Origin of the sequence: Paraburkholderia sp. JPY419 (assembly GCF_050435705.1) — a bacterium.
Classification (GTDB): Bacteria; Pseudomonadota; Gammaproteobacteria; order Burkholderiales; family Burkholderiaceae; genus Paraburkholderia; species Paraburkholderia youngii.
This window is the reverse complement of the sequence record NZ_JBNDKV010000001.1, coordinates 627,042-857,727: the sequence shown is the minus strand read 5'-3', so window position 1 is coordinate 857,727 and position 230,686 is coordinate 627,042. Positions and strand designations below refer to the sequence as shown.

Genomic DNA, 230,686 nt, shown 5'->3' with positions numbered 1-230,686 from the left:
TATCGCGATCATGAGCAACACGGAGATCGCTACCGGGTTGGCCAGGGGATTCTTCCGCGCCAGAGTGTGAAGGCGGCAGGCAACGATGTAGACGCCGACGGTTGCCGTGAGCGCCGGCAGAGGCGACGCGCCCACGATCGCATTGACAGACACGGACAGTTCACCGATTGACATGGCCCCTCCTGCTTGCGGCGGCAGAATCTGCCTAAGCGCGTGGCGCCGTCGCAGCCTTGTGTTGTGATTGCTTTCTGTCGAGCCTCGTCAGCAACATGCCTGTCACTAGCGCAGCAATCGCCATCGAAAGAATCGTGCTGGTAACGATGGCAAGGGCGAGTGCGGACAGTTGGCCTTTCAGCTGCGGCGCGAAGACCATGACGCCCACACCGGCGGGTACAAAAAACAGTGAAAGGTGATTCAACAGTCCGCGAGAGACCTGCTCGACGGCAGGCACGACAGAGGGTTTGGCCGAGAGCAGGCAAAGCAATAGCACCATGCCAAGCACGGGTCCGGGAACAGGAGCTCGCGTGACATAGGCGATTAACTCGCCGAGACACTGAAACCCAAGGAGGATTGCAAACGATCGCGCGACCCCACTATCTGGCGTCGACGCCTTTGGTGCAGCAGATACGCCGCTCTGCGTCGGTGCCGCCGGGCTGGTTTCTCTGGTGCTCATGTCCATGGACTGTCCTCATTTTGCGGACCGTTCAAGGCCAAATCGAGCTGGTAGCTGTCGTACTCTGTACAGCCATGACGCCCCGACGATCCAGAGGCACGTTACCCGGATCGTCGGCGCGGTGTCGGACGGCCCCATCAGCGGTCAATTACCGAAGAAAAGGTTGCAGTAACTTGCGGGACCAACGCACGAAGACGGCGAGGGCTTCGACACATGCTGGGCACTGCTGGAAGCGGAGGTGCCAACGGTCGTGCCGCCAACGTCATTGCTGCCCGCCTGCTGGCTTGCCTGTGCAGTGGCGTTGGCCGTCGCGCCGCCAACGTCACTTTCGGCCGCCTGCTGGCTGTCCTGTGCAGCGATCTTCGCTTCGGCGGCCTGAATGTCCGCGGGATACTGGGCATCGAGCGCGTTGGCCGGGTTATAGCCATTCTGCTCAAGCTGCAGAATCTCCGCCTTGACCTGCGCGCGCGTGACCGGCTGCTCCGATTGTGCGAAAGACGCGATCGGCGCGACGATCGCGGCCGCAAGCCCTACTGCCTGCAAAAGCAACTTCATGATGCACCTCCACACAGTTGTTTATCCGGTACTGCGGCGATGCGGGTGCGCATCGACGATGACCAGAAAATCAAGAACGTCCTTTATCAGGACAGGCCCCGGCTCGGCGTTACGGACGAAAAGCGGGTCTGGCGGCCAGTCGTGTGCCAGACTGACGTAATTCGCCAGACCGACTCCCAGCAACACTGCGACGAGAGTGAGCGCAACTACGGGTTTGAACTTGCGCATGCGACCTCCTCACGTAAGCACGATCACCATTCCCGGCCGCAGCGTGCTTCGGAAACATCTGGTCAGCGTGCCAGTTTTCTCGAAGTGTGCTGTCTTGGGCGCATCAACCTCCTCGATACATGGGATCGATGGAGTCGCCCCCGGGAACGCGTTTGCCGGACTGCGACGGGGTCGGCATGCCGCCGTTGACGCCGCCATTACTCTTGTGAACCACGCTGGCGTGGTGCAACGGCATCGTTTTACCGCTTTGCGTTGCTGTCGCTGCGCTGCCGGAGCGACAAGGTACGTACGCGCCTGCGAAAGCAGGTGCAGCCAGCGATGCTGAGCATGCGACCAAAAGGTACGCGACAGTTTTCGCAACTGCGTGGTAAGGCGACTTCATGATGGCCCCCTCATAGTGGTCTATCCGGCACTGCGGCAATACGGGTGCCGACAGACGATAGACGGAAGACGACGGCAAAAAATGAACAACGTGCGTCACGAGGACAAGTCCCAGAGCGGCGCTAAGGACGAAAACGACCCGCAGCGGCGGTATCGTCACGGCAGGCCGTTCACCACGCGTCATTGACCGTCCGGATTAACCACCATCGGATGTTGGCCAGAACCGGATTGCGACGAGCCGCCCAGCGGCGCCCCATATCCCGACGTATCCTGGCCATTTGCGCGCTGCGCGGCCACGCGCGCTTCGGCAGCCTGAATATCCGCGGGATATTGGGCATCGTTTTTGGCAGCAGGGTTATAGCCATTCTGTTCGAGCTGTAGCAACTCTGCCTTGACCTGGTCACGCGTGACCGGCTGATCCGATTGCGCGAAAGACGCCATCGGCGCGGCGATTGCGCCCGCCAGTGCAACTGCCTGGATAAGCCACTTCATGATGCACCCCCTCATGGTTGTCCATCCGGCACTGCGGCAACACGGGCGCCCGTACGCACTGCGTTTTCCGCGCCGGCCGGTTATGGAGACGTACTCACAATAGGCACTCGACAGGAGAAGAAGGCGGCCCAGTTGTGCGGTCATCAACGCCCTCCTTGTGTCAAATTATGTTGCGTTATTTCGCCGTGAAACCGTGTCAGTTGTAATTACGTCGATAGTTTGATGTTCGGTATTAAATGTTCCTTTTGCTGGAGAATAAATGTTCGGTGTCGTTTTACGATTGTTCGGCATGATGCCGTTGTCAGAGTAAGGAGCGTGCCCGGTTACGGAAGTAGTTCGACGCGGCATACATGGAGCGACCAATATCGCAACTGGCGAGCCGGGCTTGCTGGTACTGCGGGCGGTTGGAACCACCTGCGTGGATCACGAACATTTGTTCGGCCTAAAACAGCACACTTGTCATCGACTTGCTGGCGGACTGCTAGCACAATAGTCTGTAGCTGCTCCTGACTCCCGCCCGGAGGCCTGTTATGGCGTCCTGTTCTCGAACATCAAGTGATTCTGCCGCGAGCGAAGATGTCAGGGCCAGAACACCAGTGGGCGTGAGTGAAACGATTCAGGAAATCGCGCGCCGCAGGTTCGCTGAATTCAGAAGATTTTTTGTCGGACCGGTTGCCGTTGCAGCACTCAGTGCTGAACAGAATCTCCTCGTCAAACACAAGTTATTGCAATCGCTGTCCCGCCGGTCGGTATATTGGATCGCGCTTTTGTTGGTCGTAAGCCCGTTCTGGTTCATAGTTGGAGCCTGGACCAAAACGTCGGATATCTATCCATGGTTCCGTGTCGTCTGGATCATGGGACTCTGGGGGCTGGCGGCTCCTTTCGCAGCATATTTACTGAAAAAAACAATGATGCTCCCGAAGCACGCCGGCGTCAGCGCGGTCGGGCAGCTACATTGGGCATGGGCTGCATTGGTCATGCTGACATCGTTCTGGTGGGCTGCGGCCAGCTTTGGGCTAATACCACCCACCTACGTGATCGGCGTGATCGTCCATAGCCACCACTTCAGATTTGCCAGGTATGGCTTCATGGAACTGACTATGATCGGCCAGGCAATTACGTTGCTGCTGCTCGCACCCAGTTTTCGTGCGGCTTTAGGTGCACTGCTGGTCGGCACGATCCCATTCGCATTTGACATGGCACCGGGGTTTTTTATTCACCGGCCGGGAATGTTTGACTGGTATACGGCTCAACTAATTGGCTATTGCGTTGTCGCCTGGTACATCTGCAACGATCAGCAACTCATATGTGTAAAAGAGGTTGTTCTCGAGGAAGCGCGAGCTCAGGCGGTAGCCGCAATGCTGGAAAAGAACCAGTTTATGGCTGCCATAAGCCATGACTTGCGCCAGCCGCTCACCACGCTCGGCCTGAAGTTAGGTTTTATCGAGCGATGCGTTAAATCGACCAGCCTGGCCGTAGACGTCTCAATTGCGCAAAGGCAGGTGGCTGCGATGGAAGGGATGATTAACGGGGCACTGGATATTTGCCGCCTCGAGTCCCGCACCTGGAATGTGGAAATTCAGGAGGTAGCGCTGACTTCCCTTTTACGCGGCATAGTTGCGGACATGCAGCCGGTGGCTGAGGCGAAGGGGCTGAAGTTAAGATTCCATAGTCGCCCCTATCTGGTCCGCACCGATCGGCATGCGTTGGACCGGATCGTCCGAAATATGGTGATCAATGCGGTCCGTTACACGCCTTCCGGGCAGGGAGGAAAGAACGGACATGTTCTGGTGAGTTGCCAGAGACGTGGCACCTGCGTAAGGATAAGTGTCTGGGACAACGGGATCGGTATCCCTGAAGATAGACAGGCGGATATCTTCAAAAGCTATGTCCAGGTTGCCAATCCCGAGAGGAATCGCGATAAAGGGTTCGGACTGGGTCTGGCCATTGTCCAGGGGCTCGCGAACCTTCTTGGTCACAAACTGGATGTGAACTCGGCACCCGGGCGGGGATCGCGTTTTTCCGTGACGGTCCCCTTCGTGGAACGCATACCGCCGGAGTTGCTCGGCGAGGTTCAAACGGTTGAAGACGGCGAAGCGGACCTGACCGATATGGTCGTGGCGGTCATCGAAGACAACAGCGACCTGAGAATCGAAATATCGATGCGCCTGATCGAGCATGGCTGCTACGTCGTGGCGGGGGAATCATCATCCGACGTCATCGAACAGTTGCGCATTGAAGCGCTGGCAAGTGGTCCTCACTTCATCCTCTCGGACTACCGGCTGGAAAACGAGGACGGTATTGCTGCGATTCTGGCGGTCCGCGCTGCTATCGACGCTTCGATCCCGGCGATCCTGTGGTCGGGGGACACCTCGTCAGCTGTGCTCAAAAAAGTCGCCGCCAGCGGCATGAAGCTTTTGTCGAAACCGGTTTCCGAACAGACCTTATTGACCTTACTTGCAGAATATAAGCCAAAAAAATTGACCGATGACGGGAGAAAGAGAGGGCAGGCAAACACGAAGCCAGCACAACGGAGCGACGCTGCACCTGATTGCCGGCCTGTTATGGCTTCCTGTACTCGAACACCACGTGATTCTGACGCGAGCGAAACGCCGCCCCGGCCCAGAACATCACGGTTAGCGGATGAAAAGGTCCACTCAACCGGGCGCCGCAGATTCGCCGATTTTGTGAATCTTTTTGTGGGACCTGTTGCAGCACTCAGTGCTGAGCAGAATCTCTGCGTCAAACGCGAGTTATTGCAATCGCTGTCTCGGCGAGCGCTATGTTGGACCGCGCTGGTTTCGGTCGGAGCCTCGCTGCTGTGCGTGTATGGCTCGTGGATCAAAACGTCGGATAGCTATCTTTGGTTCCGCGTCGTCTGGCCCCTGGGACTGTGGGGGGTGGCGACTCCCATGGCAGCATACTTACTGAAAAAGACCATGGCGCTCCCGAAGCACGCTGGCGTCAGCGCGGTCGAGCAGCTACATTGGGCATGGGCTGCATTGGTCACGCTGACATCGTTCTGGTGGGCAGCGGGTAGCTTTGGGCTAACCCCACCCGATTTCATCTCGCCCCAAGCTCGCTACGTCAAATTGGCCAGTTCTGGCTTCCTTGAGTACACGCTAATCAGCCATACATTTACCTTGCTGCTGCTCGCCCCCAGTCTTCGCGCGAATTTGGGTTCATTCGTGCTCGGCGCTATCCCGTTCGGATTTAGCCTTGGCCCCCCCCTGTTTATTCACCGGCCATTTATGCTGGTCTTTTATACGGCTCAACTAGTTGGCTATTGTTTACTCGCGTTTTTTGTTTTTTACAATGAGAAACACGCATATGTTAAAGAGATTATTCTCGATGAGGCGCGAGAGCGGGCTGAAGCGGCGAAGGAGGAGAAGAGCCTGCTTGTCGCTGCGATAAGTCATGACTTGCGCCAGCCGCTCACCACGCTCGGCCTGAAGTTAAGTTTCATTGAGCGGAGCATTGAAGCAACCAGGATGGTCGATGACGTCTCAATTGCGCAAAGGCAGGTGGATACGATGGAAGGGATGATTAACGGGGCACTGGATATCTGCCGCCTCGAGTCCCGCACCTGGAATGTGGAAATTCAGGAGGTAGCGCTGACTTCCCTTTTACGCGGCATAGTTGCGGATATGCAGCCGCTGGCTGAGGCGAAGGGGCTGAGGTTACGACTCCATAGTCGCCCCTATCTGGTCCGTACGGATCGGCATGCGTTGGACCGGATCGTCCGAAATATGGTGATCAATGCGGTCCGTTACACGCCTTCCGGGCAGGGAGGAAAGAACGGACATGTTCTGGTGAGTTGCCAGAGGCGTGGCACCTGCGTAAGGATAAGTGTCTGGGACAACGGGATCGGTATCCCTGAAGATAGACAGGCGGATATCTTCAAAAGCTATGTCCAGGTTGCCAATCCCGAGAGGAATCGCGATAAAGGGTTCGGACTGGGTCTGGCCATTGTCCAGGGGCTCGCGAACCTTCTTGGTCACAAACTGGATGTGAACTCGGCACCCGGGCGGGGATCGCGTTTTTCCGTGACGGTCCCCTTCGTGGAACGCATACCGCCGGAGTTGCTCGGCGAGGTTCAAACGGTTGAAGACGGCGAAGCGGACCTGACCGATATGGTCGTGGCGGTCATCGAAGACAACAGCGACCTGAGAATCGAAATATCGATGCGCCTGATCGAGCATGGCTGCTACGTCGTGGCGGGGGAATCATCATCCGACGTCATCGGGCAGTTGCGCATTGAAGCGCTGGCAAGTGGTCCGCACTTCATCCTCTCAGACTACCGGCTGGAAAACGAGGACGGTATTGCTGCAATTGCGGCGGTCCGCGCTGCTACCGACGCTTCGATCCCGGCGATCCTGTGGTCGGGGGACACCTCGTCAGCTGTGCTCAAAAAAGTCGCCGCCAGCGGCATGAAGCTTTTGTCGAAACCGGTTTCCGAACAGACCTTATTGACCTTACTTGCAAAACATAAGCCCCAGGAAAATCGGCCAAAGGCGGGTGCTAGTGTTCGCAGCGCAACATAAATCGCGGTATAGCAGAGATCTTCATGACGGTCCCTTGTCTGGCCCGCTTCCACCACCCAACTCGGCATTGACTCTAAGTGCCGCTTCTACGCGGTTTCTGACTCGAAGTTTGTCGTAGATAACACAGGATACCTGTCTGACATGTCCTTCGGTGACGTTAAGCTCTCTAGCGATCTGTTTCCCCGAGAGGCCACGTGCAATGCAACGCCCTACGTCCCACTCTCGAGGAGAAAGCCCAAGATGGTGCTCATTCCGGCTAGCTGAGGGCGCTTGTGTCGAGCGGGCAAAGCGGAGCAGGACTTCTTCCGGAATCCAGAGTTCACCTCCCAGGATCCTGCTCAGTCCAATGAACATTTTTTTGTGCGCGCCTCCTTTCAACAGGATTCCCCGAGCGGCGTAGTCACGCATGCACATGCGCAAAATTTCAACTTCCTGATCGTTCCCGGGAGTGAGTCCTGTGCAGACGACCACGGGAACTTTAGATGGATTTCCGGCCTGGAAATGCTCAAGTGTCGCGGCGCCACGGTTCTCATCGTCCAGATTAAGATCCAGGAATACCAGATCGGGGGGAGGTGCCTTGTTGACTTCTTCAAGCGCGCGGGCAAGCGTAAAGACGGGCGTGACGTCGATTGGGGTTGCGCTCAGCTCCGAAGCGTGTGTTTGTAAATATTCGGAAAGGGCGACGCACAGAAGTTCGTGGTCATCGACCCACAGGATTTTCATGGTCGCTTCTCCTCTTCAGACGTCCGAGAAAAGCAATCGATCGCCGCTACGTTTGTCCGCAGCACTACTCTGACGCCGCGGCGGAATTTCATGCGCTTCTCCGTTTGGGGAAAATCGGCGTAGGTAAGTCGTATTGCGCTGCTCGACCTGGGACGTGCATCCCTGCAAGGACAATGCGCTGGTTTTACAGCGTCCGCGATCGCGAATGACATCATCGCAAAACGCCCAAGGGTGAAGCGGTCTTGCGAAGTATAGGCTCGCGAAACTATGCCAGCGATGATGCTTTGCACCATTCTTGCCTTTGGCGTGTCAGTACTGACTTGGGGCGCGTCATGCTGCCTGAGCAACCGAGGCTGGCCGGTGTGGTTCGGGACTGCCGCGACGTACCGCTAACTAGCTCGAAGAACAAGACGCGTAGGCGCGGGCATTGCCATACCATCCGCTACGCCGCGGCACCCCCGTGTGCACCGGTAACGCATTTTCTACATCATGTGGTGAACGGCAGACAGCGACTGGTCGGCTAGCGTCGATCCGGCCCACATCCGATATGGGTCAATTCGCTGACGAAGCGCGGGGCTTAGAATGGTCGTTGAATGACTGGACTGGCATCAGCAGCCATGCTGATGCTGCTCGATTCGCACGGCGCGAATCCTGCGGCCCACAGGTCGGGACTGCGGTCGTCAACCGACACATCGCGACTGCGGCGCCGTTCACGATGGGCGCGCGCTCCATGGATCGGCCGGCAAGCTCCGCCTGCGCAATGCCTTGCCGGAGGCCGCCACGAACGCTCCGCGATGCCTCATTGATACAGAATCGGTGCTAAGGCCACAACGACACGACCTGAATACGATGGACGACCCAGAATCGCTTTCCATGGCACTGCCCGACGGCACTAAGGTCTCTGCGCTCCTCCGGGTGCCGGAGGACGCGCGAGCCCTGTATGTCTTCGCGCACGGTGCCGGGGCGGGCATGCAGCACGCCGGCATGTCGTCATTGGCCGACGCGCTTGCGGCGGCCAATGTCGCCACATTGCGCTACCAGTTTCCGTACATGGAGCGGGGCTCCAAGCGGGTGGACTCGCCGGCCGTGGCACATGCTGCTGTGCGGGCAGCCGTCGCAGAGGCCAGCCGGCGGCTGCCAGCCCTGCCGCTCTTCGCGGGCGGCAGGTCGTTCGGCGGCCGCATGACGTCCCAGGCCCAGGCCATCTCCCCGCTCGACGGCGTGCGTGGCCTCGCTTTCGTCGCGTTCCCGCTGCACCCGGCGGGCGCGCCCGGCATGGAGCGGGCACGGCACCTGGCGGACGTCACGGTGCCGATGCTCTTCCTGCAGGGCACGCGCGACAAGCTGGCCGAGCTTCACCTGCTGAGGTCGGTAGTCGAGATGCTGGGGCCACGCGCCACGCTGCATGTGGTGGACGACGCAGATCATTCGTTCCACGTGCGCGCGTCCTCCGGTCGGACCGACGCGGAGGTCGTGCTCGAACTGGCACGGACGATGTCGGCGTGGTTCTTCGCCGAAGGAGAGTAGGTGCCCGTTACCTGAGCAAGCGCAGGAATGCTTGTAGCAGGGTCGGGACGGCGAGCCGGCGAATTCGCCGTGCTGCACTCCTCAATCCCTTCGCTGTCCGCAGATGGTCTGTCGCATAGCCACGATAAGCGACGCCTGTCGCGTCAGCGACGTTTAGCCAGTGCCGAGTGAGTGAATTTGTCAGATCCGCCTGCGGTGATCCGTCTCCGGAGGGCAAGTCGATCTGCGCCTCATCGGCACGGAACTGACCGCGCTGAAGGCCCGCGATCCGGATGTCGCGCTGAATCTGCAGGCCGACGAAGGAGTGCCCTACGGCACCGTCGCAAAGCTGATGGCGGCAATCGAACATGCCGGCATCACGCGGCTTTCCGTGCTGACGACGAACAACGGTTGAGCATCGCCGCGCTCCCGCCAAACCTGAATGGAACAACTCATGAGCACCCCGGTTTCAGACAACATCCAGTCGATCTGGTACACCCGTTGCCCGGTGCCCACGCCGCTCGGCATCGCTGCGCATCTCGGCTGGCTCGACGACGAATTCGCACGCGACGGCATCACCGTCCGGTCGTTGCAGGAGGCGCAGCATGCCGCGCTGCGCGCTTCGCATGTCGAACACACCCTCGACAATTCGTTTCGCCAGGGCGGCAGCATTCCTGCGTTGTGGGCGCGTTCGGCGGGTGCCGACACGCGTGTCATTGCCTTGACCTGGGTCGACGAAGCACAAGCGATCGTGGCGCTACCCGACTCCGGCATTCGCACGGCCAGAGACCTGCGCGGCCGGCGCATCGGCTTGCCAAAGCGCGCAGGCGAGCGCATCGACATCTTTCGCGCAGCGGCGTTGCGCGGCTTTCTCAGCGTGCTCGAACTCGAAGGTCTGACGGTGCAGGACGTCGAACTCGTCGATGTCGCGGCGACCGGTCTGCGTGAGCCTGCGGGGGCCGGCGCGCTGCCAGCCGCTTCGTTCAGCAATCCCGGCAGCGTTAGCAGCCGCCGTCTGTATTCCGCTGAGATCGCGGCGCTGGTGCGCGGCGAAGTCGACGCAATCTATGTGAAGGGATCGCTCGGTCTGGAAAGCGCGTACCTGATCGGCGCCCGGATAGTGGTCGATATCGGCTTTCATCCTGAACCGAAGGTGCGCATCAACAACGGCTCGCCGCGTCCGCTGACCGTCAATGCGACTACCCTCGAGAGGCATCCGGAGATCGTCGGCCGCTTTCTCGCACGCGTGATCGACGTGGATGGCTGGGCACGCGAACACAAGCAGGAGGTGCTCGGCTATCTCGGCCGTGAGACCGGTTCCGGTGATGACTGGTTGCGTCTCGGTTATGGCGACGACGTGCATCGACGTTTGCGCACGGATCTGGATGAAGCGTCGGTTGCCGCGCTCGACGACTTCAAACGCTTTCTTGTCGACTACGACTTTCTGCCCAACGACTTCGACATTCACGCATGGGTCGATCCGCGAGCGCTGGCGCAATCACATCGATTTACCACCGTGCCCGAGCGCGTTTCCCGCCCAACTTGAGAGGATCGGTTTCGCGCGCTGATCGGGTTCGCCGAGATCCAAGAGAGCTTCCAGGTCGAAGTGCTCAGTAGTGCAACCAAGTCGCAGCCTATCGTGCCGCGCTGCGATCAGGTGAATTTCTCCAATGTCTTTATTCCGCCTCGCTGCCTGATTCGATCCAGCTGTTGAGGTGTTGCCGACGCAACACCTAAACACCATCCGGCCGGTGCGCCAGCAGCAACTCAGCGTCTTCCTCTTCTTAGTGCCCTTGCGCGGCGGACCGCTTCGCCTGGCATCCGACTTGCAATAAAGACCAGATGCGTGTCGCATCGATCGTGTACGGGTCAGGGTCTGGTGCGAGCGCAAACCAACAACAATTGAATAAGGATAGGGTAGTCGATGCTCAAGAGAAAAACACTCGTGGTTGCGCTCGGGGGAGTGCTGGCTGGTGGACTGTTCGTTTCACCGGCCTGGGCTGCCGATAATTCAGCGGCGGATAACTCAAATGATCAGAGCGGCGCGACCGTGGAGGCAAAGCCAAAAGCAGCGAACAGGAACGCGGCCGCACCGGTCGCCAACCTCAGTACAGTGACGGTGACCGCACGCCGACGCCGGGAGAATATTCAGGAAGTGCCGGTGGCGGTGACCGCGCTAAGCGGCGACTTCATCAGGAGCAACGAACTGCGCGTGATCAACGACATAACCAGGTTCGTGCCAAACTTCACCGCGCAGTCCACAGAAGGCCGCGAACGCCCACGTTGGTTTCTGCGCGGCGTAGGCAGCAACGATCCGTCGGATCTTTCGCTTAGCCCGATCGGCGTGTATTTTGACGATGTTTACATCAACAGCGTATTCGGCCAGGGCTTTCCGCTATTCGACCTGGACAACATCCAGGTATTGCGTGGTCCGCAGGGCACGCTGTGGGGGAAAAATACGATTGGCGGCGCGGTCAGTGTCAACTCGAAGAAACCGGCCTTCGACGTGGACGGCTACGGCAAGGTGGGGATCAGTCAATACAACGGCCGTCTGGCGGAGGCGGCGATTGGTGGTCCGATCGGCAGTAACGATGTACTCGCGGCCCGGCTTTCCGTCTATCGCGAGAACGGCGACAGCTTCTTCACCAATACCGCTGCGGGTGGCCGGTTTGGCGGATTCCATGACAATGCCGTGCGCTTCCAGTTACTGGCCGTGCCTACTTCGAATTCCGATTTCCTGTTGAATATTCATGGCCGCAATTACACGGGCGGCGGCGATCCGTGGCACGCGCAGGGCACTGGGGCAAACGGCGCGAATCAATTCGGGTTCGTAGGTTCGTCCGATCCGTACACGGTCAATCTGAACGCGCCTTCGAGCGATCACATCGACACCTATGGCGGCTCGATCACTGCCCATTGGCATATCAACAGCCAGCTTACGCTGACCTCGATTACCGCGTTGGAAGGGCTGAACCGATGGTATCAGGACGACGAAGACTACTCGCCCTACGACGCGGCCCGCTCGCATGATACGTTGGCGGCACATCAGTTCTCTCAGGAATTCCGTATCGAGTCGCCGCAGAACGAGCGCCTGAGCTGGATCGGCGGTGCGCATTTCTTCACCGAAGAACTGACTGAGCAGGGCGCCGGCGCGGGTTTGCCCGATGCGCCGGGCGGCCCGGCTGCGACCTTTTATCATGCGACGGATCTGACGCAACATACGCAAAGCGCGGCCGTGTTCGGTAGCGTCAAATACCGGTTCACCGATCGTTTCAATCTGACCGGTGGCTTGCGCTACACCGTCGAGCGCAAGTCGATCAATCTGACCGGGCTGCAGAACAGCGGGCCTGTCTCGTTCAGCGATGTGAACAACTGGTGGAATCCCTCGTCGATCACGTCACCGCTCACGGTCAGTGCCCGTCAAAATCAGACCAATACGTGGAGGGCGCCGACCTGGGACCTGACGCCGGAGTACGCGATCACCGAGAACGTGCGGGCCTATTTCCGCTATGCACGCGGATTCCGCTCAGGCAGCTATAACGGCAGTGCGTATACACAGAGCACCGTGTCCACCGTCACGCCGGAATACCTGACCGCCTATGAGGCAGGTATCAAGAGCGAATGGTTCGACAAGCGCTTGACGGCGAACGCGACCGTTTTCCACTATGACTACCGCGATATTCAGGTGTTCGCGCTCGCGCCGAATCCGCTGGGCGGCGCACCGGTTTCCACACTTTCGAACGCGGGACAGGGACGGGCCGATGGTTTCGAACTCGAGCTGAGAGCGCAGCCGCTCGATAGTCTCTATCTGTTCGCCAACCTCGGTTTGTTGAACACGCGTTACACCGGGTTTGATCATGTGCCAACGGCTGTCGGCAATTCGTTTGCTCGCTCACCACACACGACCATCAATGTGGGAGGGGAATTCCGGGTGCCATTCCCCGTGGGTACGATCTCGCTTGGCGGAGATATCAACTATCGAAGCAAGGAGTACTTCAGTGCGACGCGTCAGACCGTGCCGCAACTGTGGCAATCGGGTTATACCGTCATGAACGCGCACGTGTCGTATACGTCGTCGAATCAGAAATACATTTTGACCGGTTACGTGACGAATCTGACCGATAAGGTCTACAAGAAGCTGGAGTTGATTCCGTCGTACGGCGCTTATCCCGTGCTGTATGCCGATCCGCGTGTGTTTGGCCTGACCTTTACCGCGAAGATCTAGACATCGAAAACGGGACGGTTTGTGCACTAACTGCGGGAGAGGTTGACGGGAACGCCGGCTGTCGTCCCCGTCTACAAACGTCCCTCGTCACATCAGCTCCAGGCTGACGCGGTCGCACACTGTTGCGCCGGTGAAAGTCAGCTGCGGCCAGCTGTCGCGTGAGGCCAATAGCAGACGAAGAGGCCGCATAGCCGTCAAGCGTGATGGTCTTCGGTGGCTGGCCTTGATGTTTGATCGCCTTCCTGAAAAAGGCTCGTGCACCAACGGGCGGGCGCATCGAAGACTTGCGCACGGTGGCCGCGATCGTACGCGGCAAGCGCGTCGCGCCAGGCGTGCGCGCGATGGTCGTGCCGGGTTCGGGCAGCGTGCGCCGGGCGGCCGAAGAGGAAGGGATCGCGCAGACGCTGATCGACGCGGGCTTCGAATGGCGCGAGCCCGGCTGCTCGATGTGCCTCGCGATGAACGACGACGTGCTCGCGCCCGGAGAACGCTGCGCGTCCACCACCAACCGCAATTTCGAAGGCCGCCAGGGACGCGGCGGCCGCACGCATCTGATGAGTCCGGCGATGGCGGCGGCTGCCGCGATGACCGGCTGCATCACCGATGTCCGCACGCTGGAGCCAACCGCATCATGACCAGGCTTACCACCATTCAAGGCAGCGCCGCCCCGTTGCCGACCGACAACCTCGACACCGACCAGATCATGCCGAAGCAGTTCCTGCGCATCATCGACAAGGCGGGTCTTGCCGACGGTCTGCTGTACGACCTGCGCTTCGACGGGCGCGGCGCGCCGCGCGCGGACTGCGTGCTCAACCAGCGCGCCTACGGGAACGCGCGCATCCTGCTCGGTGGCGCGAACTTCGGCTGCGGATCGAGCCGCGAGCACGCGGTGTGGGGCTTGCAGCAATACGGTTTTCAGGCGGTGATCGCGCCGAGCTTCGCGGAAATCTTCTATTCCAACGCGATGAATAACCGCTTGCTGCTCGTGCAACTGGATCGCGATTCCGTCGATGCGTTGACGCGCGAGGCGATCGCAACGCCCGGCACACCGATCTCGATTGATCTTGAACGACAGACGGTGAGATCCGCGTCGGGCGAACAGTATGCGTATCCGATCGGCGCGCGCCACAAGCGCATGGTGATCGACGGCATGGATACCGTCGATCTGACGCTCGACTCCCTCGCCGCGATCGAGGCGTTCGAACAGCGACATTTTGCACGGCATCCGTGGGCGCAAGCGATGTAACCGCACATCCGTCGCGTGCCGCGGCGGTTTTCCTGCTTTGGCCGAACCGATTCCCTTTCAATCGAAGAAGGGGTATTTCTTTGCCTCGAAAGGGGAGAAGACACATGACGCAAACCGTTTTACACGGTGCTCTATGTTTAGGTGCTGGCCGCCATCACCGCCGGCGTGCTGCTCGGCTATTTCGCGCCGCATGCGGCGGTCGGATTAAAGCCACTCGCGATCTTTTCATCAAGCTCGTGCGAATGATCAGCTTCTCAAGGGCGTCGGTAACCAGTCAGCCCCTCAACGCCACTTTAACCGCCTCGGTCAGCGTCGTAGTGCTCCGTCGGAGAAGCCTGGAAAGATCACGAGAGTCGCTATTCAGTTCGCCTGCCGATGCTTTCAGGTCGGCATCGACGACGACATCGACAATCATCTTCGGCAGACCGAAACCCAGCAGCGCGGCCTCAAGATCGGAAGCGGGCAAGTGGTTGTACACGATCGTTCGGTCCGTTTGCTTCGACACTTCCGCGGCCAGTTCCGCCAGCGAATAGGCATGGTCTCCCGCAAGTTCATAAGTCTGGTTGGCGTGACCGGGTTGCGTGAGGACGGTCACCGCGGCATCTGCAAAATCGGCGCGAGACGCAGCGGCAAATCGACCTTCTCCTGCACTGCCGATGATTGCCGAATTGGCGAGCGCTGCCGCAAGTCCGCTGGTATGGTTCTCGACGTACCAACCGTTGCGTAACACCACGAAATCGACGCCCGTATTCTTCAAATACGCTTCCGTCCTGTTGTGCTCGTCGGCAAGAATCAGATTGGACGTGTCGGCGCGTAGCAGGCTGGTGTAGGCAATCAGCTTCACGCCCGTTTGCCTTGCGGCGTCGATCACCGCGCGATGTTGCCGGAATCGTTCGCCCAGTTGTACCGCCGAGATAAGCAGCAGCTTCTCCACACCCTTGAACGCCTCGACAAGCGTTTGCGGACGATCGTAATCTGCCTCGCGTATCTGAAAGCCAAGAGCGCGCAGGTCATCAGCCTTTTCAGGGCTCCGGACTGCCGCGACGATCTGGCCGGCAGGGACCGCTTGCAGAAGGCCTTTGACAATCAGTCGGCCAAGATTTCCGTTGGCCCCAGTAATGGCGATCATCTTTTATTTCCTTTTTTAGAAGATGGCGTTGAATAAATTAAATACTGCTACGTATTCGGTATGGAAGGGGTGGCTTGATTTGCGTCGATTCAGGGGGAAATTATCCGCGCCGCACGATTAGCGCGATCGGCAGACCGAGACCAAACATATGGATGAGCAGGGCGGGCAGGAAGGGCATCGGCGATACCGATGGAGGTGTAATGAACGCGCTGTGCGGCAACACGACGAAGCCCATGAAAAAAAATACGATGATGCCGAGTAGCAGGCCGCCGAGCCACGCGAGGCGCTTCACGACCGGCAGGCGCGACGCGACCAGAGCGTAGGCGATTGCCGGAACGATCGATACAAAGAAGTGAAGCAGGGTACCCAGAATAAGGCCGGTGGTGCCTTCGTAGGCGGCCATGCCGATCAGGCTGCTGGCCGCCAACTGCATTTCCGGAATGACGCCGATGCCTCGCGCCAGCTGCAGGATTAAAACCGGGACCAGCACGATAAAGCCGGCTGCCACGCCGGCGGTCGTCCCGCGGGTCAGCGCGCGGGCAAAACTGCCTTGCGAATTCGCCGGCCGCGTCGACGGTAGATCCGGCATTGTGTCTGTCGTTTTCATGATCTGCTTCCGCATAAGACTGGGTGGGATGTGGACACCGGAGCGTTGCCCCGTCGTCGAAAGCAGTGTAAAAAGCTGGACCCGTTTGAGAAACTCCTGCTTTATCAAAAGATTGTTGTCGAATACCCCCCTGAATCGAACCAGAATTACCACGATTTCTGCGATGGATGCCGGGCAAATAGCTCGATGATCCAGTCCGCGAAAACACGCACTTTGTTGCTGATATGCCGACTCGGCGGATAGACGATCGATACCGGCATTGGCGGAAGCTGCCAAAGCTCGAGGCAGCTCTCCAGTTCGCCCGAGGCAATCAGAGGTGCGGTCATGAATGTTCCGCCACTGATGATGCCCATTCCGGTTCTGGCAAGGTCCGTGCAGGTCGATACATCGTTGCAGAGGAGGGTTTTTTTGCCCTGGATATTGACGGTTTCGCTGCCGCGACTGGCCATGATAGGGAATGGTCTGGCCGTTCTCGCCGAGATCATGTGGATCACCGTATGGTGAAGATCGATCTCGCTCGGATGCTGCGGCTTGGCGTGCTTTTTCCAGTAATCCGGCGATGCGCAGAGTTCGAAATGGCTGAGAGCAATCCGTCTCGCCACCAGCGATTGATCGGCTACGGTTCCGATGCGGATTGCGCAATCCACGTTGTCCGCGAACAGGTCGACGGGCGTGTCACTGGCACCGATCTCCAGGTCGATATCCGGGTATCTCGCGAAAAAATCAGGCAGTGCAGGCACCACCACCGAGTGGGCCAGCGGACGCGGAAGATTGATGCGCAGTCGGCCTTTTGGATTGAACCTGGCGCCGGTCATGGAGTTTTCCAGCTCCTCGAGGTCGGCCAGGAGGCGCACGGCCTGGTCGTAATAGGCCGCGCCGTCAGGCGTCACGGTGACGCGCCGGGTCGTGCGATTGAGCAGTTTCGTAGCCAGATCATCTTCCAGCATCTTGACCAGTCGCGTGACGGTCGCCTTCTGGAGGTTGAGGGTCTCGGAGGCTTTCGTAAAGGTTCCCGATTCCACCACGCGCACAAACACGCGCATTGCGTCGAATTTATCCATTTTTCTTCCGAACGACTGGCAGGTACAAAAGCGATACGGTTGTCGACATGAAGCAGTGTTCAAACTGCGCTGGATTATCGCGCGAGTCGTCGTACTGCGCGGAGCAATCACTTGCCTGACGGCGCCTGGCTACAGCTCACGCAATCGCGCCTTCAGGAATTCGATGAATAGCCGCGCCCTTGCCGGCAGCAAACGCGTTTCAACTACTGCATTTGCGGCAATGGGCGAGAGGCTCCGAGGGCCTGCCTAGCCTGAGCTTTGTGAGCAAGTACAGCTGGAACAACCAGCCGACCACGCTTCAGCTGGGCGTACCGCAGTTTCCCGCCAACGGGCGCGAATGGTATCTGGGGTTTCAGTTGACTATCGCTATTTTTGAGGGATTTGCGCGAACGTATCAGATCCACGAAGCCGAAGCGAGAACCGACTTGCAGCGCTATGCGCTTGATGAGGTCGAGCAGCAGGTGGGGCTCGACGTATGGACGAGCTATCAGGCGCTAAAGGCAGCAACGGACGATCTGAGCAACACGGCGATGTTGCTGGACGTGGCGCACCGATCTTACGAGGCCTCGCAGCATCGATATCAGGTTGGCGTGGGGAACATACTCGAATTGTTGAACGCGCAGTCTTCGCTAGCGACTGCGAAGCGACAACGCATCCAGTCGTTGACTGACTGGCGGTCCGCCAGGCTTCAGCTTGCGGCGAAACTTGGCCGGTTTCGAATGTCCGATGTCGGAGATGGAGTTGCGGAACAGGTGCAATGAAATTGCGTTCTTATCTAACGCAAGGCTCACGCCAAGTCTGGCTTTCGAGCCAGAGCTGCGGGCGCCTGCTTGGCGTCGCTTCTCAAAGGGGGGCTCTTCAATTTTGATGCGTTTTTCCGGTTAGAGCGATCCTACAGCGAGGAGGGACGCAGACCCATCCCCTAATGACCACAGCTTTTAATCAATGACTTGCTGACTGAGTTATCGACCCAGCGAGAGTTTGCACAAAATCGTGGCAATTTGCTGTGCCAGATATCGACGAACCGTGTTTGCGTTACAACAGTGATGCTGGGTTCGCGTTATTGCTCGACCCAGAAACATCGAGGCTCGATTTCGTGAAGGCGTGAGTAGCTGGCGCGACCGTTAAATGGCGTGGCTGGTCCTGGACAGAAGCTAAGGAGCGAACGCCGAGCTGGGGGAGTCGTCGATCCGCAGCAGACGGCCCGCGTTGGCGATCACGATGAACGTGCCGACGTTGTGCAGGATCGCGGCCCACACTGCGCCGAGCGTGCCGGTCGCGGCGAGCGCGATCACCGCGAGCGTCCACGCGAGGCCGATCGCCGCATTGGTCGTCGCCGTGCGCCGGCATTGCCGGCCGAGGCGGATGCAGGTCGGAATCCGCCGCAGATCGTCGCCCAGCAGCACGATATCGGCCGACGCGATCGCAATGTCGACGCCGCGCTCGCCCATCGCGATGCTCGTCGAGCCGGCCTTGATCGCCAGCACGTCGTTCAGCCCGTCGCCGACGACGAGCGGATGCAGGCCCGCGCCGATCTCGCGCATCACGTAATCGAGCTTGTCGTGCGGCAGCGCCTGTGCGACCACCGTCTCGATACCCGTCTCGGCCGCGACTTTGCCGGCGACGCGCTCGAGGTCGCCCGTCAGCAGCGTCTGCCGCGCGAGGCCCAGCGTCCGCAGCTCGGCGAGCGCTTCGCGCGCGTCGGGCCGCAGCGTGTCGGCAAAACCGAACCACGCGAGCAGCCGCCCGCCGAGCACGAGTCCGACGAGCGGCCCGTCGAAACCGTCAGGGACCGGCGGCAAGTCACTGGCATGGTCGGCCAGCAGCGCGGGCCGGCCGAGTACCGCCGTGCCGGCCGGCGTGTCGGCGACGACGCCGAGCCCGCGCAATTCCCGGGTGCATTCGAACGGCGCAACGCCGGCGCCCGTGAGGCCGGACGCGGCGGCATCACGGACGAGCGCGCGGCTCGCCGGATGCGCGCTGCTTTCGCCGAGCCGCGCGGCCAGCGCACGCGCCTGCGCGGCGTCGACACCGGGCTGCAGCCACACCTGCCGGACCTGCAATTCCCCGCGGGTGAGCGTGCCCGTCTTGTCGATCACGAGCGAATCGACTTCGGCGATCTTGTCGAGGAACGCGGCATTGCGAAACAGGATGCCGTGCCGCGCGCCGACCGCGATCCCGGCAATGGCCGTGGACGGCGCGGCGAGCACCAGCGCGCACGGGCACGCGGCCACGATGACCGCGAGCATCGCCGACGCATTCGCGGACGCGAACCAGACGATCGCCGCGATCAGCAGGACGAGCGCGAGATACGCGCCCATGTGCCGCTCGAGGACCTGCGTGACGGGGGGTTTCGCCTGCTCCGCATGCTGCATCAGCGCGATGATCTTGCCGAGCGTCGAATCCTTGCCGGTGTGAGTGACTTCGATGCGCAGCACGCCGTCGAGATTCAGTGCGCCGCCATACACGGCGCTGCCCGCATCGATGTCGTGCGGCACGGATTCGCCGGTGATCGGCCCGTTGTCGACGCTCGACGTGCCCGCCACCACGATGCCGTCGACCGGAATGCGGGCGCCGGCCACCACTTCGATGCTGTCGCCCGCGCGCAACGCGTCGTACGCGACTTCGACCACACTGCCGTCGGCGCCAATGCGGCGCACACGGCCGGCCGTCAGCCGGCCGAGCGCGCGGATAGCTTCCTGCGAGCCCAGCACGCTGCGCTCTTCGAGCGCATGGCCGAACGTCATCACGATCGGCAGCAGCGCGGCCGTCGTCATGTCGCCGATTGCCCACGCGGCCAGCATCGCGAGCGCGATCAGGCGATCAGTCACGCCGTGCAGGCTCGGCACACGCAGGCTGTGCCACGCACTCGCGAACACCGGCCCCGCGACGATCAGCGATGCGAGCGCGGCGAGGAGTTGCGCGAGCGTTTCTCCGCCGCCCGACAGCATGCGCCACGCGAACGACAGCACGAGCAGGCCGCCCGCGAGCAGCGCCAGCGCGATCTGCCCCGTGATCGTGCGGCGCTCGTCGGAGGACAGCGCGTAGGCCGTCGTACCTGCGGGAGCGGCGTCCGGCTGCGTGGCCGGTTCGGCGAGCGAATTCATCGGGCGTTTCCGGGCAGGATCAGGTTCGAGGTGTCGTGCGGATCGATCGTCGTCACGCGCCCGGCTTTCGACAGCACGCGCTGCACGCGATCGCGATACAGCCGTGCCAGCAGCCCCGGATCGCCCTTCTCGCGGAGCGTTGCAGCGAGTTGCCGGATTTCAAGCGTGTCGGTCTGCGCGGTCGCGACGCGTTCGGCCGCGTGGGCCTGCGCGTCCTGCACGATCCGGTCGGCATCCTGCTGCGCGTCCTGGCGCCGCTGTTCGGCGGCGGTGCGTGCTTCGGCGATGGTGCGCTCGGCGACCTGCAGCGACGTCAGCACCGCGTTGAACGCGTCGGCCGCCGCGCCGGGAAACGCGGGCTGCACGTCGACGCGCGCAACTTCGACGCCGAACCCCGCGTGCGCCGCGTCGAGTGCGCGCAGGTGCCGCGCGATCGCGTCGGCGAGATCGCCGCGCAACCGTTCGCGACGCGCGGCCATCTGCCGGTCGGCGGCCAGTTGCTCGGGCCGCGCGACCAGGATCGCGTCGAGATCGCGGGTCGCCGCGACCTCGACGGCCGACGCGGACACGATCCGCTCGAGCGCCGCATCGAGACGGTCCTGCTGCAGCACATACGCGTACGGATCGCTGACCCGGTAATAGAGCACCGCGCTCAACGCGACCGCGCCGCCGTCGCCGGTCAGTACGTAGCCTGAACCGGCCAACGCGTCGGGCAGTCGCGCGACACCCTGCGCGGATGGCGCGAGCGCTCGCGGATCGCGGTCGAGCGAGCGGATCCGCTGCTCGAGCACGCGCGCGGCGCCCGGCACGAGCATGACCGATTCGAACGGCTGCGGCCACGCGATCACGAGCCCGGCGTCCTGGGTGCGCACGAGCGCGCCGAAACGCATTACGACCGCGCGGCTGTCCGCCGGAATCCGCCGGATGTTCGAGCCGCCCCATGTGCCTGCGGCGAGCACCGCGAGCGCGGCGATGAACCAGAACGACAGGCGCACGGCCTGCGCGCCCGGCCCGAGCGGCGGTGCGGACGGCTCGCTCATCGCGCGGCCTTGTGCGCTTTGGGTGCCGGCGGCGCCTGCCCCGACCCGTCGGTCGGGCCCTGCACGAGCACGCGGAACGGCGCGGCGTCGGTGCGCAGGATCAGGTTCGTATTGGTGCCGACCACCGCGTTCAGCGTGTCGAGCGAACGCAGCATCGTGTACAGGTGCGGGTTGCCCGCATAGCTCTTGCCGTAGATGTCGGCCGCGTCCTTGCGCGACTGCGCTTCGATGCCGGCCGCTTTCACGTTCGCATCGGCCAGCGCGATGCGCGCGTCGCGCTCGGCGTCCGAGCGGATCTGCGCGGCCTCGCGATTGCCGTCCGCGGTACGCTGCGCGGCGACGGTCTCGCGTTCGGCGCTCATCCGGTCGACTGTCGCGGCAAGCGTGGCGGCCGGCAGCGTGAGCCGTTCGAGCCCGACTTGGGCAACGCGCACCCCGTAAGCCGCATAAAGCTGCGCGTCGATCTGCCGGCGCAGTGCATCTTCGAATTCACCGAGCTTCACCTGGGCCGGATCGGTGTTCACGAGCGACGCCAGATCGTATCCGGCGGACGTCGTTTGCAGCGCGGAGCCGACGAGCGAGCGGATCTGCCGCGCCGCTTTGTCCGGCTCGTTGCCGACTGCGCGCATGAAGCGCCCGATGTCGCGCGCATCGGCTGGCACGCGCCACGCGACGTACGCCTCGACGATGATGCGTAGCCCGTCGCGGGTGCCGACGTCCTGCAGGCCGCTCGACGTGGTGTGCAGGCGCAGGTCGACGGGCGTCACCGCATCGATCGGCGCAGGCAGGCGCCACGCGAGCCCGGGTTCGAGCAGCACGCGCACGGGCCGCCCGAAGCGCGTGACGACCGATGCCTCGCCGGCGCGCACCTGTACGAAGCTCGCAACCGCGAGCGCGACCAGCACGCACAGCAGCGCGACGGCGACGCGCAGGCGGAACGCGCCGGGCGGCTGCGGTGCGCCGTGATGCACGTGGTGGTGGTCGCGGCCATGGCCGTGATGCGCATGATCATGCGCGTGCGAATGAAACAGACTCACGATGTCGCCCCGGGTGCGGCGTCGTCCGCGTGCGGGGCGGCGGCACGGCCTGCCGCCGTGTTGCGCCGCCCGTGCGGATATCGCCGCGACATGTCAATGGATGCCGGCCAGATCGCCGGCAGGAGTATTGCGAAGATCGACGGTCGCCCGCGTGCCGTCGGCAAGCCGGTCGTCGATGATCGTCATGCGCGGGTTGCGCAGGCCGCGTTGCAGCCGGTCGAGGTAATACTCGAACGGAAACGCGGGGCCGCCGAGCCGGTACGCGACGAGGTCGGCGTCGAAATCGATCTGCTGCACGCGCGCCGACGACACCATATCGCCAGCCTGCGCTTCGGCCTGCGCGACCCGTTCGAAGCCCTGCTGCTGCGCGTTGCCGAGCAGGCCGGCCGCGAAGCCGCGTGCCTGCGCCACGCTGCCCTGCGCGCGAATCTGCGCGGCCTGAACTTCGTGGAAAGCGGCGGCCGCACCGGTCGGCGGATGCACGCTCTCGATCACGACCGCGATCACGTCGACGCCGCTTTGCAGCCGGTCGAGCTGCTGCTGAATCGCGCGCTTCAACTGATCGGCCATCGCGGCCTGATTGGTTTCCAGCAGCGATTCGAGCGTATGCGACGCGAGGTAGTGCACGAGTTCGCGATTGGCGCTCGTGCGCACCGTGCTTTCCGGGTCGATCGTGCGATATAGCGCCGCGCGCGCGTCGGCATCGGTCAGCCCGAGCCGGTAGTCGACCCGGACGTCGGCGTTGACGACCTGGAAGTTCTGGCGGTCGCCGTTCGCGCCGGCGATCACCTGGGTGGTTTCCCACGGATGCGGCACATCCCACAGACGGTCGAGGCGTTCGGGCGTCGGGCCATCGGCTGGCACAGACGTCGTATCGGCGCTACCGTCATTCCCGCTGCCCGCGATCGCGACCTGGTGCACCGCGCCGTTGTCGACGATGCGCGCGCGCCCGAACGGCCAAGGCAAACCGACGTGCAGGCCCGGCTGCCAGACCGCGACCGGCGCGCCGAACCGTTCATATACCGCGCGCTGCTCTGCGTTCAGCACGACGAGGGCGGTGAGCAGCCACGCGCACGCAACGGTGGCGGCCAGCGCGCCGGGCAGCAGCCGCACGAAGCTGCGCCAGCCCCAGCTCTGCCGCAGATCGACGCCGTACCGATGGCGCAGTTCGGCGCCGAGCGACGCGAACGGCGACGAGCGCCGGCTCAGCAGCCCGGCGATCGCGCTGGCTGGCACGACGGCGCCGCGCGGCACCGCAAACCACGACAGCACGCCGCGCAGGGCCAGTTCGGCGGCGACGGCTGCGTTGAGCAGCGCGACCGCCTGCACGAGCCAGTCGGCCGTGAGGTGCCGGAATGCGAACCATGCGGCGGCCAGCGCACCCGCGAGCGCGGTGACGAGCGCGACGCGCAACACCCGGGTGAGCGACGCGGATACCGTTGAACCGCTGGCGGCCGCCGCATGATGGCGTTCGGCGACCAGTGTAAGAAAGGCGAGGACGATGCAGGCCGCACCGGCCGCGAGCATGGGTTCGGGCGCAGCCATTGCGCGAACCAGCATCGCGGGTGACGGCGGCTGCCACGTGAGCGCGGCAAGCGCGACGGAGAACGCACCGCCGGCGGTGACGGCCCACGGCCGCCAGTCGATCGCGGCGGCGATCGCCGGCCACGGATTGTCGACTTGCTCCGGCTCCTGCTTGCGGCTGAATGCGCTGCGCAGCCAGTTCATGAGCAGGCCGGCCGCCGAGCCGTGCGGCGGATGGCGGCGTGCACGATCGGCGAGCAGCACACCGATCGCGACGACGAGCACGTTGCACCATGCGCTGGCGAGCGGCGCGCACCAGCGCAAGTCTACGGGCAGGAAGTCGACGGCGCTCAGCGTGCCGAGCGCGGCCACCAGCAACGCGGCGGCGCCCGCGACCGGCGCGAACGCGTCGCGGCCGGCCGGGCTGCAGGGAGTGTCGTCGTTGCCTTCCGCCTGTTGCCCCATCGGAGCTTCCTTACGTACGAGTTACAGAGTGCGCAGGAGTCCGTGCGGAATGCTGCGAGCGGCAATGTAGCGCGACGGATGATGAAACTCAAGGTGAGCGACGCGAGTGGAGGTATCCGCGCTTACCGGGAAAAAATTCGTGATCGAGGATGTTGAGCCAATCGCGGCAAAGTTTTGGGGGCAGGCAGGTATAGATTGACGAGGAATTTTAATTTCACGATTAATCTAGATTTTAAAGATGACTTTAAACGGCTAGATGAAAATGAGAAGTGCGCTTACCCGGCCGGATCTGAAAGCCCGATGCGCGCGTGGCACGCGACTGGACACGGGCCTCACCAGATCGGAAACACGAAGTCCGGCTGCGGCTCAAACTGAATGCCGGATTCTGGACAGATCACGCGGCCCCTGACGGCGACTCGCTGGTTGAGATACGGCAGCAGGAGTGTGGGAGGCATCGCACCGCCTTCGCCAAGGAGGATGTCGGTCACCACCTTGTCAGTGCAGGGGGAGGTCGAGGGGCGATCCAGCGTGATCGTCGTATAGTCGCCCGGCGCATACGTCCCGCTGCCACGTCCGATTGTCCCGGTGATCCAGATATCGCGCTGCAGAGGCAACGTCGGCAGCGGCGGGCTGGCTGGCATCGTGGTCTCTGGCCACAACCCGGCAATCGCCGCTGCCGCGAGTAATCCACACAATCGTCTCTTCATGGCGAAGGCCTCTTACCGTCCAGTGCTGCCCGCCTGCGCGTCACCGTTTGGTGTTCACTTCCCTGAACTCCGCATCGATCACGTCATCGTCCGAGTCTTGCCCCGGGCGGCCTGCCTCTTGCGTGCTGGTCGCGGGCCCGGGACTGCTCCCCTGTGACTGCACGTCTGCGTAGACTTTTTCTCCGAGTTGCTGCGAGGCGGTAGCGAGTGCGCGGGTCCTGACGTCGATTTCGTCCCGGTCGGAACCCTTGAGCGCGGCCTCCAGTTCCCTGATCGCGGCTTCAATCTTCGCCTTCTCGTCCGGACTCAGCTTCTCGTGGTATTCGCCGAGGGCCTTGCGCGTGCGGTGTATCAGGGCGTCCCCCTGATTGCGCGCCTCGGCCAGTTCACGCAGCCGATGGTCCTCCGCGGCGTGCGCTTCGGCGTCTCTCACCATCTTTTCAACTTCGCCTTCGGACAGGCCCGAACTGGCCTTGATGGTGATCCGGTTTTCCTTGCCCGTCGCCTTGTCTCTGGCCGACACGTGCAAGATTCCATTCGCATCGATGTCGAACATCACCTCGATCTGCGGCATGCCACGCGGCGCAGGCGGGATGCCTTCCAGTTTGAACTCACCGAGCAGCTTGTTCCCGCTCGCCATCTCGCGTTCGCCTTGATAGACCTTGATGCCGACTGCCGACTGGTTGTGGTCCGCGGTCGAAAAAACCTCCGAGAACCGGGTCGGTATGGTGGTGTTCCTTTCGATCATCCTGGTCATGACCCCGCCGAGCGTCTCGATGCCAAGCGAGAGCGGCGTGACGTCAAGCAGCAGCACGTCTTTTCGTTCACCGGACAGCACTGCCCCCTGGATCGCCGCGCCCACGGCGACCGCCTCGTCGGGATTGACATCCTTGCGGGGTTCGCGCCCGAAAAACGCCTTGACCGCCTCCTGTACCCTTGGCATCCGCGTCATGCCGCCAACGAGGATGACGTCGTCGATCTTGTCCGTGGACAAGCCGGCGTCCTTGATCGCAATTCGACACGGCTCCATCGTGCGCTCGATCAGATCCTCGACGAGTGCCTCGAGTCTGGCGCGCGTGAGCTTCACGCTCAGATGCTTCGGCCCGGAGGCATCGGCCGTGATGTAGGGCAGGTTGATCTCGGTCTGCTGGCTCGAAGACAGTTCGATCTTCGCCTTTTCGGCTGCTTCTTTCAGGCGTTGCAGTGCGAGCACGTCCTTCGACAGATCAATGCCTTGCTCCTTCCTGAACTCGCCGACGAGATGGTCGATGATGCGCTGGTCGAAATCTTCACCGCCGAGGAACGTGTCCCCGTTCGTCGACAGTACCTCGAACTGTTTTTCACCGCGCACGTCGGCAATCTCGATCAGGGATATGTCAAAGGTGCCACCACCGAGGTCGAATACGGCGATCTTGCGGTCACGGTTTTCCTGCCTGTCCAGACCGAACGCGAGGGCAGCAGCGGTCGGCTCATTGATGATCCGCCTGACTTCGAGCCCCGCAATACGGCCCGCGTCCTTGGTCGCCTGGCGCTGGCTGTCGTTGAAGTACGCTGGCACGGTAATCACGGCTTCCGTGACTGGCTCGCCGAGATAGTCTTCGGCCGTCTTCTTCATCTTCCGCAACACCTCTGCAGATACCTGCGGTGGCGCGAGCTTATCGTCGTGCGCTTCGACCCACGCGTCGCCGTTATCGGCCCTGATGATCCTGTAGGGCATCAGGCCGATGTCCTTCTGGACTTCCTTTTCCTCGAAGCGGCGGCCGATCAGGCGCTTCACTGCGAACAGCGTATTTCCGGGATTGGTGATGGCCTGACGTCTGGCGGGCGCCCCGACGAGTATCTGGTTGTCATCGAGATACGCGACCACTGACGGCGTCGTACGGGCGCCTTCCGAGTTTTCAATCACTTTGACCTGCTTGCCTTCCATCAGCGCCACGCATGAGTTGGTGGTGCCAAGGTCGATACCGATGATCTTGCCCATGATGTCCTCGCCGATGCTCAGTCTTTGCACTGCGTCGGCGGCGCAGGCGGACGCCTCTGCCGCCGTGCGGAACGCCGTATCAATAATCGCCTACCGGAGGCACAACCGCCTTTGCCTCGTCTTTCGGCAGTTCAGCAACCACGGCATCGGTGGTGAGGATAAGACCGGCCACCGACGCGGCATTTTGCAGCGCCGTGCGCACCACCTTGGTCGGGTCGACCACCCCCATCTCCACCAGATCGCCGTAGGTGTCTGAAGCCGCGTTCCAGCCGAAATTGCCCGTCTCCCCGACCACACTGTTCAGCACAACCGAGGACTCCTCGCCCGCGTTGGTGGCGATCTGGCGCAGCGGCTCTTCAAGTGCGCGCAGCACGATGCGGATGCCCGCGTCCTGGTCGGCATTGGCGCCCCGTACGTCGCCGAGGCTGGCCCGGGCACGCAGCAATGCGACGCCGCCGCCCGGCACGATGCCTTCTTCGACCGCCGCGCGCGTTGCGTGCAGCGCATCCTCGACTCGTGCCTTGCGCTCCTTCATCTCCATTTCGGTAGCGGCGCCTACCTTGATGACGGCAACGCCACCGGACAGCTTCGCAATGCGCTCCTGCAGCTTCTCCCTGTCATAGTCGCTCGTCGTCTCGTCGATCTGGCGACGGAGCGCCTGGACGCGCCCATCGATCGTCTTCCGGTCACCGGCGCCATCGATGATCGTTGTCGCCTCCTTTTCGATCTCCACCCGCTTCGCCCGTCCGAGGTCCTCCAGCTTGACGTTTTCGAGCTTGCCGCCCGTTTCTTCCGCGATGACGATCCCGCCCGTCAGCGTCGCGATGTCCTCCAGCATCGCCTTGCGCCGGTCGCCGAAACCAGGCGCCTTCACGGCCACGGTTTTCAGGATGCCGCGCACGGAATTCACCACCAGCGTGGTCAGGGCTTCGCCCTCGACGTCCTCGGCAATGATGAGAAGCGGCTTGCCTGCCTTGGCCACCGCTTCCAGCAGGGGCAGCAGGTCGCGGATCGACGAGATCTTCCTGTCGTGCACGAGGATGTACGGTTCTTCAAGCACAGCGGACTGCTTGTCGGGATCGGTGATGAAATAGGCAGACAGCCACCCGCGGTCGAACTGCATGCCCTCTACGACCTCGAGTTCGCTTTGAAGCGATTTACCTTCTTCGATGGTGATGGCGCCGTCCTTGCCGACCTTGTCCATCGCTTGCGCGATGAGCCTACCGATCTCCTCATCCGCATTGGCCGAGATGGTGCCCACCTGGGTGATTTCGCGGCCGGTCGTGACAGCCCGGGAAAGCTTCCTGAGCTCCTCGACAATCGCCGCGGTGGCCTGGTCGATGCCACGCTTGAGGTCGATCGGGTTCAGGCCCGAGGCAACGTACTTCATACCTTCCCGTACGATGGCCTGGGCGAGCACGGTGGCGGTGGTTGTACCATCACCGGCGACATCCGAGGTTTTGGCGGCGACCTGCCTGACCATCTGCGCCCCCATGTTCTCGAACCTGTCGCTCAGCTCGATCTCCTTCGCGACCGACACGCCGTCCTTGGTGACGGTCGGTGCGCCGTACGCGCGCTCGAGGACGACATTTCGCCCCCTGGGGCCGAGCGTGACCTTGACCGCATCGGCAAGGATGTTGACGCCCGTGAGAATATGCTGGCGGGCGAGTTCATGAAACCTGACATCTTTGGCAGACATTTCGCGCTACCTCCTGACCTGTCAAACGAAGCACAGTTGCACCGGGCAAGGGCCTATGGGGCCGGGCCGAACAGTACGCGGTCGCCGACGTTGACGTCGGGCGCACAAAGGCGACCGTCCTCAAGCCGCCTGCCGGGGCCTATCGCGATGACTTCTCCCTCGTCCGGCTTTTCGCCCGCAGTATCGGGGATGACGATACCGGCTGCGGTCGTACGCTCCTGCGGCACGCGCCTGAGCACGACCCGGTCATGCAAGGGCATGAGTTTCATGATCCTGCTCGCATGATCGGTCCACATAGGTCTCGCGTTGGTCTCGTGGCTGTTTTCATCGTTGCCCTCCGTCATTGGTTCGGACGTTGCAGCGTCCGCACTCAATCATGAACGGGCCGTGCCCCCTGTGGGGTATCGCGCCGCGTCGCCTCGTCAAAATCCCTGGAAAGGCCGGATGCAGGCGGCAGCGTGCCCCGCGCGATGTAACCGGCAGGCTCGACCGACGGCTGCGGTGTCAGCCGCAGATCACCGAGCCTCGCCGTGAGAAAAGCGTCGGCATGGGCAAGCCGGTGCCGGAGTTCCTCCTCCGTGATCCCCAGAACCTGTGCCGCGGCGGCTTCCGGCTGCGCTTCAAGACGGCAGAGCGTCACGGCGCGACGCCATGGCTCTGGCAGCTCGGCGAGAAGCGCGGCGACCAGCTCGCGCAGCTCCCTCGAGATGACGGCGTCCTCAGGCGTGCCGTCCGTCGCTGGCACCACGTCCTCAAGGCGCAGCACTTCATCGGGCTGCCAGTACTCGAACAGCAGCTCGTCATCGTCTTCACGCGGTTCGTGCAGCTGGACGGGCAGCCGGCCCTCAAGCGAGATGCATCGGCCTTCCTCCATCTGGCGATGTGCGACTTCTGCTTCAAGCAGTTCCAGTGCGATCTGGTAGAGCCACTGCAGCGGTTCGAGCCGACGCGGGCGCTCGGCAAACCGCTCGCAGGCGCGCGCGAGCGCCTCGTCGACAATATCGTCGACCGATGGGTCGTCCGAAGCGAGATCACCCCGCGTCTGAAGATAGGCGAGTTCCCGCTGCACGAAGCGCTGCAGCGACGCGAGCAGCGGACGAACGGTCTCGCCGAACAGCGTGGACGCGGCGTCCGTCTGTTCGGCCACCGCCGTCCTGAGTTGCCGCAACCCGGCGCGCCGCTCCTTGCGACGCCAGGCGTCCTCGTGACGCAGGTGTGCGACGTGGCGTTCCAGTTGCCGCTCCAGTTCAGTGATGGCATGCTCGATCGCCGTCTCTGGCTTCGGCGCATCGTGGCCGCACGCAAGCGTTGCGCCCGGTAGCACCAGCCTGAGCCGGACGTAGTAGAGACTGCGATGCAGGCTCCTTTCCAGCATCGCCTGCAGCCGTACCAGCCCGGCCGGGAAGTGCGACAGATGGGGCGTCAGACGCCGATCCGTGAGCCGGCTGATCAGGTCTTGCAGCCCGGGACGGGAAAGTTTCGCGACATTACGGTAACTGATCGCCGTTTTCATCTCAAACCTGTCCATGGCCCACCGCCTAATGGTATCGCCCGGCCGTCCGCGACCCTACGCAGCACGCAGAGCCGGCATCCCCGGCGAGCAGGGATTTTCAGCGCATCCCGGCACCCTTGATGCCTCGTCATCCGTGGCAGCCTTGCCTAAATCTCATTAGTGATCCTGCTAATGTTTAGACACGCACTCGAGAACCCCCGCCTCACTCGATGCGTCCGGATCATCACCGGGCGCCCACCTGAATGTTGGTCCTGTTCAACCGGCGCTCGTCCTTCCATTGACGTCCGACTCCCGGCCTTCCAGAGTCAGATACGTGTCAGTCGCCACCAGCCCGAACAGGATGTGATTGAGAAAACTCACCCAGCCTCGCGCATCGGCAAACCACGGGAACAGGTATGTCATGTCGTGGAAATTGATCACGTACAGGAGCACGCCAAAAACCACGCCCACCAGCGACGCTAGTCCGACATTTGAATCCAGGCTGAAAGGCACCATGATTACAGCGAGAATGACGGCGAAGAAAATCGACAGCACAAAGTGGGTGACCAGCGCCACCGCCACGACGCCTGATGCGAATGGCGCGGCTTGCAGCGCGTCACGCCCCATCACGATCGCAGCAATCATCCGTAGCGGCACCCACAGGGATTGTCCAGCGACCCGCATGGCGAAGAGTTCGATCACCAGGAAAACCGCGCCTGCTACGCAACCGCCGATGACCGCTGCTGGCCACTCAGGCATGCGGCGATCGAAATGGTGCGAATGCATGTGAAGTTCCATCATGACCACCTTCGGAACTGTGTACTCTTCTCACGTTCTGCCAGGCCGCGTCAGGCTGCCGCGGGAAAATCCGGCGACGGTCCGTGAAACGGGCGACGCTCGAGCAGTCTGACTGCGTAGCCCAGGGCCTGTGCTTCGGCCTGCTCGCGACTGGCCCAGCGTTGGTGACACTGCGGCAGGGGTGCCAGTCCACGTAGAGCTCACCTTCGTGGGCGATCTGCACTAGCGCGGCATACCTTTCGCTGGGCCCTCCGCGCAGGCCATGTTTCGCACGCCATGCACGAGGACCGTCCGGATACGAATCTCGTAGCCGTTGCGCGGCTCGGTTCTGACCGTCTTCGTCGGATCACCATTGTCATGATCTGGCGCAACGCAACTGTCGCCGGCGTGGTGAAAGGCGTTGGCGTTGTATGGCCTGTCTGATCACCGCCGGCTAGCGTCTGCGCATGCGTGATCTCAACTGTCGGATCGTGGGTCGCATCGCATTGACCTGTGCATGGAGCATGCGACGGGCGCGCTCAGGGAGCGGTCGCAGAACGTCGGCAAGAGAGGCCGTCGTGCGGTGGAGGCGCTCGATCAGAGGGGAGTCCGAGCGTGGATGGAGGTTGCTCATCGTTTTCTCCTCAGAGGCAGCAAGGAAGAGAACGGGCTTGCGCGCTCCAGTTCGCCTGCCATGCTGCGGGGCAAACAAATCGAAACACGCAGTGTGCGACCCGTGGATCATGGGGCACACTGCCTGAGCTGGATATAACTTAGCTTCACTGACTAAAAATTTCAAGATACATGTGACACTCAGATGCGTGACGCCACGACGCCTCATGTCAGCCCCCACGTCGGCGCTACCAACCCTCTCTGCCAGCGCCTTCGGCGGAAAATCCTCAGAACTTTTCGCATCTAACGAGGGCGACCAGCGCAGTGGTGTGACCTGATGAGACCCCCGTCCGTGTCCGGCCGGACGGCGCCGCCCTTAACGGTGCCGTGTCACTGGATCGGCGGCGCCGTGACCAGTTTTTCAGCGAGCATCCTTTCATGCACGCCAAAGCCCTCGCGACCGGTTTCCTCACCGAGAAGCTGCGGACCGCGTGCCACGTCCTCTCCATAGTTGCCGAACGCCTGACGGCAGGCGAGCGCCTCGGTGGCGCCGGCGCCGACCACATTGCAGCCGCGCCGCTCGACGCGCTCGACATCCCACGCACCGGATTGCCATGCCGCATCCAGCAGCACGGTGTCCACGGTCTCGAAACTGTGCCACGGCGCATCAAGCTGGATCGCCGAGGCCGGCACGGGCCGTGGAGTGATATCAACGCCGGGCAGGACAAGCGGTGTCGCTCGCCGGAAACCGTGCCAGTGGAGTATCGCGATGAGCGGCGTATTCACCTGCGCAGCCGCCGTGACCGTGACGGCAAAGAGTGGCAGGCGCACGCTGTCCATCTGTTCCCGAAGCATATCGAAAAGGTCCATGCAGCCTCCTGAGTGACATGTTGCAGGGCCACTTGAAATTTCCGTTCCTTGCGCTATTTTGATCATCGCTCAGGCAGTCGCGATAAGCGCTGCGTGTTTCGATTTGTTTGTCGGCGGTGTTTTTCCACGGACGGGCGAACTGGAGCGCGTGGTCCGGTTCGTTCTTCGTGAGAGGCCCGGTTTCAGGGAGCCAGCCATGAGCGATCTTTTCTTCGGCATCGACCGGCCAGGCGAATTCGACCGCCTGCACCGGCGGATGGCCGGCGTCTTTGCGGCTTTCCCGCGAGCCTGCGCGCGATGCGCATCCTTTCTTTCCGTCAACCGTCGCAGCAGCGAGGACTGCGCCGAGATCGTCGCGTCCGTGCCGGGGCGTCGCCTGGCAGCGATCGAGATCCCAATTGACAAGGGGGCTGTCGATCAGCGGCGGACGCAAGCCCCCGAACCGGAGGCCGAACATGAAACGACGCATTACACGAGACCCGCCACCCAACGCGGGCTGTCCAGACGACGCCGGTTCGCCAGCGCGCTTCCTCGCGTAACAGCGCCACGCTGCTTGGCAGCGCGGCCCTTGTACGGCCTGAAGTAAGCGCGTGTCGTTTTTGTGCATCGTGCGCCTGCTAAAGGGGCTGTGTTTTATGGGAGACGGAAATGCTCAGTCCACACGAATTTGCGACCCTGATAGTGGTTCGCCAGGCGCCGGACCAGCTCGACATGAATCGCGCCGAGCTCGACGCCCTGCTCGAGCGCCAGCTGGTCATGCTGGAACATTGCGCCTCGGGCGCACGCCGCGCGTACCTGTCAGGGAAGGGCAGAACGTTTCTCGACGCGCTTCACCCGGGCGGCTCACCGCGTGTAAGCCGGCAAGCCGCCGGCAATGGCGGTTGGGAAAGATCGGAGACGCCCCTCGTGCCAGGTAGCCGCACGCCCGACATCGTAGTGCCGGGACACGCAGGCTGAATGGCTGCGCGATCGCAACGACAGGCGTGTCGTCCTCGCCGTGACGCGCGGGTGCCGGGCTGGCAGCGCAGGCCGGGCGGACGCGCGGGCGACGCCCGCGGTCATTGAAACGTTGCTCGCGCATGCCGGTGTCGCGGGCTTAGGTCTACGCGGCAAGCCGCGGGCTGCAGGACTGATTGAAAAACCGCGTCGCCTCGCGCCTCGGTGCGCCGCGACGCTTTGCGGAGGTGTCATATGCAAACGGACAAAGTGATGGAGTATCACGGCTACGAGATTCGGCCGATGGTAACCCCCACGGAGACGGGTCGCTACGCGGCGGCGGCCATTGTCACCGGCCGGGCCGGCGATACACGCACGCTCGGCGTCGATGTGGACTTTGCCAACGCCCAGGAGGCTCGCGACGAAGCACTCGAGCTTGCTATCGCATGGATCCAGCAACGCTCGGTTGTTTCGGACCGGTATGTTCGACGGACCTAGCGCGCCGGTCAGCAACCTCTGGCCGGACGCGAGTTGGACACCTGTCGATCCGCTTCTGGTTCGATATCCCGAGCCGTTTGGGCTCAACTCAGCGCGAGGAAAAGAGAATGACGGACACCGCTGTCATCGATCCCGCCGAAGACGCGCTCTATGAACGCATCCGGATCCTGCTCTTTAGCGCGGATCTGCCGGCGCAGCGTTTGGAATCAGATATCGACGATATCGGACGCTTCACCGCGCCGGACGTCCGTTCATCGCAACTGCGCCTGATTGAGGTCATGCCGCCGCTTACACCGGCAGCCGAAGCAATTGTGCGGGCCATGATCCGTGCATATGGCACTGAACTGTTTGGGCGCGGCAGTGCGAATTCCGCGCTGCGTGCCATGATCAAGGCCGGACCTGTCAGGTTTGGACAGACCGCCTTGACGTTGGGGCCTGACGCGCCGTTGCCAGAGCGTGTCCGTCCGCTTGTCGCGGAGATCAACCGGATTTTCGAGCGCTACCCCGAAAGCGGCTTCTCGCACGCCCGATACTCTCTTTCGGCGATTGGCTTGCCGGTCGGCCGCGACAGGCTCCCGCAAGTACACCGCTCGGCGCAACGCGGCCGGAACCTTGAGGGCTCGCCCGATTCGCGAGTTATCCTCAACAACGCTGAACTGCGCGTCTTTCGTTCCAGTATCTAACGTGTCAGCCGACGGCAGGTGCCAGCCTCGGTACAGCGCGCGCGAAAGCCGGCCAGGTTGGCCCCACACCACCCTCCCAAGCGCATCTGTACGTAGCGTGCCGGGCAGAATCCTGGAGAGATCGGCGCCCATCAGTTGCGCGATCGTCGCACGCATAGGAACGCTCAGCTGGGAACAGCGACTCGATACCGTGGGTTAGTCATACGACGCTCACCTCATGAAAGACGGTGCGCGGTACTATCTTCGTCGGCCCGTCACGTATACGCCATGTCCCGTGGAACTGAAGCAGATCCAGTACTTCATCGCGCTTTTCGAAGAAGGCACCGTCACGCGCGCCGCCAGGCGGCTCAACATCGCGCAACCGGCGCTCAGCATGCAGATCGCCAAGCTCGAAACGGAGATTCGGCAGAAGCTCTTCGAGCGGGGGCCGCACGGCATGGCGCCGACCGAAGCCGCACGGTTGATGTACCGCCTTTACACCCCGATCATGCGCGACATCGATCACGCACGCGAACACCTGAGCCGTCGCGATGTCATCGTGACGGGCCGCGTGTCGCTGGGAATGGTGTCGTCGGAGGCGCAGAGCGTATTGCCCGAATCGCTCGCCCGATTCGATGCGCTTTTCCCGCAAGTCGAAGTCTCCGTCGCCGATGGCTTCAGCGCGCAGCTGATCGACGCTGTCGAATCGGGCCGGCTCGATGCCGCCATCATCAACAAGCCGCGCGGACGGCTGACGCTGCACGTAGAGCCGTTGCTGGTCGAGGAAATGGTGCTGGTGACGAGCGTGGAGCACGGCCCAAAGCTGCCCGACGAGATCGATCTCACGCAGCAGTCGGACATCGAATTCGTGTTGCCCACGCGCCGCAACGGCCTGCGCGGCGCGCTCGATGCCGCGCTGATGGCGGCTGACGTCGTCATCAAGCCGAAGTTCGAGATCGATCTGCTCAGCACCATCGTGCAGTTCGTCGAGCAGAGCGGTGTCGCGACCATCCTGCCGCGCGTCGTCGTGCAGGCGAAAGTGGAGGAAGGGCGCTTGCGCGCACGCACGATAGCGTCGCCGCCGATCGTGCGCCACATCATTCAGGTCACGCATCCGAAGCGGCCGATCGGACCGGCCGCCCAGGCGCTCATCACGATTATCACTGATGAGATAAAGCGCGTGACGACGGGTGTTTTGGGGAACCAGGCGCCTTAGCGGCCGCGTTCCAACGGTTCGCGCGCGCGGCTCGGAACGTCGCTGCGCGTGCCGAACAGCGTGTCGCAGATCGGGAACGTGAGGTTGAAGTTCTGTGTCGCCATCACTTCGGGATCGTGGTGTGTGGCGTGCAGGCGCCGCACTGTGTTGACGAGCGGAAAGCGGTCGAGCAACGGGCTGTCGGTGACGTGTGAAAGCGTATGCAGGCCCTCGTACATCAGAAAGTACGCCGCCATCGTGAGCAGCGCGATGTAACCTGCGTTGCGGGAGAATACGAGCCCAATCACGAGCGCGAACGGCACGGCCGCCAGCACGAACGCAACCGGCGCAAAAGGCGGAAACAGCAGCGCGCGCCAGTGACGGTGGCCCTTGTATTCAAGCGTCACATGCGTGAAGAACCGGTGATGGACCGCGCAATGGCGCTTGTAGATCATGCTGAAATACTTCGTCGGACGATGCAGCACGTAGCGGTGCGCCGCCCATTCCGCCCAGTTGCCGAACAGAAAGAGCGGAATGACCGCCAGCCATTCGGCAGGCGTCGGTGCATGAAGCTGCATCAGGCAATACACGATCACGCCGCCGGTGAAGAGCAATGTGAAGCCGAGGTGCATTTCGCCGCGATACCACCATGGCGTGGCATTGACATACTCGTCACGGAACTTGTAGGAACGCGCACGAACGTCTTCTTCGTATTTCATCGATGTCTCCGGCTATAGGGAAAGGCGTGCGCCCGTTGGCGTGCGCCGTTACGTCCAATGACTCAGGATCGACTGCGCGCGGAACCGCCTTCGAGCTTGCCGAGCGTCTCGGGCACCACGAACGCGCCCACGAGAAAGATCACGCTGATCGCACCGACGAAGATCGCGAGCGTCGACGGCAACTGGCCCGCGTCCTTCGCGACGAGGGAAACGAAGGTCGGCATCATTCCGCCGATCGCGAAGCCGATGTTCCACGACAGACCCGTGCCGGTCGCGCGGATCGCGGTCGGGAAGCGTTCGTTCAGGAAAATCAGCACGGGCGCATAGCCGGCGCTGCCGAGCGCGGAAAGCAGCACCGCGTAGACGCCGACCATCGTGATGCTTTGCGCTGTCGGCAGCAGCAGGAACAGCGCTGGCATCGCGATGAGCCGGATGATGCCGATCCAGATAAACGCGCCCTTGCGTCCGATGAACGTACTGACGTGCCCTGCCGCGACCGATGCGATCACCACGGCCACGCTGCAGATCATCAGGATCGCGGCGGCGGCGCCGTTCGGCGCATGACTCACGACTTTCAGGAAGGTCGGCAGATAGCCTGATGTGAGGTAGTAGCCGCTGCCGCCGCCGATAGTCAGCAGCAGATTGACGAACAGCACGCCGCGATATTCCCGCGAGAACAGCGTGCGGATCGGCGAGCGCGCGTTGTCGGCGTTGACGATCTTCTTCTGTTCAGCGGCTTTCGCAGCTTTTTCCGCGGCGAGCTTCTTCCAGAGCGGCGATTCTTCCAGACCGTTGAACACGAACAGACCGAGCACCGAACTCAGGATGCCTGTGAAGAACATGCAACGCCAGCCCCAGGCGTCGAACGCATCGCCGGGAAAGACCGCGGACATCGCCAGATACGTGAGCGATGCGAGCAACGCGCCGAGCCCGGCCCCGCCCCCACCGATGAGACCGGACACCGCGCCGCGATACTTCGGCGCGACGGATTCGGTGCCGATCGTATGCGTCGACGCCACCACGCCGCCGACGAACACGCCCTGCACGAGACGCAGCAGCAGAAACAGGACCGGAGCCACGAGCCCGACCTGGGCGACCGTCGGCAGCGCGCCGAAGGCCGCCGTCGAAAGCCCGACGCCGACGACCGCGACGATCATCGCACCCTTGCGGCCATGACGGTCGGCATAGGAGCCGAACAGCGCGGAACCGAGCGGGCGCATCAGCAGCGTCACCGCGAAGGACGCGTACACCGCCGCGAGCGAGAGCATCGCATGTTCGGACGGAAAGAACAGACGCCCGACAACCGGCGCGACATACAACAATACGAACAGGTCGAACAGGTCGAGGGCCCAGCCGAAGCATGAAGCCATCACAGCGCCCATCACCTGGCGCTGATTGACCGAAAGCACGGTGGCCCCGTCTTGCGCTGCTACAGACATTTGCATCTCCTTTGTGTCACAGGCGCGCTTTGTTGGATGCGCGCTCTTGTCGAGGTTGAAAAATCGTCAGTGCGCGGAGGCGAACGGCGATGCCACGCTCGCCCGTCGCTGGGCGACCATCGCATCGGCGATCTTCTCGGCGATCATGATGGTCGGTATGTTCGTATTCGCCGATGGCAGTCGCGGCATCAGCGATGCATCCACGACGCGCAGCCCGCGCGTGCCTCGCACGCGGCCTTCGGTATCGGTGACCGCGTCGCGGTCCTGCGCGCCGCCCATGCGGCACGTGCCGCTCGCATGCCACACGCCGAACACGTTCGCGCGGATGAAATCGGCGAGCGCGCGCTCGTCGCGGAGCAGCGAAGTCATCTGCAGACCGCGCGTGAAGAAGCGTTCGATCAGCAGACGCCGCAGCGGCGCGGGCGTATCGAGCAGCACGCCGAGGATCGAAGTCAGAAGCGCATTGCCTTCACCGACCTTGCTCAGCGCCTTCACGCGCGGTGAGAACGCGGCCGGGAAGAAGTCACGTGAATCGCGGCCAAGACCGGATGCGTCGACGACGCGCGCCAGCGTCCGCACGCCGGCGGCGAGCCGCTGCAAATCACGTTCGTCGTCGAGCAGATTCAGATCGACGCGCGGCGCAACGGCCGCATCGGGCGATGCCAGTTGCACGCGGCCTCGCGAATACGGCCGGTTGCACCAGAGGAAAAAGAGGCTGAGCCGGTTGCCGAGCGCATGCCACGCGGCGCGCGTCGCGCTCGACAAATACAGGTCCGACTCGTCGCAGCCCGCGACGCCCGAACTCATGCGCGCGGCCATCATGCTCGCGCGGCGGCGCGCGAGCGGCATGCGAAAGCGCGGCTCGAGAAAATGACAGAAGGTGAGCGACGGATGATCCTGCAGATTGCGTCCGACGCCCGGCACGTCGGCCACACACGGAATACCCATCGCCACGAGTTGGCGCGCATCGCCGATACCGGCGCGCATCAGCATCGCGGGCGACTGCAACGCGCCCGCGCTCAGCACCACCTCGCCCGCATCGAAACCCACGCGCTCGCCGTTCGCCGCGATCGCGACGACACCGCGGGCCGTCGCACCTGTCATCACGATGCGTTCGACACGCAGATTCGAATAGATGCTGAGGTTCGGACGCTTGCGCGTGGCTTCGTCGAGATACGCGATGGCTGTCGACACGCGCTTGTCGTCGATGTTCGAGAACGCGCCCGGAAAGAAGCCGTCGCCGAATTCGCCGTTCTGATCCTGAAGTTCCGCGAAGCCGTTCGCGCGCAAACCCTGCGCGAATGCATGGCAGAACGCCGGCCAGTCCTTCGGCATGATCCGGCGGATCGGCACCGGTCCGTCGCTGCCGTGCAATTCGCCGCCGGGAAAGTTCACGTCGCGTTCGAGCTTGCGAAAGTACGGCAGCACATCGCGCCACGACCAGCCTTCGGCGCCGTTCGCAGCCCATTCGTCGTAGTCGCGCGGCAGGCCGCGATTGGCCGATTGCACGTTGATGCTCGAGCCGCCGCCCATCACGCGGCCCTGTTCGTAGACGCGCGGCGCGGCGTGCTGTGTGGCCTTCGCTTTCAGATCGGGCCAGATGTACGCGTCGCCGCAGAAGACGGGCATCGGATAGCTGTCGAGAATCGCCGCGGGCACCGCGCCCGGCGGCGTATCGGCGCCCGCCTCGATCAGCGCGACGCGCACCCGCGGCTCGGCCGACAGCCGATGCGCGAGCACGCATCCGGCCGAGCCGCCGCCTACGATCACGTAGTCGAAGCGATTCATCGCGTTGTCTCCTCTTGTCTCGTCCGCCGCGCGGCGTGTCAGGTATCAGCTGCCGCGAAACACCGGCTTGCGCTTGCCATGAAACGCTTCGACGCCTTCGCGGAAATCGTCCGACGAGCGCAGACGGCTATAGCAATGGCCTTCGAGTTCGATCGCGATCGACAAGGGCGCATCTTCCGAATCGTTCAAGAGCTTCTTCGCGGTGCGTTGCGCGAGCGGCGAGAATGCGCGCAGTTCGTCGACGAGCGCGTCCGTCGCCGCTTCGAGTTCGGCGTCCGCGACGAATTCGACCGCGATGCCCCACTCGTACGCCTGCTCGCCGGGAATGCGGCGCGAGCGCATCACGATGTCCTTCGTGCGGCCGATGCCGACCATCGACTGCAAACGCGCCGAACCGCCCGAGCCGGGAATCTGGCCGAGCTTCTGCTCCGGCAGCGCATAGAAGGTCGTATCGGTGACGATCCGGAAATCGCACGCCAGCGACAACTCGAAGCCCACGCCGAAGCAGAAGCCGCGATTGGCCGCAATCACCGGCTTCGAGCAGCGCGCGGGCGCCGCGATATTCCACGCGAGCTTCGACACGTGTTCCGGCGATGCTTCCAGAAAGCCCTTGATGTCGCCGCCGCTCGAAAAATGCTCGCCCTTCGCGCGCACGACGATCACGCGCACGCGGTCGTCCTTGTCCAGGGCTTCGAACACGGCGCGCAATTGATCGCGTGCGTGCATCGAAATGACGTTGAACGGCGGCCGATGCAGGATGATGTCGGCGCGCTCGCGCTGCGCGTCGATTTCGACCGAGAAGCCGTCGAGGTCTTGCAGCAGCGTCTGGCCGCGATGGTTGAGATCACTCATTGTGGGTTACTCCTTGGTGGTTGCTGTAGATTGCGCGGGCAGGGCGTGTGAATCGGGCGTGTACTCGCCCGCTTGCAGCTTGCGGCGCAGGATCTTGCCGACGGGCGACTTCGGGATGTCGTCGACGAACACGTAATCGCGCGGACGCTTGAAGTTGACGAGGTCCGACTGACGGCACCATGCATCGAGCGAGTCGGCATCGACGTACTCGCGGCGCTTGATGAATGCGACCACACGTTGCCCCCAGCGCTCGTCCTTGATGCCCGCGACCGCGACTTCATCGACGGCGGGATGCAGCGAAAGCACCGATTCGATGTCCACCGGTGAGATGTTTTCTCCGCCGCTGATGATCATGTCGTCGACGCGGCCCGTCACATACAGATCGCCGTCGCGGTCGAGATAGCCCGTGTCCCCGGTGAAGTACCAGCCCTCGCGCAGGCACTTCGCATTCGCGTCCGGACGATTCCAGTAGCCTTCGAAGGCTTCGTCGCCGAGCAGGTCCACGATGATCTGTCCTTCTTCGCCGGCTTCGGCGATCTCGTTGGGCGAGAGCGCATCGAGCTTCACGACGCGCAGCCGCGTATTGATGCCCGCGCGGCCCGCGCTGCCCGGTTTCTTCGTCGCGTCCTGGTCGATGCTGAACGTGTAGACCTCGGACGAGCCGTAGTGATTGACGAAGAGCTCCGGCTCGAACGCGGCCGAAAGGCGCTTGAGCAGGCCGTCGTTCATCGGTGCGCCGGCGAAGCCGAGCTTTCTGACCGACGACGTGTCCGTGCTCGCGAACGCGCTGTCGGCGAGCAGATCGTGATAGAGCGTCGGCACGAGATAGAGGCAGGTGAGCGCGTGCTTCGAGATGCATTCGAGCGCGAGCTTCGCGTTCCAGCGCCGCACGCAGACGAACAGGCCATCGACGAGCGCCATCGCGAGCAGCGAGCGCACGCCCATCGTGTGATAGAGCGGCATCACGCCGAGCGTGCGTTCGCCGCGCCTGTAGAGGTTCTGCGCGACGTGCGCGAGCGCGCCCGCGCGTTCATGCCGATGTCGGCGCGGCACGCCCTTGCCTTTGCCCGTCGTGCCGGACGTGTAGAGGATCAGCGAGATGTCGTCCGCGGTGGCGTGCGTCGTGTCGGTCACGTCGCCGCTGCGCGTTCGTTCGACGATGAGCGCATCGAAGGTGGTGGTGCGGCCGAGCGCATCGTCGAGTGCGACGCGCGGCACTTTTTGCGCGGCGGCGCTCTGCGCGACGGAATCGGCGCTGACGGGTTCGTAGACGATCGCCTTCGCCCCCGCGTCGGTCACGCAGTAGTCGACTTCTTCCGGCTTCGCGCGCCAGTTGAGCGGCACGATCACGATGCCCGCGAACTGTCCGGCCCAATGCAGCGTCGCCATTTCCCAGCGGTTTTGCAGCACGACGAGCAGCCGGTCGCCGCGTTCCAGGCCGAGCTCGCGCAGGCCATCGGCGACATTCAGGATCATGCGATGCCACTGCGCGTACGTCAGTTGCACATCGCCATCGACGAGCGCGAGCGCGTTCGGACTGCGCTCGACGCTTTGCAGGAACGTGCGTCCGAGGTCAAGCATGTTCGGCCTCCTTCGCGCTTGCCTCGGCCCGGCGGCGCGCCGCCACGTCGAGCACCGCGGCCACGATGGGCGTGTAGCCCGTACAGCGGCAGATATGACCCGAGAGCATCTCGCGCACTTGCTCTTCGGAAGGATCGGGCACGCGCCGCAGATAATCCGCGCACGACATCAGAATGCCAGCCGTGCAAAAGCCGCATTGCAGCGCGTGATGCCGCTGGAACGCCTGCTGCAGGTCGCCAAGCGTCTGATCGGGCGCAAGGCCTTCGACGGTATCGATACGCCGCCCATCGGCCTGCACCGCGAGCATCAGGCACGAGCGCGCCGCGACGCCATCGACCTGCACCGTACATGCACCGCACACGCCATGTTCGCAGCCGACGTGCGTGCCCGTCGCGCCGAGTTCGTGCCGGATGAAGTCCGACAGCAGTTCGCGCGGCTCGCAATAGCCGCTTCGTTCGCGGCCGTTCAGCGTCAGCGCGATGCGCCGCACTTCGCCGTGCCGCATGATGGTGTCCGACATCTTGCTCACTTTGCCTCCTCGATCACGCGCCATCCGAGTTGCCGGACCAGATTCCGGCGATATTTCGCGCTGATGTGCGCTTCGTCCTGCGCGTTCAGTTTCCAGCTCAAATCGTTCAGTGCGCCGCGCAGGTCGTCGCCTCCCAGACGCGGCCATCGCTCCGTCACTGGCCGGTCCGCGACGCCGCCGACAGCAATGCGGATCGACTCGTCGGTGACCACGGCCGCGCACGCGACGATCGCGAAATCGCCGTGCCGCGCGGAAAATTCCGCGAATGCATAGCGCTCGCCTTCCTTGCGCAGCGGGAAGCGCACGGCTTCGACGAGTTCGTCGGGCTCGCGCGCGGTCATCAGCATTCCCTGAAAGAAGTCCTGCGCCGCGAGCGTGCGGCGCCTCTTTCGTGAGCGCAGGATCACGTCACCGCCGAGCGCCGCAAGCACGAGCGGCAACTCAGCGCTCGGGTCCGCATGCGCGATCGATCCGCATACGGTTCCGCGATTGCGAATCTGAAAGTGCGAGATATGCGGGAAGGCCATCGCGAGCAGCGGCGCTTCGTCGCTGAGCGTGCTGCGCCATTCGACGCTGCCTTGCGTCGCCGCGGCGTTCACCACGAGATGCCGCGCCTGCTTGTCCACGCGCACGGCATCGAGTTCGGCGGTGCGCGAGATATCGACGAGCACCTTCGGCTGTGCGAGCCGCATATTGAGCACGGCCATCAGCGACTGGCCGCCCGCCAGCACGCGGGCGTCCTCGCCGTATTGCGCGAGCGCGTCGAGCGCGTCTTGCGCGGTCATCGCGCGCAGGTAATCGAAGGGTGCGGGCTTCATGCGTGTCTCCTGAAACGTGCAAGGAGTCTTGCGATCCACGATCCGTGCGCTTGCACGGGCTCGCCCGCCGCCTGCCGTCCGAGCGATTCGAACAACTGCTTGAGCACGACCTTCGCTGCGCCTTCGAGCATCCGGCCGCCGACCGCCGCAACCTTGCCTGATACCTGTGCTTCGTAGTCGTAGGTGAGCCGCGTGCCAGCGCCTTGCGGCGTCAGTTCGACGAGACCGCTGCCGCGCGCGCTGCCGAGCGGCGAGATGCCCGCGCCAGCGAGTCGCAGGCGGCGCGGCGCATCGATCTCCGACAAGCCGATGCGCGCCTCGAAACGCGCCTTGATCATGCCGACGCCGACGGTCACGTCCGCGCGATACTGGTTCGGCGCCGTCTCTTCGAGCGCGTGACAGCCGGGAATGACCTTAGCGAGTGCCTTCGGATCGAGCAGCACGGCGAACACGGCTTCGGGTGTCGCGGGCAGGTCGACCGCGCCCTGCGCCGTCAGTGCGCGACCGCCGCCTGGCGTCGCCGGCTTCGCGGCGGGCGCCTCGCGATATTCCGGCCGCGACGGTTCGGGATCGTCCATGCCGATCATCGCCATCACTCGGGGCGGCGTGAGCGGCAGGCGAATCTCTTCGACGCCGAGCGCGTCCGCCACCGCATTCGCAATGCACGGCGGCGTGCTCATGTTGTTGCCTTCGCCGAGACCCTTCGCGCCAAGCGGCGTGAACGGCGAAGGCGTCTCCAGATGCACGATCAGCGGATCGGGCACTTCGCAGGTGGTCGGCATCAGATAGTCGGCGAGCGTGCCGGACTGGAAGCTGCCGTCCGCGCCGTAGCGGAACTCTTCCATGAGCGCCGCGCCGAGGCCTTGCGCGAACGCGCCGCGAATCTGGCCATCGGCGAGTGCGGGATTGAGGAGGGTGCCGGCGTCGTGCACGGTCACATACCGGTCGATGCACACGCGTCCCGTCGCGCGATCCACTTCGACCCCGCACATGTCGAACGCGAAGCCGTATGCCGCCGAGGTATTGATGCGGTCCTGTTCGTCGGGCGCATCCATGTGCGGCGGCGACCAGAACACGGTTTCGCGCAGGCCCGGCTCTTCGCCTTCGGGCAGGAGCGCGGGCGCCCAGTGCGCCGCATTGCTCGCGGCACGCGCGAACGGCAGCGCGCGGTCTTCGGCGTCGTGCGGAAAGACGCGCGCGCCTTCGAAGCGCACGTCGCCGGGCGCGCAGTTGAACTGCTTCGCGAGCACGCGGGCGAGCTTGTCGCGCACGCGCGTCGCGGCGAGATGCACCGTGCCCGCCACCGCGCCCGCGAAGCGGCTCGAATAATTGCCTGCCGCGACGGACCAGGCGTCCTTGTGCGTATCGAATTCGACGTTGACGACGATGTCCTTCGGATCGAGCCCGAGCACATCGGCGACAACTTGCGCGCACACGGTCATGTGGCCCTGGCCCGCAGGCGTCGATGCGATCGTGACGACCACGCCGCCGAGCAGATCGACGCTGACGGTCGCGCTCGCGATCGCGCCGTTCTTCGGCCCGGTTTTTTTGCGTGCGTCGGCTGGCATCACGGTCGTGATGTAGCCCATGTTCGATACCGAAGGCTCGACGATCGCCGCGAAGCCGATGCCATACAGCCGCCCTTCGTTGCGCGCGGCGTCGCGGCGCGCAACGAGTTCCCGGTATCCGCCTTCGTCGAGTGAACGGCGCAGCGCTTTCTGATAGTTGCCCGAATCGAGCAGGGCGCCCGCCGCTGCGCGATACGGGAACGCATCGGCGGGAACGAAGTTGCGGCGATACACGTCGAGCACATCGAGCTTCAGTTCGATCGCGATACGCTGGATCAGCCGCTCCAGCGCGAAGTACACCTGCGGGCCGCCGAAGCCGCGCACCAGCCCCGTCGGCGTCTTGTTCGTCAGCACGACGCGATTGCGCACGAGCAGATTCGGGATCGCGTATGCGCCCGTCAGGCAGCCGTGCATCCGGTAGAACGTCGCCGGCTCGGGCGCGCGCACGTAGCCGCCGACGTCTTCCAACTGATCGTAAGACAGCGCGACGATCCGGCCATCGGCTTCGACTGCCGCTTCTATGGTTGAAACACGCGCCGTCGCCGATGTCGCCGCGCTCAAGTGTTCGAGCCGATCCTCGACCCACTTCACCGGCGCGCCGGCCTTGCGCGACGCGAGGCACATCAGCACGACATACGGAAACACCGCCTGCTTCACGCCGAAGCTGCCGCCGGAATCGCGCGGGGCCTTATGACGCAGCCGATTGGCAGGCACGTTCAACGCCATCGCCATGACGGCGTGCAGCGAGAACGGCCCCATGAAATTGGACGTGACGTCGTAGCCTTCTTCGCCCGAAAGATACTCGGCGATGACCACGCCGCACTCGATCGGCGCGCAGGTGTTGCGCGGATAATGCGCGACCAGCTTCACGCGATGCGGCGCGCGCTCGAAGGCCGCTTCGGGCTCGCCGTAGCGGAAATGCCGGTCGCTGATGACGTTGCTGCCGACGCGTTCGTGCAGCACCGGCGCGTCATCCTTCGCGGCCTGTTCGATCGAGGTCACGGGATCGAGCATCGCGTAGTCGACCTTGATGAGATCGAGCGCGTCTTCCGCGAGCGCACGCGATTCGGCCATCACGACCGCGACCGGCTCGCCGACGTAGCGCACACGGTCCATCGCGAGCGCCCACTGTTCCATCGGCGATTTCACGCCGACGACGAACGGTCGCGACCACGGACGCAAATCGTCGCGCGTGAGCACGGCACGCACGCCCGCGAGTTTCGACGCGGCTTGCGTATCGATCGACAGGAGGTCCGCGTGCGCGTGCGGCGAACGCAGAATCGCGGCGTGCAGCGTGCCCGGCTTGACAGCGATGTCGTCGCCATAGCGGCCACGGCCCGTCAGGATCGCCGGGTCTTCGAGGCGCTGCATCGAGCGCCCGATGTGACGCCGCGGTGCGCTCGCTTCGCGCACCTCGTTGCCGGCGACGCGCGCGTCCATGTCGGCGAATGCGGTTTCGCGCTGATTCATGACCTTACTCCTCACGTGCGGCGCGGCCGCCGAATTCATCGGCTAGACCGCTCCAGCGGCGCGCAATCTCGTCGTGCTCGATCTCGAACAGATCGAGAATGCGCCCGACGGTGTGGTCGACCACGTCGTCGATAGTCTGCGGATGCGCGTAGAACGCGGGCACCGGCGGCATCACGATCGCGCCCATTTGCGTGGCGAGCGTCATGTTGCGCAGATGCGCGAGATTGAGCGGGGTTTCGCGCGCGACCAGCACGAGGCGGCGGCGCTCCTTGAGCATCACATCGGCGGCGCGCGTCAGCAGGTTGTCCGCGAAGCCGTTCGCGACGCCCGCGAGCGTTTTCATCGAGCATGGCGCGATCACCATGCCTTCGGTCAGAAACGATCCGCTTGCCACGGCCGCGCCGATATCGCGCACGTTGTGCACGACATCGGCAGCGGCTTCGAGGTCACTGCGCGCGAGGCCGAGTTCCTGGGCGGCCGTCACCGCGCCCGACGACGACACGATCAGATGCGTCTCGTGCGTGCCGAGCCGGCGCAACGCGGCGAGCAAACGCACGCCGATCACCGCGCCGCTTGCGCCCGAAATGCCGACGACGATGCGTTTCTTTCGTTCAGCCATGATCGCGTGACAGATAGGCGTCGAACGCGCTGTTGTCGGCGGTGACGAGTGCTTGCAGGTCGACCGTGTCTTGGCCCGGTATGCGCACGCGCGTGAACACATGCGCGGGGTAGACGACGGGGCGCGTCGCATCGAGACCCATCTTCGCGCTGACGCCTTGCAGATGCGCCGGCGCATCGTCGGGCTGACCGACCGTCGTCGACGGATCGAGCGGCGATCCTTGCGCGCCCGCTATCACGACGAGATCGCGGTCTGCCTGGAAGCGCGTCGCGATGGCCCATTCGATTTCGGCGGGATCGTGCACGTTCACATCGGTATCGACGACGACGACCTGCTTGATGTCGTAATGCGCGCCGAACGCGCACAGAATGACGTTCTTCGCTTCGCCTTCGCGCTTCTTGTCGAATTGCACCCACAGGTGATAGCGGCACACGCCACCCACCGACAGATGCACATCCTTGACGGCGGGATGACTGCGCTGAAGATGCGCGAGCAACGTGGCTTCACGCGGAATCGCGCCGAGCAGCAGATGCTCCATTTCGGCGGGCACGATCGTATGAAAGATCGGATCGCGCCGGTGCGTGAGGGCCGTCACTTCGATCACTTCGCGTGCTTCCTTCGCGCTGTAGTACTTCGGAAATTCGCCGAACGGACCTTCCGGCTCGCGCACGTTCGGCAGAATGCGCCCTTCGATGACGATCTCCGCGAACGCCGGCACGTGCACGCCGTTCGTCACGCATCGCGCGACCGGCAGCGGCGCACCGTGCAGCGCGCCTGCGATTTCGAGTTCGTCGTGATCGATCGGCGTGATCGCTTGCGACGCGAGCATCGTCAGAGGATCGACGCCGATCGCGATGGCGACGTCGAGCGCATCGCCCGCGGCTTCCGCGTCGCGATGGAACGCGTAGAGATGACGCGGCAGCAGCAGGATCGCCATGCGATCGGGGCCGTGCACCTGAATGCGGTTGATCGAGACGTTCTGCACGCCGGTGCGCGGATTGCGCGCGATCACGAGACCGGCGGTGATGTACGGGCCGTTGTCGTGTTCGCTGTGCGTGGGAATGGGCAGCAGCGCGTGGAGATCGATGCCGCTCGTATGCACCACCTGCTGACAGGGCGCGTCTTCACGTTGAATCAGTTTCGATGCGAGCGGCGCCGCGGCCGCAGCGGAAAAACGCGCGAGCAACGCCGATTCATCGACGCCCATCGCTTCGGCGATCCACGCGCGCTTCGACATGAAGCCGCTCACGACGGGAATCCCATGTCCGTGCGGCTGCGTGAAAAACGCAGCTTGTTCGCCGTCGAGGCGCTTTGCAATGGCGGCGAGTTCGTGCTCGAGCGCGACGGGCTTGTCGATCGTCGCGACCCGGCCGGTTTTCGCGAGATGCGCGAGCCAGTCGCGCAGCGACAGCGAGCCGGTGTCGGCGTGATCTCGTGCCCAGGTGAATGAGGGATTGCCGTGCGTTGCGGCATCGCGTGTGTTCATCAGCGTCTCCATCTGTGCGCGCTACCGTAGCAAGCGCATTGGGATGAAGCGTAGCGAGATCGCGTCATAACATCTAATACTGTTTACTGATGCGACGAATCATTCGTCGTTATATCGGTGTTAGCCCGGATGACAGCGGTCTTACAGTTACGTATCAATAGACCGCTCACGCACGCCCGTACTGAAGGGCGCACTACCAAAAGGGGCCCTGCACCGTCGAGGAACGCAGGGTGATAATGTCACCGCGCCCCATTAGCATCGCTGATGCCCTGAGGGGAACATGGATCTCAAGCAAATCCAGTACTTCATCGCACTATTCGAGGACGGCTCGGTCACCCGTGCCGCGAAGCGGCTGAACATCGTGCAACCGGCCCTGAGCATGCAGATCGCCAAGCTCGAGGACGAACTGCATCAACAGCTGTTCGAGCGCGGCGCGCACGGCATGGCGCCGACCGCCGCGGGACGGCTGATGTACCGCCTGTTTTTACCGATCGTGCGTGACCTTGCCCACGCACGGCAGCAACTCGTGCAGCGCGATGAAGTGGTGACGGGGCATGTCGGCATCGGGCTGATCGCATCGGTGACGGAAAGCGTGCTCGCGGATTCGCTGTCGCGCTTTCACGCGCGTTACCCCGATGTCGAAGTCACCGTCGCCGATGGCTACAGCGCGACCTTCATCGACTGGGTGGCGGGCGGGCAACTCGATGCCGCGCTCATCAACAAGCCGCGCGCGCGCTTGTCGCTCGACTCGCGCCCGCTGCTCGACGAAGAGATGGTGCTAGCCACCAGCGCCGCGCATGGCCCCGACTTGCCGCATGCAATCGAACTCGCGCAATTGCCCGAACTGGAACTCGTGCTGCCCACCAAACGTCATGGCCTGCGCGGCGTGCTCGACAGCGCCGCGCAACACGAGGACGTGCTGCTCGCGCCCCGCTTCGAGATCGACGTGCTTTCGACGATTCTCAAGCTCGTCGAGCACACGCGCTTTGCGACGATTTTGCCGCGCATCGTCGTCGAGCGCGCCGCGCGGCACGGCACGTTGCGCGCGTACCCGATTCTGGCGCCTCGCATCGTGCGGCACATCGTCTGCGTGAATCATCCGCGCCGCCCGTTGAGCGCGGCGGCGGAAGCACTGATCGGGATCATCGGCGAGGAGTTGCACCGCGCGTCGAGCCTGTCGGGCGACGAGCCCTCACACACTATCAAGGAACGATCTTCATGAACGCACGACACTGGATTGCCGGCGAATGGACCGGCACGCCCGACATCGACAGCATCGATCCCGCGACGGGCGAGGCCATCGGCCGGTTCGCCGACGGCGGATCGAGCGAAGCCGATGCCGCCATCGCCGCCGCTCGCCACGCGTTCGATCGCACGACATGGGCGCAGGACGCGCGCTTGCGCCAGGACGTGCTGCTCGGCTGGGCTTCGGCGCTCGAAGCCGAACGCGACATGCTCGCGACGCTGCTCACGCGCGAAAACGGCAAGGCGATCGCGCAATCGCGCGGCGAGATTGCCGGCGCGATATCGGAGGTGCGCTATTACGCGGGGCTCGCGCGCCATATTGTCGGGCACGTGCTCGAACCGGAACCGGGCACGATATCGACGATGCTGCGCGAAGCGGCCGGCGTCGCCGCGATCATCGTGCCTTGGAATGCGCCCGCCGTGCTGCTCGTGCGCTCGCTCGCGCCCGCTCTCGCGGCCGGCTGCACGGTGATCGTCAAACCGGCGGCGCAAACGTCGCTGCTCACGGCCGCGATGTTGCGCTGCTTCGAACACACGGCGTTGCCTGAAGGCGCGGTGAACCTCGTCAACGAACGCGGATACGCGGCCAGCCAGCGGCTCGTCGATTCGCACGGCGTCGACGTGGTGAGCTTCACGGGATCGACGGCGACGGGCAAGAAGATCATGGCGGCCGCTGCCGACAGCATGAAGAAGCTGTCGCTCGAACTTGGCGGCAAGTCATGCTGCGTCGTCTTCGACGATGCCGATGTCGCGGCGATCGCGCCGCGTCTCGCGCGCGCTGCGACGATCATCTCCGGGCAGCAATGCACGGCGGCTCGCCGGGTGCTGGTTCATGCGTCGCGCGCTGCGCAAATGCGCGAGCACCTCGCGTCGGCGCTTGCGTCGCTGTGGGTCGGACCGGGCATCGATCCGGCGACGGATATCGGCGCGCTCATCGACGGCACGACGCGCGATGCGGTGGCACGGACGATCGAGCGCGCGTGCGGAACGGCCGAGCGTGTGCTGCTGCGAGGCACTTGCTCGGGGCACGCGTTTCTGTCGCCGACGCTCGTCGAGCATGACGATCCGAAGGCGTTCTTTTGCCAGGACGAGATATTTGGCCCGTTCGTCACGCTGGAAGTCTTTGAGAACGAAATGGAAGCGATCGAGAAAGCCAACGACACGGTCTTCGGTCTCTCGGCGAGCGTATGGACGCACGACGGAGCGCGCGCATTGCGCGTCGCGCGTGCGCTGCGCAACGGCACGGTGTGGATCAACGACCACAACAAGCTTTTCGCCGAAGCCGAAACGGGCGGGTATCGCCAAAGCGGACTGGGTCGGCTGCACGGCTACGATGCGCTGGCGGACTTCACCGAGTTGAAGCACATCTGCCTGCCGGCCGGCGTGGCGGAAGGTATCGCGCCGTTGCGGTGAAGGGCAGGGAGGCGAGTCAATGGATAGCGTGGATCTCGAAGTCCTGAAAAGCAGCGCGCGATGGCTGGCAGACGGGCATCGCGTGCTGCTGGTGACGGTCGTGAAGACATGGGGATCATCGCCGCGTCCCGTGGGCGCGATGCTCGCGGTGCGCGCCGATGGGCAGGTGGTCGGGTCGGTGTCGGGCGGATGCATCGAAGACGATCTGATCGATCGCGTGCGGCAGCGAGGCATCGAACAGGCAAGTCCGCAGGTGCTGAAGTACGGCGTCAGCGCGCAGGAGGCGCATCGCTTCGGCCTGCCTTGCGGCGGCACCATTCAGCTCGTGCTGGAGCCGTTGACGCTCGCGAGCGGTATCGCCGGGCTGTGTGCAGCGGTGCAGGCAGGCAGGCTCGTCGCGCGCACGCTCGACATGGCGACGGGGGCTGCGCGCCTCGAACCCGCGCAGGCGACGGACGGCCTTCTGTTCGACGGGACGACGCTGCTGAGCATCCATGGGCCCCGTTACCGGATGCTGGTGATCGGCGCGGGACAGTTGTCGCGCTATCTGTGCAGCATCGCGGTGGGGCTCGATTATCAGGTCACGGTATGCGATCCGCGCGACGAATATACGGACGAGTGGAACGTGCCCGGCACAACCGTCGTTCGCGCCATGCCCGACGACACCGTGATGGACATGAAGCTCGACGAACGCTCTGCGGTGATCGCGCTGACGCACGATCCGAAGCTCGACGATCTCGCGCTGATGGAAGCGCTGAAAACGCCCGCGTTCTACGTGGGTGCGCTCGGTTCGCGTCGCAATAACGGGGCGCGGCGCAAGCGCTTGAAGGAGTTCGATCTCAGCGATGAAGAACTCGCGCGCCTGCACGGACCGGTGGGCATCTACATCGGCAGCCGGACGCCGCCGGAGATCGCCCTGTCGATACTGGCCGAATTGACGGCCGCGAAAAACGGCGTGTCGTTGCCGGAACTGCTGCGGGTCGAAGGCGCCAAGGCGGTCCGGGAGATGGCGGGCAACGCGGTGGGCTGTGACGCCTTGTAAGCGGAACCGATTTCACCACAGGCGCCGCAAGGCGAGCGGTCCATCGCTCAACTGCTGGCGCAGGAAATCCACCGCCAAGCGCACCTTCGCCGTGGACGGCCTGCGCTGAGTCCCGTCGAGGTAAGTCAGTCGTTGTCGGCGTCGGGGGCTCCGGTATCGAATCCGGCGGCCTCGCGCAGCGCTTGCAGCATCGCCCGCGCACCCGGTGAGAGCCTGTCCCCGCGCCGTGTGACGATGCCCGCCGGCCCGAGCTTCAGATCGAGCTCGAACGGCAGCGGTTCGAGCGCGCCGGCAATGCAATACGGGCGCACCGGCTCGCGCGCAAGCGGCGCGATCATATCGCTGATCTGCAGCAGACTCGTGATGACAGGCAGCGATGAGCTCTCGACCACATCCGTTGGCAACGCGAGCTGCCGTTCGAGAAAAAGTTGTGTGAACTGATTACGCATCACGTTGCCCTTCGGCGGCAGGATCCACGTTTGCGGCGCCAGTTCGTTCCAACTGAGAGCCTTACGCCTGGCGAGCGGATGGCCAACGCGCGCGAACAGCGCGTGCTGAGCTTCTGCGAGCGGGGCGTAGTGCAGTTCCGCCAGATCGTCCGGATTGCGGATTCGCGCGACGACCATATCCAGCTTGCCTTCCTGCAAACGCTGCACCAGCACCTCGCTGAACTCCATCTCGATGTTGACGCGAATCTGCGGAAAGCGCTTCTTGAGTAGCGCCACGGCCTGCGGCACGAGGTTGGTGGCCGCCGTGACCTCGGTGCCGATCATCGCCTGCCCGGTCAGCCCGGCTTTGAGCGCGGACACTTCGTCGTACGCGTGCTGCAGCTCCGCCAGCACGCTGCGCGCATGGCGGATCAGCACCTCGCCGTACCAGGTCGGCTCGACACCGCGCGGATGGCGTTCGAACAATGGCACACCCATCGTCTCTTCCAGTTCCCGCAGCAACTTGGTTGCGCCGGGTTGGGTCATGTGCGCGGCGTCCGCCGCGCGCAATACCGAGCGATGGGTGTCGAGCTGAACGATCAGGGCCAATTGGCGCGTCTTCAGGCGCGTGGGGTCGAAGCGGCCCGGCGCGATGGCCCCCGCGCCGTCGTCCGCATGAGGTGCCGAGCTCACGATGTCGCCTCCACGTATTCCGTATCGATATAGATCTTGCGTTATTTTTCATTATAAAAGCATATCGAACAATCCTACTATGCAGCAGTCGCCCTGCATTTCAAGACGGGCGGTTTCCCATCATGGGCATCGAGACCGGCTGCATCCAGCATCCGCGCAGGCAGCCGCACAGGAGGCGAAGAGGTAATGAACATTCGTACTGCAGACATCCCGCCGGAAGGCATCACCACCGACGAATTCCTCGGCCGCGTCGCCAAGGTCCGCAGCGCGCTCGACAAGACGGGCCTGGTCGGCCTGCTTGCATTCGGCGATTGCTGGCGTGGCGCGAACATCGGCTACTTCACCGAGTTCCGTCCGCTCGACGGCGTATCGGACATTGCCAATGCGATCCTGCTGCTGCCGGTGGACGGCGACCCCGTGCTGTTCGTGTCGGATCAATGCTTCGACTACGCGACGAGCGTGACCGCCTTCGAGGTGCGCAGTCTGCGTGAAGTCACGCAACAGGTGCAGGCCTTTTCTGCGCGGCACCGCAGCGGCACGGTCGGCCTCGCTGGCGCCGCCTATATCCCCGCTGACCTGTTGCAGCGCCTGAACGCCGGTCTCGGCGAACTGAAGCTCGAACCGACGATGGTGCTGGCCGAAATCAAGGCGATCAAGAGCGAGGCGGAGGTCGCGCTGATGCGCAAAGCCGCGGCCCTGACCGATTCGGCGATGGCCGCGATTCGCGACGCGCTCGCCGACGGCCGTCCCTACACCGAGCGCGAACTCGCTTTAATCGCCGACCGCGCGATGCTCGCGGGAGGCGCGGACCGGACCGCGTTCGATTCGATGGTGCAATCCGGTCCGCGCTCGGCGTATAACCTGGCGCGCCCCACCGACCGCATCCTGCAACCGGGCGACCTCATCATGACCGACATCGGTGCGCGTTATCGTGGGTACGTGGCCGACGGCGGACGCGGTTTTACCTACGGATCGGCGAATCCCGAGAAGATGGCGATCGTCGCGGCAGCGGCGCGCGCGGTCGAAGCGGGGCTGGCCGCCGCGCGTCCCGGCATGGCGGCCATGGAGTTGAACGCGGTGATCCAGCAGGCGCTGGTGAAGTCGAACTACGAGCAATACTCGAGCGAAGCGCGCGGCCATGGCACCGGTCACGGCACCGGCATGGACCCGGAAGAAGAAGCGCCGTGGATCGGGCCGGGCAACAGGACCGTGCTGCAGGAAAACATGGTCTTTACGCTGAAGGCGACGATCACGGTGCCGAACGTCGGCGGCCTGCGCACGGAACGTATCGTGCGGTTGACCTCGGGCGGCGTCGAAACGCTCGACCATTTCCCGATGGAACTGCACTGGTGAGCACAGTGAACTGATCGTAACGTGCGGGCGGCCCCGCGCCGCCGACACGCAGCAGTTCAAAACATAGATTCCCAGAGAAGGGAGGAGACGTGAAAACATCGCCCATTTCATCCGGCAACGCGCCGGTTATCAGCCGGTCGGCCGTCAACCGTGTGCTGGTCGCCTCGGTGGTCGGGACCGCCATCGAGTGGTACGACTTTTTTCTCTATGCCACCGCTTCGGCGCTGGTCTTCGCCAAGCTGTTCTTTCCCTCGTTCGATCCGATGGTCGGCACCATCGCGGCATTCGGAAGTTTTGCGGTCGGCTATCTCGCCCGGCCCTTCGGCGCCGTGTTTTTCGGGCACTTCGGCGATCGCATCGGACGTAAGGCGACGCTCGTCGCGACGCTGACGATCATGGGCGTCGGCACCTTCGTGATCGGCCTGCTGCCGACCTACGCCTCGATCGGCGTCTGGGCGCCGATGCTGCTGGTGGCGATGCGCTTCCTGCAAGGGCTCGGCGTCGGCGGCGAATGGGGCGGCGCGGTGCTGATGGTGGTCGAAACGGCACCGGCCAGAAAACGCGGTTTCTTCGGCGCGTTCCCGCAATTGGGCGTGCCGCTCGGATTGATGCTCTCGACCGCCGTGTTCAAAGCCGTCTCGAGTCTGCCGTCGGAGGCGTTCTATTCTTGGGGATGGCGCCTGCCGTTCCTGCTGAGCGTCGCGCTGATCGCGATCGGCCTGTTCATCCGCCTGCGCGTCATGGAGTCGCCGGTATTCGAACAGATCAAGGCGAGCCGGCAGGTCGTGAAAGCGCCGCTGATCGAATTGCTGCGCCGGCATCCGAAAGACCTCGTGCTGACGATCGGCACGCGCTTCGCGGTCGACATCACCTTCAACGTGATCAACGTGTTCGTGCTGGTGTACGGAACGACGCGGCTCGGCTTGTCGCGCGGACTGCTGCTGAACGCCATCATTGTGGGCTGCATGGTTGCGCTGTTCACGCTGCCGCTGTTCGGCAAGCTGTCGGACGCTATTGGACGCCGGACCGTCTTCATGCTCGGCGCGGTATTCGTGGCAATCTATGGATTCGCGTTCTTCCCGTTGCTCGAGACACGCAATACGACTTTGATTTTCGTGGCGTACGTCTGCGGCATCGCGTTGAGCCAGGCGTCGGTGTACGGCGTGCAATCGACGTGGTTCGCGGAACTGTTCGGGACCCGGGTGCGTTATACAGGTGCTTCGCTGCCGTATCAGATCGCCGGCATCATCACGTCGGGACCGACGCCATTGATCGCCACCTATCTGTTCGCGACGTTTGGCCAGACGTTGCCCATTTCGATCTATATCGCGGCGACAGGATTGCTGAGCCTGGTGTGCGCGTTTTTCCTCGCAGAGACTTTCAAGCGCGATCTGTCCGCGGAGCCGGGAGATGAGGCGGCCGCGGCGCCGGGCGCGCGAGCGTCCGCGCACTCGCCGCATCCTCTGGCGCGGTGAGTGCAAATCGATCCGGTTGCTGTGCCGTCCAGGACCTGGTCATTTTCGGTGCTGGAGCGGCAGCCCGGCGAGGGGGCGGGCGAACTCGCTAACGTGGGTGGAATGGAAGCCTCGTCGGCCCGTTCGCTGATTTACGCATCGCTTACCGGCCCCATGGCGCGGGCAAGCGCAAGACGTTTTGCAAGGGCTTCGTATAGAGCGCGCACGCCGAATCGCCAAGGCGCGATTTCGGTTGACGACTCCAGCGACAGAAAGCTCGCGCGAACTTCGGGCGAGCGCTTGTGGATGCTGCGAGGCGGCGAAGTTTCCGCCCTCTGGGGAGGCGGTTACAGTGTGACGGTGGGAAATCAGGCGCTTCCCGCGCCGAAGGTCGGGCTCACCCGAACGTGAACGCGTAAGCCACCACGCCACGGTCGAGAAACGTGATTTCGAAGGTGCGTTCGCTGCTGCCGTTGGCCTGCCTCACGAGCTGGTAAAGACGCTGCCCGGTGACCGTGCCGTTGCCATTCACATCGATGTCCGTGCCGCGGTCGGCGCCCGGTGCCTTGCCGTCGATCAGCACGCGAAAGCGCACGGGCTGGCCGTCGCCGCCGGGCCCCAGCACCATATGCAAGTCACGGCCACGGAAGCGATAAACAATGCGTCCGTCAGGGCTGTCAAGCCGCGCAGTTTCGTCGCCCACCAACCAGCGCCCGTCGAGCGACCACTGGTTGACCTTCAGGGTCTGGGCCGCGTGATACGTGGCAGTCGCGTCCTGCGCCACCGGCCCACCGGCGAAGTTCTGTGCGCGTGCGTAGCCCACGTAGGTTTCCGGCGAGCGATTGGCATCGCCCGAGCCAGCAGCGGCCTGCACGCCGCGCGCGATCGGTAGCACGTAGCCGTCAGGCAGATCCTTCTGGCCGGCTTCGGCGAGTAGCCGGCGGATCACGTCCTCGCTTTGCTTGTAGTCGCCCTCGCCGAAACGGTGGTGACGAATATGCCCCTGCGGGTCGATGAAGTAATGCGCAGGCCAGTACTCATTGCTGAAGGCCTTCCAGATGGCGTAATCGTTGTCGAGTGCGACAGGGTAGTTCACGCCCAGGTCCTTCACGGCGTGGGCGACGTTGCCCGGATCCTTCTCGAACGCGAACTCGGGAGCGTGCACGCCGAGCACCACCAGGCCGTAATCCTTGTACTTGTCAGCCCAGGCACGCACGTACGGCAGAGAACGGATGCAGTTGATGCAGGAGTAGGTCCAGAAGTCGACCAGCACCACCTTGCCGCGCAGTGACTGCGGCGTCAGCGGTGGGCTGTTGAGCCACTGGGTGGCGCCATCGAGCGCCGGCAAATCGCCTTCCACCGGCAGCGTATCGCCGGCCTTCACGGCGATCTGCACGAGAGGCGCAGGACGCGCCGCGTCGATCAGCTTCTGTTCGATGCCGCCCATGCTGGCCAGCGACACGCGTGTCAGCAGCCCGGTATCCAGCCCCAGCGCGATGGTGGCCACACCCGCCAGTACCAGCACGCCAAGGGCGCGGCGCACCCATTCGCCCGCGCCCAGCGAGCGCTTCATCAAGCCGAAGACGCGTCCGCCAATCAGCAGCGCCAGCGCGAGCGAAGTCGCCGCGCCCGCCGCGTAAGTGAGGAGCAACAACGTTGTCTGCACGCTGGCGCCTTTGAGGGCCGCACCGGTGAGCAACAGGCCCAGGATCGGGCCCGCGCAGGGCGCCCATAACAGCCCCGTCGCCACGCCCAACGCAGCCGCCGAGAGTACCGAATCGTCCTCGCTGCCGGTGCGCTCGGTGAGCTGGTTGCCAAGCACCACGAACGGACGGGTGATCCATGCGGCGACGCGCTCCGAGAGCAAGGTCAGGCCAAGCACGGCGAGCACTGCGAGGGCGACAAAGCGGCCATACTGGTTGGCGCGGACGGCCCAGCCGCCGCCGACCGCGGCCAGCGTGGCGACCACGGCAAAGGTCAGCGCCATGCCCACTAGCATCGGCAGTCCATTGCGCGCGAACGGGCGATCTGCTCGCGAAAATACGAAAGGTAGCACCGGCAGGATGCACGGACTCAGGATTGTCAATGCACCGCCGAGGTAGGCAAGGATCAGTAATAGCATGGTGAGGACATCCGTGACGGGTTGTGGTCATGTGCCGAACTGAGTGGCACGCACCTGCGATTGACGCGTTTTGAGAACCATCGTGGCTATCTGTGATGGGGCGCACCGACTGGCGACGTTGTCGGCCGTCGGCGCAAACCTGACAGGTACCCCATCGAGACGATCACCGGTCAGTTCGTCGACTTCGCCGCAGCCTCAATCACTCGCGCGACCGTGGCTGGCTGAGAGACAAAGACAGCGTGGCTTGCGCTCACCTCGGTCACCTTGGCACCCGAGCGCTCATACATCCAGCGCTGAAGCTGAGGGCTCACCATGTGATCCTGTGTAGTCAGGATGGCGTAGCTGGGCTTGCTTCGCCATGCCGCCACGGAGACCGGCGCGCCTAATGCTTTCTCGGCGAGTTGGTCCTGCGAGTCCGCCAGGAATTGCGCGTCCGAGGGCGAAACGTCGGCTGCGAAGTTCTCACGAAACTTCGCAGGCGGGAGGAAGAAATACTTATCCGGCGTCGCTCGCATCGCATCGTTGGGCGCGGCGAACTTTTGCAAAAGCTGACCGCTGGCTTCGCCGGCATCGGGTTGCAGTGCGGCCACATAGACGAGCGAGCTGACCTTCGGGTCCGCACCTGCCTCCGTGATTACGGAGCCGCCGTAGCTGTGACCGACCAGCACCACCGGGCCCTGCTGCTGATCAATGACGCGCCTGGCCGCATCGACGTCCTCGGCGAGGCCCGTGAGCGGTTCTTGCACGATCGCCACATGGTAACCATCCTTGACCAGGAGGTCGTGGACGGCCCGCCAGCCGGAACCATCCACCAGTGCGCCGTGGACAATGACGACATCTTTCGAGGCCGCCTTCGCCTCGGCGTGCGCCATCGTGGTGCCAAGGGCAATCAGGGCGGCAATGGCCAGTTTGTTTTGCAGTGCAGACATTTAAAGCTCCAAGGTTGTACCTAAGTGCCGTCGTTTCGCGCAATCGCGCTTGACGGACGAGGATTGATCGGTGATGGCTAACCGCGAATCACTGCAGCCTGTTCTTCATAGCCAGAACGTCGATCGGTTCGACCGACGGAGGGCTCGCAAGCATCTCGTCGACCCGAGCCATCAGGGCGCCGGCCATGCTCCCGTGCAGGTGTGCGTGGCGATCCTCTTCGCTCGCAAAGGCGTCGAAGACGCCGAACGTCGTAGGTGACAGTCTGAGGGCGAACCAGATCGGTGTGGTCGCCTCCCGATTCGTGAGTTCCAGGCCAGCGTCGAGGAAGTCTGCGACCGCCTGCTCCTTGCCCGGCTTGGCTTCAAGTCGTACGAATAGCGCTTTCTTGATCATCTTTGCTCTCCAGTTCCGCGTGATCCATTCACCCGGTGAGCCAAACTTTACAAATGGAGCGCCTCGGAGAATACTGTCTCAATCGACAATTTTGGTATCAATCCCGCCATGCGAATATATGTCCTCGCGCTCGAGGGGGTGTTCGACACCGGCCTCACCACGGTGCTCGACGCCTTGACGACGGCCAACGAACTCGCGCGCGACGGGGATGGCAACACCGGGCTTCGATATCACCGTTGTAGGGATGCGGCCAGAGGTGCGCACCGCGCTTGGGCTGCAGGTTCCCGTCCGCGATATGAGAGATGCGCCCGCCCCGGACTGGGTCGTCGTACCCGCGCTCAACAGGACGACGACGGACCTGCTCGTGCCTTCGCTCGGCCGGGCCGACGTGATCGAAGCGCTAGCTGCATTGCGCTCGTGGCACCATGCCGGCGCCCGTATCGGAGCTGCCTGCACGGGTACCTTCGTGCTGGCCGAAAGCGGCTTGCTCGACGGGGGCGAAGCCACCACCACCTGGTGGCTCTCGCCGGTGTTCCGGCAACGTTACCCGCACGTTCACCTGGATGTGCATCGCATCGTCGTTCCCAGCGGCGACACAGTGACGGCAGGGGCCGCCCTGAGCCATCTCGACCTGGCGCTCTGGCTGATCCGCAACAACAGCCCGGAGCTTGCGGCGTTGGTGGGCAAGTACCTCGTATTCGATTCGCGACCCTCGCAGTCGGCCTTTGCGATCTCCGATCACCTGGCCCATTCGGACCCGCTCGTCGAGCGTTTCGACCGCTGGGTGCGCGAACACCTCGACACGGCCATCGCCCTTGACGACGTCGCGGACGCATTGGCGACGTCCACGCGAACGTTGACGCGGCGTCTGAATGAAGTGCTCGGTAAAACGCCCGTCGAGTACATACAGGATCTGCGGGTCGAGCGCGCCGTTCATTTGCTGAAAACGAGCAAGGACAGCGTGGATCGCATCGCCGAGCAGGTCGGCTACGCAGACGGCGTCACATTGCGGACGCTACTTCGGCGGCGGATAGGTAAGGGGGTCCGTGAGTTGCGGGCGTCGTGAGTCTTATCGACTATTGGAGTATGCGGTGGCCGTGGGCGCGCCAGTACCACCAGCCTTTAGGAAATGGCTGATCGGCCGCCAGCCCGCTCACAGCAGCCCCATGGTCGAGCCCTTCAGTGTCGCCGCAGCGCGCGTGGAGCAGCCGAGCTTGCGAAACATGCTTTCGACATGGGTGCGCACCGTGCTCGGACTCAGCGCCAGTTCGCGCGCGATCTCCTTGTTGCTCGCACCGAGGCTGATCGCACGTAGCACGTCCGTTTCACGCGCCGACAGACTCGCCGCCTGCTGCCGCGAGCGGGTGGCGCCACGTGACGTAGGCCTGGAAACGATCAACGCGTCGACGACATCGCTATCGAATCGTCCTTGGTCCGCTTCCGCGCGTAACACCTTCTCTCCTTCGTCCGCCGGCATGGCGTCGCGCCAGGGCCGCAGGGAGCGCAGGGCGACCCACGCCACTGACGCGGCGAGAATACGCGCCTCGAGGGTCAACGCTTCGCCGCTCACGCCTCGAAAATACCCTGAGCCGTCGAGCCGTTCGTATGCGTACGATGCAAGCTCGGCGACCTGCGCGAGCGCCCCGGTCTGCTTGCCCGCGCGCGCGGTCCAATACGGGACGAGCCGTACCTTTTCCCACGCGGATGCGGATAGACGTCCCGCCGATTGCCACAGCGCATTGGGCACTGCCGCGCGCCCTATGCCGTGAATCAGGCCTGCGCAGTAGAGGCGGTCCTGTGCCGCTGCGTCGAGCGCGAGCCGTTCGCAGCACGTGGCGGCCGTCGCCGCGACTGCGCGCGAGAACCCCGTCATCCACGGCAGCTTGAGATCGATGACGTCGGCGATGAGTTCGGCCGACGTCGTCTGGCGCATCTGCGGCGTCATCAGCTCGTTGTCGGCCCGAGCCGCTTCGGTATGCTCCAGAGCATCCAGCCATTGCGACGCCTGCCCGATGACGATCATCGCCAAACGCTGCGGATAGCGCGCGTTGGCCTGGTGGGCGATCGATTTGAGCGCACGCTCGAGTCCGTAGACACGGCTGAATATTTCCAGGTCGCCTGCCAGCCACACCACGAATACGGCATCCGGCACCGCAGCGCCGGCCAACCGGTCTGGCATGCCGCTGCCGTCCCACTTCTCGAAGATGTGCCGCAGGGTGGCCTCGGTCTCACGCTCGAGTCCCATGATCCGCGCGACTTCGCTGGACACCTCGCAATGGATCTGAGTCAGGGGCGTCAGAGCGACACTCACCCCGCCGAGCGCTTCAAGCGGTCCTGCCCAGTCGGGTCGCAGCGCCAGCATGGCCTCTCGCCCCGCGACATCGTCGCCGAGCACATCGGTGAATCCCGACGCATTCGCGGTGCAACCGGACCAGCGCAACAGCGAAGCCTCCACCGCCGCGGTGCGGCTGGATTCGTCGAGACCGGACGCGTGGGCCAGCCGGGCCGCGAGCCACGCCGTGCGCGACGAGTGGTCGGTCGGCTGGCCCATGCTGAGGTCACCGATAAAGGCAAGCGCCTTGACCGCGTCGAAAACACGAATTGCGAAACCGTCGTCGTTCATCCCTGGCGATGCCCCCTCGGACTCGGGCCTAAATGGCGTCCATCCCTGATGGGCACGATGCCCACCGCCGGCTTGCGGCGGGGTCGGTCATTTGACCGATACCGTCCGGACAGGCTGCTCGCGATACTGGTGGCTCACTCTACACCCTTGAGGAACAGCCCATCATGAACCGTCATTTGAAGAGATATCTCGCTTCGGCGCTATTGCTCGGGAGCGCATTCTCGTTGAACGCCGCCCATGCCGCTCCGCCGCAGGATATGAAAGGAACGAGTGTCGTCCTGGTTCACGGAGCTTTCGCTGACGGATCGAGTTGGGACAAGGTGATTCCGTTGCTCGAAGCGCGCGGTCTTCATGTGGTCGCGGTTCAGAACCCGCTCAGCTCGCTTGCGGATGACACGGCAGTCACCCAGCGCGCAATCGACCAGCAGACCGGTCCGGTCGTGCTCGTCGGCCATTCGTGGGGCGGCGCCGTAATCACCCAGGCCGGCAACGACGACAAGGTCAAAGCACTCGTGTACGTCGCCGCTCTCGTCCCGGATAGCGGCGAATCGGTCAACGACTTGTTCAAAGGCAAGCCGGCGACGCCCGGGGCGGGCGAGTTCAAGAAAGACTCCGCGAATTTCCTGACGTTGTCCACCAAAGGCGTGGTGAACGATTTCGCCCAGGATCTGCCGCCGGCGCAAGCGCGCATCCTCGCCGCGACCCAGGGCCCCTGGTTCGCGGGCGCCCTGGACGACAAGGTGGGCACTGCAGCGTGGCACACGAAGCCGTCATGGTACCTGGTCGCCAACCAGGATCGGATGATCGATCCGCACGCCGAGGAAGCGATGGCCAAACAGATCGGCGCAACGACGACGCATGTCAACTCGAGTCACGTCCCGATGTTGAGCCAGCCGAAGGCGGTTGCCGACGCGATCATCGCAGCGGCAAGCAAAGTCCGCTAACAGCGGCGGCGAACATGCAGCCGTGGGGGTTGCGCAACCATGCACAGCAGATCCTCCTGGCCATCGCAAAGGATTTGCGAACTCCGCGGAGCCGGGAAGCGCAGTTTCGCGCGCACCGCCGCGGCCACGAGCGAAATCATTGCGACCCGCGATAGAACGCTGGAAGGTTTCGGCGCTGACGCGCTCATCAAGGTTGACGGCCGCGACGCCGCGAGGCTTCGCCGGTCTCAGCATGTCCACCTCTGCGTCGAACCGGGCGAGCACGTCGTAGCCGTGGCCCCGACGTTCCGTCGCCCCGACGTTCCGTCGCCAGAGCCACCCGCACATCAAATGGGTACCAGTGACAGTGACTGAGCCTTTACCGGCAGTGCCGGCAAGCCCATCGCCGGGCACTGCGACGGGCGGCCATCATGGTGGCATTTTCGAGAGATTAAGACACGCCCCCTTGCGGCGCTTCATTCATGTGAACGGCCGATGCTGGGCTTGAGATATCCTCTTTTGAGTGAGCCATGAAACATCTAAGTAAGACGTTTTTCGCTTCGGTTCTCGTGGTGGCGGATGTCACGGGTAGTGGCGTCGGTGCGGCGGGCAGTAGCCCTTCGACGCGATCTTCCAAGCGCAAGGCCAATGGTCTGAATATGGGTACCCGTGACGGCGCGAACAGCGACGTCAACAGACCACGGAACGGCCCAAGGCAAGACGGCCAGTAGCCAGCCGGTTGCACGCGGCGTCATTCGCCGCGGCCGTGATTGTCGTTACGCACTGCAGCATCGAGTGCGGCATCGCTCTGTGCTTCACCATCACGGATAGCTGCCGATCTATACCTGCTAGCGCACGCCCAAAGCCTGCCGAACGCAGACAGGCGAGCCCACCGTCTTACAGTCGTCGTACGAGGCTCTCAGTTCGCCGTTGACGCGCGAGCCGGTAGTCGCGATCAGCAGCTGCGCATGATGAAGATCGGTGTTGAATGCCGAAGTGGCAGCACCCGAGGATGGCGAGAGGCAACTTTAGCGACGCCGTTCAATGCCCTGTGCAAGAGCGGTGCGGCGCGCACGGAAGCTGACGAAAAGCCGGACTCCGTTCGCATTATCGTTTCCGTGGTCGGTACTCGATAGTTCAGTCTCGGCGCCTGGCGGCCGTAGGGCGCAGATCACTCTGAGATTTGGAACGTCGTATGCTCAGATGTCTCCGTCGGCGGTGGCACACTGCGCTTGCGCTTCGAAAGCCTCAAGTGCATGGATCAATTTTCTGTCGTGGACCCGATCCTTGATGAGCACCGTTGCACCGCAGACTGTTACGCGCGAAGCGCGTGATCGACGGCACCGGTAGAGCAGAGACGGTAGACATGCAAAAGAACATGGTGTGGGCCGACAACGCGAAGTCCGTTGTCGCAGCCAAACGCCCCCACGTAACAGCGCTGATCGCGCTGGCGCTGGCGGTGTCGTCCGCATTGAGCGGCTGTAGCTCGTTGTACTCGGAAGGCGCGGTCGCGGGCGCCGGTATCGCGGGTGCCGCGGTCGCGGGCAAGGTCACCAGCAATGCGGCGGTCGCGACCGGTATCGGTCTTGGCGCGGTCGCCGCCGCGCGCGCCGGCGTGCAGTACTCGGAGCGCGTGGTCCACACGAATACGCAGAACAGCATCGCGCAGGCGGCTGGTCCGCTCGAGGTCGGCGCGGTCGCTCCCTGGAGCATTACCCACTCTTTCCCGATCGAAGACGACGAGCACGGCCGCGTGACCGTCAGCCGCCTGATCAGCACCGGCGCGCTCGATTGCAAGGAAATCGTCTTTTCCGTCGATCAGAACGCAACGCACGACAAGCCCGCTAGCAGCGCGTTTTACATCGCGTCGGTTTGCCGCGACGGTAAGGACTGGCGTTGGGCATCGGCCGAACCCGCCACCGAGCGCTGGGGTGCGCTGCAATGATATTGCGTTCGCTTGGCGTTCCGATGGGTGATCGGCTGCGGCTCATCGCGGCCGGCGCCCTATGCGTCGGCGCGAGCCTGCTGGCGAGCGGCTGCGCGTCGATCGGCGCCGCGAGCGGCGCGGCGGCGGGTGTCGCTTCGGGCATCGTGACCAGCAATCCGGCCGTCGCGCTCGGCGTCGGCGTGGCGGTGCAGGCCGCCACCGACGAAGCGGTCGCGCGCTACATGCGCAGCATGCACAAGGATCAGCAGGATCTGATGGCGGCGCTGGTCGGGACGATGGCGGTCGGCGAAACGAAACCGTGGTCGGTCAAGCACACGTTGCCGATCGAAAACGGTCACGGCCAGGTGCGCGTGACGCGCGCGGTCAACTCGGCGCTCGCGCTGTGCAAAGACTTCGTGTTCTCGGTGCAGGACGGCGACGGCCCGAACGCGTCCGAGAGGTGGTTCACGGCGAGCGCGTGCCAGCAGGACAAGGGCTGGAAGTGGGCGACGGCCGAGCCGGCGGTCGCACGCTGGGGCAACCTGCAATAAAAAAAGCGGCGAGTGTTTCTCGTTGCTTCTTGCCTCCGTCATTAACGACGGAAGGCCCCATCGTAAGCAGTTCCTGGAGGACGCAGTCCACCTTGCGCGCGCAGGGCAGCCCCCGATGACCACGATGCAGTCCTGATGGGGCTGCATCGTTGAGCACAGCCCCGCGTGATAGATCGCACGCTAGCAGGAGTGATTTAACGTCGCTCTGTACATCGCAGAAGCGGCGGCGCCTTCTAATCAATGGTCACGCTAGAGCACACGGGTCGACAGCTCCCGCAAAGCCGAAGCGGGTGTGGATCGACGCTACCTTGCGGCGAACACCGAGACCCCGCCATTGACGAATCCATTTGCGGCGCAACTCGGGCATCCTGCTGGCGATGTCGCCGAAGAGTAGGGAACGAAAATCAGCCCTGTCGCCGGGTCGACTGCAACAGAATGCGCATTGTTACCAGTGTTCAGGCGAGTGACAACGCTGCGGGAACCGGCGTCGACAATGGTTAGTACCGGCGTACACGGCGATGCGGCCGAGCAGGCGCCATTCGTCGAGGCATTGCCGGAAGAAGTCCAACGGCTTGCCGCGTTGTAGTAGCGATTGGTGGACACATCGTATTCAAGCTGATCACCTCCACCCGCGTTGAGGGACGCCAGGAGCGCGCCGTTTGAACGATCGATAATCTGCATGAGCAACGGCGCGCCAGTCGTCCCTTCTCGGCAACCGACCGCAATATCGTTCCCAGGCCCGAGCGCCAACCCAGTAGGATCGCAGTTACCTTCCCCATACATCGCGACGCCCGCAAGGGTTGTATAGTTCTGCGTGCCGCCGTTTGGTATTGCGCGAACAGATACTCCCGGCAGTTTTACGAGTTCACCATGAGGATTCGTCGTGCTGCCGTCCACGTTCACGTAGAAGTTGTCGCTCGTGGCGTCGTACCGGCAGGCTTCGAGTCCGGCAGTGGGTTTACCCGCGTTGTCAGTGAATGTGACCTTTGCCACGACGGTCTGAGTTGCCGTGTTGATGAATGTCGCGAAGGGCGGGTTCTCTTCCGGACTCGAGATCATGAAGATGCCATGGGTCGAATCGAGACAACCTTCATCTGCGCGCACGCCGGTTGTGCTGACCACTATCTTGCTTATCACTGCCCCTGCTGCAGGGTCGACGATCTTCACAGAATTCACGTCCCCCGCATAGATCAGGCTGCCGACAGGCGTCGCGCCGTCCGGACCGGCCTGCGAATTTGGACCGGGTCCAAGTCCCGTAAACGCGAGCGGACCGCTCCCCTGGATTGCCTTGACGAACGACTTCGACGGAATGTCGATCTGATCCAGCGAAGCGTTATTTCTGTCGGTAAAAAAGTAATGGCTACCGGAAACGACGCCGATATCAAAGGAAAAGTTGACGCCGGCCTTGATGTTCGGCACGGCAATGTCCGATACATAATGCGGCCCGCTTGTAAGGTTGTCCCCGCCGCCACAGCCCGCAATAACGACCGCCACCGACGCAACCGCCATTGCATTTGCCCAAATGTACCTTCGCATCGCCCACCTCCTCTGATCGTTGAAATATGTCGAGCTTCGTCAATGCGTCCGCAACAGTGGAATCCGCCGCTACAGCATACGCTTTCCATTAAGTAGTCGTCCGTATCGTATTCACCAGGTATCAAACGTGATTTGCTTCAGTTTTTCATAAGGTTTCCGTGGAGCGTTGCCGCTGCCGCTGCCCTGAACGAGGCGACTCCGCAAATGCAGAGCGGAACTTTTAGCCATTCAATGTCGCGAAGTTCGCCATACCACCATGCTCGGGCTTCGCGCCAAAACCAGCTGACAAAAGGGCCCGTCGCGACGAGATGCAATCGGTTAGCACCGGTTTGCACGCCTCCATGAAAGCGCGTTCACTTGCGAGCCGTGAACACGTCGCTCAGCCAACTGTAGACTGATCAGACGCGCGCCGTGCGGCGGGCCGCGATAGTCGAGTGTGAGGCATCAGGGCTGATGCTCCTTCTTCACGCGTGGTTGCATGCAGCAAACCGCGGCGCTGGAAGCGCGAGGCAGGACTACGCTTCTTTTGTGTCAAAGATCAGAAGATCTACACCTGCCTGCGCGAAGTTGCCGAGATCTGCCGCAGTCGCCTGGCCTTTCAGACCCGGTAGTGTCTTCGCCAGTGGCACATGGTCGACGCGTAGTAGTCATCGAACGCCTTGGCATCCGTTTGCTTCTTGTAAAGTGCGGCAAGCTGGGCCATGATTTCGCCTCCTGAAGCCGACCTTGAAAGGGTGGTTTCTTCTCCAGCCGGCGCGGATCCGTAACACCGTCTGCGGTTGAGCCGATGGGCAGCTCGTTGAGTCTATGACACCTCCGCGAGAGTTCAAGCCCGTTCGGAGTGCTGCGCTCACGCAGTGCGCGAGCGCGTCCCACGCGAGCGGCGGCAACGCAACACCACATTCCCCCTCATACTCGACGACAACTTAATTGCTGGCAACGATGATTGCCCCCGCCGTGCACATGAAGGCGGTCACAGACGGCGAGTTCGAGCGCGTCGTTGTCGACGCCACCGCGCGTATCGAGCGGGAAGGTGCCTCACGGCAGACCTGGTACGGTCCCATGTCGAGATGGAAGTGTGTCCGATGCAGCGCGCGCCATAGCGACGGGGAACCGACCAGGGAAACCCATCAGGGACAGCGGCGAAGCCGCAACCAAAGTCCGAATGTACGGTTGCAATCTACCTTCGAGTCATCACGAATTGAATGCTTGGCAAATCGGGGGCGTCCATGTACGGTCATTGGGCCGTTGGTCGGTCAAGGGCCGCTATGGATTGCTCTGCGGTCGTAGCCTCCAGTTACTTCGAACGTCAGCTTTTCGCTTGCGCGATGACAGCACTCGACCTATTCGAACCGGGTCTAGCGCGCACAGTTAGTGACTCTATGTCACTTAACTAATTCCACCAGTGTCATTTTGTTTTTTCTCGCACGTATCCAGAATGCCGTTCATCGAGACGGACAAGAGCAATTCAGATAGCGCGTCGCGTGGAAATCGAGCTGCAACGCTTCCGCTGATGCATATACCGAGGAACAACAATGACCATACAACTGAATCGACGCAAGCTGCTAAAAGGCGCCTCGGGGCTGGTTGCCTCAGCAACACTCGGCTCGTTTGCGGTCCCGAATGTGGGCGCGGCTTCGTCCCCCGAACCACGAAATCCGGGGGTAAGCCGCCTCCCGGATTCCGCCTCGATCGACCAGCGCCTCCGGCACGCGGTTGCGGATGGCACCGTCGCATCCGTCGTCGCGATGGGGGCGACGCGCCACGGACTCGTTTATGAGGGCGCCTTCGGCCCGGCCAATGCCACGACCGGAGAAGCCATCAGCCCCGATACTATCTTCTGGCTGCTATCGATGACGAAGGCGATCACCGCAACAGCCTGCTTGCAACTGCTCGAACAGGGCAAGCTGAAGCTGGATCAGCCTGCGGGCGAGATCCTGCCGCAACTCAAGTCGCCGCAAGTCCTCGACGGATTCGATGCCTCGGGTCAGCCGAAACTGCGCCCGGCGCGCAATGCGATCACGGTGCGTCATCTGTTGGCGCACACGTCGGGATACACGTACAGCATCTGGAGCGACCAGATTAGCCAGTACGAGAAGGTCACCGGCATGCCGGATATCGGCTATTCGCTCAACGGCGCCTTTTCCGCACCGCTCGAATTCGAGCCTGGCGAACGCTGGCAATACGGCATCAGCATGGACTGGGTTGGCAAGCTGGTGGAGGCCGTGACAGACCAATCGCTCGAAGTGTATTTCCGCGAACACATTTTCGAGCCGCTAGGCATGCGCAATACGGGCTTTCTGAACAGCAGTGCCCGGAAAAAACGTGTCGCGACCATGCACAGGCGGCAGGCTGATGGCTCCCTCACACCCGAGGCGTTCGAGACCAACCAGCGCCCCGAATTCTTCATGGGTGGCGGCGGATTGTTCAGCACACCGCGCGACTACATGACGTTCCTGACGATGCTGCTCAACGAAGGAACATACCGCGGAGAGCGAATCCTGAACTCCGATACGGTAAAGACGATGTTCCGCAATCACATCGGCGATCTGCGGGTTCACGAAATGAAGACGGCACAGCCGTCATGGTCGAACAGCTTCGATCAATTCCCAGGCGCCGTGCACAAATGGGGGCTGTCATTCGACATCAATACCGAACCGGGCCCGCACGGACGCAGTGCATGCAGCGCTAGTTGGGCCGGTCTCCTCAACACGTATTTCTGGATTGATCCGGTCCGGCGCGTGGCCGGCTCCCTATTTACCCAGATGCTGCCGTTCTACGACGCACGCGTCGTGGATCTCTATGGCCAGTTCGAGCAGTCGTTCTACGACCGTCTGCCGCGCGCCTAAGCACATCACTGTACCCACACCTCATAAGGAGCAGGAACATGTATGCAATCACTGGGATCACCGGGAAGGTCGGTGGCGCCTTGGCCCGGGAACTCTATGCGGCAGGCCAACCGGTTCGCGGTGTCGTGCGCGATACGGCACGCGCCAGTTCATGGGCTTCGCTCGGATGCCAGTTGGTGACGGCACGTATGGAAGACGCTGCTGCGCTAGCGGCAGCGTTTGAGGGTACAGACGGTGTGTTCATTCTGCCGCCGTCCGAGTTCGATCCCACGCCCGATTTTTCCGAAGCCCGTGCAGTAATCGATGCGGTATCCAAAGCAATCCGCATGGCCCGACCCAAAAAGGTGGTCTGTCTGTCGACCATTGGCGCACAGGCCAGAGAAAGCAATCTGCTGACGCAACGTACGTTGATGGAGCGCGCGCTCAGCGACCTGCCGATGCCTGTGGCCTTTCTGCGTCCGGGCTGGTTCATGGAAAACGCCGCCTGGGATGTTGCATCGGCACGCGACGGTGGCGTGATCCAGAGCTATCTGCATCCGCTCGACAAACCGGTGGCGATGGTCGCGACGGCCGACGTGGGCCGGGTTGCGGCTGGGCTGCTTCAGGAAACGTGGAGCGGCGTGCGCGTCGTCGAGCTCGAAGGCCCGACGCGGATTAGCCCCAACGACCTTGCACACACCTTCGCACGCGTGCTGGGTCACCCGGTGCACGCTGAAGCCGTTAATCGCGAGAGCTGGGAAACGCTCTTTCGTTCGCAAGGGATGCAACACCCGTTGCCGCGCATGCGCATGCTCGACGGTTTCAACGAAGGCTGGATCGAGTTCGAGGGAAAGCCGGAAGAAGTCCTCCGCGGCCGGATCGATCTGGAAAGCGTGCTCGACGCGCTCGTCACCGGCGCTGCGTAATAACAACTCGAAGACCGGATGGTGGCGAGTCTCCCCGTCACCATCGTCTATTGATAAGGGATATCGAAAATGGAATACAGCACACTCGGCCGGTCTGGCCTGCGCATTTCGCGGCTGAGCCTCGGTGCGATGACATTCGGCGCTGGCTCGGGCATCTGGGGTGCCATTGCCGGCCTGGAGTGCGATCAGGCAACCCGGCTCGTCGAACTGGCCGTCGAGCTCGGCGTCAACCTGATCGATACTGCGGATGCCTATTCACAAGGACACTCCGAAGAAGTCGTCGGCCAGGTACTCGATACGCTGGGTCTGGACGAAAGCCGGATGCTTGTCGCGACCAAAGTGCGCTTGCGCACGGGGCCGGGCCACAACGACGTCGGACTCGGCCGCTCGCACATCATGCGCGCGGTCGAAACGAGCCTCAAGCGGATTGGCCGCGATCATATCGATCTGTTCCAACTGCACGACCGCGATGCGCTCGTCCCGATCGACGAAACGCTACGCGCCATGGACGATCTCGTGACACAAGGCAAGGTTCGGCACATCGGCGCGTGCAATTTCAGTGCCGCTGACCAGGAACGCGCCCATGCATTCAGCGATCGCACCGGCCGGGCATATGTCGTCAGCAATCAGGTCCACTCGCTGACGAGTCGGGATATCGAGTACGAAATCATGCCCGTGGCGGCAAGCCATGCGACTGGCCTGCTTGTGTGGAGTCCGCTTGCCGGTGGCTACCTGAGCGGCAAATACGCCGGACATGACCTCAACGGCGGACGCAGATCGAACCTGGACTTTCCCCCTGTCGACGAAACAGCGGGCGCATCGATCCTGGATGTCTTACGTGAAGTCGCGCGTGAACTCGACAGCACGCCAGCGCAAGTGACCCTCGCGTGGATACTGGCACGAAAGCAGATTACGTCCGTCATCGTCGGAGCTAGAACACCCGAGCAACTGGGCGCCAATCTCGATGCACGGAACTTGCAGCTCGATGCCGGGCAGATCGAGCGATTGGACGGTGTTTCCGAGCCTCGCCTGCCATTTCCGTACTGGATGCAGCGGTTCCATGACCGGGACCGCAGCATCTAACTCGAATGCTCACGCTAAAGCCATGAGTACTCAAGAACAAGCACAGGCCGGGCCAACGCGGGTAAATGGACTGGTTTTCCAGCTGGCAGGAGCTTGCGGCATTGTGGCGATGGGAAGCTACCTCTCCCAGCCACTGACCGTCCGGATCGCCGCCGATTTGCGGATGGCGCCCGCTCTGGCAGGGTTCATCGTGACGCTCACGCAAATCGGATACTGCACGGGGTTGCTGCTTGTCTCGCCTCTTGCCGACCGACTGGAGAATCGGCGGCTGTTGAGCACGATACTGGCCGGTTCGGGGGCGAGCATGTTGCTGGCTGCGTTTGCAGCCTCGGGCATCGGATTTTTCGTGGCTGCCGCAGGGATTGGCATCTGTTCTGTCGCGGTACAGCTCGTCGTTGCACACGCTGCCCGTCTCTGCAATGCGGCATCGCGCGGACGTGTAGTCGGAGGGGTGACCGGTGGTCTCCTGTGGGGGATTCTCGCAGCGTGGCCGGTCGCCAACGTGCTAGGCGATGCGCTGGGCTGGAGAGCGCTGTTTCTTCTCGAAGCAGCCGCCATCCTCGCGCTGATTCCGTGGTTGCGCAGTATCCTCCCCGCATATCAGCCCCAGACTCGCAGCAGTTATCCGCAGACAGTTGCATCGCTCCCAGGCTACTGGCGCGTATATCGGGAACTGCGCCAACGGACGTACATCCAGTCGCTGCTCTTTGGCGTCTTCAGTATGACGTGGACGGCGCTCCCATTCTGGCTTCGGCAACGCTACGGTTTTCATGCGACAGGTATTGCCGGCTTCGGGCTCGCGGGCGCGGCCGGCGCGCTGGTGGCGCCGTTGGCGGGGCGTGCGGCCGACAGCGGTCGAACGATCGTCACGTCCGTCGCCGCGATCATTGCTGTTGCGGCGGCAGGCCTCGCACTATGTTTTGATCCGCCATGGGGGGTACTGCTGATGGCGGTTCTCTGTATCAGCGCAGGCGTTCAGGCGAGCCACGTCGTTTCGCAGCGGCGCGTGCTGGCGCTGGAACCGATCGCAGCAAATCGGCTGAACAGCCTGTATGTTGGCGGATTCTTCCTCGGCGGCGCAGCCGGATCGGCATTCGCCGTGCCGCTATTTCGTGGCCATCCGGCGTGGATCGGGGTCGCTGGCGTGTTCGCCGCCGGCCTTGCTCTCGCCTTCGTCAGGTCGCTGAGGTCTTCATAATCACCCTACCGGATATCATCATGTCGCGGATCTTCATTACCGGTTCGACCGATGGCCTGGGCCTGATGGCCGCCGAATTGCTTCTCTCGCAACGGCACGAGGTCGTGCTGCACGCGCGCACGACGCGGCGCGCCGAGGACGTGCGCCAGCGCGTTCCCGCTGCTTCGGGGACGGTCATCGGCGATCTCTCGCGAATATCTGAAATGGAAGCTGTCGCCGACCAGGCCAACCGCCATGGGCCATTCGACGCCGTCATTCACAACGTGGGCATCGGTTATCGCGAGCCGAACAGGATCGAGACGGAAGACGGACTTCCGCATGTGTTTGCAGTCAACGTGATGGCGCCCTACGTGCTGACCGCCCTGATCGAACGGCCACGCCGTCTCGTGTATCTCAGCTCCGGCATGCACCGCGGCACTACTGCCGCCCTCGATGACATCCTCTGGAAAAAACGCCGCTGGAATGGATCGCAGGCTTACGCGGAGAGCAAGCTGCACGACGTTTTGCTCGCGTTTGCCATTGCCCGACGTTGGCCAGATGTCCTGTCGAATGCCCTGGAACCCGGCTGGGTGCCGACGCGCATGGGTGGTCTTTCAGCCCCCGACGATCTCGATCAGGCCCATCGCACGCAAGCCTGGCTGGCGACCAGCGACACCCCTGGCGCAACGGTTTCGGGTGAGTATTTTTATCATCTGCGGCCGCTCGCACCGAATCACGAAACGCGAGATCACAACCCGCAGAACCGGCTAGTTGAAGTGTGCGCCGCGCTCTCCGGTATCCAGTTGCCCGGCTAAGCTCAGGTGCGATGCATGCGCGCCACCCCTCTCCAAATCGGAATCAACATGAAAATCAAGGGTTGCACAGCACTTGTCACTGGGGCCAATCGAGGCCTCGGCAAGGCTATCGTCGAACAGTTGGCGCGGGGCGGCGCGGCAAGAGTCTACGCAGGCATGCGCAATCCCGCGGCCGTGGCGCACGCTGCGATTTCGCCGGTCCGCCTTGACGTTACAGATACTGACTCAGTGGCGCGCGCAGTCGAAAAGTGCGGCGACGTCGATCTGGTCATCAACAACGCTGGCATTCTTCTGCCCACGCCGATGCTTGCCGATGACTCGGAGGAGGCGCTGCGCCGGGAGCTGGAGGTGAATGCGTTCGGCCCGCTGCGCGTCGTCAGGGCATTTGCTCCCATCCTGGCGCGCAACGGCGGCGGTGCAATCATCAACATGCTCTCGGTGGTGAGTTGGTATGTCTATCCGTTCAACGCCACCTATTGCGCCTCGAAGTTCGCCGCACTGGCGATGACTGATGCCATGCGCATCGAGTTGAAGGCGCAGGGAACGCACGTGATGGGTGTCTACGCTGGTTTTATCGACACCGATATGGCCGCTCACGTAACGGGCGAAAAAACCGCTCCGGTCCAGGTTGCCGAACGGATGCTAGCGGGTCTCGAGGCCGGACAGGAGTCCGTTCTTGCCGACACCGCCGCTGAGGAACTTGAGCGTGCGGTCAGGTTCGAGCCCAAGCGTCTTGCCGCCTGGGCCCAGTCGCTTTGGGACGCTCGTCGCGGGTCGTAACGACACAAACGCCAACCGGCTGATCTGATGGCTTTTTCATCATGTCAAAGCCGGCCGAAGCAATAGCCCCTTCGAGCACATATTTGTGGCGGCCGGCTGAACGACCGGAAGACGACCGGCGAGTATGGGCGGTCCTGCGGGGCCTGGGCAGGTATCTTTTGCGTTGCCATGCGTCGAAAGCTGACATTGCATGATCGTTCGCGATTTTGAGCGGTGATGCCGGTGAGCGCAGTCAGTGGCGGTCTGAAGCATCGCCCTGTCCGGCCATGCGAATGGAAATGGGCGTTTCGGGGCCCGAAACGTCGCGGGGCGAGCAATGGCTAGTACGCCTGAGAGCCCGGTTTGAGGCGTTCGCGCGTGCGCGCCGTGAGACGATGAGTCCCGAGCCAGCGATACGTGATCGCATCGATAGTCCCAGGTCCGTCAGCCTTTGATTTGACACAGGTGAAGTGTTCAGCGATTTTATGACGCCTTGGCCCAATTTCAAAGGTCCCGTCCGGCGCTGTCTGCGAAGACACGCAGTGCAGTTTGCTATCCTGACCATTCAGAGCGGAGTCCACCATGACACCGCTACGTCGACGCATGATCGAGGATATGCGCGTGCGCAATCCTTCCTTGCGGAAGATCGCTGTCGTCGTCATTCGGCCTGCGATCGCGCTCCGCTCGCTCGCAGGATCATGCTCACCACTTCTTCCGTAGTCGCCTCGAAGCGCTTCGGCGCTAGCGCGCGCTTGCCCGAGAGCGCGCATATCTGTGCCTCGAAATCGGCATAGTGCTGAGTGGTTGCCCAGATCATGAACAGTAGCGTCGGCGGATCGACGGGCGCGAGCAAGCCTTTGGCAATCCATCGCTCGATCAGCTTCACACGTGTGTCCATCCACGGCTTCACGCGTTCGAGCAGGATCTCCTGCATATGCGCCGCACCGCTGATGATTTCGTTGGCCCACACCTTCGAGCCGAGCGGGCGGCGCCGTGACAGGTCCATCTTGGCGCGTACGTAGCCGCCTATCGCCTCGACCGGATCATCGCTTGCATCGAACAGGTTGGCGGCCGCGTTCCATTCCTCGAAAACATCGTCGAGTACGCGCCAGTAGAGCGCGAGTTTGGTCGGGAAGTAGTAGTGCAGATTGGCCTTCGGCAAGCCCGCGCGCTCGGCGATCAGCGCCGTGCTCGCGCCTTCGAAACCGCGTTCGGCGAACACGGCTTCGGCACAGGCGAGCAGGTGGGATTCATTCGACGCGCGAATCGAGGCTTTGCGCCGACCGCGCTTGTGCGTTGCGTCAGCGGCTGGCAGCGCCGGCGCGGTGCCGCGCGTCCCGAGGGGCGCGGCTCGCGCGGTGGGTTCGTCGTTGCGCATAGTGTTCGGTCCATTCGAAAGAAACAAAAAGCGCGTCGGCCGCGCGCATGCCGGCTTCATTGTAGCCACGATGCAAGTGCGTCGCGTATTCACCCGCATCGAAAAACACGCGCAACGCGGACGTCAGCTAGTTTTCGCGCACTGCAGCATCAATGGCACGGTTCTCGCTCGTAACTCCGCATTGAATTAGCGAAGTTTATCGTCTAAAACCTGTCCAATCGGACAGGATTAGAAGGGCGGGATTTCAGGAGCCGCACAGTGCTACCCAGGCGTGCACCGCGATGGCTCTTCGCGCCCCACGCGGTGGCATGCACGCACGTTTGACGAACACGGACAGGAGGACACGTATGAACGCAGTAAGCGAAGCCGCGCTGACGACCGCGATCCACGTGAACGGCCAGCGCTTGTGGGACAGCCTGATGGAGATGGCGAAGATTGGCGCCACCCCCAAGGGCGGCGTGTGCCGTCTCGCGCTGACCGACCTCGACAAGCAGGGCCGCGATCTCATCGTGCAATGGGCGAAAGAGGCGAACTGCACGGTGAGTGTCGACCAGATGGGCAACGTGTTCATGCGCCGCGCGGGGCGTGACAACGACCTGCCGCCCGTGATGACCGGCTCGCACGCCGACTCGCAGCCGACGGGCGGCCGCTTCGACGGTATCTATGGTGTGCTCGGCGGGCTGGAGGTGATTCGCTCGCTGAACGATTACGGCATCGAAACCGAGCGGCCTGTTGAAACGGTGATCTGGACCAACGAAGAGGGCTCGCGCTTCGCGCCGGCGATGGTCGCCTCCGGCGTATTTGCCGGCGTGTTCACGCTCGGTTACGGGCTTTCGCGCAAGGACGTCGACGGCAAGACCATCGGCGAGGAATTGCAGCGGATCGGCTATGCGGGCGCAGTGCCGTGCGGCGGTCGCAAGATTCACGCTGCGTTCGAACTGCACATCGAACAAGGGCCGATACTCGAGGCCGAAAACAAAACGATAGGCGTGGTCACCGATGCGCAAGGCCAGCGCTGGTACGAAGTCGTGCTCACGGGGCAGGAAGCGCACGCGGGGCCTACGCCCATGCCGCGCCGGCGCGACGCGCTGCTGGGCGCCTCGCGGGTCGTGCAGCTCGTCAACGAAATCGGCCTGCATCACGCGCCGCTCGCGTGCGCGACGGTCGGCATGATGCAGGTGCATCCGAATTCGCGCAACGTAATTCCCGGCCGCGTGTTCTTCACCATCGACTTTCGCCATCCGCAGGACGAGGTGCTGGCGCAGATGGACGCAGAGCTGCGCGAAGGCATCGCGAAGATCGCGCAACTGGGCAAGCTCGGAGCCGACGTCGAGCAGATTTTCTACTACGCGCCCGTGCCGTTCGACGCGGCTTGTGTGAAGTCCGTGCGCGCGGCGGCCGAGCGCTTCGGCTATTCGAACCGCGACATCGTGTCGGGTGCAGGTCACGACGCGTGCTATCTCGCGACGGTCGCGCCGACCTCGATGGTGTTCGTGCCGTGCATCGACGGAATCAGCCACAACGAAGTCGAGGACGCGACGATCGAATGGATCGAAGCCGGCGCGAACGTGTTGCTGCACGCGATGCTCGAACGCGCGAGCGAACCCGGCTGACGCCCAACGATTGAATACGAGCGGTCTCAGCGCCGCGCTGTCTTTCCAACGATTCCCCTGTACCGGCCGCGCGCCTCACGCACACGGCCGGCGGACCCGTGTTTTGCCTCGCAAGGAGCACCCGGATGTCCCAGACCACCTCGAATGCCGCCGACGGCATCGCCCCAGGCCGTCTCAGCGCCGAGCAGCTCGGCTGCAATTTTGCCGACGTCGCGCCGCCGCTTTCCGCGAACGCGGCCGTGATCGCGGCCGACCGCTGTCATTACTGTTACGACGCACCTTGCGTGAACGCGTGCCCCACGGGCATCGACATTCCCGGCTTCATCCGCAAGATCGGCAACGGCAATCTGAAGGGGGCGGCGCGCGACATTCTGAGCGCGAACCCGCTGGGCGGCATGTGCGCGCGAGTGTGCCCCACCGAAATTCTCTGCGAAGGCGCCTGCGTGAGAAATCATCAGGATGGCGAGCCGGTTCGGATCGGCTCGCTGCAACGTCATGCCACCGACTTCCAGATGGCGCGCGAAGCCGCCGGCGCGCCGGCGCTTTTCAAGCGCGCGAGCGACACAGGCCGTCATGTTGCGGTGGTCGGCGCGGGGCCCGCGGGTCTTGCCTGCGCGCACACGCTCGCGCTGGCCGGGCATCGCGTGAGCGTCTTCGATGCGGGCAAACATCCGGGCGGTCTGAACGAGTACGGCATCGCGGCGTACAAGACCGTGGATGATTACGCACAGCGCGAGGTGCGGTGGCTGCTTTCAATCGGCGGGATAGAACTGCGCCAGGGCCAGCGGCTGGGGCATGACGTAACGCTGGCAGAACTACGCGCGGCGTACGACGCGGTGTTCATCGGCGTGGGACTTGGCGGCACGCAGACGCTGTCCATCGAAGGCGAAATGCTCGACGGCGTGCTCGATGCGGTGGATTTCATCGCAGGCGTTCGCGCGGCCGACGATCTGGCCAGCGTGCCCGTCGGCCGCAAGGTAGTGGTGCTCGGGGGCGGCAATACGGCAATCGACGCCGCCGTGCAAAGCCGCAAGCTGGGTGCTGATCAGGTGACGCTCGCCTATCGTCGCGGCGCGGCGCAGATGAGCGCCACCTGGGCCGAACTGGAATTCGCGCGTACCCAAGGTGTGACCGTGTCCGAGTGGATGAAGCCGTTGCGAATCGTCGGCTACGACACCGCGGTGCAGGCCGTGGAATTCGAGCGCACGAAGCTCGATATGACCGGTGCGTTGCTCGGCACCGGGGAGATCGTGCGCGTCGAGGCCGATATGGTGCTGAAAGCGATTGGCCAGAAGCTCTTACCCGCAGGCCTCGACGGGCTGCAATTCACTGAGGGTGGCGGGCGCATCGCAGTGGACGCGAACGGCGCCACCTCGCTCACGGGCGTTTTCGCAGGCGGCGACTGTGCCGGCCACGCCGGAACCGATCTGACCGTTCAGGCCGTGCAGGACGGCAAGCTCGCCGCGCACGCGATCGACCGCTTCCTTGCGAACCTGTCTGCGAGAGCCGCCTGAGCCGCGCCAAAGCTACATCGAATCCAGCTAAAACGAAGGAGTCGCATCATGGCCGACTTGCGCTGCACGATTGCCGGCATTCAATCGCCGAACCCGTTCTGGCTCGCTTCCGCGCCGCCCACCGACAAGGCCTACAACGTCAACCGGGCGTTCGAGGCAGGGTGGGGCGGCGTGGTCTGGAAGACGCTCGGGCTCGACCCGCACGTGGTGAACGTGAGTTCGCGCTACGGTGCGACTACCTGGCGCGGCCAGCGGATCGCAGGCCTGAACAACATCGAGCTGATCACCGATCGGCCGCTCGACGTGAACCTCAAGGAAATCGCGCAGGTGAAGCGGGACTGGCCCGACCGCGCGCTGATCGTCTCGCTGATGGTGCCCTGCAACGAGCATGACTGGAAGTGGATCCTGCCGCAGGTGGAAGCGACCGGCGCGGACGCGGTGGAACTCAACTTCGGCTGTCCGCACGGCATGAGCGAGCGCGGCATGGGCGCAGCGGTCGGACAGGTGCCCGAGTACATCGAAATGGTCACCCGCTGGGTGAAAGAAGGCACACGCCAGCCTTGCCTCGTGAAGCTCACTCCGAACGTCACCGACATTCGCCACGGCGCGCGCGCGGCGATGAAGGGCGGTGCGGACGGCGTCTCGCTCATCAACACGATCAATTCGATCGTAGGCGTCGATCTCGACGTGATGGCGCCGCTGCCCACCGTGGACGGCAAGGGCACGCATGGCGGCTATTGCGGTCCTGCCGCGAAGCCGATTGCGCTGCACATGGTCGCGGAGATTGCGCGCGATCCGCAAACGCACGGCTTGCCGATCTCCGGGATCGGCGGCATTTCCGACTGGCGCGACGCGGCGGAATTCATCGTGCTGGGAGCGGGCAGCGTGCAGGTTTGCACCGCCGCGATGCACTACGGCTTTCGCATCGTCGGCGACATGATCGACGGCCTGTCCAACTGGATGGACGACAAGGGCTACGCCAGCCTCGACACGATTCGCGGCCGCGCCGTGCCGAACGTCACCGACTGGCAATACCTGAACCTCAACTACGACATCAAGGCACGCATCGATCAGGATCGCTGCATCCAGTGTGGGCTCTGCCACATCGCCTGCGAAGACACCTCGCATCAGGCGATCACCGCCATCCGCGATGGCCAGCGCCACTTCGAGGTGGTCGATGCGAACTGCGTCGGGTGCAATCTATGCATGCATGTTTGCCCGGTCGATCAATGCATCACGATGGAGCGCGTCGATTCGGGCGAGCGCTACGAGAACTGGACCACGCACCCGAACAACCCGGCGCGTGTCGCCGACCCGAAAGCCGCCTGACACGTTGAAGCCGCACCGAGCCGAACCCCACGACAAGCGACGGAGAACCCACTTCATGAGCCAGCCCTTAGCCGTCGACGCCACTGCGCGCCGCGCCGAAAGCGATCTATACAACGATGACCTCGCGCCCACCGGCGTCGCGCAGCGCACATGGCGCTGGTATCACTTCGCGGCACTATGGGTGGGCATGGTGATGAACATCGCCTCCTACATGCTCGCCGCCGGCCTCACCGAGCAGGGCATGTCGCCCTGGCAGGCGGTGCTCACCGTGCTGCTCGGCAATCTGATCGTGCTCGTGCCGATGCTGCTGATCGGTCATGCGGGTACCAAGTACGGCATTCCTTATGCGGTGCTGGTGCGAGCGTCGTTCGGCACCCAGGGCGCGAAGCTGCCCGCGATGCTGCGCGCCATCGTGGCGTGCGGCTGGTACGGCATTCAATCATGGCTGGGCGGCAGCGCCATCTATACGCTCGCCAACATTCTCACGCACAACGCGCTGGTGGGCGACGCAGTGCCGTTTCTCGGCATTTCGATCGGGCAGGCCAGTTGCTTTCTCATCTTCTGGGTGTTGCAGTTGTACTTCATCCTGCACGGCACCGATTCGATCCGCTGGCTCGAAAGCTGGTCCGCGCCGATCAAGGTGGTGATGTGCGCAGTGCTCGTGTGGTGGGCCTGTTCGAGGGCGGGCGGCATGGGCTCGATGCTGTCGCAATCGTCGCAGTTCGTTGCCGGCGGCAAGAAGGCAGGCCTGTTCTGGGCGACGTTCTGGCCGAGCCTCACGGCCATGGTGGGTTTCTGGGCGACGCTCGCGCTCAACATTCCCGACTTCACGCGCTTCGCAAAAACGCAAAAAGACCAGTTCGTGGGCCAGGCGATCGGCCTGCCCATTCCGATGGCTTTGCTCTCGGTGGTGTCCGTGGTCGTGACGTCCGCAACGGTCGTGATTTACGGCAGGGCGATCTGGGACCCGATCGACCTCACGAGTCGCATGGAGGGCGTCGGCGTGGGCATCGCGCTCGTGATCCTCACGCTCGACACGATGTGCTGCAATCTCGCCGCGAATCTCGTCGGCCCCGCCTACGATTTTTCGAGCCTGTGGCCCAAGGGCATTTCGTACAAGACGGGCGGCCTTATCACCGCGGCCATCGCCATCGCGATGATGCCGTGGAAGATCCTCGCGACCACGCAGGGCTACATCTTCACTTGGCTGGTCGGTTATTCGGCGCTGCTCGGACCGGTGGCCGGCATCCTGATGGTCGACTACTTTCTGGTTCGCAACACACGCCTCGATACGACCCAGCTCTTCGAGGAAAACGGCGAATACGCGTACTCGAACGGCTGGAACCCGGCGGCCGTGATCGCGCTGATCGCGGGGGTGCTGCCGAACCTGCCGGGCTTTCTGAATGTCGCGTTCCCGAATGTGTTTGCCTCGGTGCCCGACGCGTTCAAAAGCATTTATACCTATGCGTGGTTCGTGGGGCTCGCGATTGCGGCGCTCGTCTATGGCGTGATGATGAAAGTCGGCCGGAGCCGGCGCCCGAGCGTGGCGAGCGCGTGAGCGTTTCAAGCGTCAATGTTCAACCGAAGGAGACTTGGCATCATGGCGATCCTGATTCGAGGCGGCACCGTCGTCAATGGAGACAAGAGTTGGCGTGCGGACGTGCTCTGCGAAAACGGCGTGATCCAGAGCGTCGGTGAAGACCTCGACGCGCCGGCGGGCGCGACCGTGGTCGACGCCGGCGGTCAATATGTGATTCCTGGCGGCATCGATCCGCACACGCATATGGAACTGCCCTTCATGGGCACGACCGCCAGCGACGACTTCTACACGGGCACCGCGGCGGGGCTTGCGGGCGGCACGACATCCATCATCGACTTCGTGATTCCCAACCCGAAGCAGGCGCTGATGGATGCCTTTCGCGAGTGGCGCGGCTGGGCCGAAAAAGCCGCTGCTGACTATGGCTTTCACGTGGCGGTGACGTGGTGGGATGAAAGCGTGCATCGCGACATGGGGCTGCTCGTGAACGAGCATGGCGTGTCGAGCTTCAAGCACTTCATGGCCTACAAGAACGCGATCATGGCGGACGACGAGATCCTCGTGAACAGTTTTGCCCGCTCGCTCGAACTGGGCGCGCTGCCCACCGTGCATGCGGAAAACGGCGAGCTCGTATTTCAATTGCAACGCCAGTTGCTGGCGCGCGGCTTCACGGGTCCGGAGGCGCACCCGCTGTCGCGGCCGCCCGAAGTCGAAGGCGAGGCAGCGAATCGCGCGATCCGCATCGCCCAGGTATTGGGTGTGCCGGTGTACATCGTGCATGTGTCGGCGAGAGACGCGCTCGAGGCGATCACGCGCGCGCGCAGCGAAGGTCAGCGCGTATTCGGCGAAGTGCTCGCGGGGCATCTCGTGATCGATCAAGCCGTTTATCGCGACCCGGACTGGACGCGCGCCGCCGCCCACGTGATGAGCCCCCCGTTCCGTACGCAGGAGCATCGCGACGCGCTCTGGCGCGGACTTCAGGGCGGGCTGCTGCATACCACCGCGACTGACCATTGCGTGTTCTGCGCTTCGCAGAAAGCCATGGGCCGCCATGATTTCACGAGGATCCCGAACGGTTGCGGCGGCGTCGAGGATCGCATGGCGGTGTTGTGGGATCAAGGCGTGAACACCGGCCGGCTCACGCCGAACGAATTCGTGCGCGTTACCTCCACCAATGCCGCGCAAATCTTCAACCTCTACCCGCGCAAGGGCACGGTGGCCGTCGGTGCCGACGCCGATCTCGTCGTATGGGATCCCGAGGCCACGCGCACCATCTCGGTCAAAACGCATCATCAGAACGTGGACTTCAACGTGTTCGAGGGCATGACGGTGCGCGGCGTGCCGACCCACACCGTCTCGCAAGGCGAACTCGTTTGGGTAGACGGCGACCTGCGGGCGCGGCGAGGCGCCGGACGTTACCTGAAGCGTCCCGCGAATCCCGGCTATGTGCAGGCGTCGCGCCTCGCGAAGAGCCTGAAAGAGACGCAGCCCGTGCATCGCGAGGGTGACGCACCACAATAAGAGCGGCGACGCCTGGAGGCACAGCAGGGAAGGTCCGGCGCTCGACGCGCAGGATTGGTGTAATGCGCCGGTTTGTACGGCGGATTTACGGCGGCGGTGCCGGGGTGCTGATTGCACGGCAGTAAGCGATTCTGAAAGGATTTCTTCACAGGTTATGCATTTCAGGTGCGGGCGAAGTTGGCGAGTTGGACGTCATAGCGCGCCGCCTCGGACTGGATGGAAGCCAGTGGTTTCCAACGCCGGTTGCGTCCTGACTACCGGCGTCTGTCACTAGCAAAAGCATCCCCGATCTGCCTGGCCCGCTTCACCGCGACGCAATTTTTCCGCCAGCGGCGGATGATTGGCTTCGATAGCCTGCGCGGCAAGCAGGAAGAAGCGCTTGAGCACACCCCAGAGCCATGCGCTGCTGATCGCTGCCTCACTGTCTGTCTCGAGGCTGCCGATGACCGGTGTTTCCGGCCGCCAGCGCACCGGCAGGATGGGCAAATCACGATCGGCCAGGTGTCGCGCGAGGGCGTCCCACGCGAGTGGCGGCAGCGCGACGCGTGCCAGCTTCTTGCCTTTGCCGGTGACACGCAGCCAGTGATCGCCGCGTGCATCCGTCTCAACGTGCCCGAGCGTGGCGCCGACGAGTTCGCTCGCACGCAGCCCCGTCGCGTAACCGAAGTCGAGCAGGAAGCGCAGCCGCTGGGCGGCCGGGGCTGACCAGCCATGCGACCATTCGAGTCCATCGGCGATCGTGCGCACGAGTGCCCATTCGCCTTCGCTGAACGCGTGCGACGTGTCCAGCACGTTCACGCCGCTGGCTTCCCTCACCTTCACGCCGGCGAACGGATTGGCGAGCACGTAGCGCTGCTCGATCAGCCAGCGGAACAGGGCGCCCACAATAGACAGCGCATGCGCGACCGAGCGGGCCGACAGGCTGCCGTTGAACGGCCGCCAGTCCGGCGAGGTGCGCGGACGCACCGGGCCAACCCAGCGGGCGCGCGGCGACGGGTGGCGCAGGAACGTTCGATACGCGATCGCATCGTCGGTCGTGAGCGAGGACAGCGCACGGCCGCGCTCGACGATTGCCCACAGGATCAGGCGCTCGGCTTCCTTGCGGTAGGTGCGCTGCGTGGCGGGGGACTCCTGCAGGGCGAGCCAGGTCTGCACCGCTTCGTAGTCGTTGGTGGCGTCGAGCGAGCAGGTGGCCTGCGGCGCACGGAATGTCCCCCGCGAGCCATCGACTTCATGCGGCACCTGCAGTGACTCCCATGGCACGAGTTCGGCGCGGCGGCTCGCGCTGATGAGCGCACGCGCTTTTTCAGTCAGGGCAGGCCACGCCGCGAAGAATGCCTCGATGGCGCGGGCGCTGGCGACACCGAGGCCTGGCACGGCCTTCCACCACTGGCGGCGACGCGGGATGCGCAAGGTCAGATCGGCGAGCGTACGGATGCCGTGGGCGTGCAGCACACGCACGGCCCGCGGAGCGAACCACTGCGCGACGTCGTCGGTGATCTGTGGTTCGGGTGGACGTGCCGTGCGCAGCGCCTCGATGGCGTGCGCGACTGCCTTGGCGTGCCGTGCGCGATCTTCCGCGGGATGATCGAGGAGGGCGGCAAGCTCGTCACGATGGGCGGCGCGCGCGATGGCCTGCAGCCGGCGCCGGATGCACCCGAGCACGCCACGCGCAGACTTGCCACCGCCCAGCGACGCGGGCTGATAGCGCTCGACCGCCTCGCGCACGGGCAGTCCCGCGTACCACGCGCGCAGCACGGCGAGTTCGTCGGCGGCGGGGAAGCGGGGTGGGTCGGCGGCATGAGGGGCCAAAGGGCAGACGTCGCGCGTATTCGCGTTCGTGAGAAAGAGGTTGCGGCATATCGTGGACAGGCTCACCACCCTCGTGAAGGCCACAACCGGAAGCGATCAACGAAACCGTCGGTCATAACCGATGGTGCCGAATGTCTCCACTCAATCGCCTGTCGATTGCCGTTTTCTCCTACACCTGTTCTGGACTGGTTCCATATATCAATGAGAGTGAGGTATCTCAAAGCAGATCATGAAGGGCATACACGCACAATCCGAAACGGAAAAGGCCACCCGACGTGTGCTGATATCCCGCGTTGACAAGCTGCGCCGGTGCTTCACTTCGCGGGACGGTTGCACGCCATCACGATACATTGACGCGTTGATGCGTTCGTGCAGCCAACGCCAGCGCATCAAGCACTCTGGCGTTGGCGACCGCGTCATCCGTCGTGAATGGCATTGTCCGCTTAGTCAATACTGCAGATGCAAACGCCTCAATCATCAGGCAGTACTGATTGACTGGAGGAAATACCTCTTCCCGTCGATTTCCGTCCGCGTCGACCAGAACGACCAGGGCCTGAGGGACGCGGGTACCCATTCCGGGAAGAATTGCACGCGGCACTTCAATCGAACCCTCGGTGCCGATCACGGTGTAAGTTCCCTGACCACCTGCCATGAACGAGCAACTGACCGAAGCAGAGCAACCATTCGGGAATTCGAGAATGCCCGTCGTTGCAATGTCCACATCGAAATGCGAGTCGACGATCCAGATCGCGCTCGCATGCGTGGGCTCGCATGCAAATATCATCCGCGCGATGTTGACCGCATAGCACCCCATATCCAGCAGGGCGCCGCCTCCAAGCGCAGGCTGCAACCGAACGTTGGCGGGGTCGGGCGGATTCATCAGATTTACGGACAGATGTGCGCGAACCTCGCGGACCTGGCCTATCGCACCTTGCGCAATCAGCTCGTGCACGCGCCGGTGTTGCGGATGAAACCGATACATGAAGCCTTCCATCAGTGCCACGCCGTGACGCGAGAAGGCGTCGGAAACCATTTCTGCCATCTTCGCGGTCGTCGCGAGCGGTTTCTCACACAGAACCGCTTTCCCTGCCTCGGCCGCACGCATTGCCCATTCGGCATGCATGCTGTTGGGAAGCGGGATATAGATCGCATCAACGCCGACATCGGCCAGCAATGCCTCGTAGCTCTCCACTACTCGCGGTATGCACAAGGCCCGTGCGTAGTCGCGGGCTTTTGCGGGGTCGCGGCTCGCGAGTGCCACAACGGACCCGTTGACGGACGTTTGAATTGCAGGGATTACCTGAGTGCGCGCAATATCGGCAGCGCCCATCACGCCCCAACGCAAATGACTGACTTTCACTGGTTCTCCTTCATTGTTGACATAGGCGAAATGCGACTAGTTGCGCCCGGCTCTCTCAGTGGGCGCAAGTCATCAATTGAACCGCAGCCATAGCGCGTTCCGCTGCAGACAATTGCAACCATATTGCGATTTCCTTGCGAAAGGCGGGGGCGCCAGATGGCGCAGCCGGCCACGAAAACAACCACCGGCAACTTTGGCTAGCATTGCCGCGGCCCGGAACGAAACGTTTAGCGAAACGTTACGATGCCAACTTATAGCACCTGGCTGCCATATCACAATGAGGGGTTACACCAGCAAGAATTTTAGTCTCTATCGACGCGACCATCAGTGCACCCGTGACCGAACGTCCACGTTTACCCGCCATTGACATCGGCAAATGTCCTGTCTAGATTGTGACGAAACGTTTCGCTAAACGTTTCGGTGCGATGGGCGGGGAAGCCGGAGCGGCTCGCTGCCCGTGACCGATGACGCGAACTGCGAACACGTATGGCAGGCCATCCTACGAACGGCGCCTGCGTGTCCACGAGGGTTGCAGTGACGCGGAAGCAGCGTCTCTGCTTTCAAGGTGGGCTTGCGGTTCACCAACGCACGATTTAAGACGATGCGGGTTCGAAACGACCAGAGAATGGGTCCGATCGAGCACCCGCACCTTTTACTCCACCAACGCACTCACTAGAAAGGATCCAGCCGTGTCGCACGCTATTACTCGTCTGCCCAGTCGGCGCCACTTTAAGAGCCGTTCCGGCCGGTCGTTGCAATTCACTTCTCTAGGCTTCGGTAGCGCGCCCCTGGGGAATCTTTACCGCGCCTTGAATAACGAGCAGGCGCGGCTGACGCTCGAAGCAGCTTGGCAGCATGGAGTGCGTTACTACGATACGGCGCCGCTGTATGGATATGGATTGGCTGAGACACGCGTGGGATCGTTTCTTCGTGAACAACAGCGTGACGACTATCTCTTATCTACCAAGGTAGGGCGGCTGTTGAAACGCTGCGCACCCGAGCAGCGCGACGGCATCGGGAAGTTCTTTGAGGTACCGTCCCGCGAAGTCATCTACGACTATTCATACGACGGCGTGATGCGCAGTCTCGAGGCTTCGTTCGAGCGTCTGGGAGCCGACCGGATCGACATTGTGTTGTGTCATGACATCGATATCTTCACGCATGGAAGTGCGGAAGCAAGCGCACAACGCACGCGTGAATTTCTTGACGGCGGTGTGCGAGCACTCAGCGATTTGCGCAGCCAGGGCGTGGTTGCAGCGATCGGCATCGGTGTAAATGAATGGCAGGTCAGCGAAACAGTTGCGCGCAATACCGACGTCGACTTATTCCTGCTGGCGGGACGCTACACACTGCTCGAGCAAGAATCGCTCGATTCCTTCCTGCCGCTGTGTATGAAGAAGGATATGGGTGTAATCATCGGCGGCCCGTTCAACTCGGGCATTCTCGCGACGGGGCCGAAGCCTGGGGCCTACTTTAACTATGGACCGGCCTCGCCCGACATACTCGAGCGGGTGGCGGCAATTGAAGCAGTATGCCGCGCCCATCAAGTAGCGCTGAGGGATGCCGCCTTGCAATTTCCGCTGATGCACCCCGCTGTCGTCAGCGTGATTCCCGGGGCGATAACGCCCGCCGAGTTACAAGGCAACGTCGAATCCATGCAAACGCCGATTCCCGCGCAACTGTGGAGCGATCTGCGCACCGAAGGTTTGCTACGCACCGATGCGCCCGTCGTCGAGAACATGCAGGTCTCGACAAGCGCGTAACGGGAAGATAACCGGCCGCGAAGCGGGTAATCAGAACACCATTGTTAGCAACACGATAGGCATCGCGATAAATCATTAACTTTCTCCGGGAGACGCAGATGAACACCGCTGAAGCACTAGCGCAATTGGGCATTTCGGAATCGATCCTCACGCAAGAACAGATCGACGCCTTCGATAGGGATGGCTATTGCATTTTCCCGAATGTTTTTTCCCCGGCAGAGATCGACGAGATGAGGGCCGAAGTTGACCGGCTTCAGAAAATAGAAGGCGCTTACGGCGGTCATGAAGTCCACATCGAGCCGGGCGCAATGCGCCTGTCCAACCTGTTCAACAAGTCAGAAGCGTTTGACCGCTGCCTTCGTTGCGGTCCCACCCTTGCGATTGCGCACCGTCTAATGGGCGAAATTCGTGTGTATTCGCTCAACGCCCGCAACCCTGCAAAAGGTGAAGGTCAACAGCCTCTGCATAGCGACGTTTGGCGCGCCCACGACTCCGACTGGCGCATGATCAACACTATGGTCATGCTCGACGACATGACCGAGGATAACGGCCCGACGCGTGTTGTACCGGGTTCGCACAAGCTCGTGCCGATCAACGTGCCAGACATTAATCTGGTCAACGCAGAGCGCATGGAAGTCACGCCCGAAGAAAAGGCCATCATGCCTGCCGATCCTCTGGCAACCCACCCGCGCGAAGTTCACATCACGGGGAAAGCTGGCTCGATCGCTGTGATCAACGGGCGAATCTGGCACGGCGGCACGGCAAACAGGACTGGAATAACGCGCCGCGTACTGCATATGGCAATCGGCCGCCGCGATATCCCGCAACAGCTCAACGAGCGCGAACATCTGACGCTCGCGCTCTACAAGCGTGTTGCCCCGGCCGAACGCTTCCTGCTTGATATCGAGGGTGCAGAGCCGAAGGTAGACGATCCGCTTGCTTTACCGAAAGACGCGCGGCTCTGGAAGGCCGCTCAAGCAGAAACGACTGGCCGTTACTGACAAAAACGCTCGTGCAACAAGCGCTGTGAGGACAAACAAGATGGAAAGGATGGCTTTCGTACTCGGTATCAAGCCCGAAGCGCTGCCGGAGTACAAACGGCTTCATCGCGAGACCTGGCCGGAGGTCATTGAGATTATTTCGGCTGCAAATATCCGCAACTATTCGATTTTTCTGAAGGAGCCCGAGAACTTGTTGTTCGCCTACTGGGAATACCACGGCACGGATTTCGCCGCGGACCAGGCAAAGCTTGCCCAGGAGCCACGCATGCAGGATTGGTGGCAGATCTGCGAGCCGATGCAGGTCCCGCTCGAAACCCGCCAGCCGGGCGAATGGTGGGCTCGCCTCGAAAATGTGTTTTTCAAGCCATGAGCGAGCCCATGGCCTGAGTTGGTTGCAGTCCTACGAAGTTTTCGATTCTGCGCCAATTTGCATGCGCACGGCAGAGACCAAGGAATCATTGAAACAACTTGGCCAGGCTGTACGCGTGTGGTTCGAGTAGATAAAACCGATGCTGTAAGGAGACAATCGTGCGTCACACCACCCCTCTGCTGAAGTTCCTCTCCGCGGCCATGCTGATGGCAGCGGCGCTATCGAGCAGCCTGGCCCATGCCGATGCAAAGAATCCCGTGATTGCTGTCGCGATGAAAACACAGGTACAGCGCCGCTGGGCCTTTGACATCGCCGCTATGAAGCGAGAGGCCGCGGCGCTTGGCGCCAAGCTAATCGTGCAGTGGGCCAACGACAATCCGGTCCTGCAGGCATCGCAGGTGGAGAACCTGTTGAGCCAGCAGCCCGACGCCTTGATTCTCGTACCCGTCGACAGCCAGGCGGCTGGACGAATCGTGAATTCTGCACACCAGGCAGGCGTGCCGGTAGTCGGATATGACATCGGCGTCACGACCGCGAAGCTTGACTACTTCGTCATGCGAGACAATGCGCTTGTTGGAGAACTACAGGCAAAGGGTGCGTTGGAACGCGCGCCCCACGGGACTTTCGCGTTGATGAAGGGCGATCCCGGCAATGATGTTGCGCAGACCATCAGCAAGCAGTATGACAAGGTGCTGGTGCAGGACAAGGATGTGAAAGTCGTATTCGACCAGTTTGTTCGCGGATGGGATCCAAAGCTCGCACTGTCGAATGCGGAAAATGTGTTGAGCGCACAGAACGACAAGATTGATGGCTTCGTCACCTCCAACGACGGCATGGCGCTGGGCGTGGCGCAAGCGCTGAAGGCGCGCAACCTGGCCGGCAAGGTCTACCTGTCCGGGCTAGACGCCGACCCGTCCTCGCTGCAACTGATTGCTCAGGGCGTACAGACGATGTCGGTATGGACCGACCTCGACGACCACGGCACTTCGGCTGTCAAGGCTGCGGTCGCGCTGGCGAAGAAGGAAAAACCGGCAATTAGCACTACGGATGTGAACCTTGGCGCTGGCGCCGTACCGACTCATCTCGTGAAGGTCTACGCGGTGACGCAAGCCAACCTGTGTAAGTTCATCACAACGGGCGCGCCTAAGGGATGGGTCACGGCGGACGAGGTGTATGGCGCTGGTAAATCACAATGCAAGTGAGCAAACTCATGTGGCGCGATCCAGCAACGCTTGATGTCTCGCAGCCTCACGCACAGGGCAATGCCGTCGATGTGTCACGTCCCGGCGGCTATGTGCTCGAGCTGCGCGAGGTCAGCAAATCGTTCAGCGGCATTCCTGCGCTCAGCGATGTGAATTTCAACGTGCGGCCAGGTGAAGTCGTCGCCGTCATCGGTGAAAACGGCGCGGGCAAGTCGACGCTGATGAAGATCATTTCGGGCGTCTATCCGACCGACAGCTACCAGGGCGAACTGTTGCTCGACGGCCGGCCTGCTCGTTTTCGCACAGTGCGCGACGCGGAGGCGGCCGGCATCGTGCTGGTGCCGCAAGAACTGTATATCGCGCCGAATCTGAGCATCGCCGAAAACATGTTCATGGGGATGCTGCCATCGCGGCGCGGTTTTGTCGACGAGGCGAAGCTATTCACCCTCGCGATGGAGCGCTTGGCGTTCTTCGGCGTGCAGGCCAATCCGAACGCTTCCGTTGGAGAACTCAGCCCATCGGCTCAGCGGCTCGTCACTATCGCATCGGCGCTGTCGAAAGCGGCCACCCGAGTGCTGATTCTGGACGAACCGACAGCTTCGCTCACACAGGGCGAAGCCGTGCACCTGTTCGAGCGGATTGCACAGATCAAAGCGCAGAATGTCGGCTGTATCTACATTACCCACCGGCTCGACGAGATCGCTCAGGTCGCCGACCGAGTGGTCGTGATGCGCAATGGCCGGGTGGTCGAGCATTTTGCGTCTGCTCAGGACAAGATCTCCGATATGGTCCGCGCCATGATCGGCCACGATCCCGAGCCAAGCACGCCGCGCGTGCTTAATGAACGCGCCGCAGCCGTACTGACTGTATCGAACCTTTCGGTGCATGAAGGCTTTGGCTCGAAGCGCTGCCGGGTGGACAACGTAAGCCTTGAACTGCGCCGCGGTGAAGTGTTAGGTCTGTTCGGGCTAGTCGGCGCCGGTCGCACTGAGCTCGCCAAAGCAATCTTCGGCGCATGGCAAGGAACCTGCGAAGGCGAAATTCGTATCGACGGTGAACGGGTACATCCGCGTTCGCCCGCTGAAGCGATTTCTCTAGGTATCGGCATGTTGACGGAAGACCGAAAGCAGACCGGCCTGATTGAAGGGCATAGCGTGCTGCACAACATCAGCGCGGCGAGTATTCGATCTGTGTCCAGTGGCCCGTTCATTCGCGAACGCGACGAGGTTGATCGCAATCGCGAACTGATTCGCAAGCTCGACCTGCGGCCGCCGCGGCTGGACGCCAAGGTCGAATGGTTCAGCGGCGGCAATCAGCAGAAGGTGCTGCTCGCGCGGTGGATTGCGATCCGACCGCGCATCCTGATCGTTGACGAACCGACCTACGGGGTCGACATCGGGGCGCGTCAGGAGATCTACCGTTTGCTACACGAGCTCGCTGCCGAAGGGACCGCGGTACTTATGATTTCGAGCGACATGACCGAGATTCTCGATGAAAGCGACCGTGTACTGGTCATGTACAAAGGCCGCGTTACGCAATCGTTTGACAGAAAGGCTAGCCGTCACGAGTTGATGGCAGCCGCGACAGGGGAGATCCATTAAATGAAGAACCAGACTTTGCCGGGCACTGTGCGGCCGCCGGCAGCCGCTGTGTCAGCGGGCAGCGCTGGCCGCCGCGCGCGTCAGCTTATCAACCCTCGAACGCTGACGATGGTCGTGGTGTTCGTTCTCCTCGCGATTGTTTTCAACGTCGCCTCGGGCGATATCTTTCTCACGCCACGCAATCTGTCGCTGCTTCTGCGACAGGCCTCAATCGTGGCGCTGGTGGCGGCTGGCGTATCGATCCTGATGATCATGGGTGAGATCGACCTGTCGATTGGCAGTTCGGTCTACCTGTGCGGGGTGGTCGCGGCAAGCTTGCAGATCACGCACGGCCTCGGCGTCGTGCCGACCATTATGTTAACCATCGGCGTGGGCATATTGATGGGCCTATGGCAGGGGCTTTGGGTGGTTACGGTGGGGGTGCCATCGTTTATCGTCACCTTGGCGGGGCTGCTCGCGTTCCGCGGCATCGGCTACTATGCGACCGATGCGGCCACCCTTGCTCCGGTGTCGATGGCGTTCTCGGCAATCAGCGAGGGCTTCGTCCCCGTGATCGCCTCGATAGTGGCGCTTGTGATCGCCTATTTCGCGGCGGCGGCCTACATCCTGCGGAGGCACCGTGTCAGCCTGTCACACGAGGGCGAGACTAACACGCTGCGGCTCGCGAGCAAACTTGGGGCTCTGACCGTGACCGTTGGCCTCCTGATCTGGGTGTGCGCCGGCTTCCGTGGGATTCCGACCGCACTTATCTGGGTCGCCGTAATCGGTATCGTCCTCTGGGTGGTGATGACGCGTACCGTATTCGGTCGCAATGCATACTTGACTGGTTCAAATCGTGAAGCTGCGGTTCTGGCGGGGATTCCACTGGCACGCCAGCTCTATGTCGGCTTCATGCTAATGGGTGGCTTGTATGGAATCGCCGGCGTTCTGATGACCGCCCGTATCGGCGCCTCGACACCGACCACTGGCATGTATATGGAACTCGACGCGATCGCGGGCGCCGTAATCGGCGGCACCGCGCTCAAGGGTGGTATTGGCACCATCCCCGGCGCGATTGTCGGCGCCATCCTCCTGGCGACCATCGACAATGGCATGAGCATCCTCAACATTTCGTCGTTCATTCAGTTAGTCATCAAGGGTTTGGTGCTGCTTTTTGCTTTGGCTTTTGACTCCTTTATGAGCAAGCGCAACGGACGCGGCTAATATGAACACGACGACATTCGATACGCTCAAACGCGCGGGTTCGCATACGTCACCGCGCGTCATCCGGCTCAACGCGCTCGACGATGTAGTGATTGCCATCGACCAACTGGTATCCGGTACGGCAATTACTAGTGAAGGTGTGACCGCATTGGGTCTGATCCCGCCCGGGCACAAGATGGCGACACGCCCGATCGAGACCGGCCAGGCTGTGCGACGCTACGGACAGATCATCGGATTCGCAAGCCAGCCGATCAAGCCCGGCCAGCATGTTCACAGTCACAACCTGACGATGGGCGACTTCACGCGCGACTATGCTTATGCTCACGATGCACGGCCCACGGTCCGCGCGACCGAGCCCGCGTACTTTCAGGGCATTGTGCGCGACGATGGCCGGGTCGCCACCCGCAACTACATCGGTGTATTAACCTCGGTAAACTGTTCGGCCACGGTCGCCCGCGCGATCGCAGATCACTTCCGGCGGGACGTTCATCCTGAAGCGCTCGCTGATTTCCCGAATGTTGATGGCGTTGTCGCACTCACCCACAGCTCGGGCTGTGCCGTCGATTCAGAAGGGGAGGGCCTCAAGATCCTGCAACGTACGCTGGGCGGTTACGCGTGTCATCCGAACTTTGCCGGTGTACTTGTGATCGGGCTTGGCTGCGAGACCAACCAGATTTCGACGCTACTTAAGAGTCAGGGTCTAAAGGACAATGGCCGGCTGCGCAGTTTCACGATTCAGGACACAGGTGGCACGACGAAAACCATCGCGCGCGGCATCGAGCTAATTCGCGAAATGTTGCCAGGGGCGAATGCTGTGCACCGCGAAAGTGTGCCGGCGAGTCATCTGCTGGTCGGTCTGCAATGCGGCGGCTCGGATGGGTATTCCGGCATCTCGGCCAATCCGGTGCTGGGTGCTGCTGTCGACATGTTGGTGGCGCACGGGGGCACCGCAATTCTGTCGGAGACGCCTGAAATTTACGGCGCCGAGCACCTGTTGACTCGACGTGCGGAAACCGTTGAGATCGGGAAAAAGCTCGTCGAGCGCATTCGCTGGTGGGAGGCGCATTGCGCTCGCAGCGGCGCTGCGATGAACAACAACCCGTCGGCCGGGAACAAGGCGGGTGGCCTCACGACGGTGCTCGAGAAGTCGCTGGGCGGCATCGCGAAAGCTGGGTCGACGAACCTCGTCGACGTGTACGAATACGCGCAGCCCGTAGACGCTCACGGACTGGTGTTCATGGACACGCCGGGCTACGACCCAGTCTCCGCGACGGGCCAGGTGGCCGGCGGCGCCAACCTGATCTGCTTCACGACCGGACGGGGTTCGGCCTATGGTTGCGCACCGTCGCCTTCGATCAAGCTTGCGACCAATACGGCGCTTTGGGAACGTCAGTCCGACGATATGGACTTTAATTGTGGCGAGGTGCTGAGCGGAGCATCGATTACCGAACTCGGTGCGCAGGTGTTCCAAATGATGCTGGAAACCGCGTCCGGCAAGGCGTCGCGCAGCGAAATACACGGCTATGGGCAGCAGGAGTTCGTGCCTTGGCAGATCAGCGTGATCACATAACGTGCTCATGCTGACTAGCCGCTCCGAAACCTTCTCTGGGCGGCTCCTTCGTCGAATTTAATTTCAAGGCAACTTTTCAAACCGGGAAATTTCGTGCCATCGTTTCCGGTTGTCGATTCCATCTACATATTGGGGATCCCGCTGTCCTGCCATACTCTTGGCACAAAACCGTGCCATCGCTTAATCGCGCCTATCTTCCGAACGACCTGGATGCTGCAAGCGGTGCGGGAAGCGTGGGAGCGGAGGAACTGTCAGAATTTGGATGTGTGCGCGGCGTGCGTCGTCGGTTTCAGTCGGAAAGCGACCGCGACTTCTGTGCGCGCCGGCAGTTTATCGCCGGGGTAGGTGCGGTTCGCCACGCAGCGCGACGAACATCTCGTCGAGGTGCCATGTGCTACCCGGCTTGCGTCGCGCAGCCTTGACCCGGTGAGCGAAGACTTGCCAAACTTATCGCACCAGCAACGGATTGTCTCGCATGTCACGGTCACACCGCGCTCGAAGAGCAGCTCCTCAATGTCGCGCAAGCTCAACTGAAAGCCAGCGCACAGCGCAACTGTGTCGCGCATGAGTGACTCCGCAGGCCCTGAGCGACCTAGTCAATGTGAAACACGTTATCCATCATTGCCCAATGCTCGCCCTGTTTTCGCGACTCAAGAGGCACTTGACATGGGTCGGTCAATTTCCACCACCTTTGTGTTTCTGGATCGGCCGCAATCGCGGCCATATCCGCCTCGAAGTCTGTCCCGACGTATTCCCAGTATCCGAAAAGAAGATTTTCTGGTTCCTTGAGAAATATCGAGTAATTCGTGACATTGGAACGCTGGAGCCGCTCGACAATCGCAGGCCACGGAGCCGCGTGCAGCGCCTTGTATTCGTCGATCTTCTCGGGCTTGATGTGGATGACCATTCCCATTCGTTGCATTGAGTGTTCTCCGTGTTTCGCTTGCATACGCGAGAGGTATCTGTCCGGTGGGAATTTTGGTCGTGCTTAGGCTGCGGCCTTCGTAGCGGCGTATTCGTCGCCAACCATCATCTTGACTACCGATTCGCCGTCGGTTTCACTTACCCGCTTTTCTCCCACGGCCTCGCCACGTCGAAGAACGAAGATGCGATCCGACACACTGAAAATGTCGAGCAGATTGTGCGAGATCAGAATGACCGAGACGCCTTTTTTCTTCAGCCCGAGAATCAGTTCCATCACCTTTCGCTGCTCTGGCACACCCAAAGCAGCCGTGGGCTCGTCCATGATCAGCACCCGCGCATTCCAGTAAATTGCGCGTCCGATTGCGATAGCCTGACGCTGGCCGCCAGAGAGCATCTTGACCGGACCGTGGATCTTCTTCTCCGGAATGACGATGTCGAGCTGATCCAGCACCTCGCGCGCGACGGCAGCCATGCGCGGGCGGTCGATGGTGCTGACGCCGAAGCGACGGGTCACCGGCTCACGTCCTAGAAAGATGTTGCTGCCCACATCGAGGTTGTCAGCAAGCGCAAGATCCTGGTAAATCGTTTCAATGCCTTTCGCGCGTGCGTCATGTGGGTCGCGCATGTCGAGAGGTTGACCGTCGAAAAGCACCTCGCCTTCAGTCGGTTGATAAACGCCCGATATGATCTTGATTAACGTCGACTTACCTGCACCGTTGTCACCGCACAATGCGACGACCTCGCCGGGGTAGACCTTCATCGACACTTTCTTGAGCGCCTCGACGCCTCCGAAGCGGATTGATACGTTGCGCACTTCAAGTAGCGGTTGGTTCATGATTAGACTCCGAGACGTTCCTTGTACTGGTCGATCAGCACCGACACGATGATGACAACGCCAACCGCGATGAACTGCCAGAATGCATCGACGTTAATGAATACCAGACCAAACTCGATCACAGCGATAATCAGGGCGCCGATCAACGTGCCGATCAGGTTGCCGGTACCGCCAAAGAGGCTTGCGCCTCCGATGACGACCGCGGCGATGGAGTTGAGCAGCATCGGTTCGCCGGCCGTGGCCGAACCGGCAGAGAATCGAGCCGTATAGATGATGCCGCCGACTGCAGCGAACGCTGCCGCGAGCATATAGATCACGATCTTGTGCCGACGTACGTTAATCCCTGCTCGGGCGGCAGACTGCTCATTGCCACCTACCGCATAGGTATATTGGCCGAAGCGGGTGCGCGACAGGATGAAGTGCATGACGGCCAGCAGGATCACCGTGACGATGACCGGATTCCACCCGGAGCCCAGCCATTGCAGTCCCGCGTTGTCCACCGATACAGTCATGCCACTGCCTGCAGCGAGAAAACCGGCACCGCGGGCAATACCGTACATCCCGAGCGTCCCGATGAATGCTGGAACACGATATCGCGCAACGAGCGTGCCGTTAATAGCGCCTGGAATGACTGATACAGCAATGGTCAGCGGCACAGAGAGGCCGAGCGCCCACGGTGATGAGCCTCCGAGCAAAGTGAACTGGGCAGCGCACACCGCTGCAAGGCCCATGACGAATCCGACAGACAGATCGATGCCCGCAGTGATGATCACGAACGTCTGACCTATCGCGAGAAGCATCGGTGCGCTTGCCGCAAGTGCTATCGACTGCAGGTTGTACGCGTTGAAAACGAAGGACCTTTGCTGGATTACCTGCGACCAGACTTCAAAGAAGAGGCAGAGCACCGCCAGAAATAGCCAGGGCCAGAAACGGCCAACCAGCGCCTTGTAGTCGATCGTCCTTGGAGCCGGCGCTGTGCCAGTCGCTCGTGGCTGACCGGAAAGTGAGGTGGCTTTTTGCATTGCAGTGTCTCCAGATAGCGCTTACCAATCACCGACGGCGGTTTCGAGCCGCCGCCGGCACAAATCAGTTGGAGTAGATGTATTGCTTGACGTCAGCGTTGTCGATATTCGACTTGTCCATGACGACGAAACCGGTGCTTTTCTCCTTCGGGACCGGCTTGCCACGGATTGCGTCGACTGCATACTTGACGCCGTAGTAGCCCATGTCGGCTGGGCGCTGGGCGATTGCGTAGTCGACCAGGCCGCTCTTAATATCCTTATCGATGCCCGGTACGGCGTCGAAAACGATTAGCTTAACCTTGCCGCTCTTTCCGGACATGTGGATCGCCTGCGCCACACCTTTGCCGGAAAACGTATTCGTGCCGAATACGCCGGATAGACCAGGCTCGCGCGCCATCACACCCGATACATCCGAAACCGCCTTGTTCGCGTCGTCTTCGCTATACAACGTCGGCAGCACCTTGATGTTCGGATACTTTTTCATTTCTTCCTGGAAGCCCTGCACCCGCGCATCGGTGCTCGAGACACCCGGTTTGAGGCTTTCGCAGAAGACGATGCCCTTTTCACCGAGCGCCTTCGCCAGCGTTCGCGCTGCAATACGGCCGCCTTCCTTATTGTCAGACGCTACGAACGAAAGAGGGAAGTCCGCGTTTCCGCTGCCCGTCTGATACCGGCCGGTGCCGATGTAAGTGTCCACAGTGATGACCTTGATTCCCGCATTCTTTGCTTCCGTCAGCGGCTCGATCAGTTGCTGTGCGTCCACGGGAGAAACCAGGATCGCATCGGGACGTTTGGCAATGAATGCCTTGAGGATCGGCACCTGCTCCGTGGTGTTCCAACTTTTCGGAAGCTGGAAAAGCAACTGGGTGTTGTCCTCCGCTGCCGCCTTCTGGGCACCGCGGTACATCGTGAAATAGAAGGGATCGACCACCCCGGGCAACAGGGCCACAACGGGGTGATCCTTGTCCGCATGCGCCGGAGGTGCGGCTAGCGCCGAGAGCATCAGCGCGCCCATCACTGCACTGATCACACGACGGCATGTACGCACGGGGCGTGTTGCGCACAACGGCTTCGTCAAGCTGTTCATGTCTGTCTCCTGTCTCTTTCCGGGTTTCAAAAATCAGTCGCGCCGGCTTCGTGCCGAAACGTTTAGCGAAACGTTTCGTTGAATCTAAAACCTGTTTTTGCGCAAAGTCAATCAACCTCGGGTAAACATGCACAGGCTCTCTAGCTGTCACTTTTTCGCTCGAGTTCGGACTTGCATAGTGGAAACCCGGATGTATCTATCGATCCCCGCTTGCTATAAATCCGCTCAACGAAACGTTTCGCTAAACGTTTCGCCAGCTAACGAAATTGACGGAGACCCGACTCATGTACACGAGACAGGCGATGCATGAACTAGACATCAACGACAAGTTGACCAGCGAGCAGCTGAAGGAACTCGACGAAAAAGGATTTTTCGTCGTCGAAGACGTGCTGAGCCCGGACGAGTGCCGCTCGATGGCCCGCGAGTTTGAGCGGCTCCATGAAGCCGAGCGCCTCACGGGTGGACATGAAGTTCACGTCGAGCCCGGTGCGCGGCGCGTGTCGAACATCTTCAACAAGACGTCAGTGTTCGATAAGTGCCTGGAACTGCAGCCGGTGTTGGCCACAGCCCACAAGCTGCTGGGGGAGATCAAGGTGCATGGCGCCAATCTCCGCGATCCGGTGAAGGGATTCGGTCACCAGCAATTGCACGCCGACGTGCCGAAGCACTTCGAAAATGACTGGTGGGTGGTCAATGCCGTCATCCTGTTTGACGACATGACGCTGGAAAACGGCCCCACCCGGGTTGTACCCGGGTCGCACAAATGGGCACCGATTAACGTGCCTGTTGTTAACCAGGGCGACTGGGAGCCCGGCCCCATTTCCGAAGAAGATCGCAAACGGATTCCCGCCGATCTGGACGCACCGTATCCGGGTGAGGTCTATCTGACTGGTCGGGCTGGCACCGTCTTCATCATGAACGCGTCGGGCTGGCACAGCGGCACGCTCAAAAAGAACGACGCAAACCGCCGGGTACTGCATCTCACGTATACTCGGCGTGACCTCCCGCAGCAGCTCGTCCAGCTCGACCATCTCACCCCGGACCTGTACGAGCGGATGTCACCTGCACACCGGTTCCTCCTCGAAATCGAGCCGCCCCGTACGCCGGACGGCATCTTGCGGCAGCCGAAGCGCGAGCATGCGGGATGGTGGAACTGAACGAACAGGAAGCTCGGGGCACAACTGTGGCGAGAAAATCATGGCAACAATGAAGGATGTCGCACGTCTAGCGGAAGTAAGTCTGGCGACCGTCTCGGCGGTCCTGTCGGGATCCACCTACGTGAGTCCGGACCTCACGGAGCGTGTGCGCGTCGCTGTCAAGGCGTTGGGTTACGCGCCGAACACAGTCGCGAGCAGTCTGAAAAAGGGCACCACCAAGCTATTGGGCCTGGTCGTCCCGGACATCACGAACCCATTCTTCACCGAGTTCGTGCATTCCATTCAGAAACGCGCTCACGTCCAGGGCTACTGTGTTCTGTTATTCGACAGCGATCGGAATCTTGAACAGGAGCATGCCTATCTCCGCATGCTCCGCGCCCATCTGGCCGTCGGCACGATCCTCTGTGCATCGGCACCGGAAGAAGCCTACGACAAGGTTCGTTCGGAGATCGGCATCATGCCTGTTGTAACGGTCGACCACGTGGTCTGCCCCAACGAGTGGGATTCGGTTGCTCTCGATAACGTTGCCGCAGCACGCCTTGCAGTACAGCACATCCTGGAATTCGGCCATCGGCGCGTCGCAATCATCTCCGGTCCGCAGAACCTGCTGCCTGGTCGTGATCGCTTGCGCGGCTTCGCCCAGGCGATCGCAGCCGCGAATCTGCCGGTCAATCCCGACTACGTGAGACAGGGCGCATTCGGCGAGCACGACGCCTACACCGCGGCGCTTGAGCTAATGGATCTCCCGGAGCCGCCGTCAGCCATCTTCGTGGCCAATAACCAGATGCTGATTGGCACGATGCGGGCATTGGCGGAAAAGCATCTCGCGTGTCCCGCGGACGTATCAGTCACCGCGATCGACGATTTTCCATGGGCGAACGCTTTCTCTCCCGCACTGACCACGGTCCGGCAGCCCGTTGACGCGATGGCCGAAGCGGCGCTCAACATGCTGCTCGAGCGCATCAGGGGGGACGAGCGAAGCCCTCGGCATATGGTCTTTCCGCCGGAACTGGTCGTGCGTCAATCGTGCAGCAGTCCAGCGGCGTTCGGCAAAACGGAACGTCAAGGAGCCGCCCGGACTGCAAGCGCGACGGCACGCGACAGTTCCGACAAAAAGTCGCGCGTGAAGAAGACGGATTTAGCGGGAACGGAAGGAAACATCGATCTTCCGACGGCTGCCCGCTGACTGGCATACATATGGTTGTGTCGCATTAGCGCGGGGACGCTAGAATGCGCGTCTGACGGATGTGCGTGCGCTGGTACGTGGCCTATGGGCTGAGCCTGCGCAATCTGGAAGAGATGATGGCTGAACGCGGCATCGATGTCGACCATTCAACCGTGCATCGATGGGCCATCAAGCTGCTGCCCGCGCTGGAAAAGGTGTTCCGGGTCCGCAGGCGTCCAGTCGGCAAGAGCTGGCGCGTAGATGAGACGTATATCAAGGTCAAGGGACAGTGGAAGTGCTTGTACCGGGCCGTGGACAAGGCGGGAGACACGATCGATTTTCTGCTGCGCGCGCATCGTGACAAGGCAGCGGCGAAGTCATCGGGGCTCGACATGACCAAGCAGCTCCATCAGCGATTGCGGGCGGCCATCAAACAACGCCGCGTAGTAGACCGTGTTCGACAACACATTCTTGACGTAGTCGCGGGTTTCGTTGAACGGAATAGTCTCCGCGAAAATCGCGCCTTCCACCGGACGCGGGAGGTTGGCCTGCCACTTGCGCGAGCGTCCAGGGCCGGCATTGTAGCCTGCGGTCGCGAGCACGGCCGAACGGTCAAGCTGGTTGTATATCATCGACAGATAATACGTGCCGAGCAGGATGTTCGTGTCGATCTCATTCATCCTCGCCCGCGAGATCGGACCGAGCCCGATCTTCCTCGCGACCATCTCCGCGGTTTCCGGCATCACCTGCATCAGGCCGCCTGCGCCAACCTCCGAGCGCGCACTGATGATGAAGCGCGACTCCTGGCGAATGAGGCCATACGCCCATTCGATATCGGACCCGGTGGACTGCGCATCCCGCTCGACAATCGTGCGGAACGGCGCCAGATAGCGCAGCGAAAAATCATGCTCGGTCTGCGTCCTGTCGGCGGTGCTCACCGTCCGGTCGTAGAGCTCGATGCGGCGTGCGTACTCGGCGACTGCGAGCAGTTGCCGGTCGGTCATGCCGCGCAACTGCCAGTTCCACTCCCGGTTGCCTTCCGTGCGCAGGTTCAGCGCATAAAAGCGTTTTGCCAGTTCAAAGCCCGGTGTCTGGCCGGCCTTCTTAACTTCTTCGTCGGTCACTTTGATTTGTGGCGGAATCACGATCCGCTGGCCGAGCGCCTCGGAGGCCAGTTGGCCATAGAAGGTGTAAGTTCCCGCGATCTTCCCGAATTCCTGGTTCGCCGCTGTCACCTCGCCGGCCTGTTTCAACGCGCGTGCGTACCAGTAGACCCACGGTGGTTGTGCGCGCAGCGCGGCCGGCATCTGCTCGATCGACCAGCGCACCATCATCCAGTCTCCTGCCAGCAGCGCGCTGCGCGTGCGCCACTCATAGGCCTGGCTCGACAGGGGCGCGTTCGCCGACAGCCGGTACCAGTCCACGGCGCCTGGCAGCTGCCGGGTCGCTGCCTGATACGCAATCGTGCCCCAGCCGATAGCGCGTTCCGCCAGGGTGAGCGCCGGTGCGATCGCGGTGAAGATGGCTGCGGCCGCTGCCGGATCGCTGGCCGCCACCTGCGTGATGGCGAGCAGCGCGAGTTGATGTGACGCCGAGTCCATCTGGATGCCTTTCGCCAGCAGCGCGCGCGGCTGGTTCCTCGCCTGATCGAGCCGCAGCGGATCCGGGCGCGCCGCGCCCAGCGCATCGACCAGTTTGCTGCCGGTCGTCGTCGCGCCCTGTTCGTAGGCCTCGCGAATCCGCTGCCAGACATCCTCCGAAGTGAACTGGTGATTACCGTCGAGCGCGGTGATCAGATCGACGCAGCCGTCGCCGTACCACTTCGGCTCGACGAGCAGCGCGTGCGCCGCGTCGACAACGTTTTCACCCCGCGCGACGCGCGACTCGAGCGCATAGCATTTCACCTGCGTGTCGTCGTTCAGGACGAACAGGGAATATTGGGAATCGAAATCCTTCCAGTCGTGGCGCGCGCCCAGCACGCGCAGGTAGTCGTTGCGCAGACGGTCGGCAATCGCCTGTCCGTCGTACCGTTGCAGAAACGATAGCACCGGTACGTCCGGCGCATCGAGATTCGCATGCCCCGCGCCGTTGAACAGACGCGGCTTGATCTGAAAATAGCTGAGATAAGCCGGCGCTGGATAATTTCGGATTAGGCTCGCCAGCTGCGCGGCACGCTCGGGATCGTTGTCGCGGGCGGCGTCACGCAACTTGATGAAAATCTGATCGTCAGCGGCAAGCGAGGAGAGTCGGGTGGGATGTCTGGCCACCGCCGTGCCAGACACGACGAACGTCGCGGCGGCAAGGGCAAAGCCGATCGCGCGAGACGCCCGGTGACGTCGTGTGGACATCGCTGTTCTTACCTTGTTTTAGTGCAGAAAATTGAGCCAAAGCTTAGGCCGCAATTCGGCGAAGCGATGCTTCGAAAAAGACTGGACGGAGCCCGTAATTCGGCGCTTTGCGAGCCGGATGGTTGCCTGCACCACGCACACGGAGGTGGTTCGCAACCTGCGTACAAAGGAAGCCGTGCGCTGGATCACCACGCCGCTTGATTGCGTTCTCGCGAGATCGTGGCGGGGGCGTCGTCTCACGCATCTAATTCCAGCCTAATTCTCAAGGGGGAGAATTCGTTCCGCAGCACCTCCCGAGCGCTGTACCTTCAGCTTGGTGTGGAATAGCCGCAGCCCGGGTCTAAATCTCGACTACTTAATTGTCGATGGTTGGTGACCTTATCTGAGTGGAACGCAGTATGCCATTCGCTTAACCTGACAAAGCCGGCAAAAGCCCACAACCAGCTGTTGGTGCGGCCAATCGCTCTTGACGTTATCTTCCGCGCCTGCATAGACTTTGGACGTATTCAGGCCAGTTCTTCAGAACATTCGACTATCTGAGGAAACGTATAGAAATCCTGCCCGAATGAAACCGGCCCCCGTCAACGAGCGACGTCGCGTTGCCTGTTCGCTGCTCGCACTGTCTGCGTTCGCCCCGACCGCACTCCGAGTCGCGACGCATGCATCCGTTGCAGGCACGGTTAGCAGATGGCCCGTGTTGCTGTTCATTCCCTACGCCGGAAGCGATCTCGGATTCAGCGAAGCCGCATATCGCGGCTACCTCCAGGTCCGCCACAACGGCTACCGGATGACCGTCGTGCGCGATGCCGACAGTCTGGGTGCCGCGCGAATTCTCACGGTTATCGGCCGCCACTACACGGCAGGTGTACGCGGTTTCATTCTGGCAGGCGCTGAACTGAGCGCAGTCACCGCAACGGCCGCAGCACAATACCCGCAAGCCTATTTCGCGACCTTGTCGGGTAAGGCGAGTGGCCCCAACGTCGTCAACTATTGTCTCGATTGCAAGAGCCTCGGGGGCGCGCTTGCTGGTGCTGTTGCCGCGAGCGTGTCGAAGACGAAGACCGTCGGCTTCGTCGGCGGCGTAGAGTCTGTCGACGGTACGGAGGCGCAAAGCTTCAGGCAGGCCGTACTTGCCAAGGCGCCCGGCGCAACGGTTCTGGTAGATTGGGTCGGCAACTGGGATGACCGCCGACGCACGCAGCAGTTGACCGTGCAGCAGATCGACGCCGGCGCCGACGTACTCGTTGCAGATGCAAACGACGCGGTGATCGTCGCGGCCGCCCGCCATCCGCGCGTCCGCGTGATCGGCTGGATGGCCGATGCATCGCGTCGGTACGGAAACGTCGCAGCGAGCGTGATCATCGACACGAGCATCATTTTCCGGCGTTTCGTCGATGGAGTGGTCGCGGGCCGATTTGAGGGCGGCGACTACCCCGTCGTCGATACGGACAAAGTCTGGAAGATCGTGTGGCCGCACGGGTAACCGCTGATATACGCTGAACTCGATCGCATGAGCTCGTTGAAAAACCAGATTACTGTAACGTTGATCGTACTGGTCACGGCAGTCGGCCTCATCGATGCGTATACGTCGTATTGGCTGTCGCGCAAGCACATCGGCGAACTGCTCGACGTGCACTTACAGGGCGCCGCTATCTGGCTGTCCGCCGGCAACGTCGGCGCGATAGGCTCACACGGTCCGCCGCAGCACTCCGTCGACGGCTTTGTCGGGCAAATCTGGAGGAGCGGCGACGCGGCGCCAACGGATAATACCGATCCGGAGCTGCTATTCGATCGCAATGCGCCGGACGGATATTCGATCGAGAGTATCGGCGGGCATGCCTATCGCATTTACACGTTAAGAAAGGCCGACGGCCAGTACACGTACCAGGTCGGACAGCCGGTGGCGTTCCGCGAAGAAACAGCAAGGCATGCCGCGCTCGAAAGCCTGATACCCACGCTCATCCTGATTCCACTCGTCTGGCTCGCTATTCCCTTTGTCGTCAACGCGGCGTTCGCGTCGCTGTCGCGTGCAGCGGCGCAGTCGGAGTTAGTCGGCATTCGGCATCTCGAGCCTCTCGACATATCGGGCGTGCCGGACGAGGTACGACCGTTCGCGGCGTCGGTCAATCGGATGATTGCCCGGCTTCAGGTTGGTATCGACGCTGAGAAACGATTCGTCGCCGATGCCGCGCACGAGTTGCGCACGCCTATCGCTGCGATGCAGTTGCGCGTCGACAACCTCGTCAACGCTCCCGACGAGGCGGCACGCTCGGAGCGTCTGCGCGAATTGCGCGAGGCCATCGCTCGAGCGTCGACGATGATCCGACAGCTTCTCTCGCTAGCGCGAGCTGATGCACAGCTCGATTTGACAGCAATCGAGACAGTGGATCTGTCCCAGTTGGTTCAGAAGCTCGTCGCGGATTTTCTGCCGGTTGCAGATGCACGCTCGATCGATCTTGGTGTAGGGAAGTTCGAGAGCGCGCAGGTTGAAGCGCGTGAAGGAGAATTGCGTATGGCCGTGCGCAATCTGCTTGAGAACGCACTGCGCTATACGCCTGCCGGCGGAACCGTCGACATCGATCTGTTCCGAAGCGCCGACGACTTGGTGGTGCGCGTGACCGACAACGGACCGGGCATTCCGGAAGCGTCCCTGGACCGGGTGTTTGATCGCTTCTTCCGTCTGCGTGCGGAGGATTCGGAAGGTAGTGGTCTCGGGCTTTCGATCGTCAAATCGGTCGTGGCGAAGTACCGGGGTTCTATTTCGCTTGCAAACCGCAGCGATGGACACAGTGGTCTGATCGCTACCATCGTTCTGCCGGCGCGCGGCACTATGTAGGAGAGTGGGCCCTGAATGGCACCTGGTCACGGGTTTCGGTCGGGTAGCGGCGTAACGCTAATTCTCATCAAATAGACACCATACATATTGGCATTGTGACTACGTTCCTGTCAGGTAGCCTTCTCTGAGCAGCGAGTTGCTCGCAGCTCTTTTGGTGATGCCTGCGATCAGTGCGATCGCAGTAGCGACTTGCGGCGAGCGCTTTAGAGATGTTCTAAGGATTATCGCAACCCTTTACAGTACATCTGTCGATCCAATGGAAACGGATCGAATCTTGAAGACATAAGAAGATTGGAATGTATTTCTGACGTTGCTTTGATGTCACGTGTCGGGGAGTAGCGTGATCGAAAGTCGGTAGACGCCAATCATCGCGGCGAGCGAAGGGCACTGGCGGCGCAGCGGGCGCATGCACAGGTCGGCTGACTTCATCCGCAGCCGTGCATCGCGACCGACCCCATTTAATAGTCCCGAGGAAGGGCCGTTCCGTCGATTCTCATTCCAATCTCATTCTTAGGATCTAAAATATTTCCTGAGACGAAGATTGCAGATTGGCGGGCTGAAAAGCGCCAGTGCGGAGTGGATTTCGGGAGTTATTGCGCGGGAATCCCTAGTGCAAGATCGTCGCCTACGCGAGAGGGACAACATGCTTAATGTGTATTTACTGCCCGTCGGTTCCGAGGATAGTGAGTGTTCAGCCACTTGTGGAAATCCGGAGCGATACAGCCTCATCAGTTCCGGCATTCTCGAGTGGTTCAGAAAGTTTTTCCCGCGGAGAGCCTATTCGCCTGATGCGAAGCTTCCGAACCGTTGAGAAAAAACCGGCGCATTACGCATGAATCGCAAATCGCTCAGGCGTGAAACGCGCCCGCGGAAGTAAGTTCCTTGCCTTGCGCCCAACGACAACGCTCCATTGCCGTGGACATTGCACTATGCGAGTGCTCATAGTCGAAGACGACCTGCAGATCGGTCAAAGTTTGCTGCGCGCGCTTCAGGATGCGGAGTACAGCGTCGACTGGGTCCGCGACGGCAATGCCGGCAGCGCGGCCATCGCTGCCGTTGAATATACGCTGGTCTTGCTCGATCTTGGTTTGCCCGGCATGGGCGGCATCGAATTGCTGAAGGCGGCGCGTGAGAAGGGGAGCAAGGTACCCATACTGATCCTGACCGCACGTGACGATCTTGACGTCCGGGTCCAAGGGCTCGATTTCGGCGCTGACGACTATGTTCTCAAGCCCTTCCACCTGCCCGAACTGCTCGCGCGAATTCGTGCCGTGTTGCGTCGCAGGGCAGGCTTTGCGTCGTCGCGTCTAGGCAATGACACGTTGAACCTCGATCTCGACAAACGAACTCTATGCTGCAACGGGGTGTCATCCGTTCTGTCGGCGCGCGAATTCGCATTGATGTTCGCGTTCCTTGAGCGCCCCGGCACTATCCTTTCGCGAGATCAGCTCGAGGGGAAGCTTTATGGTTGGGGTAAGGAAGTCGAGAGCAATGCGGTCGACGTGCTGATCCACGGTGTACGCAAGAAGTTCGGACAGTCTGTGATTCGCAACGTGCGTGGCCTCGGCTGGACTGTGACGCTCGGCGAATCGCCCGCCGTGTGACCGCGCGTTTCGGCTACGTTCCCGTACGACGGCGATGTCAATTTTCCGGGCTCTTGTTGGCGGAAAAAAGCGAATCTCCAATTATTCTTCTTCGGAGCACTTGTGATGATCGGAGACCCCCGAAGAAAAGCATAGTTCTGCGTCGCTCAGGAAGCAGCCATTCACATATCGAATCGTGCTAATCCATACTTTCGTAAACATTACGCCGTTGCCGGTCTTGCCGGCCGATGTTCAGCAGAACACGTTCGCCCGGTCACCGTAGAACACCAACCGGCTTGCCATAGCGCGACGCCCGCCGTGGAAGCGGAGTCCCAGGCTCGAAATTCGCGCCGCGCTCTTCAGCTCCTCGATATTCGCATTTTTGTTCCATTGAACAAAGCCCGGCTCGCGGCACCTGATGTTCCCTCCTACTAATGGTTATCTAAGTTATCACGCGCACTATGCAACCTAAGCGCAACGGATTGATGTCTTTTCAAACGCGCATTGGGTGCCTCGGCACGCTGGATCGTGATATTTATTATGAAAACATTCAACCATATTAAGTCGCTTTTAAGTTTCATGATTATGTGACCATGCAAGGCTTATGGCGGAGCGGCTTCCGCTAATGACGATGAATCCGAGTCCGAGTTGGCTTCGAAAAAGGCGCTTGAGGATGAACGGATCAGCCCATTTTGCCGGCCTTAATCAAGATGGAAAACCTCCGCCGAAATATTCCGGCGAAAGTTAGAAATTAATCAATCTCCTGGGCAGCGCTCAATTTCGTAGGCATCACTTGCCAGTGCCGGCTTGCGGTCATTCGTCGTGTCCAGAAATCGGATTTTGTCCGATCGAGCCGGGTCGCCAGAAAAACCAGTCTCTGTGCGACTCGCAAACAGATTCGATGTCTTTTTCAAAAGACTGCAACCCGTTGTACCTGTTATTGCGACAGAACCGAATGAGGAAGACCGTGTACATATTCAAGCATTCATCGCATTGTGAGTCTGCGCGGACATTGACGTCGGCGCTTTGTTTTGAGGATTGCTGCGGCCGCAAGCGTCGGACCGTGGTTGCATTGGCCTCTGCCGTAACGTCGCTTGCCGCGCTGTTTGTTCCGGTCGCTGTGCGAGCCCAGTGCAACAGCAGCGCCGGCCCGGCGCTGCCTGTGGCGCCGGCACAGACCAACTTTTCCAATCAGTCGTTTGGCGCAGCGCCGCTTCCCCAGTACTACCTGAACGCCGCGGGGCAGGCGGGATGCAAAGGCGCCGACGACGGCTCTTGGAACGGAGCGGGTCAGGATGGCTTCGCTGGTCAGTCGGGTGGTTCCTTTAACAGTGTCAACAGCGGAATTTCGGTGAAGGGGGGATTTGCGCCGACCTTCATCAGCCCCACGATGGGAGCGGGATGGTCCGTCGACGGTGGTGATGGTGGTGCCGGCGGACAGGGCGGTTATGACGCCAATGGCTCCGCCCACACGGGAAACGGCGGGGCGGCAGGCAATGGCGGCGCGGTCTCCGTGCAGTTTAGCGGCACGGTTGGTCCCGACCCGAAAGGTGTCCTTCCGGAAGTTGCGCTCGACGTGGAAGCCAATGGCGGCACCGGCGGAGTGGGTGCCGTGTCCAATGCCCAAGGTACTGAGCCGCTATACGGCGGCAACGGCGGAGCAGGGGGGCGGGGTGGTCAGGCAGCGCTTAACGCCTCCGGCAGCATTCAGTTCTATGGTGTCGGCCTGCGAGCGTCCGCCCTGGGCGGGACCGGCGGGGTAGGTGGCAACTCGCCCACTCCGGGCGATTTGGTTGTAGAAGGCCATGGAGGCAAGGGCGGCAACGGCGGCAACGGCGGTACCGCGACGCTTGCCTTTCAGAAGGGCAGTCTGACCGCCAGCACCACGGCAGGCCAGATCTTTCCGATGCAGGCCGACGCCGATGGCGGTACGGGCGGCAGCGCTGGTGGCGCGTACGGTGGAAGTGGCAGTTTTGGCGGGACCGGCGGCAACGGAGGTGACGGCGGCACGGCGAGCGCGGAACTCGGCAGCGGTGGTCAGATCGTGTTCTCCGACCAGATGCAACTGGCGAACAGTCGGTATCAGCCGGGCAGCGGCGTAACCGCCAAGGCGGACGGCGGAGCGGGCGGGGGCGGTGGCACTGCCATCGACGGCTCATTCCGCAATGAGGGTGGTGTGGGCGGCAACGGCGGAATTGCCGGCAGCGCCAGCGCCACCGTCCTTGGTTCCATCGATTACACCGCGAATGTTCCGGCCGGGCAGTCTGCTGCCGGGCTGATCGGGGGTGAGGGGGTGCAGGTGCAGGCCAATGGAGGCGCCGGCGGTATCGGTGACGGCGCCCAGAGCACTGTCGTGGGTGAAGGCGGTGATGGTGGTAAGGCTGGCGCTGGCGGGAAGGCTTCGCTGACCCTTGGAGACGCGACGAACACGGCGACAATTAAAACGAACGGCCCATATACACACGGCGCGTTGTTGCAAAGTGTCGGAGGCGGCGGGGGCAATGGCGGTAGTGTCAGCTTCGCGCTGGCCGGCACGGGCGGTGCGGGTGCCGCGGGCGGCGATGGCGGCGCGGTCACAGTGAACTCGGACCACGCCTTTGTCACGGTCGGCAGTCAATCAGGCGTAGGCAGCATCCCGCTGATCGCGCAAAGCATCGGCGGTGGCGGCGGAAGCGGCGGCGACGCCAGCGGCGTCACCGCTGGCGCGGGCTTCGAGATCGGCGGCAACGGCGGCCAGGGCGGCAATGGCGGCGCGGTGAAACTCGCGCTGGGCCAGAACAGCGTGTTTGGCAGCCTCGACCAGAGCGGCGGAGCCGGCATCCTTGCGCAAAGCATTGGCGGCTCCGGCGGCAATGCCGGCAGCGCGACGTCGAGCGGCGGGGGGCTGATCACCATGGTGATCGGCGGTGATGCCCACGGTGGCGGCGCGGGCGGCCAGGTCACCGTTGACAACGCCGCACTCGTCACGACCTACGGCGACCACGCAGCCGGTATCAAGGCTCAGTCGATCGGCGGCGGTGGCGGCAATGGCGGCAACGCTACAGCGTTCACCGTCGGCGGCCCGCTGTCGAGTTCGGTTGCCATCGGCGGACAAGGCGGCGGAGGCGGCGCGGCCGGCGCGGTGTCGCTGACCAACACGGGGCAGGTCGTTACGTATGGTTCGGACGCCGAAGGTGTCGTGCTGCAAAGTATCGGCGGCGGCGGCGGCTCCGGCGGCAGCGCCACGGCGCGTGCCGTTGCCGCATCGGCCAGCCCAAATATTCCTTCGATCAGTGTCAGCGCCGCTATCGGCGGCGCCGGCGGGACCGGCAACACCGGCGGCAACGTCACGCTCGATAATTCCGCCCTGATCACCACTGCGGGCGACAGCGCGACCGGCGTTTTCGCGCAGTCCGTCGGTGGCGGCGGTGGTACGGGCGGCGACGCAACCGCCGCGTCCTACTCCGCGTCGCCTGCCAAGGGGTCGTCCCTGTCGGTCTCCGTGGCTCTCGGAGGCAGCGGCGGCAGCGGCGGCACGGGCGGCGCCGTCAACCTGGAAAACTCCGGGCTGATCGCCACCTTTGGCCAGGACGCCCACGGCGTGTTCGCACAGTCAATTGGCGGTGGCGGCGGCAATGGCGGAACGGGGGATGCCTCGGCAACGGCGGCTAACGCCAAAGCCAGCTTCAGCGCGTCAATCGCGGTGGGCGGAACGGGTGGAACCGGGGGGACGGGCGGCACGGTCGGCCTGACCAACGACGGTTCGATCACGACGCGCGGCGACGGCGCCGATGCCGTGTTCGCCCAGAGCGTGGGCGGCGGCGGCGGCGCAGGCGGCGGTGGTACCGCTGCGGCCAGCGGCGGCAAGGATGCTATCGCCGTGGGTGTTGGCGGCAAGGGTGGCGTCGGCGGCGACGGCAACACGGTGACGACGATCAACAACGGCAACATCGTCACCCGCGGCGCGGCCTCGACCGGCATCTTCGCGCAAAGCGTCGGCGGCGGCGGGGGCAAAGGCGGCAAGGGCGCGGCGGCCGCGGGCGGCAGCGGCGGCCTCGACACGATCTCCAACGCCCAGACCCTGTTTGGCATTCTGGGTCAGGGCCTCGGCCTCAACCAGAATGTGCAGAACCTGGGCAACAACATCCTGCAGGTCGGAGTGCTCGGTGAAAAAATCAAAGCGACTTATGGTGATCTGGAAAAGCTCCTCACTCAGCCGGATGGGGTATCGAAAGTTCTGGGCACCGTGAACCAGATCAGCGTCGGCGTGGCGGTCGGCGGCAGTGGCGGCGCGGGTGGCTTGGGCGGCGCGGTGAATGCCAGCAACACCAGCGCGATCGGCACCTATGGCGCGCAATCCCACGGCATCTTCGCGCAGAGCGTTGGCGGCGGCGGCGGCAGCGGCGGCGCGGCGAGTTCGACCGGCAAGTCGAACAATGATTCGAAGGTGCAGGCCGCGGTCGCCGTGGGCGGCAGCGGTGGCGCGGCGGGCTCGGGCGGGGCGGTGAGTGTCGTGCAGAAGGCAAATGGTGCAGTCGAGACGCAGGGGGTGGAAGCGTTCGGCGTGTACGCGCAGAGCGTAGGCGGCGGGGGCGGCAACGGCGCGATGTCGGGGGCGGTCAGCGGTTCGCTGAAAAGCCTGTCGATCGCCGTGGGCGGCAATGGCGGAGGCGCCGGGAATGGCGGCGACGTGAGCGTCAGCAACGGCGGCACGGTCACGACACTTGGCAAGCACAGCGTCGGCATCCTCGCGCAAAGTATCGGAGGCGGCGGCGGTGTCGTGACGACCGCAAGCAGCGATGAGACATTCGATCCTTCCAAAGCCGTCCAGAATCCGCAGGGACGGATCGCCGACATCTACGGGGTGACACTGAGCTTCGGCGGTCAGAACGGCAGTTCGGGAAATGGCGGCGGCGTCACTGTCAACACGCAAGGCAACGTGACGACGAGCGGGCTTGACGCGCACGGTATCGTCGCGCAGTCGATCGGCGGCGGGGGCGGGTTCGTGGTGGGCGGACAGATCAACACGAGCACGCTCGTTGGCGCCGGGGGCGCGAGCGGCAATGGTGGCAACGTTCTTGTCGTGGACACCAACAACACTGTCTCTACCACCGGCGACGGTGCGTATGGGATCGTCGCACAATCGATCGGCGGTGGCGGGGGCTTTGCCGGCGACCCGTCCGCCCCGAACTACTACGATGACAATACGAGCGGCACGGTATTCGCCAACAGCGGCAATGGCGGCACCGTCAACGTCATCGTGGCAAACGGCGGGAAGGTCGTGACGACCGGCCGGTACGCGCCGGCAATCTTCGCGCAATCGATCGGCGGTGGCGGTGGTCTGGTGGCCTCCAACAACAACTCAAGCACGCTCGGCCCGCTGCATGATGTGGCACGTGGCAGCGCGGGTGGCGCCGGCGTGGGCGGCCTGGTCGCCGTCAACGTCAGGGATAACGACACGGTCATGGCCACAGGCGTCGGGTCCGCCGGCATCCTGGCGCAAAGCGACGGCCAGAAAGGCGGGCAAATCTCGATCCACCTGGCGCCCGGGTCGAAAGTCATAGGCGGCACGACCGATCCCAATTTCCGGACCTCCCCAATGGGGGGATTGGACCCGGAGTTTCGCGACGCTGCCGCCGTCCGTCTGATTGGCGGCAATAACAACATCATCACCAACCAGGGCACCATCCAGACCTTAGGCAAATACGCGATCCTGGTGGACCCCACGCTGTATGGCGAGGCGTCCGCCACCACCACGGTCAACAACTCCGGCACTATCACCGGTGACATCCACGTCCTTGGTGGCCCCGGCAACAGCGTTGTCAACAATCTGCCCGGTGGCGTTATCGACACACCGGCCACGTTGAACGTCGGAGGCGGCACGGTGAACAACGCCGGTACGCTGAAAGTCGGCGGCGCGAAGTCGGTCGGCAATACGGTTCTCACCGGCAATCTCGTGCAGAGTTCGACGGGCACGCTGAACGTACAGATCGATCCGGCCAACAAGCGGTCCGGTCTGCTCAACATCACGGGTACCGCCGCGCTTGCCGGCAAGGTGCAGGCCGATCCGGCGAGCTATCTCAAGAGCACGACCACCGTGCTGTCGGCGGCCGGCGGAATTCGGCCGGATGCGGCGCTCGCGGGTTCTTCTACGCCGGTCTACCGCTTCACGCCACTGGTGCAGGGCAACACCGTCGCGATCAAGACCGATGCGGACTTCGTCGGTGCGAGCAAGGGGGCTTCGGCCACGCAGCAGAGTGTCGCAGCCAACCTGGACCGGTTGTGGAACAGTGCCGATCCTACCTTTGCACCCATCTTCGGAGCCTTCGGTAGCGCCGGTAGCACGGCGGGCTATGCCCAGACGCTAACCGCCGTTTCCGGCCAGGAGTTGCTCGGCGTTGCCGCTGCGCGCTACCAGTCTAGCCAGGCATTCTCGCGCTCTGTCTTCAGTTGTCCAGAGTTCGGCGACGACGACACCACCGTGAGAAAGCAGGGCTCCTGCGTGTGGTTCCGCGCCACGGGCATGTGGGAAAACCGCAGCGCCGACGCTTCGTTCCCAGGTTTCGGCTGGCAAGGTACGACGCTGAAGGTTGGCGGGCAGGTCCAGCTGCAGCCCGGCTGGTTCCTTGGTGGCGCCATCGGCTACGAGACAGACCGCTTCACCGGCAACGACAACCTGACGAGCGCCAACGGCAACGCGCTTCTTGGCGTCGTCGCGCTCAAACACGAGGTCGGGCCGTGGACTTTCAGCGGTGCGGTGGACGCCAGCTACGGCTGGCTGAACAGCTCGCGCGTGATCCCGAGCGCCAATGCGGTGGCGACCGCGTCTCCCAATTCGTTCAATCTCGGAATGCACATGCGCGCGGCCTATCAGATTCCGTTCGGCCGTTTCTACCTGGAGCCGGCGCTCGACGGCGACCTGAACTACATCAATCTACCGGGTTACACGGAGAGCGGTGCGGGCGCGCTCAACCTGAAGGTGAATAGTGCGAATAGCGTCATTGCGACCGGCACGCCGAATCTGCGGATCGGGACGCGCGCGCAGATCGGGTCAGCGACAGTCGACGCTTATGTCGGCGCCGGGGTGAGCTTCATTGCAGGCAATAGCTACATGACCAACGCCTCGTTCGCCGCTGCCCCGGGTTTCGGCAGCTTCACCAATACGCTCAGCAATGCGCACGTTGCAGGCAGGTTTTCCGCTGGGGTAGAGGTCTATACGACCAAACGTCTCGATGTGCGTCTGCAGTATGACGGCGTCGTTGCCGCGCACGAGGTCGAGAATGGCGGCCAGATCCGGTTCAAGTACCGGTTCTGAAAAAAGTTCGGGACCCGGACAATGCAGCAAAAGCCATAAAGCGTAGTTGGATTGGCGACGAGGATGCGCTGTCGCAAATCCGGTTCGGGTACCCAGTGCGCGAGTTGATTCAACACGCGCGCGTCGTCGACGTGACGGAATGGGCTTATGACGGTCGATTTTTCGCCCGGCTCGTGTTTTAAGCAGTGGCCGTGAGTTCGGGGAATAAACGGCTGGAACAACGGTTTTTTAAGCGGTCATGTATCAAAGCGACAGGAATTGCTTGTCCTTCTTGCCATTACGCGCTGTGGACCTCGGATTTCGCGCCTCAAAGCGGCAAGTATCGCGGCAGCGGAGGCCGCCGGGCGGAGCGCATCTTCAGCGGAGAAAGCTAGTCGCCCTGGACAGCAGTTGCTCGAATCGCCGAAACCACGGCATGTGTTTATCGCCGTCCGCCGTACTCATAGTGACCGATAAACGCCCACCCACCGTTGCGATCCCCACAACAGGTATCGGTTCCGCGTTCAGCAACAGGTAGGCTGCTCTGACACGGACACCCGACTTCGAATTGCTGAAGGGGAGCACTCCGAGGTTCGAAAGTACGGTCTGGTACCCGAGCTCGCAACGTATCGCCCCCCACAATGCCTGCATGTCCTCCTCGCTTCGGATGTTCGCTAGCATCGACCGCATTGCCTTGATGCTGTCGAGTAAGGGCGGCAATGTGCGCGCCTTATCCAGCTGAGTCCGCACGGTTCGCGCCGCCTCCCAGAAACAGTCGGTCTTACCTTCGGTGATCGAGGTGATACCGGATGTAATATACAACCCGACATCGTCTTCGATGGAAGGCAAATGGTGACGTGCATTGATGGGTGACAGACTGCGCCGCGATGGCCCTTCACTGGCAAGGAGCGCGGCGGCCGTCAGGGCGCTGTGAAGCGTCGTACGTTCGTAACGGCAGCGCAAACCCAGTTCGTCGACGACATCGGGCGAGAGTGAAAACGTCGCGATGACAGGCTGTCGCGAGGGTATGTGACCGACTGTCATCGAGACAGCGTCATACCGTGAAGCGGTCGAGCCGGGGGTAATCAGTTGTTCGCGGCTCATGCGCGCTGGCAGTGGGGCGCGAATTTCACCCTGCACCGCTGCGAGAATATCCCTTGTGAGATAAACGGCGGAGATACCGTCGCCAATGGCGTGATGAACGGCCAGTAGCAAATGCGAAGTCGATTCGCCCTGAACAAGGCGTACGCGTATCAAGGGGCCTTTCTCCGCGTCAAAACGCGTATGGAGTTCGCGGGTCGCGGCACCCATCCATGCAGCCTCGCCTGTTCCATGATCCAGTCGAAACTGGATGGGCTCGCCGGTCGCGACGAATCTCGGCCGTGCCCCAGGGTCGCAGACAATGCGGACGCGCAATGGAGGATGTCTTTGCTGAACCGCGGCCAACGCGGTCGGCCAAAAATCTCGGCCTGACGGAAGATTGTCGATCTCTGTCACCAGAAGAAAATGACGCGGCTCGATTCGATCGGTCGCCCAAAGGATCTGTTCGAAGGCGTCCAGTTCACGCGTCAGGACATGAGTCGACCCGTCCTGCATCGTGGTTTTTTGCTCGGTGTTTGACATATCGATTGAATGACACTGGTGAATTCTTCAATTACTTCGACCTCGGCTGCTGAGGCAGTTGTGCTGGAAAAAGGGCACAGCTATCCCACGATGCCAAGAACGAACGCATTCACGGCCAAAAGCAATAGAATCAGGATCGCAGGCAGATAGCGTATGGCGACTGATCCGGCATCCCGCTTGTGCGAACCGGGTGTCGCATTGAACCTTGCTCGTTTTCTCATTTCGAAGGATTCTCGAAGCGGCGCGCGCAACGATGATGCACACCCCGCAGCGAGGCGCGCGTGGTCTCACGGCACAGCGTTGAAGGTTCCCGGCAACGAACAGCGTTGCCGTGTTCAGTAGGCAGCAGCCATCGACAGCAGCAGATAGCGCATGAGTTCGATTTCTTCATCGAGCGGCGCGTTCGGCGCGGCGTTGTCGTCCGTCGACGGCGGCGGCGTATCTCCGTCTGGACATGCAGCAGTCGGCGCTTCCGGGGTGGCGCAAGACGCATTGCCACCGCCCGGACCGCCGCGCCGAAGCAATCGGCTCAGCGCGCCGATCACGAGGGATCCTCGACGAGATGCGTTTCGTCGATCGGTATCCGCATATAGCGGCGGCCATTGTGGTCGGAACCGGGCAGACGTCCGCCGCGCAGATTCACCTGCATCGCGGGGAACAGCAGTGCGGGCACCTTCAGCGTGAGATCGCGCGCAGTTCGCAGCGCAACGAATTCGCTCTCGCTGATGCCGTCGCGCACATGAATATTGTGTTGCCGCTGCTCGCGGATCGTCGTCGAGAAGCGTACGTTACGCCCCGCCGGCGGGTAGTCGTGACAGACGAATACGCGAGTCGATTCGGGTAGTGCCAAAAGCCGCCGGATCGACGCGTAGAGCGTTTGCGCATCGCCACCCGGGAAATCGCAGCGTGCCGTGCCGAGGTCGGGCATGAACAGCGTATCGCCGACGAACAGCGCATCGCCAACCAGATAGGCCGTGTCGGCGGGCGTGTGTCCAGGAGTTGGAATCGCACGCGCCGTCATTGTGCCGATCGTGAATGCTTCCTCGGGGCCGAATAGATGATCAAAGCCGTGCTCATCGGCGAGATCGAATGTCATCGAGAACAGCGAGCGCACGTTGACGATGCGCTCGCTCGTTGCGATGGTGCCGCCCATGCGGCGCTTCAGTTCGACTGCACCCGACAGATGATCCGCATGCGCATGCGTTTCGAGAATCCATCCGACGACGAGTTGCTGCTCGCCAATAAACGCGAGGATGCGATCGAGCGACGCAGTCGATGCGCGCCCCGACGCCGCGTCATAGTCCAGTACGGGGTCGATCACCGCGCAAGTCGAACCGGCGCCTGCATGAACGATGTGACTGACGGTGCCCGTTGCTGCATCATGAAAAGATTGAACGTGAGGGAACATAGCACTCCTGAAACGTGATTCACTGCATGCACGAAGCGCGCACGAGAAAGAACGTGCGTAGCGCGGCGGGCGCGGGCGCCGCTGCCCCGTGATCGACATAGCGTTCGATCTGCACGTGATCGAAACCCGCTTCGAAGCAGGCTTCGCGAAAAGTAGTCGGTCCGTAGACGCGAAAACCGTGGCGGCTGAACGGCATCGACAGCGCCGCTTCGGGTGTCATGGCCGCGATCACCAGTTGCCCTTCGTCGCGCAGCACCCGGCGGATTTCCCGTAGGGCTGCCAGCAGGTCCGGCCAGAAGTAGACGCTGTTGATCGCGATGGCCTTGTCGAATGAGGCGTTCTCGTAAGGAATGCTGGCGGCATCCGCCGTCGTCAGCGCGACGCGTCCGCGCGCGAGCAACATGGCGTTGCGTTCGCGAGCCGCGGTTGTCATCGTCGGCGATATGTCAAGGCCGACGAGTGTGAGCCGTGGCGCACGCGTCAGCACGGATTCGATATGGCCGCCGTTGCCCGGCCCGATCTCGACGATGCGTTCGTCCGCTTGCGGATCGAGTCTGGTGAAGGCCGCGTCGATCAACGCCGCGTTGACGCGCTCCATCATGTCGCCAACCGCGAGGCCGGTCTCGCCCGCAGGACACGCGAGGTGCGACATCAGGGTATCGATGTCGATGCCCGCGAGCGCGTCGCTGCTGCTATCGGTTCTGGAGGTCACCTTCGACTCCTTCTTCGTGCGGTTTCACGAAAAGCAACGACGACGCGAGGACGACGACAAAGTTGACAAGCAACGCGATCACAGCGGCATAGACAGGCATCGCGAGCGCGCCGACGTGAATCGTGTAAGTAGCGGTCTTGAAGCCGTTCCCGGCAATCATCCACGTGCCGGTGCCCAGCCCGGCTATCCAGCCTGCCATCAGACTGCGTGCGCGCATGGCCGGCACGAAGAGACCGAGCACGACAGCAGGCAAAGTCTGCGTAATCCACACCCCCCCGAGTAACTGCAACTGAATCGCGAACTGCACGGGCACGAACAGGACAAAACCCAGCGCCCCGAATTTGACGAACAGCGAGACCCGCTTCGCCACCCGGGTCTCGCGCGCCGCGCTGCAATGCGGCGCGAAATACGGCCGCCACACGTTGCGCGTGAACAGGTTGGCCGCGGCAATCGACATGATCGCGGCGGGCACCAGCGCGCCGATGCCGATCGCCGCGAACGCGACGCCGACGAACCACGAAGGGAAGTAGTGCAGGAAAAGTGCGAACACCGCGAAGTTCGGACCGTACTGCCGGAACTGATCAGCGTACTCGGGCATAGCGCCGACACCCGCTGCGAGCGCCATCACACCAAGCAGTGCTACGAAGGCGAGCAGCAGCGAATACGCGGGAAGCAAGGCCATGTTGCGCCGGATCACGCGATCCGATGAGGCGGAGAGTGTTGCCGTCATCGAATGCGGATAAAGCAGCAACGCAAGCGCCGAGCCGAGCGCGAGTGTTGCATATGACGAGTAGCCGTTGAGGCTCGTGGCGTCCGGCGCTTTCAGCAGCAGCTTCGCTGCCGGCAACGCCGCGAACATGTGGCCGAAGCCGCCAAGCTGCGTCGGGATCACGATCAGTGCCGCGATGATCGTCGCGTAAATCAGCAAGTCCTTGACGACAGCGATCATTGCGGGCGCGCGCAATCCGCTCGACCACGTATAGACCGCGAGCACGCCGAACGCGACGAAAAGCGGCAGTTCGCCGAGCCACCCATGCGTCGGAAAACCGAGCGCGCCGAGCGTGACCTGAATGCCCACCAATTGCAGCGCGATGTACGGCATGGTCGCGAGCAAGCCCGTCAACGCAATCGCGAGCGCGAGGGGACGACTGCCAAAGCGGTGTTCGATGTAGTCGGCGACGGTCACGTGGCCATGCTGGCGCGCAACGCGCCACAGGCGCGGCAAGACGAGAAAGCCGAGGGCAAACGTGATGATGGTGTAAGGCACCGCAAAGAAACCCGTCGCTCCCGCCGCAAATACAAGCGCCGGCACGGCGACGAAGGTATAGGCGGTGTAAAGGTCGCCGCCGATCAGGAACCAGCTCATGACAGTGCCGAAGCGCCGACCGGCGAGTCCCCATTCGTCAATGGCGCTGAGATCGCCGCGCCGCCATCGCGATGCCACCATGCCGAGCGCGCTCACCAGCGCAAAGAGTGCGACGAAGATACCTATGGACATCACGTTCATGCGGCACCTTCTTGCGATCGCACGGCGGCCTTGCGTACGGCGCGCGCATCGAGCAGGTAGGCCGCGCCCGTCAGCAGCGCGCCCGCGAGGACGCAGCCCGTTTGCCACCAGTAGAAGAATGGCCAGCCATCGAGCGTTGGTGTCACGCGGTTGTAGAAGGGCACGCAGAGTACGGCAACGATAGGTGTGGCAAGCAACAGTAGAGTCAGCCGGGTTGTCATCGGTCGAGATCCAGGTCGAAAACGGGGGTGAACGCACGCGAGTGCGCGTTGATGAGCGCAGCCAGCCGTTCGATGCCGCGGTCAATCTGCTGCGGCGATACGGTCGCGAAGGACAGGCGCAGAAAGTGGTGGAGCGGATCGCGTGCAAAGAACGGCGCGCCGGGGACGAATGCGACATTGACGGCAAGCGCGTCCTCGAGCAGTGCCGCGCTGTCGATGTCGGGCGGCAGCGCGAGCCAGACGAACATGCCGCCTTCGGGCACGTTCCAGCGCACGCCTTCGGGCATATGCTTGTCGAGTGCAGATAGCATTGATTCGCATTGCTGATGATAGAAACTGGCAAGCCGCGGAATGTGAGATTCGAGAAAGCCGTCGCGCACGGTCTCGTAGACGATGTGTTGCGAAAGCGTCGAGGTATGCAGATCGGCCGCCTGCTTGACCTGGACAAATTTTTGCTGCAGCACGCCCGGCACGATCATGTAGCCGACCCGCAATCCAGGCGCGAGGGCCTTTGAAAACGAACCCAGGTAAATGACGTTGTCGGGCGCCATCGAATGGATGGACGGCAACTGACCGCCGTCGAACGCGAGCGCGGCATAGGGATCGTCCTCTACGACAATGAGCCCGGTGCGGCGGGCGATTTCCGCGATCTTCCTGCGACGCTGGAACGGCAGACGCGTCCCCGTGGGGTTCTGGAAGTTCGGCTGCAGATACAACAGCGCGGCGCGCTCGGGTTCGATGTATTCGAGCGCTTTCGACACGATGCCGTAGTCGTCCGTCTGCACGCTCACGAATTCGGGTTCGTACAGCGAGAGCGACTGCAACGCGCCGAGATACGTCGGCCGCTCCACGAGCACCGCGCTTTGTGGATCGACGAGCACCTTGCCGATGAGGTCGAACGCCTGCTGGGAGCCGCTTGTGATCAGCACGTTGGACGGCGTGACGGGATGCTGGCTGGTCGAGTGCGCGCGCGCGATCCATTCGCGCAATGGCGCATAGCCTTCCGTCGCGCTGTACTGAAAGCTGTCGGCACTGGAAGCATGCGTCGCCCGAGCGGATGCATCGCGTAGTGCGGCGAGCGGAAACGAGGCGGGCGACGGAACGCCGCCCGCAAACGAGATCATCTCGGGTCGTTCGGTAAGCTTGAGAATTTCACGAATCGCCGAACTGTTCAGCGACCGCGCACGTTGAGCGATACGCCTCTCGGCATGGGACAACTTATTTGCCATCTGATTGCTCCTTGAAGAGCGTCATCGTAGACAGCAGGGAAACGATAAAAAAGATGGATCGAGGAGTAAAACTGTTTCCGTAGGGAAACGACAGGGATAGCGACGCAATCGGGCCCGCGCGACTTTTATGCGCTCGAATGAAGGATTGCTTGCGAAGGGACTCAGTCGTTCATCAAGGCGGGCAATGCTTCCGCGAGATAGTCGACGGTCACGCGCATTGCTTGCGTCATGCCGCGTTGCGACGAAAAGACGACACTGAGCGTGCCGCGTGGAATGTGCCAGTCTGGCAAGACACGCACGAGCCGGCCGTCCGCGAGTTCTGCCTTGCACATCGGCGCGGGTAGGGCGACGACGCCTAGCCCCGCCTGGGCGGCGAACTTCGCGAGCGGCGCGTCGTTGCAGCGAATCCTCGGGTGATATGAAACGGTCGCGGTGCGGCCGTTCGACCCATGCAGCAACCACGTGCTGTCGCTATCGCGACGCGCCAGCTGCATGCCGGACACGCCATTCAGCTCATGCGGTTCGGTGGGCGGTCCGTTCGCGAAGAGCGTGGCGCTCGCGACGAGCACAACGCGCGTTTGAGCGACGGGGCGTGCAATCAGCGAGGAACTTTGCAACGGCTCCGTATGGCTGCGTAGCGCGATGTCATACCCTTCTTCAACGATGTCGACATAGCGGCTGGAGGTCAGCAGATCGATGTCGATTTTCGGATGCATGACGAGAAACGGCGGCAACACTTGATCGAGCGCCATGCGGACGATGCCAGCCGCGCACGTGATGCGCACGCGTCCGACCGGCTCCGTTAGGCGCGCTTGCGCGGCCTGCTCGGCATTGCGTACTTCGTTCATCACGCGCAGGCAGTGCGCGTGGAAGTCCACGCCTGCCTCGGTGAGCGAGAACTTGCGCGTCGTGCGGTTCGCGAGGCGCAGTCCCAGCGCCCGCTCCAACGCCTGCAAGCGTTTGCTAAGGGTGCCCTTGGGAATCCCGATCGCGTCGGCCGCGGCGGAAAAACCGCGTTTCTCGACCACGACCGAAAAATAATACAGATCATTGAGGTCGATCATGGCGATCGTTTCCTTGGTGAAACAATGAATCCATTCTAGACCGCTTTGAGGGCAGTTTTCGTGTTGCGGAACGCTGAACAAAATGGCGCAGCACGCCGTAGCGCGCCGCCCGCGCGGATCACAGGATGCCGTTGCCGAGGCCACCGTCGACCTGGATCGTTGCGCCGTTGATATAACTTGCGCGGGGAGACGCCAGAAACGCGACCAGCGCGCCGAGTTCCTCAGGGCGGCCGAGGCGCCGCAAGGGTACGTCTTCGGCCAATTCCGCCAGCCCCTGCTGTTCGCTTTTGCCATCAGCGAGTTTCCGCTTGAGCGACGACTCGCGGATACGGTCGGTTAGTATCAGTCCCGGCGCCACGTTGTTGACGGTGATGCCATTTCCGTTCGCCTCGCGTGACAGCAGCTTGGCGAGACCGACTACACCCATGCGCATGCTCGTAGACAGTATCGATCCTTGCACCGCGTGCCGCACCGAAAAGCTGACGATATTGATCACGCGGCCCTCGCCGGAACGGCGCAGATGCGGCAGCGCCAGGCGTGTAAAGCGCGCAATGCTCATGAAGCTGAGATCGAACGCCTGCTGCCACGCGGCATCGTCGAACGTGTCGAACGAGCCGAAGGGCGGACCTCCGGCGTTGTTGACGAGAACATCGAGCGAGCCAAAGCGGGCGATGGTATCGGCGATCGCATGCGACGCGTCGTCGGGACGCCGTACATCCACGGTGATCGCGTCCGCGTTCGGCACGCCCGCATCGCGTAGTTGCGCAAGCGCGTGCGCATGACGGCCACCGTTCGACGACGCGATCATCACGTTCGCCCCTTCGCGTCCCAGTTCGATTGCGCTCGCCAGCCCGATTCCGCGCGATGCGCCTAGCACGAGCGCCGTTTTTCCAGACAGTTTCAGATCCATCATCTACCTCTTGTTTACAAGAACACCGGCAGTCTAGTTTCCGGCGATACTTGCATAAATGGTCGGTTTGGTAATGCTGGATTCCATTATTGAAACGACTGGTCGACGCGCTCGTCTGGGGATTGAACTTATGGACTGGAACAGATTGCGGTTTTTTGTTGCCGTCTATCGGCATCGCACCCTTGCGGGGGCTTCCCGCGAACTGAACAGCAATCCGCCCACGGTCAGCCGTCAACTCGCGGCGCTGGAGCATGAACTGAAATCGAGGCTATTTCTGCGCACGCCCCGCGGCTATTTGCCGACAGACGCAGCCGATGCACTGATCGACGTCGCGATGCAGATGGAGAGCAGTGCGCTGGAACTCGAGCGGCGCGCGGGCGGTGCAGATACGTCGTTGAGCGGTGTGGTCCGTGTTGGCACGTCGGATGTGCTGGGCACCGGGTATGTGATACCGGCCATTGCATCAGTGCGTCGCGCGTACCCGGAGATTCACATCGAAGTGGATATCGCCTCGGCGTTTTCCCGGCTCGCGCAACGCGAGAACGACATCGTCGTGCGTAACGTACGGCCTGAGCAGGCGTCCGCAATCGTGCGTCGTTTGCCCGGACTGACGACTGCCCTGTATGCGAGTCCAGCGTACCTGGCGAACTTCGAGACGCCGCGTGACATCGGCGATCTCATTGCGCACGAGTTCGTAGCGCTCGTCGCGGGCGACGGGATACGCTGGTTTCCGCCGCTGCACGCGCTGCGCCCCAGACTGCGGGTGCCGGGCGTGCAGGTGAACTCGATTCTCGCGCTCGTCGCCTCCTTACAAGGCGCGGTGGGTATCGGGGAATTGCCGGCCTATATAGGTGATGTCATCGCTGATCTCGTACGCGTGCTCCCCGATGTAGAGAGTGCCTACGATGTCTGGCTCGGCATGCATGCTGATTTTCATCGAACGGCACGCGTACGTGCCGTCGTCGATATGATCGTTCAACAGTTTCAGGGCGGCAAGCTGGTTCGTTAGCGGGGTGGATGACCGCCAATCCGAAGGCAGCGCTGCAGAATACGGCTTGCGTCCCACGTGAGGATCGATACTTCACTTGCCACATCAACAGGAGGAAGCCTTGCAATGACAAGGGAGCGAGCGGTATGCACATCCGCGTCAGGAATGCAGATGCGCGACGTTCAGCGTGACGGGGAATCGGCCTTTGGCATTCGCCGTATGCTCGCGGGCGAGTTCGAAGAAAGCCTGACTGCACGGCGAGAGCGAGCGCCCCTTGAGCCAGACGAGATTCAGCGCACGCTCTATTCGCATGTCGGCCACTTCCAGTGTGCGCAGTTCGCCACGAGCGATTTCCTCACGGATACTGAGTGAGGATACGTAGGCCATGGTCTGTTGCGCGACAAGCATGCGCTTGATGGCCTCGGTGTCGCTCACCGACATCGAAGATATCATCTCGAGCCCGGCGCGCTGATACGCGCATTCGACTACCGCTCGCGTACCCGACCCCGGTTCGCGCAGGATTACCGTCTGCGCTGCAAGATTGCGTGCAAGCAGTGGCCCGTTGTTTTGCCGATATGCCGGCGCGGCTGCGAGTACGATTTCGTCGGAGCCAATATATTGCGCATGCAGGCGTGCTTCGTCATATGGACCCTCGATGAAACCAAGCGTGAACTCGCCGTTACCGAGGCCGCTTATGACCTCCTGTGTATTGGTCACAGTCAGTTCGATGCCGACCTTCGGATAAAGCGTCGTGAATTCGGCGATCATCTGCGGCACGAGATACACACCGAGCGTTGCGCTCGCAGCTATTTTCAGGTGTTCTGGGCTCAGGCCAGCGACTTCCTTCAATTCGGATCGCGCCGCTTCGGCGAGGGTGAAGATCCGGTCCGCGTAACCGAACAACAGTTTTCCTGCATAGGTAAGGGACACGCCCCGGGGCAGCCTGTCGAACAGCAGAACACCGAGACGCCCCTCCAGTTCCTTGACCTCGCGGCTAACGGCGGGCTGGCTCACCCGTAGGCGCCGAGCGCCGCCACTCAAGCTGCCGGCACGGGCAACTTCGTAGAACGCAAACAGATGAGTGAAATTCATTGCAACAGCCCGCGAATATCGCCGTGGCCGATTCTCGGTCCGAGATCCGATGATCAATGGCTTCCGACGCGATGGCCACAATGGTAGCGGCGATTCGTTTGCCATTGAAGGATCTTGTGCGAGCAATACTGTTTCCTCTGGGAAACGATCGACTTAAAAGGAGGCTGCCAGACTCTGAAAAACGAGTCAGGTATAACTCCAGGTCAGAGTGGGGGGTGCCTATTTTGTATTTTTCAGAACGCCTAACGATGAATAGCCTAGTCACTCCGTCTAACACACCGGTGGCGACATGCCGTCCATTTTCCCGAACCGCCCGGCATTGCGCAGCAAGAATCCGACTGGGCCTCGTTACCTTATTGGAGTGTTTCCCGGCATCGCGCTATGTATCGGCGTGTGCTTGATCGCATGGCTGCTGCAAGCGCTGCAAGCGCACCTATTCGGTCACGTGTGGCTTGAATCGCTCGTGCTCGCGATTCTCGTTGGCGCGCAGGTCCGCGTCATATGGACGCCAGGCGAGCGTTGGACGCGCGGAATTACGTTCAGCGCTAAAACCTTGCTGGAAATCTCTGTCGTGCTGCTCGGTGCATCGTTTAGTGCTGCCGCGTTGCAAGCGACCGGCATCAAGTTGCTTTCGGGCATTGTCGTGATCGTCGTCGCGGCCATCCTTGTCAGCTACGGAATCGGACGCGCACTCAAGTTGCCGCGGCGCATGGCGCTGCTGATCGCGTGCGGGAATTCAATCTGCGGAAATTCGGCCATTGCGGCTGTTGCCCCCGTGATCGGCGCAAGCCGTGATGATGTTGCTGCGTCGATCGCCTTCACGGCGGTGCTTGGCGTTGCGGTAGTGCTTGGATTGCCGCTGCTGTCCCCGGTTCTTCGTCTTAACGCGGTGCAGTATGGGACATTGGCAGGTATGACCGTTTATGCGGTGCCACAGGTGTTTGCCGCGACCGTGCCGGTCTCAACCGTCAGTGTCCATATTGGCACGCTGGTCAAACTGGTGCGTGTGCTTATGCTCGGACCGGTGATGCTGCTCCTCTCGGCGCTCGCCCGTAGGCGTGATGCGAACACAGGAACGCCAGAGCAGGGCAACGACGGGACGACCCGGCCCGGTATGGTTCGTCTGACGAAGTTGGTGCCATGGTTTATCGTCGGCTTCGTTGTCATGGGCGCGACACGCGCGACGGGGCTGATTCCGATGACGCTGTTGCAGCCGGCAAGCCAGTCAGGCAGCGCGCTCACTGTCGTTTCAATGGCTGCGTTGGGTTTAGGTACCGATCTGCGAACCATCTCAAAGGCGGGGCCGCGCGTCACATTTGCGGTGATTCTTTCGATACTCGCGTTGGCGGCGATGAGTCTGGTGTTGATCAACATATTGCGGATTGCATGACGTTGCCGTTCGGCCGATATATCGACGAGCCGACTCCTGCAAGGGCGCAAGACTGGCTGGCTTCGCGCACGGACGCGCGACAGGCGTTCGCACGCCTCGTCCTCCATTGTTTCCATTCGGAAACGGTTTTTTCCCGCAGCCTGCTTTTTCATGCGCTCGATCTTGCCTACGCTGTCGCTTGCCTGGAAGCGCGTCGACGGATGCCGGATGCCGTGCGAGTATGGACAGGTCACGCTGGCGATCGCGAGGGGCGCCGCGAAGTCTTCCTTGTTCGAACGTCGCGCATGTCAGAGGAGTGTCGTTGATGTTTCCGTATGTCGAGACGTTTTACGATCCTTCGGCGGGCACGGTCAGCCACATTGTCTACGCCGGTTACGGCTCGCCGTGCGCCGTCATCGACCCGGTTCTCGATTTTGACGCCGCCACGTCGACACATTCGATCGAGCGCCTCGTCGCTTTCGTCGAGAAAAAACGTCTGGAGGTTGAGTGGATACTTCAGACGCACGCGCATGCCGGTCATCTTTCGGGGGCGTCGGTGCTCAATGGCCGCGTCGGCGGAAAGACCGGCATTGGCCGCAGCATCGTCGACGTACGATGGATGCTTTCTGCGACGCTCGATCTGTCGAGCGAGCACGGTTTCGATCATCTGTTCGCCCCAGATGAGGTCTTCTTTATCGGCACGCTGCAGGCCCAAGTGCTTGCCATGCCCGAACCTGCCCCGTTCGATGCCGCGTGCATGATCGAGGACGCGCTGTTCGTCGTCGATACGCTGTTCATGCCGGAAGTGGGAGCGTGGCGCCGGGTTTGCGTTCGTGGACCTGCAAGTCTAGCCTGGCATGCATGCCGATTTCCATCGCACGGCACGCGTACGTGTCTTGGTCGCCAGGATCGTTAGCATGAGAATGCATGCCGGAGGCGGCGCTCCAGAGAATGGCGCTTTAAACAGGCGTTACGTGGGAAGCCTGAAGCGAAGCCCACATTGCTCCTGCTACGCGCGCCTGCTCGTCCGCGGACTTTGCTCTTCGACGCTCAACACGACCTTTCCAATGTTCTTGCGATCTTCTATCCAGGCATGCGCGTCGCCAGCGCGTTCGAATGGGAACGTGCGGTCGACATGAGGCCGAATCCAACCGGCTTCGACTCCGCCAAGCAGAGACCTCATCCACGCTTGCAGTTTTGGGACCTCGTGCCACAGGTGCCCCAGGTTGACGCCAAAGACGCCGCGATTGCGACTCATCAAACTGAGCGGATGAAACCACGGAGTGGCGGCGGCGAGTGCGAGCAAGCGTAGAGCGCCGGGCAACTGCGTGGTGGTGGCGCTGGAAATGCCAAAGATGCCGAGACGGCCTGTCGAGCGCAGGGCCGAATAACTCTTCTTCCAATGGGAGCCGCCGAGAGGGTCAATGATCAATTCAGCCCCAGCGCCCGAGGTAAGCCTCATGAATTCTTCCCTCCAGTCGCCACGAGTGTAGTCAATAGCGTGGTTCAGGCCGCGTTCGCGCAAGAATGCATGTTTGGCGGGACTTGCTGTCCCGTAGATCGTCGCGCCCAGGTGGCGTGCGATGTCGATCGCAGCCAATCCGACGCCACCACCTGCGTTATGGACCAGTACTGAGTCGCCGGCTGTCACCGCGCCCATCACCACCAGCAACTGCCATGCGGTGAGGTACTGGACGGGCAGCACGACGGAATGCTCATAATCCAACGCGGCCGGCATGGCGAACACTTGCGATGCTGGAACCGTTACGGTGTCGGCATAGCCGCCGAAGTGGACGAGCGCGAACACATCCCGGCCAAGCCATTGCTTGTCGACCTCGCTGCCGAGTTGGTCGACGATTCCTGAAACTTCATAACCCACGACCATCGGTGGGCGCGGTGCATCTGGATACAGGCCGCGCCGGGCAAGGATATCGGCGAAGTTGATGCCGCAAGCCTTGACGCGCACGCGAACTTCGTCTGGTCGCGGATTCGGGTCTGGCGCTTCACGAATCTGGAGCTTCTCCGGTCCGCCATGACCCGTGATCACGATTTGTTTCATGGGCTGTTAATTCAAACGTACCTCGTTTAACTGATCCCCACGCTCAAATTCGGTCATTCCTGCGTCGGGATAAAAGATCGCCGGACGCAGGTCGGATTATGATCGGATTTGCTCCACCACGTCTTGGAATCGTTCCAGATCGATCAGGATTTGAAACCGGGTTGCTTCGAGCACTGTCCACTTTATCGCAAGAGGAGGGTCAAATGGTTGACTTCAAAAAGCCTCGCGCCATCGGCTTCAACCACGTGGCGCTGGAAGTCGACGATATCGAGGAAGCGCTGGCGTTCTATGGCCGCATCTTCGATTTTCAGCTGCGTGGCAAGAGCAAGACAATGGCCTTTATCGATCTTGGCGACCAATTCATCGCGTTGCAGGCAGGACGCAAACAGCCCGCCGATGACGGCCGGCATGTCGGCCTCGTTGTGGATGACAAGCAGGCGGCGCGCGCGGCTCTCAAGGCGGCGGGGGTCGAGCCGATCGACGGGCCGTTTCTGGATTTCCGCGACCCATGGGGCAATCGCATCGAGATCGTGGGCTATAGCAATATCCAGTTCACCAAGGCTCCGAACGTTCTGCGGGGCATGGGCCTGACGCATCTGACGAAGAACGAAAGCGCGAAAAAGGAGCTGGCGGAAAAAGGCATGGCGGAGAGCTAGAGCGAGCGTGACGACCGACGTTCAGATACGTCCGAATTCGAGTTGCGCGTTAATGCCGCCGTAGCCTCCTTGCGGCTTGTTCACGGACTGCGCCATACCCGTCGCGCGCCTTCCAGCGGCGCAGTGTTCGAGAAGAAATATGAGGCGCGTTTTCACCAGCCCATGCTGATGTACGCACCGTTTTCGTCCGACGCCACACTCGCTTCTAAGAAGCACGTATCGCATTTAACATAATATAATTTATCAACGCTTTAGTGTGTAGCGGCTAAGTTGTAATGTCGTATCCAGGCAAAGTTCAAATGTCGCAGTCCGGTCTTCGGGACGCCTCATGCTCGGTGGTGATTCTGATCACCGGAGAGCGCCGTGGACCATGCTGGGATGATCACCATGAGCATGCGCGAGCTGGATCGGTTGAAGGTTGTGGAAGCGGTCGTCGAGCAGCGGCTGATGCCGTGGCGTGCGGCCGAGCGACTCGGGCTGACGAGGCGACAATCCGGCGGCTGGTTGGCCGGCTGCGCGAACATGGGCCGGGTGGCCTCGTGTCGGGGCGACGCTCGAAGCCGAGCAACAACCGGCTGGACGCAGCGACAGCGGATCGGGCGCTTTCCATCATCCGTGAGCGCTACGCGGATTTTGGGCCGACGCTCGCCTGCGAGAAGCTGTACGAGTGCCACGGTATCCGGCTCGCGAAGGAAACGGTGCGCCGGCTGATGACGGATGCCGGGCTGTGGGTGCCGCGCCGGCAGCGGCCGCCGAAGGTCTACCAGCCGCGGGCGCGGCGGGCCTGTTTCGGTGAGCGGTGCACTTCGGCTATTTCGAGGCAACCCGCGACTACCTTGAGCGTTATGGCAAGCCCGGCGCGTTCTACAGTGACAAGGCCAGCGTATTCCGCGCTCCATCGCCTGGCAGGACGGGCAATCGCGTGACGCACTTTGGCCGCGCGATGTATGAACTGAACATCGACACGTTCTGTGCGAACTCGAGTTCCGCCAAAGGGCGAGTGGAACGGGCGCACCTGACACTGCAGGATCGCCTCGTGAAGGAACTGCGCCTGCGCGGCATCAGCACGGTGGCGGGCGCCAACGCTTACGCGCCCTCTTTCATGGCCGCCTACAACGCGCGATTCGCGAAGCCGCCGCGCAGCGCGTTCGATGCACACCGGCCGTTACGGGCTGACGAGAGTCTGGATCTGGTACTCACGTGGCGCGAGCCGCGCAAGGTCACGAAGGCGCTCACGGTGCAGTACGACCGCGTGCTGTACCTGCTGGATGACACGCCTGAGCACCGCAGGCTGATCGACCGGTACATTGAGGTCTGGGAGTATCCGGATGGCCGTATCGAGCTGAGGGCCGATGGACGCGTACTGACCTGCCGGCAATATGACCGGCTTGCTGAAATCGATCAGGCCGCGATCGTTGAACACAAGCGTCTGGCTCACGTCCTTCAGGTGTCGCAGGCGATCCAGGCGCAGCGCGATAACCGGCGCATTGGCAACGCACCCTCACGGACTCACCGGGGTGCCGAAACCCGGGCTCAAGGCAATTCGCCAGGCAAAAAGAAGCAACGTGAATTTACTCAGGCCGATCTCACAACAGACGTCAGCGCCCTGCCCGCTCAGGCCCGAAAGCTATATCTGAATCTGGCCATGACATTAGGGTCATAGGCACCGGCTCCGTTACTGGAATGGAGTGGCCATTCGACCTATATTCTCGGCCAGGAAGTTCCTCGCTTTGTCGGCCACTTGATGACCTGCAGCCATGAGGCGCTCCGGACTATCTAGCCAGATTCGCAGCTGCCAGCTTTAGCCGCGAGGCGAATTCCACCGCCGCGGGCTTGAGGCGATTGCCTCTGCGCGAGAGAAGATAAAGGTCCACGCGCACAACCGGATTTGCTCGGCGCCCTTCCCGCGTTAATTGCGGCCTGCGCGTCGATGGTTATCCATGTCCGGAGCAGGGATGGCTTCGCTGATCGACATCCAAACCCCGCCAGGTCATCATTAGGGGACAAAACTTTGGAGCCACAGAATGAGGGCATCGAATAACGGCATCCACCCAGGCACGCGGAGGAACCGTGAGCGGAAGTCTCGGCCAGAAGCTATTGAACAGCGCATCCAATTGATTTTTTAAGCTGGCGCTGACTTTATTGGCTTTGTTAGATGTATGTCATTGACGAAATATATGACAGGTAATTAACCATCAATCCATCCGCGCTGACATGCCGACCGCTTTCGCACAGACCGTCGAGGCCCACTTTGCCGAACTCAGTCCAACGCCCCAGCGCATTGCCAGTTATATGCTGGCGCATCTCGAGCGACTAGGCCTGGCAACGGCTGACCGGATCGCGCAGCAAACGGCCACCAGCGGAATCTCCGTGGGGTGTTTCCTGCGCAGCGTCGGCTATCGCAGCCTCGACGACCTCAAGCGCGAACTGCGCGGCGCGCAGGGGCGCCAGTGGATGATTACCGACCGGCTCGACGAATACCGGTGTATGCGCGAGCAGTTGGCCAACGCCCCGCGCCACGGCAAAAACGGCGAAAACCTCCGAACTAGCGCCCTGACCCACTCGCTGCAACTCGTCGACACGATCCAGCATGTGTACCAGTTGGCGCAATCGCCCATGTTCGCCCGCATCGCGGAGCGCATCTCCCAAGCGGACGCCGTATATATCCTCGGCATCCAGTCGGCCCGCGGCACCGGCAACGCGTTCAACGGCTACCTCGAATACATCCGTCCGCGCGTCTTGTACTCCGACGGCATGTCCGGCTCATACGTCGATTCGCTGAACTCGGAATTCGCCGTACCGTACCTCGTCATTACCGACACGCGCGCCTACCCGGTGATCGCGCGCCGCTACTGTGAAGCCGCGGCGCATCGTGGCGGGCAGTTTCACTGGCCATCGACATCTATTGCCCGTGGGCTCGTGAATTCGATTGCGATTTGTTGCAGATCAAAACCGATGTCGGCCAGTTCAGGGACTCGCTGGCGCCGCTCAGCTGTCTGTTCAACCTGCTGATGATTACCGCGATCGTTGCTCAACTGGGGGCCGCGACCGACGAACGCGTCGCAGCGAGCTGCAAGGCGAATTCAACCAGTTCGATCTCTAACCCTCTCACATCCGGAATCTGAACGCGCCCGCCATGACACAACCGCGACTCATCGAAATCACCGCCGCCACGCATGGCGTGGACATCGACCTCGTCTATGCCACCGAGCGCAATTTGACAGGCAAGCCCATCTACAAGGAAGCTCACTGCCTGCTGCTCGAACCCGCAGAAGCCGCTTTGCGCGAGGCAGTGGAGATTGCCCGCAACGCCGGCCTGACCGTGCGGATTTTCGATGCATACCGTCCGCCCCAGGCGCAACAGGTGCTGTGGGATTTTCTGCCCGACCCGACCTACATCGCTGAGCTTGGCCGTGGTTCGAACCATAGCCGCGGCACGGCGATCGATCTGACGCTGCTCGACGCTGACGGCAACGAACTCGACATGGGCACGGGCTTCGACGCGATGACGATCCAGTCCGAACATTTCCATACTGGCCTGCCCGCGCACGTGCAGCGCAACCGCCTGTTACTGCTCGGCATCATGCACGCCGCCGGCTTCATCCACATCAAGAGCGAATGGTGGCATTACGAGTTGCCTGGCTCCCGGGCGCTGCCGTTGATCGATAACAGCGAAAGCGGTCCGTTGCGTCTCATGTAATGGCGTTCGATTTCTCCATCCGTTGTTCCCTGACAGACTCTACCCATTCCTTATGGAGCGGCAATGAAACTGGTATTGCGCAATGCACTGACGGCGGCGGTGATCTCCTCCACCTTGACCTTGTCGTTCACAGCCGCCGTCCCCGCTGCGGCGGCGACGCCGAAAGACATGTTCGTCATGGCCACGCTCCTCGACGAATTCACCACGCTCGATCCGGGCGAAATCTACGAACTGGTGCCGGAAGAATATGTAGCGAATACGTATGACCGGCTGGTGCGGGTCGACCTGAAAGACCCATCGAAATTCAACGGCGATGTCGCACAATCCTGGACCGTGAGCCCCGACGGCCTGACCTTCACGTTCAAGATCCGTCCAGGTCTCAAGTTCCACTCCGGCAACGCGTTGAGCGCCGACGACGTCGCGTGGTCGATCCAGCGCACCGTCCTCCTCGATAAAGGCGCGGCGGCCGTGCTGCAAGGCATCGGTTTGACCAAAGACAACGTGCTGGCCAATGTGAAGAAGGTCGACGACACAACCGTCAGTGTGACGACCGACCAGAAATACGCGCCGACGTTTGTGCTGAACGTACTCGGTTCGTGGCCTGCCTCGGTGGTGGACAAGCAGTTGCTGCTCACGCACCAGAAAGGCAATGACTTCGGCAACGAATGGCTGCGCACGAACGAGGCCGGCTCCGGCGCCTACAAGCTCGTCAAATGGACTGCCAACGACAGCATCGTCCTGCAGCGCTTCGACGGTTATCGCGTACCGCTCGCGATGAAGCGGATCGTGTTGCGTCACGTGCCGGAAGCATCGAGCCAGCGCCTGCTGCTCGAGAACGGTGACGTCGATGTGGCGCGCAACCTGAGTCCGGATGATCTCGTCGCGCTGACGAAGTCCGGCAAGGCGCATGTGAGCGCGGTGCCGCAAGCGACGCTTCTATACCTCGGCCTGAACGTCAAGAATCCGAATCTGGTCAAACCGGAAGTCCAGCAAGCGATGAAGTGGCTGATCGACTACAACGGGATTCAGAGCAACGTCGCCAAAACCACCTACAAGGTGCACGAAACCTTCCTCCCCGAAGGTTTCCTCGGCGCGCTGAATACCGACCCCTACCAGCAGAACGTCGCCAAGGCCAAGGAACTGCTGGCAAAGGCCGGGCTTCCGAACGGCTTTTCCGTGACGATGGACGTGCGTAACGGCTACCCGTACAGCGAAATCGCCGAGGCAGTGCAGGCGAACCTTGCCCAAGGCGGCATCAAGGTACAGATCATCCCCGGCGACAACAAGCAGACGCTCGCCAAGTACCGCTCGCGCTCGCATGACATTTATATCGGCGAATGGTCCGCCGATTACATCGACCCGCACAGCAACGCCCAGGGATTCACCTGGAATCCCGACAATTCCGACAAGTCGGCCTATAAGATGCTCGCGTGGCGCAATTCATGGGACATCCCTGGCCTGACGAAGGAAACCAACGCGGCGCTCGCCGAATCGTCGACGGCGAAGCGCGCCGAGCTGTACCAGACCATGCAGAAGCAGGTGCTCGCGAGCTCCCCCTTCGTGATCATGTTCCAGCAGGTCTCGCAGGTGGCCGCGCGACCGGGCGTAACGGGTCTCGAGGTGGGTCCGATCAACGACCTCGTGTCGTATCGTGATCTGAAGAAGCAGTAACGTTTGCGGTGGAGGCGAGACTGTCCGGGCTTCGCCTTCGACCGAGGAACTTACCATGTCCACTCGCCTCACGACTTTCGAGCGCATGCGCGCGCTTTCGGTTGAAAGCGCCAGCGTGCGCTGGACCTTGCGCCTCGTGCGCTGGATCGTCACGCTCGTCATCACCTTCGCCGGGTTGCTGGCGGTCACGTTCGTGATCGGCCGCAAAATACCGATCGATCCGGTGCTAGCGATTCTCGGCGATCGCGCGTCAGCCGCAGCCTACGCGGCGGCGCGTCTTCAACTCGGGCTCGACGCGCCGCTCGCAGTGCAGTTCCTGATCTACGTGCGCGATGTGCTGCATGGCAATCTCGGTATGTCGCTGCTGACCGCGCATCCTGTGATCGAGGACATCCAGCGGGTGTTTCCCGCAACGCTCGAACTCGCGACCCTGTCGACCATCATCGGCGTGCTGATCGGCGTGCCGCTGGGCGTGATCGCCGCCGTGCGCCACAACCGCTGGATCGATCACGTCGCGCGCTTCGTCGGCCTCGTCGGCAGTTCGGTCCCGGTGTTCTGGCTCGGGCTGATGGGCCTGCTGCTGTTCTACGCGAAACTGCATTGGGTGGCGGGGCCGGGACGCGTCGATCCGGTATTCGACGGCATGGTCGATACGCGCACAGGCAGCCTGCTGATCGACTCGCTCATCGCCGGCGAATGGGACGTGTTCTTCAATGCGTTCTCGCATATCGCGCTGCCCGCAGCCATTCTCGGCTACTACTCGGTCGCCTATCTGAGCCGCATGACGCGTTCGTTTATGCTCGATCAACTCAGCCAGGAGTACATCACCACGGCGCGCGCGAAAGGCTTGCCCGAGCGCCGGGTGGTCTGGCGCCACGCGTTCGGTAATATCGCCGTGCCGCTTCTGACCGTGATCGCGCTCACGTACAGCTATCTGCTCGAAGGCTCCGTGCTGACCGAAATCGTCTTCGCCTGGCCCGGTATCGGTTCGTACCTGACGGGCGCCCTCCTGAACGCCGATATGAACGCCGTGCTCGGCAGCACGCTAGTGATTGGCGTCACGTTTATCGCGCTCAACCTGTTGACCGACGCGCTCTATCGCGTGTTCGATCCACGCGCCCGCTGACATTGCGGAGGTCTCTTTCGTGCGTCCCCCTACCGATGAATCGATGCAAACGCAGGACTGGCCGATGAATGCCGCGCCCCGACGATGGAAAGATTGGCTGCTGAGCGACACGCCCGCGTCACGCAAGCAGGCCGCGCTTGGCCTCGCTTACCGGCGCTGGCGACGCTTCGCGGGTAATCCGCTGTCGGTCTTCGGCCTCGTGATTCTGGCCTTGCTGATCATCATCGCAGCAATCGGGCCACTAATGTCACCGCACGATCCGCTGCAGCAAGTCCTCTCCGACCGCCTGCTGCCGCCGGGTTCGCCATCGCACTGGTTCGGCACTGACCAGCTTGGCCGGGATATCCTCTCGCGTCTGATCTACGGCTCACGCCTTACGCTCTCGATTGCGATCCTCGTCGTGGTGATCGTGGTTCCGGTGGGGCTTTTGATCGGCACCACTGCCGGCTTCTTCGGCGGCTGGGTGGACAACGTGCTGATGCGGATCACCGACGTAGCACTCGCCTTCCCGAAGATCGTGCTCGCCCTCGCTTTCGCGGCCGCACTGGGGCCCGGTGTGATCAACGCAGTGATCGCCATTTCGATTACGGCGTGGCCGGCCTATGCCCGCCTCGCGCGGGCGGAAACGCTTCGGCTCGTGCAAGCCGATTTCATTCACGTCGCGCGCTTGCAGGGCGCCTCGCGCAAGCGCATCCTCCTGCTTTATATCGTCCCGCTCTGCTCGTCGTCGGTGATCGTGCGCGCGACCCTCGATATGGCCGGCATCATTCTCACTGTCGCGGGCCTCGGGTTCCTCGGCCTCGGCGCGCAACCGCCGAGCCCGGAGTGGGGATTCATGGTCGCATCCGGCCGCAATGTGCTGCTCGATTCATGGTGGGTGGCCACTATTCCCGGCTTCGCCATTCTGCTGGTGAGTCTTGCCTTCAACCTGCTCGGCGACGGTCTGCGAGACGTCTTCGATCCGCGCCATGGACGCTGACATGCCAGTCGATATGGCCCAGCCTTTGTGTGAAATCGACGACCTGCGAATCGGCTTTCGCAGTCATGGCGGCGAATTGAGCGAAGCGGTGCGTGGCCTTTCGCTGACGCTGCGGCGCGGCGAGCGGCTTGGCATCGTCGGCGAATCCGGTTCCGGCAAGTCGCTGACCGGGCGCGCTCTGCTCGGCCTGCTTCCGCCTGAGGCGCAATGTCATGCGAAGGCGATGAAGTTCGACGGTCAGGATCTGCTTGCCATGCCCGCGCGCAAGCGCCGGCAACTGTGCGGCCAGCAGATGGGCATGATCCTGCAAGATCCGAAATACTCACTGAACCCGGTGATGACCGTCGCGCAGCAAATGCGCGAAGCGTTCGAACTGCACGGGTCGAAGTTCGGCCGCCGCGAGATACGCGAGAAAATCATCGAGGCACTGGCAGCGGTGCATATCCGCAATCCAGAGCGTGTCGCCGACTCCTACCCGCACGAGTTGTCGGGTGGCATGGGGCAGCGCGTGATGATCGCCATGATGGTGTCGTCCGGGCCGCGTCTGCTGATCGCCGATGAACCCACCAGCGCACTCGACGTGCTCGTCTCGATGCAGGTCCTCGGGATTCTCGACGAGATGATCGCAAAGCATGACACTGGCCTCATTTTTATCAGCCACGACCTGCCCCTCGTCATGTCATTCTGCGACCGCGTCGTCGTGATGTTCGCGGGACGGGTCGTGGAAACATGCGCGGCACGCGATCTCGTCCACGCCGAGCATCCCTATACGCGTGCCCTGCTCGCGGCGAATCCTCCGCTTGTCGATCCGCCCGAGCAACTGCCCGTGCTGAAGCGGGACGCGGCATGGCTCACGCAACCGGCAGGAGATTCAGCATGATCGATGTCGACGCTTTGACGGTGCGCTTCAAAACCAGGACCGGTCACTTCGACGCGGTGCGCGCGGCGAGCTTTGATGTCGGAGAAGGTGAGGTGTTCGGACTGGTCGGCGAATCGGGTTCCGGCAAGTCGACGATCCTGCGCGCGTTGACCGGTCTCGCGCCCGTCGCCGGCGGTCATATGAAAATCGGCTCGCACGTGCTCGGAGAAAAACTCGACCGCTCCTTCCGACGCGACGTGCAGATGGTGTTTCAGGACCCGTACGGCTCGCTGCATCCGCGCTTCACAATCGATCAGAGCTTGCGCGAGCCGCTGACCATCAACGGCATTTGCGGGCAGGAAGAACGCATTGTCGATGCGCTGCGCGAAGTCGGCTTGGGTCCGTCTTATCGTTTCCGCTATCCGCATCAGCTGTCCGGAGGGCAGCGGCAGCGCGTCGCAATTGCTCGGGCGCTGATCGTCGAACCGCGCGTGCTGCTGCTCGATGAGCCGACGTCCGCGCTCGATGTGTCCGTGCAAGCCGAAATCCTCAACCTGCTGAGACGGCTTCATCGCGAACGCAATTTGACGATGATGCTGGTAAGCCACAATCTGGCGGTGGTGGGCTTTCTCTGCTCGCGCGTCGCGGTCATGCGCCACGGTGAGATTGTCGAGCAACGCGATATCGCATCCATTCGCGCGCAGCAGATCGAGCACGAATACACGCGCAGCCTGCTGCTCGCGACCACGGGCTACCGGCGCAAGTCGGTCGCGGTAGACGGAGCGGACGCACTGTCATAAATGTCAGTTGCGGCGAGGTTTCGTCGCCGTGCGTATTCGCGAACTGAGCACGCTCAACAGTCGCCACGAACGCCGCAGGCGCGGCCGAAAGGTGATGGTCGTGTGCTTCCCCTTGCCCTACCAGACGGGAAACACGACATCCGGCTGTGGCGTAAATTGAATCCCCGAGTCAGGGCAGCTTACGCGTCCCTTGACTGCAACCCGCTGGTTCAGGTACGGCAGCAGCAGTGAGGGCGCTGCCTCGCCTCCGTCGGCAAGAGGGATGTCCGAGAGCACCTTGTCGTTGCAGGGGGAAGTGGAAGGTCGATCCAGCACTATCGTCGGATAGTCACCCAGCGCGTACTTCCCGTCCCCCCGCTCCACTGTCCCGGTGATCCAGATGTCATGCTGCAGGGGCAACGTCGGCAGGGGGCTGGCCGACCTGACGTTCTCTGACCATAACCCAGCGATCATGGCTGCTGGGACAAGGACACACAATCGTCTTTTCATGCCGCAAACCTCTTGATGTCCAGTGACGCTCGCCTGCACGTCACTGCTCCTCTTCCACTTCCCTGATGCGGCAATCGAAACGATGTGAATGCCAATGAAGTTCCACCATGACCTCTTTCGAATTGCGCGTCTCTGCTCACGTTTGACGACGCCATCAGGCAGCCTCCGGGAAATCCGGAGGCGGTCCGTCGAATGGGCGCCGCTCGACCAGTCGGATCGCGTAGTCCATCGCCTGCGCTTCCGCATCCTCACGCGTGGCGCAGCGTCTTTGACGCTGCGGCATGTGCCAGTCCACGCAGACCTCGCCTTCACGCGCGATCTGCACGAACGCAGCATAGCCGCCCGCCGAAGTTGCGTCCGCCTCTGGGCAGCCGTGGCCGTCATGCACAAGGACCGTTCTGATACCAATCTCGTATCCGTTGCACTGCTCGATTTTTATCGTCTTCATCGGATCACCGTGTCATCGCCTGGCTAAATGTTGCGCACGCCGGTGGCGCCAACGGCTAAGCGAGCGTGGCGCCCCTGTCCCATTCGCCGCTGTGGTGAAAGGCATCGACGCCGCATGCTTTGTCAATCACTTTGCGCTAGCGCCTGCGTATGTGCGATATCCACCGTCGGATCGTCGTTCGCATCGCGGTGACCTGTGCATCGAGCAAGCGACCAGCGCGTTCCCGAAGCGATCGTAGAACGTCGAGAACGGAGGCAGTCGTGCGGTTCAGAAGCTCGAACAGATTGGAGTACAGGCGTGGGTGAATGTCGCTCATTGTCTTCTCCTTATAGGCAGCAAGGAAGAGAACGGGCTTGCGCGCTCCAGTTCGCCTGCCATGCTGCGGGGCAAACAAATCGAAACACGCAGTGTGCAATTAGTGGATGATTCGGCACACTGCCTGAGCTGGATATAAATTAGTTTAACTCACTAAAAAATTCAAGTTCTTCAATGCTGCCGAGGCCTTGGTACTGCCGAGGTAAGGCGTCAGCCGCACAAAGATAGATCGCAACGCGCGCCACACGGGAAATCGTCAGACTTTTAATTGTCTGAATCCGCGTGACCAGACACTGGCACACCCCGTAGTTTGGGGGGAGCCTATCGTGGCTGCGCCAGCAGACCGCTGTTCCGCTTGCGAGCGTGCCGTGTCACTGGATTGGCGGCGCCGTACCGAGCTTTTCGGCGAGCATCCTCTCATACACGCCAAAGTGCAAATCCACTTCGGACTGTTCCACCGTCGTGACGATCAGGTTGATGTGGTCCGATGGGAGCCCAAGCACGCCAGCGATATACGTTTCGAGTTGTGGCGCACATGCCTTGTCCTTTGCCACTGTTGTGCCGATCGTGACTTCGTAAATCTTCTCCTGGCGGCAGACAACTTCTACGAGGCGCGCGCGGGCGCTCATGTTGCTGTCGACCGCAATGCGTACGACCTCCACCGCCTTGCGCATGGCTTCCGTCGGGAAGCCCTTCGTCGAGCGCAGCCGCACGCGGTGCGGGCCCAGCGTCAACCAGTCTGTATCGAATTCCATGACCTCCTCCTGTGGTCAAACGGCCTCGTCCGCGATAATAGGACCGGCCTCAAAAAATTCAAGCGTGCCCCTGCACTCTTCCCTTGAAAAATCTGCCGCAGAGCCTATCTTAGGTTTCGCTCAGGCAGACGTGCGGTGCTCACGGGATCGTACGCTGCGTGTTTCGATTTATTGCCAGACGCTGGCAGGCGAACCGGAGCGCGTAGGCTGGTTCACCTCGATGCGTCACCTGAGGAGAACTACATCATGAGCGATCTTTACTCTGGCACTGACCTCTTCAGCGAGTTCGACCGGCTGCAGCGGCAGATGGCAAACTTCTTCGGTACTTTCCCCTCCAGTCTTCGGGCAAGCCGCCTCGGCTCGCTCCCGCCCGTCAATATTGGCGCCACCGACGACTCGATTCACATCGTCGCGTTCGCACCCGGCGTCAATGCGGCCGAACTCGACATATCGATAGATAAAGGGCTGCTGACCATCAGCGGTGAGCGCAAGCCAGCGCGACCGGATACCGGCGAGGATGCCCGGGTCTATGCGCAGGAGCGCTTCACTGGCCCGTTCCGGCGGGTCATCGAGCTGCCGGAGAACGCGGACCCCGACAAGGTTGAGGCGCGCTACGAGAATGGCTGCCTGTCGATCGCCATCGGCAAGCGCGAATCGTCGAAGCCTCGCGCGATCACCGTCCAGTAATTCCAGGAGACGAAAATGAGCGATACCACTGAACTGAGCAAGCGCGAACCGTCCGCGGTGACGCGCAGCGAAAGCGGGTCGTCCGCGCGGCGGATGACGATCACCCCCGCTGTCGATATCTACGAGGACACCCAGGGCGTCACGTTGTGGGCGGACCTGCCGGGGGTCACGAAAGAGAAGCTCGATGTGCGGGTTCATGACGGCAATCTCGCCATCGAGGCCGAGGCGGTCGTGCCGACACCGGCAAATCTGCGGCTGCAGCATGCCGAGATCCGTGAGCCACGCTTTGCGCGAACCTTCACGCTCTCCCCGGACTTCGATACGTCCAAGATCGAGGCGAGCCTGAAGGACGGCGTACTGAAGCTCACGATCCCGCGCCGCGACGAAGCGCGTCCGCGGCGGATCGAAGTGCGTACGGGCTGAAGTCAGCGCGTCGGCGGCAACGCCAGGAAGCACGCGAAGTGGCGGCGGCCTGGCTGCCACCCTCCGACAGCGCAGGCGCGGGTGAGCCGGCCGTTCCCCACAGAAATGTCCGTGGCCGACACAGCAGTGGCTCACCGCGGGAGCTCGCCGGAGCCATCCTGAGATCATCAGCTGATTGCGCCGTGACGCAAGAACGCAATCCTGTTCGCTGTGACAGATCACCGAGGAGGAAACGATGAACAGCGATCCGAAGAAGTGGAACCCCTTCAAGTTCCTTCGCGGGACTGTGCGCAAGGCCGATGCGGACAACCTGGAGAGCACGCCCGCCGGCGAACCGTGGCGTAGCGCATGGCCCGACATTCCGCGACTATTCTCCCGCGAGCCGTGGCGCGCAGTGGAAGAGTTCTTTCACGACCCGTTTGCTGGCCGCGGCGCGCTCGAACGATGGTTCGGCGACTTCAGTTCATCGCGCTTCCAGCCGCGCATCGACGTTGTCGACGAGGGACCGGTGCTGCGCGTCACCGCAGAACTGCCCGGGATGGAGCGCGAAGACGTGAGGGCAAGCGTCGAGGACGGCGCGATCGTGCTGCGCGGTGAGAAAAAACAGGATGTGCACAGTGAGGAAAACGGCTGCTATCGGCTGGAGCGTGCTCATGGACACTTCGTACGCACGATCCCAATGCCGGAATACGCTGATCCCGGTCGCGCGCTTGCGAAATTCGACAACGGGGTACTCACGTTGACGGTGCCGAAAATCGAGCCGGCACCGTCCGCGAGTCGCACGATCGATATCGGTTAGGGCGAGCGTCCAAAGCGCTATAACGGCGAAAAAAGAGAGGATTGGGTCGTTAGCTCAGCTGGTAGAGCAGCGGACTTTTAGTCCGTTGGTCACTGGTTCGAATCCAGTACGGCCCGCATGCCATGAAGAAAATGCACCGGTCAGCCTCGCTGACCGGTGCGGAGCGGAACCGAAGCGGTTAATACTCCAGTTCCGGCGCGCTCGCCTGCGCCGGCTTTTCGTCCTTCGGCGCTTCAGCCACCGTTGCATCCGTCGTCAGGATCAGTCCGGCAATCGACGCGGCGTTCTGCAGCGCCGTGCGCGCAACCTTCGTGGGGTCGAGCACTCCCGCCTCGACAAGATCGCCGAACTCGCCAGTAGCCGCGTTGTAGCCGAAGTTGCCCTTGCCTTCCAGCACTTTGGCGATGACCACGGAAGGCTCATCGCCAGCGTTCGAGGCGATCACGCGCATTGGCGCTTCGAGTGCGCGCAGCACGATTTGAATGCCCGCGTCCTGATCACTGTTGACGCCTTTGAGGCTCGTCACGGCCGAACGCGCGCGCAGGAGCGCCACGCCCCCTCCTGGCACGATGCCTTCTTCGACTGCCGCGCGGGTCGCGTGCAGCGCGTCGTCGACGCGGTCTTTCTTTTCCTTCATCTCAACCTCGGTCGCCGCCCCGACCTTGATCACGGCCACGCCGCCTGCCAGCTTTGCAACGCGCTCCTGCAGTTTCTCCCGATCGTAGTCACTAGTCGCTTCCTCGATCTGCGCACGTATCGACTTCACGCGTGCCTCGATGCGCTTTTCGTCGCCTGCGCCGTCGATGATGATCGTGTCGCCCTTGCGAACTTCCACGCGCTTGGCGCGCCCCAGGTCTTCGAGTGTTGCGTTCTGAAGTTGCTTGCCCGTCTCTTCGGAGATCACGGTCGCGCCGGTGAGGACGGCGATGTCCTCGAGCATGGCCTTGCGGCGATCGCCGAAGCCGGGGGCCTTGACGGCCGCAACTTTCAGGATGCCCCGCATTGCGTTGACCACCAGCGTGGCTAGTGCTTCACCGTCGATATCTTCCGCGACAATCAGCAGCGGTTTGCCGGCCTTCGAGGTCGCTTCGAGAGCCGGCAGCAGGTCCCGGATACTCGAGATCTTCTTGTCGTGCAGCAGGATCAATGCGTCGTCGAGATACGCGGCCTGTTTTTCCGGATCGTTGACGAAATAGGGGCTCACGTAGCCGCGGTCGAACTGCATGCCTTCGACCACATCCAGCTCATTGTCGAGCGACTTGCCGTCTTCGACGGTGATCACGCCTTCCTTGCCGACTTTTTCCATCGCGTCCGCGATGATCTTGCCGATCGCCTCATCGGAATTCGCCGAGATCGAACCTACCTGCGCGATCTCCCTGTTGGTGGAAATCGGCTTCGACAGATTGCGCAGTTCGTCGAGCACTGCGGCCACAGCCTTGTCGATGCCGCGCTTGAGATCCATCGGGTTCATGCCAGCGGCGACGTGCTTCATACCTTCCTGCACGATGGCCTGCGCCAGCACGGTGGCGGTGGTAGTGCCGTCGCCAGCCACATCAGCGGTCTTCGAGGCGACCTGTTTGACCACCTGCGCTCCCATGTTCTCGAAGCGGTCCTTCAGTTCAATTTCCTTTGCGACCGACACACCATCTTTCGTGATGGTCGGCGCGCCGAAGCTACGCTCGATCAGCACGTTGCGTCCTTTGGGTCCGAGCGTGACCTTGACGGCATCGGCGAGGACATTCACGCCCTTGACGATACGGGCGCGAGCGCTGTCATGAAATTTGACGTCTTTTGCACTCATGTTCTTGCTCCTGGTAAAGTCGTTGACTGAACGCGTCGCGAACAGCGGGTCGGGTGTCCGCGACCGTAACGCGGTTTCAGGCGGCCTTTCGGGCGGCGCCCGCGTCGGCCTCGAGGACTCCCATGACGTCTTCCTCGCGCATGACGAGCAACTCCTCGCCGTCGACCTTGACGGTCTGGCCTGCGTATTTGCCGAACAGCACGTGATCACCGACTTTCAGTTGCAGCGCGCGCAACGTTCCATCCTGCAGCAGCCGGCCACTGCCGACTGCGACGACTTCGCCTTGTTCTGGTTTTTCTGCCGCTGAATCGGGAATCACGATGCCCGAAGCCGTCGTCCGTTGCGTTTCGATTCGCTTGACGATAACCCGGTCGTAGAGGGGACGAATCTGCATTTCCATCTCCTGAGCGATTAAAGGATCACCAATAAGGGAATCCGGCTGCGGGAACCGGGGCGCGCATACGCCGCGGTGCAGCCGAGCCAATGTCTGGCGGAATGCGAAATAGAGGCGCCAATGCCGCGCTTCAAGGGGCGCGAAAATGTCTATTTGTAACAGAATATTTCAACGCGGCAGCAGCACGCGCCGCACTTTGCCGAGGCGATAAACCGTGCGACCGCGTCGATCCGGGTGGGGGGGTTCAGGCAGCACCGGACAGGGCGGCTGGCGTCCACCATCCGCATCGAGGGTGTCGTCGGGTTCGTTGAGCGTGCCCCACAAGCCGCCCTTGACCGGGCGGAACAGCCAGCGCAGGTAGCCGCTGTGCGCGGCAAGACGCATCAGCGCGTCGCGGTCCATATCGTCACTGACAAGCTGCGGGTCGCGGGCCCCTTGCCCGGGATAGTTTCCGAACGCCTGACGGCAAGCGAGCGCCTCGGCCTCGCTGGCACCGATCACGTTGCATCCTCGCCGCTCGACGCGCTCGACGTCCCACGCGCCGGATTGCCAGGCGGCATCCAGCAGCATGGCGTCCACGGTCTCAAAGCTGTGCCACGGTGCGTCGAAGCGAAAGGCCGACCCCGGAACCGGTCGTCGCGGGATCTCGATGCCGGGCAGGACAAGCGGCGTCGCTCGCCGGAATCCGTGCCAGTGGAGTATCGCAAAAAGCGGCGTATTCACCTGCGCCACCGCCGTGACGGTGACGGCAAAGAGCGGCAGACGCACGGTGTCGATCTGCTCCTGAAGCCTGTCGAAAAGTTCCATGAAACCTCCCGGATGACATCTTGCAGGGCCTCTTGAAATTCGCGTTCCTTGCGCTATTTTATCCATCGCCAAGGCAGTCGCGACCAAGCGTTGCGTGTTTCGATCTGTTTGTCGGTGGGGCTTCCCACGGGCAGGCGAACTGGAGTGCGTGGTCAGGTTCGCGCTTCGTGAGAGGCTGCACATCCCGAATCGTCTGTGTCGCCTGAGGGTCACTACCTCGGGCTCGCCGTTATGCTCGATCGACTTCTGAAAATAGCGCTTCGCCGCAGCCTTGTCACGATGCGCGCGCAGCAGAAAATCGATCGTGTCTCCCGCCTTGTCCACGGCCCGGTACAAGTACTTCCACTGTCCCTTGACCTTGAAAGGGCGCATGACGGCGGCCGTGCCTACAGCTTGTTTTGGTGCGCACTCAGTTCGCAGTGCCAGGACCCGCACCGGCCTGGCAACCCGGCACCGTGTTGATCACTTCACGCCCGAGCAAGTCGACGGCCTTGCTCGCGTCCAGCGCATCATAGACCCGACCAGCGCCCCTTCTCGCGCCTCGCCCCAGCATGGTCCGTCCCGGCAGACCGCACAGTCGACACGGCGTCGGTCGTCGTTGAGCGGCGAGTCGCTTACATGCCCCGTTCAAAGAATTCTGCGCTATGGTCGATGAATGCCCTGACCTTTGCGGGTAATAGCGTGCGGCCGATATAGGCCAGTCGGACTTCAGCCGCCGTATCGACGATCTCGAAGCCGTCAAGCAGACGTACGAGCCGGCCAGCCTTGATGTCCTGTTCCACAAGCGCGAAGGGAAGCAAACCCACACCGTATCCCTCGAGAATGATGTCGCGATTGAATATCGGGTTATTCGACGCGATCTCGTATTTGATCTGGACTGCGACGGTTTCGTGGTCGATTTGGAACGTAAGGGTTGGTTTATGCATCGAGGGCGGCACCGTGACGAACACATGATCGGCCAGCTCGGCAGGATGCCGCGGCGGTGGACGCCTGCCGAGGTACGCCTGCGTCGTGACGATGACCAGCGGCAGCCGTTGAAGAAGCCGCGTCACGGCAAGATCCGTCGCGAGCATGAACGGTAGCACGATGCCCAGATCGTACCCGTCGGCCGTCAGGTCGACAGATCGCTCTGTCAAAGTGATGTCCAGACTAATATTTGGATGCTTGCGCTTGAACGACGCCATCAACGGCGCAAGCCATGTCAACGCAGCCGTAGTGTGCGCGACCACACGTAATACGCCTGCCGGTAGTCGCCCATGACCTGCGGCGCTCGCTTCCAGGCGATCCAGATCGTCGAGAATGCGACAGCACCCCTCGTAAAAGCGCTCCGCGGCTTCCGTGAGAGAAAACTGCCGCGTCGAACGATGAAACAGTCGTGCTCCCAGGCGCTCCTCCAGCGAGGCTATCGCGCGTGAAACGACCGAAGGTGACAGGTCCATCATTTCGCCCGCGCGCCGGAAGTTTTTCACTTCGACGATCGTGCGGAAGAGACGCAAGCTTTCTATATATTCCATGATCTACGTTTCGGGCATCTGGACGAATTGCAATCGCGACCCTTTGCGACCTCGTTCAACGATTCTCGAGAGTGCAGCACTCGTGCCATCCCATCGGCGGTGTTTGTTGAATTGACTGCCGATACGGTACGGACGAAGCAAATTGCGCTAGCACTGTCTGACCCAACTGGTCGATCACACTCTGCGGATAGCACAGATTAAAAAGCTGCATGCCTTCGCAAAGGCTCACGAGGCAGAGCGCCAACGCATCCGACGGCAGCGGCAATGTGCTGTCGCTTTCCCTCAGGAGCGTTTGAATATGGGCGCTGACCTGCAAAAGCTTCGCGCGTCGCAACCCATGAAGCCGTTCCTGAAAGATGCTGTCGCGGCGTGCGAGGAGGTACGCCTCGACCCAAAGCGGAAAGCATTCACGCTCACGCCAGAAACGGACAAGATTCGTAATCACGCGCGCGGTCGCTTGCTCAGGCGTGCCAGCATCTTGAAAGATCGCCCGCAGATCCGCATGCGCCGCTTCGACGTCGCGCCGCAACAGTTCCGTCAGCAGCTCGTGTTTGCTTCTGAAATTGGAGTAGAACGCGCCCCTCGTGTACCCTGCGGCCTCGACGATGTCCTCCACGCTCGTCGCTGCGAAGCCCTTCCCGAGGAACATCGTCCTTGCGGCACCATACAGGCGCTCCCGGGTCTGCTCTTTTCTGCGCGCGTGGCTCAGGCGTTCGTTCTTCATGGCGTGGCTCGAGGCGATCTCTCTGTCCGTGATCGTCTGCGCAAGACGAAGCTGTGAAATCGCCGTTACTCGGTGGCCTCGCTGAGACTGGCTCATGCTCCACAGCGTATATTAGACATTAGACTCATAATTGATTTTTATGTCAATACAGAAATTGAGGGCGCGAGCGACGCTTCAGTTAGCCTCCACCTCGCTGGCCGCCAGCGCGAGGCTGACTTCTCCCAGGTACACACTTTCGCCGACCGCACACTCGCGCGTTGCATTGCCTCGCGCGTGACGAATCTCGATCCGGTACATGCCACTATTTTTCTCGAGACCACCGAAGCGAAAGTCGCCGAAAGCGTCCGAAAGAGTGCCTGCGACGCGTTGATCGCCGGCGTACAGGACAACCGCTGCATCAGCGACGCATTCAACTGCGCCGCTGACCGTGGCACTGATGCTGCCACCTATGAAACAGCTTTTCCAGCGCTTGAAGCCGCCATACCTGACGCGAGGCTTTGTTTCGAGATCGGGCCGCAATACCCGGAACCCTTCACGTCGGGCCTTTTCCGCCATGGCGGCATCGTCGAGCTTGACCGTCTCGAAGACGCGCGGGGCAAACCTGCTCGCAGCGCGGATGCTGCCAGCCCTGGTCGAGCAGATGTGCATCGAAGATCCACGTCTGCGGCACTTGCAGTTCCTCGTTCCAGACGATCGCCTTGTACGGGCACGACTTGACGATGTCCTTGCGCCCTCGCGCCTTCTCCGGATCGATGATGACGATGCCGTCGGAGCGCTTGCGGACCGCATCGCCGCCGACGCGCCTGAGCGACGCAAGCTTGTGCAAGATCGCCTGCACTTTCGGCCACAGGTCTTTGCCGGGGTGCGGCGCCAAGGTGATAAGCACACTCGCGCCTGAGGCATTGAGCAGCTCGCCTATTGCGTCGCTTTCGAGCAGTGGATTGATTGCGCAGACAATGCCGACCGCCTCGCCGCCCCACACCACGAAGTGCGTTTCGGGCAGATTCGGCAACACATAGGCGACCACCGTGTCTCGCTGCACACCCAGTCGTGACAACATGTTCGCCGTGCGCGTGGTGTCGCGCACCAGTTCGCTGTAAGTCCAGCACTTCGGGCTCGCGTAGTCGTCCGCGGTTGTGTGAAGAACGAGAACGCGGGTGCCGATGGATTGATCGCGGCGCCCCGGCAGATCATTTCGTAGGTGCTCGACAGAAGTTCCGCCGGTTGCCCCCGCGATTCGATAGCGAGGACATCCTGCTCGTTAGCGACGGCTTTCATGCGGCCTCTGCGACGACGACGTTGCGCTGGGTACCTAGATCGATCGAGCCATCCTCGCTAACGATACGTGCTTCGACCACATCGCCAATCTGAAGGTACTGCGGTCGCTCGGCTTGCAGCCCGAGGAAGAGACGCCATTTCTCCGCTTCGGGCAGTTGTGCCGCAGCGCGTTGCTTTTCCGGCGACGGAATCATCAGCGCGCAACCGGACGGCGTACCTGTTGCAAGCAGGTCCCCGGCGTGCAGGTCCTGAACGCCGGACAGTTCGGTCAACGTTTCGGCCGGACCGTACACGAGACCCGAGGTCGAATCGTTCTGTCGAACCGTTCCGTTGACAATCAGCGTCAGCACGAGCTGCTCGAGCTTCGGCATATCGTGCTTTTCGAGCAGGCAAAGATACGGGCCGACCGGGCCGAACGTCCGAAAGCTCTTGCCCTTGTAGAACTGCATCTGTGGAATCTGCACATCGCGCGCGGAATAGTCGTTCACGATTACGGCGCCGGCAACGTAGTCGTGCAGGTTCTCGTCGGTAATCGTTGCGCGGGACGTGATGTCGCGCTTGAGGACGAGACCGAGTTCGATCTCGTAATCGAGGAACCGCACCGAATGGGGCTTCACGAGTTTCGAGTCCGCTGGAACGATGCAGCTCGTGGCCTTCGTGAAGATCATGTTGAATTTTTTCGCATCCGGGTCCATGCCGGATTCGATCATGTGCTGGCGGTAGTTCGCACCCTGGCAGATGAACTGCTGATTGGCCGTCACGGGCGACAGCCATTGCACGTCCGCTTCGGGAATCGTGGGGCGGTCCAGCATCAATAAGCGCTCGACCGGATTGGCGTGAATAAACTCCGCGGTCGTGCTGAACTCACCGGGAATCGGCGTGATTGCGTTGTTAGCCACCACGCCCCACTGGGCGCGACCATCGTGCAGATAATGCAGAACGTGAATTGCCATTTTGGCTGTCTCCGGATTCGGTAAAGAGGTGCGTCAGGCAAAGATCTTCAACAGTGCGCGAAGTCGCGCTAACGTGACGTCGGGGCTTCGGCGCAGGTTTGCGATCAGCGCCGCGATGCTCGCAAGCGCCAATCGGGGCTTGGTGAAGCTGCTCGGCATCGGCGGCCCCCACTGGGCCATCGCCTCGCGGCTCACGGCATGGATTCCCGTGTCGGCTTCGCTGGTGAAAAGATCACCGTCGCAGTAGTGCTCATGCTTGTCTCCCCACGGGTCTTGCCAGTAGTCGAAAATCTGGCTGCCGAGGATATGGCGCCCGATGCCCCACGCGTGCGTCCATCCGCCCTTGCGCAGAACGCGCTGGCCCATGCCGACCGCATCCGCATCAACGAGTTCGTAGGCGCTATGGCTGTATTTCGGCTCAAAACTCTGTGCAAGCGCGAGCGTGTGATGATCGGCGGGCTTGCCGCCGAGATCGAGCCGCATGAACGCGACAGCCGGTGACCCATCGGGCAACACCTGCACGTCGCTCGGGATGAAGCCGAAATGGCGCGTGTACCACGCGCAGGTGTCCTGATAATCGGCCAGTTCCAGCACCACGTGCCCAAGCCTGATGATCTCAGGAGCGCCCTCGGGGGGACGCTGCGTGCCGTTGATGCGAACCGCGGCATCGACGGAATTGAACGCCAACGGCAGCCGGTGCGGCAACGCAGTGGCGGGCGCCTGGCCCCAGACCGCATCGACACGGAACCCCGACGGATCCTCCAACTGCACCACGTAGCCGCCGCCCGGCAGCGTGGAGGCCTTCGCCTCCGACGCGCCCGGCAGCCTGGCAAGCGCATCCAGTTCGGCTACGCTGCCGACCTCCAGGCCAAAGCCGACAAATCTCGCTTTGGGCGCCTCTCGCACGACGTAACAGAAGTGCGACGCGCCTGTACCGCGCAGGAGCAGCATCTCTTCGCCACGCGTGACCGTTCGAAGCCCAAAGTCGTTGAGAAACCGTTCAGCTTTCTCGAGGTCCGGCCGATCGAACATTAGATAGGCCAATGCGGTCGCTTTCGCCGTTGGATTCGGGTGACGAGCCGGCTGTGCAGTGGTCAGTTTCATGGTGAACGGTGATCAGGCAGTTAGGATCGGTGAAGCCGCGCGCAGGGCTGGCGCGCCGCACCGCGCGAGCACGCGGGCGCTGGCGGCCTGACTAGATGGGCAATTTGCGGACGCGGGATCGGTGGCGGGCCCTAAAGCCCGGATGGGCCGTTGGGTAAGGTGATGCCGGCCGCTGGGCGCAATGCCGGTTCTGTTTGCTGTCTCCACAGTCACTCCGTCTGTTCTGGTAAGACCGGCTTTTGCCGCCGTCTATGACATTAAACTCAGCACTGATCGTTTTGTCAATAAAGACATTCGAATCTATACTGTGGCTATGACCAGAACTGGATCCACCATGACAACCACGACTAAGCGCGCGCCAGCCAGGCGCTCCCCGGCTAAGGCGTCCGCCTCCCCGGCTCCCGTCATCGAAGAAAAAGAGCCTCGCGGCGCCCGCCGCAAGCGCGAGACGCGCGCGCGTCTGCTCGACGCAGCCCTCAGGCTGATGGCCGAAAGGGGCATGGAGGGCGTGGCGATCAATGAAATCACCGAGGCCGCCGATGTCGGCTTTGGCTCCTTCTACAACCACTTCGAGTCGAAGGAAGCGATCTACGCGACGCTCGTCGACAACGTATTCGAAGAGTTTGCGAACGTGCTGGATCGCCTCGCGGGAGGCATCACCGATCCCGCGGAAGTGGTGGCCGTCTCGGTGCGCCACACTATCCTGCGTGCGCGGCACGATCCGGTGTGGGGACGCTTTCTGATTCGCGAAGGGTTTTCGGCGCCTGCGCTGAGTCGTGGGCTGGCTCAGCGGCTCATGCGCGACATTCGAAACGGCATTGCGGCAAAGCGATTTGTCGTTGCCGACCCGTTTATCGGCTATCTCGCGGTGGGCGGCACCGTTCTGTCTGCCATCGCGGCCGAACTGAACTATGTCGCGCCGGGCGCAAGTGCCGCAGATATGCTGAAGGAGCTGGGTTTCAGCGGCGAGCACTTTCCCGAGCGCACGGCAGCCATGTTGCTTCAGATACTCGGCCTGAAGCGCGCAGAGGCGGAAAAGATTGCCGCGCGTCCACTGCCGATCGTCGAGTTAGCCGACGAGGCAGCTTGAGGTCGCCAGTCGTGAGCGGAACCTCTCTGGCGATCGGTCCCTGTCCCGACTGGCGACGGGCTGCGAATTTATCCGCCGGAGCGCGGAGCCGCCGGCCTGTTTACCTCGGTTTGCGCCCCGCCTGAAAATGGCGGGCAGGACAGCGTTGTCATTCCCCTTCCGCCGCGCCCACCCGTAAGGCCAGACGGCCGATCCGCCGCGGTCGCCGCGAAGGCGCGCACGACCTCGGCTATCTGGTCAGCAATCGCACTGAGCGCACGACGATGCCCCTCGACGATGCCCTGGTATCCGCCAGACACGGGCTCCGTCACAGTGCTGTGGCAAGTCAGCGTCTGCAGGTCCGCAGACCCGCTCACACTCCACACGGCGTCAACCAGCACATGTGAACCGGGCCACGATTCGAAGCGCTGAACATCGACGCCAATCTGATAGACAGGAACCGCATCGCCACGACCAATCGCGCTGGCAGCGGATGCGGCGGCCTGTTGGCTCACGCGAGCCACGAGTGCATAGCGAATCTCGTCCGGAAGCGCCGACGACCATTGGTCGTCTTCAAGCACCTGCACCTGGGCCGCATTGACCTGCACCACAAGCTGGCTTCGGGCGACTGCGGCCGGCACTTTGACCGGGCGTACATCGATCCGCAAAGCGGGGCTTGTCACACTCTTCGCGACAGCCGGCTCTGCGTCCGTTCCGAGCGTATAGACGCGGGTCGCCGGTGATGCGCACGCCGTCACAACGGCCAGCCCGGCGAAAGAGACGAGTGTCCTCATCATGGTGCGGAACGAGCGGGATTGCCTCGCGATCATTGCTGGTCTCCTTTCTTGCCAAACAGCAGCGCCTGTGGATGCCGCTCCAGGTAGTCGGAGAGCGCATTGAGCGATTGCAGCGTGCGCGTGAGCTGCTGCATGGCGTCCTGAACGTCCGATTGCATCGGCGCAGTCTGCCGGAGTGTCGATTCGGCCGTCGCGAATGTCTTTTGCGCGGCGGCGAGCGTGTCGCGTGCCTGCGGCACGACCTCCGTGTCCATATGTCCGAACAGCTTGCTTGCGTTCGCCAGGGCACCGTCGAGGTTCGCGCCGATCCGGTCGAACGGCACCTGGTTCAGCTTCCTTGCGATGTCCGCAATCTGCACCTGCAGCTCGTCGAGCGTATTCGGCACGGTCGGCAGATTTAGCGGGTTGCTATGCACGTCCACCGTCGCGCGAGGCGCTTTCGGGAACATGTCCAGCGCGACATACAACTGTCCCGTCAGGAGATTGCCGGTCCGCAATTGCCCGCGCAGCCCTTCCGTCACCAGGTGTTGCAACAATTCGTGCCCGCCAGGCGTGTCCGGCGCCGGCAGCGCTTCGCTGGAGCGCCGGCTGAGCCGGTCGGGGTAAAGCGCCATCGCCACCTTCATGCTGAAGCTCTTGCGCTTTTCGTCGTACTCGATGCCGATCTGCGTCACCTGCCCCAGCGCGATCCCGCGAAGATCGACGGGTGCGCCAACCGACAGTCCGCGCAAAGACTGATCGAAACGCATGACCACGTTGAGCGGCTGGCCGTCGGGCTCGCGCATGGCGTCCGATTCATCCGCGGCGAGCCGGAACTCCGCCTTGTCTGCCGCCGGTGGGCCCGCGTCCTGCCCGGCCGGAGACTGGAACGCCAGCCCTCCGACGACGACAGTCGCGAGCGATTGCGTATTGAGCTTCAGCCCGTTGGAGTCAAGACGCAGATCGACGCCGCTTGCATGCCACCACCGCGTATTGGTACCGACGTACTGGTCGTACGGTGCATTCACGAAGACATTCACGATGACGCCCGCGCCGTGAGGATCGAGCGAGTAGCCGATCACCTGACCCGCCTGGATACGGTGGTAGAAGATGGGGGCGCCGATATCGATCGAGCCCAGCGAGTCGCCTCGCAGCGTGTACTGATGCCCAGGTTGTCCCGTGGTGACAATAGGCGGACTTTCAAGACCGAGGAAGGCGGTTTGCCGCTCGGTCGAGCGCCCGATGTCCACGCCGATGTAGGCGCCCGAAAGCAGCGTACTGAGGCCGGAGATGCCATTGGCGCCGACGCGCGGGCGTACCACCCAGAACCGCGTGCCTTGCGTGGCAAACTTCTCTGCGTCGTTGCTCAACTGGATACTCGCGATAACATGCCGCACATCCGCGGACAACGCAACGGCTTGCACGACACCGATTTCAACGTCCTTGTACTTGACCTTCGTCTTGCCCGCCTCGATGCCCTCGGCGTTATTGAAGGTGACCGTCACGACGGGTCCTTTTTCCGCAACGGATTTGACCACCAGAGCAACGCCGATCAATGCCGAGATCAAAGGCACTAACCAGATCAGGGATGGCAGCCAACGCTTGCGCGGCTTGATGTCAGGTCTGGATAGATTGGAAAGATGCATCGTCTTTTTCAGGAATTCGGTTTTTCAAGAGAGGAGCAGCTAGAGCTTCATCGTTCGCAGTTGAAGCGGCACGCGGCCCCGGACCCACGTTGTCCCAGATGAGCCGCGGATCGAACTGATGCGATGCAAGCATGGTCAGGATCACAACCGCTCCGAAAGCGAGGGCGGCCGGTCCAGCAGTAATGACGGCGAGCGAGCCGAAATGCACCAATGTGACCGTCAGTGCAACGACGAACACGTCGAGCATCGACCACCGGCCAATGCGCTCGACGAGCCGGTACAGGGTCGCTCTTTCACGAGCGCGCCAGCCCGAACCGCGCGAAGCGGCCACCGTGAGAAGCGTGAGAACAACGAGCTTGAGAACCGGCACGAGAACGCTGGCGATGAAGACGACGACAGCGAGCGGCCAGTCTCCCGAGGTCCAGAAATACGCCACGCCGCCAAGGATCGTGTCGTCTTCCGAGCCGCCCACGGATGACGCGTGCATGATCGGCAGCAGATTCGCCGGAATATAGGCAATCGCGGCGGCAAGAAGCAGACTGGCCGTCCGCGTGAGACTGTCGGGCCTGCGTTCGTGCAGCACATGCTGGCATCGGGAGCAGCGCTGGTGGACTTCCCGTTCAACGCGCGTCTGAACGAGTCCGCATGCGTGACAGCCGACAAGTCTGGCTCGCCGTGCCGTGATGGCGGTCGACGAACTGGCTTTGCGCGCCGCCGAGGGCCGCATGAACCGCTCTCGCCCGGTGCTCACCTTCGACCACCGAACTTCCGCCATTCGCGAGCGCCTGATTTCTTCACTGATCGCCCAAAGCCCGCTCGGGTCGAATGAAGCAACCACGCCCAGCATGACGGTCAGCGTGCCTAATGCGAACAACCCCGGTCCCGGGATCACTTGCGCGAGGCTGACCATCTTCACGATCGTCACCAGCACGCCGAGCATGAACACTTCAACCATGCCCCACGGCCGGACGATCTGCACGAGACGCACCATTGCATTGAAACGGGGTGGCCGTATACCCAACCGCAGCGGCACCAGCACGTAGAGCAATGCGAGCAATTCGATCAACGGAAAAAGTACCGCCGCGCACAACACCATCACCGCGACGACACGCATGTCGCCGAACCACAGCGAGCGCACGGCGCCAAACAGCGTCGCCTCGGATGTCATGCCGTTCGCGTGCATTTCGATGAGCGGGAAACTCTGCGCGATACAAAAAACGATCAACGCGGCGAGCGTCACAGCGCAAATCCAGTCGAGCGACAATGCGCAACCCGGTAGCGCTGCGAAGCCCGCACCGCATCGCGAGCAGGCCGCGCGGTGTCTTTTCGCGGCAGCGGGCTTGCGAAACAACAGGTCGCATTCGTGGCAGACAATCAGTCTTTGGTAATCCATACGAAAATAAAGCGGAAAACCGCGGGCATTCACACTCACAGCAGGCCCAGACCGCGCGTTGCGGCGCGGATCCAGCCGGCAATCGATGTGGGTCCAACGGCTATCGACGTGGCTCGAGCCACTGCTGAACGGCGAGGGCGGTCCCGCTGGATCGCCCTCGTGTGTCACGAGCGCCCGGTCTTTGCAGTCGATGCGGTCGCTTGCTGGGCGTCGGGCAGTTCTCCCATCGCCTGGAAAAGCGCCGCCGTATCGCCCATGCGCTGACCTGCGGCGCGTGCTGCTGCGATTTGCGCGTTCAGGTAGCGCGATTCGCTGGCGTGCGTTGCCGCCGAAGGCAGCGAGCCCATGCGGTGGCGCGACGCGGTGTCGTCGAATGCCGTGCGCGCGGCATCGGCGGCGGCTTCGCTCGACGCCAGAGTCTGTGCGTCGTTATCCAGCGCGGCTAGCGAATTCGCCACGTCCTCGAACGCAGACAGCACGGTCGCCTTGTAGTGCAGCACGGCGGCGTCGTACGCATCGATCGACGCGCGGCGTTGCGCGAACAGCGCGCCGCCATGGAAGATCGGCTGCGAAAGGCTCGCTCCGATGGCCCACAGCCCGCCCGCACCCGAAACGACTGCCGGCCAGCTGAAGCCGCCGCGCCCCATCGCGCCCGTCAGCGACAGGCTCGGGAAGAGTTGCGCCGTTGCCTCGCCCACGTCGGCGGCTGCGGCCTTGACGGCCGCGTCGGCTGCCTGGATGTCCGGGCGCGAGCGCAACAGGTCCGAAGGCACGGCTACGGGCACGCGCTCAGGCAGCGACAGGCTGTCCAGATCCGGCACGCTCGGGGCATTGTCCGGTGTACGGCCAATCAGCACCGCGAGTGCATGAACCGCGGTCGCGCGTTGCTGACGCAGTGCGGGCAAGCTCGCCGCGATGGAGGCCGCGTCCTGTTTCGACTCGAACGCCTGGGCTCGCGAAACCGAGCCGAGCGCGTAGCGCTGCGCATCGTCGTTCGCCGCATCGTTCGATACGGCGGCGAGCCGCTCGGTGAGTGCAATCTCCCGGTCGAGGGCCGCCACGTTGATCGTGGCTGCCACGATGTTTGCCGCGAGCGCACGGCGCGACGCTTCCAGCTCGAACGCCTGCACATTCACACGGGCCGCGCTCGCGGAGTTCGCATAGCGCGTCTGGCCGAACAGGTCGAACGTGTAATGCGCTTGCAGCTGCCCGGCAAAGAAGTTGTATTGCACCTGCTCGGGCAGGCCAAGCTGGGGCGCGACCGGTGAACGGGCGCGCTGCACCTGCGCCGCGCCGTCGATCGATGGCAGCGTCGATGAGCCGATCTGCGCGCGCAATTGCTCCTGCGCCGCTGCGAGCGTACGCTGCGTTGCCGCAAGCGTCGGGCTGTTGCGCAGTCCTTCGTCGACGAGTGCGTCCAGCGCGGCACAGTGGTAGAGCCGCCACCACTGCGGCCCCGGCGTGGCGCCGACATCGAAGGTCTGCGCAACGCCGCCCGCTGCCACCGTCTTCGCAGGCTGCGCCTGCGCACCGTAATGCTCGGGAGACGGCATCGCCGGCGGCTCGCCGCTGGGCCCGAACGAACACGCCGTCATGGCGAACGCCGCGGCCGCCGCAAACACGGATACCTTGTAAGTAAAACTCATGATCAAACCTCCGTATGCTCGACGACGACCGGTTGCTCGCCGCGCTCGTCACGACGGACCCTGAAGCAGGTCGCGTAGAGTGCCGGCAGGAAGAACACGGTCAACAATGTGGCGACGGTGATGCCGCCCATCAGCGCAGTCGCCATCGGCCCGAAAAAGCCCGAGCGCAGCAGCGGAATCAGCGCGAGCACGGCGGCGGCGGCCGTCAGCATGATCGGCCTGAAACGTCGCACCGTTGCGCCGATGATGGCGTCGAAGCGCGGGTGCCCCGCCGCGATGTCCTGATCGATCTGGTCGACGAGAATCACGGAGTTGCGCATGATGATGCCGAACATCGCGATCACGCCCAGCAGCGCGACGAAGCCGAACGGCTTGCCGAACAGCAGCAGCGCTGTCACGACGCCGATGAGACCCAGCGGCGCGGTCAGCACGACGATGAAGGTGCGCGCGAAGTTCTTCAGCTGGATCATCAGCAGCGTCAGCACCGCAATGATCATCAGCGGCATTTCCGCATTGATCGACGTCTGGCCCTTCACGCTCTCCTCGACCGCCCCGCCCACCTCGATCCGGTAGCCCACGGGGAGCTTTGCGCGCACAGCCGTGAGTGCGTTCTCGATGTCGTGCGTCACGTCGATGCCCTGGGCGTCGCCGCGCACGTCGGCCTGCACGGTGATGGTTGGCTGGCGGTCACGCTCCCAGATCACGCCATATTCGAGCGTGTCGCGCACGTGTCCGAGCGAGCCGAGCGGAACCGGGCCGTTCGGTGTCGGAATCGCAAGGCTCGTGAGCTTGGCGGGATCGACGCGCTCGCTCTTCGGCGCTCGCAGATCGACGTTGATCAGCTTGTCGCGCTCGCGGTACTGCGTGACGGTGTAGCCGGACAGCGTCATGGCCAGGAAGCTCGAAACGTCTGCTGACGTGACGCCAAGCTGGCGCGCGCGGTTCTGGTCGATCTCGAACGAAATCGAGCGTTCGGCCGGCTCGTCCCAATCGAACTGGACGTTGCGCGTGCGCGAATCGGCGCGGACCTTTTCCGCGACCGTATCCGCGATCGATCGCACCGTCGCGATGTCGTCACCGCTCACGCGGAACTTGATCGGGAAGCCCACGGGCGGACCGTTTTCGAGCCGTGCGACACGTGTGCGAGCACCGGAAAAGTCCTTCTCCAGTTTCGCGTCGAGCCAGCGCATCAGTTCCTCGCGTGTTTCGACGTCTTTGGCCGTGATCACGAACTGCGCGAAGTTGGGCTGCTGGAGCTGCTGGTCGAGCGGGAGATAAAAGCGCGGGGCACCCGTGCCGACGAAGTCGACGTAGTGGTCGATTCCGGCCTTGCCATCGAGAACCTTCTCGAGGCGCTTCGATTCACGCAGCGTCGCCTCGAACGAAGCGCCTTCAGGCAGCCTCAAGTCGACCAGCAATTCAGGACGCTCGGAGTTCGGGAAGAACTGCTGCGGCACGCGCGTGAACGCAACCATGGCGAGCGCGAACAGGCCGCAGGTGACGCCGAGCACGATCCAGCGCCGCTCGATGCACCACGTGACCCAGCCCGACAGGCGTCGGTAGAAGCCGGTGTTGTAGACGGCGTGCTCATGGTCGTGCCCGGCGCCGGCGTGAGCCTTGCGCTCGGGCAGCATATGAAAGCCGAGCAGCGGCACCAGCACGACCGCCGCGAACCACGAGACGATCAGCGCGATGGCCGACACCTCGAAGATGGAGCGGGTGTACTCACCCGTGCTCGATTTCGCCAGCGCGATCGGCAAAAAGCCCGAGACCGTCACGAGGGTGCCGGTCAGCATCGGAAATGCGGTACTCGAATACGCAAACGCCGCCGCGCGCATGCGGCTCCAGCCCTGCTCCAGCTTCACCGCCATCATTTCGACGGCAATGATCGCGTCATCGACCAGCAGCCCGAGCGCGAGCACGAGCGTGCCAAGCGAAACCTTGTCCAACCCGATACCGAAGGTATGCATGCACAGCGCGGTCACGGCAAGCACGATCGGGATCGTGATCACCACCACCATGCCCGTGCGCAGACCGAGCGAAACGAGGCTCACGACCAGCACGATCGCGACGGCTTCTCCGACCGAACGCACGAATTCGTCCACGGAGTGCTTGACCGCGTGCGGCATGCTCGAAACCGGCACGAGCTTCAGACCCGCCGGCAGCGTTGCCTGCAGTTCGGCAGTCTTCGCGTCGAGCGCGCGACCGAGGTCGATGACGTCGCCGCCCTTTTGCATCGTCACACCAATGCCGAGCACCGCCTGGTCGCCGACGCGCATCTGCGTGACGGGCGGATCGTCGTAACCGCGCCTGATCGTCGCAATGTCGCCGAGGCGGAAGGAGCGCTTGTTGACGGTGATCAGCGTATCCGCAAGCGCGCGCTCGTCCTTGAACGCGCCGCTCGGACGCACGAATACGCGGTCGTCCGCCGTGGTGATCGTGCCGACAGGCGCGACGGCATTCTGCGCGTCGATCGCCTGAGCAAGCTGCTGCGGCGTGATCGAAAGACGCGTCAGTTGCGCGTTCGAAATCTCGACGAAGATGTGCTGATCGGGGTCGCCGAAGTAGTCGACCTTCGCAACGCCGGGCACCCGCAACAGCACCGTGCGCAGCTTGTCCGCATAGTCGTGCAGTTGCGCCGGTGAGAAGCCGTCGCCTTCGAGCGCATAGATGTTGGTATAGACGTCGCCGAATTCGTCGTTGAAGAACGGTCCGACCGTCCCCTTCGGAAGCGTCGCCTGGATGTCGCCGACTTTCTTGCGAACCTGGTACCAGGTCTCTGGCACCTCCTTGACCGGCGCCGAGTCCTTCATTGCGAAGAAGATCATCGACTCGCCGGGCCGCGAGTAGCTCTTGATGTTGTCGACATATGGCGCCGCCTGCAACTGGCGGCCGATGCGGTCGGTGATCTGCTCCTGCACTTCGCGGGCGGTCGCGCCAGGCCAGTACGTCTTGATCACCATCGTGCGAAACGTGAAGGGCGGATCTTCCGATTGCGCGAGGTGCGTGTAGCCGATCACGCCGAACAGCGTGGCGAGCCCGATCAGAAAGATCACGAGCTGCTGGTGCGTCAGCGCCCACGCGGAGAGGTTGAAGCCCGTACCGCTCGCGCGTTCCTCGCCAGAAGCATTCGCCGGCGCCCGTTCGACCGAAGTCTCGTTGTCGCGCGCGTTCATACCGAGCCCTCCTGATGCAGCGGAGGCACCACTTGAACTTGCTGCCCGGAGCTCACGGCATGCACCCCCTGGAGGATCACCCGATCGCCATCGTGCAGCCCCGCACTGAGCGAAACCGTGCGCTCGTCATACCGCTGAATCGTGACGGGGCGCAACTCGAGCGTGTCGCTGCCTTTACGCACGACCCACACGGCCGGGTTATCACCCTTGTGAAAGAGCGCCGTCACCGGGAGCGTAAAGACCTGGCCGGCACCGAGATCGTCGGCTGAGCTGAATGCCACATTCGCGGTCATGCCAAGACGCACGTCGGGACCCGGCGCAGTCAGCGTGAGCTTCACGCGCCACGTGCGGCTTTCGGGGTCGGCCGCCGCCGACACCTCGCGCACCTGCGCTTCAAACGTCTTGCCGGGCAGCGCTGGCAAGGTGACGCGCGCCTTGCTGCCGACGGCCAGGGAGCTCACGGTCCTTTCGGGAGCGTCGCAAACGATATCGATGTCGCCGGTCCAGTCGAGGTGATACACAGCCTGCGTTGCCTGAACGTTTTGGCCGGTATCCGCATCCTCCGATGTGATGACACCGTCGTGGTCCGCGGTCAGCGTCGCGTAGCGCAGGTGATCCGTCGCGAGCGCCATCTGCGCGAGAGCGGAAGTGCGCTGTGCGAGCGCGGAAGCGTAGGCATCCTGAGTTTGCTCAAGCTGAGAGGGCGCGATCAGGTTTGCGCGCGCCTGCGCCTCATCGCGGTCGAGCTGCTGCTTCGCGAAGACAAGGCGATGCTCAGCCGCATCGAGTTGCGCGCGCGCATTGACGAGGTTGTTCTGCAGATCCGTCGGGTCTAGCAGTGCAACGGTCTGTCCCGCCTTGACCGTATCGCCGATATGTACTCGGCGCTCGATGACCTTGCCTCCCACCCGGAACGACAGAGGCGTGGAATAGCGCGCCTGCACTTGTGCGGGCAACGAGGAGCTATCGACGCGCTCATCCGGGTGAACCGCAAGCGCAACGACGGGCTTAACCTCGGCGACCACCGGGTCGCGCTGGTGGCATGCGCCAAGGACGATGGCGCTGCACGCTGCAAGGACGATAGTTGCCTTGCGTGTGGATGGAAAGAAGCAAGGTAACAGGGAGCGCACTCGTTTCAGCGCGACAAGACCGGAATGTTTCACGATGTTCACACAAGGCAGGTGATGAAGTCAGGTGGAAAAGTCGTCCGCGCCGATGGCCAGCACGCGCCTGCGGGACGTGCGTTGCCAGTAACGCGAAAACAAAGCCATTGATGCGGAATTGATCCTCTTTGATGACCCGATGGAACGGCGGCACAAGTTCCTTGACAGACCATCGCATCGGGTAAGCAACACGTGCCTCCGAGCGGGTCTGCGCCATTTGACAGGCACATTCGCTGATGCACGCGCTCGTCTGCACGATGTGTGCGGACTTGGGCGCGGGGCAACTAGTAGCGCCCCGGAGACTTGTTCGCCGCTCCCCGGTTCCGCCGTTTTCCCGCTTCCGCCGTCGCACAGGTGACATTAAATCCATTTCTGATTATATTGTCAACTATGAGATTTAAATCTACAATCTGCTGCAAACAGAGGAGGAGTTGACATGCCCAACGTTCCGAGTTCGCGCACGAACCGTCGGCAACCAAAAAAGGAATCGAATCTATCCAATTCCGGCCGCGAACCCATCGGAGCACGATCGCCGCGCGTGGCCCGGCGCAAGCTCGAAACGCGGCTTCGTCTGCTCGATGCTGCGTTCGAACTGGTGGCGCAGAAGGGGATGGACGGCGTCACGATCACCGAGATCACGAACGCCGCCGACGTGGGATTCGGGTCCTTTTACAACTACTTCGACTCAAAGGAAGGGATCTTCGCGGAGCTTGTCGAATGGCTGTTCGAGGAATTCGCCGGTACGCTCGATCGCCTGGCCGCGGGATTGCCGGACCCAGCGGAAGCGGTTGCAGTGTCGGTGCGTCATACGCTTCTACGCGCGTATCGGGAGCCCGTTTGGGGGCAACTCCTGATACGCGAAGGGCTGTCAACGCGCGTACTGAGCAGGGGACTGGGTCAGCGGCTGCTGCGGGATACGAAGAGAGGGATCTCGGAACGGCGCTTCATGGTCGCGGACGAACTGATGTGTGTGTTTTCCGTGATCGGCACTGTTGTCGCTGGGGTAGCAGCTGAGCTTCACTTCTCCGGATTTTCAAACCGGGCGGTTCGCGCACGAAAGACCCTTCGATCCAGGCACGAAAAGTTCGCCGAGAGCACGGCGGCCACGGTGCTGCAGGCGTTCGGCATCAAGCGCGCGGAAGCAGAAAAGATTGCTCGCCGTCCACTTCCTGCACCCACTCGAGCGGCGCCCATCTGAAGCGACAGGCGGTTTCAGGCTCGGCGCCACATGCCTTCGCACGCAAGCGAGCATCATCCGCTGTTTGCTGGCGCAGTGCGCAACTACTGCTGGTCTAAAAACGATCAGTCATGGTAAAGCGCACTTGCCAGATAGCCCCGCCGTAGTTCCCGCAACGCTGAAACAACGACGGCACTCACGGGCAGCGCTAGCAGCACGCCGAAGAATCCGAACAGTTGCCCAAACGCCAGCAACGAGAAAATAACCGCCAACGGATGCAGGCCAATGCGCTCGCCAACGAGCCTCGGTGTCAGAACGACACTCTCGAGGACCTGTCCGATTGCATATATGACGGCCACCGCTGCGAAGCCGTACCAGTTCCCGAATTGCAGAAACGCGGCGAGCAGCGCAAGGACCAGCGCGGTCGAGAAGCCGATATACGGCACGAATACAGCAAGTGCAGTGAGAAGGCCGACAGGCAGAGCAATGTCCAACCCGGCGATCGCCAGCGCTGCGGGGTAAAACACCGCAAGTATCACGACGACGAGCAGTTGCCCACGGAGATATTGCGCCAGCATCTGGTCGATCTCGGCAACGAAGTGGCGAGTTTTTCCGAGCCAGCGCCGCGGCACAAAACTCTCCATGCGCTCGAGCGCCTCGTGCCTGTCGTAGAGAAGATAGAAAAGAACAACCGGCACCAGCACCGCATTGCCCACGAGGCTGAACATCACATTGCCGCTCGTGCGCAAGTACTGCCAGACAGCGAGGACAGCGCCGTGTTCGCCTGAAGTCAGTCGCGCTGCCAATGCGTCGCGAACATGCGCCAGATCGAGCGAATGGTCGATCCCCAGGAAAGCCAGCCGAGGTTTCAGCGCAGCGTCCAGTTTGGCCGCCAACGAAGGCAGCTCTTTTGCGAGTTCGGGCCCTTCTCTCTGGATGACCGCGAATACCAGCAAAACAAGCAGCAGAACAAGCGACGCGAACAGGGAAATCATGACAAACGCCGCGAGACCGCGGGGTGCGCGACGCCGTACGAGCCACTCCACGCCTGGCTGCAAAACGTACGCGATCATGGCACCGAGTAAAAACGGCGTCAGGACGGGACGCAGGACCCATAACAGGATGCCAGCCGCTAGGGCAACGGCTCCCCAGAACAATGATTGGCGATGGTAGACAGTCATACGTAAGACCTTTCCGCGTTAAAGCTCAGTTCGGCAGGCGAGCGGCGCTGCACAATTCGCCTGGCTCGCATGCGCTGCCCTTATCCTGCCGTCATCGCCGCACATTTTGCCGTCCCCGCGTGGGGACAGTGGCGACACACCTGCAATCCGCATAGGTGATATTATCATCATTATTGGATAAATCGTCAATCATGAGCTGATCGGCCCTGTTCCGGGACATGCGGAGTACCTGACAACAGCGATAACCGCATTGGCATCGACCATTAACGGCAGGAGCAGTGCGGCAAGCGATCTGTTCATTGACACCTCCCCGGAGCGTTGCATGTGTTCTCGGGCAGCCACGCGGGCCACTGAAGTTCAGTGCATCTGCCCGCTATTCAGTGCGAGCAGGCGTTCCAGCTCCAGCAGGGCCTCGCCAAGCAGGTCGATGGCGCCGTTGGGCGTGGACGCCGTCGCTGCACTGCGAAGCGCGGCCTGCACGATCTGGTGAGCGCTTTCTGGTCTTTCTTTACCGATCCTCGCGATGAATGGCTTTTCCATAAGTAGTCCTTCCCTCGACAATAAGAATCCGGCACCTGATGGATGAGGTGACGGCGGCGGGAAGTATATGTGCCGTAGACCTTGGAGGAACGCTCGCAATTGTGTGTTTCCATCTTGCCAACGAAGGAGGCGATGGGCGTCCGTGGGAGCTCGCAAGGTTGCGCCCGGCGGAACTGTTCGTTGCCGTGCAGTTGCTTGTGAGTGGTTAGCGATTCGATAGACTCTCGCTCAACGAACTGGCGGCTTGCTGCCCCAGGACGTTATTTCAGAAATCCGCGTCCTCTTATCTCCGACGCGCTAGTGGAGAGACCATCATCGTGAAGGCAAGAAAGTTCATCCCGGGCACCGTTCTCGCGTCTGCGCTAACCGTACCGGCTGTCTCATTCGCACACAGCACCAGCTCGCCAATGAGCGAGCTAGTGCACGCCCCGGTTCGGCCGCAGGGTGCAAGCTACCTGGACAGAACAACCGCCGCCGCAGCCTACCCAATGGACTTTGCGTGCGCCAAGGCGCGGATGCAAGCCCAACAACAGGCGTTTGAACAATATGGTGGCGTGAGAAGCTCGTCCGCAAAGCAATCGTCAGTCCAACCCGTTTCCGGCAGCGGCGTAATATCGGATATTTGAAGTTAGCGGCGAAAAAGTTCAGGTGGGCGGTTTTTTTCAGGGCGGCAAAGTTAACGCAACAGCCCCTCGCTTCCGCAATTCCCCCAATAAAACTGATCGAAGCTGCTCGCGGCCCCGAAGTCCTGCGCGAATGCGCACGACACTTGCGGCCGGTATGGATGTTTGTACTGCAGTGCACTCTTTTGCCGACCGCCCCACGATCTGTTACCGCGCGTTGCGTCAACGGGCGCTTGTCGCGAACTCGCTACAATTATGGTTCATATATCACTGATGATATACTAATCACTTTAGACATCGGACAGCGAACGTCTCCTGCGCTACCGGCATGGGCACATCGGTGGATGGCACCTGCTGCGCCATGAGGCAGGCAATGATGTTTTGCGCGTCTCCTTCCCTGCCCGAGCCATGCGACAAGTACTTCTGGTCACTTTCCGCCTCATCGTTCTTGCGTTGTGGGCCCTCGTCCCGGCCGTTGCATGCTCGGCGGGCGGTCCGTCTGCCGGGGCTGACCGCGGGTACGTCGCGCCCATCGCTGGTGTGGGTTCTGAGGCGGCGGAAGCACTCAATGCGCTTCAGGCCAGGGAAGACGCGGTCAGGCAGCGAGCGTCGAGGGCAACCGGTGATGCAGAACTGATCAAACTGGACTTGCTGAGCCGGCGCATGGTCGACGACGTCGACACATTGGTCGCAACCTCGCTGCAGCCCGAGCTCGAACGGACACACGCGCAGCTCGATTTGCTCGGCGCGGCACCCATCGCCGGTGCAAGGCCGGAAACACCCGCCGTCGCCCAGCAACGCGACGCCCTCACGGCGCAGCAGGCGCGGCTTGGTGCGCAGCTCAGGCAGGCGCGAAGCATTAAGGGCGATCTGGTCAACGTCGATGCACAGATCGGACGATTGCTCCACGAACATCTGAAAGACCAACTGGCGCTCCGCACCGACAGCATTCTGAGCACTGCGTTCTGGGTACCCATGGTTCACCCGGAAGCGGCTGACTATCAGAGTCTGCGAGCGTTTGGAAAGCAGGTCGAAAAGCAGATGCAATCGATGTGGCAACCGGGACGCTTCCTCGCCACCACGATCCTTTTGCTGGCCGCGGTAGCCTGCGCAACAGTCGGTGCCGGCCTTCTTGAGCGAACGCTAGGATGGGTTTGCGTTCGCCGTCTGCCGGAAGGACGGCTGCGCCGCAGTGCTTTCGCGATATCGACCGTACTTGCGACGCTTGCGACCACGGTGGTTGCAATACACCTGGTCGGCGTGGCCATTGGCGGTCGACAAAGCTTGTCGCCCGCCCTGCAGACCTTCACTGACGAGCTTGTCAAGCACATCGTCAATTGTGCGTTGATCCTCGCACTTGGCAGGGCGTTCCTGTGTACAGAGCATCCTACCTGGCGCCTGCCTGCTATCGCTGATCCTGTGGCGCAGGCGCTCAGATCTTTTCCACGGACATTGGCCGCGCTCCTGCTATTTTCAGGGGCGATAGAGCAGATCAACAGAGCGGTGGACACCAGCCTTCAAATCACGATTTTCACTCGCGGTCTGGTCGCGTTGATCGTCGCGTTGGCCATCGGCGCTTCGTTGCTTCATGCGAACCGGGTACGTACCGCTCCGGCCGCAGCCGGAAATTCACCGGAAGGTCGGTCAACAGTTGCGGGTCTGATTCACGCCGCTGTCTGCGTTGTCGTAGTGGGCGCCCTGGCTGCATTGGTCTTCGGATACATTTCCGTTGCGCGTTTCCTGACCTACGAACTCGTGTGGTTCTATATCGTTCTGTGCAGTCTCTATTTTCTGGTGATGCTTACGCGCGATGTATGCGAAAGCATCTTTTCGCCGACGCATGCAAGCGGTAATGCGATCAAGCATCTGTTTGGCCTCGAAAACGCCCATCTCGCGCAGATTTCGACAGTGCTTACCGGGGTTTTGCGAAGCGCGCTCATCGTCGCCGCAGTCGTTGCGCTGCTCACAGGCGGCCTCGGAACGACGCCCGCGGACCTGATCGACAGCATTCTCGAGGTGCTGGGCGGTGACCGGCTGCGTGCGCTCAATATCGTCCCCGCTCACATCTTTAGCGCCGTGCTTACGGCCGGCGTCGGAATATATCTGGTGCGGTCCGTGCGCAAATGGTTAGACAGGGAGTTGCTGCCTAAGACGGAAATGAGTCCCGGAATGCGGGCGTCGCTGCTCACATTGTTTGCGAACATCGGTTACGTGCTCGTCATGCTGCAGTCGTTGTCGGTGCTAGGCGTCAGATGGCACAACCTTGCGTGGATAGTCAGTGCGTTGTCGGTGGGAATCGGATTCGGCCTTCAGGAAATCGTAAAGAATTTTATCTCTGGACTCATCTTGCTCGCGGAGCGGCCGGTGAAGGTGGGCGACATGATCAGTATCGCCGGCATCGAGGGAGACATACGGCGCATTAGCGTGCGTGCCACCCAGATCCAGCTTGCGGACAAGTCGACTGTGATCGTGCCGAACTCACAGCTCATCTCGCAGAACGTGCGCAACGTCACGATGGGAAACACCACACAGGGTATCGCCTCCCTGGTGCTCACGTTCGCCCTCGACGTCGACCCGGAGCAAGTCCGCGACATTCTTCTCGATGCTTACAGGGATCATCCTTCGGTTCTGGCACATCCGGCGCCATCCGTCATGTTCAGTCAGTTGACGCCCGAAGGCATTACGCTCACCGTTACGGGGCATGTGAGGAGCCCCAGGATCGCTGCCGACACCAAAAGCGAACTCCTGTTCGCCATCCTCAAGCGGCTCCGAGGCGCGGACATCCCTTTGTCGAACCCACGAACGGTTTTGATCCATGCACCGCGCGGTTGCCTCCCCAATGGGCTTGGGGCGGCTGCGGGTGGACCACACCATAGCAGTTCTTCGTCAGCCGGCACAACGAGCGTATCGGCGAACACGCGAAATATTGCGAGCAGCGTCGAGGCGTAGCGCAGGTCTTGCGAGGATTGTCAGTCGACCGGCCTGCACAAAGCCATCAGCGCCAGTAAACGCCCTGCGCAGGCGGGCTGAAGATCGTCGGCTCGGTCCACGGCGACTGGACGCAGACGGTCGCGCAAAAGCAGGTCGCGGGCATTCTGCCGACTTTGCGCAGATCGACGGCGTCGTGACGCAAGGCGGCGACGGCTTCGGCGCCGCGCAGGCGATCAAGACGGCGGGACGGCCGACGCCGATCATCATCCTCGGCAACCGTCAGGAAGAACTCGCGTGGTGGGCCGATCAGAAGAAGAGCGGCTGCGAGACGATGTCGGTGACCATTCCGCCCGGCGCGTCGACGTTCGCGTTTCAGGTGACGCATCTGTTCTGGCCGGCAAGAAGGTGCCGCACGATATCCGGATGCCGGTGCTCGAAGTGAAGCCGGAAGAACTCGATGCGGTGCGCGGGAAGACGCCGGCCGGTGCGCTGGCGAACAAGGAGTACACGCGCGACGAGGTGGTTGCCGTGGTTGATGGGAAGAAGTGAGCTGACGGCGCCTCGAGCACCCACGCGGCCACCACGGACGACGCCCGGATTGTAGGAGCCGCACCGGTGTCTTTGACCGCTAGCGGCTATACGAACGTCGTTTTCAGCAACGCTTCGGCCGCGCGACGGCGCGGCTGAAGCGTTTGCTGGCCGAGCGATTCGTTGGAGACCCAACCTATGGCTGGATCGCTCTCGGCAAGCAGCGGGTCGCCCACGGCGCTACAGTTTCACAGCTTCGCCGTTCAGCCCCGCTGACGCACGCGCTGTGGTCATGGCGGTGCGCACATATGGGGGCGTCGTCTTGACGAATGGGCGTGGCGATCCCCGTCATGCATAAATGTACTGAGCATTGACTTGGCACCCGCCTCGAGCTGCCGACGCTAGCGACGGCGAGTCAGATTTGAATGCCACCCGCCACTTCTATGCGTTGCGCGTTTACCCAACCAAAGTCATCCGACAAAAGACCGGCAATCACTGGACCCACATCCGACGGCAGTCCGGCTCGGCCAAGAGCGGTATGGTCGGCGACGGTCTTGTTGACCTGCGGATTGTCTCGCACGATGCCACCACTAAAGTCCGTCGCGATTGCGCCTGGCGCGACGACGTTGACCGCGATCCGGCGCGGCGCGAGCTCAAGGGCCATATAGCGCGTCAGCGCTTCAACGGCTGCCTTCATCGGCCCGTAGATCGCCCGCCCCGGAAACGCGAAACGTGCCAGCCCCGAGGAAATGTTCACAATACGTCCGCCGTCGTTGATGAGCGGCAACAGCTTTTGCGTCAACAGGAACGGCCCCTTGAAATGCACCGCGAACTGAGCGTCAAGCTCCGCTTCGGTGCCCGCTGCGAACGTCGCCGCTGACGACGTCCCTGCATTGTTCACCAGGTAATCGAAGTGTTGCGCGCCCAACTGCCCGAGTGCCTCTCGCAGACGTGTGACGAAATCATCAAATGCGCTTGCATCACCCACGTTCAACTGGAGGGCAAGCGCCTGTCCGCCCGTTTCGGCAGCCATCGCACAGACCTTTTCCGCCTCGACTCGATTCGAGTGATAGGTGAAGACCGAGCGGACTCCACGAGTCGCGAGGCGCAGAACTGTGTCGCGGCCTATCCCGCGACTGCCTCCGGTGACGACCGCGATTCTCGAAGTCGGGTGACGACCATTGTTTGTTGCCATTTGGCACCTGGCGGGAAGTTTGAAAACCTCAATTCTCCCGGCAGAGCCACCAGCAGTTAATACCGGAAGCTACCCAAATCTTGCCTGATCCTGCTGCGCTCACTAAGCTTGATCCACGCGCATTCTCCATACAAGGCAGCTATGTCGAACGAACTGGCCGTTGCACTACTTCGTTATATCGAAACGCGAACAGGAACAAGCCCATACCGCACGGCCGTCGACGGGCTTCTGATTCTGCGCTCCGACCATCCGAAGCCGCCGACATTTCTCGTGGCGCGCCCAGCACTGTGCATCGTTGCACAAGGTGCCAAATGGGCCAGCTTCGGTGGGGCGAAACTGGAGTACCGGGCCGGACAGGCGCTGGTGGTCGGCGTTGAGACTCCGTCGCAGGGCCGCGTGTTCGAAGCGAGTCCCGACAATCCTTGCCTGGTTCTTGTTCTGGAACTCGACCTGATAATGATGCGCGCCGTTGCAAGGGAGATGTCGCCACCACCTGTGGCGGCAGGAGATGCAAGCTGCGGCGTGTTCATCGCGGACTTCGACGGTCCGCTGGCCGATTGCGCGTTGCGGGTTGTACGCTTGCTGGATACCCCGGACGCGGTCGGAATTCTTTATCCGCTGCTCATGCGGGAGATTTGTTATTGGTTGCTAAGAGGTCCGAAAGGCCCCGAAATAGCAAAGCTGGCGTCGAGCGGAAATGCCTCGCACGGTGTTCTGCGCGCGATGGAAAATATCAGAACTCGGTTTTCGCAGCCAGTGCGAGTGGAAGATCTGGCTAAAATCGCCCAACTAAGTCCGTCGGCGTTCCACCGTCAATTCAAGGCGCTGACCGGACTTTCCCCTCTCCAATATCAGAAGCAATTGCGCCTACTGGAGGCCCGCAGGCTGCTGCTGTCACAGTCGATGAGCGTTCAAGCCGCCTCATTTGCGGTGGGATATGAGAGCCCTTCGCAATTCAGTCGGGAGTACGCGCGGATGTTTGGCGCACCGCCCAAAAGAGACAAAGAGGACTCAACCAATGCGAAGACGATGCGCGAGGCTGCTTGAGTACTCCGGGGTTCCGGGGCTCCCGCTTCGTGAGCCCGCGCGTGGCAACGTAAGCGCGTCGGCATCTGCCGTTACCTGATCTGCTGGAACACTCTGCAGCGCGTGCAGCATTCGTAGGCAACAGCGCACTCGGCTCGGAGAAAGACACGATCGACCAGGTGCGCATCGGCGCACTCATCTCGTCAGGAATGCATCGTCGGCGTCGCGGGCCTTGCTCAGGTATCCGCTCGGACGGCCATCACCGACAGTGTCACATTCGAGGGGCGCGGAACGGCGGCTCTCTTCCGCATCGACCCGCTTTGTGGTCATCCGGTTCGTCGGGTGGAAGAACGTTTGCACAAGGTTGGGACTGCATAGCGCGCCGGGGATCGATCTCGTGCGTGACGCGCCTCACGATTCGAGTGAACAGATCCATTAGTTTTGCTTGGTGTCCCCATGGACTGGAGTCGTGGACCCGCCTGCCGTTGCGGCCTCGATTTGCGCAGCGGGGATGCGCGGCATGCGAATACCCGCATAGGCGATTACCACCGTCAGCAACGGACTCACCACGCAAAATACAGCAAACGGTGCGTAGCTGAGCACCGGTACCCCAAGGGTCACTGCCATAAACGCCCCGCAACTATTCCAGGGAATCAGCGCGCCCGTGGTCGTGGCCGAATCGCCAACGGAACGCGATAGCACGACGGGCGCATAGCCGCGTGCCGCGAATGCACTCCTGAACATCCGGGCCGGCAGCACGGCCGCGATGAACTGGTCTGCCGTAACGATGTTCGTTGCGATGGTCGCCAAGACCAGGCAACCGACCAGCGTCCCACCGCTCCTGGCCCAGCCGACTACCGGGGCAATGAGGCGTTCTATCGCACCGCACTTTTCTACCACCCCTCCGAATGCCAGCGCCGTGATGATCAGCCAGATCGTATTCAACATGCTGTCCATACCGCCGCGGGTCAGGAGCGTATCAAGCGCCGGATTTCCAGTGGTCGACGTGTAGCCGCTCCCAAGCGCGAGCCACACGCCCTTGAGCATCGCAATCGGGATCGGCACGCCCTCTCGCGCAGCGGCAAATTCGAGGACTCGCTGTGGCTCGACGAAAACGGCAACCACGCCGCCCGCCAGTGCGCCAAGAAATATGGTAGTAAATGGTGGAAGCCGGAACAGCGTCAGTATGACGACAACAATGAGCGGCAAGAACAACACTGGCGATATGTAGAATGCGCTCCGCATTGCAGCAACCTCGGCGCTCGCATCGAAGTCGCCCGGGCGGCCAAGAAGATAAAACACGGCCAGCGTGATGACAATCGCGACGAGCGATGTCAGCAGTGTCTCGCGTACATGTTGATACAGATCGACACCCGCGGCAGCGGCCGCAAGATTCGCAGTGTCCGAGAGCGGCGAAGACTTGTCGCCAAAATAAGCGCCGGAAATCACTGCACCGGCGGTAATGGCTGGGCTCAGACCCATGCTATGCGCAATACCCATCAGGCCGATTCCGATGGTTCCCGCGACGGTCCACGATGTCCCGATCGCAAACGAAATCAACGCGCAGATGCCAGCCGCCGTGACGTAAAAAAAGTCCGGGCTCAGCAGTTTCAACCCGTAATAGACCATGGCGACGATCGTGCCGCAGAGCGCCCACGTGCCGATCAGCGCACCGACCGCCAGCAGGATCAGAATCGCGCCGATACCGGAACTGACGCTTGCATTCGCTGCCTCGCCCAGCGACGTGAGCGAGTGACCACGACGCCAGCCGACAAATACGGCCAGCATGGTCGCCACGACGAGCGCCACCTGGTTCGGCCCGTCCGCCCCGCCATCGCCGAACAGGTAAAAGGACAGACCGACGAGAAAGACGAGGCCAGCGATCGGAACCAGTGCTTCGAACATCGTAACCGGCTGGGGTGATCTGGACCGCTTCATCGCCATGCTCCGTATGCTATTCGGTAGTCCCAGCGTTACCATCCGGACCGCCTGGGTAGCTTGCCAACTATCGAATGACGCACGAACGGCCAGTGGTGATTCGATGGCGCGGCGCACGAACGCGACCCTCGACCCAATGACGCGGTGATGGCCGTTCCATCGGCCTCCAGGTTGTTTCAATCATAGGAAAGAATCGTCACTGCATGAAGGCCGCCAGAGCGAGGCACGCCAGGCTCGCTGTCAGCGGCTACTTGCTGGCCGGTTGCCGTCAATTGGCCGATCGCGCGAGCGCGAGATACGACAGTGCCTCCTCGTCCTGCTTGCATGTGAATTGCCATCTAATTTGTACTATATATCTGCTGTTGTGCCGCAATAGCCTACGTTTATTGCATCGAATGCAATAGTCTCTTGCAAAGTAGGTGTTTACCCTTCTTTACTATTTCCTTACACTTCTCTTGACGGTTGAAAACAAGCAGCAGCTTGTAACGTCCAACCAACAACCAAGGAGGTAGTAACCATGAAGCCCCTCGTTAAACTCGCCGCCTTTGTCGCTGCCATCGCCTTCGCTGCTCCGATTACGGTTTTCGCCGCAGCGAACGCGGCAGCAAACCATCCACTAACCCGCGCTGAAGTCCGTGAGCAACTAGTCGAAATAGAAGCAGCGGGCTACAACCCAGCCCGTGCGAACCCGCGCGAATATCCAGCGGACATCCAGGCTGCTGAAGCCAAGGTTGCTGCGCAACACGGCGACACGTCCGGAGTGGGTGGCGTCATAAGCGGTTCGTCCGCAGCGGGCGGCCATGCCTACACGAGCGAAGCAGCCCGCACCGGCCCGGGTTCCGTCTACTTCGGTCACTAACCGGCTGACTGTCGGACGGCTCTTCGTCCGACCGTCCATGGAAGTGCGCAGAGAGCCTGCGCACTGACCATCTCCGCAGAACGGCGAGGGAAACATCATCGCCGTCAAACGCCACTGTTTCATATCGATCAATTCTCCTCTCGAGGCAGCCATGAAATCAAAATTGCTCGCGCAACTCATGATTGCAGCCCTACTCGGTGCGTCGATCCCCGCTTTCGCCCAGCCTCACGACAATCAGCATCACAGTGACTGGTCGGCGCACGGTCCCAAACAACACGACATGCGTCCGCCGCCCGTTCACGGTCATGGCCCGATGCCGCAGGAGGCCTATCGCGGGCGGCCGGGCGGCCCGATGCCGCACGCCGACTGGCGTCAGGGCGATCGACTTCCGTCCGAATACCGCAATCACAACTACGTCGTCGACGACTGGCGCGGCCACGGCCTCCGACCGCCGCCGCACGGTTATCACTGGGTCGGGGTGAACGGGGATTACGTGCTCGCCGCTATCGCGACTGGCATCATTGCGGACGTCCTGTTCTCCCGCCACTAACACCGGCGGCAACAATGTCGACGAGGCTTCGCCTAAGATAAGAAAGCAGGATGTGCAGTCGTTTTGAGTTTGCCGCTGGTCCTCGGCCCGTTCGCGATGAAACTACTTCCACCACGACTGAACACCCGCCTGCAACTACGCAAGAAACTGCGTCGCGCTAGCGGGTTTCAAATCGCCATTGCTCATCGCCTCCGCCAGCTCAATGTGGAGGATTGGCGCTCGGTAACTGCTGGGCAGAGCTTTTATTTTTCGCCGGAATACCTGCAAATGATTGAAGCGGCAGGTCCAGCCAATCTAGAGCCGCGCTACGCCTTGATCTCGGATGACGACGGACCGCGCGCCACTGTCTGCATGCAAATCGTCCAGGTGAGCCTCGAGCACCTAGGCGAACAACGCAACCACAAACTCAAGGTTCCGTTCAAAGAGCGCGTGCTTATCTGTGGCAACCTGCTCAGCTACGGGCAGCACGGTGTTTGTTTCGCGCCCGGCAGCACCCCTGCGGAACTGTGGCCCGCCGTGGCGGAGGCACTGTATCGTACCCGTCGAAGCGAAAAGCTGGATGGCCAGACCAACGTGATTTTGGTCAAGGACATTCTGGAGGCCGACAAGATGCCCAGTGCCTGCCTCGGGGAACTCAGCTATTCCGCCGTCGAAACCGAGCCGAACATGGTGCTGACGCTACCCGAAGGTGTTTATACCCACGATGACTATCTTGCGAGTCTCGCTTCCAAGTATCGCAATGCCGTCAAGTCCCAGATCTACAAGCCATTCGAGGCGGCTGGATTCCGGATCGAGCGTCTTGACCAGGTGACGCCGTTTTCTGCACGTTTGCAAGATCTCTATCTGCAGACTCACACTAATGCCAAATTGCGCCCGTTTATGTTGGAACAGGAATACTGGTCGGCGTTAGCGCTAGCTGCCGCTGCATCCATCGCGTTCCACGTCGCAGTCAAGGGAAGCCAAATTTACGGCTTCGTCGTTACGCTCAAGGATGCTGAGACGGCGGTCGTCTGGCACATCGGCTTCGATCGCGAAACAGCCGCCAATGGTGTGCCGCTATATCTGCGCCTGCTGCATGCGTCACTGACCCAGGCAATTGATTTCCGTTGCCGACGTGTCTCTTTCGGCAGGACAGCGCTCGCACCTAAAGCGCGCATTGGCTGCCGGCCGGAGCCGATGCAGATTTGGGTACGCCACCGCCAGCCTCTGCTGAACCAGGCCATCGGCCCTTTGCTGCGATTGATCCAACACGAAGATGCGCCGGAATGTTCTCCTTTCAAAAAAACAGCGAACCACTCTGAAGGGTTTTAATAGTCGTCAGTTCACTTTGCATTGGATGCCAGCCCATCTCGTCAATCCGAAACCTACTTCAAGCTCTGCTAGAAGCGATGCCGGATGCCAACAACTACTTGTACCTGGCTCTGAGTTGTGGAGGCGGTTAGGCCGTTGAGGTTTGCGACCGCCTTCCCACCGGTCGAATCGGTGCCCGACGCATGCTGGTAAACCGCGACTGTGTAAAGGTCAGTCCGCTTGGATAGCAAGTAGTTAGCCCCGATCGTGCCTTGATTGTAAGTTGCACCGTTCACGCCATATCCTTTCAGGTAGTTATAGGCGACGCCGAGGTGGAGGGCTGGCGTGAGTTGATAGCCGAGATTGACTTCAACGTCGTGGAATTTGGCATCGCCGCCTGCGCCGGTAGCCGGGAGACCCGGTAGCGTCCCGATATCCTTGAACTGCGTGTTGCTGTAGACAACGCCGAACGTAGCGGCACCAACGACATAAGAAGCGCCTGCGACGAAAATCTGCTGGCTTTTCGCGGACGCATAGCCCGAATACACGCGACTGCCTTGCCCGGAAGAATCCTGCTCGAGCACTATCGCCTCGTTCACGGCGTACAGTAGCACTGGCGGTCCCGCTGAGTGATGAAGACCAGGTCATCCAGTCGATGCCCGACGGAAGTTCAGCCGCGAGTCTGCGTGCCTTGTCGCTCATATCGGAAGCGCCCGCTACCGTGGCATTGAACTTTTCGATCGTCGTCGACGACGGCGGAGCGCCCGTGGAAGCAAAGTTTGTTGCACAAAAACGACGGCATTTTCTTCTGAGAATTCGAGTACAACGTTTGCGCACCAGTTTTTCCCCGAAACTTTTCATTCAATTTCGTCCAATCGAAAAAAGGATTTAACAATGCTTAAAAGTCGCACTTAAAATGCCTCTTTCTGCAAGAGATTTACTGGTACTGCAAGGCAACAATGGAAAGACTCAGGGAGCAAACGCTATTCAAAACATCTGATGAGCAAGTACTCAGCCTTGCAAGGCAGGTGGCGCGCATTAGCGAATTCAAAGCGGGTGATTATGTATGTTTTCAGGGCGATACTAATTCGCCTTTAGTTATGCTGTTAGCTGGCCACCTGCGAGTGACTGCATTATCGGAAGACGGACATGAGATCCCCATTGGTACGGCCAGTGCCGGCGAAATGGTCGGCGCTGTGTCGGCCATCAATGACATGCCGTTGCCTGGCAATATTGTCGCCACCCGTGACAGCAGCGTCGCTCTGATCAGTCGTTCCGACGCGCGTCGGATTTTTCGCGAGCCGGGGGTTGCGAGCGCATTGAATGGATGTTTGGCTCAATTGGTTCGGGACCTGGCGAAGCGCCAAACGGACCAAGGTGTTCTGGGCGCTACCGCGAGAGTGTCCGCCTGGATTGTTTCGACCCTCATCGGCGCAGCTAGCAGTGAGCAGCAGACAATTGAACTTCCGAGTCACGCATCGCTTGGAGCAATGGCAAATGTGAGCCGCGAGACAGTCTCCCGAGTTCTTGCGTCACTTACGCGACGCGGCGTGCTCGCAAAACGGGGCCGTCATCAGATATCAATTCTGGACTACGCTGCCTTGCGCGCAATTGCCAAAGGATCAGCAATCGCTTCTCGCTCTGTTATCTGAACGGACACAGTGGCGTGTAGCGGTCTTCAATACAAAAGTGTCTGGCAACAGCGGTTCGAGCGATTCCCGCGACGCTTAACTCGTTCTTGTAATCCGCCTTCAAACGTACCCGACTTTTTCAGATGACATGGTTTTATTAGCGGCAATTAAGCGCCACGTGATTAAAGCTCGGAATCCGTCTGTCCGCCTTGATATGCGAGTTGGCGGATGGCCGACGCAATGCGGACCACCACGGCACCCAGTACATCCGCTACGACGTTGCCGTCGACGGACCGCTTGAAGAGGCACAACGCGCCCGCCTTGCCGATATCTGCGAAAAGACGCCGGTCACGCTGTTCATCAGGCGCGGCACGCGCATCGACACGACGCTGCGCGTTGCATGACTGACTAAGACTGCAGGCGGCGGTGCGCCGAGCATACCGCCCGTTGCGTTGTCGTGGCCACCGTCTCTACTCGGCCGCCCACGACAACCACAGACAGAATCGCTGTGCAGACCGACACGCGCTGTGCTTCACCAAGCCGCAAACCCGCTACCGCCGCGGTACGCCGTCGCGCCACTCGCTCCAATGCGTGACGATGTCCTGCACGAGCGAATTGCCCGTCAGGAACAGATTGTTGATCGCGATCGTGAAGCCGCCCTGTGACGCATAGTTGAGCAGATTGTCCGCGCTCGACTGGCCCGCGTAAGGCCGGTCGAAGTCCGAGCCGGCGCGCAGCACCGCTACACGGTCCAGGTCAACGCGATGCGCGCTCGCCGCGCGCGTCAACGCCTCGAAAGTGGCGTTGTCTTCCTGCTGCGTCGTGCAATAGGTGCCCTTGCCGTCGGTCAGGATTTTCGTCCATTGCCGCGCGCGCTCGCCGAGATCGGTGCCCGACCACCAGGTGTCGCCCGCCAGCGTATCGCATTGGATCACTGTGGGCGGACGGTTCGCGGGCGCATAGTTGTATTTGGCGCGGGCAGCCTGCGCCTGTGCGTCGTCGGTGAGTGTCACGTTGCGCGACAGCGCGAATGCCGCGTTCGAAAGCGCCGGATTGAGCTGGAACACTTCGCTGCGATAGTCGAGCGGCGGCTTCTGCGTCGGGCCCGTCGTGTTGATGCCGAGATAGCCGGTGTTCCAGCCCGGCGGAATTTCGCGGCCGTCGATCTCCCATTGAATCCCAAAGTCGACGAGCCAGTTGGCCCACGCAGCGGAACCGACGGTGCCCTGCAGCGGATCGATACCCGCGATGCCTGCCACCATGAAGTACGTATGACGCAAGTCGAAACGAGGCGAGAACGTCAGCGCCATGATCGACGCGGCGGCATTCGCGTGCCCCATGCCCGTCGTCATCACGCACACCTCCTGGCGATTGCAGTGCACTGCGGGATAGTCAGGAGACAGGCCCGCGACGGGGATGTCCTGCCACGGTCCCAGATGATCGAGCCACACCTGGCCTTCCGGACCGAACATCGAAATGATCATCACCTTGACCGGACGGCCATGCGATGCGCCGTCGTCCTGCGCGAAGCCGTCGTCGGCATGCGCGATGGCCGGTGAAGCTGCTGCGCCTGCCAGCAGCAACGATGAAATTGCAGCACCAAAAGCACGATTTCGCATAAGAGGTCCCACCCGATATGTAAGAACTGCGGTTCCAGAACGTGGATCGCGTGCCGTATTGTCGACCGATGTCGTGGTTTCTTGTCGGCGTGCAGCGTGGGACCTGGGCGTGAGCCGTTCAGGCGACTATGAGTATAAGCAGAGAAAGATATGAATTGGCAAGCGTTAGCGGAAATCGATGCGCAGTCCGAGGAGGGCTTCCACCTGTCTCAAGGTCCCATCGCGTCGCCATTGCAGGCACTTTATGTAGCAGGTCCGGGCAGGTGGCATGTCCGGCGGCAAATAGGTCCATGCCTTTCGGTGTGTCGAGACCCATAATATCGCGTTCAATATTTCGCGCGGATGCCTGGGTGTCTTTCCATACCGCCTTGCTTCGTCGAACCGGAAAAGACTGGCGATACGGGCCCAGTCCGCGTCGCTCAGTGGTATGGATGCGGACATATCATTCAATCGTCTTCTTTGCTGCGGGCTCCCACTCCGTCCCGTCAAATATTGATCGCATCATCGACCTCCTTTTTCCGAATCGGGTGCGACGCACCAGTCCCTCTGCCCCGGCGTGGTCATGCCAACGGCCGATGCAACCTCGGAGTTATATCTCGCCTTCGGGGTTCCGCCATTGCCTCCGCAACTCGGTCGAAAACATCGTAGGCAACCGTAAATCCGACTTCCATCGGTGCTGGCCGATTATGCCGTCGGAAATGGCTGGCCTAGTTGTCAGGATTTCCTTCGGAGTCAAACGACGTGCTTGCGCTTGTTGGCCGCTTTTTCGTCGAGCAATTCCCATCGGACCTTCATCATCGTCGATCGCTGCCTTTTCCCCCGACTAAAAGGCCTCCGGGTGAGCCTTTGAGCGTAGCAGACCTACTTCGACAAATCCCCTTCAAACAACTTCTTTGGCGATCTCGCGCATCGTTCGCCCTGGATCGAGCAGTGCCTCGCGCGCCAGCTTCGCGCGACGCTCCACCAACTGCCGCACGCTGCGCATTTCACGGCCGAAGTTCACGGTGATCGCGCCAACCAGCGCGCCCGCTTCATCAAGCCCGAACAATATGCAAGGTGGCTCGTTGAGTTGCCCGCGCACGATCCAGTCCGGCGCGGACATGTCGCCGACGAACTGCACGTTCAGGCCGCACTGATCGGTCCAGAACCACGGCGCGGTTTGCGCGTCGGGCGCGAGGCCGAGCATGGCGCGCGCTGCCGCAATGCCCTGCTTTTGCGCGTTGTCCCAGGTTTCGTGGCGTCGATAAGTCCCGCTGCTCGCGTCGTGCCGGCTCGCCACATCGCCCGCGGCGTAGATATGCACGTCAGAAGTACGGCACGCCGCATCGATCACGATGCCGTTATCGATCGCGAGCCCAGCGGACCGCGCCAGTGCAATGTCGGGTTGCGCGCCGACACCGTAGATCACCGCGTCGCCGGCAATTCGCGTGCCGTCCTGAAGGTTCAGAACGATCTCGCCGTTTTCGCGCGTGGCGTTCGCGAGCGTCGCGCCAAAGTGGAACGTCACCCCTCGCCGCCGATGAACATCGCACAGGAACTGACTGAGCAGCACAGGCGCGCATCTCCCCATGGCCAATGGCGCAGCTTCGATCACGGTGACTTGCGCGCGGAGATCGACCGCACTCGACGCGAGTTCGAGCCCGATCACGCCCGCGCCGACCAGCAGAATGCGCCTGCCGGGGCGCAATTCGCTCGCGAGCTTGCGCGCGTCGTCGAGTGTGCGCAGCGTATGCACGTTCTCGCCTAAAGCATCGAGTAGCGGCAATCGGCGCGCCTGCGCACCGGTCGCGAGCAGCAGCTTGTCATATGCAATCGATGTGCCGCTCGCCAGTGTCAGCTTGCGCGTTTGCCGATCGAGCGTGCTGACAGCCACGCCGATCTGCAATTCGATATCGTGCTCGGCGTAGAAATCATCCGCATGCACGGCACAGCGCGTTTGCTCGGGACGCAACAGCACGTCCTTCGAAAGCGGCGGACGCTCGTAAGGTGGATGCGCCTCGTCACCCACCAGCAAGACACGCCCCTCGAAACCTTGCCGGCGTAGTTCGGCGGCTGCATTTGCGCCAGCCTGCCCTGCGCCGACGATCACATAAACGGGACGATTCATGAATCCCTTCTCGCGAATCAAAGATGAAAACCACCCGCGACGTGACGAATGCCGCGAATGCCGAGACCGGCATCAGCATTAATCATCACGCCGCTCAGTACGCGGTTGTTCGCGCGCGAAGCCAGCATCACGTAAGGGCCGGTGAAATCGGCGGGCTCGGGGAAGAACTGCAGCGGCAGGATGCTGGCGATCGCCTCGGGAGAGCGCGAATCCATGATGCGTTTGTCCTCCTGGCCGAGTGCGGTCGGACCGCGCAAATCGCTCGCCATCCCGCACGGGCCGACGCCGTTGACGCGCACCTTCGGTGCGAGTTCGTAAGCAAGCTCGCGGATCAGGCCGACGGCCGCATGCTTGCTGGCGGTGTAGAGCGGGCCGCCGCCGCCCGGATAGAACGACGAATTCGACAGCGTGAAGATCATGCTGCCTTCGCTTGCGATCAACGCGGGCGCCGAGGCCTTCGCGCCGAGCAGGTAACCCTTCACGTTGATCGCGAACAGTTCGTCGAATCCGTGGTCCAGTTGTTCGGGGCTCAGATCGAGCAGGCCCGACGCATGATCCCAGATCGCCGCGTTGCCGATGAACGTGTCGAGTGAGCCGAACCGCTCCAGCGTGGCCGCGACGGCGCGCGCATTGTCCTCGTGCGAGCGGACGTCGCCCTGCACGGCCACGACCTGCTCGCCGAAGCGCTCGTGAAGCGCGGCCACTTTTTCCGCCGACCGCTCCAGCACGCCAACCCGGCAACCTTCACCCAGAAACCGTTCGACAAGCGCCAGCCCAAGTCCCGAGCCGCCGCCTGTAATCAGCGCGACCTGGTCGCGCAGCCAACCGCTACCCTCGATCTTCGCCGCGCTCATGCAACCTCCGGCATGTCGACGTAGATCTTCCCCTCGACCACAGCGATCGGAAACGTTCTGAGCGGTTCGGTCGCGGGCTGGCACAGCGCCGCGCCCGTCTTCAGGCAAAAGCGCGCCGCATGCAGTGGACATTCGACAGTGCCATCGTCTTCCACGTATCCGTCAGACATCGAAGCATTGCCGTGACTGCAACGGTCGGCGAGCGCATAGACCTCGCCATTCGAACGGAACACCGCGACGGCCTCGCCGGGGGCGTCCACCTTGATAGCCTCGCCGTCGGATAAGGCGGTGTCTTCACAAACAAGAATGCGTGCCATGATATTCGCTTCAGAAAAGTACGCTGAGGTTATGAGAGTTCAGGGTCGCCTGATCGAGCGTGATCTCGCGGCGGCAAATCTGCCAGGCCGCGGACGTATCCGCGCGGCGCACGCGGTCGAAGCGTTTGCCGGCGTAGATCGATTCGTCGCGCTCCTTCTGCGAGCGATACAACAGGTAGTTGAGCCGCACATCGAATTCGCCGGGATCCTGGGTGGCCGTCACCACGACGTTGCTCACCAGGTGGCGCGTTCGCGAAGGCGGCTCTTCCGCCCAGGCCATGCCCGTTTCGAGGCGCGCGATGCGGCGTTCCAGCTGGGCATAGTTATCGTTGAAGATCCAGGTGGTCGGCGGCTGGACGCTACGGCGGCGATCGCGCGTCTGTGCATTGACGGTCGTGCGCATCGAGTAATGCACGTCCTGCGACATCAGCGCGAGCCAGTCGCGAAAGCGCCAGTCATCGAGCAGTTCAGCCTCGTGATAGAGAAACTGTTCGATCTCGTGATGCAAAGCCAGCGGCACGGTCGCCGGACGGTTCAGCGTGGTTTCAGTCATGTTCGAGCACCTCCTGTTCGTAGGCGCGCGTGCGCTCCAGTACTTCGTCCCAGCTATCGCAGGCGAGCAGATCGGCCCAACGGCGATACATGCCGCGCGCGGCCGTCTCCGAGAAGATGTAGTTGGTCATGCCCGGAATGCCGTCCTCGCGGACCTTCTCGTTGCCGAGTCCCATTTCGACGACGAGCTTCGTCTGCCGCGCGCGCTTGCCGCGCAGCACTTTCTGGATCTCCACCCAGTTCTCCGAGTCGTCCTGCTCCAGAAAGCCCGCCGGTCCGAATGCGCGTGTCGCGCTGCGTTCGAAGGCCTGTTTGACTTCGTCGGAGGCATCCTTGTCCGCAATGCAGAAGGCCCACACCTCGACCTGGTTCGGGCCGCGTGGGTGCCATACGCGCAACGTGGCGGTGCCGTTCAACCACGACATCGTCGGGAACATATTGTTGTGGCCGGCGAGCCGCAGTGCGCGCACCTTGCCGAGACGCGCCTCGACTTCGGAATACGTATCGCGAAAGTATTGCGACACGACGCCGTCCACCCACACGTTCGCGTCCGGATTCTCTGTGAAGAAAAAGCCGCTGCCGTGGCCGGCCTGGCCGTATTGCAGCGCATCTTTCGCGGTCTCCCACACCGGGCGCGCGGTCTGTCCCGCGCCGAGCGCCTTGTCGTCCTCGCCTGCCTTCGCGCCCAGTACCTGCACGGCCGACGCATGCGAATACAGCGCGTGATACTGATCGCTCGCGAACTGTTCTGCCGGAAACTTCCAGTTGCAGTCGATCACCCACTTATGTACGCCGCCGATGATTTCGGTGCCGCCGGGACGGCGGTCTAGTACGCCGTCCAGATACCACGCGATATCGCCCATATACGCTTCGAGGTCGGGCGCGCTCGCGTCCCAGTTACCGAATATGAGGCCCTTGTATTCGGCGACGCGCGTCACTTCCTGCAAGCCGAGCTTCTCCTTGCACAGGCCATGAGGGTAAGCGCGCTGCTCCAGCGGCACGTCGACGAGCGCACCGTCGGTCCCATAGGACCAGCCGTGATATGGGCACGTAAACGAGCGGGTATTGCCGCAATCGGCGTAACTCACGCGCATCGAGCGATGCCGGCACTGGTTCAGGAATGCCTTGACGGAGCCGTCTTTCTGGCGGACCACGATGATCGGGTCCTCGCCCATGTAGGTGTTGAAGTAATCGCCGGCTTTCGGAATCTGGCTGACGTGCGCGAGGAACAGCCAGCAGCGGCCGAAGATGCGTTCGAGTTCAAGCTCGTACAGGTCGGGGTCCGAGTAAATCGAGGATGCAACGCGGCCATTGCGGGCATCGACCAGCGCGTCGAAGTCGATCTCTTTCTGAGACATTTGGCGTCTCCTCCAATGGAGGTTTTTGGGAATGGGGCAAATGATCGACGGCGCCAGTCACGCTGTAAAATATTTTGTTTGTTGGGTTTAAGACATTTTAACGATAACTGGGAGCCCCCCTCGCCATGGAACTTCGACACTTGCGCTACTTCATCGCCGTGGCGGAGGAGCTGAGCTTCACACGTGCGGCCGAGCGGCTTCGCACGGCTCAGCCCTCGCTGAGCCAGCAGATTCGCGATCTCGAAGAGCAGGTCGGCACGCCGCTGTTCGAGCGCACGCGCCGCAAGGTGGAGTTGACCGAAGCCGGCAAAGTCTTTCTGATCGAAGCGCGTCTGACGCTGGCGCAGGCCGAACGCGCAGTGACGCTGGCGCGTCACATAGGGCGCAAAAGCAGCTCGACTGTCACCATCGGCTTCGTGCCGGCCGCCGAAGTGCGGATTTTCCCGGGCATACTGCCGCGGCTGCGGCTACGCTTTCCCGAACTGAACGTCGATCTGCGCAGCATTCCGACGTCCGAGCAGGAGCAGATGCTGCTCGACAACGAAATCGACGTCGCCTTCATGCGCAAGCCGATTCGCTCGCCCGACATCCTCTCTGAAGTCGTGCTCCGAGAACCTATTCTGGTCGTACTGCCGGTCGCTCATCCGCTCGCGCGATACAAGCGGATCAAGCCGGCGCAGCTGGACGGCGAAGCGTTCATCAGCACGCATCCGCTTTATTCGGGCGATGTGTATGACGTCGTGGACGGCTACTTCAAACAACATGGGCTGCAACCCAAGGTCATTCAGGTGGCGACCAATATCCTGCTCAACCTGAACCTGATCGGCATGGGACTCGGTTACGGACTGCTGCCCGCCTATACCGCATCGCTGACGAATCCAGCGATCTGCACGAGGCCGCTGGTGGGACCGGTGCCCGAGATCGAACTGTTGATGGCATGGCGCGCCGGCAACCGCTCGCCTCAGCTTGACGCACTGCTGGAGCTAGTGGCGCACCACTCGGACAGTAATCCGGGGGAATCCCGCAACGCCAGCTAAGCTGGCGCAACAGCAAAGCGGGTTTTGCCGCAACAAGACGGCCAGCTATGGCGTAGAGCGCCCGCGTTGGCGTGGTCTCTCGCCTGGCCGCTCCGCGGGTCGTGACGCCAGCCGACAGTCCCCGTAATCAGTAGCGGGAAAGCTGGCTGCCGTTGACCTGCACGCGCTCGCCCGGACGCAGGTCGCCGGGCGTCGGCACGTCGAACGCGCGCGTTGAGCCGTCGCTCAGTTGCACGTCGATCTGGTAGCCGGCGGGCCGACCCATCTGCTGGCCGATCTGGTTGCCTGCGTAGGCTCCACCGAGCGCGCCGATGACGGTCGCTGCGTCGCGACCGTGCCCGCCCCCGATCTGATTACCGAGAACGCCGCCAACCAGCGCGCCGACGACGGTTCCCGCGATACCCGAAGTACCCGTGGCGCTACTCAATGGCCGGATGCTCGAGATCGTGCCGTACTGCGTGCCATATTGATTGCCGTATTGCGGGTTGTACTGCGACCCGTACTGGCCGCCGTTTTGCGTGTCATACGGCTGTTGCGGCGCAGGCTGCGGCGCGTAGGCGGGTTGCTGCACGGTGCCCGGCTGCGCGTAGACGGGCTGGCTATACGCGGGCGCTGCATACTGGCCCTGGTAGCCTTGCTGGGAGCCGTACGGCGCGTAGCCCGGTGCAACGCACGCCGACAACGAAAGACTTGCTGCAACGACAAGCGCAGCGTTCAGGGCGAACTTGGTAGAGAGCATGGGCATCAAGGTAGGGTTGGCATTTCTGCCGCACCGGGCACGGCGAGCATGAAGAGGAAGGCGGTTGCGCGGCAGTATAAGGAAAGCCCGCCCAAACGTCCGCTGCGCGGCGGTAACAACGTGTAAAGTCCGTTGCCGGGTTAATGGCGACGGGCGCCGGCATATCCGGATCGCGACGGCATTGCGAACACTCTGGCGGTTGTTGGAATGCGCTTGTGATGTGATTGACGACTCCCGCTATCCCCCGAGCCTGACGGGACGTCTGCTCGCGCCGCACTCGGCATCAGGAGTGTGCAGCGCGTTAGCATTCGCTACAGAGCGCCTTGCCGAAGCGCGCATCGAGCCTTCCGTTATCACAACGGCCTGACGCCGGCAGATTTCTCGCGCCTCTGAGACGCCGATGCTCAACCGGTCTATCTGGGTCGGCTCTGCCTTTTGACGTCGTAGGTTGCGCGAGCTCGAGACCGCCCGCGATTCCATTGATCGACAGCATTGCCGTTGCGCGATCGCTTTATCGGCATGCGCTGACCGCCTCCGGCGAAGCGACGAAATGCCCGGGCGTCACGCCGACCGCGCGCCGGAAATGTCGGCCAAGGTGACTCTGATCGAAAAACCCGACCTCGGTCGCGACCTCAGACGGCGGGACGCCGTCGCGCAATAGCCGCTTGGCGTGTTGGATCCGCACCAAACACACATAACGATGCGGCGAGATTCCAACTTCTTTGCGGAACAGCGTCGCAAAACGCGACACACTCAAGCCCGCCGTCGCCGCGAGCGTCGCAAGACTGACCGGCTGCGCGAACGAGCTGTCGATAAAGGCCACGGCCCGCCTGATCGCACGCGACATCACCACGGTCGTGCCGCTGGCGGTGTAGTCGAAGATTCCAGTCATGTCGTATTCCTTCGGGCCACAAAATCATGCGCGCCGCTCGGACGACACCGATTCGGCAAGGCCGATGCCGTCATCGCGTAGCGCGAGTTCGCCATCAGACGCGCAGCGTGACGGACTGCGCGAGCCCACCAGCCGCAGTAGCGCCGTCCGGCGGTCCGTTCTGGTATTGCTCCAGTTCCGCTTCGCTGCGATGGCACAGCACCTGAGCGCCGCTCGCGAGCGTGCGCGCGGCCGGCGGCGTGCGGTTGCAGACCCCATCGATGCGCAGCGGGCAGCGCGCGAGAAACGTGCATAGCTGCGGCTCATCGGCCGGCTCGCCGATCGGCGGGAGCGTCTGATGACAGCGCTCGCCCGCTTCTTCGAGCCAGCCGGCGCGAAGCTCCGGCGCGGACGACACCAGCAGATGCGAATACGGGTGGTACGGCGGCGCCGACAACGCGTCGCGGTTACCCGCCTCGACGCGGTGCCCCGCGTACAGCACGACGATGTCGTCGCTGATCGCGCGCACCTTGGCGATGTCGTGCGTGATGAACAGATACGACACGCCGAGCTTTTTCTGCAGATCGCGCAGCAGTTCGAGAATGGCTGCGCCGACCACCGTATCGAGCGCGGAGGTGACTTCGTCGCAAAGGATCAGCTTGGGTTCGGCGGCCAGCGCCCGCGCGAGATTCACGCGCTGTTTTTGCCCGCCCGACAACTCCCCGGTGCGACGCTGCGCCAGTTCGGCAGGCAGGCGCACCAGGCCGAGCAGTTCGGCGACGCGGCGCCGCGCCGCCTCGCCCCTCATGCCGTGATAGAACTTCAACGGGCGCGCCAGCGTGCGCTCGACGGTATGCGTCGGGTTGAGCGCGGTGTCGGCGTTCTGGAACACGATCTGGATACAGCGAAACTGTTCGCGGCTGCGACGGTTCAGGTTGGCGGCAAGCGGCTCACCATCGAGCAGCAGCTTGCCGCGCGCCATCGGCACGAGCCCCGCGATCACCTTCGCGAGCGTCGTCTTGCCCGAACCCGACTCGCCGATCACGCCCACCGTCTGGCCACGGCCGATTGCGAGGTCGACGTCGCGCAGAATGACCTTGTGCGGCCAGCCGTGCGCGTCGGTGCCGCCGTAGCCGGCCGTCAGCCCGCGCAGTTCGAGCAGCGGCGCCGCGTTGCGTTGCGACGCGTCCGGCGCGGCAGCAGCGGGTGCAACGGGCGTTACCGCGGCAATCAGGCTCTGCGTATAAGGATGGGCCGGCGCATGCAGAATCTGCTCGGTGCGGCCCGTTTCGCGAACCTCACCGTTGCTGAGCACGACGATCCGATCGGCCATCTGCGCGACCACCGCCAGATCGTGCGACACATAGACGGCGGTCATTCCGCATTGCCGGATCACGCCGCGAAACGCTTGCAGCACGTCGATCTGCGTCGTGACGTCGAGCGCCGTGGTCGGCTCGTCGAGGATCACGAGGGCGGGGTCGGTGATCAGCGCCATCGCCGCCATCAGCCGCTGCAACTGGCCGCCCGACACCTGGTGCGGGTAACGCTGGCCGATCTTCCGCGGGTCCGGCAGCGCGAGCGCGCGGAACAGTTCGACCGCTTTGGCCTGCGCGGCGCGCTTGCTGAGCGTGCCGTGAATCAGCGCGCTTTCGATCACCTGGTCCATGATCGAGCGCGCCGGGTTGAACGCAGCCGCCGCGCTTTGCGCGATATACGCAACTTTGCGGCCACGCAATCCTTCGAGCTGTTTCGGCGAGAGTCCGAGCACGTCGGTGTCGCCGACCCGGATCGAGCCGCCCGCGATGCGGCAGCCGCTGCGAGCATGGCCCATCAGCGACAGCGCGATCGTCGTCTTGCCCGAACCCGATTCGCCGATCAAGGCGAGCACCTCGCCGCGCGCAATCTCGAAGTCGATGTCGTGCACGATCGTGGTATCAGGCTCGCCGGGGCGGCTTCCCACCACGCGCAGGCCCCGCACTTCGACCAGATGGGACGAAGGTAACGACGCGGTCTGCGAGGCGGCCGTAAAGTCCGCGTGAGCACGTCTGAACAGGTGTCCCTTCATCAATGGCCTCCATCGGCATCGGGCATGTTCTTGCGGCGCCCACGATGCGGCAGTCCGTCGATCAGCAGGTTCACGCCGACCGTCAGCACCGCGATTGCGATCGCGGGCAGGATCACCACGGGCACGCCTTCACCGAGACCGGCGATGTTCTCGCGCACCAGCGAACCGAGATCGGCATACGGCGGCTGCACGCCCAGGCCGAGAAAGCTCAGGCTGCTCAGCAGCAGCACGACGAACGTGAAACGCAGCCCGGTGTCGGCGAGCATCGGGTGGATCATGTTCGGCAGCATCTCGAAGCACGCGATGTAAAGCGCGCTTTCTCCGCGCGCCCGGGCGACCTGCACATATTCGAGCGTGCCGATATTGACCGCGAGCGAGCGGGCGATCCGGTACGAGCCCGGCATGTAGCTGATGGCCGCTGTCGCGATCAGCAACGGCAGCGACGAGCCGAACGCGGCGACGATCATCAGCGCGAACATCTTCGACGGAATCGAGGTGACCGCATCGAGCAGCCGGCTCATGGTTTCGTCGATGTGGCGGCCGGCGACGGCCGCGAGCAAGCCCAGCATCGTCCCGGTGAGCGCCGCGAGCAGCGCCGCGGCGAGCGCCAGCACCACCGTCAGCCGCATGCCGTAGATGATGCGGGTCAGCATGTCGCGGCCCAGGTAGTCGGAGCCGAGCGGCAGCTTCGCGCTGAAGCCAGCGAAGACGTCGGGCGTGACGATCGCGCCCACCGCGTGAGGCGCGATCCACGGCGCGAACGCCGCGACGAACAGCGCGCAACTCACCATCGCGAGACCGATCCAGCCGCCGGTCGACAGATTCATGCGCTGCGCGACGCTGCGACGGCGCACCGGCCGCGGCGCCGGAGCGCCGCCGCCACGCCAGGACCGTGGTGGCTCCGCGCCCTGCGGCAGCATGCTGCTGCGCTGCACCGGCTCGAGCGCGCCGAGTGGGTGAGACGAATCGGAAGAAGGTCGAAGAGTCGTCATGTCCGCAGCCTCGGGTTCGAGATGATGGCGCACAGGTCGGCTAGCAGCACGAGCATCAGATAGCCGAGGCAGAACAGCAGCGTGCAGGCCTGCACGAGCGGGAAGTCGCGGTTGCTCACCGCGTCGACCATCAGGCTCGCGAGGCCCGGATAGTTGAAGATGGTCTCGACGACGATCACGCCGCCAAGCAGATAAGACAGGCTCAGCGCGATCGCGTTGGCAATCGGGCCGATCGCATTCGGCAGTGCGTGGCGCAGTACCACGCGCGCGGGGCTCGCGCCCTTCAGCATCGCCATTTCCACGTACGACGAACTGAGCTGCTCGATCACCGCGGCGCGGGTCATGCGGGCCATCTGCGCAATCACGACTGCGCAGAGGGTTACGACCGGCATTGCATACGCGCGCAGAAAGTCGTGCAGGCTCTCAATGTCGCCGCTGTACGACAGCGCGGATAGCCAGTGCAGCTTGACGGCCAGCACCAGCACCGCGAGCGTCGCGATCAGGAACTCGGGCGTGGCGACCAGCGACAGCGTACCGAGGCTCACGATGCGGTCGATCAGCGAGTCGCGCTTGACCGCCGCCAGAATGCCCGCCGACACCGCGATCGGCACCGACACCGCGGTGGTGATCGCCGCGAGGGTCAGCGACTTCGGCAAGCGCCCTTCGATCAGCTCGGAGACCGGCAGATTATTCGATAGCGACACGCCGAAGTTCGCGTGCAGCAGACCGACGAGCCAATGGAAGTACCGCAGGTAAGCCGGCTGGTCGAGACCGAACTGCTGGCGCAGCGCCGCGACCGTTTCGGCCGTCGCCGACTGGCCGAGTGCGGCCTGCGCGGCATCGCCGGGCAACAGATTGGTGATCACGAAGATGATGATCGAGACGATCACCAGCGTCAGCGCGGTGACGGCGATGCGCCGGCCGATCAACTGGGCGATATTCCCGTTCATAGGCATGACCTCCTCGGTTGAGGCTTTGGGGCACGCGCCGGGCGACGCCCGGCGCGTGCGCGCGCTTCAGCGTGTTACGCGTTCCACCACACGTACTCGGCGAAGTTGAAGCCCATCATCGCGCCGGTGGGTATGGGTTGAAGCCCTTGCAGGCGCTTGTCGTTCGCATCGAGCAGGCTCAGGAAGGTCGGAATGCCGATGCTGCCCTGCTCCGCTACCAGCACCTGCATGTCGCCGTACATCTGCTTGCGCTTCGCATCGTCGGTTTCCGAGCGCGCGGCGACCAGCAGCTGGTCGAACTTCGGGTTGTTCCAGCCCGACTCGTTCCACGGCGCGTCCGACTTGAAGAACTGCGTGAACAGCACGTCGGCGCTCGAGCGGGGATTGACGCTGCCGAACCCGAGCGGATGCTTCATCCAGTGGTTCGACCAGTAACCGTCGGCCGGCACGCGGTTGATGTTCAGGTTCACGCCGATCTTCGCGGCGGACTGCTGCAGCAGCACGCCCATTTCGATCGAGCCGTTCGCGTCGGTCGTCGCATAGATCGGCGGCAACGCCGTCCCGATCGCTCCGGCTTTCTGGAAGTAGAACTTCGCCTTGTCCGGATCGTGCGGCCGCTGCGGCAGCGACGCATTGAAATAACGGTGGCTGGGCGGAATCGGCTGATCGTTGCCGACCACCGCATAGCCGCGAAACACCGCCGTGCGGACCTGGTCACGATCGAACAGATACTTCATGCCCTGCACGAAATCGGGGTTGCCGGTCAGCGGATTGTCGCGTCGCATGATCAGATCGGTATAGAGACCCGACTTGGTCTCGCGCACCTCATAGCCCGGCGTCGCGGCAATGCGCTGCGTCGAGCGCGGATCGACGGCGCTGATCAGGTGGACATCGCCGGACAGCAGCGCATTGATGCGCGCCGCGTCGTCGCCGATACCGATCAGCTCGATCTGGTCGAGGTAGGGGCCGCCGCCCGTCTTCCAGAAGTTGTCATTGCGCACGCCGACTGTCGAGACGCCGGGCTTGAACGTCTTCACCTTGTACGGGCCGGTACCGACGGCCGTCGTGAAGTCCGTCGTGCCGTCCTTGATGATCACGAATTGCGGCGTGGCGAGAATCACCGGCAAGTCCGCGTTGGGCGACGCGAGCGTCAATGTGACTTCGTTGGGGCCGGTCTGCTTCGCTTCCACGAACTGATCGGCCAGCGTCTTCACCTTCGAAGCAGTGGCCGGATTCTTATGACGCATCAGCGAGTAGACGACATCGGCGGGCGCGAGCGGCTTGCCATCGTGGAAGGTCGCGCCCTTGCGCAGCTTGATCACCCACACCTTCGCATCGCTCGTGTCCACCGCTTCGGCGAGATTCATCCGCGGCGTCAGCGAACTGTCGAGTTGCGTCAGGCCGCTGTAAAACATGAAGAAGCGGATGTAGTCGGCGCCTGCCGATCCCTTGGCCGGGTCGAGCGTATCCGCGGTCGACGATGAGTCGTAGGCGACCCGGATCTTGCCGCCTTTCTTCGGCGCGGTCGCCGCAAGCGCGGGGCGAGCACCCGCCAGCAAGCCTCCCGCACCGGTGGCGAGCATGCCGCCGGCAGCCAGCAAACGCATCATGTCGCGGCGGCTGAAACCGCCCGTTTTGATTTCGTCGTCGTACATGCGAACTGCTCCTCACTGGTGAATGAACGCGGGATATCCAGCATTGGTGTTCGACGGCGCTCCGCGTGCTGGTCGCGGCGCGGCGGCACTGCATGAATCGATTTAAGCACTGCCAAAAATGGCTTTGATCGCGTATCGCTGGATTCGACCATTCGAAAACATGGTTTTGAGTGGTCCAAACAGCATGATTTGCCGCCCCTGGCATTGACCCTGACTCGCGAGCCCGGCGCCGTGTGCGATCTTCGAAGCGAGGCGTCGGTGCATGCACATCATCGTAGCGGCGAGCGCACCGCGGATTGCACCGACAAAATTGGCCGTTTCAGCACGCCGCACGCAATCTGCACGACCGAACCATACATTTCGCATGGCATGCCCGGCACGGGCGCAGCGGCACCTCGCCGGGCGCGGCACGCACCACGATGAGAAGTTCGTACTAGTCAACGCGCGAGCAACGTGCAACAGTCGCGGCACGGCCGACAAATCACGGAGCACCCCGTGCCCGATTCAACCACGCACGCACTTTTCACCTACCGACGCCTGACCGCCAACGACCTGCCCGCCGCACAACGCCTGTCCGCCGCGATCGGCTGGCCGCACCGCCGTGAAGACTGGGGATTCTCCGCGCATACGGGAATCGGTTTCGTCGCCGAGACGGCAGGCGCATTGGTCGGCACCGTCGTTTGCTGGAAGTTCGGCGCGGATCAGGCGACGCTCGGGATGCTGCTCGTCGCGCCGCAGCATCGCGGCTTGGGTATCGGCCGCACGCTGCTCGCTTACGCGCTCGACGAGATCGGCAAGCGCGACATCACCCTCTATGCGACCGACGCTGCCCAGCCCATGTGCGAGGCGCTCGGCTTCGAGCCCTGCGGCGCACTCGACCAGATGCAGGGCGCGGCGTTCCGCCCGCCGCTCGTCGCGCTGGCCGCCAACGAGCGGCTGCGCCCGCTCGGCGCGAGCGACGCCGTGCAACTCGTCGAGCTCGCATCGCGCGCGAGCGGTCTCGACCGCAGCCACGTGCTGCCACCGCTGCTCGATCTGGCCGACGGTATCGCGCTCGATCGCGACGGCGAACTCCTCGGCTTCTCGTTGTTCCGCCGCTTCGGACGCGGTTTCCTGATCGGCCCCGTGGTCGCCGGCGCGAGCCCGGACGCCGTGCATGCCAAAGCGCTGATCCGTCATTGGCTCGCCCTGAACGAAGGCGCGCTGGTGCGCATCGACGTGCCGCACGGGCAAGGCCTGCGAACGTGGCTAACCGGCCTCGGCCTCGCACCCACGGAGACGGTCGTCAGGATGCGGCGGATCGCATCCGCGCAAACCCGTTCCGAGCCGAGGCGCGCCGACGGCTCGCTGCATCAGTACGCGGTGATCGCGCAGTCGTTGACCTGACGCGGCCACGAACGCTCGGGCTGAACTCCCGTTCGCGCCGCTATTAAGCACGCGCGGCAGAAAATGCTGTCTGTGGGGTAGAAAACGCTGCGCCTGCGCTCTTTGAGCCTTTTTTTGGCGGAACGGGTCGCATGCGGCTCTCGCTACTATCAAGGGGTGACGCTCACCTGATCGCAAACCCGCGGGGAAATACCACCATGTCAAGAACATCGCTCATCGACGCCGACCGCAAGCATCTGATTCACCCGGTCATCAACTACCGCGCGCACGAAGCGCGGGGCACCACCGTACTCGAATCCGGACACGGCGCGTATCTGCGCGACATCGACGGCAACGAACTGCTCGACGCGTTCGCGGGCCTGTGGTGCGTGAACGTCGGCTACGGCCAGCAGAGCATCGTCGAAGCGGCGACGCGGCAGATGACGAAGCTCCCCTACGCGACCACCTACTTTCACTTCTCGTCGGAACCCGCCATCGAACTGGCCGAAAAGCTGGTTGCGCTCTCCCCCGCTTCGCTGCAGCACGTCTACTTCACGCTCGGCGGCTCCGATGCGATCGACTCGGCGGTACGCTTCATCACGCATTACTTCAACGCGACGGGGCGTCCGGCGAAAAAGCAGATGATCGCGCTCGAGCGCGGTTATCACGGATCGTCGAGCGTCGGCGCGGGGCTCACCGCGCTGCCCGCGTTTCACCGCAACTTCGATCTGCCGCTGCCGCACCAGCACCACCTGGCGTCGCCCTATGCATACCGTCAGCCGCACGGCGACAACGCGCAAGCGCTGATCGCCGCGTCGGTCGCCGCGCTCGAAGCGAAGGTGGCCTCACTCGGCGCGGAGAACGTCGCCGCATTCTTCTGCGAGCCGATCCAGGGATCGGGCGGCGTGATCGTGCCACCGGTCGGCTGGTTGAAGGCGATGCGCGACGCGTGCCGCCGTCTCGACATCCTGTTCGTCGCCGACGAAGTCATCACGGGCTTCGGTCGTACCGGTCCGCTGTTCGCATGCGAGGCGGAACAGGTCGAGCCGGATCTGATGACGGTGGCGAAGGGGTTGACCTCGGGCTATGCGCCGATGGGCGCGGTGCTGATGTCCGACGAAATCTACCAGGGCATCGCAGGCGATGCTCGCGATACCGCGGTGGTCGGTCACGGCCAGACCTACTCCGCGCATCCGGTCAGCGCCGCGATCGGCCTCGAAGTGCTGCGTCTCTATCAGGAGGGTGGTCTGCTCGCTAACGGTATTGCGCAGGCGCCGCGTTTTGCCGCCGGACTCGACGCGCTGCTCGATCATCCGTTGGTCGGCGACTCGCGTCATCGGGGCCTGCTCGGCGCGCTCGAACTCGTCGCCGACAAGGATTCGCGCGCACGCTTCGATGCGTCGCTGAAGCTGCCGGACCGGATCGCCGAAGCGGCCTACCGCAACCGGCTCGTGTTCCGCGCGTTCGGCGACAGCATCCTCGGTTTCGCGCCCGCGCTTTGCTTCGGCGAGGCGGAATTCGACCAGCTGTTCAGCCGTTTGCGGCGCACGCTCGACGAAGTGCTCGACCATGCGGAGGTGCGTGCCGCGTTGCGCGGCGCAAGCCGCGCAGCCGCCTGAGCGCGTGATAACATCGGCCTGCGCGTCGCTTGACTCTGGCGTTGCGCCATGCAGCGAAAAGCAGAACCTTCGACGGGCAGACCGATACATGACGACAAGCGGCGACACGAAGCTGGACCGGATCGACCTGCGTATTCTTTCGCAACTGCAGAAAAAAGGCCGCATCACGAACGTCGAGCTTGCTGACGCCGTGGGGCTCTCGCCGAGCCCCTGTCTGATCCGCGTGAAACGGCTCGAAAAGGCCGGCTATATCGTCGGCTACGGCGCACACATCCAGCTGCAGAAACTCGGCGACGTGCAGATCGTGTTCACCGAGGTCACACTTGCCGACCATCGCCGCGAGGACTTCGCCAAGTTCGAGGCGGCGATCCGCCCCGTGGAGGAGATCATCGAATGCCATCTGGCGAGCGGCGGATACGATTATCTGCTGAAGTTCGTCACGCGCAGCGTCAACCACTATCAGAGTGTGATCGAAGGACTGTTGGAGCGCGACATCGGCATCGAGAAGTATTTCAGCTACGTGATCATCAAGACGCCATTCGTGAAATCCGAATACCCGCTGGAAACACTGTTCTCGCAACGGCATCCATGAAGCGGTCGCGGGCCCGGTGAGCCTTCACGTCGCAATCAGCCGTTGGTGCTCAGCCACTCCCCCGGCGTTCTGCCAAGCACGCGCTTGAAATGCCGGCATAGATGGCTCTGATCGAAGAAGCCCACCTCGGCCGCCACGATCGACGGCGGCATGCCTCGCCGCAGCAGGCGTTGCGCATGCCGCACCCGCACCAGCCTCACGTATTGCTGCGGCGACACGCCAATCTCCGCGCTGAAGCGCACCGCAAACCTCGAAATGCTCAGCTCTGCGACGGCGGCCAGGTCGGATAGGCTGATCGGCTCGGCGAAACATGCATCGATGAAGTTGACCGCGCGCTCGACGGCGCGGCTCACTCGATCCGGCACGCGTGCCGCATGACGGTTCGTGCACGCGAGATCGGGCGCGGATGATGACGACGAGGTTCGGCTCGGGCTCAGCATCGACGCTCCGCTCACGCAACGCGCGACGTGACAGGAGCCGCCGGCGAAGCACCCCGGCTGGCCGCGAAGCGGCGGATGTCGAACGGCTCGAGCGGCGTGCTGGTCGCGCCCGTGTCGATCAGTTCGGCCATCGTGTCGCCGACGCCCGGCCCCAGCTGGAACCCCGCGCCGCAAAAACCGAACGCATAGAACAGGCCGCTCGTCGTGCCGCTCGCGCCCATGATCGGCCGGTCGTCGGGCATATAGCCTTCGACGCCGCTCCATACCCGGATGATGTTCAGCCTGCGCAGCATCGGCGCGACCCGCTGCAATTGCCTGAACTGCAGCAACGTGCTTTGCGGCAGGACTTTCGCGCGGCGTTCGTCGAGATACGCTGGCGCACGCGCGCAACCGCCGATCACGATATTGCCGCGCGCGACCTGGCGGAAGTACACGACCTCCTCGATCTGCGGCGACGACACGCCGACCACCGGCTGGATCACATACGGAACGGGTTCGGTCACAGCCATTTGCGGGCCGTTGACGGCGATCGGCACCGCTTCGCCAAACTGCTCCGAGAGCAGATTGCCCCACGCGCCCGCGGTGATCAGCAGCACCGGGGCATGGAAGGTACGGCCGTCGGCGCTCGTCGCGCGAAACTCGGCGCCCTCTTTTTCCACTGTCACGACATCGCAGTTTTCGACGATCTGCGCGCCGAGCCGCGCCGCCGCGCGAGCAAACGCGGGCGCCGCGAGCCGCGGATTCGCGTGCCCGTCCATTTGCGAGTACGAGCCCGCCAGCACCTCGGCACCGAGAAACGGAAACCGTGCGCGCAGCGCGTCGCCGCGCAGCAGATCGAGCTTGAGACCGTAGTGCGCGGCCTCCTTCGCATAGGTTTCGAACTGGTCGGCCTGCTCTTCGCGATAACAGACGCGCACATGGCCGGACATCAAAAACTCGGCGTCGTGCTGGATCAGTTGGGGCAGACGCCCCCAGATTTCGCGCGAACGGTTCGCAAGCGGCAGTTGCGGCAGAAAGCGCCCTTGCCGGCGCACGTTGCCGAAGTTGGTACCGCTCGCCTGCTGACCAACGAGCTGGCGCTCGAGCAGGATCACCGAGCGGCCCCGTTGCCTCAGAAAAAATGCGGCGGAAGCACCCATGAACCCGCCGCCCACGATCAGCACATCGGCCTGTGCGCGGTTCATTCGGTATCCTCCACGGTTGCGATGGCCAGCGGCTTCACGGGTGCCTGCCCGCGAAGCCTGCCAACCTGCTCGAGCGGCACGTGCGCGGCCGCCGCGATCACCTCGGCGCCCGCATGGCCGCAGTAGCGTCCCTGGCAGCGCCCCATGCCGACGCGGCTGAACGCTTTGGCGCGGTTCGCTTCCTGCGCGCCTTCGTCGCGCACCACGCGGCGCAGTTCGCCCGCGGTGATGCCTTCGCACCGGCAAACGATCGTATCGTCGGACAGCCGGGCGGCCTGCCCGGCAGGCCACGCAAACGCTTCAGCGAGACCGAGCCGGAAGCGCTCCATTTTGCGCTGTTCGCGCGTCAACGTGGCGAGCGTCGCGGCCGGCACCGCACGCCCGAGATCGCTCAACGCAGCGTAGGCCGCGAGCCGTCCGGCGATCTCCGCGCCATCCGCGCCGAGCACGCGCGCACCGTCACCGGCGATATAGACGCCCTTTTCGGTAGCACGGCCGAGTTCATCGATTTGCGGCACCCATTGCCGCGTCGGCGCATCGAAACGGAACGCGCAGCGCGCAAGGTCGGCCAGCTGAGTTTCCGGGCGCAGGTGATAGCCGAGACCCACCGCGTCGCAATCGATCTGCGCAACCTTGCCACGCGCATCGCGAAAGCGTACGCCAAGCACGCCGTCGTCCGGCGTGCCGAGAATTTCGAGCGGCTCGATGCCGTTTTCGACCCGCACGCCCGAGCGCTTCAGCGCCGCCACGAGCGCGCGGCCCTTGCGCAATACATCGACGCGCGCCAGCAATTTGGGCAGCGCACGCAGCCGCGCACCGGTCGTCGACGTGTCGAGTACTGCCGCTACCTTGGCGCCCGCCTGCACATACTGGTTCGCGACCAGATACAGCAGTGGGCCGGTCCCGATGAATACGACCTGGCGGCCAATCGCGCAGGCCTGCGACTTCAGCGCGATCTGCGCGGCACCGAGGCTGTAGGTCCCGGCGAACTGCCAGCCTTTGACCGGCATCAGCCGGTCGGTCGCGCCGGGGCACAGGATCAGCGCGTCGTAGCCCAACGCGCTCGCGTGTCCTTCATGCACGATATGCAGCTTGCCTTGCGCGACGTTCCATGCGAGCGTCTGAGGACGGTAATCGATCTGCGGGCGCAGTCGCTCGAAGCTGCGATGCAGGTCCTCCGCGCGCGCAGCTTCGGTGCCGTACAGCTTCGCGTACGGCCGCGTGAAGCCGTCGGGCTGGCGCCGGTAGATCTGCCCGCCATCGCGCCGGCCTTCATCGACGACGATCGGGCGGACGCCGGCTGCCAGCAATAGTTCCGCGCAGCGCACACCCGCGGGCCCGGCGCCGACGATTACGATGCGAGGTTCGCCCATTGGCCCTCCGGTTGCGTCGTGACGACGCGCATGCCTGCTTCGACCACGGTGGTGCAGGCGCGCAGCCTCTCGCCGTCCGCGGTCCATACCCAGCAATCCTGGCACGCGCCCATCAGGCAAAAGCCGGCGCGCTTTTCAGCACCGAATTCGGACTGCCGCACATGCCGCACCGAGCACAGCATCGCGGTGAGCAACGTGTCGCCGGCCAGCGCTTCGACGGTGTCACCGTCGATCGTCAGCTCCACTTTGGCGCGAGCCGTCTCGCCCAAGCGTACGAATCTGCCGTTCATGCCGCGGCTCCCGCCATGCCGTCCGGCGAAACGTGAATGTCGCTGCGATTGCTCAGCACGTGGCGCAGGAATTCGCGGGTACGCGCCTCGCGCGGCGAACCCAGCACCTGCTGCGCGGTGCCCTCCTCGATGATGAGTCCCGCGTGTAGAAAGCACACCCGGTCTGCCACTTCACGCGCAAAGCCCATTTCATGCGTGACGACCAGCATCGTCATGCCTTCGCGCGCAAGGGTGCGCATCACGCCCAGTACTTCGCCGACCAGTTCGGGATCGAGCGCCGAGGTCGGCTCGTCGAACAGGATCGCCTTCGGCTTCATCGCGAGCGAACGGGCAATCGCCACCCGTTGCTGCTGCCCTCCCGAAAGCTGATGAGGATAGGCGTGCAGCTTGTGGCCGAGCCCGACCTTGTCGAGCAGTTCGGACGCTTCGCGTTGCGCTTGCGCACGCGCAAGGCGTTTGACGTGCACGGGCCCTTCCATCACGTTCTCGAGCGCGGTGCGGTGCGGAAACAGATTGAAGCGCTGAAACACCATGCCGACCTGGGTGCGCAACTGGTTGATGTTGCGCGCGCGCTGCTCGACGCGCTCGCCGAGCAGGCGGATTTCGCCTTCGTCGTAGGACTCCAGCGCGTTAATGCAGCGCAGCAGGGTTGATTTTCCCGAGCCCGACGCACCGATCAGGCAGACCACTTCGCCCTGGTTCACGTTGAGGGAAATGCCCTTGAGAACAGGTACGGAGCCAAAACTCTTGTGCACATTCGTGATTTCGATCATTGCATCCTCACTTCCCACTTACCTGGCCCTGTGCCGACCGAATCGTCGTTCCAGATTGCGGGTCATGCTCATCAGCGGCAGGCTCATCGCCAGGTAGCCGAGCGCGACGAGTGTGTACACCGTCAGATTCTGAAACGTCGACGACGCGATCAACTGGCCTTCGCGAGTCATTTCGGCGACCGTGATCGTCGATGCAAGCGATGAGTCCTTCAGCATCATCACGAGCGTGTTGCTGTACGGTGGCAGCGCGACCTTGATCGCCTGCGGCAGGATCACCCGTACCATCGTCTTCACGCGACCCATGCCGATCGACTGCGCGGCTTCGTACTGGCCTGGATCGACCGCCTCGATACCCGCGCGGAAGATTTCCGCGACGTAGGTCGAGTAACCGAAACCCAGCCCGATGATGCTGGCCTGCAACGCCGACACCTGGATGTGGATATCCGGCAGCACGAAGTAGATGTAGAACAGCAGCACGATCATCGGCAGACCGCGCACGACGTTGATCATCGCGCTCACACCGCGTACCACGTGCGGATAGCGCGACATCTTCAACAGCGCCCAGGTCAGGCCGAGCACGGTGCTCAACAGCAGACAACCCAGCGTGATGATGATGCTCATCATCGCGCCTTGCAGCAGAATCGGTACAAAGTCGGCTATGTCTTGCCAGCGCATGTCGTGCCTTCCATTGCTGTTTGCATTCGTTCAGTCCGCCGCTCAGCTGGGCGGCGAACTTCGCAGGGCGGGTCCCGCATCGTGGCGGGCCCGCCTCTTGTCACGAGAAGCGAATCAGCCGGTGAGGTGCCACTTCTTCAGGATCGTGTCGAGCGTGCCGTCGGCCTTCATCTTCGTCAGCGCGTCGTTGATCTTCGCCATCAGCGCGCTGTTGCCCTTCTTCACCGCGATCGCGATGTCGAACTTTTCCATCGGCACATAGGCATCTTCGACCCGCGTTCCCGCCATTGCGCCCGCCGCCTCCTGGGCCTTCAGGATCGGATAGTCGTTGAAGCCCGCGACGATGCGGCCAAGCGCGACGTCACGCGTCATGTCGGCCGGGCTGTCGTACATCTTCACTTCGGTGAAGATCCCGAGCTTCTTCAACTGATCGCCATAGTCGGTGCCGGTCGGCGCACCGACCGTCATGCCCTTCATGTCCTGCACCGAGCGATAGACGGCCTTGTTGCTCTCCTTCACGATGATGCCTTCGCCGAACGCCGTAACCGGCTGCGAGAAATCGACCACTTCGGCGCGCTTCGGCGTCGGCGTCATGCCGGCCACGATGATGTCGATCTTGCCCGATACCACCGACTGGATCAGCGCCGAGAACGGCACCGCGTCGTACGACACATTAAAGCCCTCGCGCTTGCCGATCTCCTTCACGACGTCCGGCATCAGACCTTCGATCTTCTGGGTCTTCACGTTCATGAACGTAGTCGGCGCGCTCGACGGCGGCGAGCCTGCCGTCAGCGTCGCCCCTTCGGCCGCGTGGGCGGCGTGGGCGGCGCCGAACATCATCGTCATCGCGAGGCCCGCGCCAGCGGCAAAGCGCTGCACGGTGTTGAAACGAACGGCGGAAGCAGGCTGGAACATGAAACGCAACATGGGGATTTCCTTTGGGAATATTGATTTTCAATCTGCGCGCTGCCCTGGCATCTCACAGTAGCGATCAGTCGATCCGTTCAATGCAGTACATCCTGCAACCTGTAATACGCGCCGACCAGCGGCAGAAACCACGCGCGTCCGAAGTGTCCTGGAATCGCGGGCCATTCGAGCGTTCGCCACGGATTGCGCGCGGCGGCGCCGAACATCACGTCGGCCATCAGTCGACCCATGTGCACGGACATCTGCACACCGTGGCCGCTGTAGCCCATTGAATAAAACAGTCCTTCATGCTGCCCCGCGCGCGGCAGGCGGTCGGCCGTCATATCGACGAGGCCGCCCCAGCAGTAATCGATGCGCACATCGGCCAGTTGCGGGAAATATCGGGCGAGCCCGTCACGCAGAATCCGCCCGCTCTTTTCGTCCGAACGCGGGTTCGACATCGCAAAGCGCGCGCGGCCGCCGAACAGCAAACGCTCGTCGGGCGTGGCCCGAAAATAATTGCCGATGTTCAGCGTCGTCACATATGAGCGGCGGGTCGGCAACAACGCATCGAGGCGGTCCTTGCCGAGCGGCTCGGTCGCGACGATGAAGCTGCCGACCGGTGCGATGCGGCGCCGGAACCATTGCAGCGGACCGACCTGCGACGCGCCCGTGGCGATCAGCACGCGCCCGGCGCGGACCGTGCCGAGCGGACACTGCACGTCGAACGCGTTGCCGCCGAGCGGCTTCAGGTCCGTCACCGGCGCGTTCTCGTAGATCTGCGCGCCGCGGCGTGCCGCCGCCGTGCCAAGACCCACGCCGAATTTGCCCATGTGCATCTGCATGCCATTGCGCTGCACGAGCCCGCCGAAAAAGCTGTCAGACGCGATCTCCTTGTGAATCTGCTCGGGCGGCACCAGTTCGACATCGGGATCGACTTCGCGCCGCAACACCTCGCAGGACTTCGCAAGCGACGCGAAATGCTGCGGCTTAGCCGCGAGCTTGATCTTCCCGGAGTGGCGCGGATCGCAATCGATTCTCTCTTCCGCGATGATCGATTTCACCGTCTCGACGGCGCCCGCATACGCGCGATAGAACTCCGCCGCGCGCTCGCTGCCGATGCGCGCGGACAACGCGGCGTAGTCCTGCGCGACGCCCGTATTGCAATGGCCGCCGTTACGGCCCGATGCCTGCGCTGCGAGCCGGCCCGCCTCGAACACGATCACCGACTTGCCGCGTTTGGCCAGTTCCAACGCTGCCGACAGTCCGGTGAAGCCGCCGCCGACCACGGCCACGTCCACCCGCTGCGGCAGTGGACCCTGGGCGCCTCCGGTAAACCGTGGCGCGGTGTCGAGCCAGTAGGAGTCGAGCTTCATCGTGATGCATTCCTGTCGGTTGGGTGCGCCGCTCACTGGCGCACGGGAAGCGATGTCACCAAAGGGCCGAAGCAGTGGATCAGAGACCGAGCAGCGATGCCAGTTGCGGAATCCCCGACACTTCGTTGACGCCGTAGTACGGATTCAGCGGCTCGTGATTACGGTTGACGAACGCCTTGTGCTTGATGCCCATGTCGTACGCGGTCATCAGGTCATAGCGGAAGCTCGACGACACGTGCAGCACGTCTTCGGGATTGCAGTCCAGTTGCGAGAACATGTACTCGAAGGCTTTCTGCAGCGGCTTGTACGCCTGCGCCTGCTGCGCGGTGTAGACCTTGTGGAACGGCGCGCCGAGCTTGTCGACGTTGCTGTGGATCTGGTCGTTCGACGCGTTCGAAAGGATCACCAGCTTGTACTTTTTGGCCAGTCGCGACAGCCCCTCGGGCACGTCCGCGTGCGGGCCCCAAGTCGGCACGGCTTCGTAGATTTTCTGCGCGGTCGCTTCGTCGAAGGGCACGCCGGTGCGTTCGCAGGTGCGGCGCACCGAGTTCACGACCACGTCGCGGTAGGGTTTCCATGCGCCCAATACTTCGTCGAGGCGGTAGCCACGGAAGAATTCGACGAACTCGTCCATCTTCGCCTTGTCCAGCTTGTCGCCGTAAAGCTGCCGCGCGGTCTGGCCCATCTGGAAGTTGGTCAGCGTGCCATAGCAGTCGAAAGTGATGTACTTCGGTTCGAAATCGATCATGGTCAACATCCTGTCGTCGTGGCGAACCTGTTCGCAGGCTCGGGGTTCAGTTGCGGGTTGAATCGATGCGGTTGCTGGTTGCGTAAAGCCGGTGTAGCGCGATTGTTCACAACGTTTCGAAATCGATCAGCACACTCTTGTGCCGCATGCTGGCCACCATTGCCTCGCGGCCGAGATCCTTGCCGATACCGGATTGGCCGAAGCCGCCGGTCGGAATGATCATGTCGCCGCTGCGGCCGTAGCGGTTGATCCAGATCGTGCCCGCCGCGATGCGGCGCATCGCCCGCAGCGCCTGGCCGATGTCGCTGCTATGGACACCCGCCGCGAGACCGTAGATCGGATGCGCGGCGAGCGCGATGCCCTCTTCCTCGTCTTTGAATGTCTGTACCGTCAACACCGGGCCGAACAACTCCTCGCGCACGGCGGGTGTCTCCGCAGTCACATTGGCGATCAGTGTGGGGCGGTGGAAATAGCCTTCTCCGGTGCCTTCGAAAAAGCCGCCGCCAAAGATCACTTGCGCGCCGCCCTCGCGGCTCTGCTCGACCAGCGCTTCGATGCGCCGCGCCTGGGGCGCACTGATGATCGGCGAATAAGCGGTGCGGCTGTCCCACAGCGGACCAGGCTTGATCGGCTGCAGTTGCCGTTCAATCGCGGCGATCAGCGGCTCGGCGATGCGCTCGTGCACGATCAGCCGCGTACCGGCCACGCAGGCCTGGCCGCCGTTGGCCGTAAAGCCGCGGGCGACGCAGCGCGCCGTATGTTCGAGATCCCGCACGTGCTCGAACACCAGTTGCGGGCTCTTGCCGCCGAGTTCCAGCGTGACGGGCTTGGTGCCGTGCATCGCGGCGTCGCTCATGATCGCGGCGCCCGTGCGGGTCGAACCCGTGAAGCTCATCTTCGAGATGCCCGGGTGACGCGTCAGCGCGGCGCCCGCTGTCGCGCCACGGCCGTTCACTACGTTGAAGATGCCGGGCGGCATGCCGGCTTCGATCGCGAGTTCCGCAATTCGCAGGGTCGAGTAAGGCGTCATTTCCGACGGCTTCATCACGACCGCGTTGCCCGCCGCGAGCGCGGGGCCGCACTTCCATGAACACATCGACAGCGGGAAATTCCATGGCGTGATCGCACCGATCACGCCGTACGGCTCCGATGCAATGAAGCCGAGACTGTCGCGGCGCGTCGCCGCGATATCGCCACCGAGCTTGTCGGCCAGCTCCGCGAAAAAGCGGATCGCCTCGGCGGTGAACGGCACGTCGGACGCGTAGCTTTCCGCCACCGGGCGCGTCGAGCTGACCGTCTCGAGTTGGGCGAGGCCCACCGCATCGCGATCGATCAGCTCGGCCCAGCGGCTCAGCACCTTCGCGCGTTCACGCGGAGAACGCGTGCCCCAGCCGCTCGTCTTCCATGCAGCAAGCGCATTGCTCACTGCGTAATCGACGGTCGCGTCCGACGCATCCGGCACATGGCCGAGCAGAGCGCCATCCGAGGGCCGGTGAACGGCGATCTGCGCCTCGTCCGCCGAATAGTACGCACCGCCAATGAAATGCCCCTGCGGCAACGGAACGGCTGAAGGATCGAAATCGAGTGACGGAGTGGACATGCCTGGCCTGATCAGTAGGTTCAAGTGTGTGGTGCGGCGTGCGTCAACGCACTGATGATTCCGGCACCACCCGGCACTGCTGTTCGCCATCGCGACCACCGAATGAACGAACATCGGATGAAGTTCATTTTAATGAACATCAAATGAAATACTAGTGGTCAAAAATAAACTTTGTGAAAAGTTCGTTGTGCGCTGCGATAGGTTGCCTGCCGCGCAGAAGGCGCTGCGGCGCCGGCGCACACGAGCGACAGGCCGACGCTACCGCGGCGGGCGAGTAAGGCCATGCGTCACGGCCACCCGTTCGTGCAACGCAAAACCGAAAAGGACAACAGGGAACGAAAGGCGTCCACGTCAGCCGAGGTCCAGGTGAACCGGACGCGACGCATCGGAACGATCGGAGGAAACAGAGGAAGGACAGAGCCGCGCGCCACACGGCACGCGGCTCGAACTACGGACGGATCAAAGATGAATGACGGGCGGCTGCGTATTCATGATCCAAAGCAACCGCGCGGTCTTCTTGCTTTCGTTGCGCACACTGTGCGGCACCGTGCTCTTGAACTGGAAGCTGTCGCCCGCGCGCAGTTCGGAGCGCCGGTCGCCGACGTTCAGCACGACAGTGCCTTCCAGCACCAGCCCCGCCTTCTCGCCGATGCCGACCAGCACTTCCTCCGAACCGGAACCGGCCGGCAGCATGATGATCATCATCTGCAAATCGTGATCGCCGTGCGGCGACAACAATTCTTTCTGCATGCCGTTCGTGCCGACTTCGAACAGCGGCCGCTCGGCCGCCTTGCGCACGAAATCGCCGGTGACCGGGTCCGAGACCGCGTCGTCTTCTTCGAGCAGCGCGGTGAGCGGAACCTCCAACGCCTGGCGCAGGCGTTCGAGAATCCGCACCGACGGATTGGCCTTGTTGCGCTCGACCTGGCTGACCGTGCCTACCGATACGCCCGCGCGCATCGCCAGCTCGTTGATCGACAGCCCCTGCGCGACGCGCAGCGCGCGCAGACGAGTGCCGACGTCGCCGTGACCCGGGTCGGCCGCGCGCTTCCTGCTGATCTGTGTTCGCTGCATGGGTTTCCTGTCGATGACGTTGCGATTGTTGTGTTGGACACGCGCCGTGGCATGCGAAGAAGCTTTGGCCGCTTCACCACACCGAACGGTCGTGCAATTTCCATCATTATATTGAATATAGCACCATCGCAGTGAACGACAAAATACCTGCGCGGTTGCGCTGCGCGTGACTGGCCGACGCGAATCGAGCCCGACCACGCGCGCGTCCCAATAACAAAAAGATCGTCCTATGAAGCGGGCGCTGGGAATGCGAAAGTCTAGGCTGACCATGCCGCCAGCAGGAGTTTGCAGTGTCCAAAATAGTGAAGAAATCGCCAGGCTACCGCCGTTTCACCTCCGACGACATCGCGGCCGCGCATCGCCTTTCCGTTGCGGTGCGTTGGCCGCACCGCGCCGAGGACTGGCGCTTCATGTACGACGCCGGATGCGGCTTCGTCGCCGAAGACAACGGCACCGTGATCGGCACCGCGCTGTGCTGGAAATTCGGCGCCGACCGGGGCACGCTGGGCCTCGTGATCGTGTCGCCGGACGAACAGGGACGCGGCATCGGCCGCAAGCTGATGGAACTGGTGCTCGAAGAACTCGGCAACCGCGTGACCTTCCTGCATGCAACGGTCGCCGGCAAGCCGCTTTACGAAAAGCTGGGTTTCGTCGCCTGCGGCGCACTCACCCAGCATCAGGGAACGCCCGGCAGCGTGGCCGCCGTCGCGCCGCCGCCCGGCGAGCATCTGCGCGCGGCGACGCCCGCGGACACGCCCCGCCTGATCGAAATCGCGTCGCGTGCGAGCGGCCTCGAGCGCAGCGCGACGATCCCGTCGCTGCTCGAATTCTCGCAAGCCGTGGTGCTCGAACGCGACGGCGAAGTGCTCGGTTTCTCGCTGTTCCGCCCGTTCGGACGCGGCTACTCGATCGGGCCGGTCGTCGCGCAACGCTCCGCCGACGATCTGCGCGCCCGCTCACTGATCTCGTACTGGCTCGCGCAGCATGCCGGCGATTTCGTGCGGATCGACGTGCCGGGTGACGCCGGCATCAACGACTGGCTGACGAGCCTCGGCCTGACGCGCGTCGATTCGGTCGAAAAGATGGTGCGCAACGCTTCGGCCGACGCGCGCGAGGCGGCCCCCGACCCGACATGGCGCGCGTACGGCATCATCAATCAGGCGATGGCATAAACGGCGATGACGGTTCTCTACAAGGCCGATCCGGTGCGTGGCGCGTTATGGGCCGAGCGCTTCGCGCAGCTCGCACCCGAGATCCAGTTCCGCGTCTGGCCGGACCTCGGTGATCGCGCGGCCGTGCGCTATCTGGTCGCGTGGCAGCCGGGCGACCTCGCGCTCACGCTGCCGAATCTCGAAGTCGTGTTCTCGGTCGGCGCGGGCGTCGATCAGTTGGACCTGTCGCAGATTCCAGCGCATCTGCCGGTGGTGCGCATGCTCGAACCGGGCATCGTCGAAGGGATGGTCGAGTATGTGACCGAGGCGGTGCTGGCGATTCACCGCGATCTGTTCGACTACGCGTTGCAACAGCAGGCGCGCGCCTGGCAGCCGTTGCCGCTCTGCGCCGCCGCGTCGCGCCGCATCGGTGTGCTCGGCCTCGGCATGCTCGGCACCGCGGTACTCGAGCGTTTGCGGCTGTTCGGCTTTGCCTGCGCGGGCTGGAGCCGCTCGCAGCACGACATCGAAGGTGTCGCCTGCTACGCGGGCGAGGCCGGGCTCGATGCGATGCTGGCCCGCACCGACGTGCTGATCTGCCTGCTGCCGCTGACGGACGCGACGCGCGGGCTGCTGTGCCGTCGGGTATTCGACAGGCTGCCACGAGGCGCGTCGCTGGTGCACGTTGGGCGCGGAGCGCAACTCGTCAGCGGCGATCTGCTCGATGCGCTGCAAAGCGGGCAGATTCACAGCGCGGTGCTCGACGTCACCGACCCCGAGCCGCTGCCCGCGGACCATCCGCTGTGGACCCAGCCGCGCGTGCGCATCACGCCGCATATCGCGAGCGCGACGCGGCCCGAATCCGCTGTCGATGCGGTGCTGGAAAACCTGCGTCTGCATCGCGCCGGTGAGCGCATGAACGGCCTGATCGACCGGACTCGCGGCTACTGATACCGATGCACGGCCCGACACGAGAACGCACCCCCAATTGGCGATCCGCGCGGTGCCGGCAGACGGCGCGCGATCAACGCAAGGAGAGACCCGTATGACCCGCAAATACCGCATTGCCGTCATTCCCGGCGACGGCATCGGCACCGAAGTGATGCCCGAAGGCCTGCGCGTGCTGGACGCCGCCTGCCAGCGCTTCGACATCGGCATCGACTACCGCCATATCGAATGGGCGTCGTGCGACTACTACGCGCAATATGGCCAGATGATGCCCGAGGACTGGAAGCAGCAGTTGCAGGACTGCGATGCGATTCTGTTCGGCGCGGTCGGCTGGCCCGACAAGGTGCCCGACCATATTTCGCTGTGGGGGTCGCTGCTGAAGTTCCGCCGCGAATTCGACCAGTACGTGAACCTGCGCCCCGCTCGCCTGTTCGACGGCGTGCCCAGCCCGCTCGCCCACCGCAAGCCCGGCGATATCGACTTCATGATCGTGCGCGAGAACACCGAAGGCGAGTATTCGTCGGTGGGCGGCACGATGTTCGAGGGCACCGAGCGCGAAGTCGTGATGCAGCAGTCGATCTTCACGCGCCACGGCACCGAGCGCGTGATGAAGTTCGCGTTCGAGCTGGCGCAGCGCCGCGCGAAGAAGATCACGGTTGCGACGAAGAGCAACGGTATCGCGATCAGCATGCCGTGGTGGGATGCGCGCGCCGATGAAATGGCCGCGCGCTACCCCGACGTGAAAATGGACCGGCAGCACATCGACATTCTGTGCGCGCGCTTCGTGCTGAACCCCGACCGTTTCGACGTGGTGGTCGCGTCGAATTTGTTCGGCGACATCCTCTCCGACCTCGGTCCGGCGTGCACCGGAACGATCGGCATTGCGCCGTCAGGCAACCTGAACCCCGACCGGCGCTTTCCATCGCTGTTCGAGCCGGTCCACGGTTCGGCGCCCGACATCGCCGGCAAGGGCATCGCCAATCCGGTCGCGATGATCTGGTCGGCCGCGATGATGCTCGACTTTCTCGGCAACGGCGCGGGCGTCGAGCGCGATGCGCATGACTCGATCGTCGCCGCGATCACGCAGGTGCTGAAGGACGGCCCGCGCACGGGCGACCTGGGCGGCAGCGCATCGACCACGGAAGTCGGCGCGGCGATCGCGGCGCACGTCGCCAGCGCGAGCCGTCGATAGGCACCGATCACTGACAGCGCAAACGGCCTGACTGCCCGGCGCGTGTCGGGCGCTGCGCCGTCGCACGCCAACCGCACTGGAGACCCCAGATGAGCACGAATCTCGAACAACAGGCCCGCGCGCTGATCCGCACGGACAACTTCATCAACGGCGAGTGGGTCGCGGCCGCGAGCGGCCGCCGCTTCACGGTCACCGATCCGGCAACCGGCAAGCTGATCGCCGAGGTGGCCGACAGCGGTCCCAGCGACGCGCGCGCCGCCACCGACGCCGCCGCCAAGGCGCTGCCCGCATGGCGTGCAAGGCTCGCGAGCGAGCGCGCGGCCGTGCTGCACCGCTGGCACGCGCTGATCGTCGCGAATCGCGACGCGCTCGGCGCGCTGATTTCGCTCGAACAGGGCAAGCCGCTCGCCGAAGGGCGCGGCGAGGTCAACTATGGCGCGTCGTACGTCGCGTGGTTCGCCGACGAAGCCACCCGCATCTACGGCGATCTGATTCCACAGCAGCAGCGTGGCAAACGCATGAGTGCGATCAAGGAACCGATCGGCATCGTCGCCGCGATCACGCCGTGGAATTTTCCGCTCGCGATGATCGCGCGCAAGATCGCGCCGGCGCTCGCGGCAGGCTGCACGGTCGTCGCGAAGCCCGCTGAAGACACGCCGCTCACCGCCATCGCGCTGGTGATGCTGGCGCACGAGGCGGGCGTGCCAGCCGGCGTGCTCAACCTGATCTCGGCCTCGCGCGCCGGCGCGGCGGAGACGGTCGGCGAATGGCTCGCCGACAGCCGCGTGCGCAAGATCACGTTCACCGGATCGACGCCCGTCGGCAAGCACCTCGCGCGTGAATCGGCTGGCACGCTGAAGAAGCTTTCTCTGGAACTCGGCGGCAATGCGCCCTTCATCGTATTCGACGACGCCGACCTCGATGCCGCGGCCAGTGGCCTGCTCGCCGCGAAGTTCCGCAATGGCGGGCAGACCTGCGTGTGTCCGAACCGCGTGTACGTGCAGCGCGGCGTCTACGAGCATTTCTCCGCGCTGCTGTGCGCGAAGGTGGCCGAGCTGCGGGTCGGCCCCGCGAGCGATCCCGCTTCGCAGATCGGCCCGATGATCAACGAACGGGCCGTGGACAAGATCGCGCGTCATGTCGATGACGCGCTCGCGAATGGCGCGCTCGTGCTGACCGGCGGACGGCGGCTCACCGAACTGGGACCGCACTACTACGCGCCCACGGTGCTGGGCAACGCCACGGCGTCGATGGCGTTGTGCGGCGAGGAAACCTTCGGCCCTGTCGTGCCGCTGTTCCCGTTCGACAGCGAGCAGGAAGCGGTGCAGGCCGCCAACGACACGCCGTTCGGGCTCGCGTCGTATTTCTATAGCGAGAGCATGCGCCGTATCGAGCGCGTGTCGCGCGCGCTGGAAGCGGGTATCGTCGGCATCAACGAAGGCGCGCTCGCCTCGGAGGCGGCGCCGTTCGGCGGCGTGAAGGAATCCGGCTATGGTCGCGAAGGATCGAAGTACGGACTGGATGACTATCTGTCGATCAAGTATCTGTGTCAGGGAGGACTGGAGTAAACATGCAAGCCTATCCGATCGAAGTCGAATTCCCGGACATCTCGGCGCACGCCGACGGCAACACCGGCATCGCATACGTGCACACGTTCGACTCCGGCCAACCCGGGCCGCACGTGATGATCAACGCGCTCACGCACGGCAACGAAGTGTGCGGCGCGATCACCGTCGACGCGTTGTTGCGCGGCGGGCTGCGGCCGCGCCGCGGCAAGCTCACGCTGTCGTTCGCGAACGTCGCCGCCTACGCGAGCTTCGATCCGGCAACGCCCGACAAGGCCCGCTTCGTCGATCAGGACTTCAATCGCGTATGGACCGCCGCGAAACTCGACGACGTTGCAGCGCGCTCGTCCGAACTCGATCGTGCGCGCGCGATGCGGCCGGTGATCGACACGGTCGACCTGCTGCTCGATCTGCATTCGATGCATGAAAAAAGCGCGCCGCTGATCGTCGCGGGCCCGCTGCGCAAAGGCGCGGAACTGGCCGAGCGGCTCGGCGCGCCCGCCACCGTGATCCAGGACGAAGGCCACCCCGAAGGCCGCCGGATGCGCGACTACGAAGGCTTCGGCGACGACGCGAGCGCGAAGAACGCGCTGCTGATCGAATGCGGTCAGCATTGGGAAGCCAGCGCAGTGACGGTCGCGCGCGACAGCACCGCGCGTTTTCTGTTGCTCTCGGGCATCGTCGACGCGGCGGATCTGCCGTCCGGCTGGATCAGGCCGCTGCCCGACGAAATGCGCATCGTCCGCGTGACCGAACCGGTCGTTGCAAAGAGCATGGACTTCCGCTTCGCGGGGCCCTACACCGGGCTGGAAACGTTCGAGCACGCCGGCACCGTGATCGCCTGGTCCGATGGCCAGCCGGTCGCGACGCCGTACGACGACTGCATGCTCGTGATGCCGTCGCTGCGCCAGTTGCGCGCCGGCGTCACCGTGGCCCGGCTAGGCCGGATCGAACGCCGTATCGACCTGCGCTCACGCCAACAGGAACAAACCACATGAAAGTCCAGCAGATCAGGCAAGCGGCGGAAGTCACCGCCCTCGAGGATTGGGGAACCGCCGGCCTGCCCGGCACCGAGCCGTCACGCGTAGCGGGACGCCAGTACGTGATTCCGGGTCATGACGCGGTCGACACCGGGCTGTTCGAGTGCTCGCCCGGCACCTACAGGCGCTCGGTCAAGCAGGCGGAGGTCATGCATTTCATCAAGGGCAGCGGCACCTTCACACCCGACGGAGAAGACACGATCCGCTTCGCCGCCGGCGACACGCTGTTCTTCGAAGCCAACACCGAAGGGCTTTGGAACATCGACGAAACGCTGCGCAAGATCTACGTGATCTTTTGACTGCGGCCACACGCACCCGGTAATCGCCGCTCACATCCATCATGGTGGCTCGAACATGCTAAGAATCGACGAAGTTTCGAATAGCGACGGATTCCCCGCTCGCTGTGACGTCGCGGTGATCGGCGGCGGCATTATCGGCGCCAGCACCGCTTACGAGCTTGCGCGGCGCGGCGTATCGGTCGTGCTGCTCGAGAAAGGCATCATTGGCGCCGAACAATCGGGACGCAACTGGGGTTGGGTGCGTCAGCAGAACCGCGATCTGCACGAGTTGCCGCTCGCGATGCAAAGCCTCGCGCGCTGGAGCGAGTTGAGCGACGAACTCGGCGAAGACATTAGCTTCAGGCGAGCCGGCATCCTGTACGGAAGCGAGCAGTCCGCGGACGTCGCGCAATGGGAAACATGGCTCGGCCGGGCCCGTGCGCTCGGCTTCGATAGTCAGTTGCTGTCGGCTCGCGAGCTGGCGGCGCGCGTTCCCAATGGTCAGGCGAAGTGGGCAGGCGGCGTGTGGTCGCATTCCGATGGACGCGCGGAGCCGTCGAAAGCGGCGCCCGCCATTGCAAGAGGCGCGCAACGGCTCGGCGCGCGTGTGCATCAGACCTGCGCGGTTCGCGGACTCGATATCAGCGCGGGCCGTGTCTCCGGTGTATGGACCGAGCGCGGCCTGATCGGCACGAGCAGCGTCGTGCTGGCCGGCGGCGCGTGGAGTGCCCTCTTCTGCCGGCGTCATGGCATCGATCTGCCGGCGGTCAACGTGATCGGCACCGCGCTGCGCACGGCCGAAGCGCCGGCCGTGATAGACGGGTGCTTCTCCGGCCCGAACTTCGCGATGAGGCGGCGGCTCGACGGCGGCTATACGATCGCGGTCCCCGGCTACGGACGCATGGAAATCGCGCCGCAGAACCTGCGGCACGCGGTCAAGTTTCGCAAGATGTTCCGCAGCAAACTCAACAAGAAGCTCAAGTTCCGGATCGCGCAACCGTTCTTCGGCGGCCCCGAAGGGAGTGCCGACTGGCGTAACGACGACATCTCGCCGTTCGAGCTAACGCGGGTTCTGAATCCTGTGCCCGATGCCGAGTGGCCGACCCGTGCGCTGGAAAACGTCGCGACGGTATTTCCCGAGCTGTCGGGATTGCGTGTCGCGCATGCTTGGGCCGGCGCGATCGACACGACGCCCGATCTGGTGCCGGTGATGTCGCGTGTGGACAGCACGCCCGGCCTCGTGATCGCGTCCGGGTTCAGCGGTCATGGCTTCGGGTTGGGACCGGGAGCCGGCATGCTGGTTAGCCGCATCGTGACCAATGACGCAACCGGGATCGATATTCAGCCGTACCGGTTGACGCGCTTTAGCGATGGAACCCGGCTGGCGAGTCCCGAGATGATGTGACGACCCGCGCTGCGCGTCGGGTGGACGCAGACGCGAATGGTCTGCGAGGCTTACCTAAAGGGACGGCAATGGGCTTGAGAATTGGAGTGGATATCGGCGGATCGTTTACGGACTTCGCCGTGCTGGACGACGAGACGCGCACCACGCGCACGTTGAAAGTGTTCTCGCGGCCGGATTCGCCGGGCAGCGAAGTGATCGACGGCATGCAAGGCCTGAAAGCGCGCTTTGGCATCGATCCGCACGAAGTCGTGTACTTCACGCACGGCACGACGGTCGGCGTGAACTCGGTCGTGCAACGCAAGGGCTTGCGCCTCGCGCTGATCACGACGCGCCATTTCGAGGACGTGCTGGATATCGCGCGCCTGAAGATCCCCGACATGTACAACCTGATGTCGCGGCGCCCCGAACCGCTCATCACGCGCGATCGCGTATTTGGCGTCGATGGCCGCATGCGCCCCGACGGCACCGAGGAAGCGCCCATCGACGCAGCGAGCGTGCTCGCCGCGCTCGAAGCGCTGCAGGCGGCGCATTGCGAAGGCGTCGTGATTTCGCTGCTGCATTCTTATCGCAATCCCGCGCATGAGCAGCAGGTCAAAGCGATCATCGAGAAAGCGGCGCCCGGGTTTTTCGTATCGTGTTCGCACGAAGTGTGGCCGATCATCCGCGAATACGAACGCACGGTCACCGCGACGATCGGCGGCTACGTGCAGCCGCGCGTGTCGCAATACCTGACGCGCTTGCAGGCCGCACTTGCCGAAAGCGGCGTCGGCGCGGACCTGAAAGTGACGAAGTCGAATGGCGGCGTGATGAGCGCCGAGCACGGCAAGAGCAATTGCGTGCAGATGATCCTGTCGGGCACCGCCGCGGGCGTGATCGGCGCGTCGTATCTGGCCGGCATGTGCAAGATCAAGGACTGCATGAGCCTCGACATCGGCGGCACGACGGCCGACGTCGCGCTGATCGTCGATGGCAAACCGCAGTACGCGACCGGCGAGTACATCGGCGACTTCCAGATTCATATCCCGTCGGTGTCGGTTTCGTCGATCGGCGATGGCGGCGGCTCGATCGCATGGGTCGACGATTTCGGCGTATTGAAGGTCGGTCCGGAAAGCGCCGGCTCGAACCCGGGTCCGGTCTGCTATGGCCGCGGCGGCACACGCCCGACCATCACCGACGCGTTCGCGGTGATCGGCGTGCTGGGCCGTGCGTCGCTCGGCTATAACGCGGTGCAGGTCGACGTCGAAGCGAGCCGCCGCGCGATCGAACCGCTCGCGCAACGGCTCGGCCTCGACGTGCATCGAACGGCGGCCGCGATCATCGACGTCGCGGTGTCCGGCATGTACGGCGGCGTGAGCCGTATCGTGTCGCGCTTCGGCATCGATCCGCGCGCATTCTCGCTGATGCCGTTCGGCGGCGCGGGCCCGATGCTCGGCGGCTTCCTTGCGCGCGCTCTGAACATGCGCCATCTGATCGTGCCGACCACGCCGGGCGTGCTGAGCGCGCTGGGCGGCCTGATCGCCGATACGAAGAACGACTTCGTGCGCACCACCTACTATCCGCTCGACACCGCTTCGCTCGACAAACTCGCCGGCGACCTCGCGACGCTCGAAGCGCAGGCGCGCGAGTGGATCATCAACGAAACGGGCTCCGATGCAGGCGCGGAAATGCTCGTCTCGGCCGAGATGCGCTACCGCGGCCAGTCGTTCGAAGTCGACACACCGCTCGATCCGCAAGCCATTCGCAACGGCGACATCGCGACGATCGGCTCCGCGTTTCACCGCGAGCATCATCGGCTGTATGGCCACAGCGACGCGAGTTCGCCCGTGCAGGTCGTGGCGCTGCGCCTCGTGATCAGCCTGCCGACACCGAAGCCCGAGATGCCGAAGATCGCGCTCGGCGAAGGCGCGCCGCGCGTCGAGGCGCTGATCGATGTGTATCTGGACGGCGCCTGGCGCAAGGTGCCGCTGTACCACCGCTCGGTGCTGCTCGCCGGTCATCGCTTTCACGGCCCCGCGATCATCGCGCAGGACGACACGACGACCTGCGTGCTGCCGGGCTTCGAAGCCGTCGTCGACGAATACGGCAACCTGCTGCTGTCGGCTCAGTGAAGCGCCAGTGATATCCGAAGGACTAGACCATGACATTCAATCGATCCGTTCTACAGATCTTCGCCAATTACTGCGTCGCGGCCGCGGAAAGCATGGCCCACACACTGATGCGCACCGCGCACTCGGCTTTCGTCAAGGAAACCGAAGATTTCTCCTGCACGATCATGACGCCCGCGGGGCTCACGTTCGCGTCGCCTAAAACGCTCGGCGCGACCTGGTATCCGGGCCTCGACTTCGGCTCGGTGATCGAGGCGATCGATCACTACGAGCCGGGCGACATCGGCATGACCAACGACGCGTACAGCGGTTACGTCGCCACGCACACTCCCGACGTGATGATGTGGAAGCCGGTGTTCTACAACGGCGAGATCGTCTGCTACGTCGGCGGGCACATCCACAACACCGACATGGGTGGCGCGGTGCCCGCGTCGCTGTCGCGCACGCTGACCGAGATCTATCAGGAAGGCATTCGCTGGGCGCCGACCAGGATCGTGCGCGCGGGCGTGCTCGACGAGACGCTCCTCGACCATATGGCGATCAACGTCCGCGCCGCCGAGCAGAATCGCGGCGACCTGAAGGCGCAAATCGCGATGCTGATGACCGGCGAGCGGCGTGTGCTCGAAATCATCGAACGCTTCGGCATCGACGATTTCAAGGCCGGCATGCACGCGATGATCGACTACTCGGAAGAGCAGGCGCGGGCGATCGTCGCCGGCATGCCGGATGGCGAATACTTCTTCGCCGAGTACGCCGACGAGGATGCGGTCAACGGCAAGCCGCTGCGCGTCGCGCTGAATCTGAAAGTGCAAGGGGAATCGCTGGTGCTCGATTTCACCGGCAGCGACCCGCAGCTCAATTCGTCGCTGAACATGCCGACCGGTGGCAAGGAGCGGCACGTGCTCGCGCTCGTCGGGCTCAATTACGTGCTGTATTCGCTGCACCCGGATCTGCTGCTCAATGCGGGCATGCTGAAGGTCGCGCGCTGTGTGCTGCCGGAAGGCACGATCATGAACTGCCTACCGCCCGCGGCGGTCGGCATGCGCAGTCTGACCTGCAAGGTCGCGCAGAACGTCACGTTCGGCGCGTTCTCGATGGTCTGTCCGGACCGGCTGCCCGCGTGCCCGGCCGGCGGCATGTCGATTCTGAACGTGCGCACCCTCGATAGCGACGGACGCACCGTGATCGCGGCAATCGGTCCGGTCGGCGGCGGCGCGGGCGGCATGATCAACGGCGATGGCTCGGACGCGTCAGGCGCCAACGTCGCGTTCCTGCGCAACACGCCGGTCGAGATCAACGAAGCCGAGGTGCCCATCCGCATCCTGAAGTACGGCATGGTGCCGGGCAGCGCGGGCGCGGGACGCTATCGCGGCGGACTCGGCACCGTGATGGAGTTCCGCGTGTTCTCGCCGGGCACGCTGGTGACCGCGCGCAATCGCGACCGCTCACGCTTCGCGTCGTGGGGCGTGCTCGGCGGCAAGGCGGGATCGACGTCGCGCTTCACGCGCAACCCGGGCACCGTGCAGGAAGAGAACCTTGGCGTGACCGATCTGGTCGTGTGCGACCCAGGCGACGTGATCCGCCTGGAAGGCTGCGGCGGCGGCGGTTATGGCAACCCGTACGAGCGCGATCCGCGGATGGTCGCGACCGACGTGACGCGCGGCTATCTGAGCGAAGCGGATGCGCTGGCGCTCTACGGCGTCGTACTGCGCGCGGGCGAACTAGATATGGAAGCGACCGCTGCGCGGCGCACCGAACTCCAGGCGAACGCGCCGCGCACGCCGGCCGCGCACTTCGATTACGGCGCGGCGCGCACCGCCTATGAAGCGCGCTGGACGCGCGAGCGCTACGCGGTGTTTACGGAAATCCTGGCCGGTGTGCCGGTTGTGTGGCGGCACTTCCTGAAGCACAAGATCTTCGACGCGTTCGATGCATGGGAAGCCGACGGCCGTCTTGATCCAGGCGGGCAGTCGATCAGCGACATCTTCCGCGAGGTCGCGGGCAATTATCCGCAATTGCTCGAAGCGCAGCGAGCCGCATAGCAGGGACGCTCGCCCACACGCAAAGCGGCCGTTCAGATGGGCTGCGCCGGGCACTTTGTCAACGAAATGCCTGCCGGATTCCCAGCGCAATCATGAGCCCTCCACAGGTGAGGTCGATCCATGCCTTCGCGCGACGATACGCCGTCGCGATCACCGTGTGCGATAGAACGAGCGCGACTGCTCCGTACCAGCACGTCGCTGATGCACCGACAGTAGCAAGCATCGCGAAGAACGTCGGCATGGAAACGTGGGTGGGCACCGCTGAGGAAAAGACCGCCGCATAAAAGGCGATGGACTTCGGGTTCGCGATATTTGTCGCGATACCTTGCAGGAACGCGGCACGAAACAGAGGCGCCTTCGTTGGGTGACGCGCTCCCGAGGGGGTTGCCCGTGCCGACACAACGAGCCGCAGCCCGAACCAGATCAGATAGGCCGCGCCAGCAAGCCTAACGCCGACAGCGAGCCACGGGAAAATAGCGAACACCATTCCGATACCAAGGGATGGCACAAGTCGCCCAGAACAGATTCACCATCACGATCCCGGCGACAAGCGCGAGCGCATCGGAGCGTCTGCCGGCGACCGCCTTGTGAGTGACTGCGACGAAGTTCGGCCCGGGTATGACGACAGCCGCCGCATACAGGGAAAAGACGATCGCGATAGCAGACCAATCAACCATTGGTAGCCTCAGTGAAATGTGGTTTTACAAAACGTGGAGTTGCTTCATCGGCTTGTATTCTGAGGCAATTCACGAATGCCCGCTGTGGGCTGAAAGCGGGCTCGTCGCATATCAACACACTGCCGCCGTACTGGATTGCGTTTCCCGGCCTCGGGCATTGACAGGCAAGCGCCGAGGTTGGCTGTGCTCGTCATCACTGCGTTCGATGCGGGACATCGCCGGGGAACGGATACGGTGCGTGAGGGCCCGGCCATTCTGGCGCGGGCGGCCCGCTCAACGCATTGCAACCACTTAAGCCAAAGAGAACCATGCCGGCAAGCAAACCGGTCGCAATGCGGCGCAGCATCGCTCGAGTGTCCATGTTGCACCTCCACGCACGTCACTGTCGTGCAGTTGGATCTTCAATTACCGCACAGGTTGCGCTGCGATAGCGTGCGCATCGTCATGCGCACGCGGGCGAAAGTGCGGCAACCCGCTCCGGCCGCTTCCCGCTTGGCTCGCCGGAAGACACGAGCGGCTCGCTCATCCGGAACACCGCGACCGCGCCGTCGAGCGCGGCCGCCTGCTCCTCGAGCGATGCCGCGGCAGCCGCAGCCTGCTCGACGAGCGCGGCATTCTGCTGAGTCGCCTTGTCCATGTGCGTGACCGCGCGGCTGATCTGGTCGATGCCCCGTGACTGTTCTTCCGAAGCCACGCTGATTTCGCTCACGATACGGGTCACGTTGCGCGCAGCACCAACGATCTCCGACATGGTCGCGCCGGCGCGTATCGCCAGTTCGGACCCATTCTCGACCTTCGCCACCGAACTGACGATCAGTTCCCTGATCTCTTTCGCCGCGGCCGCCGAGCGCTGCGCCAACGCACGCACTTCACCCGCCACCACGGCGAATCCTCGTCCTTCGTCGCCGGCTCGCGCGGCTTCCACGGCGGCATTTAGTGCAAGTATGTTGGTCTGAAAGGCGATACCTTCGATCGCGCCGATAATGTCGACGATCCGGTTCGAGCCCGACGACATGTCGGCGATCAGGTCGATCACCTGATCGACCACTTCGCCGCCACGTGCCGCGGTTCGCGACGCGTTTTCAGCGAGCGTATTGGCCTCGCGCGCGTTGTCGGCGTTCTGTCTGACCGTCGCCGTCAATTCCTCCATGCTCGCGGCCGTCTCCTCCAGCGTCGCCGCCTGCTGTTCGGTGCGCGCCGACAGATCGGCATTGCCGCTCGCGATCTCTCGCACACCCTGTGCGATTGCCGCCGTGCCGAAACGAACCTGACTGACCGCGGCAACGAGACTCTGCTGCATGCGGGCCAGCGCGGCCATCAGGCGCCCCATTTCGTTGGCGTGCACGCCGCCGGTCTGTCCCGTGAGGTCGCCGGCCGCGATTCGTTCGAAGTGCTCGATTACCGCGTCGATAGGTCGAAGAATCGCTGCTTTCACCATGAAGCGCGTGCAGACGCCAAGCACCAGGGCGACCAGCCCGATTGCGGCGAACACCCAGCACAGTAAACGAAAGTGCTGTTGGGCCGAGGTAAAGCGGGCTTCCTCGTGCCTCATCTGGAAGTTTTCGAGCGCAGATTCGGCATGCTTATAGTCGCTGAACACCGCATCGGGCGCCTGCCGTTCCGTGCTCCGGAAGGTGATGAAATCGTTCTGGTCGAGCGCCGTGACTTCAGGTAGAAGCACCTGTTTCAGCAACTGCTCGCGCTTTGCGCGCAGCGTGTCGGTCAGCGCCTTCTCGTCGTCGTCCGACGCAGGCTGCGCGAAATAGGCCGCCAGTTCGCGATCGCTGTCCGCAAGCCCGGCATGGACGCGAGCGAGCACCGCATCAGTGGGCTTTCCCTGTGCCACGAGCGTTTCGTAGGCGCCGAGATCGACGCGCACGTTCAGAAGCGCCTCGCCGCTCGCGGCGAGGTGGCGCATCGCAACGGTCTGTTCGGTGTACATCTTCTCGAGCGCCTCGTTCGTGGTCTTCAAACCGGCGACGGATATCGCGATCACGAACATCAACGCGGCTGTGTAGCCGGCGATGGTCACGGTAAGCGCGGTTCTGATAGACGTATTGCTGAACATGCCTCTCCCTCGCCTGCTGAAACGAAAAAGCGGCCGCGGAAAAGTCCGCGACCGCACGCTGGAGAACATCGTTGAAACGGATGCCCTGCGAGGCTGTGTTCCCGATCAGAATCGGGTACGCACACCCGTGGTCAGTTCGAGCTGGTTGGTCGCGCCGAACGTGCTGCCGACCGTATAGCCGCCATGCAGCCTCATATAGTCGCCGGCCAGATAGACTTCAGTGCGCTTGGACAGGTGATAAAACGCGGACCAATACAGCGTTTCCTTCCAACCGTCGTGCAAGCCCGAGGTTGGGTCGAATGCGCCGATGTTCGCATTCGGAATATCACCGTCGGTGTTATACGCGGCATTCTTCACGCGCATCTGCTGATAGCCGAGCTGGTAATCGAGCGGACCCTTCGGCGACAGCTTGAGCGACACGGTCCACGCGTTATCCTGACGCTGACCCAGCGCGCCCTGATTGCCGAGATAACGGAAGTAGCCGGCGTTGGCACGCAGAATTCCAAACACATAGTTGCCGCCGACCGAGAACGACTGGTTCGTGTTGCCTTCGCGGTTCACGTGGCTATAGAAGCCCGACGCGCTGAACGGGCCGCCGTTATAGCCCAGTGCAACCTGGTAATTCGCATTGGTGCCGAAACTCGTCTGGTTGCCGAACGCGTAACCTGCACTCGCAAAGATGCCATTGTCGAACAGCTTCTTCCACGCGACGCCGTTTTCATAACGCGTGCCGGTCGCGCTGGCCGCGTAGAAAATCATCTGTTTGAAGTTGTTGGCGTTCGTCCAGCCGCCCTCTTCCGTCGTCAGCCGCGCATTGCCATACGGATCGCCATAGATCGCCGAAGCATCGCGCGCAATGGTGTTCTGAAAGCCTGCCGTAATTTTGCCGAACGTGTCGTTCTCGATACCGACCCACGCATCGCGGTCAAAGATCTGCCCCGGATCTTCCATCTGGCCATTGGCGACAACGAATTCGCTCTCCAGTCGGAAGATGATCTTCGAACCGCCGCCAATGTCTTCGGCGCCCCTCAGGCCCCAGCGGCTGCCGCTAAACCACGGCTCTCCCCCAATGCCCATGCCGATGACGTGATTCCCGTTGGCATCCGCGTGGGACTGGTAAGTCGGCACGCTCAGATCCATCAGCCCATAAAGCTGCACGCTCGACTGCGCGTGCGCGCCGCTTGCCCCGAGTGCGCTGACCGCGACGGCCAGCGAAAGATATTTCGCCTTCAAGATGTCTCCTCAGACTACTGCGTTGAAATTGTGTTTTCCCTGCAAACGGCTGCGTGCGTCTCAAGGTCCCTGCAACCGGTTCGGTATGCGAATGCTGGCCATGCTAGTCATCCCAATCCTTCACGTTCCTTTCCCGTGTCATTTATGCAACACAGTGGCTCTACTGATATACACGACGACGCTTGCACCGATTATTCGGATTCCTCTTGTGATACGGCGAGGACGCCCTCGACCTCTTTCGAGCTCACTAACTCGTTCGTATACGTTCTTGCCCAACTCCAGGTGAGCTTCGTGACACTGCCCACCATGATCGTGATCTGCCGCTCTCCGCGGCTGCCGCGTGCTGCGAGGCAAGGCTGAACAACAGGCTGGAAGCCACCGCAATGACGAGACAGACTTAACTTCGATTGCGTCGGTGGCGGGATTGTCGGAGCGGCAACCCTTCTCCCGGCTTTCACGGTCAGGACCTGCATTTAGGGGATTTCCATGAAATGGCCTGCGGATTTGCTCATGGAAAACCCCCATCGGAACGTGCAGTGGCTGAAAGCGTTCAGAAGGTTCCGCGCTCCTAGAATTGCATCTTCGATTGCGGGGACTCCATCGTGCTTTCAACGCCGGAACGCGATGCTGGATGAGCCCACGCAATCACAATGCTTACACCTGCTACCTGACGACGCGCATGCCGCGATAGCCGCAACATGACTAACGATGGCATCGAACACCACCTGATCCGCGGCGTGACGTCGCAGCGCAAGCTCTTCCGGCCAGGCGACTGGGCCGAGCGCCTCGCGGGAGTCGTTGCACTGTTCGTAGGCGAACGCTGCGCAGGCAACCCTATAGCCAGCACACGGCTCGCGATGCCGGTCATGGAGCAGGACATCAAATGCCTACGTATCTCGAACGAATTGCGACGTATCTGTCCGGACGGATTTGATTTTGTGATGCGCTTCGCCAGCGACAACGACCTGATGGTCGATATCTGCCGCGCGCTGGACGATAAGCCCGGGCGAGATCCGCAACCTCAGCGGCAGACAAGGCTGATGGAGACACTCACTGGAGTACGTTTCACCTACGCATGCGCAGCATGCGGATACCGCGGGAGCGTAGTTCGTCCGGACGCGTCGCATGCGAGGAAGCTGGCCATTTGCGCGCGGTGCGACGGACAGGTGTGGCTCAGCGTTGATGACGCGACCGCCCGGGAGCAAGCTTCGGCAGTCTTCTCACCGCGAAGACATCATCAAACCCAAGACGCGGACGATGCAGAAGCTCTGCATTGCAAATAATTCCGAGTTGATCCGTTGTTCGATCCGGCACGGCGTATTGCCTGGGTAAGCGCGCGTGCGCCTTTCAGCCTGGGGCTTTTTGTCATTCCGGTTCCGCTCACTCATCGGATACCACTTCGACCTTATAGAAACGCGACGCCGGCATACATTCCCGGCATCAAATCAAGGAGTCGTATTTTGTCCATCACCTCACCTACGCCGAAGCACTCACCGGCGGCGGCCGCGCAGCGGCCCGACAACGTCACTCGATTCTGGCCCGAAGGCTGGTGGAAGCTGATGGAATACAGAATCGGCATCATCCCGCTGCCGGTCTATTTCATTCTGCTCGCGCTAATTACCGGGTTCGCGGTGACGGGCAAGATCCCGGGTGAGATTTCAATGGCGATCGCCGTGCTGGCGTTCTTCGGCTTCACCTGCGCGGAACTTGGCAAGCGCCTGCCGCTTCTGCGCAATATCGGCGCGGCCGCGATCTGCGCGACGTTCGTGCCTTCCGCACTGACTTACTATCACCTGTTGCCCAAGCCAATTCTCGGCCTCACGACCGAGTTCACGAAGCAGAGCAATTTCCTTTATCTGTTCATCGCGTCGATCATCGTCGGCAGTATTCTCAGCATGGACCGGCGCGTGCTGATCAAGGGCTTTCTGAAGATCTTCGTGCCGCTCGCACTGGGTTCGCTGGCCGCATGCATCGTCGGTATCGCGGTCGGCTCGGCATTCGGACTCGGCGTGCGTCATACGCTGCTGTATATCGTCGTGCCGATCATGGCGGGGGGTGTCGGTGAAGGCGCCATTCCGCTGTCGGTGGGCTATTCGGAAATCATGCATCTGCCGCAGGGCGAGCTGTTTGCACAAGTGTTGCCGCCGGTGATGCTCGGCAGCCTCACCGCCATCGTGCTCGCCGGCGCACTCGACATGCTCGGCAAGCGCTTTCCCCATCTCACCGGCGAGGGGCGCCTGCAGCCCGGAGAGACAGACGAAATGGATCCTGAAGAGGAGGAGATTCGCGGTCATATCGATGTGACGCATATCGCGGCGGCCGGCATCACGGCGATCACGCTGTACCTGCTTGGCTTGATGTGCCGCAACCTGTTCGGTCTGCCCGCACCGGTTGCCATGCTCTTCCTCGCGGTGCTGGTCAAGCTGGCGCGTGCGGTCTCGCCGCAGTTGCAGGAAGGCGCATTCGTCGTCTACAAGTTCTTTTCGACCGCGGTGACATATCCGCTGCTGTTCGCGATCGGCGTCGCCATGACCCCATGGGACAAGCTGATCGCCGCGTTCACGTTGGCCAATCTCGTGACGATCGTCGCGACCGTGGCGACACTGATGGGCACCGGCTTTCTGGTTGCGCGCCGGCTCAAGCTCTACCCGATCGACACGGCGATCGTGAATGCATGCCATAGCGGCCAGGGCGGCACAGGAGACGTCGCGATCCTGACCGCGGCGAACCGGATGCAACTGATGCCCTTCGCGCAGATCGCCACGCGAATCGGCGGCGCTATCGTCGTCACGCTGACGCTGATCGTGCTCGCACACATCGGATGACGCGTTACCGGCCATGGCCCCGCGATGGTCGCGCAACGCGCATCGCGCGGGGTCCGGCGTCACACCGACCGCGCGCCGGGCGGCTCGGCTAGCGGCGCACATCCCTGCGGAGATACGCAGCGACCGCGCCCGTCACCGCGAAGCCGGGCAATTCCTGCGGCGACGCCAGATGCACGGCGACGATCTCGCGATGATCCAGCCGCAGTTCGGGTAAGTGATCGATGCGCATTTCGAAGAAATGCACCCGGTCCCTTCGCCCATCCCACTCGCCGGCTGCGCTGCCTGCCGGGAGTAACGGGTGAAACGCGAGCCCGATCTCCTCGGCCATCTCGCGCAGCGCCGCGGCAGCAGGTGTTTCACCGGCCCGGACGCTGCCGCCCGGGAACCCCCATTCGGCACGGTACGATGACTTCAGCAGCAACAGCGACTGGCCGACGTAGATAGCGACTAGCGCGCCCTCATGGCGAGGCCGGCGCAAGTGCCACCACCCGCGGGCGAGCGGAAATCCGAGGCGAAACGCGATGCGCCAGACAGAGTCGATCAGCGCAGTCAGCCGCGTGCGCTCAGAATTCGGCATCGGGTCTGTCCTTTCCTGTCATTGTCGAAAGATCTTCCGTTGCGCGTCACCTGTCCGGATCTACCGGATTGTACGTGCCGGCTCGCACCGGACGCTTTCGACTTAGAATCGCTCCGTGCGTCGGTCCTGCCGCCAGTTTCGATTTCAGTTGGCTCGGAAATCCGGTTGCACGACCCTGAGGCCAGGCGCGCGCGTTTTGCCGGGGCCGCCCTGGCTGAAGCGATCATCTGCGGTAACGCATTGGACGGAGATATGACGATGTCGGCGATGACAAAGATTCGAGGATTCGTTGTAGCGCTAGCGCTGCTTGGCTCGGCAGCGCTAGCGCAGACCACCGACTTCTGGGGAACGCGTCTTCCCGATCAGCCGACGCAGTTCATTTTCGGCTACGGATCGCTCATCAACACGCCATCGCGTGCCGCCACGGCCGGCAAGCCGGTTGCGGCGATTCCGGTGCGCGTCTCGGCGGCGTTCGGCTATGTGCGCAGCTGGAGCGACCGCGCATCCTCCGGGTTCACGGCGCTCGGCCTGCGGCGTCCGTTCGAGGGCGAGACGCCGATGACGATCAATGGAGTGATCTATCCCGTTGCCGGCAACGACATGTCCGCGTTCGACGAGCGCGAGAAGGGATACGTGCGCGTCGAGGTGCCGCGGGCGCTTATCGAGGCGGTGTCGTGGCAGCCGCTGCCGACGCAGGGAACTGTCTGGGTCTACGTGCCGAAGGCCCAGGGCAAAGCGCCGGGAGAAGGGCTTCCGGTGCCTGACGCGAAATTCCCGCTCGTCGAGTCGTATATCGATGTTGTTATCGAGGGCGCGCTAGAGTACGGGCCGGAATTCGCGCGCGAGGTCATCGAGACGACCCGAGACTGGAGTCCCTACTGGCTCGACGACCGCACGCTCGCACGCCGGCCATGGGTGTTCAACAAACAATATGCGCAGGTCGATGCCCTGCTCGCGAGCTCGGCGCCTTGCTTCGCGCAGCGGGCGTTCTCCGAGGACTATGCCGCCGCGATCGCCAAACGCAAAAGTCCCGTGTGCATTCTGGTGAATCACGGTCGCTAGACCGGGCACCGCCCTGCGGGCATCGTTGCGACCAAATAGCTCAAACACAAAGCGTTGCCGTTCGCGGCGTTCGTCGTCTGCTTTGGCTATCAGGCTGGGCAAGCCTGTCCGCGGGGACCGGTTGCGCGTGGATGCAGAACTGGCGAAGCTCGGTATGTTCTCGAGCTGCCATGTCGATACCCGCGTTCCGCACGATGTGTCCCGAATCCCGGGCGAGACTCGATACTTTCAGGTATCGAAAGCGCGGCTGATGGACGCCGCGGCACGCATCTTGCGCATCGTTTCCGCAATGTGACCGCGAACTTGTCATGAATGAATCGTTCTTCGAGCCGGGACGCAACTGCGCGAGCGTGCGTCATGCGAATCGCTTCACCCTGCTGATCGACGGAGCCGATTATTTTCGCGTGCTGCGCGAGGCGATCACGCGTGCAGAGCGCACGGTGTTCATCCTCGGCTGGGATATCGACAGCCGCATGAAGCTGACGCCCGAAGGTTCGAACGATGGCTTTCCTGAAGCGCTCGGCGATTTTCTGCACGCAGTCTCCGCGCAAAAGCGCCTGCTGCGCGTCTACATTCTCCCGTGGGACTTCGCGATGCTCTACGCGTTCGAACGCGAATGGCTACCGGTGTTCAGGATGGGTTGGCGCACGCACCGGCGCATCGCGTTTCAGATGGACGGCAAGCATCCGTTGGGCGGCTCGCACCACCAGAAAATCGTCGTAATTGATGATTGTCTAGCGTTCGTCGGCGGTCTCGATCTCACGCGGTCGCGCTGGGACACGCAACAGCATCAGGCCGATAATCCTCTGCGCCGTGATGCAAACGGCGCGCCGTATCAGCCGTCTCACGATGTCCATTCGATGTTCGATGGCGAGGCCGCACGCGAAATCGGCATGCTCGCGCGCGAGCGGTGGGCACGCGCGTGCAAGAGAAAGCACGCAATCCACGCGCAACCCGTGCCGCCGACGCAGGACCCGTGGCCGCCGTCGCGCAGCGTCGATTTGGAAAATGTCGACATTGCCATCTCGCTCACGGAGCCCGCATACCTGGGCCGCGAAAGTAAGCAGCAAATCCGCACCCAGTATCTCGATGCCATCGCGCGTGCGCGCCGCAGCATTTATATCGAGAACCAGTACTTCACGTCGGCATCGATTGGCGCGGCGCTGAGCGAATCGCTCGCGCGGGAGGATGGTCCGGAGCTGACGATCGTCGTGCCTCGCAATCAGACCGGCTGGCTGCAGAAAGTGACGATGGGCGTGCTGCGTGCGCGCCTGCACGGCATTCTCAAGGATGCGGACCAGTACGGCCGTTATCGCCTGCTGAGTCCCGACGTGCCCGGCCTGGGCGAATCCATCGTCAACGTGCACAGCAAGCTGATGATCGTCGACGACGAATTGCTGATCGTCGGTTCCGCGAACCTGAACAATCGCTCGATGGTGCTCGACAGCGAGTGCAATGTGTCGATCGATGCGGGTGCCGATGCACGCATCCGCCGTGCGATCGCGAAGATGCGCGACACCTTGCTCGCCGAGCATCTCGGCTGCGAAGTCGCGGACTTCGTGCGCGAGCGCGATGCGCGCGGCAGCGTGACAGCGGCGATTCATGCGTTGCAGCGCGATCGCGCGAAGCATCGAACGCTCGCCGATCTCGATCCGCAGGTCTCAGCCGAGCTCGATCGACTGATTCCGCCCGATGCGCTCATCGATCCCGAAACACCCATCGCCGCGAACGAGCTCATCGATCAGCTCGTGCCCGCCGAGAAAGCGCGGCCGCTGATTGGACGATATGCGTTGCTCGGCGTGCTCGCGTTGCTGGTCGTCGGGCTCGCGGCGGCGTGGCACTGGTCGCCGCTCGCCAGCTACGTCAACCTGAAATCGTTCGCGAATGCGACGCGGCAGATCGAGGCGCTGCCGCTTGCGCCGCTGTGGATCGTGCTCGCCTATGTCGCCGCGGCCGTCGTCGCCGCCCCCGTGACCTTGCTGATCGCGACGATGGGAGTCGTGTTCGGCGCGGCGTGGGGCGGCCTGTATGCGTTCATCGGCACCACCGTGGCCGCCGCGACGTCGTTCTGGATAGGCCACCGGCTCGGGCGCGATGCGGTCCGCAAACTCGCGGGCGCACGCGTGAACCGGCTGTCGGAGCGTGTGGCTAAGCGCGGAATCGTCGCGGTCGTCGTGTTGCGGCTCCTGCCGGTCGCACCGTTCGCCATCGTCAATCTCGTTGCGGGTGCATCACACGTGCGCATGCGCGACTTCATCATCGGCACGATGCTCGGCATGGGTCCGGGCATCTTCCTGACGGTTGCATTCGCGCATCAGTTGGTCGCTTCGTTGCGGCGCCCGACGGCCGGCTCGTTCGCCGTGCTGATCGGCATTGGCGCGGTGCTGATCGGATTGTCGGTGCTGTTGCAGCGTTTTCTCGGCAGATCGCGCGGGAGCGATGCGCACGAAGGCGCCCCGAGCGATGCTGACAAGCCGCGCGCGAGCGATGAAGCCGAACGCGCGCAGCGTTTGCGCGAC

Annotated in this window: 179 protein-coding genes, 1 tRNA gene and 21 pseudogenes (2 of these 201 only partly in view); 92 read left to right on the top strand and 109 right to left on the bottom strand. The window is 62.6% G+C overall.

All coding sequences use genetic code 11. The features are described 5' to 3' along the window. From QFZ91_RS03950 to QFZ91_RS03930, 5 genes are all read right to left on the bottom strand, one after another. A protein-coding gene (locus QFZ91_RS03950; RefSeq protein ID WP_368717980.1) for an LrgB family protein crosses the window boundary here: on the bottom strand, nt 1-174 show its 5' portion. 564 nt of this gene lie to the left of the window's left edge; only the first 174 of its 738 coding nucleotides appear in the window; the start codon lies at nt 172-174; the stop codon falls past the left edge of the window. Nucleotides 175-205: 31 nt separating this feature from the next. Further along, the gene (locus tag QFZ91_RS03945; protein ID WP_429566314.1) at nt 206-679 is read right to left on the bottom strand and encodes a CidA/LrgA family protein; all 474 of its coding nucleotides are present in this window, start codon (nt 677-679) and stop codon (nt 206-208) included. A gap of 138 nt (nt 680-817) precedes the next feature. Continuing rightward, entirely contained in the window at nt 818-1,228 is a 411-nt protein-coding gene (locus QFZ91_RS03940; RefSeq protein ID WP_429566313.1) for a DUF4148 domain-containing protein, read from the bottom strand. Between the two features lie 21 nt (nt 1,229-1,249). Then, entirely contained in the window at nt 1,250-1,456 is a 207-nt protein-coding gene (locus QFZ91_RS03935; RefSeq protein ID WP_176105280.1) for a hypothetical protein, read from the bottom strand. Nucleotides 1,457-2,017: 561 nt separating this feature from the next. Next, nucleotides 2,018-2,329 (bottom strand): DUF4148 domain-containing protein, encoded by a 312-nt coding sequence (locus tag QFZ91_RS03930; RefSeq protein ID WP_176105279.1) that lies wholly within the window; start codon nt 2,327-2,329, stop codon nt 2,018-2,020. Between the two features lie 602 nt (nt 2,330-2,931). On the opposite strand from QFZ91_RS03930, the gene QFZ91_RS03925 reads away from it, so the two are divergent. Beyond that, on the top strand, nt 2,932-6,873 hold the full coding sequence (locus QFZ91_RS03925; protein ID WP_429566312.1) for an ATP-binding protein: 3,942 nt from the start codon (nt 2,932-2,934) through the stop codon (nt 6,871-6,873). A gap of 21 nt (nt 6,874-6,894) precedes the next feature. On the opposite strand, the gene QFZ91_RS03920 is transcribed toward QFZ91_RS03925, so the two are convergent. Next, on the bottom strand, nt 6,895-7,596 hold the full coding sequence (locus QFZ91_RS03920) for a LuxR C-terminal-related transcriptional regulator (protein WP_176383165.1): 702 nt from the start codon (nt 7,594-7,596) through the stop codon (nt 6,895-6,897). 849 nt (nt 7,597-8,445) lie between these two features. Here QFZ91_RS03920 and QFZ91_RS03915 point away from each other — a divergent pair. The 4 genes and pseudogenes from QFZ91_RS03915 to QFZ91_RS03900 all read left to right on the top strand — a co-directional run bounded on the left by QFZ91_RS03915 (nt 8,446) and on the right by QFZ91_RS03900 (nt 13,327). Continuing rightward, nucleotides 8,446-9,123 (top strand): alpha/beta hydrolase family protein, encoded by a 678-nt coding sequence (locus QFZ91_RS03915; RefSeq protein ID WP_429566311.1) that lies wholly within the window; start codon nt 8,446-8,448, stop codon nt 9,121-9,123. 220 nt (nt 9,124-9,343) lie between these two features. Next, nucleotides 9,344-9,517 (top strand): annotated as a pseudogene (locus QFZ91_RS03910) (ExbD/TolR family protein); the annotation flags it as partial. A gap of 39 nt (nt 9,518-9,556) precedes the next feature. Then, entirely contained in the window at nt 9,557-10,648 is a 1,092-nt protein-coding gene (locus QFZ91_RS03905; protein WP_429566310.1) for an ABC transporter substrate-binding protein, read from the top strand. A 378-nt stretch (nt 10,649-11,026) separates the two neighbouring features. Next, nucleotides 11,027-13,327, top strand: a complete 2,301-nt coding sequence (locus QFZ91_RS03900; protein ID WP_429566309.1) for a TonB-dependent receptor — start codon at nt 11,027-11,029, stop codon at nt 13,325-13,327. A gap of 166 nt (nt 13,328-13,493) precedes the next feature. On the opposite strand, the pseudogene QFZ91_RS03895 reads toward QFZ91_RS03900, so the two are convergent. Continuing rightward, nucleotides 13,494-13,586 (bottom strand): annotated as a pseudogene (locus QFZ91_RS03895) (IS6 family transposase); the annotation flags it as partial. A gap of 4 nt (nt 13,587-13,590) precedes the next feature. Here QFZ91_RS03895 and QFZ91_RS03890 point away from each other — a divergent pair. Further along, nucleotides 13,591-13,962: pseudogene (locus QFZ91_RS03890) on the top strand (aconitase family protein); the annotation flags it as partial. Beyond that, nucleotides 13,959-14,573, top strand: a complete 615-nt coding sequence (gene leuD / locus QFZ91_RS03885; protein ID WP_429566308.1) for a 3-isopropylmalate dehydratase small subunit — start codon at nt 13,959-13,961, stop codon at nt 14,571-14,573. The pseudogene QFZ91_RS03890 and the gene leuD, both read left to right, overlap by 4 nt. 274 nt (nt 14,574-14,847) lie before the next feature. On the opposite strand, the gene QFZ91_RS03880 is transcribed toward leuD, so the two are convergent. The 3 genes from QFZ91_RS03880 to QFZ91_RS03870 form a co-directional block, all read right to left on the bottom strand. Then, a complete protein-coding gene (locus tag QFZ91_RS03880) occupies nt 14,848-15,702 on the bottom strand; it encodes an SDR family oxidoreductase (protein WP_429566307.1) in 855 nt (284 codons plus the stop codon). A gap of 100 nt (nt 15,703-15,802) precedes the next feature. Beyond that, the gene (locus QFZ91_RS03875; RefSeq protein WP_429566306.1) at nt 15,803-16,462 is read right to left on the bottom strand and encodes a hypothetical protein; all 660 of its coding nucleotides are present in this window, start codon (nt 16,460-16,462) and stop codon (nt 15,803-15,805) included. Beyond that, nucleotides 16,456-17,370 carry a LysR family transcriptional regulator gene (locus tag QFZ91_RS03870; protein WP_429566305.1) on the bottom strand — a complete coding sequence of 305 codons (915 nt, stop codon included), beginning with the start codon at nt 17,368-17,370 and terminating at the stop codon, nt 16,456-16,458. Before QFZ91_RS03870 ends, QFZ91_RS03875 begins: the two co-directional genes overlap by 7 nt. A gap of 179 nt (nt 17,371-17,549) precedes the next feature. Between QFZ91_RS03870 and QFZ91_RS03865 the strand changes: the two genes are divergently transcribed. Continuing rightward, entirely contained in the window at nt 17,550-18,131 is a 582-nt protein-coding gene (locus QFZ91_RS03865; protein ID WP_429566304.1) for a TolC family protein, read from the top strand. A gap of 393 nt (nt 18,132-18,524) precedes the next feature. Here the strand turns inward: QFZ91_RS03865 and QFZ91_RS03860 are convergent, their stop codons facing one another. From QFZ91_RS03860 to QFZ91_RS03810, 11 genes and pseudogenes are all read right to left on the bottom strand, one after another. Beyond that, a complete protein-coding gene (locus QFZ91_RS03860; protein ID WP_429566303.1) occupies nt 18,525-20,477 on the bottom strand; it encodes a heavy metal translocating P-type ATPase in 1,953 nt (650 codons plus the stop codon). Next, nucleotides 20,474-21,517, bottom strand: coding sequence for a protease modulator HflK (gene hflK / locus QFZ91_RS03855; protein ID WP_429566302.1), 1,044 nt, complete (start codon nt 21,515-21,517; stop codon nt 20,474-20,476). Before hflK (QFZ91_RS03855) ends, QFZ91_RS03860 begins: the two co-directional genes overlap by 4 nt. Beyond that, nucleotides 21,514-22,554, bottom strand: coding sequence for a protease modulator HflC (gene hflC / locus QFZ91_RS03850; RefSeq protein ID WP_429566301.1), 1,041 nt, complete (start codon nt 22,552-22,554; stop codon nt 21,514-21,516). The genes hflK (QFZ91_RS03855) and hflC overlap by 4 nt, the downstream gene beginning before the upstream one ends. Before the next feature lie 93 nt (nt 22,555-22,647). Beyond that, the gene (hflK, locus tag QFZ91_RS03845; RefSeq protein WP_429566300.1) at nt 22,648-24,543 is read right to left on the bottom strand and encodes a protease modulator HflK; all 1,896 of its coding nucleotides are present in this window, start codon (nt 24,541-24,543) and stop codon (nt 22,648-22,650) included. A 332-nt stretch (nt 24,544-24,875) separates the two neighbouring features. After that, a complete protein-coding gene (locus QFZ91_RS03840) occupies nt 24,876-25,250 on the bottom strand; it encodes a hypothetical protein (RefSeq protein WP_176122102.1) in 375 nt (124 codons plus the stop codon). A 40-nt stretch (nt 25,251-25,290) separates the two neighbouring features. Then, entirely contained in the window at nt 25,291-27,231 is a 1,941-nt protein-coding gene (gene dnaK / locus QFZ91_RS03835) for a molecular chaperone DnaK (protein ID WP_429566299.1), read from the bottom strand. Between the two features lie 79 nt (nt 27,232-27,310). After that, nucleotides 27,311-28,930, bottom strand: a complete 1,620-nt coding sequence (gene groL / locus QFZ91_RS03830; protein ID WP_429566298.1) for a chaperonin GroEL — start codon at nt 28,928-28,930, stop codon at nt 27,311-27,313. 65 nt (nt 28,931-28,995) lie between these two features. Next, nucleotides 28,996-29,199 (bottom strand): annotated as a pseudogene (locus QFZ91_RS03825) (co-chaperone GroES); the annotation flags it as partial. 101 nt (nt 29,200-29,300) lie between these two features. Then, nucleotides 29,301-30,443, bottom strand: a complete 1,143-nt coding sequence (locus QFZ91_RS03820; RefSeq protein WP_429566297.1) for an RNA polymerase sigma factor — start codon at nt 30,441-30,443, stop codon at nt 29,301-29,303. A gap of 255 nt (nt 30,444-30,698) precedes the next feature. Next, on the bottom strand, nt 30,699-31,220 hold the full coding sequence (locus tag QFZ91_RS03815; RefSeq protein WP_429566646.1) for a hypothetical protein: 522 nt from the start codon (nt 31,218-31,220) through the stop codon (nt 30,699-30,701). 1,092 nt (nt 31,221-32,312) lie between these two features. After that, nucleotides 32,313-32,681: pseudogene (locus QFZ91_RS03810) on the bottom strand (diguanylate cyclase); the annotation flags it as partial. A gap of 196 nt (nt 32,682-32,877) precedes the next feature. On the opposite strand from QFZ91_RS03810, the gene QFZ91_RS03805 reads away from it, so the two are divergent. The 5 genes from QFZ91_RS03805 to QFZ91_RS03785 all read left to right on the top strand — a co-directional run bounded on the left by QFZ91_RS03805 (nt 32,878) and on the right by QFZ91_RS03785 (nt 35,993). Further along, nucleotides 32,878-33,267 (top strand): hypothetical protein, encoded by a 390-nt coding sequence (locus QFZ91_RS03805; RefSeq protein WP_429566296.1) that lies wholly within the window; start codon nt 32,878-32,880, stop codon nt 33,265-33,267. A gap of 62 nt (nt 33,268-33,329) precedes the next feature. Further along, nucleotides 33,330-33,638, top strand: coding sequence for a hypothetical protein (locus QFZ91_RS03800; protein WP_429566295.1), 309 nt, complete (start codon nt 33,330-33,332; stop codon nt 33,636-33,638). 234 nt (nt 33,639-33,872) lie between these two features. After that, the gene (locus QFZ91_RS03795; RefSeq protein ID WP_176122110.1) at nt 33,873-34,115 is read left to right on the top strand and encodes a hypothetical protein; all 243 of its coding nucleotides are present in this window, start codon (nt 33,873-33,875) and stop codon (nt 34,113-34,115) included. A 107-nt stretch (nt 34,116-34,222) separates the two neighbouring features. Continuing rightward, nucleotides 34,223-34,798 (top strand): hypothetical protein, encoded by a 576-nt coding sequence (locus tag QFZ91_RS03790; protein ID WP_429566294.1) that lies wholly within the window; start codon nt 34,223-34,225, stop codon nt 34,796-34,798. 274 nt (nt 34,799-35,072) lie between these two features. Then, nucleotides 35,073-35,993 (top strand): LysR family transcriptional regulator, encoded by a 921-nt coding sequence (locus QFZ91_RS03785; RefSeq protein WP_429566293.1) that lies wholly within the window; start codon nt 35,073-35,075, stop codon nt 35,991-35,993. On the opposite strand, the gene QFZ91_RS03780 is transcribed toward QFZ91_RS03785, so the two are convergent. The 10 genes from QFZ91_RS03780 to QFZ91_RS03735 all read right to left on the bottom strand — a co-directional run bounded on the left by QFZ91_RS03780 (nt 35,990) and on the right by QFZ91_RS03735 (nt 48,841). Next, a complete protein-coding gene (locus tag QFZ91_RS03780; protein WP_368716465.1) occupies nt 35,990-36,691 on the bottom strand; it encodes a sterol desaturase family protein in 702 nt (233 codons plus the stop codon). The two genes, QFZ91_RS03785 and QFZ91_RS03780, sit on opposite strands and share 4 nt — an antisense overlap. Nucleotides 36,692-36,753: 62 nt before the next feature. Further along, nucleotides 36,754-38,130, bottom strand: a complete 1,377-nt coding sequence (locus QFZ91_RS03775) for an MFS transporter (RefSeq protein WP_176383225.1) — start codon at nt 38,128-38,130, stop codon at nt 36,754-36,756. Between the two features lie 66 nt (nt 38,131-38,196). Beyond that, on the bottom strand, nt 38,197-39,918 hold the full coding sequence (locus tag QFZ91_RS03770) for a GMC family oxidoreductase (RefSeq protein WP_429566292.1): 1,722 nt from the start codon (nt 39,916-39,918) through the stop codon (nt 38,197-38,199). 45 nt (nt 39,919-39,963) lie between these two features. Beyond that, the gene (locus QFZ91_RS03765) at nt 39,964-40,770 is read right to left on the bottom strand and encodes an enoyl-CoA hydratase/isomerase family protein (RefSeq protein ID WP_429566291.1); all 807 of its coding nucleotides are present in this window, start codon (nt 40,768-40,770) and stop codon (nt 39,964-39,966) included. Nucleotides 40,771-40,776: 6 nt separating this feature from the next. Next, complete coding sequence (locus tag QFZ91_RS03760) at nt 40,777-42,351, bottom strand: AMP-binding protein (protein WP_429566290.1); 1,575 nt, start codon at nt 42,349-42,351, stop codon at nt 40,777-40,779. Next, on the bottom strand, nt 42,344-42,880 hold the full coding sequence (locus QFZ91_RS03755; RefSeq protein WP_176110966.1) for a (2Fe-2S)-binding protein: 537 nt from the start codon (nt 42,878-42,880) through the stop codon (nt 42,344-42,346). The genes QFZ91_RS03760 and QFZ91_RS03755 overlap by 8 nt, the downstream gene beginning before the upstream one ends. Beyond that, on the bottom strand, nt 42,877-43,698 hold the full coding sequence (locus QFZ91_RS03750) for an FAD binding domain-containing protein (protein WP_429566289.1): 822 nt from the start codon (nt 43,696-43,698) through the stop codon (nt 42,877-42,879). Before QFZ91_RS03750 ends, QFZ91_RS03755 begins: the two co-directional genes overlap by 4 nt. Next, complete coding sequence (locus tag QFZ91_RS03745) at nt 43,695-46,736, bottom strand: xanthine dehydrogenase family protein molybdopterin-binding subunit (RefSeq protein WP_429566288.1); 3,042 nt, start codon at nt 46,734-46,736, stop codon at nt 43,695-43,697. The genes QFZ91_RS03750 and QFZ91_RS03745 overlap by 4 nt, the downstream gene beginning before the upstream one ends. A gap of 4 nt (nt 46,737-46,740) precedes the next feature. After that, entirely contained in the window at nt 46,741-47,355 is a 615-nt protein-coding gene (locus QFZ91_RS03740) for a UbiX family flavin prenyltransferase (RefSeq protein ID WP_429566287.1), read from the bottom strand. Beyond that, nucleotides 47,348-48,841, bottom strand: coding sequence for a UbiD family decarboxylase (locus tag QFZ91_RS03735; RefSeq protein ID WP_429566286.1), 1,494 nt, complete (start codon nt 48,839-48,841; stop codon nt 47,348-47,350). The genes QFZ91_RS03740 and QFZ91_RS03735 overlap by 8 nt, the downstream gene beginning before the upstream one ends. Before the next feature lie 280 nt (nt 48,842-49,121). On the opposite strand from QFZ91_RS03735, the gene QFZ91_RS03730 reads away from it, so the two are divergent. Genes QFZ91_RS03730 through QFZ91_RS03720 form a run of 3 tightly spaced genes read left to right on the top strand, consistent with a single transcriptional unit; the run spans nt 49,122 to nt 52,541 of the window. Beyond that, nucleotides 49,122-50,063 carry a LysR family transcriptional regulator gene (locus QFZ91_RS03730; protein ID WP_176383241.1) on the top strand — a complete coding sequence of 314 codons (942 nt, stop codon included), beginning with the start codon at nt 49,122-49,124 and terminating at the stop codon, nt 50,061-50,063. Next, nucleotides 50,060-51,499, top strand: a complete 1,440-nt coding sequence (locus tag QFZ91_RS03725; RefSeq protein WP_429566285.1) for an aldehyde dehydrogenase family protein — start codon at nt 50,060-50,062, stop codon at nt 51,497-51,499. Before QFZ91_RS03730 ends, QFZ91_RS03725 begins: the two co-directional genes overlap by 4 nt. Before the next feature lie 19 nt (nt 51,500-51,518). Next, entirely contained in the window at nt 51,519-52,541 is a 1,023-nt protein-coding gene (locus QFZ91_RS03720; RefSeq protein ID WP_429566284.1) for an XdhC family protein, read from the top strand. 125 nt (nt 52,542-52,666) lie between these two features. Here QFZ91_RS03720 and QFZ91_RS03715 read toward each other — a convergent pair whose 3' ends face one another. Continuing rightward, on the bottom strand, nt 52,667-53,662 hold the full coding sequence (locus tag QFZ91_RS03715) for a LysR substrate-binding domain-containing protein (protein ID WP_429566283.1): 996 nt from the start codon (nt 53,660-53,662) through the stop codon (nt 52,667-52,669). Between the two features lie 186 nt (nt 53,663-53,848). Here QFZ91_RS03715 and QFZ91_RS03710 point away from each other — a divergent pair, with 186 nt between their 5' ends. Together QFZ91_RS03710 and QFZ91_RS03705 are read left to right on the top strand one after the other, a co-directional pair. After that, on the top strand, nt 53,849-55,015 hold the full coding sequence (locus QFZ91_RS03710) for a M24 family metallopeptidase (protein ID WP_429566282.1): 1,167 nt from the start codon (nt 53,849-53,851) through the stop codon (nt 55,013-55,015). Between the two features lie 89 nt (nt 55,016-55,104). Next, entirely contained in the window at nt 55,105-56,490 is a 1,386-nt protein-coding gene (locus QFZ91_RS03705) for an MFS transporter (protein ID WP_429566281.1), read from the top strand. Between the two features lie 376 nt (nt 56,491-56,866). Here QFZ91_RS03705 and QFZ91_RS03700 read toward each other — a convergent pair whose 3' ends face one another. The 3 genes from QFZ91_RS03700 to QFZ91_RS03690 all read right to left on the bottom strand — a co-directional run bounded on the left by QFZ91_RS03700 (nt 56,867) and on the right by QFZ91_RS03690 (nt 59,914). Next, entirely contained in the window at nt 56,867-58,591 is a 1,725-nt protein-coding gene (locus tag QFZ91_RS03700) for a cytochrome c biogenesis protein DipZ (protein WP_429566280.1), read from the bottom strand. Between the two features lie 170 nt (nt 58,592-58,761). Further along, nucleotides 58,762-59,520, bottom strand: coding sequence for an alpha/beta fold hydrolase (locus tag QFZ91_RS03695; RefSeq protein WP_429566279.1), 759 nt, complete (start codon nt 59,518-59,520; stop codon nt 58,762-58,764). An 88-nt stretch (nt 59,521-59,608) separates the two neighbouring features. Then, nucleotides 59,609-59,914, bottom strand: coding sequence for a putative quinol monooxygenase (locus QFZ91_RS03690; RefSeq protein ID WP_429566278.1), 306 nt, complete (start codon nt 59,912-59,914; stop codon nt 59,609-59,611). A gap of 108 nt (nt 59,915-60,022) precedes the next feature. Here QFZ91_RS03690 and QFZ91_RS03685 point away from each other — a divergent pair. Beyond that, nucleotides 60,023-60,980: pseudogene (locus tag QFZ91_RS03685) on the top strand (GlxA family transcriptional regulator). Between the two features lie 87 nt (nt 60,981-61,067). Here the strand turns inward: QFZ91_RS03685 and QFZ91_RS03680 are convergent. Further along, nucleotides 61,068-62,537: an HD domain-containing phosphohydrolase gene (locus QFZ91_RS03680; protein ID WP_429566277.1), complete on the bottom strand. Its 1,470-nt coding sequence runs from the start codon at nt 62,535-62,537 to the stop codon at nt 61,068-61,070. Nucleotides 62,538-62,701: 164 nt separating this feature from the next. Between QFZ91_RS03680 and QFZ91_RS03675 the strand changes: the two genes are divergently transcribed. The 3 genes from QFZ91_RS03675 (at nt 62,702) to QFZ91_RS03665 (ending at nt 65,938) form a co-directional block, all read left to right on the top strand. Then, nucleotides 62,702-63,481, top strand: a complete 780-nt coding sequence (locus QFZ91_RS03675; RefSeq protein WP_429566276.1) for an alpha/beta fold hydrolase — start codon at nt 62,702-62,704, stop codon at nt 63,479-63,481. A gap of 1,345 nt (nt 63,482-64,826) precedes the next feature. Continuing rightward, entirely contained in the window at nt 64,827-65,405 is a 579-nt protein-coding gene (locus tag QFZ91_RS03670; protein WP_429566275.1) for a hypothetical protein, read from the top strand. After that, a complete protein-coding gene (locus QFZ91_RS03665) occupies nt 65,402-65,938 on the top strand; it encodes a hypothetical protein (protein WP_429566274.1) in 537 nt (178 codons plus the stop codon). Before QFZ91_RS03670 ends, QFZ91_RS03665 begins: the two co-directional genes overlap by 4 nt. 303 nt (nt 65,939-66,241) lie before the next feature. Here the strand turns inward: QFZ91_RS03665 and QFZ91_RS03660 are convergent, their stop codons facing one another. Both QFZ91_RS03660 and QFZ91_RS03655 read right to left on the bottom strand, forming a co-directional pair. After that, nucleotides 66,242-67,474: a hypothetical protein gene (locus tag QFZ91_RS03660; RefSeq protein ID WP_429566273.1), complete on the bottom strand. Its 1,233-nt coding sequence runs from the start codon at nt 67,472-67,474 to the stop codon at nt 66,242-66,244. A gap of 515 nt (nt 67,475-67,989) precedes the next feature. Next, nucleotides 67,990-68,177, bottom strand: a pseudogene (locus tag QFZ91_RS03655) (EthD family reductase). An 832-nt stretch (nt 68,178-69,009) separates the two neighbouring features. Here QFZ91_RS03655 and QFZ91_RS03650 point away from each other — a divergent pair. The 6 genes from QFZ91_RS03650 to QFZ91_RS03625 all read left to right on the top strand — a co-directional run bounded on the left by QFZ91_RS03650 (nt 69,010) and on the right by QFZ91_RS03625 (nt 75,083). Beyond that, nucleotides 69,010-70,323 (top strand): serine hydrolase domain-containing protein, encoded by a 1,314-nt coding sequence (locus tag QFZ91_RS03650; protein WP_429566272.1) that lies wholly within the window; start codon nt 69,010-69,012, stop codon nt 70,321-70,323. A gap of 38 nt (nt 70,324-70,361) precedes the next feature. Beyond that, complete coding sequence (locus QFZ91_RS03645; protein ID WP_429566271.1) at nt 70,362-71,228, top strand: NmrA family NAD(P)-binding protein; 867 nt, start codon at nt 70,362-70,364, stop codon at nt 71,226-71,228. 69 nt (nt 71,229-71,297) lie between these two features. Continuing rightward, nucleotides 71,298-72,311: an aldo/keto reductase gene (locus QFZ91_RS03640; protein ID WP_429566270.1), complete on the top strand. Its 1,014-nt coding sequence runs from the start codon at nt 71,298-71,300 to the stop codon at nt 72,309-72,311. Between the two features lie 22 nt (nt 72,312-72,333). Beyond that, entirely contained in the window at nt 72,334-73,509 is a 1,176-nt protein-coding gene (locus tag QFZ91_RS03635; RefSeq protein WP_429566269.1) for an MFS transporter, read from the top strand. A 20-nt stretch (nt 73,510-73,529) separates the two neighbouring features. Continuing rightward, nucleotides 73,530-74,303, top strand: coding sequence for an SDR family NAD(P)-dependent oxidoreductase (locus tag QFZ91_RS03630; RefSeq protein ID WP_368716445.1), 774 nt, complete (start codon nt 73,530-73,532; stop codon nt 74,301-74,303). 48 nt (nt 74,304-74,351) lie between these two features. After that, nucleotides 74,352-75,083 carry an SDR family oxidoreductase gene (locus QFZ91_RS03625; RefSeq protein WP_429566268.1) on the top strand — a complete coding sequence of 244 codons (732 nt, stop codon included), beginning with the start codon at nt 74,352-74,354 and terminating at the stop codon, nt 75,081-75,083. Nucleotides 75,084-75,720: 637 nt separating this feature from the next. On the opposite strand, the gene QFZ91_RS03620 is transcribed toward QFZ91_RS03625, so the two are convergent. After that, a complete protein-coding gene (locus tag QFZ91_RS03620) occupies nt 75,721-76,440 on the bottom strand; it encodes a TetR/AcrR family transcriptional regulator (protein WP_429566267.1) in 720 nt (239 codons plus the stop codon). A 347-nt stretch (nt 76,441-76,787) separates the two neighbouring features. On the opposite strand from QFZ91_RS03620, the gene QFZ91_RS03615 reads away from it, so the two are divergent. The 5 genes from QFZ91_RS03615 (at nt 76,788) to hydA (ending at nt 83,954) form a co-directional block, all read left to right on the top strand. Continuing rightward, complete coding sequence (locus tag QFZ91_RS03615; protein WP_429566266.1) at nt 76,788-78,053, top strand: Zn-dependent hydrolase; 1,266 nt, start codon at nt 76,788-76,790, stop codon at nt 78,051-78,053. A 125-nt stretch (nt 78,054-78,178) separates the two neighbouring features. After that, nucleotides 78,179-79,567, top strand: a complete 1,389-nt coding sequence (locus tag QFZ91_RS03610; RefSeq protein ID WP_429566265.1) for an NAD(P)-dependent oxidoreductase — start codon at nt 78,179-78,181, stop codon at nt 79,565-79,567. Between the two features lie 48 nt (nt 79,568-79,615). Next, nucleotides 79,616-80,896: an NAD-dependent dihydropyrimidine dehydrogenase subunit PreA gene (gene preA, locus QFZ91_RS03605; protein ID WP_429566264.1), complete on the top strand. Its 1,281-nt coding sequence runs from the start codon at nt 79,616-79,618 to the stop codon at nt 80,894-80,896. A 55-nt stretch (nt 80,897-80,951) separates the two neighbouring features. After that, nucleotides 80,952-82,454: an NCS1 family nucleobase:cation symporter-1 gene (locus QFZ91_RS03600; protein WP_429566263.1), complete on the top strand. Its 1,503-nt coding sequence runs from the start codon at nt 80,952-80,954 to the stop codon at nt 82,452-82,454. 42 nt (nt 82,455-82,496) lie between these two features. After that, nucleotides 82,497-83,954 carry a dihydropyrimidinase gene (gene hydA, locus QFZ91_RS03595; protein ID WP_429566262.1) on the top strand — a complete coding sequence of 486 codons (1,458 nt, stop codon included), beginning with the start codon at nt 82,497-82,499 and terminating at the stop codon, nt 83,952-83,954. 309 nt (nt 83,955-84,263) lie between these two features. On the opposite strand, the pseudogene QFZ91_RS03590 reads toward hydA, so the two are convergent. Beyond that, nucleotides 84,264-85,766, bottom strand: a pseudogene (locus tag QFZ91_RS03590) (phage integrase family protein); the annotation flags it as partial. Between QFZ91_RS03590 and QFZ91_RS03585 the strand changes: the two are divergent. Next, nucleotides 85,762-86,082 (top strand): annotated as a pseudogene (locus tag QFZ91_RS03585) (ISKra4-like element ISBte2 family transposase); the annotation flags it as partial. The pseudogenes QFZ91_RS03590 and QFZ91_RS03585 sit on opposite strands and share 5 nt — an antisense overlap. Nucleotides 86,083-86,106: 24 nt before the next feature. Here the strand turns inward: QFZ91_RS03585 and QFZ91_RS03580 are convergent. Beyond that, entirely contained in the window at nt 86,107-87,126 is a 1,020-nt protein-coding gene (locus tag QFZ91_RS03580) for a Gfo/Idh/MocA family protein (protein ID WP_429566261.1), read from the bottom strand. A gap of 689 nt (nt 87,127-87,815) precedes the next feature. Here QFZ91_RS03580 and QFZ91_RS03575 point away from each other — a divergent pair. From QFZ91_RS03575 to QFZ91_RS03545, 7 genes are all read left to right on the top strand, one after another. After that, a complete protein-coding gene (locus QFZ91_RS03575) occupies nt 87,816-88,889 on the top strand; it encodes an aldo/keto reductase (RefSeq protein WP_429566260.1) in 1,074 nt (357 codons plus the stop codon). A 98-nt stretch (nt 88,890-88,987) separates the two neighbouring features. Next, nucleotides 88,988-89,890 carry a phytanoyl-CoA dioxygenase family protein gene (locus QFZ91_RS03570; protein WP_176384483.1) on the top strand — a complete coding sequence of 301 codons (903 nt, stop codon included), beginning with the start codon at nt 88,988-88,990 and terminating at the stop codon, nt 89,888-89,890. Nucleotides 89,891-89,939: 49 nt separating this feature from the next. Then, complete coding sequence (locus QFZ91_RS03565; RefSeq protein ID WP_429566259.1) at nt 89,940-90,260, top strand: L-rhamnose mutarotase; 321 nt, start codon at nt 89,940-89,942, stop codon at nt 90,258-90,260. A gap of 158 nt (nt 90,261-90,418) precedes the next feature. Next, nucleotides 90,419-91,462, top strand: a complete 1,044-nt coding sequence (locus QFZ91_RS03560) for a substrate-binding domain-containing protein (RefSeq protein ID WP_429566258.1) — start codon at nt 90,419-90,421, stop codon at nt 91,460-91,462. Continuing rightward, nucleotides 91,453-93,063 carry a sugar ABC transporter ATP-binding protein gene (locus QFZ91_RS03555; protein ID WP_429566257.1) on the top strand — a complete coding sequence of 537 codons (1,611 nt, stop codon included), beginning with the start codon at nt 91,453-91,455 and terminating at the stop codon, nt 93,061-93,063. Before QFZ91_RS03560 ends, QFZ91_RS03555 begins: the two co-directional genes overlap by 10 nt. Then, on the top strand, nt 93,064-94,266 hold the full coding sequence (locus QFZ91_RS03550) for a sugar ABC transporter permease (protein WP_429566256.1): 1,203 nt from the start codon (nt 93,064-93,066) through the stop codon (nt 94,264-94,266). 1 nt (nt 94,267) lies between these two features. Further along, the gene (locus tag QFZ91_RS03545; RefSeq protein ID WP_429566255.1) at nt 94,268-95,836 is read left to right on the top strand and encodes a UxaA family hydrolase; all 1,569 of its coding nucleotides are present in this window, start codon (nt 94,268-94,270) and stop codon (nt 95,834-95,836) included. A 342-nt stretch (nt 95,837-96,178) separates the two neighbouring features. Here the strand turns inward: QFZ91_RS03545 and QFZ91_RS03540 are convergent. The 5 genes and pseudogenes from QFZ91_RS03540 to QFZ91_RS03520 form a co-directional block, all read right to left on the bottom strand. Beyond that, nucleotides 96,179-96,436: pseudogene (locus QFZ91_RS03540) on the bottom strand (hypothetical protein); the annotation flags it as partial. Next, on the bottom strand, nt 96,429-96,758 hold the full coding sequence (locus QFZ91_RS03535; protein WP_176110808.1) for an L-rhamnose mutarotase: 330 nt from the start codon (nt 96,756-96,758) through the stop codon (nt 96,429-96,431). The pseudogene QFZ91_RS03540 and the gene QFZ91_RS03535, both read right to left, overlap by 8 nt. A 66-nt stretch (nt 96,759-96,824) precedes the next feature. Further along, complete coding sequence (locus QFZ91_RS03530; RefSeq protein ID WP_429566254.1) at nt 96,825-97,595, bottom strand: ATP-binding cassette domain-containing protein; 771 nt, start codon at nt 97,593-97,595, stop codon at nt 96,825-96,827. A gap of 2 nt (nt 97,596-97,597) precedes the next feature. Beyond that, nucleotides 97,598-98,617, bottom strand: coding sequence for an ABC transporter permease subunit (locus QFZ91_RS03525; protein WP_429566253.1), 1,020 nt, complete (start codon nt 98,615-98,617; stop codon nt 97,598-97,600). 64 nt (nt 98,618-98,681) lie between these two features. Next, nucleotides 98,682-99,704, bottom strand: a complete 1,023-nt coding sequence (locus tag QFZ91_RS03520) for an ABC transporter substrate-binding protein (protein WP_429566252.1) — start codon at nt 99,702-99,704, stop codon at nt 98,682-98,684. A gap of 284 nt (nt 99,705-99,988) precedes the next feature. Between QFZ91_RS03520 and QFZ91_RS03515 the strand changes: the two genes are divergently transcribed. From QFZ91_RS03515 to QFZ91_RS03505, 3 genes and pseudogenes are all read left to right on the top strand, one after another. Continuing rightward, nucleotides 99,989-100,861 (top strand): phytanoyl-CoA dioxygenase family protein, encoded by an 873-nt coding sequence (locus tag QFZ91_RS03515; RefSeq protein ID WP_429566251.1) that lies wholly within the window; start codon nt 99,989-99,991, stop codon nt 100,859-100,861. Between the two features lie 40 nt (nt 100,862-100,901). Further along, the gene (locus QFZ91_RS03510; RefSeq protein ID WP_429566250.1) at nt 100,902-102,047 is read left to right on the top strand and encodes a LacI family DNA-binding transcriptional regulator; all 1,146 of its coding nucleotides are present in this window, start codon (nt 100,902-100,904) and stop codon (nt 102,045-102,047) included. A gap of 59 nt (nt 102,048-102,106) precedes the next feature. Then, nucleotides 102,107-102,403: pseudogene (locus QFZ91_RS03505) on the top strand (IS6 family transposase); the annotation flags it as partial. On the opposite strand, the gene QFZ91_RS03500 reads toward QFZ91_RS03505, so the two are convergent. Continuing rightward, entirely contained in the window at nt 102,404-104,374 is a 1,971-nt protein-coding gene (locus tag QFZ91_RS03500) for a transglycosylase SLT domain-containing protein (protein ID WP_429566249.1), read from the bottom strand. Nucleotides 104,375-105,068: 694 nt separating this feature from the next. On the opposite strand from QFZ91_RS03500, the gene QFZ91_RS03495 reads away from it, so the two are divergent. From QFZ91_RS03495 to QFZ91_RS03480, 4 genes are all read left to right on the top strand, one after another. Beyond that, a complete protein-coding gene (locus tag QFZ91_RS03495) occupies nt 105,069-105,857 on the top strand; it encodes a BMP family ABC transporter substrate-binding protein (RefSeq protein WP_429566248.1) in 789 nt (262 codons plus the stop codon). A 27-nt stretch (nt 105,858-105,884) separates the two neighbouring features. After that, nucleotides 105,885-107,210: an ATP-binding protein gene (locus tag QFZ91_RS03490; RefSeq protein ID WP_176369278.1), complete on the top strand. Its 1,326-nt coding sequence runs from the start codon at nt 105,885-105,887 to the stop codon at nt 107,208-107,210. Nucleotides 107,211-108,139: 929 nt separating this feature from the next. Next, a complete protein-coding gene (locus tag QFZ91_RS03485; RefSeq protein ID WP_176384521.1) occupies nt 108,140-108,814 on the top strand; it encodes a response regulator transcription factor in 675 nt (224 codons plus the stop codon). A gap of 778 nt (nt 108,815-109,592) precedes the next feature. Next, nucleotides 109,593-116,087 carry an autotransporter outer membrane beta-barrel domain-containing protein gene (locus QFZ91_RS03480; RefSeq protein ID WP_429566645.1) on the top strand — a complete coding sequence of 2,165 codons (6,495 nt, stop codon included), beginning with the start codon at nt 109,593-109,595 and terminating at the stop codon, nt 116,085-116,087. Between the two features lie 357 nt (nt 116,088-116,444). On the opposite strand, the gene QFZ91_RS03475 is transcribed toward QFZ91_RS03480, so the two are convergent. The 9 genes from QFZ91_RS03475 to QFZ91_RS03435 form a co-directional block, all read right to left on the bottom strand. Further along, nucleotides 116,445-117,689, bottom strand: coding sequence for a condensation domain-containing protein (locus QFZ91_RS03475; RefSeq protein WP_176384504.1), 1,245 nt, complete (start codon nt 117,687-117,689; stop codon nt 116,445-116,447). Nucleotides 117,690-118,024: 335 nt separating this feature from the next. Next, the gene (locus QFZ91_RS03470) at nt 118,025-118,234 is read right to left on the bottom strand and encodes a hypothetical protein (protein ID WP_429566247.1); all 210 of its coding nucleotides are present in this window, start codon (nt 118,232-118,234) and stop codon (nt 118,025-118,027) included. Further along, the gene (locus QFZ91_RS03465; RefSeq protein ID WP_429566246.1) at nt 118,231-119,097 is read right to left on the bottom strand and encodes an MBL fold metallo-hydrolase; all 867 of its coding nucleotides are present in this window, start codon (nt 119,095-119,097) and stop codon (nt 118,231-118,233) included. The genes QFZ91_RS03470 and QFZ91_RS03465 overlap by 4 nt, the downstream gene beginning before the upstream one ends. 19 nt (nt 119,098-119,116) lie before the next feature. Beyond that, nucleotides 119,117-119,809 (bottom strand): class I SAM-dependent methyltransferase, encoded by a 693-nt coding sequence (locus tag QFZ91_RS03460; protein WP_429566245.1) that lies wholly within the window; start codon nt 119,807-119,809, stop codon nt 119,117-119,119. Further along, nucleotides 119,790-121,316 (bottom strand): monocarboxylate uptake permease MctP, encoded by a 1,527-nt coding sequence (gene mctP / locus QFZ91_RS03455; RefSeq protein WP_368716428.1) that lies wholly within the window; start codon nt 121,314-121,316, stop codon nt 119,790-119,792. Before mctP ends, QFZ91_RS03460 begins: the two co-directional genes overlap by 20 nt. Continuing rightward, the gene (locus QFZ91_RS03450) at nt 121,313-121,537 is read right to left on the bottom strand and encodes a DUF3311 domain-containing protein (protein ID WP_176125012.1); all 225 of its coding nucleotides are present in this window, start codon (nt 121,535-121,537) and stop codon (nt 121,313-121,315) included. The genes mctP and QFZ91_RS03450 overlap by 4 nt, the downstream gene beginning before the upstream one ends. Further along, nucleotides 121,534-122,766, bottom strand: a complete 1,233-nt coding sequence (locus QFZ91_RS03445; RefSeq protein WP_429566244.1) for a PLP-dependent aminotransferase family protein — start codon at nt 122,764-122,766, stop codon at nt 121,534-121,536. The genes QFZ91_RS03450 and QFZ91_RS03445 overlap by 4 nt, the downstream gene beginning before the upstream one ends. Nucleotides 122,767-122,927: 161 nt before the next feature. Beyond that, the gene (locus QFZ91_RS03440) at nt 122,928-123,830 is read right to left on the bottom strand and encodes a LysR substrate-binding domain-containing protein (protein WP_429566243.1); all 903 of its coding nucleotides are present in this window, start codon (nt 123,828-123,830) and stop codon (nt 122,928-122,930) included. 118 nt (nt 123,831-123,948) lie between these two features. Beyond that, entirely contained in the window at nt 123,949-124,743 is a 795-nt protein-coding gene (locus QFZ91_RS03435; RefSeq protein ID WP_217910546.1) for an SDR family oxidoreductase, read from the bottom strand. Between the two features lie 55 nt (nt 124,744-124,798). Between QFZ91_RS03435 and QFZ91_RS03430 the strand changes: the two genes are divergently transcribed. Continuing rightward, nucleotides 124,799-125,749 (top strand): LysR family transcriptional regulator, encoded by a 951-nt coding sequence (locus tag QFZ91_RS03430; RefSeq protein WP_429566242.1) that lies wholly within the window; start codon nt 124,799-124,801, stop codon nt 125,747-125,749. Nucleotides 125,750-125,887: 138 nt separating this feature from the next. On the opposite strand, the gene QFZ91_RS03425 is transcribed toward QFZ91_RS03430, so the two are convergent. Beyond that, complete coding sequence (locus tag QFZ91_RS03425; protein ID WP_429566241.1) at nt 125,888-126,925, bottom strand: LysR substrate-binding domain-containing protein; 1,038 nt, start codon at nt 126,923-126,925, stop codon at nt 125,888-125,890. A gap of 184 nt (nt 126,926-127,109) precedes the next feature. On the opposite strand from QFZ91_RS03425, the gene QFZ91_RS03420 reads away from it, so the two are divergent. Together QFZ91_RS03420 and QFZ91_RS03415 are read left to right on the top strand one after the other, a co-directional pair. Then, nucleotides 127,110-128,210, top strand: a complete 1,101-nt coding sequence (locus QFZ91_RS03420) for a YeiH family protein (RefSeq protein WP_429566240.1) — start codon at nt 127,110-127,112, stop codon at nt 128,208-128,210. A gap of 304 nt (nt 128,211-128,514) precedes the next feature. Then, nucleotides 128,515-129,105, top strand: a complete 591-nt coding sequence (locus tag QFZ91_RS03415; RefSeq protein ID WP_429566239.1) for an MBL fold metallo-hydrolase — start codon at nt 128,515-128,517, stop codon at nt 129,103-129,105. Between the two features lie 93 nt (nt 129,106-129,198). Here QFZ91_RS03415 and QFZ91_RS03410 read toward each other — a convergent pair whose 3' ends face one another. Beyond that, complete coding sequence (locus QFZ91_RS03410; RefSeq protein ID WP_429566238.1) at nt 129,199-130,248, bottom strand: synaptic vesicle VAT-1 family membrane protein; 1,050 nt, start codon at nt 130,246-130,248, stop codon at nt 129,199-129,201. A gap of 203 nt (nt 130,249-130,451) precedes the next feature. Here QFZ91_RS03410 and QFZ91_RS03405 point away from each other — a divergent pair, with 203 nt between their 5' ends. The 10 genes and pseudogenes from QFZ91_RS03405 to QFZ91_RS03360 all read left to right on the top strand — a co-directional run bounded on the left by QFZ91_RS03405 (nt 130,452) and on the right by QFZ91_RS03360 (nt 140,039). Continuing rightward, the gene (locus QFZ91_RS03405) at nt 130,452-130,904 is read left to right on the top strand and encodes a VOC family protein (protein ID WP_429566237.1); all 453 of its coding nucleotides are present in this window, start codon (nt 130,452-130,454) and stop codon (nt 130,902-130,904) included. A 387-nt stretch (nt 130,905-131,291) separates the two neighbouring features. Beyond that, nucleotides 131,292-132,567, top strand: a pseudogene (locus QFZ91_RS03400) (ISNCY family transposase). Nucleotides 132,568-133,118: 551 nt separating this feature from the next. Next, nucleotides 133,119-133,398 (top strand): annotated as a pseudogene (locus QFZ91_RS03395) (MurR/RpiR family transcriptional regulator); the annotation flags it as partial. Nucleotides 133,399-133,481: 83 nt separating this feature from the next. Further along, nucleotides 133,482-134,007 (top strand): annotated as a pseudogene (locus tag QFZ91_RS03390) (MurR/RpiR family transcriptional regulator); the annotation flags it as partial. Between the two features lie 33 nt (nt 134,008-134,040). Beyond that, nucleotides 134,041-134,604: a D-alanyl-D-alanine dipeptidase gene (gene ddpX, locus QFZ91_RS03385; protein ID WP_429566236.1), complete on the top strand. Its 564-nt coding sequence runs from the start codon at nt 134,041-134,043 to the stop codon at nt 134,602-134,604. 63 nt (nt 134,605-134,667) lie between these two features. Further along, nucleotides 134,668-136,275, top strand: a complete 1,608-nt coding sequence (locus QFZ91_RS03380) for an ABC transporter substrate-binding protein (RefSeq protein WP_429566235.1) — start codon at nt 134,668-134,670, stop codon at nt 136,273-136,275. A 55-nt stretch (nt 136,276-136,330) separates the two neighbouring features. Beyond that, nucleotides 136,331-137,401 (top strand): ABC transporter permease, encoded by a 1,071-nt coding sequence (locus QFZ91_RS03375; RefSeq protein WP_429566234.1) that lies wholly within the window; start codon nt 136,331-136,333, stop codon nt 137,399-137,401. A 64-nt stretch (nt 137,402-137,465) separates the two neighbouring features. Beyond that, nucleotides 137,466-138,380 (top strand): nickel transporter permease, encoded by a 915-nt coding sequence (nikC, locus tag QFZ91_RS03370; protein WP_429566644.1) that lies wholly within the window; start codon nt 137,466-137,468, stop codon nt 138,378-138,380. A 1-nt stretch (nt 138,381) separates the two neighbouring features. Continuing rightward, entirely contained in the window at nt 138,382-139,260 is an 879-nt protein-coding gene (locus tag QFZ91_RS03365) for an ABC transporter ATP-binding protein (RefSeq protein ID WP_429566233.1), read from the top strand. Continuing rightward, nucleotides 139,257-140,039, top strand: a complete 783-nt coding sequence (locus QFZ91_RS03360; protein WP_429566232.1) for an ABC transporter ATP-binding protein — start codon at nt 139,257-139,259, stop codon at nt 140,037-140,039. The genes QFZ91_RS03365 and QFZ91_RS03360 overlap by 4 nt, the downstream gene beginning before the upstream one ends. A gap of 643 nt (nt 140,040-140,682) precedes the next feature. Here QFZ91_RS03360 and QFZ91_RS03355 read toward each other — a convergent pair. Both QFZ91_RS03355 and QFZ91_RS03350 read right to left on the bottom strand, forming a co-directional pair. Continuing rightward, entirely contained in the window at nt 140,683-140,976 is a 294-nt protein-coding gene (locus QFZ91_RS03355) for a hypothetical protein (protein WP_176381954.1), read from the bottom strand. 686 nt (nt 140,977-141,662) lie between these two features. Beyond that, entirely contained in the window at nt 141,663-142,046 is a 384-nt protein-coding gene (locus QFZ91_RS03350; protein WP_176381952.1) for a hypothetical protein, read from the bottom strand. Between the two features lie 246 nt (nt 142,047-142,292). On the opposite strand from QFZ91_RS03350, the gene QFZ91_RS03345 reads away from it, so the two are divergent. The 4 genes from QFZ91_RS03345 (at nt 142,293) to QFZ91_RS03330 (ending at nt 144,071) form a co-directional block, all read left to right on the top strand. Further along, nucleotides 142,293-142,733, top strand: coding sequence for an Hsp20/alpha crystallin family protein (locus QFZ91_RS03345; RefSeq protein WP_176381950.1), 441 nt, complete (start codon nt 142,293-142,295; stop codon nt 142,731-142,733). A gap of 15 nt (nt 142,734-142,748) precedes the next feature. Further along, nucleotides 142,749-143,156 (top strand): Hsp20/alpha crystallin family protein, encoded by a 408-nt coding sequence (locus QFZ91_RS03340; RefSeq protein WP_176110855.1) that lies wholly within the window; start codon nt 142,749-142,751, stop codon nt 143,154-143,156. Nucleotides 143,157-143,391: 235 nt separating this feature from the next. After that, nucleotides 143,392-143,955 (top strand): Hsp20/alpha crystallin family protein, encoded by a 564-nt coding sequence (locus tag QFZ91_RS03335; RefSeq protein ID WP_176381948.1) that lies wholly within the window; start codon nt 143,392-143,394, stop codon nt 143,953-143,955. A gap of 43 nt (nt 143,956-143,998) precedes the next feature. Further along, nucleotides 143,999-144,071, top strand: a tRNA-Lys gene (locus QFZ91_RS03330). Nucleotides 144,072-144,133: 62 nt separating this feature from the next. On the opposite strand, the gene groL (QFZ91_RS03325) is transcribed toward QFZ91_RS03330, so the two are convergent. From groL (QFZ91_RS03325) to QFZ91_RS03280, 10 genes and pseudogenes are all read right to left on the bottom strand, one after another. Continuing rightward, nucleotides 144,134-145,756, bottom strand: coding sequence for a chaperonin GroEL (gene groL / locus QFZ91_RS03325; RefSeq protein ID WP_429566231.1), 1,623 nt, complete (start codon nt 145,754-145,756; stop codon nt 144,134-144,136). Between the two features lie 76 nt (nt 145,757-145,832). Continuing rightward, on the bottom strand, nt 145,833-146,150 hold the full coding sequence (locus QFZ91_RS03320; RefSeq protein ID WP_026228167.1) for a co-chaperone GroES: 318 nt from the start codon (nt 146,148-146,150) through the stop codon (nt 145,833-145,835). Nucleotides 146,151-146,318: 168 nt separating this feature from the next. Next, nucleotides 146,319-146,957 carry a diguanylate cyclase gene (locus QFZ91_RS03315; protein ID WP_429566643.1) on the bottom strand — a complete coding sequence of 213 codons (639 nt, stop codon included), beginning with the start codon at nt 146,955-146,957 and terminating at the stop codon, nt 146,319-146,321. Between the two features lie 204 nt (nt 146,958-147,161). Continuing rightward, nucleotides 147,162-147,317 (bottom strand): annotated as a pseudogene (locus tag QFZ91_RS03310) (DDE-type integrase/transposase/recombinase); the annotation flags it as partial. 254 nt (nt 147,318-147,571) lie between these two features. After that, entirely contained in the window at nt 147,572-148,471 is a 900-nt protein-coding gene (locus QFZ91_RS03305) for a LysR family transcriptional regulator (RefSeq protein ID WP_429566230.1), read from the bottom strand. 55 nt (nt 148,472-148,526) lie between these two features. Continuing rightward, nucleotides 148,527-149,195, bottom strand: coding sequence for a TetR/AcrR family transcriptional regulator (locus QFZ91_RS03300; RefSeq protein WP_368716414.1), 669 nt, complete (start codon nt 149,193-149,195; stop codon nt 148,527-148,529). Between the two features lie 174 nt (nt 149,196-149,369). Continuing rightward, nucleotides 149,370-150,009, bottom strand: a pseudogene (locus QFZ91_RS03295) (4Fe-4S dicluster domain-containing protein); the annotation flags it as partial. Then, nucleotides 149,998-150,473, bottom strand: a pseudogene (locus QFZ91_RS03290) (AMP-binding protein); the annotation flags it as partial. The pseudogenes QFZ91_RS03290 and QFZ91_RS03295, both read right to left, overlap by 12 nt. Further along, nucleotides 150,470-151,426, bottom strand: coding sequence for a fumarylacetoacetate hydrolase family protein (locus QFZ91_RS03285; protein ID WP_429566229.1), 957 nt, complete (start codon nt 151,424-151,426; stop codon nt 150,470-150,472). The gene QFZ91_RS03285 and the pseudogene QFZ91_RS03290, both read right to left, overlap by 4 nt. A 33-nt stretch (nt 151,427-151,459) precedes the next feature. Beyond that, nucleotides 151,460-152,530: a VOC family protein gene (locus QFZ91_RS03280; protein WP_429566228.1), complete on the bottom strand. Its 1,071-nt coding sequence runs from the start codon at nt 152,528-152,530 to the stop codon at nt 151,460-151,462. Nucleotides 152,531-152,864: 334 nt separating this feature from the next. Between QFZ91_RS03280 and QFZ91_RS03275 the strand changes: the two genes are divergently transcribed. Further along, nucleotides 152,865-153,620: a TetR/AcrR family transcriptional regulator gene (locus tag QFZ91_RS03275; protein ID WP_429566642.1), complete on the top strand. Its 756-nt coding sequence runs from the start codon at nt 152,865-152,867 to the stop codon at nt 153,618-153,620. 68 nt (nt 153,621-153,688) lie between these two features. Here the strand turns inward: QFZ91_RS03275 and QFZ91_RS03270 are convergent, their stop codons facing one another. From QFZ91_RS03270 to QFZ91_RS03245, 6 genes are all read right to left on the bottom strand, one after another. Then, the gene (locus tag QFZ91_RS03270) at nt 153,689-154,429 is read right to left on the bottom strand and encodes a PqiC family protein (protein ID WP_429566227.1); all 741 of its coding nucleotides are present in this window, start codon (nt 154,427-154,429) and stop codon (nt 153,689-153,691) included. After that, entirely contained in the window at nt 154,426-156,021 is a 1,596-nt protein-coding gene (locus tag QFZ91_RS03265) for an intermembrane transport protein PqiB (RefSeq protein ID WP_429566226.1), read from the bottom strand. Before QFZ91_RS03265 ends, QFZ91_RS03270 begins: the two co-directional genes overlap by 4 nt. Further along, complete coding sequence (locus QFZ91_RS03260; RefSeq protein ID WP_429566641.1) at nt 155,993-157,414, bottom strand: paraquat-inducible protein A; 1,422 nt, start codon at nt 157,412-157,414, stop codon at nt 155,993-155,995. The genes QFZ91_RS03265 and QFZ91_RS03260 overlap by 29 nt, the downstream gene beginning before the upstream one ends. Before the next feature lie 164 nt (nt 157,415-157,578). Further along, nucleotides 157,579-159,060 carry an efflux transporter outer membrane subunit gene (locus tag QFZ91_RS03255; protein WP_429566225.1) on the bottom strand — a complete coding sequence of 494 codons (1,482 nt, stop codon included), beginning with the start codon at nt 159,058-159,060 and terminating at the stop codon, nt 157,579-157,581. 2 nt (nt 159,061-159,062) lie between these two features. Then, a complete protein-coding gene (locus QFZ91_RS03250; protein ID WP_368597811.1) occupies nt 159,063-162,236 on the bottom strand; it encodes an efflux RND transporter permease subunit in 3,174 nt (1,057 codons plus the stop codon). Beyond that, nucleotides 162,233-163,408: an efflux RND transporter periplasmic adaptor subunit gene (locus QFZ91_RS03245; RefSeq protein WP_429566224.1), complete on the bottom strand. Its 1,176-nt coding sequence runs from the start codon at nt 163,406-163,408 to the stop codon at nt 162,233-162,235. Before QFZ91_RS03245 ends, QFZ91_RS03250 begins: the two co-directional genes overlap by 4 nt. Nucleotides 163,409-163,835: 427 nt before the next feature. On the opposite strand from QFZ91_RS03245, the gene QFZ91_RS03240 reads away from it, so the two are divergent. Further along, nucleotides 163,836-164,597, top strand: coding sequence for a TetR/AcrR family transcriptional regulator (locus tag QFZ91_RS03240; RefSeq protein WP_429566223.1), 762 nt, complete (start codon nt 163,836-163,838; stop codon nt 164,595-164,597). Nucleotides 164,598-164,701: 104 nt separating this feature from the next. Here the strand turns inward: QFZ91_RS03240 and QFZ91_RS03235 are convergent, their stop codons facing one another. Together QFZ91_RS03235 and QFZ91_RS03230 are read right to left on the bottom strand one after the other, a co-directional pair. Beyond that, nucleotides 164,702-165,757: an AI-2E family transporter gene (locus QFZ91_RS03235; protein ID WP_429566222.1), complete on the bottom strand. Its 1,056-nt coding sequence runs from the start codon at nt 165,755-165,757 to the stop codon at nt 164,702-164,704. A 357-nt stretch (nt 165,758-166,114) separates the two neighbouring features. Beyond that, complete coding sequence (locus QFZ91_RS03230; protein ID WP_368597808.1) at nt 166,115-166,297, bottom strand: hypothetical protein; 183 nt, start codon at nt 166,295-166,297, stop codon at nt 166,115-166,117. Between the two features lie 1,031 nt (nt 166,298-167,328). Between QFZ91_RS03230 and QFZ91_RS03225 the strand changes: the two genes are divergently transcribed. Both QFZ91_RS03225 and QFZ91_RS03220 read left to right on the top strand, forming a co-directional pair. After that, nucleotides 167,329-169,869, top strand: a complete 2,541-nt coding sequence (locus QFZ91_RS03225; protein WP_429566221.1) for a DUF3772 domain-containing protein — start codon at nt 167,329-167,331, stop codon at nt 169,867-169,869. Between the two features lie 74 nt (nt 169,870-169,943). Continuing rightward, nucleotides 169,944-170,400, top strand: a pseudogene (locus QFZ91_RS03220) (substrate-binding domain-containing protein); the annotation flags it as partial. A gap of 394 nt (nt 170,401-170,794) precedes the next feature. On the opposite strand, the gene QFZ91_RS03215 reads toward QFZ91_RS03220, so the two are convergent. Continuing rightward, the gene (locus tag QFZ91_RS03215) at nt 170,795-171,574 is read right to left on the bottom strand and encodes an SDR family NAD(P)-dependent oxidoreductase (protein WP_368716405.1); all 780 of its coding nucleotides are present in this window, start codon (nt 171,572-171,574) and stop codon (nt 170,795-170,797) included. Nucleotides 171,575-171,715: 141 nt separating this feature from the next. On the opposite strand from QFZ91_RS03215, the gene QFZ91_RS03210 reads away from it, so the two are divergent. Continuing rightward, on the top strand, nt 171,716-172,621 hold the full coding sequence (locus tag QFZ91_RS03210; protein ID WP_368716404.1) for an AraC family transcriptional regulator: 906 nt from the start codon (nt 171,716-171,718) through the stop codon (nt 172,619-172,621). A 414-nt stretch (nt 172,622-173,035) separates the two neighbouring features. On the opposite strand, the gene QFZ91_RS03205 is transcribed toward QFZ91_RS03210, so the two are convergent. Beyond that, nucleotides 173,036-174,505 (bottom strand): Na+/H+ antiporter NhaC family protein, encoded by a 1,470-nt coding sequence (locus QFZ91_RS03205; RefSeq protein ID WP_429566220.1) that lies wholly within the window; start codon nt 174,503-174,505, stop codon nt 173,036-173,038. Between the two features lie 550 nt (nt 174,506-175,055). Here QFZ91_RS03205 and QFZ91_RS03200 point away from each other — a divergent pair. From QFZ91_RS03200 to QFZ91_RS03190, 3 genes are all read left to right on the top strand, one after another. After that, nucleotides 175,056-175,397 (top strand): DUF4148 domain-containing protein, encoded by a 342-nt coding sequence (locus tag QFZ91_RS03200; protein WP_368591899.1) that lies wholly within the window; start codon nt 175,056-175,058, stop codon nt 175,395-175,397. 151 nt (nt 175,398-175,548) lie between these two features. Continuing rightward, nucleotides 175,549-175,947 carry an RcnB family protein gene (locus tag QFZ91_RS03195; RefSeq protein WP_429566219.1) on the top strand — a complete coding sequence of 133 codons (399 nt, stop codon included), beginning with the start codon at nt 175,549-175,551 and terminating at the stop codon, nt 175,945-175,947. 63 nt (nt 175,948-176,010) lie between these two features. Further along, on the top strand, nt 176,011-177,258 hold the full coding sequence (locus QFZ91_RS03190; protein ID WP_429566218.1) for a GNAT family N-acetyltransferase: 1,248 nt from the start codon (nt 176,011-176,013) through the stop codon (nt 177,256-177,258). A 68-nt stretch (nt 177,259-177,326) separates the two neighbouring features. Here QFZ91_RS03190 and QFZ91_RS03185 read toward each other — a convergent pair whose 3' ends face one another. Continuing rightward, nucleotides 177,327-177,821, bottom strand: coding sequence for a porin (locus tag QFZ91_RS03185; RefSeq protein WP_429566217.1), 495 nt, complete (start codon nt 177,819-177,821; stop codon nt 177,327-177,329). Between the two features lie 375 nt (nt 177,822-178,196). On the opposite strand from QFZ91_RS03185, the gene QFZ91_RS03180 reads away from it, so the two are divergent. Both QFZ91_RS03180 and QFZ91_RS03175 read left to right on the top strand, forming a co-directional pair. Further along, on the top strand, nt 178,197-178,889 hold the full coding sequence (locus tag QFZ91_RS03180; protein ID WP_429566216.1) for a Crp/Fnr family transcriptional regulator: 693 nt from the start codon (nt 178,197-178,199) through the stop codon (nt 178,887-178,889). A 230-nt stretch (nt 178,890-179,119) separates the two neighbouring features. After that, nucleotides 179,120-179,272 (top strand): annotated as a pseudogene (locus QFZ91_RS03175) (OsmC family protein); the annotation flags it as partial. Between the two features lie 147 nt (nt 179,273-179,419). Here QFZ91_RS03175 and QFZ91_RS03170 read toward each other — a convergent pair. The 7 genes from QFZ91_RS03170 to hcaE all read right to left on the bottom strand — a co-directional run bounded on the left by QFZ91_RS03170 (nt 179,420) and on the right by hcaE (nt 185,675). Continuing rightward, nucleotides 179,420-180,487: a purine-nucleoside phosphorylase gene (locus QFZ91_RS03170; protein ID WP_429566215.1), complete on the bottom strand. Its 1,068-nt coding sequence runs from the start codon at nt 180,485-180,487 to the stop codon at nt 179,420-179,422. A 165-nt stretch (nt 180,488-180,652) separates the two neighbouring features. Continuing rightward, nucleotides 180,653-180,928 carry a transposase gene (locus QFZ91_RS03165; RefSeq protein ID WP_429566214.1) on the bottom strand — a complete coding sequence of 92 codons (276 nt, stop codon included), beginning with the start codon at nt 180,926-180,928 and terminating at the stop codon, nt 180,653-180,655. A 439-nt stretch (nt 180,929-181,367) separates the two neighbouring features. Then, nucleotides 181,368-182,594, bottom strand: a complete 1,227-nt coding sequence (gene hcaD, locus QFZ91_RS03160; RefSeq protein ID WP_429566213.1) for a 3-phenylpropionate/cinnamic acid dioxygenase ferredoxin--NAD(+) reductase subunit — start codon at nt 182,592-182,594, stop codon at nt 181,368-181,370. Between the two features lie 17 nt (nt 182,595-182,611). Beyond that, the gene (hcaB, locus tag QFZ91_RS03155) at nt 182,612-183,448 is read right to left on the bottom strand and encodes a 3-phenylpropionate-dihydrodiol/cinnamic acid-dihydrodiol dehydrogenase (protein ID WP_429566212.1); all 837 of its coding nucleotides are present in this window, start codon (nt 183,446-183,448) and stop codon (nt 182,612-182,614) included. Then, on the bottom strand, nt 183,445-183,765 hold the full coding sequence (gene hcaC, locus QFZ91_RS03150) for a 3-phenylpropionate/cinnamic acid dioxygenase ferredoxin subunit (protein ID WP_176110767.1): 321 nt from the start codon (nt 183,763-183,765) through the stop codon (nt 183,445-183,447). The genes hcaB and hcaC overlap by 4 nt, the downstream gene beginning before the upstream one ends. A 10-nt stretch (nt 183,766-183,775) precedes the next feature. After that, entirely contained in the window at nt 183,776-184,318 is a 543-nt protein-coding gene (hcaF, locus tag QFZ91_RS03145) for a 3-phenylpropionate/cinnamic acid dioxygenase subunit beta (RefSeq protein ID WP_368612848.1), read from the bottom strand. After that, on the bottom strand, nt 184,311-185,675 hold the full coding sequence (gene hcaE, locus QFZ91_RS03140) for a 3-phenylpropionate/cinnamic acid dioxygenase subunit alpha (protein WP_176122908.1): 1,365 nt from the start codon (nt 185,673-185,675) through the stop codon (nt 184,311-184,313). Before hcaE ends, hcaF begins: the two co-directional genes overlap by 8 nt. Before the next feature lie 125 nt (nt 185,676-185,800). Here hcaE and hcaR point away from each other — a divergent pair, with 125 nt between their 5' ends. After that, nucleotides 185,801-186,712: a DNA-binding transcriptional regulator HcaR gene (gene hcaR, locus QFZ91_RS03135; RefSeq protein ID WP_429566211.1), complete on the top strand. Its 912-nt coding sequence runs from the start codon at nt 185,801-185,803 to the stop codon at nt 186,710-186,712. 127 nt (nt 186,713-186,839) lie between these two features. Here hcaR and QFZ91_RS03130 read toward each other — a convergent pair whose 3' ends face one another. From QFZ91_RS03130 to QFZ91_RS03105, 6 genes are all read right to left on the bottom strand, one after another. Next, nucleotides 186,840-187,460, bottom strand: a complete 621-nt coding sequence (locus QFZ91_RS03130; protein WP_429566210.1) for a glycine zipper 2TM domain-containing protein — start codon at nt 187,458-187,460, stop codon at nt 186,840-186,842. 502 nt (nt 187,461-187,962) lie between these two features. Further along, nucleotides 187,963-188,343 (bottom strand): helix-turn-helix transcriptional regulator, encoded by a 381-nt coding sequence (locus tag QFZ91_RS03125; RefSeq protein WP_018435697.1) that lies wholly within the window; start codon nt 188,341-188,343, stop codon nt 187,963-187,965. A gap of 94 nt (nt 188,344-188,437) precedes the next feature. After that, nucleotides 188,438-190,387, bottom strand: coding sequence for an ABC transporter ATP-binding protein (locus tag QFZ91_RS03120; RefSeq protein ID WP_429566209.1), 1,950 nt, complete (start codon nt 190,385-190,387; stop codon nt 188,438-188,440). Then, complete coding sequence (locus tag QFZ91_RS03115) at nt 190,387-191,379, bottom strand: ABC transporter permease (RefSeq protein WP_429455886.1); 993 nt, start codon at nt 191,377-191,379, stop codon at nt 190,387-190,389. The genes QFZ91_RS03120 and QFZ91_RS03115 overlap by 1 nt, the downstream gene beginning before the upstream one ends. Next, nucleotides 191,376-192,329, bottom strand: coding sequence for an ABC transporter permease (locus tag QFZ91_RS03110; RefSeq protein ID WP_176110762.1), 954 nt, complete (start codon nt 192,327-192,329; stop codon nt 191,376-191,378). Before QFZ91_RS03110 ends, QFZ91_RS03115 begins: the two co-directional genes overlap by 4 nt. A gap of 74 nt (nt 192,330-192,403) precedes the next feature. Next, the gene (locus QFZ91_RS03105; protein WP_429566208.1) at nt 192,404-193,984 is read right to left on the bottom strand and encodes an ABC transporter substrate-binding protein; all 1,581 of its coding nucleotides are present in this window, start codon (nt 193,982-193,984) and stop codon (nt 192,404-192,406) included. A 495-nt stretch (nt 193,985-194,479) separates the two neighbouring features. Here QFZ91_RS03105 and QFZ91_RS03100 point away from each other — a divergent pair, with 495 nt between their 5' ends. The 3 genes from QFZ91_RS03100 to QFZ91_RS03090 all read left to right on the top strand — a co-directional run bounded on the left by QFZ91_RS03100 (nt 194,480) and on the right by QFZ91_RS03090 (nt 197,560). After that, nucleotides 194,480-195,370 carry a GNAT family N-acetyltransferase gene (locus QFZ91_RS03100; protein ID WP_429566207.1) on the top strand — a complete coding sequence of 297 codons (891 nt, stop codon included), beginning with the start codon at nt 194,480-194,482 and terminating at the stop codon, nt 195,368-195,370. 197 nt (nt 195,371-195,567) lie between these two features. Beyond that, the gene (locus tag QFZ91_RS03095) at nt 195,568-196,968 is read left to right on the top strand and encodes an aspartate aminotransferase family protein (protein WP_429566206.1); all 1,401 of its coding nucleotides are present in this window, start codon (nt 195,568-195,570) and stop codon (nt 196,966-196,968) included. A gap of 88 nt (nt 196,969-197,056) precedes the next feature. Further along, on the top strand, nt 197,057-197,560 hold the full coding sequence (locus tag QFZ91_RS03090) for an Lrp/AsnC family transcriptional regulator (protein WP_429495718.1): 504 nt from the start codon (nt 197,057-197,059) through the stop codon (nt 197,558-197,560). 35 nt (nt 197,561-197,595) lie between these two features. On the opposite strand, the gene QFZ91_RS03085 is transcribed toward QFZ91_RS03090, so the two are convergent. The 11 genes from QFZ91_RS03085 to QFZ91_RS03035 form a co-directional block, all read right to left on the bottom strand. Then, nucleotides 197,596-198,000: a helix-turn-helix domain-containing protein gene (locus QFZ91_RS03085; RefSeq protein ID WP_429566205.1), complete on the bottom strand. Its 405-nt coding sequence runs from the start codon at nt 197,998-198,000 to the stop codon at nt 197,596-197,598. An 11-nt stretch (nt 198,001-198,011) separates the two neighbouring features. Further along, nucleotides 198,012-199,184 carry an NAD(P)/FAD-dependent oxidoreductase gene (locus tag QFZ91_RS03080; protein WP_429566204.1) on the bottom strand — a complete coding sequence of 391 codons (1,173 nt, stop codon included), beginning with the start codon at nt 199,182-199,184 and terminating at the stop codon, nt 198,012-198,014. Next, nucleotides 199,181-200,557: an FAD-dependent oxidoreductase gene (locus QFZ91_RS03075; protein ID WP_429566203.1), complete on the bottom strand. Its 1,377-nt coding sequence runs from the start codon at nt 200,555-200,557 to the stop codon at nt 199,181-199,183. The genes QFZ91_RS03080 and QFZ91_RS03075 overlap by 4 nt, the downstream gene beginning before the upstream one ends. Further along, nucleotides 200,536-200,847, bottom strand: coding sequence for a (2Fe-2S)-binding protein (locus QFZ91_RS03070; RefSeq protein WP_176381850.1), 312 nt, complete (start codon nt 200,845-200,847; stop codon nt 200,536-200,538). Before QFZ91_RS03070 ends, QFZ91_RS03075 begins: the two co-directional genes overlap by 22 nt. Continuing rightward, nucleotides 200,844-201,620 (bottom strand): amino acid ABC transporter ATP-binding protein, encoded by a 777-nt coding sequence (locus QFZ91_RS03065; RefSeq protein WP_429566202.1) that lies wholly within the window; start codon nt 201,618-201,620, stop codon nt 200,844-200,846. Before QFZ91_RS03065 ends, QFZ91_RS03070 begins: the two co-directional genes overlap by 4 nt. Before the next feature lie 18 nt (nt 201,621-201,638). After that, nucleotides 201,639-202,295 (bottom strand): amino acid ABC transporter permease, encoded by a 657-nt coding sequence (locus QFZ91_RS03060; protein ID WP_129958560.1) that lies wholly within the window; start codon nt 202,293-202,295, stop codon nt 201,639-201,641. A 114-nt stretch (nt 202,296-202,409) separates the two neighbouring features. Further along, nucleotides 202,410-203,222 (bottom strand): ABC transporter substrate-binding protein, encoded by an 813-nt coding sequence (locus tag QFZ91_RS03055; protein WP_429566201.1) that lies wholly within the window; start codon nt 203,220-203,222, stop codon nt 202,410-202,412. Nucleotides 203,223-203,299: 77 nt separating this feature from the next. Next, nucleotides 203,300-204,577, bottom strand: coding sequence for an NAD(P)/FAD-dependent oxidoreductase (locus tag QFZ91_RS03050; RefSeq protein ID WP_429566200.1), 1,278 nt, complete (start codon nt 204,575-204,577; stop codon nt 203,300-203,302). Between the two features lie 79 nt (nt 204,578-204,656). Further along, nucleotides 204,657-205,325, bottom strand: a complete 669-nt coding sequence (locus QFZ91_RS03045) for a haloacid dehalogenase type II (RefSeq protein WP_176381843.1) — start codon at nt 205,323-205,325, stop codon at nt 204,657-204,659. Nucleotides 205,326-205,431: 106 nt separating this feature from the next. Then, nucleotides 205,432-206,925, bottom strand: coding sequence for an aldehyde dehydrogenase family protein (locus QFZ91_RS03040; RefSeq protein ID WP_429566199.1), 1,494 nt, complete (start codon nt 206,923-206,925; stop codon nt 205,432-205,434). Between the two features lie 459 nt (nt 206,926-207,384). Further along, nucleotides 207,385-207,999 (bottom strand): cupin domain-containing protein, encoded by a 615-nt coding sequence (locus tag QFZ91_RS03035; protein WP_429566198.1) that lies wholly within the window; start codon nt 207,997-207,999, stop codon nt 207,385-207,387. Nucleotides 208,000-208,289: 290 nt separating this feature from the next. Here QFZ91_RS03035 and QFZ91_RS03030 point away from each other — a divergent pair, with 290 nt between their 5' ends. From QFZ91_RS03030 to QFZ91_RS02990, 9 genes are all read left to right on the top strand, one after another. After that, complete coding sequence (locus QFZ91_RS03030) at nt 208,290-209,171, top strand: GNAT family N-acetyltransferase (protein ID WP_311733574.1); 882 nt, start codon at nt 208,290-208,292, stop codon at nt 209,169-209,171. A gap of 6 nt (nt 209,172-209,177) precedes the next feature. Beyond that, the gene (locus tag QFZ91_RS03025; RefSeq protein WP_429566197.1) at nt 209,178-210,101 is read left to right on the top strand and encodes a 2-hydroxyacid dehydrogenase; all 924 of its coding nucleotides are present in this window, start codon (nt 209,178-209,180) and stop codon (nt 210,099-210,101) included. 94 nt (nt 210,102-210,195) lie between these two features. Continuing rightward, nucleotides 210,196-211,290, top strand: a complete 1,095-nt coding sequence (locus tag QFZ91_RS03020) for a tartrate dehydrogenase (RefSeq protein ID WP_429566196.1) — start codon at nt 210,196-210,198, stop codon at nt 211,288-211,290. 89 nt (nt 211,291-211,379) lie between these two features. Beyond that, nucleotides 211,380-212,858, top strand: a complete 1,479-nt coding sequence (locus QFZ91_RS03015; protein ID WP_429566195.1) for an NAD-dependent succinate-semialdehyde dehydrogenase — start codon at nt 211,380-211,382, stop codon at nt 212,856-212,858. Nucleotides 212,859-212,860: 2 nt separating this feature from the next. Further along, complete coding sequence (locus QFZ91_RS03010) at nt 212,861-213,853, top strand: M14 family metallopeptidase (RefSeq protein ID WP_429566194.1); 993 nt, start codon at nt 212,861-212,863, stop codon at nt 213,851-213,853. Further along, nucleotides 213,850-214,194, top strand: a complete 345-nt coding sequence (locus QFZ91_RS03005) for a cupin domain-containing protein (protein ID WP_018435672.1) — start codon at nt 213,850-213,852, stop codon at nt 214,192-214,194. Before QFZ91_RS03010 ends, QFZ91_RS03005 begins: the two co-directional genes overlap by 4 nt. Nucleotides 214,195-214,249: 55 nt before the next feature. After that, a complete protein-coding gene (locus QFZ91_RS03000; protein ID WP_429566193.1) occupies nt 214,250-215,578 on the top strand; it encodes an NAD(P)/FAD-dependent oxidoreductase in 1,329 nt (442 codons plus the stop codon). A 68-nt stretch (nt 215,579-215,646) separates the two neighbouring features. Beyond that, nucleotides 215,647-217,686: a hydantoinase/oxoprolinase family protein gene (locus QFZ91_RS02995; protein ID WP_429566192.1), complete on the top strand. Its 2,040-nt coding sequence runs from the start codon at nt 215,647-215,649 to the stop codon at nt 217,684-217,686. Nucleotides 217,687-217,715: 29 nt separating this feature from the next. After that, the gene (locus QFZ91_RS02990) at nt 217,716-219,725 is read left to right on the top strand and encodes a hydantoinase B/oxoprolinase family protein (RefSeq protein WP_429566191.1); all 2,010 of its coding nucleotides are present in this window, start codon (nt 217,716-217,718) and stop codon (nt 219,723-219,725) included. Between the two features lie 58 nt (nt 219,726-219,783). Here QFZ91_RS02990 and QFZ91_RS02985 read toward each other — a convergent pair. The 3 genes and pseudogenes from QFZ91_RS02985 to QFZ91_RS02975 form a co-directional block, all read right to left on the bottom strand. Beyond that, nucleotides 219,784-220,402: pseudogene (locus tag QFZ91_RS02985) on the bottom strand (LysE family translocator). A gap of 442 nt (nt 220,403-220,844) precedes the next feature. Beyond that, nucleotides 220,845-222,470, bottom strand: coding sequence for a methyl-accepting chemotaxis protein (locus tag QFZ91_RS02980; protein ID WP_429566190.1), 1,626 nt, complete (start codon nt 222,468-222,470; stop codon nt 220,845-220,847). Between the two features lie 105 nt (nt 222,471-222,575). After that, on the bottom strand, nt 222,576-223,703 hold the full coding sequence (locus QFZ91_RS02975; RefSeq protein ID WP_429566189.1) for a porin: 1,128 nt from the start codon (nt 223,701-223,703) through the stop codon (nt 222,576-222,578). A 698-nt stretch (nt 223,704-224,401) separates the two neighbouring features. On the opposite strand from QFZ91_RS02975, the pseudogene QFZ91_RS02970 reads away from it, so the two are divergent. Both QFZ91_RS02970 and QFZ91_RS02965 read left to right on the top strand, forming a co-directional pair. Beyond that, a pseudogene (locus tag QFZ91_RS02970) lies at nt 224,402-224,683 on the top strand (DUF3579 domain-containing protein); the annotation flags it as partial. A gap of 486 nt (nt 224,684-225,169) precedes the next feature. Then, nucleotides 225,170-226,528 carry a 2-hydroxycarboxylate transporter family protein gene (locus tag QFZ91_RS02965; protein ID WP_368716475.1) on the top strand — a complete coding sequence of 453 codons (1,359 nt, stop codon included), beginning with the start codon at nt 225,170-225,172 and terminating at the stop codon, nt 226,526-226,528. Between the two features lie 88 nt (nt 226,529-226,616). On the opposite strand, the gene QFZ91_RS02960 is transcribed toward QFZ91_RS02965, so the two are convergent. Beyond that, nucleotides 226,617-227,105: an NUDIX domain-containing protein gene (locus QFZ91_RS02960; protein WP_429566188.1), complete on the bottom strand. Its 489-nt coding sequence runs from the start codon at nt 227,103-227,105 to the stop codon at nt 226,617-226,619. A gap of 258 nt (nt 227,106-227,363) precedes the next feature. Between QFZ91_RS02960 and QFZ91_RS02955 the strand changes: the two genes are divergently transcribed. Both QFZ91_RS02955 and QFZ91_RS02950 read left to right on the top strand, forming a co-directional pair. Next, nucleotides 227,364-228,167: a gamma-glutamylcyclotransferase family protein gene (locus tag QFZ91_RS02955; protein WP_429566187.1), complete on the top strand. Its 804-nt coding sequence runs from the start codon at nt 227,364-227,366 to the stop codon at nt 228,165-228,167. A 308-nt stretch (nt 228,168-228,475) separates the two neighbouring features. After that, nucleotides 228,476-230,686, top strand: the 5' portion of a protein-coding gene (locus QFZ91_RS02950; protein WP_429566186.1) for a VTT domain-containing protein. It continues 69 nt past the right edge of the window; only the first 2,211 of its 2,280 coding nucleotides appear in the window; the start codon lies at nt 228,476-228,478; the stop codon falls past the right edge of the window.

Bases quoted from the DNA above. Each gene is read 5' to 3' on its own strand.
- QFZ91_RS03945 (WP_429566314.1), bottom strand. From the start codon at position 679: ATGGACATGAGCACCAGAGAAACCAGCCCGGCGGCACCGACGCAGAGC.
- QFZ91_RS03940 (WP_429566313.1), bottom strand. From the start codon at position 1,228: ATGAAGTTGCTTTTGCAGGCAGTAGGGCTTGCGGCCGCGATCGTCGCG.
- QFZ91_RS03935 (WP_176105280.1), bottom strand. From the start codon at position 1,456: ATGCGCAAGTTCAAACCCGTAGTTGCGCTCACTCTCGTCGCAGTGTTG.
- QFZ91_RS03930 (WP_176105279.1), bottom strand. From the start codon at position 2,329: ATGAAGTGGCTTATCCAGGCAGTTGCACTGGCGGGCGCAATCGCCGCG.
- QFZ91_RS03920 (WP_176383165.1), bottom strand. From the start codon at position 7,596: ATGAAAATCCTGTGGGTCGATGACCACGAACTTCTGTGCGTCGCCCTT.
- QFZ91_RS03915 (WP_429566311.1), top strand. From the start codon at position 8,446: ATGGACGACCCAGAATCGCTTTCCATGGCACTGCCCGACGGCACTAAG.
- QFZ91_RS03905 (WP_429566310.1), top strand. From the start codon at position 9,557: ATGAGCACCCCGGTTTCAGACAACATCCAGTCGATCTGGTACACCCGT.
- QFZ91_RS03900 (WP_429566309.1), top strand. From the start codon at position 11,027: ATGCTCAAGAGAAAAACACTCGTGGTTGCGCTCGGGGGAGTGCTGGCT.
- leuD (WP_429566308.1), top strand. From the start codon at position 13,959: ATGACCAGGCTTACCACCATTCAAGGCAGCGCCGCCCCGTTGCCGACC.
- QFZ91_RS03880 (WP_429566307.1), bottom strand. From the start codon at position 15,702: ATGATCGCCATTACTGGGGCCAACGGAAATCTTGGCCGACTGATTGTC.
- QFZ91_RS03870 (WP_429566305.1), bottom strand. From the start codon at position 17,370: ATGGATAAATTCGACGCAATGCGCGTGTTTGTGCGCGTGGTGGAATCG.
- QFZ91_RS03860 (WP_429566303.1), bottom strand. From the start codon at position 20,477: ATGAATTCGCTCGCCGAACCGGCCACGCAGCCGGACGCCGCTCCCGCA.
- hflK (WP_429566302.1), bottom strand. From the start codon at position 21,517: ATGAGCGAGCCGTCCGCACCGCCGCTCGGGCCGGGCGCGCAGGCCGTG.
- hflK (WP_429566300.1), bottom strand. From the start codon at position 24,543: ATGGGGCAACAGGCGGAAGGCAACGACGACACTCCCTGCAGCCCGGCC.
- QFZ91_RS03840 (WP_176122102.1), bottom strand. From the start codon at position 25,250: ATGAAGAGACGATTGTGTGGATTACTCGCGGCAGCGGCGATTGCCGGG.
- dnaK (WP_429566299.1), bottom strand. From the start codon at position 27,231: ATGGGCAAGATCATCGGTATCGACCTTGGCACCACCAACTCATGCGTG.
- groL (WP_429566298.1), bottom strand. From the start codon at position 28,930: ATGTCTGCCAAAGATGTCAGGTTTCATGAACTCGCCCGCCAGCATATT.
- QFZ91_RS03820 (WP_429566297.1), bottom strand. From the start codon at position 30,443: ATGAAAACGGCGATCAGTTACCGTAATGTCGCGAAACTTTCCCGTCCC.
- QFZ91_RS03815 (WP_429566646.1), bottom strand. From the start codon at position 31,220: ATGGAACTTCACATGCATTCGCACCATTTCGATCGCCGCATGCCTGAG.
- QFZ91_RS03805 (WP_429566296.1), top strand. From the start codon at position 32,878: ATGAGCGATCTTTTCTTCGGCATCGACCGGCCAGGCGAATTCGACCGC.
- QFZ91_RS03800 (WP_429566295.1), top strand. From the start codon at position 33,330: ATGCTCAGTCCACACGAATTTGCGACCCTGATAGTGGTTCGCCAGGCG.
- QFZ91_RS03795 (WP_176122110.1), top strand. From the start codon at position 33,873: ATGCAAACGGACAAAGTGATGGAGTATCACGGCTACGAGATTCGGCCG.
- QFZ91_RS03790 (WP_429566294.1), top strand. From the start codon at position 34,223: ATGACGGACACCGCTGTCATCGATCCCGCCGAAGACGCGCTCTATGAA.
- QFZ91_RS03780 (WP_368716465.1), bottom strand. From the start codon at position 36,691: ATGAAATACGAAGAAGACGTTCGTGCGCGTTCCTACAAGTTCCGTGAC.
- QFZ91_RS03775 (WP_176383225.1), bottom strand. From the start codon at position 38,130: ATGTCTGTAGCAGCGCAAGACGGGGCCACCGTGCTTTCGGTCAATCAG.
- QFZ91_RS03770 (WP_429566292.1), bottom strand. From the start codon at position 39,918: ATGAATCGCTTCGACTACGTGATCGTAGGCGGCGGCTCGGCCGGATGC.
- QFZ91_RS03765 (WP_429566291.1), bottom strand. From the start codon at position 40,770: ATGAGTGATCTCAACCATCGCGGCCAGACGCTGCTGCAAGACCTCGAC.
- QFZ91_RS03760 (WP_429566290.1), bottom strand. From the start codon at position 42,351: ATGCTTGACCTCGGACGCACGTTCCTGCAAAGCGTCGAGCGCAGTCCG.
- QFZ91_RS03750 (WP_429566289.1), bottom strand. From the start codon at position 43,698: ATGAAGCCCGCACCCTTCGATTACCTGCGCGCGATGACCGCGCAAGAC.
- QFZ91_RS03745 (WP_429566288.1), bottom strand. From the start codon at position 46,736: ATGAATCAGCGCGAAACCGCATTCGCCGACATGGACGCGCGCGTCGCC.
- QFZ91_RS03740 (WP_429566287.1), bottom strand. From the start codon at position 47,355: ATGGCTGAACGAAAGAAACGCATCGTCGTCGGCATTTCGGGCGCAAGC.
- QFZ91_RS03735 (WP_429566286.1), bottom strand. From the start codon at position 48,841: ATGAACACACGCGATGCCGCAACGCACGGCAATCCCTCATTCACCTGG.
- QFZ91_RS03730 (WP_176383241.1), top strand. From the start codon at position 49,122: ATGGATCTCAAGCAAATCCAGTACTTCATCGCACTATTCGAGGACGGC.
- QFZ91_RS03725 (WP_429566285.1), top strand. From the start codon at position 50,060: ATGAACGCACGACACTGGATTGCCGGCGAATGGACCGGCACGCCCGAC.
- QFZ91_RS03720 (WP_429566284.1), top strand. From the start codon at position 51,519: ATGGATAGCGTGGATCTCGAAGTCCTGAAAAGCAGCGCGCGATGGCTG.
- QFZ91_RS03710 (WP_429566282.1), top strand. From the start codon at position 53,849: ATGAACATTCGTACTGCAGACATCCCGCCGGAAGGCATCACCACCGAC.
- QFZ91_RS03700 (WP_429566280.1), bottom strand. From the start codon at position 58,591: ATGCTATTACTGATCCTTGCCTACCTCGGCGGTGCATTGACAATCCTG.
- QFZ91_RS03695 (WP_429566279.1), bottom strand. From the start codon at position 59,520: ATGTCTGCACTGCAAAACAAACTGGCCATTGCCGCCCTGATTGCCCTT.
- QFZ91_RS03690 (WP_429566278.1), bottom strand. From the start codon at position 59,914: ATGATCAAGAAAGCGCTATTCGTACGACTTGAAGCCAAGCCGGGCAAG.
- QFZ91_RS03680 (WP_429566277.1), bottom strand. From the start codon at position 62,537: ATGAACGACGACGGTTTCGCAATTCGTGTTTTCGACGCGGTCAAGGCG.
- QFZ91_RS03675 (WP_429566276.1), top strand. From the start codon at position 62,702: ATGAACCGTCATTTGAAGAGATATCTCGCTTCGGCGCTATTGCTCGGG.
- QFZ91_RS03670 (WP_429566275.1), top strand. From the start codon at position 64,827: ATGCAAAAGAACATGGTGTGGGCCGACAACGCGAAGTCCGTTGTCGCA.
- QFZ91_RS03665 (WP_429566274.1), top strand. From the start codon at position 65,402: ATGATATTGCGTTCGCTTGGCGTTCCGATGGGTGATCGGCTGCGGCTC.
- QFZ91_RS03660 (WP_429566273.1), bottom strand. From the start codon at position 67,474: ATGCGAAGGTACATTTGGGCAAATGCAATGGCGGTTGCGTCGGTGGCG.
- QFZ91_RS03650 (WP_429566272.1), top strand. From the start codon at position 69,010: ATGACCATACAACTGAATCGACGCAAGCTGCTAAAAGGCGCCTCGGGG.
- QFZ91_RS03645 (WP_429566271.1), top strand. From the start codon at position 70,362: ATGTATGCAATCACTGGGATCACCGGGAAGGTCGGTGGCGCCTTGGCC.
- QFZ91_RS03640 (WP_429566270.1), top strand. From the start codon at position 71,298: ATGGAATACAGCACACTCGGCCGGTCTGGCCTGCGCATTTCGCGGCTG.
- QFZ91_RS03635 (WP_429566269.1), top strand. From the start codon at position 72,334: ATGAGTACTCAAGAACAAGCACAGGCCGGGCCAACGCGGGTAAATGGA.
- QFZ91_RS03630 (WP_368716445.1), top strand. From the start codon at position 73,530: ATGTCGCGGATCTTCATTACCGGTTCGACCGATGGCCTGGGCCTGATG.
- QFZ91_RS03625 (WP_429566268.1), top strand. From the start codon at position 74,352: ATGAAAATCAAGGGTTGCACAGCACTTGTCACTGGGGCCAATCGAGGC.
- QFZ91_RS03620 (WP_429566267.1), bottom strand. From the start codon at position 76,440: ATGCGCAACGACGAACCCACCGCGCGAGCCGCGCCCCTCGGGACGCGC.
- QFZ91_RS03615 (WP_429566266.1), top strand. From the start codon at position 76,788: ATGAACGCAGTAAGCGAAGCCGCGCTGACGACCGCGATCCACGTGAAC.
- QFZ91_RS03610 (WP_429566265.1), top strand. From the start codon at position 78,179: ATGTCCCAGACCACCTCGAATGCCGCCGACGGCATCGCCCCAGGCCGT.
- preA (WP_429566264.1), top strand. From the start codon at position 79,616: ATGGCCGACTTGCGCTGCACGATTGCCGGCATTCAATCGCCGAACCCG.
- QFZ91_RS03600 (WP_429566263.1), top strand. From the start codon at position 80,952: ATGAGCCAGCCCTTAGCCGTCGACGCCACTGCGCGCCGCGCCGAAAGC.
- hydA (WP_429566262.1), top strand. From the start codon at position 82,497: ATGGCGATCCTGATTCGAGGCGGCACCGTCGTCAATGGAGACAAGAGT.
- QFZ91_RS03570 (WP_176384483.1), top strand. From the start codon at position 88,988: ATGAACACCGCTGAAGCACTAGCGCAATTGGGCATTTCGGAATCGATC.
- QFZ91_RS03565 (WP_429566259.1), top strand. From the start codon at position 89,940: ATGGCTTTCGTACTCGGTATCAAGCCCGAAGCGCTGCCGGAGTACAAA.
- QFZ91_RS03555 (WP_429566257.1), top strand. From the start codon at position 91,453: ATGCAAGTGAGCAAACTCATGTGGCGCGATCCAGCAACGCTTGATGTC.
- QFZ91_RS03550 (WP_429566256.1), top strand. From the start codon at position 93,064: ATGAAGAACCAGACTTTGCCGGGCACTGTGCGGCCGCCGGCAGCCGCT.
- QFZ91_RS03545 (WP_429566255.1), top strand. From the start codon at position 94,268: ATGAACACGACGACATTCGATACGCTCAAACGCGCGGGTTCGCATACG.
- QFZ91_RS03535 (WP_176110808.1), bottom strand. From the start codon at position 96,758: ATGCAACGAATGGGAATGGTCATCCACATCAAGCCCGAGAAGATCGAC.
- QFZ91_RS03530 (WP_429566254.1), bottom strand. From the start codon at position 97,595: ATGAACCAACCGCTACTTGAAGTGCGCAACGTATCAATCCGCTTCGGA.
- QFZ91_RS03525 (WP_429566253.1), bottom strand. From the start codon at position 98,617: ATGCAAAAAGCCACCTCACTTTCCGGTCAGCCACGAGCGACTGGCACA.
- QFZ91_RS03520 (WP_429566252.1), bottom strand. From the start codon at position 99,704: ATGAACAGCTTGACGAAGCCGTTGTGCGCAACACGCCCCGTGCGTACA.
- QFZ91_RS03515 (WP_429566251.1), top strand. From the start codon at position 99,989: ATGTACACGAGACAGGCGATGCATGAACTAGACATCAACGACAAGTTG.
- QFZ91_RS03510 (WP_429566250.1), top strand. From the start codon at position 100,902: ATGGCAACAATGAAGGATGTCGCACGTCTAGCGGAAGTAAGTCTGGCG.
- QFZ91_RS03500 (WP_429566249.1), bottom strand. From the start codon at position 104,374: ATGTCCACACGACGTCACCGGGCGTCTCGCGCGATCGGCTTTGCCCTT.
- QFZ91_RS03490 (WP_176369278.1), top strand. From the start codon at position 105,885: ATGAGCTCGTTGAAAAACCAGATTACTGTAACGTTGATCGTACTGGTC.
- QFZ91_RS03485 (WP_176384521.1), top strand. From the start codon at position 108,140: ATGCGAGTGCTCATAGTCGAAGACGACCTGCAGATCGGTCAAAGTTTG.
- QFZ91_RS03475 (WP_176384504.1), bottom strand. From the start codon at position 117,689: ATGTCAAACACCGAGCAAAAAACCACGATGCAGGACGGGTCGACTCAT.
- QFZ91_RS03465 (WP_429566246.1), bottom strand. From the start codon at position 119,097: ATGTTCCCTCACGTTCAATCTTTTCATGATGCAGCAACGGGCACCGTC.
- mctP (WP_368716428.1), bottom strand. From the start codon at position 121,316: ATGAACGTGATGTCCATAGGTATCTTCGTCGCACTCTTTGCGCTGGTG.
- QFZ91_RS03450 (WP_176125012.1), bottom strand. From the start codon at position 121,537: ATGACAACCCGGCTGACTCTACTGTTGCTTGCCACACCTATCGTTGCC.
- QFZ91_RS03445 (WP_429566244.1), bottom strand. From the start codon at position 122,766: ATGGCAAATAAGTTGTCCCATGCCGAGAGGCGTATCGCTCAACGTGCG.
- QFZ91_RS03440 (WP_429566243.1), bottom strand. From the start codon at position 123,830: ATGATCGACCTCAATGATCTGTATTATTTTTCGGTCGTGGTCGAGAAA.
- QFZ91_RS03435 (WP_217910546.1), bottom strand. From the start codon at position 124,743: ATGATGGATCTGAAACTGTCTGGAAAAACGGCGCTCGTGCTAGGCGCA.
- QFZ91_RS03430 (WP_429566242.1), top strand. From the start codon at position 124,799: ATGGTCGGTTTGGTAATGCTGGATTCCATTATTGAAACGACTGGTCGA.
- QFZ91_RS03425 (WP_429566241.1), bottom strand. From the start codon at position 126,925: ATGGCAAACGAATCGCCGCTACCATTGTGGCCATCGCGTCGGAAGCCA.
- QFZ91_RS03420 (WP_429566240.1), top strand. From the start codon at position 127,110: ATGCCGTCCATTTTCCCGAACCGCCCGGCATTGCGCAGCAAGAATCCG.
- QFZ91_RS03415 (WP_429566239.1), top strand. From the start codon at position 128,515: ATGTTTCCGTATGTCGAGACGTTTTACGATCCTTCGGCGGGCACGGTC.
- QFZ91_RS03410 (WP_429566238.1), bottom strand. From the start codon at position 130,248: ATGAAACAAATCGTGATCACGGGTCATGGCGGACCGGAGAAGCTCCAG.
- QFZ91_RS03405 (WP_429566237.1), top strand. From the start codon at position 130,452: ATGGTTGACTTCAAAAAGCCTCGCGCCATCGGCTTCAACCACGTGGCG.
- ddpX (WP_429566236.1), top strand. From the start codon at position 134,041: ATGACACAACCGCGACTCATCGAAATCACCGCCGCCACGCATGGCGTG.
- QFZ91_RS03380 (WP_429566235.1), top strand. From the start codon at position 134,668: ATGAAACTGGTATTGCGCAATGCACTGACGGCGGCGGTGATCTCCTCC.
- QFZ91_RS03375 (WP_429566234.1), top strand. From the start codon at position 136,331: ATGTCCACTCGCCTCACGACTTTCGAGCGCATGCGCGCGCTTTCGGTT.
- nikC (WP_429566644.1), top strand. From the start codon at position 137,466: ATGAATGCCGCGCCCCGACGATGGAAAGATTGGCTGCTGAGCGACACG.
- QFZ91_RS03365 (WP_429566233.1), top strand. From the start codon at position 138,382: ATGCCAGTCGATATGGCCCAGCCTTTGTGTGAAATCGACGACCTGCGA.
- QFZ91_RS03360 (WP_429566232.1), top strand. From the start codon at position 139,257: ATGATCGATGTCGACGCTTTGACGGTGCGCTTCAAAACCAGGACCGGT.
- QFZ91_RS03355 (WP_176381954.1), bottom strand. From the start codon at position 140,976: ATGAAGACGATAAAAATCGAGCAGTGCAACGGATACGAGATTGGTATC.
- QFZ91_RS03350 (WP_176381952.1), bottom strand. From the start codon at position 142,046: ATGGAATTCGATACAGACTGGTTGACGCTGGGCCCGCACCGCGTGCGG.
- QFZ91_RS03345 (WP_176381950.1), top strand. From the start codon at position 142,293: ATGAGCGATCTTTACTCTGGCACTGACCTCTTCAGCGAGTTCGACCGG.
- QFZ91_RS03340 (WP_176110855.1), top strand. From the start codon at position 142,749: ATGAGCGATACCACTGAACTGAGCAAGCGCGAACCGTCCGCGGTGACG.
- QFZ91_RS03335 (WP_176381948.1), top strand. From the start codon at position 143,392: ATGAACAGCGATCCGAAGAAGTGGAACCCCTTCAAGTTCCTTCGCGGG.
- groL (WP_429566231.1), bottom strand. From the start codon at position 145,756: ATGAGTGCAAAAGACGTCAAATTTCATGACAGCGCTCGCGCCCGTATC.
- QFZ91_RS03320 (WP_026228167.1), bottom strand. From the start codon at position 146,150: ATGCAGATTCGTCCCCTCTACGACCGGGTTATCGTCAAGCGAATCGAA.
- QFZ91_RS03315 (WP_429566643.1), bottom strand. From the start codon at position 146,957: ATGGAACTTTTCGACAGGCTTCAGGAGCAGATCGACACCGTGCGTCTG.
- QFZ91_RS03305 (WP_429566230.1), bottom strand. From the start codon at position 148,471: ATGGAATATATAGAAAGCTTGCGTCTCTTCCGCACGATCGTCGAAGTG.
- QFZ91_RS03300 (WP_368716414.1), bottom strand. From the start codon at position 149,195: ATGAAGAACGAACGCCTGAGCCACGCGCGCAGAAAAGAGCAGACCCGG.
- QFZ91_RS03285 (WP_429566229.1), bottom strand. From the start codon at position 151,426: ATGGCAATTCACGTTCTGCATTATCTGCACGATGGTCGCGCCCAGTGG.
- QFZ91_RS03280 (WP_429566228.1), bottom strand. From the start codon at position 152,530: ATGAAACTGACCACTGCACAGCCGGCTCGTCACCCGAATCCAACGGCG.
- QFZ91_RS03275 (WP_429566642.1), top strand. From the start codon at position 152,865: ATGACAACCACGACTAAGCGCGCGCCAGCCAGGCGCTCCCCGGCTAAG.
- QFZ91_RS03270 (WP_429566227.1), bottom strand. From the start codon at position 154,429: ATGATCGCGAGGCAATCCCGCTCGTTCCGCACCATGATGAGGACACTC.
- QFZ91_RS03265 (WP_429566226.1), bottom strand. From the start codon at position 156,021: ATGCATCTTTCCAATCTATCCAGACCTGACATCAAGCCGCGCAAGCGT.
- QFZ91_RS03260 (WP_429566641.1), bottom strand. From the start codon at position 157,414: ATGGATTACCAAAGACTGATTGTCTGCCACGAATGCGACCTGTTGTTT.
- QFZ91_RS03255 (WP_429566225.1), bottom strand. From the start codon at position 159,060: ATGAGTTTTACTTACAAGGTATCCGTGTTTGCGGCGGCCGCGGCGTTC.
- QFZ91_RS03250 (WP_368597811.1), bottom strand. From the start codon at position 162,236: ATGAACGCGCGCGACAACGAGACTTCGGTCGAACGGGCGCCGGCGAAT.
- QFZ91_RS03240 (WP_429566223.1), top strand. From the start codon at position 163,836: ATGCCCAACGTTCCGAGTTCGCGCACGAACCGTCGGCAACCAAAAAAG.
- QFZ91_RS03235 (WP_429566222.1), bottom strand. From the start codon at position 165,757: ATGACTGTCTACCATCGCCAATCATTGTTCTGGGGAGCCGTTGCCCTA.
- QFZ91_RS03230 (WP_368597808.1), bottom strand. From the start codon at position 166,297: ATGGAAAAGCCATTCATCGCGAGGATCGGTAAAGAAAGACCAGAAAGC.
- QFZ91_RS03225 (WP_429566221.1), top strand. From the start codon at position 167,329: ATGCGACAAGTACTTCTGGTCACTTTCCGCCTCATCGTTCTTGCGTTG.
- QFZ91_RS03215 (WP_368716405.1), bottom strand. From the start codon at position 171,574: ATGGCAACAAACAATGGTCGTCACCCGACTTCGAGAATCGCGGTCGTC.
- QFZ91_RS03210 (WP_368716404.1), top strand. From the start codon at position 171,716: ATGTCGAACGAACTGGCCGTTGCACTACTTCGTTATATCGAAACGCGA.
- QFZ91_RS03205 (WP_429566220.1), bottom strand. From the start codon at position 174,505: ATGTTCGAAGCACTGGTTCCGATCGCTGGCCTCGTCTTTCTCGTCGGT.
- QFZ91_RS03200 (WP_368591899.1), top strand. From the start codon at position 175,056: ATGAAGCCCCTCGTTAAACTCGCCGCCTTTGTCGCTGCCATCGCCTTC.
- QFZ91_RS03195 (WP_429566219.1), top strand. From the start codon at position 175,549: ATGAAATCAAAATTGCTCGCGCAACTCATGATTGCAGCCCTACTCGGT.
- QFZ91_RS03180 (WP_429566216.1), top strand. From the start codon at position 178,197: ATGGAAAGACTCAGGGAGCAAACGCTATTCAAAACATCTGATGAGCAA.
- QFZ91_RS03170 (WP_429566215.1), bottom strand. From the start codon at position 180,487: ATGCGAAATCGTGCTTTTGGTGCTGCAATTTCATCGTTGCTGCTGGCA.
- QFZ91_RS03165 (WP_429566214.1), bottom strand. From the start codon at position 180,928: ATGTCCGCATCCATACCACTGAGCGACGCGGACTGGGCCCGTATCGCC.
- hcaD (WP_429566213.1), bottom strand. From the start codon at position 182,594: ATGAATCGTCCCGTTTATGTGATCGTCGGCGCAGGGCAGGCTGGCGCA.
- hcaB (WP_429566212.1), bottom strand. From the start codon at position 183,448: ATGAGCGCGGCGAAGATCGAGGGTAGCGGTTGGCTGCGCGACCAGGTC.
- hcaC (WP_176110767.1), bottom strand. From the start codon at position 183,765: ATGGCACGCATTCTTGTTTGTGAAGACACCGCCTTATCCGACGGCGAG.
- hcaF (WP_368612848.1), bottom strand. From the start codon at position 184,318: ATGACTGAAACCACGCTGAACCGTCCGGCGACCGTGCCGCTGGCTTTG.
- hcaE (WP_176122908.1), bottom strand. From the start codon at position 185,675: ATGTCTCAGAAAGAGATCGACTTCGACGCGCTGGTCGATGCCCGCAAT.
- hcaR (WP_429566211.1), top strand. From the start codon at position 185,801: ATGGAACTTCGACACTTGCGCTACTTCATCGCCGTGGCGGAGGAGCTG.
- QFZ91_RS03125 (WP_018435697.1), bottom strand. From the start codon at position 188,343: ATGACTGGAATCTTCGACTACACCGCCAGCGGCACGACCGTGGTGATG.
- QFZ91_RS03120 (WP_429566209.1), bottom strand. From the start codon at position 190,387: ATGAAGGGACACCTGTTCAGACGTGCTCACGCGGACTTTACGGCCGCC.
- QFZ91_RS03115 (WP_429455886.1), bottom strand. From the start codon at position 191,379: ATGACGACTCTTCGACCTTCTTCCGATTCGTCTCACCCACTCGGCGCG.
- QFZ91_RS03110 (WP_176110762.1), bottom strand. From the start codon at position 192,329: ATGAACGGGAATATCGCCCAGTTGATCGGCCGGCGCATCGCCGTCACC.
- QFZ91_RS03105 (WP_429566208.1), bottom strand. From the start codon at position 193,984: ATGTACGACGACGAAATCAAAACGGGCGGTTTCAGCCGCCGCGACATG.
- QFZ91_RS03095 (WP_429566206.1), top strand. From the start codon at position 195,568: ATGTCAAGAACATCGCTCATCGACGCCGACCGCAAGCATCTGATTCAC.
- QFZ91_RS03090 (WP_429495718.1), top strand. From the start codon at position 197,057: ATGACGACAAGCGGCGACACGAAGCTGGACCGGATCGACCTGCGTATT.
- QFZ91_RS03085 (WP_429566205.1), bottom strand. From the start codon at position 198,000: ATGCTGAGCCCGAGCCGAACCTCGTCGTCATCATCCGCGCCCGATCTC.
- QFZ91_RS03080 (WP_429566204.1), bottom strand. From the start codon at position 199,184: ATGAACCGCGCACAGGCCGATGTGCTGATCGTGGGCGGCGGGTTCATG.
- QFZ91_RS03075 (WP_429566203.1), bottom strand. From the start codon at position 200,557: ATGGGCGAACCTCGCATCGTAATCGTCGGCGCCGGGCCCGCGGGTGTG.
- QFZ91_RS03070 (WP_176381850.1), bottom strand. From the start codon at position 200,847: ATGAACGGCAGATTCGTACGCTTGGGCGAGACGGCTCGCGCCAAAGTG.
- QFZ91_RS03065 (WP_429566202.1), bottom strand. From the start codon at position 201,620: ATGATCGAAATCACGAATGTGCACAAGAGTTTTGGCTCCGTACCTGTT.
- QFZ91_RS03060 (WP_129958560.1), bottom strand. From the start codon at position 202,295: ATGCGCTGGCAAGACATAGCCGACTTTGTACCGATTCTGCTGCAAGGC.
- QFZ91_RS03055 (WP_429566201.1), bottom strand. From the start codon at position 203,222: ATGTTGCGTTTCATGTTCCAGCCTGCTTCCGCCGTTCGTTTCAACACC.
- QFZ91_RS03050 (WP_429566200.1), bottom strand. From the start codon at position 204,577: ATGAAGCTCGACTCCTACTGGCTCGACACCGCGCCACGGTTTACCGGA.
- QFZ91_RS03045 (WP_176381843.1), bottom strand. From the start codon at position 205,325: ATGATCGATTTCGAACCGAAGTACATCACTTTCGACTGCTATGGCACG.
- QFZ91_RS03040 (WP_429566199.1), bottom strand. From the start codon at position 206,925: ATGTCCACTCCGTCACTCGATTTCGATCCTTCAGCCGTTCCGTTGCCG.
- QFZ91_RS03035 (WP_429566198.1), bottom strand. From the start codon at position 207,999: ATGCAGCGAACACAGATCAGCAGGAAGCGCGCGGCCGACCCGGGTCAC.
- QFZ91_RS03025 (WP_429566197.1), top strand. From the start codon at position 209,178: ATGACGGTTCTCTACAAGGCCGATCCGGTGCGTGGCGCGTTATGGGCC.
- QFZ91_RS03020 (WP_429566196.1), top strand. From the start codon at position 210,196: ATGACCCGCAAATACCGCATTGCCGTCATTCCCGGCGACGGCATCGGC.
- QFZ91_RS03015 (WP_429566195.1), top strand. From the start codon at position 211,380: ATGAGCACGAATCTCGAACAACAGGCCCGCGCGCTGATCCGCACGGAC.
- QFZ91_RS03010 (WP_429566194.1), top strand. From the start codon at position 212,861: ATGCAAGCCTATCCGATCGAAGTCGAATTCCCGGACATCTCGGCGCAC.
- QFZ91_RS03005 (WP_018435672.1), top strand. From the start codon at position 213,850: ATGAAAGTCCAGCAGATCAGGCAAGCGGCGGAAGTCACCGCCCTCGAG.
- QFZ91_RS03000 (WP_429566193.1), top strand. From the start codon at position 214,250: ATGCTAAGAATCGACGAAGTTTCGAATAGCGACGGATTCCCCGCTCGC.
- QFZ91_RS02995 (WP_429566192.1), top strand. From the start codon at position 215,647: ATGGGCTTGAGAATTGGAGTGGATATCGGCGGATCGTTTACGGACTTC.
- QFZ91_RS02990 (WP_429566191.1), top strand. From the start codon at position 217,716: ATGACATTCAATCGATCCGTTCTACAGATCTTCGCCAATTACTGCGTC.
- QFZ91_RS02980 (WP_429566190.1), bottom strand. From the start codon at position 222,470: ATGTTCAGCAATACGTCTATCAGAACCGCGCTTACCGTGACCATCGCC.
- QFZ91_RS02960 (WP_429566188.1), bottom strand. From the start codon at position 227,105: ATGCCGAATTCTGAGCGCACGCGGCTGACTGCGCTGATCGACTCTGTC.
- QFZ91_RS02955 (WP_429566187.1), top strand. From the start codon at position 227,364: ATGTCGGCGATGACAAAGATTCGAGGATTCGTTGTAGCGCTAGCGCTG.